The 229384-nt window shown below is 72.0% G+C and carries 194 protein-coding genes, 6 pseudogenes and 1 riboswitch (2 of these 201 only partly in view); of the genes and pseudogenes, 110 read left to right on the top strand and 90 right to left on the bottom strand.

All coding sequences use genetic code 11. The annotated features are described in order from the left end of the window. Both ACZ516_RS11870 and ACZ516_RS11865 read left to right on the top strand, forming a co-directional pair. On the top strand, nucleotides 1-738 hold the 3' portion of the coding sequence (locus ACZ516_RS11870) for a hypothetical protein (RefSeq protein ID WP_469010459.1). 324 nt of this gene lie to the left of the window's left edge; the window shows 738 of its 1062 coding nt (coding positions 325-1062); its start codon lies off the left edge, out of view; its stop codon occupies nucleotides 736-738. 2 nt (nucleotides 739-740) lie between these two features. After that, a complete protein-coding gene (locus ACZ516_RS11865; protein ID WP_469009869.1) occupies nucleotides 741-1853 on the top strand; it encodes a beta propeller repeat protein in 1113 nt (370 codons plus the stop codon). Nucleotides 1854-1898: 45 nt separating this feature from the next. Here ACZ516_RS11865 and ACZ516_RS11860 read toward each other — a convergent pair whose 3' ends face one another. Continuing rightward, complete coding sequence (locus ACZ516_RS11860; protein WP_469010457.1) at nucleotides 1899-2405, bottom strand: hypothetical protein; 507 nt, start codon at nucleotides 2403-2405, stop codon at nucleotides 1899-1901. A gap of 133 nt (nucleotides 2406-2538) precedes the next feature. Between ACZ516_RS11860 and ACZ516_RS11855 the strand changes: the two genes are divergently transcribed. After that, complete coding sequence (locus ACZ516_RS11855; protein ID WP_467466326.1) at nucleotides 2539-2880, top strand: DUF6480 family protein; 342 nt, start codon at nucleotides 2539-2541, stop codon at nucleotides 2878-2880. Nucleotides 2881-3081: 201 nt separating this feature from the next. On the opposite strand, the gene ACZ516_RS11850 is transcribed toward ACZ516_RS11855, so the two are convergent. From ACZ516_RS11850 to ACZ516_RS11840, 3 genes are all read right to left on the bottom strand, one after another. Beyond that, nucleotides 3082-3834: a ZIP family metal transporter gene (locus ACZ516_RS11850; protein ID WP_361085053.1), complete on the bottom strand. Its 753-nt coding sequence runs from the start codon at nucleotides 3832-3834 to the stop codon at nucleotides 3082-3084. A gap of 103 nt (nucleotides 3835-3937) precedes the next feature. After that, entirely contained in the window at nucleotides 3938-4444 is a 507-nt protein-coding gene (locus ACZ516_RS11845) for an EF-hand domain-containing protein (RefSeq protein ID WP_361085050.1), read from the bottom strand. Nucleotides 4445-4557: 113 nt separating this feature from the next. Continuing rightward, nucleotides 4558-5853 carry a PAS domain-containing protein gene (locus ACZ516_RS11840; RefSeq protein ID WP_469009868.1) on the bottom strand — a complete coding sequence of 432 codons (1296 nt, stop codon included), beginning with the start codon at nucleotides 5851-5853 and terminating at the stop codon, nucleotides 4558-4560. 264 nt (nucleotides 5854-6117) lie between these two features. On the opposite strand from ACZ516_RS11840, the gene ACZ516_RS11835 reads away from it, so the two are divergent. Genes ACZ516_RS11835 through ACZ516_RS11825 form a run of 3 tightly spaced genes read left to right on the top strand, consistent with a single transcriptional unit; the run spans nucleotide 6118 to nucleotide 10837 of the window. Further along, on the top strand, nucleotides 6118-7482 hold the full coding sequence (locus ACZ516_RS11835) for an ATP-grasp domain-containing protein (RefSeq protein ID WP_469009867.1): 1365 nt from the start codon (nucleotides 6118-6120) through the stop codon (nucleotides 7480-7482). Next, nucleotides 7479-9491 (top strand): PEP/pyruvate-binding domain-containing protein, encoded by a 2013-nt coding sequence (locus tag ACZ516_RS11830; RefSeq protein ID WP_361085041.1) that lies wholly within the window; start codon nucleotides 7479-7481, stop codon nucleotides 9489-9491. The genes ACZ516_RS11835 and ACZ516_RS11830 overlap by 4 nt, the downstream gene beginning before the upstream one ends. Further along, nucleotides 9488-10837, top strand: a complete 1350-nt coding sequence (locus ACZ516_RS11825) for an MFS transporter (RefSeq protein ID WP_469009866.1) — start codon at nucleotides 9488-9490, stop codon at nucleotides 10835-10837. Before ACZ516_RS11830 ends, ACZ516_RS11825 begins: the two co-directional genes overlap by 4 nt. On the opposite strand, the gene ACZ516_RS11820 is transcribed toward ACZ516_RS11825, so the two are convergent. Then, nucleotides 10725-11372, bottom strand: a complete 648-nt coding sequence (locus ACZ516_RS11820; protein WP_361085035.1) for a hypothetical protein — start codon at nucleotides 11370-11372, stop codon at nucleotides 10725-10727. The genes ACZ516_RS11825 and ACZ516_RS11820 overlap by 113 nt on opposite strands. Nucleotides 11373-11630: 258 nt before the next feature. Between ACZ516_RS11820 and ACZ516_RS11815 the strand changes: the two genes are divergently transcribed. Further along, nucleotides 11631-12797 carry an alkaline phosphatase PhoX gene (locus ACZ516_RS11815; RefSeq protein ID WP_469009864.1) on the top strand — a complete coding sequence of 389 codons (1167 nt, stop codon included), beginning with the start codon at nucleotides 11631-11633 and terminating at the stop codon, nucleotides 12795-12797. 59 nt (nucleotides 12798-12856) lie between these two features. Continuing rightward, complete coding sequence (locus tag ACZ516_RS11810; protein ID WP_361085029.1) at nucleotides 12857-13747, top strand: NAD-dependent protein deacetylase; 891 nt, start codon at nucleotides 12857-12859, stop codon at nucleotides 13745-13747. On the opposite strand, the gene gdhA is transcribed toward ACZ516_RS11810, so the two are convergent. The 3 genes from gdhA to ACZ516_RS11795 form a co-directional block, all read right to left on the bottom strand. Continuing rightward, complete coding sequence (gdhA, locus tag ACZ516_RS11805; protein WP_361085026.1) at nucleotides 13740-15098, bottom strand: NADP-specific glutamate dehydrogenase; 1359 nt, start codon at nucleotides 15096-15098, stop codon at nucleotides 13740-13742. The two genes, ACZ516_RS11810 and gdhA, sit on opposite strands and share 8 nt — an antisense overlap. Nucleotides 15099-15334: 236 nt before the next feature. Continuing rightward, on the bottom strand, nucleotides 15335-15565 hold the full coding sequence (locus ACZ516_RS11800) for a hypothetical protein (RefSeq protein ID WP_469009863.1): 231 nt from the start codon (nucleotides 15563-15565) through the stop codon (nucleotides 15335-15337). Nucleotides 15566-15593: 28 nt separating this feature from the next. Then, nucleotides 15594-16511, bottom strand: coding sequence for a 4-hydroxy-tetrahydrodipicolinate synthase family protein (locus tag ACZ516_RS11795; protein WP_361085023.1), 918 nt, complete (start codon nucleotides 16509-16511; stop codon nucleotides 15594-15596). A 72-nt stretch (nucleotides 16512-16583) separates the two neighbouring features. Between ACZ516_RS11795 and ACZ516_RS11790 the strand changes: the two genes are divergently transcribed. Both ACZ516_RS11790 and ACZ516_RS11785 read left to right on the top strand, forming a co-directional pair. Next, nucleotides 16584-17567: a LysR family transcriptional regulator gene (locus tag ACZ516_RS11790; protein ID WP_469009861.1), complete on the top strand. Its 984-nt coding sequence runs from the start codon at nucleotides 16584-16586 to the stop codon at nucleotides 17565-17567. 83 nt (nucleotides 17568-17650) lie between these two features. Next, nucleotides 17651-18073: a DUF6003 family protein gene (locus ACZ516_RS11785; RefSeq protein WP_358584473.1), complete on the top strand. Its 423-nt coding sequence runs from the start codon at nucleotides 17651-17653 to the stop codon at nucleotides 18071-18073. Between the two features lie 142 nt (nucleotides 18074-18215). Here ACZ516_RS11785 and ACZ516_RS11780 read toward each other — a convergent pair whose 3' ends face one another. Next, entirely contained in the window at nucleotides 18216-19268 is a 1053-nt protein-coding gene (locus tag ACZ516_RS11780) for a LacI family DNA-binding transcriptional regulator (protein ID WP_469009860.1), read from the bottom strand. A 298-nt stretch (nucleotides 19269-19566) separates the two neighbouring features. On the opposite strand from ACZ516_RS11780, the gene uriH reads away from it, so the two are divergent. Further along, nucleotides 19567-20514 carry a uridine-preferring nucleoside hydrolase UriH gene (gene uriH, locus ACZ516_RS11775; RefSeq protein WP_361085013.1) on the top strand — a complete coding sequence of 316 codons (948 nt, stop codon included), beginning with the start codon at nucleotides 19567-19569 and terminating at the stop codon, nucleotides 20512-20514. After that, nucleotides 20511-21962 carry a uridine transporter UriT gene (gene uriT, locus ACZ516_RS11770; RefSeq protein WP_469009859.1) on the top strand — a complete coding sequence of 484 codons (1452 nt, stop codon included), beginning with the start codon at nucleotides 20511-20513 and terminating at the stop codon, nucleotides 21960-21962. Before uriH ends, uriT begins: the two co-directional genes overlap by 4 nt. A gap of 96 nt (nucleotides 21963-22058) precedes the next feature. Here uriT and ACZ516_RS11765 read toward each other — a convergent pair whose 3' ends face one another. The 3 genes from ACZ516_RS11765 to ACZ516_RS11755 all read right to left on the bottom strand — a co-directional run bounded on the left by ACZ516_RS11765 (nucleotide 22059) and on the right by ACZ516_RS11755 (nucleotide 24435). After that, nucleotides 22059-22337: a hypothetical protein gene (locus tag ACZ516_RS11765; protein WP_358589128.1), complete on the bottom strand. Its 279-nt coding sequence runs from the start codon at nucleotides 22335-22337 to the stop codon at nucleotides 22059-22061. A gap of 77 nt (nucleotides 22338-22414) precedes the next feature. After that, complete coding sequence (locus tag ACZ516_RS11760) at nucleotides 22415-23314, bottom strand: MBL fold metallo-hydrolase (protein ID WP_358589130.1); 900 nt, start codon at nucleotides 23312-23314, stop codon at nucleotides 22415-22417. Between the two features lie 212 nt (nucleotides 23315-23526). Continuing rightward, complete coding sequence (locus tag ACZ516_RS11755) at nucleotides 23527-24435, bottom strand: LysR family transcriptional regulator (RefSeq protein WP_469009858.1); 909 nt, start codon at nucleotides 24433-24435, stop codon at nucleotides 23527-23529. A gap of 111 nt (nucleotides 24436-24546) precedes the next feature. Here ACZ516_RS11755 and ACZ516_RS11750 point away from each other — a divergent pair, with 111 nt between their 5' ends. The 3 genes from ACZ516_RS11750 to ACZ516_RS11740 are packed head-to-tail and all read left to right on the top strand — an operon-like array spanning nucleotide 24547 to nucleotide 27736. Beyond that, complete coding sequence (locus ACZ516_RS11750) at nucleotides 24547-25587, top strand: fumarylacetoacetate hydrolase family protein (RefSeq protein ID WP_469010455.1); 1041 nt, start codon at nucleotides 24547-24549, stop codon at nucleotides 25585-25587. Nucleotides 25588-25631: 44 nt separating this feature from the next. Further along, complete coding sequence (locus ACZ516_RS11745; protein ID WP_469009857.1) at nucleotides 25632-26762, top strand: FAD-dependent oxidoreductase; 1131 nt, start codon at nucleotides 25632-25634, stop codon at nucleotides 26760-26762. A 35-nt stretch (nucleotides 26763-26797) separates the two neighbouring features. After that, nucleotides 26798-27736, top strand: a complete 939-nt coding sequence (locus ACZ516_RS11740; RefSeq protein ID WP_469009856.1) for a VOC family protein — start codon at nucleotides 26798-26800, stop codon at nucleotides 27734-27736. A gap of 27 nt (nucleotides 27737-27763) precedes the next feature. On the opposite strand, the gene thrS is transcribed toward ACZ516_RS11740, so the two are convergent. Then, a complete protein-coding gene (thrS, locus tag ACZ516_RS11735; protein WP_469009854.1) occupies nucleotides 27764-28990 on the bottom strand; it encodes a threonine--tRNA ligase in 1227 nt (408 codons plus the stop codon). Between the two features lie 371 nt (nucleotides 28991-29361). Here thrS and ACZ516_RS11730 point away from each other — a divergent pair, with 371 nt between their 5' ends. Then, the gene (locus ACZ516_RS11730) at nucleotides 29362-29535 is read left to right on the top strand and encodes a hypothetical protein (protein ID WP_358589139.1); all 174 of its coding nucleotides are present in this window, start codon (nucleotides 29362-29364) and stop codon (nucleotides 29533-29535) included. 49 nt (nucleotides 29536-29584) lie between these two features. After that, nucleotides 29585-29851: a hypothetical protein gene (locus ACZ516_RS11725; protein ID WP_361084998.1), complete on the top strand. Its 267-nt coding sequence runs from the start codon at nucleotides 29585-29587 to the stop codon at nucleotides 29849-29851. Nucleotides 29852-29974: 123 nt separating this feature from the next. On the opposite strand, the gene ACZ516_RS11720 is transcribed toward ACZ516_RS11725, so the two are convergent. Beyond that, nucleotides 29975-32773 (bottom strand): AfsR/SARP family transcriptional regulator, encoded by a 2799-nt coding sequence (locus tag ACZ516_RS11720; RefSeq protein ID WP_361084995.1) that lies wholly within the window; start codon nucleotides 32771-32773, stop codon nucleotides 29975-29977. 397 nt (nucleotides 32774-33170) lie between these two features. On the opposite strand from ACZ516_RS11720, the gene ACZ516_RS11715 reads away from it, so the two are divergent. The 6 genes from ACZ516_RS11715 (at nucleotide 33171) to ACZ516_RS11690 (ending at nucleotide 39206) form a co-directional block, all read left to right on the top strand. Beyond that, nucleotides 33171-34412: a cytochrome P450 gene (locus tag ACZ516_RS11715; protein ID WP_469009852.1), complete on the top strand. Its 1242-nt coding sequence runs from the start codon at nucleotides 33171-33173 to the stop codon at nucleotides 34410-34412. 53 nt (nucleotides 34413-34465) lie between these two features. Next, a complete protein-coding gene (locus ACZ516_RS11710) occupies nucleotides 34466-35119 on the top strand; it encodes an HAD family hydrolase (protein WP_469009850.1) in 654 nt (217 codons plus the stop codon). Nucleotides 35120-35323: 204 nt separating this feature from the next. After that, nucleotides 35324-36166: a SigB/SigF/SigG family RNA polymerase sigma factor gene (locus ACZ516_RS11705; RefSeq protein WP_358584500.1), complete on the top strand. Its 843-nt coding sequence runs from the start codon at nucleotides 35324-35326 to the stop codon at nucleotides 36164-36166. A 105-nt stretch (nucleotides 36167-36271) separates the two neighbouring features. Next, a complete protein-coding gene (locus ACZ516_RS11700; protein ID WP_469009849.1) occupies nucleotides 36272-37741 on the top strand; it encodes an aminotransferase class I/II-fold pyridoxal phosphate-dependent enzyme in 1470 nt (489 codons plus the stop codon). 81 nt (nucleotides 37742-37822) lie between these two features. Next, nucleotides 37823-38077, top strand: coding sequence for a hypothetical protein (locus ACZ516_RS11695; protein WP_361084982.1), 255 nt, complete (start codon nucleotides 37823-37825; stop codon nucleotides 38075-38077). A gap of 106 nt (nucleotides 38078-38183) precedes the next feature. Then, complete coding sequence (locus tag ACZ516_RS11690) at nucleotides 38184-39206, top strand: PHP domain-containing protein (protein ID WP_469009847.1); 1023 nt, start codon at nucleotides 38184-38186, stop codon at nucleotides 39204-39206. A gap of 37 nt (nucleotides 39207-39243) precedes the next feature. On the opposite strand, the gene ACZ516_RS11685 is transcribed toward ACZ516_RS11690, so the two are convergent. The 4 genes from ACZ516_RS11685 to ACZ516_RS11670 form a co-directional block, all read right to left on the bottom strand. Then, on the bottom strand, nucleotides 39244-41340 hold the full coding sequence (locus ACZ516_RS11685) for a xanthine dehydrogenase family protein molybdopterin-binding subunit (RefSeq protein WP_361084976.1): 2097 nt from the start codon (nucleotides 41338-41340) through the stop codon (nucleotides 39244-39246). A 42-nt stretch (nucleotides 41341-41382) separates the two neighbouring features. Beyond that, on the bottom strand, nucleotides 41383-42378 hold the full coding sequence (locus tag ACZ516_RS11680) for an FAD binding domain-containing protein (RefSeq protein ID WP_469009845.1): 996 nt from the start codon (nucleotides 42376-42378) through the stop codon (nucleotides 41383-41385). Then, entirely contained in the window at nucleotides 42375-42908 is a 534-nt protein-coding gene (locus ACZ516_RS11675) for a 2Fe-2S iron-sulfur cluster-binding protein (RefSeq protein ID WP_361084971.1), read from the bottom strand. Before ACZ516_RS11675 ends, ACZ516_RS11680 begins: the two co-directional genes overlap by 4 nt. A gap of 194 nt (nucleotides 42909-43102) precedes the next feature. After that, complete coding sequence (locus tag ACZ516_RS11670) at nucleotides 43103-43969, bottom strand: LysR family transcriptional regulator (protein ID WP_469009843.1); 867 nt, start codon at nucleotides 43967-43969, stop codon at nucleotides 43103-43105. A 117-nt stretch (nucleotides 43970-44086) separates the two neighbouring features. On the opposite strand from ACZ516_RS11670, the gene ACZ516_RS11665 reads away from it, so the two are divergent. Beyond that, entirely contained in the window at nucleotides 44087-44512 is a 426-nt protein-coding gene (locus tag ACZ516_RS11665) for a pyridoxamine 5'-phosphate oxidase family protein (protein WP_469009841.1), read from the top strand. A gap of 109 nt (nucleotides 44513-44621) precedes the next feature. Further along, nucleotides 44622-45173 (top strand): tellurite resistance TerB family protein, encoded by a 552-nt coding sequence (locus ACZ516_RS11660; protein ID WP_469009840.1) that lies wholly within the window; start codon nucleotides 44622-44624, stop codon nucleotides 45171-45173. Nucleotides 45174-45264: 91 nt separating this feature from the next. Here ACZ516_RS11660 and ACZ516_RS11655 read toward each other — a convergent pair whose 3' ends face one another. Beyond that, a complete protein-coding gene (locus ACZ516_RS11655) occupies nucleotides 45265-46323 on the bottom strand; it encodes a vWA domain-containing protein (RefSeq protein WP_358584510.1) in 1059 nt (352 codons plus the stop codon). Nucleotides 46324-46667: 344 nt separating this feature from the next. Here ACZ516_RS11655 and ACZ516_RS11650 point away from each other — a divergent pair, with 344 nt between their 5' ends. The 3 genes from ACZ516_RS11650 to ACZ516_RS11640 all read left to right on the top strand — a co-directional run bounded on the left by ACZ516_RS11650 (nucleotide 46668) and on the right by ACZ516_RS11640 (nucleotide 50333). Then, on the top strand, nucleotides 46668-48089 hold the full coding sequence (locus tag ACZ516_RS11650) for a family 2B encapsulin nanocompartment shell protein (protein WP_469009838.1): 1422 nt from the start codon (nucleotides 46668-46670) through the stop codon (nucleotides 48087-48089). A 90-nt stretch (nucleotides 48090-48179) separates the two neighbouring features. Beyond that, nucleotides 48180-49436, top strand: coding sequence for a family 2 encapsulin nanocompartment cargo protein terpene cyclase (locus ACZ516_RS11645; RefSeq protein ID WP_469009837.1), 1257 nt, complete (start codon nucleotides 48180-48182; stop codon nucleotides 49434-49436). A gap of 3 nt (nucleotides 49437-49439) precedes the next feature. Continuing rightward, the gene (locus ACZ516_RS11640) at nucleotides 49440-50333 is read left to right on the top strand and encodes a geranyl diphosphate 2-C-methyltransferase (RefSeq protein ID WP_469009835.1); all 894 of its coding nucleotides are present in this window, start codon (nucleotides 49440-49442) and stop codon (nucleotides 50331-50333) included. Between the two features lie 78 nt (nucleotides 50334-50411). Here ACZ516_RS11640 and ACZ516_RS11635 read toward each other — a convergent pair whose 3' ends face one another. The 9 genes from ACZ516_RS11635 to ACZ516_RS11595 form a co-directional block, all read right to left on the bottom strand. Then, nucleotides 50412-50675, bottom strand: coding sequence for a hypothetical protein (locus tag ACZ516_RS11635; protein ID WP_358584514.1), 264 nt, complete (start codon nucleotides 50673-50675; stop codon nucleotides 50412-50414). 376 nt (nucleotides 50676-51051) lie between these two features. Continuing rightward, entirely contained in the window at nucleotides 51052-51465 is a 414-nt protein-coding gene (locus ACZ516_RS11630) for an ATP-binding protein (protein ID WP_358584515.1), read from the bottom strand. Nucleotides 51466-51599: 134 nt separating this feature from the next. Next, nucleotides 51600-52295, bottom strand: a complete 696-nt coding sequence (locus ACZ516_RS11625) for a ribonuclease H family protein (protein ID WP_469009833.1) — start codon at nucleotides 52293-52295, stop codon at nucleotides 51600-51602. Between the two features lie 43 nt (nucleotides 52296-52338). Beyond that, nucleotides 52339-53430 (bottom strand): serine hydrolase domain-containing protein, encoded by a 1092-nt coding sequence (locus tag ACZ516_RS11620; RefSeq protein ID WP_469009831.1) that lies wholly within the window; start codon nucleotides 53428-53430, stop codon nucleotides 52339-52341. Between the two features lie 8 nt (nucleotides 53431-53438). After that, nucleotides 53439-54371: a DUF6895 family protein gene (locus ACZ516_RS11615; protein WP_469009829.1), complete on the bottom strand. Its 933-nt coding sequence runs from the start codon at nucleotides 54369-54371 to the stop codon at nucleotides 53439-53441. After that, complete coding sequence (locus tag ACZ516_RS11610) at nucleotides 54368-55150, bottom strand: hypothetical protein (protein ID WP_469009828.1); 783 nt, start codon at nucleotides 55148-55150, stop codon at nucleotides 54368-54370. The genes ACZ516_RS11615 and ACZ516_RS11610 overlap by 4 nt, the downstream gene beginning before the upstream one ends. Continuing rightward, entirely contained in the window at nucleotides 55147-55329 is a 183-nt protein-coding gene (locus tag ACZ516_RS11605) for a hypothetical protein (protein WP_358584520.1), read from the bottom strand. Before ACZ516_RS11605 ends, ACZ516_RS11610 begins: the two co-directional genes overlap by 4 nt. 568 nt (nucleotides 55330-55897) lie before the next feature. Further along, on the bottom strand, nucleotides 55898-56053 hold the full coding sequence (locus ACZ516_RS11600; protein WP_358584521.1) for a DUF6131 family protein: 156 nt from the start codon (nucleotides 56051-56053) through the stop codon (nucleotides 55898-55900). Between the two features lie 135 nt (nucleotides 56054-56188). Further along, complete coding sequence (locus ACZ516_RS11595; protein ID WP_358699524.1) at nucleotides 56189-56317, bottom strand: LPFR motif small protein; 129 nt, start codon at nucleotides 56315-56317, stop codon at nucleotides 56189-56191. Nucleotides 56318-56602: 285 nt separating this feature from the next. Between ACZ516_RS11595 and ACZ516_RS11590 the strand changes: the two genes are divergently transcribed. Next, on the top strand, nucleotides 56603-56830 hold the full coding sequence (locus tag ACZ516_RS11590) for a DUF5133 domain-containing protein (RefSeq protein ID WP_358584523.1): 228 nt from the start codon (nucleotides 56603-56605) through the stop codon (nucleotides 56828-56830). A gap of 280 nt (nucleotides 56831-57110) precedes the next feature. Further along, the gene (locus ACZ516_RS11585; RefSeq protein WP_358584524.1) at nucleotides 57111-59330 is read left to right on the top strand and encodes a catalase; all 2220 of its coding nucleotides are present in this window, start codon (nucleotides 57111-57113) and stop codon (nucleotides 59328-59330) included. A gap of 27 nt (nucleotides 59331-59357) precedes the next feature. Here the strand turns inward: ACZ516_RS11585 and ACZ516_RS11580 are convergent, their stop codons facing one another. From ACZ516_RS11580 to ACZ516_RS11570, 3 genes are all read right to left on the bottom strand, one after another. Further along, nucleotides 59358-60377, bottom strand: a complete 1020-nt coding sequence (locus tag ACZ516_RS11580) for an SDR family oxidoreductase (RefSeq protein WP_358584526.1) — start codon at nucleotides 60375-60377, stop codon at nucleotides 59358-59360. A 63-nt stretch (nucleotides 60378-60440) separates the two neighbouring features. Beyond that, complete coding sequence (locus ACZ516_RS11575; RefSeq protein WP_469009825.1) at nucleotides 60441-61169, bottom strand: SIR2 family NAD-dependent protein deacylase; 729 nt, start codon at nucleotides 61167-61169, stop codon at nucleotides 60441-60443. 105 nt (nucleotides 61170-61274) lie between these two features. After that, a complete protein-coding gene (locus ACZ516_RS11570; RefSeq protein WP_358584531.1) occupies nucleotides 61275-61409 on the bottom strand; it encodes a hypothetical protein in 135 nt (44 codons plus the stop codon). A gap of 370 nt (nucleotides 61410-61779) precedes the next feature. On the opposite strand from ACZ516_RS11570, the gene ACZ516_RS11565 reads away from it, so the two are divergent. From ACZ516_RS11565 to ACZ516_RS11545, 5 genes are all read left to right on the top strand, one after another. Beyond that, a complete protein-coding gene (locus tag ACZ516_RS11565; RefSeq protein ID WP_469009823.1) occupies nucleotides 61780-63627 on the top strand; it encodes a sensor histidine kinase in 1848 nt (615 codons plus the stop codon). A 122-nt stretch (nucleotides 63628-63749) separates the two neighbouring features. Beyond that, a complete protein-coding gene (locus ACZ516_RS11560) occupies nucleotides 63750-64169 on the top strand; it encodes a roadblock/LC7 domain-containing protein (RefSeq protein WP_358589276.1) in 420 nt (139 codons plus the stop codon). Then, the gene (locus ACZ516_RS11555) at nucleotides 64166-64528 is read left to right on the top strand and encodes a DUF742 domain-containing protein (RefSeq protein WP_358589273.1); all 363 of its coding nucleotides are present in this window, start codon (nucleotides 64166-64168) and stop codon (nucleotides 64526-64528) included. The genes ACZ516_RS11560 and ACZ516_RS11555 overlap by 4 nt, the downstream gene beginning before the upstream one ends. Beyond that, a complete protein-coding gene (locus ACZ516_RS11550; RefSeq protein ID WP_358909792.1) occupies nucleotides 64509-65123 on the top strand; it encodes a GTP-binding protein in 615 nt (204 codons plus the stop codon). The genes ACZ516_RS11555 and ACZ516_RS11550 overlap by 20 nt, the downstream gene beginning before the upstream one ends. Beyond that, a complete protein-coding gene (locus tag ACZ516_RS11545; RefSeq protein ID WP_361084930.1) occupies nucleotides 65120-66388 on the top strand; it encodes a cytochrome P450 in 1269 nt (422 codons plus the stop codon). Before ACZ516_RS11550 ends, ACZ516_RS11545 begins: the two co-directional genes overlap by 4 nt. Nucleotides 66389-66433: 45 nt before the next feature. On the opposite strand, the gene ACZ516_RS11540 is transcribed toward ACZ516_RS11545, so the two are convergent. Beyond that, nucleotides 66434-67660 carry a cytochrome P450 gene (locus tag ACZ516_RS11540; protein WP_361084927.1) on the bottom strand — a complete coding sequence of 409 codons (1227 nt, stop codon included), beginning with the start codon at nucleotides 67658-67660 and terminating at the stop codon, nucleotides 66434-66436. Between the two features lie 201 nt (nucleotides 67661-67861). Between ACZ516_RS11540 and ACZ516_RS11535 the strand changes: the two genes are divergently transcribed. The 3 genes from ACZ516_RS11535 to ACZ516_RS11525 are packed head-to-tail and all read left to right on the top strand — an operon-like array spanning nucleotide 67862 to nucleotide 70336. Continuing rightward, nucleotides 67862-68665 carry an alpha/beta fold hydrolase gene (locus ACZ516_RS11535; protein WP_361084924.1) on the top strand — a complete coding sequence of 268 codons (804 nt, stop codon included), beginning with the start codon at nucleotides 67862-67864 and terminating at the stop codon, nucleotides 68663-68665. Beyond that, nucleotides 68665-70008 carry a PP2C family protein-serine/threonine phosphatase gene (locus tag ACZ516_RS11530; RefSeq protein WP_469009821.1) on the top strand — a complete coding sequence of 448 codons (1344 nt, stop codon included), beginning with the start codon at nucleotides 68665-68667 and terminating at the stop codon, nucleotides 70006-70008. Before ACZ516_RS11535 ends, ACZ516_RS11530 begins: the two co-directional genes overlap by 1 nt. A gap of 1 nt (nucleotide 70009) precedes the next feature. Beyond that, a complete protein-coding gene (locus ACZ516_RS11525) occupies nucleotides 70010-70336 on the top strand; it encodes an STAS domain-containing protein (protein ID WP_358589259.1) in 327 nt (108 codons plus the stop codon). Between the two features lie 19 nt (nucleotides 70337-70355). On the opposite strand, the gene ACZ516_RS11520 is transcribed toward ACZ516_RS11525, so the two are convergent. The 3 genes from ACZ516_RS11520 to ACZ516_RS11510 form a co-directional block, all read right to left on the bottom strand. Next, on the bottom strand, nucleotides 70356-71516 hold the full coding sequence (locus ACZ516_RS11520) for an oxygenase MpaB family protein (protein WP_469009819.1): 1161 nt from the start codon (nucleotides 71514-71516) through the stop codon (nucleotides 70356-70358). 100 nt (nucleotides 71517-71616) lie between these two features. Beyond that, entirely contained in the window at nucleotides 71617-72672 is a 1056-nt protein-coding gene (locus ACZ516_RS11515; RefSeq protein WP_469009818.1) for a polyprenyl synthetase family protein, read from the bottom strand. Next, nucleotides 72662-72940: a polyprenyl synthetase gene (locus ACZ516_RS11510; RefSeq protein WP_469009816.1), complete on the bottom strand. Its 279-nt coding sequence runs from the start codon at nucleotides 72938-72940 to the stop codon at nucleotides 72662-72664. Before ACZ516_RS11510 ends, ACZ516_RS11515 begins: the two co-directional genes overlap by 11 nt. A 265-nt stretch (nucleotides 72941-73205) precedes the next feature. Then, a riboswitch (cobalamin riboswitch) is annotated at nucleotides 73206-73389 on the top strand. A gap of 30 nt (nucleotides 73390-73419) precedes the next feature. Between ACZ516_RS11510 and ACZ516_RS11505 the strand changes: the two genes are divergently transcribed. The 6 genes from ACZ516_RS11505 (at nucleotide 73420) to ACZ516_RS11480 (ending at nucleotide 77576) form a co-directional block, all read left to right on the top strand. Then, nucleotides 73420-74175, top strand: coding sequence for an energy-coupling factor ABC transporter permease (locus ACZ516_RS11505; protein ID WP_469009815.1), 756 nt, complete (start codon nucleotides 73420-73422; stop codon nucleotides 74173-74175). Then, nucleotides 74175-74549 (top strand): energy-coupling factor ABC transporter substrate-binding protein, encoded by a 375-nt coding sequence (locus ACZ516_RS11500; RefSeq protein ID WP_469009813.1) that lies wholly within the window; start codon nucleotides 74175-74177, stop codon nucleotides 74547-74549. The genes ACZ516_RS11505 and ACZ516_RS11500 overlap by 1 nt, the downstream gene beginning before the upstream one ends. A gap of 6 nt (nucleotides 74550-74555) precedes the next feature. Beyond that, nucleotides 74556-75305, top strand: coding sequence for a cobalt ECF transporter T component CbiQ (gene cbiQ / locus ACZ516_RS11495; RefSeq protein WP_358909782.1), 750 nt, complete (start codon nucleotides 74556-74558; stop codon nucleotides 75303-75305). Continuing rightward, entirely contained in the window at nucleotides 75302-76126 is an 825-nt protein-coding gene (locus ACZ516_RS11490) for an energy-coupling factor ABC transporter ATP-binding protein (RefSeq protein ID WP_469009811.1), read from the top strand. Before cbiQ ends, ACZ516_RS11490 begins: the two co-directional genes overlap by 4 nt. Before the next feature lie 128 nt (nucleotides 76127-76254). Continuing rightward, on the top strand, nucleotides 76255-76803 hold the full coding sequence (locus ACZ516_RS11485) for an HPP family protein (protein WP_469009810.1): 549 nt from the start codon (nucleotides 76255-76257) through the stop codon (nucleotides 76801-76803). 83 nt (nucleotides 76804-76886) lie between these two features. Beyond that, the gene (locus ACZ516_RS11480) at nucleotides 76887-77576 is read left to right on the top strand and encodes a PepSY domain-containing protein (protein ID WP_469009808.1); all 690 of its coding nucleotides are present in this window, start codon (nucleotides 76887-76889) and stop codon (nucleotides 77574-77576) included. An 84-nt stretch (nucleotides 77577-77660) separates the two neighbouring features. Here ACZ516_RS11480 and ACZ516_RS11475 read toward each other — a convergent pair whose 3' ends face one another. Beyond that, on the bottom strand, nucleotides 77661-79559 hold the full coding sequence (locus tag ACZ516_RS11475) for a CASTOR/POLLUX-related putative ion channel (RefSeq protein ID WP_469009806.1): 1899 nt from the start codon (nucleotides 79557-79559) through the stop codon (nucleotides 77661-77663). Between the two features lie 300 nt (nucleotides 79560-79859). Here ACZ516_RS11475 and ACZ516_RS11470 point away from each other — a divergent pair, with 300 nt between their 5' ends. Further along, nucleotides 79860-81854: a flavin monoamine oxidase family protein gene (locus ACZ516_RS11470; RefSeq protein ID WP_469009804.1), complete on the top strand. Its 1995-nt coding sequence runs from the start codon at nucleotides 79860-79862 to the stop codon at nucleotides 81852-81854. A gap of 121 nt (nucleotides 81855-81975) precedes the next feature. Here ACZ516_RS11470 and ACZ516_RS11465 read toward each other — a convergent pair whose 3' ends face one another. Then, nucleotides 81976-82962, bottom strand: coding sequence for an NAD-dependent epimerase/dehydratase family protein (locus ACZ516_RS11465; RefSeq protein ID WP_469009803.1), 987 nt, complete (start codon nucleotides 82960-82962; stop codon nucleotides 81976-81978). 136 nt (nucleotides 82963-83098) lie between these two features. On the opposite strand from ACZ516_RS11465, the gene ACZ516_RS11460 reads away from it, so the two are divergent. After that, nucleotides 83099-83995, top strand: coding sequence for an alpha/beta fold hydrolase (locus ACZ516_RS11460; RefSeq protein WP_361084886.1), 897 nt, complete (start codon nucleotides 83099-83101; stop codon nucleotides 83993-83995). 253 nt (nucleotides 83996-84248) lie between these two features. Further along, nucleotides 84249-85094: an RNA polymerase sigma factor SigF gene (locus ACZ516_RS11455; RefSeq protein WP_469010454.1), complete on the top strand. Its 846-nt coding sequence runs from the start codon at nucleotides 84249-84251 to the stop codon at nucleotides 85092-85094. A gap of 9 nt (nucleotides 85095-85103) precedes the next feature. Here the strand turns inward: ACZ516_RS11455 and ACZ516_RS11450 are convergent, their stop codons facing one another. Both ACZ516_RS11450 and ACZ516_RS11445 read right to left on the bottom strand, forming a co-directional pair. Next, the gene (locus ACZ516_RS11450; RefSeq protein WP_469009801.1) at nucleotides 85104-85577 is read right to left on the bottom strand and encodes an MSMEG_6728 family protein; all 474 of its coding nucleotides are present in this window, start codon (nucleotides 85575-85577) and stop codon (nucleotides 85104-85106) included. A 377-nt stretch (nucleotides 85578-85954) separates the two neighbouring features. Continuing rightward, nucleotides 85955-86173: an MbtH family protein gene (locus tag ACZ516_RS11445; RefSeq protein WP_358589972.1), complete on the bottom strand. Its 219-nt coding sequence runs from the start codon at nucleotides 86171-86173 to the stop codon at nucleotides 85955-85957. A gap of 215 nt (nucleotides 86174-86388) precedes the next feature. Here ACZ516_RS11445 and ACZ516_RS11440 point away from each other — a divergent pair, with 215 nt between their 5' ends. The 9 genes from ACZ516_RS11440 to ACZ516_RS11400 all read left to right on the top strand — a co-directional run bounded on the left by ACZ516_RS11440 (nucleotide 86389) and on the right by ACZ516_RS11400 (nucleotide 110304). Further along, nucleotides 86389-88716 carry a lantibiotic dehydratase gene (locus ACZ516_RS11440; protein ID WP_469009798.1) on the top strand — a complete coding sequence of 776 codons (2328 nt, stop codon included), beginning with the start codon at nucleotides 86389-86391 and terminating at the stop codon, nucleotides 88714-88716. Then, complete coding sequence (locus ACZ516_RS11435; RefSeq protein WP_469009797.1) at nucleotides 88716-90218, top strand: amino acid adenylation domain-containing protein; 1503 nt, start codon at nucleotides 88716-88718, stop codon at nucleotides 90216-90218. Before ACZ516_RS11440 ends, ACZ516_RS11435 begins: the two co-directional genes overlap by 1 nt. Next, nucleotides 90215-91186, top strand: a complete 972-nt coding sequence (locus ACZ516_RS11430) for a threonine ammonia-lyase (protein WP_358589978.1) — start codon at nucleotides 90215-90217, stop codon at nucleotides 91184-91186. Before ACZ516_RS11435 ends, ACZ516_RS11430 begins: the two co-directional genes overlap by 4 nt. Further along, on the top strand, nucleotides 91183-91443 hold the full coding sequence (locus ACZ516_RS11425; RefSeq protein ID WP_358589981.1) for an acyl carrier protein: 261 nt from the start codon (nucleotides 91183-91185) through the stop codon (nucleotides 91441-91443). The genes ACZ516_RS11430 and ACZ516_RS11425 overlap by 4 nt, the downstream gene beginning before the upstream one ends. Before the next feature lie 10 nt (nucleotides 91444-91453). Further along, entirely contained in the window at nucleotides 91454-93823 is a 2370-nt protein-coding gene (locus ACZ516_RS11420) for a lantibiotic dehydratase (protein WP_469009795.1), read from the top strand. 177 nt (nucleotides 93824-94000) lie between these two features. Beyond that, nucleotides 94001-100297 carry an amino acid adenylation domain-containing protein gene (locus tag ACZ516_RS11415; RefSeq protein WP_469009794.1) on the top strand — a complete coding sequence of 2099 codons (6297 nt, stop codon included), beginning with the start codon at nucleotides 94001-94003 and terminating at the stop codon, nucleotides 100295-100297. A 22-nt stretch (nucleotides 100298-100319) separates the two neighbouring features. Then, nucleotides 100320-107633: an amino acid adenylation domain-containing protein gene (locus ACZ516_RS11410; protein WP_469009793.1), complete on the top strand. Its 7314-nt coding sequence runs from the start codon at nucleotides 100320-100322 to the stop codon at nucleotides 107631-107633. Next, nucleotides 107630-108982 carry a cytochrome P450 gene (locus ACZ516_RS11405; protein WP_361085300.1) on the top strand — a complete coding sequence of 451 codons (1353 nt, stop codon included), beginning with the start codon at nucleotides 107630-107632 and terminating at the stop codon, nucleotides 108980-108982. Before ACZ516_RS11410 ends, ACZ516_RS11405 begins: the two co-directional genes overlap by 4 nt. 59 nt (nucleotides 108983-109041) lie before the next feature. After that, a complete protein-coding gene (locus ACZ516_RS11400) occupies nucleotides 109042-110304 on the top strand; it encodes an MFS transporter (protein WP_361085303.1) in 1263 nt (420 codons plus the stop codon). A gap of 56 nt (nucleotides 110305-110360) precedes the next feature. Here the strand turns inward: ACZ516_RS11400 and ACZ516_RS11395 are convergent, their stop codons facing one another. From ACZ516_RS11395 to ACZ516_RS11385, 3 genes are all read right to left on the bottom strand, one after another. Beyond that, nucleotides 110361-113279 carry a helix-turn-helix transcriptional regulator gene (locus ACZ516_RS11395; protein WP_361085306.1) on the bottom strand — a complete coding sequence of 973 codons (2919 nt, stop codon included), beginning with the start codon at nucleotides 113277-113279 and terminating at the stop codon, nucleotides 110361-110363. A 94-nt stretch (nucleotides 113280-113373) separates the two neighbouring features. Then, nucleotides 113374-113598, bottom strand: a complete 225-nt coding sequence (locus tag ACZ516_RS11390) for a hypothetical protein (protein ID WP_358578813.1) — start codon at nucleotides 113596-113598, stop codon at nucleotides 113374-113376. 70 nt (nucleotides 113599-113668) lie between these two features. Beyond that, entirely contained in the window at nucleotides 113669-116896 is a 3228-nt protein-coding gene (locus ACZ516_RS11385; protein WP_469009791.1) for a type 2 lanthipeptide synthetase LanM family protein, read from the bottom strand. Nucleotides 116897-117250: 354 nt separating this feature from the next. Here ACZ516_RS11385 and ACZ516_RS11380 point away from each other — a divergent pair, with 354 nt between their 5' ends. Together ACZ516_RS11380 and ACZ516_RS11375 are read left to right on the top strand one after the other, a co-directional pair. Next, nucleotides 117251-117877, top strand: a complete 627-nt coding sequence (locus ACZ516_RS11380; protein ID WP_361085311.1) for a helix-turn-helix transcriptional regulator — start codon at nucleotides 117251-117253, stop codon at nucleotides 117875-117877. Continuing rightward, nucleotides 117874-118329, top strand: a complete 456-nt coding sequence (locus tag ACZ516_RS11375) for a helix-turn-helix transcriptional regulator (RefSeq protein ID WP_469009790.1) — start codon at nucleotides 117874-117876, stop codon at nucleotides 118327-118329. The genes ACZ516_RS11380 and ACZ516_RS11375 overlap by 4 nt, the downstream gene beginning before the upstream one ends. A gap of 48 nt (nucleotides 118330-118377) precedes the next feature. Here the strand turns inward: ACZ516_RS11375 and ACZ516_RS11370 are convergent, their stop codons facing one another. Continuing rightward, the gene (locus ACZ516_RS11370; RefSeq protein WP_469009788.1) at nucleotides 118378-119304 is read right to left on the bottom strand and encodes an NAD(P)-dependent oxidoreductase; all 927 of its coding nucleotides are present in this window, start codon (nucleotides 119302-119304) and stop codon (nucleotides 118378-118380) included. A 181-nt stretch (nucleotides 119305-119485) separates the two neighbouring features. Between ACZ516_RS11370 and ACZ516_RS11365 the strand changes: the two genes are divergently transcribed. After that, nucleotides 119486-120085, top strand: a complete 600-nt coding sequence (locus ACZ516_RS11365) for a TetR/AcrR family transcriptional regulator (protein ID WP_469009787.1) — start codon at nucleotides 119486-119488, stop codon at nucleotides 120083-120085. 470 nt (nucleotides 120086-120555) lie between these two features. Here ACZ516_RS11365 and ACZ516_RS11360 read toward each other — a convergent pair whose 3' ends face one another. Genes ACZ516_RS11360 through ACZ516_RS11350 form a run of 3 tightly spaced genes read right to left on the bottom strand, consistent with a single transcriptional unit; the run spans nucleotide 120556 to nucleotide 124004 of the window. Beyond that, nucleotides 120556-121503, bottom strand: coding sequence for an aldo/keto reductase (locus ACZ516_RS11360; RefSeq protein WP_469009786.1), 948 nt, complete (start codon nucleotides 121501-121503; stop codon nucleotides 120556-120558). Between the two features lie 54 nt (nucleotides 121504-121557). Further along, entirely contained in the window at nucleotides 121558-123033 is a 1476-nt protein-coding gene (locus ACZ516_RS11355; RefSeq protein ID WP_469009785.1) for a GMC family oxidoreductase, read from the bottom strand. A gap of 14 nt (nucleotides 123034-123047) precedes the next feature. Further along, nucleotides 123048-124004 (bottom strand): adenosine kinase, encoded by a 957-nt coding sequence (locus ACZ516_RS11350; protein WP_469009783.1) that lies wholly within the window; start codon nucleotides 124002-124004, stop codon nucleotides 123048-123050. A 335-nt stretch (nucleotides 124005-124339) separates the two neighbouring features. On the opposite strand from ACZ516_RS11350, the gene ACZ516_RS11345 reads away from it, so the two are divergent. Next, complete coding sequence (locus ACZ516_RS11345) at nucleotides 124340-127444, top strand: alpha-amylase family glycosyl hydrolase (protein ID WP_469009782.1); 3105 nt, start codon at nucleotides 124340-124342, stop codon at nucleotides 127442-127444. A gap of 28 nt (nucleotides 127445-127472) precedes the next feature. Here ACZ516_RS11345 and ACZ516_RS11340 read toward each other — a convergent pair whose 3' ends face one another. The 13 genes from ACZ516_RS11340 to ACZ516_RS11280 all read right to left on the bottom strand — a co-directional run bounded on the left by ACZ516_RS11340 (nucleotide 127473) and on the right by ACZ516_RS11280 (nucleotide 145095). Further along, the gene (locus ACZ516_RS11340; protein WP_361085330.1) at nucleotides 127473-128384 is read right to left on the bottom strand and encodes an SDR family oxidoreductase; all 912 of its coding nucleotides are present in this window, start codon (nucleotides 128382-128384) and stop codon (nucleotides 127473-127475) included. A 5-nt stretch (nucleotides 128385-128389) separates the two neighbouring features. Beyond that, nucleotides 128390-129427: an ROK family protein gene (locus ACZ516_RS11335; RefSeq protein ID WP_469009780.1), complete on the bottom strand. Its 1038-nt coding sequence runs from the start codon at nucleotides 129425-129427 to the stop codon at nucleotides 128390-128392. Beyond that, a complete protein-coding gene (locus ACZ516_RS11330; RefSeq protein ID WP_469009779.1) occupies nucleotides 129402-129782 on the bottom strand; it encodes a cupin domain-containing protein in 381 nt (126 codons plus the stop codon). The genes ACZ516_RS11335 and ACZ516_RS11330 overlap by 26 nt, the downstream gene beginning before the upstream one ends. Further along, on the bottom strand, nucleotides 129779-131017 hold the full coding sequence (locus tag ACZ516_RS11325; RefSeq protein ID WP_469009778.1) for a sedoheptulose 7-phosphate cyclase: 1239 nt from the start codon (nucleotides 131015-131017) through the stop codon (nucleotides 129779-129781). The genes ACZ516_RS11330 and ACZ516_RS11325 overlap by 4 nt, the downstream gene beginning before the upstream one ends. A 24-nt stretch (nucleotides 131018-131041) precedes the next feature. After that, nucleotides 131042-133159 (bottom strand): 4-alpha-glucanotransferase, encoded by a 2118-nt coding sequence (gene malQ, locus ACZ516_RS11320; protein WP_469009777.1) that lies wholly within the window; start codon nucleotides 133157-133159, stop codon nucleotides 131042-131044. Beyond that, complete coding sequence (locus tag ACZ516_RS11315) at nucleotides 133152-136223, bottom strand: Cof-type HAD-IIB family hydrolase (RefSeq protein ID WP_469009775.1); 3072 nt, start codon at nucleotides 136221-136223, stop codon at nucleotides 133152-133154. The genes malQ and ACZ516_RS11315 overlap by 8 nt, the downstream gene beginning before the upstream one ends. A 116-nt stretch (nucleotides 136224-136339) precedes the next feature. After that, a complete protein-coding gene (locus ACZ516_RS11310) occupies nucleotides 136340-137485 on the bottom strand; it encodes a sugar phosphate nucleotidyltransferase (RefSeq protein WP_469009774.1) in 1146 nt (381 codons plus the stop codon). Next, on the bottom strand, nucleotides 137478-139580 hold the full coding sequence (locus ACZ516_RS11305) for a glycosyltransferase (protein ID WP_469009773.1): 2103 nt from the start codon (nucleotides 139578-139580) through the stop codon (nucleotides 137478-137480). The genes ACZ516_RS11310 and ACZ516_RS11305 overlap by 8 nt, the downstream gene beginning before the upstream one ends. A gap of 2 nt (nucleotides 139581-139582) precedes the next feature. Then, nucleotides 139583-141091: a phosphotransferase gene (locus tag ACZ516_RS11300; RefSeq protein WP_469009771.1), complete on the bottom strand. Its 1509-nt coding sequence runs from the start codon at nucleotides 141089-141091 to the stop codon at nucleotides 139583-139585. An 8-nt stretch (nucleotides 141092-141099) separates the two neighbouring features. After that, nucleotides 141100-141900 (bottom strand): ABC transporter permease, encoded by an 801-nt coding sequence (locus ACZ516_RS11295; protein WP_358578851.1) that lies wholly within the window; start codon nucleotides 141898-141900, stop codon nucleotides 141100-141102. After that, the gene (locus ACZ516_RS11290) at nucleotides 141897-142739 is read right to left on the bottom strand and encodes an ABC transporter permease (protein ID WP_469009770.1); all 843 of its coding nucleotides are present in this window, start codon (nucleotides 142737-142739) and stop codon (nucleotides 141897-141899) included. Before ACZ516_RS11290 ends, ACZ516_RS11295 begins: the two co-directional genes overlap by 4 nt. Further along, nucleotides 142736-143806 (bottom strand): ABC transporter ATP-binding protein, encoded by a 1071-nt coding sequence (locus ACZ516_RS11285; RefSeq protein ID WP_469009769.1) that lies wholly within the window; start codon nucleotides 143804-143806, stop codon nucleotides 142736-142738. The genes ACZ516_RS11290 and ACZ516_RS11285 overlap by 4 nt, the downstream gene beginning before the upstream one ends. Continuing rightward, nucleotides 143803-145095, bottom strand: coding sequence for an aspartate aminotransferase family protein (locus ACZ516_RS11280; protein WP_469009768.1), 1293 nt, complete (start codon nucleotides 145093-145095; stop codon nucleotides 143803-143805). The genes ACZ516_RS11285 and ACZ516_RS11280 overlap by 4 nt, the downstream gene beginning before the upstream one ends. Before the next feature lie 267 nt (nucleotides 145096-145362). Between ACZ516_RS11280 and ACZ516_RS11275 the strand changes: the two genes are divergently transcribed. Both ACZ516_RS11275 and rfbB read left to right on the top strand, forming a co-directional pair. Then, nucleotides 145363-146430, top strand: a complete 1068-nt coding sequence (locus ACZ516_RS11275; RefSeq protein WP_469009767.1) for a glucose-1-phosphate thymidylyltransferase — start codon at nucleotides 145363-145365, stop codon at nucleotides 146428-146430. Next, nucleotides 146427-147434: a dTDP-glucose 4,6-dehydratase gene (gene rfbB / locus ACZ516_RS11270; RefSeq protein ID WP_469009765.1), complete on the top strand. Its 1008-nt coding sequence runs from the start codon at nucleotides 146427-146429 to the stop codon at nucleotides 147432-147434. The genes ACZ516_RS11275 and rfbB overlap by 4 nt, the downstream gene beginning before the upstream one ends. A gap of 12 nt (nucleotides 147435-147446) precedes the next feature. Here the strand turns inward: rfbB and ACZ516_RS11265 are convergent, their stop codons facing one another. Then, nucleotides 147447-148484 (bottom strand): LacI family DNA-binding transcriptional regulator, encoded by a 1038-nt coding sequence (locus ACZ516_RS11265; protein WP_469009764.1) that lies wholly within the window; start codon nucleotides 148482-148484, stop codon nucleotides 147447-147449. 337 nt (nucleotides 148485-148821) lie between these two features. Here ACZ516_RS11265 and ACZ516_RS11260 point away from each other — a divergent pair, with 337 nt between their 5' ends. The 9 genes and pseudogenes from ACZ516_RS11260 to ACZ516_RS11220 all read left to right on the top strand — a co-directional run bounded on the left by ACZ516_RS11260 (nucleotide 148822) and on the right by ACZ516_RS11220 (nucleotide 161109). Then, entirely contained in the window at nucleotides 148822-150093 is a 1272-nt protein-coding gene (locus tag ACZ516_RS11260) for an extracellular solute-binding protein (protein ID WP_469009763.1), read from the top strand. A 38-nt stretch (nucleotides 150094-150131) separates the two neighbouring features. Next, nucleotides 150132-151160 (top strand): carbohydrate ABC transporter permease, encoded by a 1029-nt coding sequence (locus tag ACZ516_RS11255; RefSeq protein WP_358913369.1) that lies wholly within the window; start codon nucleotides 150132-150134, stop codon nucleotides 151158-151160. Nucleotides 151161-151165: 5 nt separating this feature from the next. Further along, nucleotides 151166-152044 (top strand): sugar ABC transporter permease, encoded by an 879-nt coding sequence (locus tag ACZ516_RS11250; RefSeq protein ID WP_361085587.1) that lies wholly within the window; start codon nucleotides 151166-151168, stop codon nucleotides 152042-152044. 94 nt (nucleotides 152045-152138) lie between these two features. Beyond that, nucleotides 152139-153830 carry a glycoside hydrolase family 13 protein gene (locus ACZ516_RS11245; RefSeq protein WP_469009761.1) on the top strand — a complete coding sequence of 564 codons (1692 nt, stop codon included), beginning with the start codon at nucleotides 152139-152141 and terminating at the stop codon, nucleotides 153828-153830. Then, nucleotides 153818-154885, top strand: coding sequence for a LacI family DNA-binding transcriptional regulator (locus ACZ516_RS11240; protein WP_361085382.1), 1068 nt, complete (start codon nucleotides 153818-153820; stop codon nucleotides 154883-154885). Before ACZ516_RS11245 ends, ACZ516_RS11240 begins: the two co-directional genes overlap by 13 nt. A gap of 406 nt (nucleotides 154886-155291) precedes the next feature. After that, nucleotides 155292-156689, top strand: a pseudogene (locus ACZ516_RS11235) (alpha-amylase); the annotation flags it as partial. Between the two features lie 293 nt (nucleotides 156690-156982). Next, nucleotides 156983-159694, top strand: a complete 2712-nt coding sequence (pulA, locus tag ACZ516_RS11230) for a pullulanase-type alpha-1,6-glucosidase (RefSeq protein WP_469009760.1) — start codon at nucleotides 156983-156985, stop codon at nucleotides 159692-159694. 93 nt (nucleotides 159695-159787) lie between these two features. Next, entirely contained in the window at nucleotides 159788-160531 is a 744-nt protein-coding gene (locus tag ACZ516_RS11225; protein ID WP_469009759.1) for an alpha/beta fold hydrolase, read from the top strand. 68 nt (nucleotides 160532-160599) lie between these two features. After that, entirely contained in the window at nucleotides 160600-161109 is a 510-nt protein-coding gene (locus tag ACZ516_RS11220) for a hypothetical protein (protein WP_469009757.1), read from the top strand. A 137-nt stretch (nucleotides 161110-161246) separates the two neighbouring features. Here ACZ516_RS11220 and ACZ516_RS11215 read toward each other — a convergent pair whose 3' ends face one another. Then, nucleotides 161247-162089 (bottom strand): calcium-binding protein, encoded by an 843-nt coding sequence (locus ACZ516_RS11215; protein WP_469009756.1) that lies wholly within the window; start codon nucleotides 162087-162089, stop codon nucleotides 161247-161249. Between the two features lie 399 nt (nucleotides 162090-162488). Between ACZ516_RS11215 and ACZ516_RS11210 the strand changes: the two genes are divergently transcribed. Next, on the top strand, nucleotides 162489-164360 hold the full coding sequence (locus tag ACZ516_RS11210; RefSeq protein WP_469010452.1) for a protein-arginine deiminase domain-containing protein: 1872 nt from the start codon (nucleotides 162489-162491) through the stop codon (nucleotides 164358-164360). 83 nt (nucleotides 164361-164443) lie between these two features. Continuing rightward, nucleotides 164444-164833, top strand: a complete 390-nt coding sequence (locus ACZ516_RS11205) for a cupin domain-containing protein (protein ID WP_361085397.1) — start codon at nucleotides 164444-164446, stop codon at nucleotides 164831-164833. A gap of 90 nt (nucleotides 164834-164923) precedes the next feature. On the opposite strand, the gene ACZ516_RS11200 is transcribed toward ACZ516_RS11205, so the two are convergent. After that, a complete protein-coding gene (locus ACZ516_RS11200; protein WP_358696386.1) occupies nucleotides 164924-165364 on the bottom strand; it encodes a MarR family winged helix-turn-helix transcriptional regulator in 441 nt (146 codons plus the stop codon). A gap of 101 nt (nucleotides 165365-165465) precedes the next feature. On the opposite strand from ACZ516_RS11200, the gene ACZ516_RS11195 reads away from it, so the two are divergent. The 6 genes from ACZ516_RS11195 to ACZ516_RS11170 all read left to right on the top strand — a co-directional run bounded on the left by ACZ516_RS11195 (nucleotide 165466) and on the right by ACZ516_RS11170 (nucleotide 171727). Next, nucleotides 165466-166167 carry a maleylpyruvate isomerase family mycothiol-dependent enzyme gene (locus ACZ516_RS11195; RefSeq protein WP_469009754.1) on the top strand — a complete coding sequence of 234 codons (702 nt, stop codon included), beginning with the start codon at nucleotides 165466-165468 and terminating at the stop codon, nucleotides 166165-166167. Continuing rightward, a complete protein-coding gene (locus ACZ516_RS11190; protein WP_469009753.1) occupies nucleotides 166137-166487 on the top strand; it encodes a MarR family winged helix-turn-helix transcriptional regulator in 351 nt (116 codons plus the stop codon). The genes ACZ516_RS11195 and ACZ516_RS11190 overlap by 31 nt, the downstream gene beginning before the upstream one ends. A gap of 462 nt (nucleotides 166488-166949) precedes the next feature. Then, complete coding sequence (locus tag ACZ516_RS11185; RefSeq protein WP_358578900.1) at nucleotides 166950-167108, top strand: azolemycin family RiPP peptide; 159 nt, start codon at nucleotides 166950-166952, stop codon at nucleotides 167106-167108. Nucleotides 167109-167381: 273 nt separating this feature from the next. Continuing rightward, entirely contained in the window at nucleotides 167382-169601 is a 2220-nt protein-coding gene (locus ACZ516_RS11180) for a YcaO-like family protein (RefSeq protein WP_469009751.1), read from the top strand. 223 nt (nucleotides 169602-169824) lie between these two features. Continuing rightward, on the top strand, nucleotides 169825-170949 hold the full coding sequence (locus tag ACZ516_RS11175) for a SagB family peptide dehydrogenase (RefSeq protein ID WP_469009749.1): 1125 nt from the start codon (nucleotides 169825-169827) through the stop codon (nucleotides 170947-170949). A 142-nt stretch (nucleotides 170950-171091) separates the two neighbouring features. Next, a complete protein-coding gene (locus ACZ516_RS11170) occupies nucleotides 171092-171727 on the top strand; it encodes a DUF6629 family protein (RefSeq protein WP_469009748.1) in 636 nt (211 codons plus the stop codon). A 132-nt stretch (nucleotides 171728-171859) separates the two neighbouring features. Here the strand turns inward: ACZ516_RS11170 and ACZ516_RS11165 are convergent, their stop codons facing one another. After that, nucleotides 171860-172288 carry a hypothetical protein gene (locus tag ACZ516_RS11165; protein WP_361085417.1) on the bottom strand — a complete coding sequence of 143 codons (429 nt, stop codon included), beginning with the start codon at nucleotides 172286-172288 and terminating at the stop codon, nucleotides 171860-171862. Between the two features lie 250 nt (nucleotides 172289-172538). Here ACZ516_RS11165 and ACZ516_RS11160 point away from each other — a divergent pair, with 250 nt between their 5' ends. Together ACZ516_RS11160 and ACZ516_RS11155 are read left to right on the top strand one after the other, a co-directional pair. Further along, nucleotides 172539-172778 carry a hypothetical protein gene (locus ACZ516_RS11160; RefSeq protein WP_358578911.1) on the top strand — a complete coding sequence of 80 codons (240 nt, stop codon included), beginning with the start codon at nucleotides 172539-172541 and terminating at the stop codon, nucleotides 172776-172778. A gap of 161 nt (nucleotides 172779-172939) precedes the next feature. Further along, entirely contained in the window at nucleotides 172940-173227 is a 288-nt protein-coding gene (locus tag ACZ516_RS11155) for a hypothetical protein (protein ID WP_361085421.1), read from the top strand. Between the two features lie 82 nt (nucleotides 173228-173309). On the opposite strand, the gene ACZ516_RS11150 is transcribed toward ACZ516_RS11155, so the two are convergent. Beyond that, a complete protein-coding gene (locus ACZ516_RS11150) occupies nucleotides 173310-173882 on the bottom strand; it encodes a CGNR zinc finger domain-containing protein (protein ID WP_361085424.1) in 573 nt (190 codons plus the stop codon). A gap of 82 nt (nucleotides 173883-173964) precedes the next feature. On the opposite strand from ACZ516_RS11150, the gene ACZ516_RS11145 reads away from it, so the two are divergent. Together ACZ516_RS11145 and ACZ516_RS11140 are read left to right on the top strand one after the other, a co-directional pair. Next, nucleotides 173965-174678, top strand: a complete 714-nt coding sequence (locus tag ACZ516_RS11145; protein ID WP_361085427.1) for a haloacid dehalogenase type II — start codon at nucleotides 173965-173967, stop codon at nucleotides 174676-174678. Nucleotides 174679-175268: 590 nt separating this feature from the next. Continuing rightward, on the top strand, nucleotides 175269-175700 hold the full coding sequence (locus ACZ516_RS11140) for a DUF5958 family protein (protein ID WP_469009746.1): 432 nt from the start codon (nucleotides 175269-175271) through the stop codon (nucleotides 175698-175700). A 73-nt stretch (nucleotides 175701-175773) separates the two neighbouring features. Here the strand turns inward: ACZ516_RS11140 and ACZ516_RS11135 are convergent. The 4 genes and pseudogenes from ACZ516_RS11135 to ACZ516_RS11120 form a co-directional block, all read right to left on the bottom strand. Then, a pseudogene (locus ACZ516_RS11135) lies at nucleotides 175774-176003 on the bottom strand (ATP-binding protein); the annotation flags it as partial. Further along, nucleotides 175961-176485, bottom strand: coding sequence for a Mu transposase domain-containing protein (locus ACZ516_RS11130; RefSeq protein WP_469010451.1), 525 nt, complete (start codon nucleotides 176483-176485; stop codon nucleotides 175961-175963). The pseudogene ACZ516_RS11135 and the gene ACZ516_RS11130, both read right to left, overlap by 43 nt. A gap of 333 nt (nucleotides 176486-176818) precedes the next feature. Beyond that, nucleotides 176819-176971 carry a hypothetical protein gene (locus ACZ516_RS11125; protein WP_469009745.1) on the bottom strand — a complete coding sequence of 51 codons (153 nt, stop codon included), beginning with the start codon at nucleotides 176969-176971 and terminating at the stop codon, nucleotides 176819-176821. A gap of 223 nt (nucleotides 176972-177194) precedes the next feature. Then, nucleotides 177195-178052 carry a glycoside hydrolase family 16 protein gene (locus tag ACZ516_RS11120; protein WP_469009743.1) on the bottom strand — a complete coding sequence of 286 codons (858 nt, stop codon included), beginning with the start codon at nucleotides 178050-178052 and terminating at the stop codon, nucleotides 177195-177197. A 330-nt stretch (nucleotides 178053-178382) separates the two neighbouring features. Between ACZ516_RS11120 and ACZ516_RS11115 the strand changes: the two genes are divergently transcribed. Then, entirely contained in the window at nucleotides 178383-178982 is a 600-nt protein-coding gene (locus tag ACZ516_RS11115) for a hypothetical protein (protein ID WP_469009741.1), read from the top strand. A gap of 195 nt (nucleotides 178983-179177) precedes the next feature. On the opposite strand, the gene ACZ516_RS11110 is transcribed toward ACZ516_RS11115, so the two are convergent. Then, complete coding sequence (locus tag ACZ516_RS11110) at nucleotides 179178-179483, bottom strand: hypothetical protein (protein ID WP_469009740.1); 306 nt, start codon at nucleotides 179481-179483, stop codon at nucleotides 179178-179180. 248 nt (nucleotides 179484-179731) lie between these two features. Here ACZ516_RS11110 and ACZ516_RS11105 point away from each other — a divergent pair, with 248 nt between their 5' ends. After that, nucleotides 179732-181630 (top strand): endonuclease/exonuclease/phosphatase family protein, encoded by a 1899-nt coding sequence (locus ACZ516_RS11105; protein ID WP_469009739.1) that lies wholly within the window; start codon nucleotides 179732-179734, stop codon nucleotides 181628-181630. Nucleotides 181631-181761: 131 nt separating this feature from the next. Here ACZ516_RS11105 and ACZ516_RS11100 read toward each other — a convergent pair whose 3' ends face one another. Then, complete coding sequence (locus ACZ516_RS11100; RefSeq protein WP_469009737.1) at nucleotides 181762-182595, bottom strand: alpha/beta fold hydrolase; 834 nt, start codon at nucleotides 182593-182595, stop codon at nucleotides 181762-181764. Nucleotides 182596-182657: 62 nt separating this feature from the next. Here ACZ516_RS11100 and ACZ516_RS11095 point away from each other — a divergent pair, with 62 nt between their 5' ends. After that, nucleotides 182658-183113 (top strand): MarR family winged helix-turn-helix transcriptional regulator, encoded by a 456-nt coding sequence (locus ACZ516_RS11095; RefSeq protein WP_469009736.1) that lies wholly within the window; start codon nucleotides 182658-182660, stop codon nucleotides 183111-183113. Between the two features lie 81 nt (nucleotides 183114-183194). Here ACZ516_RS11095 and ACZ516_RS11090 read toward each other — a convergent pair whose 3' ends face one another. The 3 genes from ACZ516_RS11090 to ACZ516_RS11080 form a co-directional block, all read right to left on the bottom strand. Continuing rightward, nucleotides 183195-184160: a YihY/virulence factor BrkB family protein gene (locus ACZ516_RS11090; RefSeq protein WP_361085448.1), complete on the bottom strand. Its 966-nt coding sequence runs from the start codon at nucleotides 184158-184160 to the stop codon at nucleotides 183195-183197. Nucleotides 184161-184362: 202 nt separating this feature from the next. After that, on the bottom strand, nucleotides 184363-184629 hold the full coding sequence (locus ACZ516_RS11085; RefSeq protein ID WP_358585926.1) for a hypothetical protein: 267 nt from the start codon (nucleotides 184627-184629) through the stop codon (nucleotides 184363-184365). Nucleotides 184630-184792: 163 nt separating this feature from the next. Further along, entirely contained in the window at nucleotides 184793-185389 is a 597-nt protein-coding gene (locus tag ACZ516_RS11080; RefSeq protein WP_469009735.1) for an NAD(P)H-dependent oxidoreductase, read from the bottom strand. A 405-nt stretch (nucleotides 185390-185794) separates the two neighbouring features. Between ACZ516_RS11080 and ACZ516_RS11075 the strand changes: the two are divergent. Next, nucleotides 185795-185872: pseudogene (locus tag ACZ516_RS11075) on the top strand (VCBS repeat-containing protein); the annotation flags it as partial. Nucleotides 185873-186098: 226 nt separating this feature from the next. Further along, complete coding sequence (locus ACZ516_RS11070; RefSeq protein WP_469009734.1) at nucleotides 186099-186965, top strand: RICIN domain-containing protein; 867 nt, start codon at nucleotides 186099-186101, stop codon at nucleotides 186963-186965. Nucleotides 186966-187091: 126 nt separating this feature from the next. On the opposite strand, the gene ACZ516_RS11065 is transcribed toward ACZ516_RS11070, so the two are convergent. Further along, nucleotides 187092-188648 carry a glycosyl hydrolase family 18 protein gene (locus ACZ516_RS11065; protein WP_361085454.1) on the bottom strand — a complete coding sequence of 519 codons (1557 nt, stop codon included), beginning with the start codon at nucleotides 188646-188648 and terminating at the stop codon, nucleotides 187092-187094. A 343-nt stretch (nucleotides 188649-188991) separates the two neighbouring features. Between ACZ516_RS11065 and ACZ516_RS11060 the strand changes: the two genes are divergently transcribed. The 3 genes from ACZ516_RS11060 to ACZ516_RS11050 all read left to right on the top strand — a co-directional run bounded on the left by ACZ516_RS11060 (nucleotide 188992) and on the right by ACZ516_RS11050 (nucleotide 192806). Then, nucleotides 188992-191847, top strand: coding sequence for an ABC transporter substrate-binding protein (locus ACZ516_RS11060; RefSeq protein ID WP_469009732.1), 2856 nt, complete (start codon nucleotides 188992-188994; stop codon nucleotides 191845-191847). A 73-nt stretch (nucleotides 191848-191920) separates the two neighbouring features. Next, nucleotides 191921-192430 carry a hypothetical protein gene (locus ACZ516_RS11055; RefSeq protein ID WP_469009731.1) on the top strand — a complete coding sequence of 170 codons (510 nt, stop codon included), beginning with the start codon at nucleotides 191921-191923 and terminating at the stop codon, nucleotides 192428-192430. Next, nucleotides 192387-192806, top strand: coding sequence for a hypothetical protein (locus ACZ516_RS11050; RefSeq protein WP_469009729.1), 420 nt, complete (start codon nucleotides 192387-192389; stop codon nucleotides 192804-192806). Before ACZ516_RS11055 ends, ACZ516_RS11050 begins: the two co-directional genes overlap by 44 nt. A gap of 547 nt (nucleotides 192807-193353) precedes the next feature. On the opposite strand, the gene ACZ516_RS11045 is transcribed toward ACZ516_RS11050, so the two are convergent. From ACZ516_RS11045 to ACZ516_RS11035, 3 genes are all read right to left on the bottom strand, one after another. Next, nucleotides 193354-193542: a hypothetical protein gene (locus tag ACZ516_RS11045; RefSeq protein WP_469009728.1), complete on the bottom strand. Its 189-nt coding sequence runs from the start codon at nucleotides 193540-193542 to the stop codon at nucleotides 193354-193356. Nucleotides 193543-193991: 449 nt separating this feature from the next. Beyond that, a complete protein-coding gene (locus ACZ516_RS11040) occupies nucleotides 193992-194279 on the bottom strand; it encodes a DUF6233 domain-containing protein (RefSeq protein WP_469010450.1) in 288 nt (95 codons plus the stop codon). A 90-nt stretch (nucleotides 194280-194369) separates the two neighbouring features. Next, nucleotides 194370-194762, bottom strand: a complete 393-nt coding sequence (locus ACZ516_RS11035) for an SH3 domain-containing protein (protein WP_469009727.1) — start codon at nucleotides 194760-194762, stop codon at nucleotides 194370-194372. Nucleotides 194763-195101: 339 nt separating this feature from the next. On the opposite strand from ACZ516_RS11035, the gene ACZ516_RS11030 reads away from it, so the two are divergent. From ACZ516_RS11030 to ACZ516_RS11005, 6 genes are all read left to right on the top strand, one after another. Further along, on the top strand, nucleotides 195102-195434 hold the full coding sequence (locus ACZ516_RS11030; protein WP_469009726.1) for a hypothetical protein: 333 nt from the start codon (nucleotides 195102-195104) through the stop codon (nucleotides 195432-195434). 351 nt (nucleotides 195435-195785) lie between these two features. After that, nucleotides 195786-196448: a ribonuclease FAU-1 family protein gene (locus tag ACZ516_RS11025; RefSeq protein ID WP_469009725.1), complete on the top strand. Its 663-nt coding sequence runs from the start codon at nucleotides 195786-195788 to the stop codon at nucleotides 196446-196448. A gap of 166 nt (nucleotides 196449-196614) precedes the next feature. Then, nucleotides 196615-196830, top strand: coding sequence for a hypothetical protein (locus ACZ516_RS11020; RefSeq protein ID WP_469009724.1), 216 nt, complete (start codon nucleotides 196615-196617; stop codon nucleotides 196828-196830). Between the two features lie 38 nt (nucleotides 196831-196868). After that, a complete protein-coding gene (locus ACZ516_RS11015) occupies nucleotides 196869-197471 on the top strand; it encodes a GNAT family N-acetyltransferase (RefSeq protein WP_469009723.1) in 603 nt (200 codons plus the stop codon). 1023 nt (nucleotides 197472-198494) lie between these two features. After that, nucleotides 198495-199295, top strand: coding sequence for a DUF6042 family protein (locus ACZ516_RS11010; RefSeq protein WP_469009721.1), 801 nt, complete (start codon nucleotides 198495-198497; stop codon nucleotides 199293-199295). Next, a complete protein-coding gene (locus ACZ516_RS11005) occupies nucleotides 199292-199855 on the top strand; it encodes a P-loop NTPase family protein (protein WP_469009720.1) in 564 nt (187 codons plus the stop codon). Before ACZ516_RS11010 ends, ACZ516_RS11005 begins: the two co-directional genes overlap by 4 nt. A 348-nt stretch (nucleotides 199856-200203) precedes the next feature. Here ACZ516_RS11005 and ACZ516_RS11000 read toward each other — a convergent pair whose 3' ends face one another. Further along, the gene (locus ACZ516_RS11000; RefSeq protein ID WP_469009719.1) at nucleotides 200204-200962 is read right to left on the bottom strand and encodes a TetR/AcrR family transcriptional regulator; all 759 of its coding nucleotides are present in this window, start codon (nucleotides 200960-200962) and stop codon (nucleotides 200204-200206) included. 157 nt (nucleotides 200963-201119) lie between these two features. Between ACZ516_RS11000 and ACZ516_RS10995 the strand changes: the two genes are divergently transcribed. Next, nucleotides 201120-202151: a medium chain dehydrogenase/reductase family protein gene (locus ACZ516_RS10995; RefSeq protein WP_469009718.1), complete on the top strand. Its 1032-nt coding sequence runs from the start codon at nucleotides 201120-201122 to the stop codon at nucleotides 202149-202151. A gap of 90 nt (nucleotides 202152-202241) precedes the next feature. Then, the gene (locus ACZ516_RS10990; protein WP_469009717.1) at nucleotides 202242-203669 is read left to right on the top strand and encodes a carotenoid oxygenase family protein; all 1428 of its coding nucleotides are present in this window, start codon (nucleotides 202242-202244) and stop codon (nucleotides 203667-203669) included. A 144-nt stretch (nucleotides 203670-203813) separates the two neighbouring features. Here ACZ516_RS10990 and ACZ516_RS10985 read toward each other — a convergent pair whose 3' ends face one another. Continuing rightward, nucleotides 203814-204566, bottom strand: a complete 753-nt coding sequence (locus ACZ516_RS10985) for a helix-turn-helix domain-containing protein (RefSeq protein WP_469009716.1) — start codon at nucleotides 204564-204566, stop codon at nucleotides 203814-203816. 167 nt (nucleotides 204567-204733) lie between these two features. Here ACZ516_RS10985 and ACZ516_RS10980 point away from each other — a divergent pair, with 167 nt between their 5' ends. From ACZ516_RS10980 to ACZ516_RS10970, 3 genes are all read left to right on the top strand, one after another. Beyond that, nucleotides 204734-206248, top strand: coding sequence for an alpha/beta hydrolase (locus ACZ516_RS10980; protein WP_469009715.1), 1515 nt, complete (start codon nucleotides 204734-204736; stop codon nucleotides 206246-206248). 361 nt (nucleotides 206249-206609) lie between these two features. Further along, nucleotides 206610-207179, top strand: coding sequence for a TetR/AcrR family transcriptional regulator (locus ACZ516_RS10975; protein WP_361085487.1), 570 nt, complete (start codon nucleotides 206610-206612; stop codon nucleotides 207177-207179). A gap of 120 nt (nucleotides 207180-207299) precedes the next feature. After that, entirely contained in the window at nucleotides 207300-208478 is a 1179-nt protein-coding gene (locus ACZ516_RS10970) for a GDSL-type esterase/lipase family protein (protein ID WP_469009714.1), read from the top strand. A gap of 153 nt (nucleotides 208479-208631) precedes the next feature. Here the strand turns inward: ACZ516_RS10970 and ACZ516_RS10965 are convergent, their stop codons facing one another. Beyond that, nucleotides 208632-209021, bottom strand: a complete 390-nt coding sequence (locus ACZ516_RS10965; protein ID WP_469009712.1) for a hypothetical protein — start codon at nucleotides 209019-209021, stop codon at nucleotides 208632-208634. 975 nt (nucleotides 209022-209996) lie between these two features. Here ACZ516_RS10965 and ACZ516_RS10960 point away from each other — a divergent pair. The 5 genes from ACZ516_RS10960 to ACZ516_RS10940 all read left to right on the top strand — a co-directional run bounded on the left by ACZ516_RS10960 (nucleotide 209997) and on the right by ACZ516_RS10940 (nucleotide 217268). Further along, nucleotides 209997-210653, top strand: coding sequence for a hypothetical protein (locus ACZ516_RS10960; RefSeq protein WP_361085496.1), 657 nt, complete (start codon nucleotides 209997-209999; stop codon nucleotides 210651-210653). 60 nt (nucleotides 210654-210713) lie between these two features. Next, nucleotides 210714-212378: a glutamate--cysteine ligase gene (locus ACZ516_RS10955; protein ID WP_469009711.1), complete on the top strand. Its 1665-nt coding sequence runs from the start codon at nucleotides 210714-210716 to the stop codon at nucleotides 212376-212378. Next, nucleotides 212378-214117 carry a flavin monoamine oxidase family protein gene (locus tag ACZ516_RS10950; protein WP_469009710.1) on the top strand — a complete coding sequence of 580 codons (1740 nt, stop codon included), beginning with the start codon at nucleotides 212378-212380 and terminating at the stop codon, nucleotides 214115-214117. Before ACZ516_RS10955 ends, ACZ516_RS10950 begins: the two co-directional genes overlap by 1 nt. Before the next feature lie 244 nt (nucleotides 214118-214361). After that, on the top strand, nucleotides 214362-216143 hold the full coding sequence (locus tag ACZ516_RS10945) for a metal-dependent hydrolase family protein (RefSeq protein ID WP_469010448.1): 1782 nt from the start codon (nucleotides 214362-214364) through the stop codon (nucleotides 216141-216143). 24 nt (nucleotides 216144-216167) lie between these two features. Then, complete coding sequence (locus ACZ516_RS10940) at nucleotides 216168-217268, top strand: threonine aldolase family protein (RefSeq protein ID WP_469009708.1); 1101 nt, start codon at nucleotides 216168-216170, stop codon at nucleotides 217266-217268. Nucleotides 217269-217470: 202 nt separating this feature from the next. Here the strand turns inward: ACZ516_RS10940 and ACZ516_RS10935 are convergent. After that, nucleotides 217471-217782: pseudogene (locus tag ACZ516_RS10935) on the bottom strand (aminotransferase class I/II-fold pyridoxal phosphate-dependent enzyme); the annotation flags it as partial. Nucleotides 217783-217987: 205 nt separating this feature from the next. On the opposite strand from ACZ516_RS10935, the gene ACZ516_RS10930 reads away from it, so the two are divergent. The 3 genes and pseudogenes from ACZ516_RS10930 to ACZ516_RS10920 all read left to right on the top strand — a co-directional run. Continuing rightward, complete coding sequence (locus ACZ516_RS10930) at nucleotides 217988-220300, top strand: molybdopterin-dependent oxidoreductase (RefSeq protein ID WP_361085511.1); 2313 nt, start codon at nucleotides 217988-217990, stop codon at nucleotides 220298-220300. 134 nt (nucleotides 220301-220434) lie between these two features. Next, complete coding sequence (locus ACZ516_RS10925; protein WP_361085514.1) at nucleotides 220435-220986, top strand: EF-hand domain-containing protein; 552 nt, start codon at nucleotides 220435-220437, stop codon at nucleotides 220984-220986. Between the two features lie 257 nt (nucleotides 220987-221243). Further along, a pseudogene (locus ACZ516_RS10920) lies at nucleotides 221244-221525 on the top strand (transposase); the annotation flags it as partial. Nucleotides 221526-221532: 7 nt separating this feature from the next. On the opposite strand, the pseudogene ACZ516_RS10915 reads toward ACZ516_RS10920, so the two are convergent. From ACZ516_RS10915 to ACZ516_RS10875, 9 genes and pseudogenes are all read right to left on the bottom strand, one after another. After that, nucleotides 221533-221901, bottom strand: a pseudogene (locus ACZ516_RS10915) (TetR-like C-terminal domain-containing protein); the annotation flags it as partial. Between the two features lie 396 nt (nucleotides 221902-222297). Then, a complete protein-coding gene (locus ACZ516_RS10910) occupies nucleotides 222298-222786 on the bottom strand; it encodes a hypothetical protein (RefSeq protein ID WP_469009706.1) in 489 nt (162 codons plus the stop codon). A gap of 204 nt (nucleotides 222787-222990) precedes the next feature. After that, complete coding sequence (locus ACZ516_RS10905) at nucleotides 222991-223668, bottom strand: GGDEF domain-containing protein (protein WP_469009705.1); 678 nt, start codon at nucleotides 223666-223668, stop codon at nucleotides 222991-222993. Between the two features lie 92 nt (nucleotides 223669-223760). Continuing rightward, nucleotides 223761-224072: a hypothetical protein gene (locus tag ACZ516_RS10900; RefSeq protein ID WP_469009703.1), complete on the bottom strand. Its 312-nt coding sequence runs from the start codon at nucleotides 224070-224072 to the stop codon at nucleotides 223761-223763. Between the two features lie 99 nt (nucleotides 224073-224171). Next, nucleotides 224172-224480 carry a hypothetical protein gene (locus ACZ516_RS10895; protein ID WP_469009702.1) on the bottom strand — a complete coding sequence of 103 codons (309 nt, stop codon included), beginning with the start codon at nucleotides 224478-224480 and terminating at the stop codon, nucleotides 224172-224174. A 13-nt stretch (nucleotides 224481-224493) separates the two neighbouring features. Further along, the gene (locus ACZ516_RS10890; RefSeq protein ID WP_469009701.1) at nucleotides 224494-224703 is read right to left on the bottom strand and encodes a hypothetical protein; all 210 of its coding nucleotides are present in this window, start codon (nucleotides 224701-224703) and stop codon (nucleotides 224494-224496) included. After that, nucleotides 224700-224903 carry a hypothetical protein gene (locus ACZ516_RS10885; protein ID WP_469010447.1) on the bottom strand — a complete coding sequence of 68 codons (204 nt, stop codon included), beginning with the start codon at nucleotides 224901-224903 and terminating at the stop codon, nucleotides 224700-224702. Before ACZ516_RS10885 ends, ACZ516_RS10890 begins: the two co-directional genes overlap by 4 nt. Further along, nucleotides 224845-225798: an AAA family ATPase gene (locus ACZ516_RS10880; RefSeq protein WP_469010445.1), complete on the bottom strand. Its 954-nt coding sequence runs from the start codon at nucleotides 225796-225798 to the stop codon at nucleotides 224845-224847. The genes ACZ516_RS10885 and ACZ516_RS10880 overlap by 59 nt, the downstream gene beginning before the upstream one ends. A gap of 500 nt (nucleotides 225799-226298) precedes the next feature. After that, on the bottom strand, nucleotides 226299-229384 hold the 3' portion of the coding sequence (locus tag ACZ516_RS10875) for an amino acid adenylation domain-containing protein (RefSeq protein WP_469010444.1). 40 nt of this gene lie beyond the right edge of the window; 3086 of the gene's 3126 nt are visible here — the last part of the coding sequence; its start codon lies off the right edge, out of view — the gene reads right to left on this strand; its stop codon occupies nucleotides 226299-226301.

Here is a 229384-nt window from a genome sequence, read left to right as displayed (position 1 = left end):
CTGCACAACAACCGTGCGGGAGAAGGCGAGATCCTGCGCCGGTCGGCGGGGGAGTGGAGCGTTCTCGCCCTGCCGCAGACCCTACGGGTCTACCAGGACTTCACCGCCGTACCGGGCGCCGCGTGGGTCGTCGGAGAGGACGACACGGGACTGAAGGTGCTGCACTACGACGGCTCCCGCTGGACCACGCAGAGCACCCCGGACGGCGTGCACTACGTGATGGGGATCACCGCGCGCACCGCCGACGACGCCTGGGCCTGGGCGGACACCGACACCGGCCCCGCGATCCTGCGCTGGGACGGAACGGCGTGGCGGGACGCGAAGGTGGCGCTGCCGGCGAACGGCAACGTGCACACCCTTCTGCTCGAACCGTCGGGCCGGGCCACGATCGGCGGCAGCCAGTACACCGAGAACGGGGGGCGCACCTACCTGATGACCTGGAACGGGCACTCCTGGCGCACCACCTACCCGCCGCTGGGCGACACGTACACCGAGGCCATGGTGCGCGGACCGGACGGCGCGCTGTGGCTGCCGATGCGCAGTGACCGCGCGTTCCAGTCGAAGTACGCGCGGGTGAACGGCGCGCGCACCACCTTCTCCTACGGCCCCGAGCGCACGAACGCCATCGACGTCAAACCCCTCGCGCTGGCGACCGCCGGGCCCACGCTGCTGTCCTTCGGGACCGTCGAGGTCTACGGATCGAAACCGAACCTCATGAGCGAGGGGCTGGGAGGCTGACCATGGCACGCAGACTTCTCGTCGCGGTCCTCGCCGTCGCCATGACCGCCCTCGCCGCCCTGAGCCCGGCCGTGGCGCAGACCGACCCGGCCTGGCGGCACGTACCCGTCCCGGCGGAGGTGCGCCCGCAGGCAGGGCTCAACGAGGCGGTGGCGTTCGGGCCGGACCGGGCGTGGGCGGTGGGTGCCGACGCCGTCGGACGCGAGGCGCCGGGCTTCCCGCTGGTCCTGCGCTGGGACGGGACCGCGTGGCAGCGGCACAGCCTCCCGGGAGTCCGCTGGCAGGGGGAGCTGCTGTCCGTCGCCGGGACCTCCCCGTCCTCGGTCTGGGCGGTCGGCCGTGACGCGGCGGGCGGCACCCGCCTGCTGTGCTTCGACGGCACGGCCTGGTCCGAGAGCCGGCCGCCGCGCGGTGTCGTACTGACCAAGGCCGTCGCGGGCGGCGGGGAACTGTGGCTGATCGGGTCGCGGGACGGCGCGCAGGCCCTGCTGCGCCGGACCGGAGGCGGCTGGACGGACATGCCCGCACCGCCGGGAACCGTCTACGGCCTGCACGTCAAGGCCGCCGACGACGTCTGGGCGGCGGGCGACACCAACGCGGGCGCGGTCGTCTCGCACTGGGACGGGCGGGCATGGGAACAGACGCTCGTGAGCGGGTTCCCCAGGTCGGCCGTGGGCAGTGTGCTGGCGGTCTCGCCGACGGAGGTGTGGGCGGGAGGCACGGCCGGGTTCGTCGGCGGCCCGGTGGGCAAGCCGATTCCGCCCCTGCTCGCCCGCTGGGACGGGGAGAAGTGGTCCCGGGTGACGATGCCCACGGACTTCGGTTCCATCAGCTCGCTGACGCCCGGGCCGTCCGGGGAGCTGGCCTGGGCCGGGGTGTCCCGTTCGCAGAAGTTCGCCCCGCCGGGCACCTATCCGCCGTTGATTCCGGGGCCGGACTTCCTCGCCTGGGACGGGGAGTCGTTCACCGGGCACAGCGAACCGGAGGTGGCCGGCGAGGGCGGCTCCACACGGTTGTGGCTGGTGCCGGTGCCGGGCACTACGACGGTGTGGTCGGTGGGCCGAGCCGAAGGGCCCGAGGGCACGTTCGCCCCGCGGATCCTGCGGTTCGACTGAGACCGAGGGAAGCGTCCGCACCGGCGGTCGGTGGTGCGGACGGCCTCATGGCCGGAGGGCGACCGTGCTGACCTTCCCGCTGCCCCAGACCGTGGTGTTCAGCAGCACGCGCCCGTCGAGTGAGACCGCCGTGAACTCGGGGACGAACCGGTCCGTCAGGAGTCCCGCCAGCGCGCTGCGGAGCATCGGCACCTCGCTCCGTACGAAGTCCCACTCGTCCAGGAGGCGTACGCGCGCATAGCCCCGGTGCTCTCCGGTGAGGTCCTCCTCCGGGGTGGAGAAGTCGACTGCCAGGAAGAACTCGCGTTCCTCGCCGAACAGTCCGTACTCCACCGCCATCCGGTACCAGCCGGCGTTGACCTTCTCCGCCATCCGGGGCTCGTCCACGTCCGCGACCTCGTCCGGGCGGGAGTCGAACCGCCCGTGCTCGGGCCTGGCGCTCGCGGGACTGTGGCCGGGCGGCAGCGGCGGCAGGCGGACGTCCCCGACGATCCGCTCGACGAGAAGGAGCCCGGCGGGTTCGAGCCCGGCGGCTGTCTCGGTGTGGGTCATCGACACATGGCCACGATAAGCCCAGCTCAAATGCGGGGATCGGCTGGCCCGTCCGGGGTGTACCTCCGCCGTCCGTGTACGCCGTCCGGGTGGTGCTGCCCAGCGGGGCACAGGGCCGGGGAACGTGGATCACATGAACGCTTCCCCACCGCCGGACCCCGACCCCCGCCGGGACCCCGGCCCGCAGCCGGGCTCCGATTTCCGCCAGGGCCCAGCGCCGCAGCCGGGCTCCGACCCTCGCCAAGGCCCAGCACCGCAGCCACGCTCCGACCCGCAGTCGCGCAACACCGCGCCGCCCGAGCCCAGGGGCGGCCCGCCGGGGGAGACGCCGCCCTCGGAGGGTGGCATGTCGGGGGCCGGACCCGCCCAGGACCCGACGAAGGGCTGGGGCAAGGGCCCGCTGGCCCTGATCCTCGGCCTCGCGGTGCTCATCGCGGCGTTCTTCCTCGTCTACGCGCTCGTCCTGCTGCTCTGAGAGCAGCAGGACGCGCCCGCCCGGCAGCGACGTTTCCGTGGTGAATGCGCTGCGCCGGGAGGGTGAGGGGAACGCGGGTCAGGGCCCCGCCGACGGAGCCCGCACCATCCTGTCCCGGGCCGGCTTGTGGAACGGGACCTCGCGCGTCACCGCCCCTGATGGCCGCCCGCTCGGCTACGCGGGCCCCGCTGCGACGGGGCCTCAGGCGTGGGAGAGGGCGAACGACACCAGGAACCCGCACACCGTGATCAGCCCTATGGCCAGATGCGCGTTCTCGAAGGCCTCCGGGATCATCGTGTCGGCGATCATGGCGAGGATCGCGCCGGCCGCCACCGCGGTCACCGCCGCCACGACCGCCGTGGACATGCCGCCCACCACCGCGTATCCGAGCACCGCCGCCACCGTGCTGGCCAGCGCGATCGCGCCCCACACGCCGAACACGTACGCCTTGCCGCGCCCCGCCCGCCGCATCCCGGCCGAACTGGACAGTCCCTCGGGCACATTGCTGATGAACACCGCGGCCACCGTCGCCACACTGACCGCGCCCCCCTTGAGGAGGCTCACCCCGATGACCGCCGACTCCGGCACGCCGTCCAGCAGGGCTCCCAGTGCGAGCGCCAGCCCTGAACCGCCCTGTTCGGACTCCGACGGCTGCCCGCCCGCACCGCTGCGCTTGCGGTGGCGGGCGCCGCGTCCGGCCAGCCAGGCGTTGCCCGCCGTATAGGCGAGCGCCCCGCCGACCGTGCCGATCGCCGCCGGGACCAGCCCCGCCTCGTCGTACGCCTCCGCCACCAGCTCGAAGGACACCGCCGACAGCAGGACTCCCGCGCCGAACGCCATCACGGACGCCACCAGCCACTGGGGCACCCGGATTCCGTATCCGATCACCGCCCCGAGCAGCAGGGCGGAACCGGCCACCAGGCCCCATACACCGGCCATGAAGATCTCAGGCATGCGATCTTGTCTACCCGTCCCGGCCCAGATGTCACCAACACGCTGCCCTGAGGTTCGGGTCCGCGCCCGAGAGGGGGGCCGACTGAGCAGGCGGGCCGCCCGCTCAGCGCGCCGAGACCAGCGCCTCGTACATGGGGGAGGCGCCGTCACTGACGAACGCGCGGATCGCGCCCAGATATTCGTCCCGGTCGATGCGCCCGTCCCCGTCGGTGTCCAGGGCGTCGAACGCCTCCCCGGCGTTGTCCGCCCTGTTGCCGAGCACCTCGCGCAGCCGGGCGAACTCCGCCCGGCTGAGCCTGCCGTCGGCGTCGGTGTCGGCGAGGTCGAAGAGGGAGCCCAACGCCTCGCGGCAGACCTCGTCGAAGGTCTCGGCGCCCGCCCATGTCGCGTACTCCTCGAAGGTGACCCTCCCGTCGCCGTCCGCGTCCATCGCGGAGTACACGCGCTCGTGCGTGGACCGGGCCACGGCCACGAGGGGGTCGTTCAGGTCACGGCCCAGGCTGAGCGCCGCCCGCTCGGGGCGGGCGAGGTACTCCTCGCGGGAGATCACGCCGTCGCCGTCCACGTCAAGCATGCGGAAGACATCATTCCGTGCGGTCATCACGTCCATGCGGTTCCCTTCGGTGCGCTCCCGCTGTCACGGGTGCCGCGAGACATACCCAGACGAAACCACGCGATAACCACTCGATGGGATGGACCGCTCCGCCCTCGCCCGGGCGGTGTTCAGACCGCGCTGAGCGGATGGGCCGCCGTGGCGGAACGCGGCGGCCAGGTGTGGGGAGCCAGGATGCCGAGGACGTAGGCGCGGGCCACCAGGGCCGGCCGGGTCGCCGCGCCCAACAGCAGCCGCAGCCGGCTGAGGTGGTAGTCGACCGTCTGCCGGGACAGCTTCAGCGAGGTGGCGATGTCGCCGTTGCTGCTGCCCTCCGCCAGGAGGGAGAGGATGCGCACCTGCGCGGCGGTCAGCGACGGATGGGCCTCATGGGCGAGGCTCTGATGCGTGACGACGGCCCAGACGTGCCGCGCCCGGGTGGCGGTGTGCCCGGTCGTCGTCAGATGCAGCCGCGCGCGGCGCTGCAGCCCGTGGGCGTCCACCAGTACCGCGGACGTCTCCAGGCGTCTGGTGCGGCGGGCTATCAGACCGTTCCAACGGCCGTGCAGCCGATCGAGGTCGGGCTCCGGGGCCAGCAGGGTGTGCGCCCGGCGGCCGACCAGGTCGTGCGGACTGAGCTGGAAGAGTTCCGCGGCCGCCGCGCTCGCCTCGACCACGCGCCCATTGGCCGACAGCAGGGCGCAGGGCAGGCCGCTGTGGTCGCGCAGGGCCTGGAGGTTCTCCTCGGCCTCCTGCCACTGCACCATGGTGCGCAGATGGTCCGTGACGTCCACGTAGATCCCCGCGACGCAGGTCTGCCCGTTCTCCCGTACGGGGAAGCGGTGGCCCACCGCCCGGCCCGCGCCGCCGTCCTGGCGCCGGTAGCCGAGGGTGTGCCGCACCGGCGTGCCCCGGCGCAGGATCTCCTGGTCCAGGGCGCGGAACCGGCCGGCGTCGGCGGGCGCGTCGAGGTCCTCGATGTACTTGCCGACGATCTCCTGCGGCACCGTGCCGTACAGGTGCGCGTAGGCGTGGTTGGCCCACAGGTAGCGTCCGTCGCTGTCCCGTATGAAGGCGGCGGCCGGGGCGAGGTCCACCAGGTCCGCGAACGCCGCGTACCGGCGCGGGACCTCGACGGGTGCGCCGACCTCCACCGCGAGACCGCGCGTACAGCCGGGGACCGGGCTCCCGCCCGAGGGCCGGCTCACGTCGAACGTACGGCCGTCGAACCGGACCTGCCTGCGGTCCTGCGCCGGCAAGTGCCCCGGCGCCGGGAGTTCCTCGCGCACCCGCTCCAGGAAGCGCCGCGCCGCCCGCTTGTCGGGGAAGGCGCCGCCCCCCTTCTCCAGCACCCGCCACGCCTCGTCGACCTCCCACCAGAACACGGGAAGGCGTTCGAGCAGGGCCTTGAGAGCGGAATCGTCCACAGCGGTCTCCGTCCGTATACGACTGGCTGACGCACAGTCACACCGCGTTGGTTATCCCGCCCTCGCCCCGCACATGCCCCGTTCTCGGTCGAAGTCCCCGGGCCGCGGATCCGCAGGCGGAACGGGCGACTCAGGCAAATGCCTGAGTTCCCGGCCGCCGTGGAGGCCTCACGGGCGAGTCCGGCCTGTTCCCCTTGAGTCAACACCCCGCATACGGCGATCAGTTGAAACAAAGACGATAGGAGACGAATTTCAGTGAGCAAGGTGCTGTTAGTGCATGCCAAGGGTGGTCCGCCGCTCGGTCACGTCCTGTCCCGGACGGCCGCGAAGGCGGAAGTGCACCTGCTGGCCCTCAGCGCTCTTCCTCCCGCCGTGGCAGGCTCCGCCCACAGACTGTGCGCCTCGGTGGTCACGCCCCCCGACACGCACCGCCGCGACCTGGTGTCCCTCATCGCCTCGCGGGCCGAGGCCGTGGGCGCGGACGCCGTCCTCACCTTCTCCGAGTACGCGGTCGTCGCCGTCGCGAAGGCGTGCGAGGCGCTCGGCCTCGCCGGCGCCGGCAGCGCCGCCGCGCTCGCCCGCGACAAGCGGCTGATGCGCCGCACCTGGCAGCGGCACGGACTGCCGCAGCCCCAGTTCCGCCCCGTCGCCACGGAGACGGACCTGCTCGCGGCGGCACACGCCCTGCCGGGCCCGCTGCTCCTCAAGGCGGCCTGGAGCGCCGGGTCCACCGCCCACCAGATCATCCGCTCCCCGCACGAGGCGCCGGCGGCCTGGGCCCGCTCCCGTGACGTGATGGCCGAATCGGCCCAACTGGGCTACGCGGAACTGCACGTGGCCGAGGCCGACGCGCACTACGTGGTCGAGCAGATCGTCACCGGCACGGCGGAGGAGTGGTTCGACGAGCCCGGCTGGGGCGACTACGTCAGCGTCGAGGGCGTCGTGACCGACGGCACCTTCCGCCCGGTCTGCATCAGCGGCCGCATGCCCACCGTCGAACCGTTCACCGAGCGCGCCAGCATCACCCCCGCCCTGCTGGCCGACGACGCGCAGGAGCGGATCGTGGACCTGGCCCGGCGCGCGGTCGACGCCCTCGGCCTGCGGGACTGCGGGACCCACACGGAGATCAAGCTCGGCGCCGACGGCCGCATGTGGCTGATCGAGACGGCCGCCCGCTTCGGCGGCGCGATGACCGTGCCGCAGATCGAGGAGGTCTTCGGACTCGACCTCGTCGGCATGCTCGTCGACCACCTCCTCGGCCGCCCGGTCGAATGGCCCGAACAGGCCCTCACCCCGGAGCGGGCGCGGGGTGCGGCGGGCTCGCTCGTCGTCCTCGCGGTCGACGGCGGCGGCCGGGCCTGGCAGGACCGCAAGGTCTGGGACTTCGCGGCCGTCTCGGCGCACGCACCCCTCAGCCCGGGGAGCGACCTCTCCGTCGTGGCCGAGAGTTCCCTGCCCGACGGCAGCGTCGTACCCGTGTACGACCCGGCAGCCGGCGCCAACACCATGGCCGCCCTGTGCCTGCTCTCCGCCACCGACGCGCGGACCGTGCTCCGCGACTTCGAGACCCTGGTGGACGCCCTGCCCCGGATGCTGCCCGCCGCTCGGCCCGAGGAGGTCACGGTATGACCGCCCCACCGCTCACCGGCGCCGCCGAACCGGCCACGGACCGCACGGTCGTCGGCGAGAACCTCTCCCTGCCGCTGTTCCGCACCCTCTCCGGGGTCCTCGCCGGACACCCCTACCTCAAGGTCGTCGTCGACCGCGAGGAGAACACCTGGCACCTGCTCGACACCGCCGCGCACCCCTTCCACGTCAACTACATCGCCACCCGCGTCCTGGGCATGGACCTGGAGACGCTCGACGCGGAACTGGACGCGTTCAACGCCTCCGTCTACATGGACCCCGCACGCCGCTTCCTGCTGGGTGTGCTCTCCCTGCACACCGACCAGGACACCGAGGGACGCGAGCGCACCTTCCTCGTCCTGGAGACGACCGAGGCCGACACCATGCACGGCGAACTCCTGGAATTCTTCTACGAGTTCGTGCGCGAGCGGGTCGACGGCAGGCTGCCGCTGCTCCTCAAGCCCGCCAATCACGGGCAGGAGGAGGCACTGGCGGCGATCAGCGAACTGCGCGTGCCGCGCATCCTCAGCCACGAGCTGTTCGGCTCCCGCACCCGCACCCCGCTCAACCCCGGCGAGGCCACCGGACGCCTGCGGTACTTCCGCGACCACGAGGAGTACGCGGCCGCCGAGGCCGGGCTCGGCTGGGCGGACATCGTGGCCATGCCCTGCCTGCCGGACGACGTGCCCAGGGTGGCCGGGTTCCTCAACACCGCGCCCATCACCCCGCTGTCCCACACCAACGTCCTCGCGTCCGGCTGGGGCATCCCCAACGCGATCGTGCGCGACCTGGAAGAACTCGTCGAGAAGGACGGCCTGAACGGCGCGTGGGTCCGCTACCGCGTCCGCGAGGACGAGATATCCCTGGAGCGCCTCGCCGGCGAACCCGACCTGCGGGCCCCGGCCTGGCACCAGCAGCGCATCCGCCTAGAACCGCCGCTGCTGCGGGACACCCCCGTCCTGGCCCTGCACCGGCTGCGCGCCGCGGACAGCGACCGCTACGGCACCAAGGCGGCCAACCTCGGCGAACTGCACCACGTGCTCGACAGCCGCACGGCCGACCTGACCGCCTTCTACGGGCGGCCCCGCCCCCCGCGCGAGGACCTCTACAAACACCTCGCGGCCCGGCTCGGCCTGAGCGGACGGCCCTCCGCCGGCGAACTGCGCTCCAAAGCGGCCGAGTTCGTGGCCGGCGCGGTGAGCGCCCCCGAAGGCGTCGCGCTGCCCTTCGCGCTCCAGCAGCGCTTCCTCGCCTCGTCCCCCGTCCTCCAGCAGGGCATCGGCAAGCTCAAGATGGCCCTCGAACTCGACGCCACCGAGGTCCTGGACTCGCTCTGTCTGCAACTCCAGCAGCTGATCCGGAACACGCCCCTGCCCGAGTCCGTCACCCGGCAGATCATCCAGGCCTTCCCCACCGCCGCCGGCCCGAGCGGCCGCCTGGTCGTGCGCTCCTCGTCCAACGCCGAGGACCTGCCCGGCTTCTCCGCGGCGGGCGTCTACGACTCCGTCACCACCGTCCACGGCACCGGCCAACTCCTGGACGCCGTACGCCAGGTGTGGGCCTCCCTGGTCTCGCCCCGCAGCGTGCGCCTGCGCCACCAGGTCGGCATCTCCCTGGACGACACGTACATGGGCGTCATCGTCCAGGAGTACGTCCCCGCCTGTCTCGGCGGCGTCCTGGTGACCTGCGACCCGACCCGCCGCGAGGACTTCCGCAACGTCTACCTCAACTGCTCTCCCGGCTCGCCGGAGCAGGTGGTCGACGGCTCGGTCCTGCCGCAGCAGTACCTGTACAACACCGTGGAGGGCGGCGGCCGCACCGTCGCCCTGGGCTCCTGGGGCGACACGCTCGATGCCGCCACCCGGGCCCGGCTCGCCGATCTGTCCCTGACCGGGCGGCTCCTGCAGTCCCACTTCAGCGCACCCGACGTGGACAGGCCGCTGGACATCGAGTGGCTGATGACCGACCAGGGCGACTTCCGGCTGGTCCAGATCCGCCCGTACGCGCTGTGAGGCCGCGCGCGGGGCGCCGGGCCACGGGCCCCGGCCCGACGGCCACCGCCCGCCGGATCATCCGGCTCAACTACGGCTTCCAGCTCCTGTTCAACCTGCTGTGGTGGATGCCGGTGTTCTACGCCTACCAGAAGGCGGCCGGACTCTCCGACGGACAGATCTTCGGCATCCAGAGCATCTACTACGTGGCCTTCTGCCTGTTCGAGATCCCGACCGGGCTGATCGCCGACCGCATCGGCACCCGCAACTGCCTGCGGGCCGGCGCGGTGGTCATGACGGCGGCGAACCTCGCACCGGTGTTCAGCGCCTCCTACACCGGGTTCCTCGTCCACTTCCTGGCCATCGCCGCGGGCCGCTCCCTCACCTCGGGCGCGGCCAGCGCCTACCTGTACGACGGGCTGCGCGCCGAGAAGTGCGACGAGCACTACCTGCGGGCGGAGGGCACCGCCCGGGCGCTTGGGCTGGTGGCGAAAGTGGTGTGCTGGCCGCTGGTCGGTCCGCTGATGGCCGTGGCCCACCCGGCGCCCTACGTGCTCAGCGCCGCCAGCGCCGCGGGCTCCCTCGCCTGCGCCGTCGCGCTGCCCCGCCTCACGGCCGGGGGCGGTGGCACGGGACAGAGCGCCCCGGGGCGCGGGGGCGGCGCGTTCCTGCGGGACGCGGGTGCCGCGCTGCGCTGCGTCGCGTCCTCGCGGTGGCTGGCCCTCGTGATGGTACAGGGCGTGGCGATCTTCACGCTCTCCCGGATCTGCCAGGTCAACCTCTTCCAGCCGATCCTGCTCGACCACGGCATCGCGGAGGCCTCGCACGGCGGGGTGATGGCGGCGATGACGGTGGCGGAGGCGGTGGCCTCGGCCCGCCCGCAGTGGCTGAGCCGCCGCCTGCCACCGGTCGCCTGGGTCTCCCTCCTCAGCCTCGCGCTCGCGGGCACCCTGGCGGCCATGACGCTCGGCGGCCCCTGGGCCGTCGTCGCGCTGCTGTGCCTGTTCGCCGCCGCGACCGGCTTCGCCTACCCCATCCAGCGCAAACTGGTGAACGACGCGGTGCCCGCGCACGCCCCGCGCGCCACGCTGCTCTCGGTGGAGAGCATCGTGGACCGCGCGGTGTGCGCCCTGGCCGCGATCGCCGCGGGCGCCTATCTCGCCGCGGGCCGCCTGGACGACCTGCTGTGGCACAGCGCGCTCGCCACGGCGCTGCTGCTCGGGGTCTTCCAACTGCTCCTGCGCAGCGGGCTGGTCAAGAAGGAGAGCGCCGGCCCAGCGCCTCGACCAGCCCCACCGGGAGAAACGCGGGCTGATGCGGCCGGCCGACCTGATACGGCACAAAGCCCAGCGAGGAAGCCGCGGTGACCTCCTCGGCCGCCTCCGCCTCATAGACGACCCGGCAGGGACCCGCGCCGGCCTTCGCCCGCTGCCACAGGGCGGGGGCCGGCTTGCGTTCCGCCTCGGTGCGCGGAGTGAGGACGCGATCGCCGAAATCCTGCCAGGGGAACGGCGTGGACCCCCGCCAGGCGGCGTCGACCTCCTGGCGCAGCCTGGCGGCGCGCTCGGCGTCGGTCGCCCCCCAGGAGGGCGGCACATTGGTGATCAGGCCGATCTTGACGTGACGTATCCGCAGGGCGTGCAGGTAGGAGGCCGCGCCGGACCGAAAGCCGATGCCGCCGTCCTCGGCGGTGTGCACGAGGGTCTCGCCCAGGTCGAAGTACACGATGGGGCAGGCCCGTTCACGAGATGCGGCCGTCGCTCTCGTGCCGGGACCGGCGTCGTCGGGCACCGCCGCGCTCGCCGTGGCGCAGAGCACGGTCGACACCAGGGCCGCGCTCAACGCGAGACTTGCCCGGACAGTGCCCTTGGAGACAGTGCCCTTGGAGACGGATCCACTCATCAGTCGTCGCCCTTTCCACGCGGATACCGGTCCACCGCGCTTTACCCGTGAACACCTCATGTCACTCGGGCCACAAGGATTCCCGCACCGTTCATTTGGTGCCGGACCGGCGGCCCGCGCACCGCACGCGCGCACCGGTTCGTCGGAGAAAGTTGGCTCACTCGTCCCTGCCCGCCTCCGTCCCGGACCCCTACGGTCCCTGTGACCAGTCGGCGACGCAAGCCAACTCATCGTTCGCTTCTCGGTGTAGGAGTATCTGTGGACCGTCGCAATTTCCTGCGTGGTGCGGTGTTCGGCACCTCTGCCGCCGTCTTCGGAGGCACCCTCATGCACGGCGCCGCCTACGCGGCCCCCGCCCAGAACGGCACCGGCCCCTACGGCGGCCTGCTCGCCGCCGACGCCAACGGCATCATGCTGCCGTCCGGCTTCACCAGCCGCGTCATAGCCCGCTCCGGCCGGACGGTTGCCGGCACCTCGTACACCTGGCACGGCGCCCCGGACGGGGGTGCCTGCTTCGCCGACGGCACGGGCTGGATCTACGTCTCCAACTCCGAACTCGCCACCGGGGGCGGGGCGAGCGCCGTCAGGTTCGACTCCGCCGGTTCCGTCACGGGCGCCTACCGGGTGCTGTCCGGCACCCGCAACAACTGCGCGGGCGGGGCCACCCCGTGGAACACCTGGCTCTCGTGCGAGGAGGTCAGCCGCGGCTACGTCTACGAGACCGACCCGTGGGGCGCGAAGGCCGCCATCCGCCGCGCCGCGATGGGCCAGTTCAAGCACGAGGCGGCGGCCGCCGACCCGGTGCGCAAGGTGATCTACCTGACCGAGGACGAGCCGGACGGCTGCTTCTACCGGTTCGTCCCGGCCACCTGGGGCGACCTGTCCTCCGGAACCCTCCAGGTGCTCGTGGCGGGCACCGGCACCAGCGGATCCTTCACCTGGACGAACGTGCCCGACCCGGACGGCTCGCCCACCTACACCCGCGACCAGGTCTCCGGCGCCAAGAACTTCAACGGCGGCGAGGGCTGCCACTACGCCGCCGACGCGGTCTGGTTCACCACCAAGGGCGACAACCGCGTCTGGCGGCTCGACCTGCGCGAGAACACCTTCGAGCTGGCCTACGACGACAGCCTCGTCACCAACGGCACCGCGCCCCTGACCGGTGTCGACAACATCACCGGCAGCTCCTCGGGCGACCTGTTCGTCGCCGAGGACGGCGGCACCATGGACATCTGCGTCATCACCCCCGCCGACGTCGTGGCCCCGTTCCTGCGCGTCACGGGCCAGTCCGGCTCCGAGATCACCGGCCCGGCCTTCTCGCCCGACGGCAGGCGGCTGTACTTCTCCAGCCAGCGCGGCACGTCCGGCAGCTCGTCCGGCGGCATCACCTACGAGGTCACCGGCCCCTTCCGCACCACTGCCTGAGAGCCCGGCCCGGCGCGGGCGGGCCGCCCGTCCGCGCCGCTGTTCCGTACCCTGGCGACATGCGTACGCGCCCCACCTTGAACTGGACCCCCGCCGAGGACCTGCCGCCGGGCACCACGGATCCGGGGCCGGTCGCCGAGATGCTGGGCGCCGGCGGTGTACTGGTGCTCAGCGGGGCGGGCCTCTCCACCGAGTCGGGCATCCCGGACTACCGGGGCGAGGGCGGGAGCCTGAGCCGGCACACCCCGATGACCTACCAGGACTTCACCGCCAGTGAGCAGGCCCGGCGGCGGTACTGGGCACGCAGCCACCTCGGCCTGCGCACCTTCGGCCGGGCCAGGCCCAACGCGGGGCACCGGGCCGTCGCCGCGTTCGAGCGACACGGGCTGCTCGCGGGGGTGATCACACAGAACGTCGACGGTCTGCACCGGGCCGCGGGCAGCGAGGAGGCGGTGGAGCTGCACGGCAGCCTCGGCCGGGTCGTCTGCCTGTCCTGCGGCGCCCGCAGCTCGCGCGGGGAGTTGGCGCGGCGGCTGGAGGAGGCCAATCCGGGCTTCGCGCCGGTCGCCGCCGCCCTCAACCCGGACGGTGACGCCGACCTCACCGACGAACAGGTCGAGGGCTTCTGCGTACTGCCCTGCACCCTCTGCGGCGGCATCCTCAAACCGGACGTGGTGTTCTTCGGGGAGACCGTCCCGCCCGAGCGGGTCGAGCGCTGCCGCGCGCTGGTCCGCGACGCGGCATCGCTCCTGGTCCTCGGCTCCTCGCTGACGGTGATGTCCGGGCTGCGGTTCGTCCGCCAGGCGGCCGAGGCCGGCAAACCGGTGCTGATCGTCAACCGGGACGCCACCCGGGGCGACCGGCACGCCGTGACACGGGTCGCGCTCCCGCTGGGGCCGACCCTCACCGCGGTGGCCGCCCGGCTGGGCGTCTCCGTCGACGTCAGATGACGCCCTGGGCGGCCATCGCCTCCGCCACCCGTTCGAAACCGGCGATGTTCGCGCCCGTCACGTAGTCCCCGGGAGCGCCGTAGCGTTCGGCGGTCTCGTGGCACGTGCGGTGGATGTCGTTCATGATCCGCGCCAGTTCCTCCTCGACGCGCTGCGCCGGCCACGACGTACGGGCGTGGTTCTGCGCCATCTCCAGGGCGCTGACGGCGACACCGCCCGCGTTGGCCGCCTTGCCGGGCCCGAAGGAGACGCCCGCCTGCTGGAGAAGGCGTACGGCCTCGGGGGTCGTCGGCATGTTGGCGCCCTCCGAGACCGCCTTCACGCCGCCCCGGATCAGCGCGGTGGCGTCGTCGGCGTCCAGCTCGTTCTGCGTGGCCGACGGCAGCGCGATGTCGGCCGGAACCTCCCAGACCCGCCGGCCCGGCACGAAGCGGGCCGAGGTGCCGCGGCGCTCGGCGTAGACCTCCACCCGGGCGCGTTCGACCTCCTTGACCTGCTTGAGGAGGTCCAGGTCGATGCCCTTCTCGTCGACCACATAGCCGGAGGAGTCCGAACAGGTCACGGCGTTGGCGCCCAGCGCGGTCAGCTTCTCGATGGTGTGCAGGGCGACGTTCCCGGAGCCGGAGACGACCGCCGTCCGCCCTTCGAGGCTCTCGCCGCGCTCGCGCAGCATCGCCGCCGTGAACAGGACGTTTCCGTACCCGGTCGCCTCCGGGCGGATCAGGGAGCCGCCCCAGTTCCGGCCCTTGCCGGTCAGGACGCCCGCCTCCCAGCGGTTGGTGATGCGCCGGTACTGGCCGAACAGGTAGCCGATCTCCCGGCCGCCGACGCCGATGTCCCCCGCGGGCACGTCGGTTTGCTCGCCGATGTGCCGGTACAGCTCCGTCATGAACGACTGGCAGAAGCGCATGACCTCCGAGTCGCTGCGGCCCCGCGGGTCGAAGTCGCTGCCGCCCTTGCCGCCGCCGATGCCGAGGCCCGTCAACGCGTTCTTGAAGATCTGCTCGAAGCCGAGGAACTTGATGACGCCGAGGTTCACCGACGGGTGGAAGCGCAGGCCGCCCTTGTACGGGCCGAGCGCGCTGTTGAACTCCACCCGGAAGCCGCGATTGACGTGCACGCGGCCGCGGTCGTCCTGCCACGGCACCCGGAAGATGATCTGCCGCTCCGGTTCGCACAGCCGCTCGATCAGCCCGGCCTCGGCGTACTCGGGGCGCGCCGCGACGACGGGCTCCAACGTCTCCAGTACCTCGCGGGCCGCCTGATGGAACTCCGGCTGGGCCGGATTGCGGCGTTCGATCTCGGTGAGCAGCTGCGAGAGCACGGTCTTCGTCTCGGGTCGCGTGGTCAAGGGAGCCCTTTCTGGCACGGCCGACACCGGCGATCCGATGCGGGGCGCCGGCTCACTTCCGGTGCGGCACGGTCGGGGCGCTCGGCGCCATTGCCGTGCGCGGGACACGAGCCGCAAGTATGACGCGCGGGGGAACAGGCTGACCAGCCCCGTCCGGCGAACGCCCAGGGTGCGAGACCGGCTGCCCGTATGGCTGGGGTGGGGCGGCTGCTGCAAGGCCTCAGGGGAGTCGTCGCTCAGGTCTGGCTCTCACCGACCCTGTTCGACTCGCGGCGCGACCTGACGACGAGAACCACGTACGTGATGAGCGCGGCGGTGAACAGGATGGCGGCCACCGTGTGCACCGTGAACCACAGCGGGCCCGAGAGGTGCCAGACAGTGTCGATTAAGTTCAGCAGCAGGGTCAGTGAGAACGTGCCCCACGCCCACTTCTTCGCCGCGGCGACTTTGGCGGCGGGAATGTTCATCGGCCCTCCAGGGCGGTCGGCTCATGGGTCAGCTCCTTGACCGCAGCTTCCCGTCGAGCGCCTCCGCCATGCGTGCCGCCCGACGCACCGAATCCGCCGAGGCGGGCAGGAGGGGCAGGCGGACGGACGGGCTCGGGATGCGGTTCTGGGTGTGCAGTAGGCCCTTGATCACCGTGGGGTTCGGTTCGGTGAACAAGGCTGCGGACAGGCGGGCCAGTTCGGCTCCGAGGTCGCGGGCGGGGGTGGCGGCGCCGCGGCGCCACAGGGCGATCAGTTCGGCGAAGTCGGCGGTGCGCACGTTGGCCGACGCGACGATTCCGCCGTGGGCGCCCGCCGCGACGAGCGGCGAGAGGACGATGTCGTCACCGCCGAGCACGGCGAAGCCGGGTGGGGGAGAGTCGAGCAGTTCCATCGTGGTGGCGTCGATCATGCCGGTCGCGTGCTTGATGCCGACGACCCCCGGCAGGCGGCCGAGCGCCGCGATCGTGCCGGCGCCGAGCGGCTGCCCGGTGCGGTAGGGAATGTCGTACACCACCAGCGGGAGGCCGCCGTGCTCGGCCAGCGCCGTGAAGTGCGCCAGGGTCCCCGCTTCCCCGGGCCGGGTGTACGGCGGCGCGGGGACCAGCGCCGCGGCGATGTCCCCCCTGGCGGCCAGGGCGCGCAGCGAGGTGATGGCGGCGGCGGTGTCATTGGTGCCGACCCCGACGATGAGCGGTGCGCCGTGCGCCCGGCAGGCGGCCGAGCAGACACGTATCACCGTCTCTCTCTCCTGCGCGGACAACGTGGCGGTCTCGGCGGTCGTGCCGAGGGCGACGAGACCGGCGGCTCCGTCCGACAGGGCCTCGTCGGCGAGTCGGGCCAGCGCGTCGGGGGCCAGGCGCAGATCGTCGGTGAACGGGGTCACCAGGGGGACGTACAGGCCGTCGAAGATCGGTTCGGGCTTCATGGCTCCCACCCTGGCCCACACCCACCCGGTAGATCCATTTCTGATTTCTGCCCTCACACCTAAGCTGAACTTATGCTCGATGTCCGTCGTCTTCATCTGCTCCGCGAACTGCACCGGCGGGGCACCATCGCCGCCGTGGCCGAGGCGCTGACCTTCACCGCGTCCGCCGTCTCCCAGCAACTGGGGGTGCTGGAGAGGGAGGCGGGCGTGCCGCTGCTGGAACGCAGCGGCAGGCGGGTGGTCCTCACGCCCGCCGGCCGGTCCCTCGTCGCGCACGCCGACGCGGTGCTGAACCGCCTCGAACAGGCGGTCGCCGAGCTGGCGGGCGCGCGGGACGGCGTCGGCGGACCCCTGCGTATCGGGACCTTTCCCTCCGGCGGTCACACCATCGTCCCCGCCGCGCTGGCCGAACTGGCCTTTCGGCACCCCGCGTTGGAGCCGATGGTGCGGGAGATCGACTCCGCGCGCGTCTCCGACGGGCTGCGGGCCGGCGAGCTCGACGTGGCCCTCGTCCACGACTACGACTTCGTACCCGCGTCCCCGGACACGACGGTGGAGGAGGTCCCCCTGCTGGAAGAGCCGATGTACCTGGTCACCCGGGCCGCGACCGCCACCACTCGTGAGAGTGACGTGACCGCGACTGCCACCGCGCCCGCCGGCCCCGGCGGCACGCTGGCCGCACTGGCGGCGCTGCTCGGACCGTGCGCCGAAGTCCCCTGGATCACCGCCCGGGACGGTACGACCGGTCACGCCATGGCGGTACGCGCGTGTCAGGCCGCCGGGTTCCAGCCGAGGATCCGACACCAGGTCAACGACTTCCGCACCGTGCTCGCACTGGTCGCCGCCGGGCAGGGAGCCGGCTTCGTGCCGGAGATGGCCGCCGTGCCGAGCCCGGCGGGCGTGGTGCTCACGGAGCTGCCCTTGTTCCGCCGCTCGAAGGTCGCGTTCCGCGCGGGCGGTGGCGCGCATCCGGCGATCGCCGCTTTCGTGGCGGCGGCGACGGCGGCGGTCGATGGCATGCTGGGGGCAGGAGGTCGGTCCGCGGGCTCTGCGTGAACGGCCGACCGCCGGGCACGTGTTGCCTGGGCGCCGACTTCGGCGCCAGGTACATGTTCGAAACGAGAAGGCGATGTCCCACGATGGCCGATGACGCATACCTGTTCCTCCTTCCCGACCGGCACCCCCGACTGGGTGCGGCCCTCGCCGCCGTCGGCCCCTTGGAGTGCTCGGAAACCCCGGCCGTGCACGGCTGGTTGCAGGCCCACGAGGTCTCCGCGTCGTCGGAAGCGGTGCGGATCCTGCCCGCCGAGGCACAGGCGCTCATCCCCGAGGAGGCCGAGCGGTTGCCGGTGCCGCTGAGTGAGGAGGAGACGCTGAAGGTGCAGCAGGAGTGCGCGCCGCCGGCCGTGACGGAGCTGGAGGGCGAACTGCTCGAGTTCCGGGAGACGACTCAGGACTGGGAGGCGCTCGTGCACCGCGCCCTGACCGCGGGAATCCCCGCGCAGCGCATCGCCCAGCTGACCGGCCTCGACCCGCAGGAGATCGGCCGCCTGACCGTCTGACCGGCCTCGCCCCACAGAAGATCGGCGGCCCGAGCGCCCCCGGGGCAACCGGCCGCCGATCGCACCCCGGTGCGCGCGCCGCACTGAGTAAGGCCCCTCGGGAAGTCGGACGCAGCGCACTCGCGTCCGAGCGGGCGGCCCGCTACGGGGCGGGTACCGTCCCGGCCCCCGCGGCCGGCGCCGGCACGCTCGCGCGCCGCGGCACGCTCGACTCCCGTACGACCAGTTGCGGCGCGAGCCGTACCGCCTGCTGCGGGCCCGCGCGCTCGCCCGACAGGCGCAGGCCCAGGAGCCGCGCCGCCTCGGCGGCCAGTTCCGCCACCGGCTGGCGGACCGTCGTGACGCCCGGCGCGGACAGCCCCGCCATCGGGATGTCGTCGAAGCCCGTCACGGCGACCTCGCCCGGCACGTCGACGCCCAGCTGCTGGAGCCGTTGGAGCGCCCCGATCGCGATCAGGTCGTTGGCGCACACCAGGGCGTCCGGGCGGGCCGGCCACACCTCGTCGACGGCGGCCCGGCCCCACTCCACGGAGAAGTCGCCGAGGGCCACCCGCTCCGGAGCGCCGGGGGCGAGCGCCAGCGCCCGGGCCGCGTAGGCCCCGCGCCGCTCGGCGGCGGTGGACGCCGTCCCGGCCGCCCCGAGGAAGCAGACGCGCCTGCGTCCGGTGGCCGCCAGATGATCGAGGACGAGGGCCATGCCGGCGGCGTTGTCGACGGCGACGGAGTCGGCGACGCCGGGCCCGCAGCCGCGGTCCATCAGCACGAGCGGCACCCGCGCCGCCGCCGCGGCCACCGCCGCCCGGCTGCGCTCCTCGTGCGCCGGGATCACCAGCAGGGCGTCGACCTGCCGGCCGAGCAGGTCCGCCACGTACTCCGCCTCGGCCACCGGGTCGTCGTCGCAGTCGGCGAGCAGCACGGCGCGCCCGTCGGCGTGCAGGGCGTGCGTCAACTCCCGTACGAGCGTCGGGTAGAAGGGGTTCGTGATCTGCGGCAGGACCAGGCCGACCGTGCCCGTGGAGCGCCCGCGCAGCGCCCGGGCCGCGTGATTGGGGCGGTAGCCGAGCGCCTCGGCGGCCTCCCGCACCCGGCGGGCCGTCTCGGCGCCGACGGGCCGCGTACCGGCCAGGACCCGGGAGACCGTGGCGACGGAGCAGCCGCAGGCCCGGGCCACATCTCGCAGCGTTGCGTCGGCCACGCCGCGCCCCCTTCGACAAGCCGACAGGTACCGGTAAACGTTATCAGCGGACGTTCGTCACAACCAGGGTCCGGTCAGGGTCCGACCAGGCCGCACAGCGGGACGGATTGCGCCTTCATGCCCCCTTTTCGTGCCGTACGGGAGCGTGTCCGTTCCGGGCGAGTTTGCCTGGGTGTGGTTTCGGCCATTGACATAATTCGCCACTGTGCACAGAGTCTTCGGAGAACGTTTTCCCGAGCCGTTTCCGCCCCGCGCCCGTCGGGGTGGCAGCGGCTCAGCCGAACAAAGAGGTTCCGCGATGCCCCGAAAGATCATCCTGGACTGCGATCCGGGACATGACGACGCGATCGCCATGCTCCTGGCGCACGGCAACCCGGATGTGGAGCTGGTCGCCGTCACCACCGTGGTGGGCAACCAGACCCTGGAGAAGGTCACCCGCAACGCCCTGTCGGTGGCCCGCATCGCGAACATCACCGGCGTGCCCTTCGCGGCCGGCTGCTCCCGCCCCCTGGTGCGCACCATTGAGACGGCACCGGAGATCCACGGCGAGAGCGGCATCGACGGCCCCGTCATGCCCGAGCCGACGCTGGCCCTGGACGAGCGCCACGCCGTCGACCTGATCATCGACACCGTCATGGCGCACGAGCCCGGCGAGATCACCCTCGTGCCCACCGCCGGCCTCACCAACATCGCCATGGCCGCCCGCAAGGAGCCCCGCATCGTCGAGCGCGTCCGCGAGGTCGTCCTGATGGGCGGCGGCTACCACACGGGCAACTGGAGCCCCGTCGCCGAGTTCAACATCAAGATCGACCCCGAGGCCGCGCACATCGTCTTCAACGAGCGCTGGCCGCTCACCATGGTCGGCCTCGACCTGACCCACCAGGCACTCGCCACCCCCGAGGTCGTCGAGCGCATCGCGAAGGTCGGCACGCGCCCCGCCGTCTTCGTCAACGAACTGCTCGACTTCTTCGGCGCCATGTACCTGCAGTCCCAGGGCTTCGCGGCCCCGCCGGTGCACGACCCGTGCGCGGTCGCGTACGTCATCGACCCCGACGTCATGACCGTCCGCAAGGCCCCCGTCGACATCGAGCTGACCGGCACCCTCACCCTCGGCATGACCGTGACGGACCTCCGGGCGCCCGCGCCCGCCGACTGCCACACGCAGGTCGCCGTGGACCTGGACCACCGGCGTTTCTGGGACCTGGTCGTGGACGCCCTCGAGCGGATCGGTGACGTCCCCGCATGAACGCCTCCTTCACCGAACCGGCCGCCGCGCCCGGCGGCGCCCGCGGCTCCCGACCGGTGCGCATCGGCGTCCTGGTCACCGCCCTCCTCGCGGCGTGCTTCGCCTTCCAGCTCAACGCGAGCATGCTCAGCCCCGCCCTGAAGAACATCGAGGACTCCCTCGGGGCGACCTCCGCGGAGATCGGCCTCACCCAGACCGCCTTCTTCACCTCCGCCGCGCTCTTCTCGCTGTTCCTGCCGCGCCTCGGCGACCTCGTCGGACGCCGCAAGGTGCTCGGCGGGATGCTCGCGCTCATGGTCGTCGGCTGCCTCGTCGCCGCCCTCGCCGAGAGCGTGCCCATGCTCTTCGTGGGCCGCGTCATCCAGGGCGTCTCCGGGCCCACTGTGCCGCTCTGCCTGATCATGCTGCGCAACGAGGTCCACGAGCCGAAGAAGTACGGCACGCTGCTCGGCGTCATCACCGCCGTCAACGGCGGCATCGCGGGCGTCGATTCCCTCGCGGGCGGCTACCTCGCCGACCATCACGGCTTCCAGTCGGTCTTCTGGGCGATGGCGGGCGTGGCCGCCATCGCCGCGCTCATGGTCGCCACCCTCACCCCGGAGTCCAGGGCCACCGCCACCGCCGACACCCGGATGGACTGGCCCGGCGTCACGTTCCTGGTCGTCTCGGTGGGCGCCGCCCTCATCGCCCTGAACGAAGCGGGCAAGCTGGCCGCCGCGAACTGGCCGCTGGTCGCCGGCCTCTTCGTCGTCACCGCCGTCGCCTTCGTCCTCTTCTGGCGCACCGAGGACCGCAGCAGCCACCCCCTGGTCGCCACCCGCCACCTGCGCCGGCGCTCCACCTGGGCCCTGCTGCTCACCACCGTCCTCACCATGACCGGCGTCTTCGCCGTGATGAACGGCATGATCCCCGCCTTCGCCCAGGACGCGCAGGCCGGCTTCGGGATGAGCGCCGAGCAGTCGGCCTGGTGGACCCTGACCCCGTACGCCCTCGCCGGTCTCGCCATGGGCCCCATCGCCGGGCGCCTGGCCGCCACGTACGGGTACGGGCGCGTCCTGCGCCTCGGCCTCATCGGCTCGATCGTCACCGTGGCCCTGATGCTGTTCACCCTGCACGCCGACTCGCGGCTGCTGCTCCTGGTCGCGTCGATCCTCATCGGCGTCACCTACGCGGGCGTGGGCAACATCGTCCTCAACGGCCTCGGCATCGTGCTCTCGCCGAAGGAGAACCCGGGCTTCCTGCCCGGTCTGAACGCGGGCGCCTTCAACCTCGGCGCCGGGCTCAGCTTCGCCGTCCTGTACGCCGTGCAGACCGCCGCGGAACCGGCCGACAAGACCTCGCCGGCCGGATACACGGCAGGCATGATCGCCGGCGTCGTGCTCATCGCGGCGGCCTTCGCGACGTCCTTCCTCATCCCCAAGCCGGTGGAGGCCGAGGCCACGGAGTGAGCGCACCGCCAGGGCCCGTGCCACGGTCCGGCCGTGGCACGGGCCCTCGGTTGTGATGCGGCCGCCGCCGGCCCCTCCGGGGACGGCCCGGCGGGCTCAGCCGCCCCGGACGTCCGCGACCCGCGCCGAAAGGCCGTAGTCCAGCTCGGCCCCGTCGACGAGCAGCGCCTCGACGGACCGGGTCGCGGGGTCGATGTCGGCCTCCATGCCGTCCCCCGCGTACCGGGGATAGCCGGAGGCACCCGTCTCGCCGGTGGCGACCACGACGGCGGAACGCAGCGCTCCGCGCGTGTCGCCGGTGCTCCTTCCGTCCTCGGTGAACTCGGGGACGAGCAGGATCTCGTAGCTCTGTGGGCTCTGTCGTTCAGTCGTCATGCGAGCGACGGTAGACAGGAGCGGCACCCGGCGCACGTACGCGCCGCCGAGGGCGGGTCGCGCGTCGTTGAGGCAGGTCACCAGCGCAGGGCGGTGAAGTCCACGGGCCGGGGGCGCAGGGTCGCCGTCCGGGCGGTCAGCGCCCGCATCCGCCGTGCCGCTTCGGTGACGGTCAGCTGCCTGCGGTCGCCGTGCCCGGGCAGCAGCCATTCGAAGCGGAGCCGTTCGGCCGTGCGGGCCAGCGAGGCCGCCAACTCCTCGATGGAGTACCAGGTGACGCTCTCGGCCACCTCGATGTCCCCCGTCGTGCGCGACCAGTAGAAACTGTCCCCGCTGAAGCAGTACCGCTCATCGGCGACGTACAGCACGCTGCCCCGGGTGTGGCCCGGCAGCGGATGGGCGAGGACGCCGTCGCCGATCTCGACGCTCCGCGTTCCGCGCAGCACGTGGTCGGCGTCCGGCGCCGCGTCCAGATCACCCTCGTGGATCCACAGCGCGGCCCCTAAGCGGTCGGCGTACCGCCGGCCGTGCGCGGCGTGGTCCCGGTGGGTGAGCAGCACGTCCGTGACGGGCCCGATCCTCTCGTACCGGGCCGCCAGCGCCTCGCTCCAGCGCGGGGTGTCCACCATCATCAGGTTCCCCGAAGGGCGGCGCAGCAGGTAGGCGTTGGCGCCCGCGGTGCGCTGGGAGTTGTGCCCGCAGAACAGGACGGTGTCGTCGACGGGCAGGGGATAGGGGTCCCGCTCCTCTTCCAGCCGCCCGGAGGCGGGCCGGATCGAACGGGTGTGGCAGGCGAACGCGGCGGCGTACAGCAGGCGTTCCTCCGCCGCGTCGCGCGGCTGGCGGAGGATCTCGGAGCGGCCGTCGACCTCCCGGATGAGGTCAGGGGCGAGCTGCCTGGCGACGTCGCAGTTCGTGCAGCGGTCGTCCACGGACCAGCCGGAGGTCAAGGGCCGGTCGGCCAAGGCGTCGTTCACGGCGTGACTCACTTCCTGTGGGGTGGGGGAGTGGACCAGGTCCTGTCCCACCAGGGGTATCCCGGAGCCGACCCGAAGAGGAAGGGGGTCGGACCCTTGTTTCCCCGGGGCCGGGAGGCTCTCAAAGAACCACCGGTGTGAGGTGGGCATGACAAGGCAAACGTTTGCCGCGAGGGGTCGCTCGGACCGCCGAAGGGCGCGGTGCGGTGGGGTCAGACGTCGTGCAGCCCCCGCCCCACGCGCACCGCCGTGGCGCGCAGCCATCTGTGCGCCGCGTCGTGCGTGTGGACGGGATGCCACCACAGGGCTTCCTGCACGGGTACGGCGTCATAAGGGGGCCGCATGACGCGCACCGGCGCGACCCCGGCGAGCAACCGGGCCAGCCGCTCCTGGACGAGCGCGATGCGCCGGGTGCCCGCGACCATCAGGGGCAGCACCTGGAAGCTGTCGACGGACACCTCCACGCGGGGCTCGACACCGAGCATGCCCAACTGCCGTACGGCCGGGGTGTCGTAGGCGCGCTGGTAGGTCACCCAGGGCAGCCGGGCCAGGTCGTCCCGGGTCAGCTCGGCCGCGACCTCGTCGTTGTCGTCGGCGACGAGGAAGACCCAGCGGTCCTCGTACAGGTCGGCGTAGGGCAGGTCGCTGACGATCCCGTGCGGCATGAAGAGCCCGTCATGGGCACTGAGCGCGGTCCCGGTCTCCTCCACCGGGGCGGCCGGCATGCGCGTGAACCGCAGGCGGACGCCGGGAGCCTCGCGGTGGATCACCCGGGCGAGTTCGGCGCCGAGGACGGCGACGGCGTAGTCGGAGGCCATGAGCGTGAACTCCCGGCTCTCCGTGGCCGGTTCGAAGGTCGCCTGGGTGCTGAACAACCGCTCGAGGAGGTCGTACGCCGTCCCGGTGCGGTCGAGGAGGACCTGCCCGAGGGCCGTGAGCTCGTACTGTCCGCCGGTGCGGGTCAGCAGGTCGTCGCCGAAGTGGCGGCGCAGCCGGGCCAGCGCGGCGCTCATGGCGGGCTGGCTGAGGCCGACGCGCCGACCGGCGCGGGTGACGTTGCGCTCTTCGAGGAGGGCACGCAACGCCACGACGAGGTTGAGGTCGAGACGGGCGAGATTCACCGGGTCCCTCCGCGATACGACGGCTCTGACCTGTGACTATAAAGGCAGCGGATGTCCGGCATCCATGCAATCGATTTCCCTGATGTGGTGTCGGGGCGTCAGATTGGTGGCATGGCCATCAGGAGGACATGTTCCGTGCAACCCGCGCCCCCTTCCGAGCCCTTCGCCGGTCCCTTCGCCCTCGGCACCCTGTCCGGCCCCGACGGCCCCGCCTTCCCGGCGCTCGTCACCCCCGACCGGCGCGCGCTGGACCTCCGGCCGACCCTGGGCGACGCCACGGCGACGACCCGCACCGTCCTGGAACGGTGGGACGAACTGCTGCCCACATTGCGCGCGTTGGCGACGGACGCGGGCGTGGAGCGGCGGCCGCTGGCGGACTTCAGGGTGCACGCCCCCGTCGAACCGCGCCAGGTCTTCCAGTGCGGCGCGAACTACCGCAAGCACGTGATCGACCTGCATGTCGCCCACCGCGACCCCGCCGACGGCCGCTCGGCCGAGGAAGCGCGGGCCGAGGCCGCGGAGCTCATGGACCGGCGGGCGGCGGAGGACCTGCCGTACGTCTTCATCGGCCTGCCGAGTGCCGTCACCGGCCCCTACGACGACGTGACGCTGCCCGCCTGGGCCGAGAAGCCGGACTGGGAACTGGAGTTGGCGGCGGTCATCGGACGCACCGCCCACCAGGTGCCCGCGCACGCGGCGCTGGAGTACGTCGCCGGCTACACGATCGCCAACGACCTCACCGACCGCGCCGGTGTCTTCAGGCGGGACATGCCGCAGATCGGAACGGACTGGCTGCGGTCGAAGAACGCGCCCGGCTTCACCCCGCTCGGCCCCTGGATCGTCCCCGCCGAAGCGATCACCGACCCCGGCGACCTGCGTCTGACGCTGAAGCTGAACGGCCGGACGATGCAGGACGAGACCACCAAGGACATGATCTTCGACGTGGGCCGCCTGGTCGCGTACGCCTCGCACACCGCACGGCTCCTGCCCGGCGACCTCGTCATGACGGGCTCCCCGGCCGGCAACGGCATGCACTGGGGCCGGCTCCTGCGCGACGGCGACGTCATGGACGCCTCCATCACCGGACTCGGCGCACAGCGCACCAGCTGCGTGGCGCCGGACGCCCGCCGCGCGGCGCGGGCGACACCGTGAACCCGACCGCCGCCCCGCGGCCCGTACACCAGAGGAAATCCCCCATGAGCACACCCCGCAAGGTCCTCGTGATCGGCGGCGGCACGGCCGGCAACGCCATGACGATCCTCCTGCGCCGCGCCGGTGTGACCGTCGACCTGATCGAGGCGAAGGACGACTGGAACGCCACCGCCGGCTCCGGGATCACCTTGCAGGGCAACGCCCTGCGGGTCCTGCGCGAACTCGGCGTGTGGGAGCGGGTGCAGGCATCCGGCTGCGGCTTCGACGCGGTCGGGATCAACGCCCCCGACGGCACGGTCCTGCACGTCGCCCACGACATCCGGAGCGGCGGCGACGACCTGCCCGCCTCCCTCGGGATGCGGCGCCCACGCCTCCAGCAGATCCTCGTCGAAGCCGTCCGGGCCTGCGGTGCCGACGTGCGGCTGGGCACCACGGCCGACGCGCTGGACCAGGACGCCGACGGGGTGACCGTCCGCTTCAGCGACGGCACGGAAGGCCGCTACGACCTGGTGATCGCCGCCGACGGCCTGCGCTCCGCCACCCGCGCGGCCATCGGCATCACCACCGTGCCCGCCCCGACCGGCCTGGCCGTCTGGCGCGTCGCCGCTCCACGCCCCGCCGGAGTGACACACGCCGAACTCGCCTATGGCGGGCCCGCGTTGATCGCGGGCTACTGCCCCACCGGTGACTCCACTCTCTACGCGTTCGTGGTCGAGGCCCAGCGCGACCGCGCCGCCATCCCGGCTCAGTCGTACGCGGACGAGATGAGCCGGGCAGCCAAGGAATACGGCGGTCACTGGCCCGAGATCACCGCGCACATCACCGACCCGGCCCGGGTCAACTACACCTGGTGCGAGCAGCTGCTGGTCGAGGGCTCCTGGCACCGGGGCAGGGTGGTCCTCGCCGGGGACGCCGCCCACTGCTGCCCGCCGACCATCGCCCAGGGCGCCGCCATGTCCCTGGAGGACACCCTCGTCCTCGCCGAACTGCTCACCACCACCGCCACGTGGGACGACGCGCTGTTCCACGCCTACTACCAGCGCCGCATCCCGCGGGTGCGGGCCGTCGTGGAGGCGTCCGTGCAGATCGGCCGGTGGCAGCTCGACGGGGTGCGCGATGCCGACCTGCCCGGCCTGATGGCCCGCGTCACGGCCCTGCTCACGCAATCGCCCTGAGCCCGCCCTTCGCCGCTCCCGCCCGAGGAGGAACCATGAGCGCACGTCTGCTCACCCACCTGCGCCACGTCGACCTGGCCGTACCCGACCACGACAGGCAACTCGACTTCTACGCCGGCGTCTGGGGACTGACCAAGGTCGCCGAGGACTCCGGCCTCTCCTTCCTCGCCGCCGAGGGCTCGCCCGAGCAGTACGTCGTACGGCTGCGCGAGGCCGACGAGAAGCGGCTCGACCTCGTGTCCTACGGGGCAGCGAGCCCCGCGGACGTGGACACGCTCGCCGAGCGGCTCCTCGCGGGCGGCGTGCGGTTGATCACCCGCCCGGGGAGGATCGACACCCCCGGTGGCGGCTACGGCTTCCGGTTCTTCGACGTCGACGGCCGTACCATCGAGGTGTCGGCCGACGTCGCGGTGCGCCGGCACCGCCGGATCGAGGAGAGGGAGGCGATCCCGGTCAAGCTCTCCCACGTGGTGCTGAACTCCGCCGATCTGAACAGGACCCGCCGGTGGTACGAGCGCCACCTCGGCTTCGTCCTGTCCGACACGCTCGGCTCGCCGCATACGGGCGAGATCCTGCACTTCATGCGGATCAGCGACCAGCACCACTCCATGGCCATCGCGCGGGGGCCGCACACGGCGCTGCACCACGTGTCGTTCGAGATGCGGGGCATCGACGAGTTCATGCGGGGCTCGGGCCGGGTGATGCGGGCCGGTCACCGCAAGATCTGGGGGCCGGGCCGACATCTGGCGGGCGACAACACCTTCACCTACTTCCTGGATCCGCACGGCAACACCGTGGAGTACACCACCGAGCTGGAGTGCCTGGACGAGGACACCTGGCACCCGCACGTCCACGACTTCTCCCGGCCCGAGGTCACCGACCAGTGGGGCACCGCCGGCGCGATGAACGAGCTGGTGGCCAAGGAGTCGTTCAACGACCCCGACCGAGGGGTGTTCGTCGCACCGCCGGTCTGAGCCGCCGCGAGGCCGATCACCGGCAGATCAGGACTCCCCTCCCTCCGCCTCCCACAGCTCGGCCCGGCGCGCCGAGACCAGCGCCTCGACGCGGGCCACGACCTCGTCGGCCGGCAGCGCGTCGAGCCGGCGCCCGTCGCGCAGCCGCAGCGCGACCCGGCCCGCGGCGGCCTCCTTCGGCCCGATGACCGCCTGGTAGGGCACGAGCCGGGCCGCCCGCACCCGGGCGCCGAGACTCCCCTCCCCGGACACCTCGGCCCGCAGCCCCGCCCGCGCGCACCGCCGCGAGAACGCCTCGGCGTCGGGCAGCTGGGCCTCGGAGACCGGGAGGACCACCAGCTGGGTGGGGGAGAGCCAGGCGGGGAAGGCACCGCCGTGCACCTCGATGAGGTGGGCGACGGCTCTCTCCACACTGCCGATGACACTGCGGTGGACCATCACCGGACGGTGCTTCGCGCCGTCCGCGCCGATGTAGTGCAGGTCGAACCGCTCGGGCTGGTGGAAGTCGATCTGGACGGTGGAGAGGGTGGACTCCCGGCCCGCCGCGTCGGCGACCTGCACGTCGATCTTCGGCCCGTAGAAGGCGGCCTCCCCCTCCACGGCCTCGTAGGGGACACCGGAGTTGTCGAGGACCTCGCGCAACAGGGCGGTGGACCGCCGCCACTTCTGTGCGTCGGCGGCGTACTTGCCGCCGGGCCCCGGCAACGAGAGCCGCAGGCGCGCCGGGCGGATGCCGAGGGCCGCGTACGCGCCGCGGATCATGCCCAGGGCGGCCCGCGCCTCGTCGGCGGCCTGCTCCGGGGTGCAGAAGATGTGGGCGTCGTTGAGATGGATGGACCGCACCCGGCCCAGTCCGCCGAGGACGCCGGAGAGCTCCGCCCGGTACATGCCGCCGAGTTCGGCCATGCGCAGCGGAAGCTCGCGGTAGCTGTGGGAGCGGGAGCGGTAGATCACCGCGTGGTGCGGGCACAGGCTCGGGCGCAGCACTACCTGCTCCCCGCCGACGTCCATCGGGGGGAACATGTCCTCGCTGTAGTGCGCCCAGTGCCCGGAGACCTCGTACAGCTCCCGCTTCCCGAGCACCGGCGAGTACACATGGCGGTAGCCGGCCCGCCGTTCGGTGTCGCGGATGTACTCCTCCAGGGCGTGCCGGACGGCGGCGCCCTCGGGCAGCCAGTAGGGGAGGCCGGCGCCGATCAGGGGATCGGTGCCGAACAGGCCGAGTTCGCGGCCGAGTCTGCGGTGGTCGTGCATCGTGGTCTCCTCGACGGGATCGCGCACGTGAGGGCGCGGGTTCGGGCGAGTGACCGCGAGAGAGAGCCCCGGGGCACTCGCCCCGGGGCTCTTGACTCTGGAACATCGGTCAGCGCGCCGGGACACTCTCCGGCGTCGTCGTCTGGTGCATGGCGCGCTTCATGCGGATGACCGTAGCAAGGGGGACCGTCCCGGGAAATCGATTAATCCGCCGGTCCGTGCCGCCCACCGCTGCCTGTGAAAGTGGTCACAAGGCCCGGGCCGATGATCGGGACCGGGTGCCGTTCGCCCACGGAGTTCGCGTAGGGTCGCGGATCGGCCACCCCACGGCCGATGCCCATCACATGTCCCCGAACAAGGAGCCGCAGGTCATGACGGCCAATGATGTCACTCAGGCGCCGATATACCACACCCTCGTCCAGGAGCACGGCGACGTCCTCGCCACGGCCCGCAAGGCCGCGGAGGAGACGCAGCAGACGGCCCAGGACGTACTCGACTTCAGCACGCCGTCCAGAGTGAGCGCGCCCGCCGATCCCGCCTCCTGACGGCGGCCCCGACTCGCGTGGCCCCGGTCCGATCGGCCAGGATGGCGCGATGGACTACGAGTTCTGGAAAGAGATCCACGAACGGGGCGGCATCCCGGCGGTCAAGAGCGCCCTCGCGGAGCTCCCCGAGGATCTGCCCCCGCAGGACGCGGACGCCGCGGCCGAGCTGGCCCTCAGGGTCATCGAGGAGGACATCGCCCGCATCAACGCCCGGGCGGACCGCGCCGAGGCGACGGCCCGGGCCCTGGCCGAACAGACCGCCGAGGTGAACCGCCGGCTCGGCGGCCATGGGGCCGACGACGCCGCCGGCCGCTGAGCGGGGCGCCGCAGCCGGCCCGGGTCGTCGGGGTCGGTGAGGCTCCCGGCGGCGGGCCGACCGGCGGTCACCGAGGCCGTCGTACCTGAGGCCCCTCGGCCGGCGGTCAAGCGGCGCCGCCCCTCACGTACGAGCCATGAGCCGCACCATCGCCGTGTCGTACCGCGCCTGGAGCCCCGCGTCCGCCGAGACCCGCAGCAGCGCCCCGAGGGCCCGCACCGCGCCGTCGTCGTAGCCGCACGCCTCCGCCTCGGCCGCCGCGTTCTCCAGGCGCCGGATGCCCTCGGTCTCGTCGCCCATGCCCAGCAGCGCCTCTCCGACGGCCGTCAGCAGCAGCACCCGGGTCGCCGCCGAGGTCTCCGCGGGGGAGTCGAGGTCGAGCGCGGCGAGGGCCGTCTCGTGCGCCGCCTGCCACTCCCGGGCCTCCAGTCGGTGCCGGGCGAGGTGGCCGAGGGCGAGGCGTTCGGTGTGCCGGTCGCCGACGCTGTGCGCCAGCTCCGCCGCGAGCGCGCACCCCTCGGCCGCCTCGTCGGGGTCGCCGAGCGCCGCCTGGGCGAGCGACAGGTTGATCAGCGCGGTCGCCTCGGCGCGCGTGTCCCGCGCCCGCGCGGCGAGCGCGGGCGCGGCCTCCAGGTGGACGAGCGCCTCCGCGACCCGGCCCTCCTCGGTGAGCACCCAGCCGAGCAGGGCCAGGACCCGTGACTCGGCCCGGGCGTCCCCGTCGGCCCGCGCCGCCTCAAGTGCCGTACGCAGCAGGGGAGCCCACCCGTCCCGCACCCGCCACACGATCTGCGGCCACATCCCGAGGACGAGCCGCCACGTCCTGCCGTGCAGCCCCGCCGCGTCCGCGGCGGCGGCGGCCAGCGTCAGGTCGTCGCGTTCGGCCGCGTACCAGGCCATGGCCTGTTCCCGGTCCGTGAACTCCCGCACGGCCCGCGGCGGACGGAAGTCGTCCGGCAGGGTGAAACACGACTCGTCGCCCGGTTCGGCGGCGTCCGCGGCGGCCAGGGCCGTGGCCACGGTCAGGTCGAGCACCCGCCGCAGGGCGTCGCTGTCCGCGTCCAGGCCGCGCGCGTACAGCCGTACGAGGTCGTGCAGGGTCCAGCGCTCCGGACCGGCGCGCACCACGAGGTGGGCGGCGGTGAGCTTGTCCAGCGCGGCCTCGGCGGTCGCCGGGTCGGTGTCCGCGAGCGCCGCCGCCGCGTAGCGGTCGACGTGCGTCCCCGGGTGGCGGCCGAGGTGGGCGAACTGCCGGGCGGCGCTCGCCGGCAGCCGCCCCACGGTGAGCCGCAGGGCGGCGCGGACACCGGTGTCCTCCACGTCCAGGAGGCTCAGCCGGCGCGACTCGTCGGACAGTTCGGCGCACATCACGCTCAGCGGAGCCTCCGGCTGGTCCGCCAGCCTGGCGGCGGCCACCCGCAGCGCCAGCGGCAGCCCGCCGCACAGTTCCGCGAGGCGTCGCGCGGCCACTTCCTCCGCGCGGACGCGCTCGGTGCCGAGGACCGCCGCGAGCAGGGCGGTGCTGTCCTCCGGTTCGAGTACGTCCACCGGTACGGGGCGCGCGGCGTCGGAGGCGATCAGGCCGCGCAGGCGGTAGCGGCTCGTCACCACGGTGACGCAGCGCGCGCCGCCCGGCAGCAACTCCCTGACCTGCTCGGACGCCCGCGCGTTGTCGAGGACGACCAGCAGCTGACGCTCGCCGGCCAGGGAACGGAAGAGCGCGGACGCGGCGCCCTGCGACTCCGGGATCCGGCGCGGCGCGACCCCGAGGGCCAGCAGGAACTCCCGCAGCACCTCCAGGAGCGCGGGCTCACCGGTGTCGCTGAACCCCCGCAGGTCGGCGTAGAGGAGGCCGCCGGGGAACTGCCCCCGGTTGCGGTGGGCCCAGTGCGTCACGAGCGCCGTCTTGCCCACGCCCGCCGGCCCGGTGACCAGACAGACCGGCGCCTCACCGGCGGCGGCCCGGGACAGCGCGGTGAGTTCGGCGGCCCGCCCGTGGAAACCGCGGGGCATGCGGGGCAGCAGATCGATCGTGCCGGACGGCAGCGAGGGGGCGGGCACGTGCGCCGCGACCGGCGCGGCCAGGGGAGCGGCGGCGAGCGAGGGGGCGGGCGCGGGCGCGGCGCCAGACACCGGGCGCCGCCCCGACGAGTTGTGCGAACGGCCGTCCTCGGCGTCCTCACCGGTCCCCTGGAGCGCGGCCGCGTACGCGTCGGCCAGCTCCCGGCCCGGATCGACGCCCAGCTCGTCGGCGAGCACGCGGCGGGTCCGATGGAACCAGTCGAGCGCCTCCGTCCGGCGCCCCGCCCGCTGGAGCGCCCGCATCAGCGCGGCGGACAGCGACTCGCGCAGCGGGTGGACACTCGCCTCCGCCCGCAGCACGGCGGCGGCCCGGGCGTGCTCGCCCATCCGGGCGTACGCCTCGGCCAGCGACTCCACGGACGCCAGCCGGAGCTCCTCCAGCGCCTGGGCGGCGGCCTGCAGCGGCTGGCTCGGGTACGCGCCGGTCAGCGCGGGACCCTGCCACAGCGACAGCGCCTCCTGATACATCGCCACGGCGTCGGCGGGTGCCCGCTGACCGCGGGCCAGCGTCACCAATTCCTCGAAGCGGTGGGCGTCCAGCAGCGACTCCGGCATCCGCAGCACGTAGGCCGTGCCCTGAGTGACCAGCTCGACGCCGAACATCTCGGCCTCCGCCTCGGCGAGCAGGACCCTCAGCCGCGACACGTGCCCCTGGATGACGCCGCGAGCGCGCGCGGGCGGCTCCTGGTCCCACAGCGCCGCCGCCAGCTGGTCCACCGGGACGGGGTGGTTGGGCCTGAGCAACAGCGCGGCGAGCAGGCTGCGGCGCTTGGCGGGCCCCAGTGGCACCACGCCGACCTCGGTGGCCACGGACACCGCTCCGAGCAGCCGGAACTCCACTGATGTAACTCCTCTGCGGGACAAAGATCCAGATTACCGGAGTCGCACACCTGTCCCGCTGTCGGAGGGCCCTCTGGGCAGGGCGCCCTCCGACGGACCCAGGCCACGCGCGCGCTCCCCGTCGACCTCACCACCGGTACCGCCGACTGAAACCGATTCGCCCTGATTCCGGTCTCTTCGCTCTGGTTCACGTGCGCTTCCTGGGGCACCCGATGACCGTGATCCGCCGATCATCGAAAGCTGATCGACGGAGCGCCGCAGACCGAGCCGGACGCCGGCCGGGGAAATGCACGCGGGTCCTGCTTCGGTCAGGATGCGGGGAGGGCCACCACCCCGTACTCCACGACCGCCGCCCCCGCACTCCACGGCCCGCGTCCCCGCCCCACAGGAGGACCTCATGCTGGACCAGACGCTGCCGCTGCTCACCAAGGGCTACGCGTGGCTCCCCGACCTGAGCCGCCGCGAGGGCCCGGGACCCGTACGCACCCGCCTGCTCGGCAAGCCCGTCGTCGCGCTGCGCGGCCCGGCGGCCGTCCCCTTCTTCTACGACGAGAACCACGTCCGCCGCCGAACGGCCCTGCCCGAACCGGTCCTGAGCACGCTCTTCGGCAAGGGCGCGGTGCACACCCTCGACGGTGACGAGCACCGCACCCGCAAGGCCCTGTTCATGTCGGTGCTCAAGGACCCGGCGGGCGTCGCCGCGCTGGCCGAGCGCGTCGCCGACGAGTGGGAACGCTCCAGCAAGGAGTGGATCGGCCGCAGCCAGGTGACGCTGTTCGACGAAGTTAGCGTGCTCATCACCCGGGCCGTCTGCGCCTGGGCCGGCGTCCCCCTGACGGAGCACCCGGACGACGAAGCACGGCAGACCGCCCACGACCTGGTGACCATGGTCGACGGATTCGCCACCGCCGGCCCCCGCCACTGGCAGGCCCGGCGCGCCCGGCAGCGCCAGGAGCAGCGGCTCGCCCGCCTGATCGAGGACATCCGCTCGGCCGACCTCACCCCGTCGGACCGCGGTGGGGCGGCCCCCTCCGTGGTGGAGGCCGTGGCCGCGCACCGGGAGGCGGACGGACAGTTCCTCGACCCCCGCACCGCAGCCGTCGAACTCCTCAACGTCCTGCGGCCCACGGTCGCTGTCACCTGGTTCACGGTCTTCGGCGCGCACGCGCTGCACCGCCACCCCGCGCTGCGGGAGCGCCTCGCCACGGAAGGCGAGGACTACGCCCGCGCCTTCGCCCACGAGGTGCGGCGCTTCTACCCCTTCGCGCCCTTCGTCGCGGGCCTCGCCCCCGCCGACCTGGACTGGCACGGAGAACCGATTGCCGAGGGCACCATGGTCCTGCTCGACCTCTACGGACAGAACCACGACCCGCAGCTGTGGGAAGCGCCCTACACGTTCGACCCCGAGCGCTTCACCGGCCGCGAACCCGGCCGCGACGAACTGGTCCCGCAGGGCGGCGGCGAAGCCGGCGAGGGACACCGCTGCCCGGGCGAGGACGTCACCCTGGCCGTGCTGACCGCACTGCTCCCGCGCCTCGCCCGGCTCGACCACCACGTCCCCGAGCAGGACCTGCGCATCCCCCTGAACAGGATGCCCACCAGGCCGCGCAGCGGCTTCGTCATCACCGACGTGCGCTGAGCCCCCATCAGGACCGGCAACCGACACACACAGAGAGGGAACGGTGGAAAGCCATGGCGCGTGCCGCGCTGTTCGACGTCGACGGAACGCTCGCCGACACCAACCACCTGCATGTGACGACCTGGTGGGAAGCGTTCCGCCAAGCGGGCCACGACGTCGCCATGCACGACATCCACCACGCCATCGGCCTCGGATCCGGCGACCTCATCGCCCATCTGCTGGGCGAGGACCGCGACCGCGACCGCGACGAGGAGATCAGCGCCGCACACAGCACCCTGTACGGCACGTACTTCGACCGGCTGCCCGCGCTCGACGGCGCCCGTGGCCTCCTGCACGCCTGCCACGACCGGGGCCGGCGCATCGTCCTCGCGACCTCGGCGGGCGGGGCGGAACTGGGCGCGCTGCGCCGGGCCATCGACGCCGACGACGTCATCGCGGGCATCGCGAGCGCGGACGACGTCTCCTCGGGGAAGCCCGCTCCCGACCCCGTCCACCACGCCCTGGACCTCGCCGGGTGCGCCCCGCGGGACGCCCTGTTCGTGGGCGACACCGTCTGGGACATGCGGGCGGCGGCCCGCGCGGGCGTACGGAGCATCGCGCTGCTCTCGGGCGGCATCCCCCGCGCCGACCTGGAGGCGGCCGGCGCCTCCGCCGTCTACGCGGACCCCGCCGACCTGCTGAGCCACCTGGACGACGAGGTCGGCTGAGCCGGCCGGTGGCTGCCCCTTCCCTGCGCGCACATGCGCGCGGGGAAGGCTGTTTGGCCCTGAATCCGAAGGGCAGGCGGATAACGTGCTTCGGACCGGAGGCGCGTTCGCGGGAGCGGTGTGTTCACTCCCGGGATGCCTGTCACCGGGGCGCCCCGTTTCTCGCGGTCACTGTTGGCGGCACCGCTGAGGAGCGACATACTGATGCTTACCGACCTCACCGCATACTCCGCCCGGCGTCGCACGACGACCCGGCACCCCCACAACGACGCCCCGGACACCGCGGCGGACTTCGTCCGGCTCGCCTCCCTCGAGGACGGCCCCGAGCGCGAACTCCTCTGCGAGGAGATCGTCGAGGCATGGCTGCCCATGGCGCACCGGATCGCCGGCCGGTTCCGGAACAAGGGCGAGAGCATCGAGGACCTGCAGCAGGTCGCGGCGATGGGCCTGGTCAAGGCCGTCAACCGGTACGAGCCCGGGCGCGGCGCCTTCGAGAGCTACGCCGTGCCCACCATCACCGGCGAACTGCGGCGCCACTTCCGCGACCGCATGTGGGACGTGCGCGTCCCCCGGCGCGTGCAGGAACTGCGGAACAAGGTGCGCGTCGCACGCCGTGAACTGCTCGACATGCCCGGCAGCGGCACCGGCCGCGAGCCCGGTATCCCCGACATCGCCCGGCACGCCGGACTCACCGAGGACGAGGTCCGCGACGGCATGGAGGCCATGGAGGGCTACAGCGCCCTGTCGCTGGACGCCGAGATCTCCTCCGCCGACCCCGACGGCTTCAGCCTCGCCGACACCCTGGGCGCCCCCGACCCCGCGTACGACTGCATCACCGACCGCGAGGCGGCCAAGGCGGGCCTGCGTCAACTGCCCGAGCGCGAGCGCACCATCTTGTACCTGCGCTTCTTCGAGGACATGACGCAGAGCCGCATCGCGGAGGAGCTGGGCATCTCGCAGATGCACGTCTCCCGCCTGATCAGCCGCAGCTGCGCCCGCGTCCGCGCCGAGGCCGGCTACGGCGCCGAGCACGCCCAGGCCGCGTGAGCGCCCCGCGCCGCCGCGCCCGCACCGGCCAAGAGCCCAACGGCCCGCGCAGCCGGTTGCCGGGCGCCCGGGTTGGACGGCGCGAGAGCGGGGAACGCGTGACCCATGTCGCCTGATCACACGCGTGCCCCCGTCCTGGAAGCCCTTGCCGAATACCGCGACAAGGGCAGGCTGGGCTTCACCCCGCCCGGCCACAAGCAGGCCCGGGGCGCCGACCCGGCCGTGCGCGAGGTGCTGGGCGACGCGGTCTTCCACGGCGACGTGCTGGCCTCGGGCGGACTCGACGACCGGCGCACCCGTGGCCGCGTCCTCGAACGCGCCGAACGCCTGATGGCGGACGCCGTGCACGCCGAACACACCTTCTTCTCCACGTGCGGCAGCTCGCTCTCGGTCAAGGCGGCGATGCTGGCCATCGCGAGCCCCCACACGAAGCTGCTCGTCGGCCGGGACGCCCACAAGTCCGTCATCTCCGGGCTGATCCTCTCCGGCATCGAGCCGGTGTGGGTCGAGCCCCGGTGGGACGAGAAGCGCCACCTCGCCCACGCGCCGGGGGCCGAGGACTTCGAGGCGGCGTTCGCCGCCCACCCCGACGCGCGAGGAGCCCTGGTCACCAGCCCGACGCCGTACGGCGCCTGCGCCGACCTGCGCCGCATCGCGGACGTCTGCCACCGCCGCTCGCGGCCGCTCGTCGTGGACGAGGCGTGGGGCGCCCACCTGCCCTTCCACCCGGACCTGCCGTCCTGGGCGATGGACGCGGGCGCCGACATCTGCGTCACGAGCATCCACAAGATGGGCAGCGGCCTCGAACAGGGCTCCGTCTTCCACCTCCAGGGCGACCTGATCGACCCGGAGATCCTGGAGAACTGCGCCGACCTCCTCGGCACCACCAGCCCCTCCACCCTCATCTACGCCGGACTCGACGGCTGGCGGCGCCAGATGGCACTGCACGGCCACGACCTCATGGGGCGGGCGCTGGACCTCGCGGCCGAGGTGCGGGCGGCGATCGAGGAGATCGACAGACTGCACGTGAACGACCGCGACGACTTCTGCGGACCCGGCCTCGCGGCGGACTTCGACCCGCTGCCGGTGATCATCGAGGTCGACGGGCTGAGCACCAGCGGCTACCGCGCCGCGGACTGGCTGCGCCGCCACCACGCCCTCGACGCGCACCTCAGCGACCACCGCAGGATCAGCGCCCAGATCACCCACGCCGACGACCACGAGACGACTGGCGCACTGCTGACGGCCCTGCGCGAACTGGCCCACACCGCGCCGAAACTGCGCCCCGCGCCGCCGGTGGAGGTGCCCCGGGGCGCCGAACTGCGCATGGAACAGGCCATGCACCCCCGCGACGCCTTCTTCGGCCCCGTCGAGGACGTGCCGGTGGGCGAGGCGGCGGGGCGGATCGCCGCCGAGATGATGACCCCCTACCCGCCCGGCATCCCCACCGCGCTCCCCGGCGAGCGGCTCACCGAGCCGGTGCTGCGCTATCTGCGCAGCGGCCTGGCGGCCGGGATGAACCTCCCCGACGCCAAGGACAGCGAACTGAACACCGTGCGCGTGGTGGCCGAATGAGCGGTCCCCACCACCCGTAAAGACCACCCGTAAATGCCACTCGTAAAGTCGAGAAAGCACCGAAGGAACGGAGCACAACCCATGGTCGAGCGCAATCCCGCGTCCCCGGGCGAGGACGGCCCGCCCATCCCCAGGGACCTCCCGGACCAGCAGGCCTCGGACGACAGCAACGACCCCTGGGAGCTGGACATCGAAGTCGCCGCCCCGGGAGACGAGGAGAAGGGCGCCGACGACGACGTCCCCGACACGGACGAGGCCGGAACAGGCCGGCGCGACGCGTCCGACGACGACGTGTCCCTCTCCGAGGATCCGCCGCCGGAGGAGCCCACCGCCTGAGAGCACCCCCGGAACGGGCCCGCTCGCCGTGCCCCGCGGCCCGTCATGGGCGACGCTGGAGGAACACGTACACCCGCCGGCACGAGAGCGGCGGCCGGAGGTGCCGATGGACCCCGTGGAGGCGCTGGAGCGGATTGCCTTCCTGCTGGAGCGCGGCCGCGCCCCGACCTACCGCGTGCGTGCGTTTCGCACCGCGGCCTCGGTGGTCGGGGCGCTGGCCGACGGCGAGGCAGCCCGGCGCGCCGCCGACGGCTCCCTTGAGTCCCTGAAAGGGGTCGGGCCCAAGACCGCGGGCGTGGTCCGCGAAGCCCTCGCCGGCGAGGTGCCGGGCTATCTGCGGCGCCTCGAAGAAGAGGCGCGGGACCCGCTCACCGAAGGCGGCGCCGAACTGCGCGCACTGCTGCGCGGCGACTGCCACCTGCACTCCGACTGGTCGGACGGCGGCAGCCCCATCGAGGAGATGGGCCGCGCGGCCCGGGCCCTCGGCCACGAGTGGGCCGTACTCACCGACCACTCGCCGCGCCTGACCATCGCCCGCGGCCTGTCCCCGGAGCGCCTGCGCGAACAACTGGACGTCGTGGCCGACCTCAACACCCGCTGGGCACCCTTCCGGCTGCTCACCGGCATCGAGTGCGACATCCTCGACGACGGCTCCCTCGACCAGGAGCCCGAACTCCTCAACCGCCTGGACCTGGTGGTCGTCTCGGTGCACTCCAAACTCCGCATGGACGCCGCCGCGATGACCCGCCGCATGGTCGCCGCCGTCAGCAACCCCCGTGCCGACGTGCTCGGGCACTGCACCGGGCGGCTCGTCACCGGTCGCGGCAGGCCGGAGTCCCGCTTCGACGCCGACGCGGTGTTCGCCGCGTGCGCGGCGGCGGGCACGGCCGTGGAGATCAACAGCCGCCCGGAGCGGCTCGATCCGCCGCGCCGGCTGCTGCGCCGCGCCGTCGACGCGGGCGTCCTGTTCTCCGTGGACACCGACGCGCACGCCCCGGGCCAGCTGGACTGGCAGATCATCGGATGCGCGCGGGCCGAGGAGTGCGGGGTGCCCGCCGAACGGGTGGTGACGACGTGGACGGCGGACGAACTGCTGGCCTGGACCCGGGAGAGCCGGGCCAGGTCCTGACCCGGCGGGCGCGCCGAGCCGCCGTCGGACGCCCGCCTCAGCCGAGGCCCTCCAGCACCCGGTCCGGCGTGAGGGGCAGCTCCCGCAGCCGTACGCCCGTCGCGTGGTGCACGGCGTTGCCGATGGCCGCGGCCGTCCCGACGATGCCGATCTCCCCGATCCCCTTGCTGCCCATGGGGTTCAGATGGGGGTCGTCCTCGTCCACCCAGTGCGCCTCGATCGCGGGCACGTCCGCGTGCGCCGGCACGTGGTACGAGGCGAGGTCACACTCCGCGAAGTCGCCGAACGCCGCGTCCATCGTGCTGCTCTCCGTCAACGCCATCCCCAGCCCCATCGTCATCGCGCCGACGAACTGCGAACGCGCCGTTCGGGCGTTGAGGATGCGCCCCGCCGCGTAGACGCCCAGCAGCCGGCGCACCCGCACCTCGCCGGTCACCGTGTCCACGCCGACCTCGGCGAAGTGCGCGCCGAAGGCGTGCCGCGCGTAGTCGCTGTCCGCATCCGCGGTGCCCGCCGTGTCGGCGGTGGCGCCCACCCCCTCCGGCGGCAGCTCCTGCCCCCGCTGCCCGGACAGGCGGGCGGCCAGCCGCGTACACGCCTCATGGACGGCCCAGCCCCACGACGCCGTCCCCGAGGAGCCGCCCGCCAGCGGCGCCGAGGGCAGGTCGCTGCTGCCGATGTCCGTCCGCACCCGGTCCACCGGCACGCCGAGGGCGTCGGCGGCGACCTGCGCGAGCACGGTACGGGCACCCGTACCGATGTCGGTGGCGTTGACGCGCACCACGAAACTGCCGTCCGGATGGGCGTGCGCGCTCGCCCGGCTCGGCGAGGCGAGCGCCGGATACGTCGCGGAGGCGACCCCGCTGCCCACCAGCCAGGGCCCCTCGGTGCGGGAGCGGGGCCGCGGATCGCGCTCGGCCCAGCCGAAGCGCCGGGCGCCCTCGCGCAGGCACTCGGCGAGGTGACGGCTGCTGAACGGCTTGCCGCTGTCGGGCTCGGTCCGGGTGTCGTTGCGCAACCGCAGCTCGATCGGATCCATGCCGAGGCGTACGGCGAGTTCGTCCATCGCCGACTCCAGCGCGTACATGCCGGGCGCCTCACCGGGAGCCCGCATCCACGACGGGCTCGGCACGTCGAGCGGCAGGACTCGATGCGTGGTGCGGGCGTGCGGCGAGGCGTACATGACGCGCGTGGCGGCGGCCGCCGTCTCCACGAACTCCTTGATGCGGGAGCTGTGCGAGGTCACCTCGTGGATCACGGACGTCAGCCTGCCGTCCGCCTCCGCGCCCAGGCGCACCCGCTGGACGGTCGGCGAGCGGTGCCCCACCACCGTCGCCAGCTGCCGGCGCGGCAGGGAGAGCTTCACCGGCCTGCCCGTCACCCGCGCGGCCATAGCGGCGAGCACCACATGGGGGCGGGGCGTGCCCTTGGAACCGAAACCGCCGCCGACGTGCTCGGAGACGACCGTGATCCGCTCCGCGGGCAGCGCGAACATGCCCGCCAGGGTGTCGCGCACCGTGGTGGCGCCCTGGCTGGAGTCGTGGACGGTCAGCCGCCCTTCGTCCCACCGCGCGGTCGCCGCGTGCGGCTCCATGGGGTGGTTGTGCAGCGGCGGTACGCGGTAGACGGCGTCGACGCGCACCCGGGCGGCGTCGAACGCGCCGTCGGCGTCCCCGCGCACATGCTCCCCCGAGGTGCCGTCGGTGTCCTCGGGGACATAGGCGTCGGGGTGCCGCGCGCTCAGGGTGACCTCGTGCGGCTCCTCGGCGTAGCCGACCCGGACGGCGGCGGCGCCCTCGCGGGCCGCCTCCAGCGTCTCGGCGACGACGAGCGCGACGTACCAGCCGCGGTGCGGCACACGGTCGTTCTGCAGCACCGCGAGCGTCGCGTCGTCCGGCTCGACCAGGCGGGGCGCGTTCAGATGGCTCAGCACGTCGATGACCCCGGGCAGCGCGAGGGCGGCCGTGTCGTCGACGACGGTGACCTTGCCGCGCGCCACCGTGGCCGGCACCGGCCAGGCGTAGGCGCAGCCGTCGGGCGTGTGCTCGGCGGCGTACCGGGCGGTCCCGGTCACCTTGGCGGGGCCTTCCCTGCGCTCGGTGGGCGCCCCGAGAGCGCTGCTGGTGTCCGGCATGGGGTGTTCTCCCTGGAGGGCGGGGGATGAGCGGGGCCGAGGTCAGGAAACGAGGGACGCGCCGGCCAGGCGCCGCAGGACGTCGCACGCGAGGTTGCGGGCCAGGGGCACCTTGAAGGCGTTGTCCCGCAGCGGCTCGGCGTCGGCCAGCTCGGCGTCGACGGCCCGCCGGAACGCTTCCTCGGCCGGCGGCCCGCCCACCAGCTCCCGCTCGGCGCGCCGCGCACGCCAGGGCCGGTGCGCGAGGCCCCCGAACGCGATCCGCACCTCGCGTACGACGGAGTCCTCGACGTCCAGGACGACGGCCACGGAGGCGAGCGCGAAGGCGTACGAGGCGCGGTCACGGGCCTTGCGGTAGGCGGCGGGCAGCCCCGCGGTCGCGGGCGGGATCAGCACACCGGTGATCAGCTCACCGTGCCTCAGCTCCGTCTCCACGTCGGGACGCACACCGGGCAGCCGGTGGAACTCGGCGGCGGGCACGGCCCGCCGGCCGCCCGCGCCGTACAGCTCCACCTCGGCGTCCAGCGCGGCCAGCGCCACCGCCATGTCGGAGGGGTGCGTGGCGATGCACTGCGAGGAGTGGCCGAGGACCGCGTGGTCGCGGTGGACGCCGTCCCGCGCCGCGCAGCCACTGCCCGGCTCCCGCTTGTTGCACGGCTTGCCGAGATCCTGGAAGTAGGGGCAGCGGGTGCGCTGGAGCAGGTTGCCGCCGGTCGTGGCCATGTTGCGCAGCTGGCCGGACGCGCCCGCGAGCAGTGCCTGGGACAGCACCGGGTAGCGGGCGCGCACCAGGGGATGGGCGGCCAGGTCGCTGTTGCGCACCGTCGCCCCGACGCGCAGGGAGCCGTCGGGCAGTTCCTCGACCGCGTCCAGGGGCAGCGCGCTGACGTCGACCAGCGTCCGAGGCCGCTCCACGCCCAGCTTCATCAGGTCGACGAGATTGGTGCCGCCGCCCAGATAGCGGGATTCGGGGCGGCCCGCGTGGGCCGCGGTCGCCTCTTCGACGCTGTGGGCGCGTACGTACATGAAGGACTTCACCGGGCCACGTCCTCCACTGCCTCGACGATGTGCGGATAGGCGCCGCACCGGCACAGGTTGCCGCTCAGCCGCTCCCGGATCTCGTCCCGGGTCAGCTGGACGGGCGAACCGGGCTCCAGGGCGGGGTCCGTGACGTGCGAGGGGTGACCGGCGTCGGCCTCGGCGATGGCGCCGACGGCCGAGCAGAGCTGCCCCGGCGTGCAGTACCCGCACTGGAAGGCGTCGCGCTCCACGAAGGCCCGCTGCAGGGGGTGCGTTCCCTCGCCGTCGGGGGAGCGCAGGCCCTCGACGGTCGTGATGTCACGCCCCTCGTGGGCGACGGCGAGCAGCAGGCAGCTGTTCGCGCGGCGCCCGTCGACGAGGACGGTGCAGGCACCGCACTGGCCGTGGTCGCAGCCCTTCTTGGCGCCGGTCAGGTCCAGCCGCTCGCGCAGGACGTCCAGCAGCGTCGAGCGGTGGTCGACGGTGAGGCGGCGGGACTCGCCGTTGACCGTCAGGCGCACTTCCGACCGGAACACTTCGGTTCCCATGAGGCTCTGCTCCCTCGTCGCACATGGTCCATGCGGTGACCGCTTGTCCAGCCTGAGTCAGAACACACGTCCCGGCACGCCGGGACTCCCCGGGATCGGGTGCCGCACGGCCGCGTCGGCCCGCGCACGCTCCCGGCCGCGGTCCGCTCATCGGGCCGCGCCCACTACGCCGTCGGAGGGAGTACGGATCGCGTTCACGCGCCGTCCGTCGCGATGATCTCGCGTACGACGGCCAACAGGTCCCCGATCGCCGGATGCTGCCCCGGCCCATCGCGCCAGGCCAGCACGAGCGGGACGGGCGGCGCGTCGACGAGGGGGCGGTGGACCAACGAGGGGTGCGCGTGCTGGCTCGGGGTCGCCGACGTGGAGACCCCGATGGCGCGCCCGGCGGCGATGGCCATGAGCCACTCGTCGGTGTTGCCGACCTCGACGGTCGCCACCGGCCGGGCCGAGGGCGGCCACAGCTCCGGCGTCGTGGTGCCGGAGACGCTGTTCAGGGCGATCGGGTGGGCGGCGAGGTCCGCCAGGGTGACCCGGGGGAGGGCGGCCAGCGCACTGTCCGCCGGCATGACCGCCACCCGCTCCTCGCTCAGCAGCAGCTCCGAACGCAGTCCGGGCGCGGTGATCGGCCCCCGCAGCAGGGCCGCGTCGACCTTGCCCCGCGTGAGGCCCGCCGTGCGGTCGTCGACGCGCAGCAGCTCCAGCGGGACGCCGGGCCGGGTCTCGTCCCAGCGGCGCAGCAAGGCGACGGTGTGGTCGCCGAGCGCCGCCCAGGTGTGCCCGAGCTTGAGGGGCCACGTGCTCGATCCGCGGGGGTCGAGGGCGGTCTCGACGGCGGAGAGCGCCACGGCGGCCTTGTCACGGAACGTGCGGCCCCGCGCGGTCAGTTCCAGATGGTGCGTGGAGCGGTCCACGAGGCGGGCCCCGAGGTGGTCCTCCAGCTGGCGCAGGGTCCGGGAGAGCGCGGGCTGGCTCAGATGGAGGCGGGCGGCGGCCCGGGTGACGTTCCCCTCCTCGGCGATGGCGAGGAACGCGCGCAGGTGGCGCAGCTCGATGGTCATGCCTCGGGAGCATAACCGCGGGCCCTCGACACGACGGGGCACGCGGAATACGTGTCCCGGGCGGTGGAGTTGAGGACCATGTCGAGAGCCCCTGGCCGTACCGCCGAAGGAGACCCCATGCCCCTCAGCGTCGAAGAGCGTGAACAGTTCCTGGCCGAACCCCACATCGGAGCGCTGGCGGTGGCCGCGCAGGACGGGCGCGCCCCGCTCACCCTCCCGATCTGGTACCAGTACACCCCCGGCGGCGAGCTGTGGGTGATGACCGGACGCCACTCCAAGAAGGGCCGGCTGATCGAGGCCGCGGGACGCTTCTCGCTGATGGTCGACCGCCTGGAGCCGACCGTCCGCTACGTCTCCGTCGAGGGCCCCGTGGTCCGCAGCGAGGACGCCACCCTCGAGAAACTGCGCGAGATCAGCGCCCGCTACCTCGCCGCGGACAAGGTGGAGGAGTACGTCGAGTTCGCGTCCCGGGACCACGGCGAACAGGCCGTCTACTACCTGCGGCCCGAACACTGGTACTCCTCCGACCTGGGCTCGGTCTGACCCGCCCGGACCCACCGCCCGAGGTGGAACTTCGAGGTACCCGAGGTCGTTGCCAAGGGGACGCGCGGAACACGCGCGGCCAGGCGAACGCGTAACCGAGGTGGCACGGATGGCGATGTGGGACCGGCTCAAGGACCAGGCCAAGGGTCTGCAGCAGCAGGCGCAGGGGACGCGGGGCTCCAGCGGCCACGGACGGCCCGGGTCGGCGTCCGGCGGGGGATCGAAGGCGCAGCTCGTCGGCGTGCTCAAGTCCCAGCTGGCCTCCCTCAAGACGGAGCTGAAGAGCGGTGCCTACCGCGACGCCAGCATGGCCATGTGTGCCCTGGTCGCCGCGGCCGACGGGTCCGTCGACCCGGCCGAGCGCCAGCACGTGGAGTCGCTGATCCTGCAGAACGACGTCCTGCGGAACTTCCCGCCGGAGCAGCTGCGCCAGCGCTTCAACAAGCACGTCGACCAGCTGACGTTCGACTTCCAGCAGGGCAGGACGGCGGCCATGCAGGAGATCGCCAAGGCGGCGAAGAAGCCGATGGAGGCCAAGGCCGTCGTCCAGACCGGCTTCGTCGTCGCCGGCGCGGACGGGTACATCGCCCCGGCCGAGGAGCAGGTCCTGCGCGAGGCGTGCGCGGCCCTCGGAGTCTCCCCGCAGGAGTTCGGTCTCTGACCGCCCGTCGCGCACCACGGACCGGGGCCCGCACCGCGAGGTGTGGGCCCCGGTCCGCGTCATGGCGGCAGCACCTCTCAGCGGCGGCGCCTCACAGCATGATGAGCAGACGCGTGTGCGGCTTGAGTTTCCTGTTCACCGAACGGCTCTGCACATAGACCTCCAGCTTGGGATTGTTGCCCGCCTTCACCGAGACGGTCCCCTGGATACCCGACCCGAACAGAAGGCTGCGCGCGGCGTCACCGGTATAGGCGCGGTCGGTTTCCTTTTCCACCACGATGACTTCCTTGTTCGGCTGGACCTGTGCCCGCGCACCCAACTGGTAGTAACAGGAGCCGCGTTCATAGGTCACCCCCGGATGTGAATCGACGAAGGGGCGGATCTCGACCTCCTTGTCGACCTTCAGCAGCCGGTACATGTTCGCCGGAATGGGTTCGAGATTCGCCCGCACGTCGTCGATGGATATGTCCTGGCCGACGGCGAACAGATTCTTCGTGCCCCGCACACCCTGTTCGCGGGCCCGGAGGAAACTGGTGGCGGCGGCGCGCACGGTGCCGATCGCCTCCTCGACGCCTTCCTGGGAGTCCGCGTCCCAGATCGCGATGTTGCCGGCCGGGAAGCCGTAGTTCTGCGCTGTCCGCTTGGCCAGGGAGTTCGGCACGAGGATCGCGGAGGTCCAGTGCTCGGGCAGGCCGCCCATCTTCGCCGCGATCCTGTCGAGCCAGGGGCCGAGGATGGCCATGTCGCCGTCGTGCCGCCGGTCGCCGCCCGAGGCGTTCTCCTCGCCGTCCGTCACCACGATCTGCAGGAAACTGTGCTCCCCGTACTCCTCCCAGATGTGGCCCAGGTCGTCCAGGGATTTCAGGGAGGCCTCGATCAGGGCCGTCGCCCCGTTGTTGACCCGGTACAGGCCCCGCATGGACGGCAGATGCTTCACGTCCATGTCCCACACCAAATTCTCCACCCGGTGGTCGAAGGAGTAGAGGCTGATACGTGTCTCGTGGCCGAGGCTGTCCGATTCGGCCTTCAATCCCGCGACGAACTCGTCCACGACCCGCACGAGTTGATCCTGATGCGGACGCATGGAACCGGAACAGTCCACTACCAGCGCGACGTGATTCACCTTGTGTTGAATCCTGTTGGCAGACATGCTGACGCTCCCCCTTCGCCGAGGCTTTCCGAGTGATTTCACTCTATGGGGAGGCACTGACAACGGCCCTTGGCCGCCGCCCCGCCCCGACGTGCAGCGCCCGCCGTCCGCCGCCCCTTCGGCGGCGGACGGTGCGAACGACGTCTCGAACATGATCACCACATCGGGGTAACCGGCCCCGCGCGGGCTGTGCGAGGCCGGTGCGCAGGCCGAGACTGCTCCATGACCTGGGCCGGGACCGCTCCATGACCTGGACGGCATCCGGCAGCCTCCTCTTTCCTCCTCCTCGGCCGCTCGGCACCGACGTGCGCCGTCCGCTACCCCCCGAAGGTGAGCTCGCCCCGATGACCGTCGACACCAGTCCCGAAGCCCGGCCGAACGCCCAGGCGGCGCCCCCGCGGCAGTCCCTCAGCACCGAGGCGGCCCGCAAGCTCGCCAGTACGACCAAGTCCGCCCCGCAGATGCAGGAGATCACCTCCCGCTGGCTGCTGCGGACGCTCCCCTGGGTGGAGACCAAGGGTGGCACGTACCGGGTCAACCGCAGGCTCAAGTACACCGTCGGCGACGGGCGGGTCGAGTTCGTCCAGGACGGTGCCCGCGTCCACGTCATCCCGCGCGAACTCGGCGAACTCGCCCTGCTGCGCGGCTTCGAGGACGAAGAGGTCCTCGCCGCCCTCGCCGGCCGCTGCGTGCAGCGCGACTTCTCCCCGGGCGAGGTCCTCGTCCACCGCGGCACCGCCGCCGGGGAGATCCATCTGATCGCGCACGGCCGCGTCGGCCAGACCTCCGAGGGGCCGTACGGCGACGACATCACCGTCGCGGTCCTCGCCGACGGCGACCGCTTCGGCGAGAACGCGCTCCTGGACGCCGACGCCACCTGGGACTACACCGCCACCGCCGAGACCTCCGGCACCCTGCTCACCCTCTCCCGCGCCGACTTCGCCGCGATCCAGGCGTCCTCGCCGGAGCTCCAGGCCCACATCGAGGCCTTCAGCGCCCTGCCGAACCAGCGCCAGAACCGCCACGGCGAGGCCGAGATCGCCATGTCGGCCGGTCATGTCGGCGAGGCCGTGCTGCCCGGCGCCTTCGTGGACTACGAGGTCAACCCGCGCGAGTACGAACTCTCCGTCGCCCAGACCGTCCTGCGGGTGCACACCAGGGTCGCGGACCTCTACAACGGGCCGATGAACCAGACGGAGGAGCAACTCCGGCTCACCATCGAGGCGTTGCGCGAACGCCAGGAGCACGAGCTCATCAACAACCGGGAGTTCGGTCTGCTCCACAACGCCGACTTCAAGCAGCGGATCCAGCCCCACTCCGGGCCGCCCACCCCGGACGACATGGACGAGCTGCTCTGCCGCCGCCGCGGCACGAAGCTCTTCCTCGCCCATCCGCGCACGATCGCCGCGATCGGCCGCGAGTTCAACGCCTGCGGTCTGTACCCGGACCATGTCGACCTCGGCGGCCAGCAGGTCCCGGCCTGGCGTGGGGTCCCGATCCTGCCCTGCAACAAGATCCCGATCAGCAAGGAGCAGACCAGCTCCATCATCGCCATGCGTACCGGCGAGGAGAACCAGGGCGTCATCGGCCTGCGCCAGACCGGTCTGCCCGAGGAGTACGAGCCCGGCCTCTCCGTCCGCTTCATGGGCATCAGCGAGCAGGCGATCATGTCGTACCTGGTCACCACGTACTACTCCGCCGCCGTCCTCGTGCCCGACGCGCTCGGCGTGCTGGAGAACGTCCAGATCGCCCGCAGGCGCGACTAGGGCCTCTCTTCCGGATCGTGCCGGGCCCGCCCGGCACGGCACGCCCGCCCCCGGATCTGGGACGGGCCCCCACCGCACAAGGAGCTACGGATGCCCGATCCCGATCTCTCCCCTCCGCAGTCGAGCCTCCCCGCCCAGATGCCCGCGCCGCCGGCGCCGTTCGCCCTGCCGACGGGCGGCCGGCCGCTGGTGTCCGTGCCGGCCGGGCCCGGCCCGGCCGCCGTCGCCGCCCCGGTGGACCCCGTGGTCGAGCGGATCCTGCGCGGTCCCAGCGGCCTCGGGACGGCAGGCCTCTCGCTGGCCCCGCGCGACGCGGGCCCGGACGCGCTCGCGCGGCACACGGCCGAGGCCACCGGCGAGCAGAGCGAGGGCCGGCCGATTCCCGGCCTCTACTTCCATGCCGTCCCCGAACCCGACCCCGTACGCGTCGCCGAGGTCAGCCGCCGCGTCAAGGACTGGGCCGTGGACGAGGTCCAGCTGTTCCCCGACGACTGGGAGGGCGAGTTCGACGGCTTCTCCGTGGGGCGCTACATGGTGGCCTGCCACCCAGACGCCCCGACGGTGGACCACCTGATGCTCGCCACGCGGCTGATGATCGCGGAGAACGCCGTCGACGACTGCTACTGCGAGGACCACGGCGGCTCGCCGATCGGCCTCGGCGGCCGTCTCCTCCTCGCGCACACCGCCCTCGACCCCCTGCACACCACTCCGGAATACGCTCCCGGGTGGGTGGAATCGCTCGGCGCCGACGCGCCCCGACGGGCGTACCGCAGTGCCATGGAGTACTTCGTCCGGTCCTCCACCCCCTCCCAGACGGACCGCTACCGGCATGACATGGCCCGCCTCCACATGGGGTATCTAGCCGAGGCCGCCTGGGCCCAGACGGACCACACGCCCGAGGTGTGGGAGTACCTGGCGATGCGCCAGTTCAACAACTTCCGCCCCTGCCCGACCATCACCGACACCGTCGGCGGCTACGAACTCCCCGCCGACCTGCACGCGCGGCCCGACATGCAGCGCGTCATCGCGCTCGGCGGTAACGCGACCACCATCGTCAACGACCTGTACTCGTACACGAAGGAGCTCGCCGCCCCCGGACGGCACCTCAACCTGCCGGTCGTGCTCGCCGAACGCGAGAAGCTCTCCGAACGCGACGCGTACCTGAAGGCCGTCGAGGTCCACAACGACCTGATGCGCGGCTTCGAGGCCGCCGCCGCCGAGCTGGCCGCCGCCTGCCCCGTCCCCGCGGTGCTCCGCTTCCTCAGGGGCGTGGCCGCCTGGGTCGATGGCAACCACTACTGGCACCAGACCAACACCTACCGCTACAGCCTGCCCGATTTCTGGTGAGAAATGGACTCTTCAGTGACTACCGAGCTGACCTCCGCCGACGCCTCCTCCACGTTCATCCCGGGCCCGGCGACGCCCTACCAGGGGGACATCGCCCGCTACTGGAACAACGAGGCCAGGCCCGTGAACCTGCGCCTCGGTGATGTCGACGGGCTCTACCACCACCACTACGGCATCGGCGCGGTCGACCACGCCGCCCTCGGGGATCCCGAGGACAGCGCGTATCAGCAGAAACTGGTGGCCGAGCTGCACCGGCTGGAGTCGGCGCAGGCCGAGGTCCTTCTGGACCACCTCGGTCCGATCACCCCCGCCGACACCCTCCTGGACGCCGGCTGCGGCCGCGGCGGTACGAGCGTCATGGCCCACCAGCGCTACGGCTGCACGGTCGAGGGCGTCACCCTCTCCTCCACGCAGGCCGACTTCGGCAACAGGCGCGCGAAGGAACTCGGCATCGAGAGCCATGTCCGCGCCCGCGTCTGCAACATGCTCGACACCCCCTTCGACAAGGGCAGCATCACCGCGTCCTGGAACAACGAATCGACCATGTACGTCGACCTGGACGACCTCTTCGCCGAGCACTCCCGGGTCCTCAAGGTCGGCGGGCGCTATGTGACGATCACCGGCTGCTGGAACCCCCGCTACGGTCAGCCGTCGAAGTGGGTCTCGCAGATCAACGCCCACTTCGAGTGCAACATCCACTCCCGCCGCGAGTACCTGCGCGCGATGGCCGACAACCGCCTGGTGCCGCAGGCCGTCATCGACCTGACCCGCGACACCCTGCCCTACTGGGAGCTGCGGGCCACGTCCTCCCTGGTCACCGGCATCGAGGAAGCGTTCATCGAGTCGTACAGGGACGGCTCGTTCCAGTACGTCCTGATCGCGGCCGACCGCGTGTGACCCTTCGCCCTTCATGGCACCGGGGTGCCATGAAGGGCGCTCGTGGCCCGCTCCGCTGCGGCCCCTCGCCGGGAGGCCCTACTTTCCGCCGGCCGCCAGCATGCCGCGGTGGGCGATGTCCAGGCCCGTCTTGGCGGTGCTCAGACCGGTCTTCGTGCCCTTCATGACCTCCTGCGTGGTGCCGGAGGGGTCGGCCAGCGTGTCGGCGACGACCTTGCCCACGTTGTTGTTCTTCACGGGCGCGTCATGGACGGCGGACGAGGAGGCGTCGGCCTGCCCCGCCATGGCGAGGGCGGCGGCGGCAAGGGTCAGTACGGTGATGGTTCGCTTCTGGTTGCTCATGCCTTCTCAAACGGCCGGGCGAGGGCGAGGATGCGTCCACGTCGGCGATACGCCGCACGATTCCGCCATCGGAGGGAACGGCGAGCCCGCCGGAGCCCGCGCCGCCTGCGAGGAACGCACGGGAAAGTCCTCGACGTCAGGTGTGAGCGCCCACGCGGCGGGCAGGCGACCCGTGCAGGGGTGACAACCTGACGGCGCCGTCGCATGGTCAGTTCAGTGGACGGCGCCTCCTGCAAGCTGAGCGGCCGCGCCTTCGTGGGACAGGGCAGCGGCCGCTCATGCATGCCACCCCCCGGTCGCCCGGGGAAGGCGGCGACGGAGAGTCCCGAGCACGCCCGCACGTCGCGGGGCCCCCGGTGGGTCGGCCCCGCCGGCGTTACCTCGCCAGCTCGGCGCAGATGGTCTTGCCGGTCGGGCCGAGGGTGACATCCACGGTCCGGGCGAGATTGCGCACCATGGGCCAGCCGAATCCGCCGGTTCCGCCCGCGAGGTCGGGGGTCCGCTCCTGGGGCGGTCGGGGGTCCGCGTCGGACACGGTGATCGTTATGGTGTCGGGCCGCTCCTGGAGCCGCAGCGAACACAGGGCTCCGCGGGCATGCCGCACGACGTTCGTGATGAGCTCGGAGACCACGAGTTCGATGCTCGCGGCGGTCTGCTCACCCACGGCAGGAGCCAGCCCGGCGAGGAACCCGCGCGTGTGGTCCCGTGCGTCGGTGACCGCTTGGGGCTCCTTGTCGAAGGTGGCCGTCCCAGGCGGCCCGTCATCGAGCCGCATCTGCTGCGTCCGCATGAGCCTCCTTCCTCCGGCTACTCCTGTGTGATGGCTGTCCGAGGGGAACACCTGCCCGCAAAGCGGCAGGTTTAATGCGTCCCTGACGCCTCGGATGCGGCGGTTGCCGAACCGTTGCAATGGCGTCGAGGGTGTCAGTCGCCGGCATCCCGGCACTCCACGTGGCCCCAGCCGTGCGGATTCTTCGCGATCTTCTCGCCGGCGGCGTACGGCTTCTGGCAGTGGCAGCGGCCGGGGAACTTCGCCTTGATGACCGGGCCGCCCGTGCCCGTCTTCTTCGTACGCGCGGCGGTCTTCTTGGGGGCGCCGCCCGCGGGGGAGGCGGTCATGCGCTCGGCGCGCGGTTCGGGGATCTCCGGCGCGCCGTGGGCGGTGCCCGCGGGCTGCTGGCTGGTGGCGACGTCGCTGGCCGCCACGTCCGCGATCGCGTTCAGGTGGTCACCGTCCACGCGGTGGGCGGCCACGTGCCGGAACGTCACGTCACGGCCCTGCAGCAGGGCGTCGATGCGTACGACGAGTTCCTTGTTGGCGACCGGCTTCTTCGCCGCGGTCAGCCAGCCGTTGCGTTTCCAGGAGGCGATCCACTTGGTGACCGCGTTCATCGCGTACTGACTGTCCATCCGCACTTCGAGCGGCACGGCCGGGTCGGTGGCCTCGAGCAGTTCCGCCAGCGCGGTCAGCTCCGCCACGTTGTTGGTGGAGTGACCGAGCGGCCCCGCCTCCCAGCGACGCGGGGTGCCGTCGGCGTCGGCGACCACCCAGGCCCAGGCCGCGGGCCCGGGATTCTTCTTCGCCGCGCCGTCACAGGCGGCAATGATCAAGTCAGACATCCTCCGATGATTTCATCCCGCAGTCCGCCCCCGGAACGCCGGATCACTCTTCGGGCCGGGCGAGCGTCCACAGGCCCGTGTAGGCCCGCTGGATGAAGCCGCCGGTCAGGGCCGGGTTCGTATTGGCCAGCGCGGCGAGGCAGACGCGACGCTGCGGGCAGAAACCGGCGAAGGCGGTGAAGCCCCTGGTGCCTCCGGAGTGGTGGTAGAGGTCCCGGTCGGCCCGGGGCCGGACGTTCCACACCAGGGCGATACGTCTTCCGGTGCGCGGCAGGGCGACGCGGGGCACCGTGACGTCGGCGAGCGCGGCCCGCAGCGTGCGGGGGACGCCCGGGGGCACGGTGCCGGGGTCGAGGAGGCCGTCGAGGAGGGTGAGCAGGTCGCGGGCGCTGGAGCGGCAGGCCCCGGCACCCGGCATGGCGCCCATCTGCCAGGCGGGGCGCGCCCTGCCGTGCCAGTACCCGGTGGCCTGCGGCTGATCGGTCAGGCAGCTGGTACGGGTCAGGCCGAGCGGGTCCAGCACCCGGGCGGCGAGCAGCGGGGCATAGGAGCCGCCGGGCCCGTGGGCGGCGCGGGCCAGCAGGTCGCCGAGCAGGCCGACGCCGAAGTTGGAGTACCGCACACGGATGCCGGGTGCGGCGTGCGGCCGCGTGCGGGCGAGGGCGTGACGCAGCGTTTCGGGGGAGTAGCCGGCGTACGGATTGCTGAACCAGGCGGGCGCGGCGGCGCGCAGGAAGCCGGGGGGAAGCCGCGGCAGCCCCGAGGTGTGGGTCGCCAGGTGCAGCAGGGTGATGGGGGAGCCCCGCAGGTGGGGCGCCGCGCCACGGGGCAGGAAGCGGGAGATGGGGTCGTCGTGGGCGACCTCGCCGCGCGCGACCATCTCGGCCAGGAGCAGGGCGGTGAACGTCTTGGTGAGCGAACCGATCTCGAACCGGGTGTCGGGGCCAGCCGGCGCTCCACCGCGCAGCGCGCTGTCGCCGGTGGCGAGGAGCGCGCGTTCCTCGCCGCGCCGGACGGCCAGCACCACGGCGCTCGCGCCCGGGGCGGCGTCGCGCAGTTCGGCGAGCAGGTCGGCGGCCCACGGGGGAGTGGCGGCGGCCACGGGGCGCTCGCCACTCTCGGCGGACGGGGACACGGCCGGCCTCACCGCGGCGCCGCCGTCCCTCCCAGGGTGCGGGAGACCGCGAGGCTGCCGGCGACCGCGGCCACCACGGCGGTGTGCTGGTGGTCGGCGAACCGCCGGTCCGGGTCATCGGTGACCGGCCCGCCGTCGCGGGGCACGAGGCCGTCGGCATGCTGGACCCGCGCGAGCCGCTCCCAGTCGGCGGGCTCGCAGTAGGGCTCCTTGAGGCAGCACCCGACGATCATCAGCTCGGCCATCAGGTCCCACTGCTCGATCTCGGCCCAGATGTCGATCCACACGGGCAGCCAGGTGCCGACGTACGCGGCGAGGTCGTCGGGCAGCCCGGCCGGCGCGCCGCCCCAGTCGGTGAGATGGAAGACGGTGTGGGTGACGCAGTAGCCGGTCATCCAGTCGATCAGCCAGGGCTCGGGCGTGCCGCCCAGCCAGGTGGCACGGGTCAGCGCCGGCCAGTCGTACGAGCCGCCCCGCGGGTCGAGGCCGATGACGCGAGCCGCGTTCGCGACGGCCAGTCTGCGGTTGGGCATCAGCTCGGCGGCCCGGACCGAGCGCAGGGAAGTGGTGTGGGCGAGCAGCCGGTCGAGGGCTTCGTGGCGCAGGCCGCAGCGGGCGAACGGGGCGTACGCCTCCAGGGGGTCGGTCAGCAGCGAGAACCGCAGCAACCGCTCGTACAGCATGTCGCCGTCGCCGAACTGGCTCCAGCTGAAGCTCAGCAGCTCTCGTGCCATGGCCAGTTCGGCGCTTCCGGCGGCCGACTCGCGCAGCACGAGGGAGGCGGCGAGCGCGGTCTCGCCGAGGGGTTTGTAGACGCTGTCGGGGTCACCGAGGTCGGCGGTGGTGTCGGTGGGCAGCGCGCCACGCTCGCGGTGGGTGTACAGCCAGCTCAGGGCCTGGGCGCTCACCTGGTGCGCGGTCTGGGTCACGGACGCCGTCACGGATCCTCCAGTGCGAGCAGTCGCCCCGAGATCGCCACGTCGAGCGCGAGGCGCGGTCCGCCGCCGAGCAGGCGCAGGTGCGCGACCAGGGGAGCGGGGTCGAGGGGCAGGGACACGCCCTCCGCGCCCAGCAGGGCGAGCCAGCGCGCGATGCGGGCGGCGGTGGGGAAGTCACGGCGCAGCACAGAGCGGGTGGCGCCGCGCGCGAGGGCGAGCGGGGCGGCGCGGGCGGCGTCGTGCACGGGGCCGCCGAGCCCCGGCAGGGCGAGGGGGGAGAGCTGGCCCATGCGGACGGACCAGTGCTGCCAGCCGGTGGCGGGCCCTGGGCGGTCGAGGTCAGGGGCTCCCGAGGGCCGTGGGGCGAGGGGCCCGGCGCCCGGGCCCGTACCGGCACCGACGGGTTCGGCCGCGCCGGGTGGGTCGGTGAAGCGGGTCAGGAGTGTGGCGGTGGCCCAGTCCCGCCAGGCGACGAGCCAAGGTTCCGGAGCCCCTTGCGGGGGAGCGGGAGGCGTGGTCACCGCTGCCGGGAAGACGGCGAACGACTGGGTGACGGCTGCCGCGTCCTGCGGGTGGAACACCGCGTTGCCCAGAACGTACGGGGCGAAGAGGTCGGCGCCGAGCACGCGGAGCCCGGCGAGGGCTGCCTTGGGGTCGTCGGCGCGTTCGACGTGCTGGGCGACCATGGCCGTGCCCTCAATGCCCCGGAGGGCATCAAGGACACGAAGAGCCAGGTCAGCCGCGGACGTCGCATACGCGGTCTGCGACTGATCGGGACTCACTTGCCCTTCGGCTCCTTCGGCTCCGCGGGGGAGAGAAGCGCCAGCAGCAGGAGCACACCTGCGGCCTGCGGCGTGTAGATCGGCGCGTCGCTCACCATCGCCTCGGGCTCAACCATGGTCGTGCCGAGCGCCGGGGCATCCGTAGGAGTGACGAGAAGTGGTGTTTGCTGAGCAAGCATGTTGCCTCCTCAATTGATTACGTCGTCACCATGTCCGGTGACGCCCACCCTCGGCCCAGTTTAGGGCAATACGTCAGTTATGTCTGTTTAGTTCGCAACAACTGGTCGCCGGAGAAGCGCTTCAGTCCTGTTCTCGTCGCTGTACATGAGCCGATACGCGCCGCCGCCTGCCCGCAAGTGGCCGGGAGCGGAGGGCAGTTGAGGGGAGCGGCGTACGAGGCGACTGTCGCGCTCATCCCTGCGCACCGCTGTCGCTGCAACGCCTGTCCCGCGTAGGGGAGTTGAAGGCACAGGAAAAACGCGAACGGCGGGCGTGTGAGATGTGACGGGGGGTCAGGGCCGCTACGATGCGTGGGGGTTTGGCGTGGGCCTCTCAGGTGGTCGCCTCGCCCTGTCCGCAGGAGTGGTCGCCTCGACCTGTCCGCAGTGGCTGCGCCAGAACATGACAGAGCCGGCGATCCGTTCGGGGAACGGTTCGCCGGCTGGGGGAGCGGCGTGGGGACGGCCTCGCCGCGGGCCGGTGGTTCAGAGCCACCGGCCCGCGGTCACAGAAGGTACCGGGTTGCCACTACCAGTAGTGTCGCCGACCGCCGACGGCGTGGCCGACGGAGCCGAGCACCCACAGGGCGGCACCGATGACGACCAGGATGAGACCGATGGTCCACAGAATGGATATACCGGTCACCAGACCGATAACGAGCAGGATGACGCCGAGTGCGATCATTGGATCCTCCGACCCTCTGAATTATTTCCAAGTATGCGCCTGATGAGTCCTCCGCGACAGTCGCGGGACGACCTCGTCGCGCAAGCGTGGCGACGGTGCGGAAGTCGGCGCTGTGACCTGGATGCGGCCCTGCCGTCAGTGGCGACCGTGAGCGGTGTTGGAAGCGCCGCCGAAGAGCCGCGCGACGGCACGGAACGGGAGCGTGACCACCGTGGCGATGGCTCCGCCGATGGCACGGAAGATGTCTGCGATGGCCTTCAGCATGTCAGGGCCTCCATGGTCTGTTCACCGGCGACTGGCTAATCGCTGAGCGCCGTATTGCTGTTCCTACCGGTTGCCCTGCGAGCGACATCGAAAACACCCGCGTCGCTCGCGGTGCCCGCCATTGCCCCCTATGGCCCCACCCCGGAGCAGGGCGGTAAAGGACATCTCACGAGCCCGCCCGAAATTGTGTGAATACCGCCCGCCCCCAGGGGCACAAGGGGACAGCCGAACGGCGCTTCCCGCACCAGAACCGCGATTCCTCGCATCGGACGGAAGGACCACCCCGTGCTCAGGCCCCACCCCTCCTTCGTGCACGCCCTGCTCGAGAACCACGCGACGCTGAGAGAGCTCCAGGCGAAGGAGGACTCCGCCGAAGTCCGCCGACAGCTCGACGACGTCACCTACACCCTCTGCGTCTCCACCGGCACGCGCACGCTCGACGCGGCCATCGCGGCGGCCAGGGCCCAGCTCGCCGGAGTGGCCTCCCAGGACGACTCCAGCCTGGCCGCCTGAGCCGGGCGCGCTCCGCCCGCCCCAGGTATTCCGTTTCGCCCCGTGGACCTCGGGAACACGGGGCGGCAGGCGCAGCAGGCGGCACCCGACCGTGCCGCCGTCCATCGCCCCTCTCGTCCCGCGGCCTCTTCCCCACAACGGGCGACCCGTCGGACACGGCGCCTGTGCCCCTGGGCGGCTTTCGCCGCAGGGGCACGGCTGGACGGGCGAACGTCCTGTTTGGGCGGGCCCCGCCGAGGCCATGGCTGTGACACCCCCCTCCCTCACTTCTGGAGCGACCATGAGCGACGAGCACCGCAACGACATCCCCGGAGCCCCGGCCCCCCAGCCCCCGACGGTCGCCGAGCCCACCGAGCCGCACGAACCCCTGCCGCCCAAGCCCGACCAGGAGAGCCCGGAAGCGGTCTCCCCGACGGGCAAGCCCACCGGCGCCCCCGCCTCCGCGCGCGCCCAGAGCGGCGCCTACCTGACCACGGCGCAGGGCGCCCGCCTGTACGAGACGGACCACTCGCTCAAGGCCGGCGCCCGCGGGCCGGTCCTGCTCCAGGACCACCACCTGCGCGAGAAGATCACGCACTTCGACCACGAGCGCATCCCCGAGCGCGTGGTCCACGCCCGCGGAGCGGCGGCCCACGGCATCTTCAAGGGGTACGGGACGGCGGCGAACGTCACCAAGGCGGCGTTCCTCGCCAAGGACGCCGAGACACCCGTCTTTGTGCGCTTCTCCACGGTCCTCGGCTCCCGCGGCTCCTCGGACACGGTCCGCGACACCCGGGGATTCGCCACCAAGTTCTACACCGAGGAAGGCACCTTCGACCTCGTCGGCAACAACATCCCGGTCTTCTTCATCCAGGACGCCATCAAGTTCCCCGACATCATCCACGCGGGCAAGCCGCACCCCGACCGGGAGATCCCGCAGGCCCAGAGCGCGCACGACACGTTCTGGGACTTCGTGACCCTCCACACGGAAGCGGCCCACCACACGCTGTGGAACATGTCGGACCGCGGCATCCCGCGCTCCTACCGCATGATGGAGGGCTTCGGGGTCCACACCTTCCGGCTCGTGAACAGCGAGGGCGCCACCACCCTCGTCAAGTTCCACTGGAAGCCGAAGCTCGGCGTGCACTCCCTGACCTGGGAAGAAGCCCAGATCACCAATGGCATGGACCCCGACTTCCACCGCCGCGACCTCGCCGACGCCATCGAGGCGGGCGCCTTCCCGCAGTGGGAACTGGGCATCCAGGTCTTCCCCGACAACCCCGAGCAGAGCTTCCAGGGCATCGACCTGCTCGACCCCACCAACATCGTTCCCGAGGAGCTCGCGCCCGTACAGCCGATCGGGCTGCTCACCCTGAACGCGAACCCGACCAACTACTTCGCCGAGACCGAGCAGGTCGCCTTCCACCCCGGCCACCTCGTCCCGGGCATCGACATCACCGACGACCCGCTGCTCACCGGCCGCCTCTTCTCGTACCTGGACACGCAGATCAGCCGGCTCGGCGGCCCCAACTTCGGCCAGCTGCCCATCAACCGCACCCACGCGCCGGTCAACGACATGCTGCGCGACGGCATGCACCAGACCGCCGTCCACGCCGGCACCGCCCCCTACCGGCCCAACTCCCTCGACGGCGGCTGCCCCTTCCTCGCGGGCGCGGACAACGGCGCCTTCGTCGAGGTGCCCGTCGAGGTGCCGGCCGCGCAGAAGGTCCGGCAGGCCCCGGCCTCCTTCGCCGACCACTTCAGCCAGCCCCGGCTCTTCTGGCGCTCCATGACGCCCGTCGAGCAGGAGCACATCATCGCCGCGTACACCTTCGAGCTGAGCAAGTGCTACGAGCAGGCCATCAAGGAACGGGCGCTCCAGGTCCTCGCCAACATCGACACCGAGCTGTGCCGGCAGGTCGCCACCGGCCTCGGCCTGCCCGCGCCGCAGCCGACCGAGAACCTGGCCGACCCGGAGCCCAGCCCCGCCCTCTCCCAGATCGGCAAGACCTGGCCCGTGGAGGGCCGGATCATCGGCATCGTCACGGACGGGGAGAGTGACCTCGACGGGCTGCGCTCGGTGCGCCGCGCCGTGCTCGACGCGGGCATGGTGCCGCTCATCGTCGCCCCCACCGGCGGCCAACTGGACGCGGGCAAGGAGCCGATCGCCGTCCAGCGGACGTTCGCCAACGCCCGGTCCGTCGAGTTCGACGCGCTCCTGATCGCCGGGGCCCCGGCGCCCGGGGCCGACGCGTACGGAGCCAGGGACGCCAAGGCCGGTGAACCGTCGGGCACCGGGACCGCCGTGGACCCGCGCATCCTGCTGATGGCGGCCGAGGCCTTCCGCCACGGCAAGGCGATCGGCGGCTGGGCCGGGGCGGACGCGGCGCTCCGAGCGGCCGGCATCACCGATACGGCACCGGGTGTCGTCCTCGCCGGCGGCGGCGTGGAGGCGCTGGAGCAAGTGGCCGGGCTGCTCGGTCAGCACCGCGTCTGGGACCGCTTCCCGGCAGCCGTCTGACCCACCGCGCGCGGCGGACCCGGGCGGCTACCTCCGTCCGGGTCCGCCGCACGCGCGTCGGCCCATCGCGAGAACGACCCCGGCGGCCAGGGTCACGGTACCGAGCCTCCGTACCGCCGTACGCCTGCGTCCGTGCCACCCGCCGCCCACCGAGCCGGGGCGGGGGAGCGGACGCAGCACATTGCCGGACGTGGGTGCGGCGCTCTCCTCGCGCGAGAGGTGGGAGCGGTCCATCTGGTGTGCCAGGAGCCGCTCCACGAGCGCGGGCGCCACTTTCGCCTGGATCCCGAGCAGTCGGCCGGCCGGACCGACGTACACCTCCCGGCGCGGGCGGCGGGCCAGCCGGAACACCGTCCGCGCCGCGCGTTCGGCCGTGTACACGGGCGCCATGGGAAGCACCTTGCGGCCCGAATAGTTGGCGGCGCTCTCGAAGAACGGCGTGTCCATGGTCGCGGGCAGCACCGTGCACACGTGGACGCCGCGCTGCCCCGCCAGCCGCATCTCCTGGCGCAGACTGCCGCCCAGCGCCCGCACCGCCGCCTTCGAGACGACGTAGGGGATGTTGTACGGCACGACGCCGGCCCCGACGACCGAGGAGACGTTGACCAGGGTGCCGCCGCCCTGCCCGCACATCACGCCGAGCGCGGCGCGGGCGCCGTGCACACAGCCCAGGACGTCGACGTCGAGGACCCGCCGGAAGACCTCCGGGGGAATCTCCTGGAGCGAGCCGAAGGCGGCCACGGCCGCGTTGTTGACCCACACGTCGATCCGGCCGTACGCGGCGACGGCCCGCCGGGCGAGCCGGTCGACCGCCTCCGGATCCGTCACGTCCGTGGGAACGACGAGGGCCCGCGCGCCCCGGTGCTTCCGGCACCCGGCGGCGACCTCCGCCAACTCGGCGGCCCGCCGCGCGGCGAGCACCACCGACCAGCCCCGCGAGGCGAACCGCAGGGCACAGGCCCTCCCGACACCGCTCGACGCCCCGGTGATGACCACGACCTTGCCCTGTTCCGCCACGAGACCGGTTCCTTCCCTGCCGCGTTCCACGCAGGCAGTGGACCGCGCCAAGCCCCTCGGCGCATCCGCACGAGGGCAACCGGCCCAGTGCCCCTACGTCACTTCCTCGGACCGCAGCAGTTCCGGAAGGGCCGTGCCGATCGGTTCGCGCACGAGGCGATCGGCACGGTCGTCATACGGTGTCGGCTCGGCGTTGACGATGATCAGCCGTGCGCCGTGGTCGACGGCGAGCCCGGCCAGTCCGGCGGCCGGGTGGACCTGGAGGCTGGTGCCGACCGCGATGAACACCTGGCAGGCCTTGGTGATCGCCACCGCCTCGCCGAGGACCACCGGATCCAGGTGCTCGCCGAACATCACCGTCGCCGACTTCAGGATGCCCCCGCAGATCTGGCACGGCGGATCGGCCTCACCCGCCTCGACCCGGGCCAGCGCCTCCTCCATCGGAGCGCGCGCACGGCAGCCGGTGCACACCACCGACCGCGCCGAACCGTGCAGTTCGAGCACCTTGCGCTCGGGGAGGCCCGCGAGCTGGTGCAGTCCGTCCACGTTCTGGGTGATCACCCGTACGGGAACGCCGGAGCGCTCCAGGGCGGCCACCGCGTGGTGCGCCGCGTTGGGCCGGGCCCCTAGCGTGTGGGTCTCGCGGCGCATCCGCCACGACCGGCGCCGGATCTCGGGATCACCCATGTAGAAGTCGTACGTGACGAGCTTCTCGGCCTCGGGGTCGCGCCGCCACAGGCCGCCCGGCCCGCGGTAGTCGGGAATGCCGGAGTCCGTGGAGATGCCCGCCCCGGTCAGCAGGGCGACAAGCGGCTTGCTCATGCGGCCGAGCGTAGGACGCGCGGTCCGGATCAGGCGAACGGATATGCGTCCGTCCCCGCTTGCCGCCCCGACCGGTGTCTCACCCGCCGAGGCCCGCCGGGCACGTCACCGCCGGCGCAGCTTGCCCAGGAGACTCTGCGCCTGGGCACGGCGCCGCGGGTCGGCGGAGGCGCGACGAACCTGCTCCACGGTGCGCCGGCCCTGCGGACTCCGGACGAAATCCTTGATCTTCGTCATCATTCCCGGCATGACTCCTCCTAGAGCGGGGGTGAACGGTTGCCTGCACCGCTGCGTGTACCCGCTGCGGCCCGGAGTGTGCGTGCCAAGAGGCAGTCAAATACCGCCCGCGCCCCAGCGGAGTCCCCTGCGTCCGGAAAGAGTCGAACTCCTCTATCACCGACGCGTGTTCGAAGGGGCGAGATCACGACGAACTTCCCTGCGGGGCAAGGAGTTCCACCTCGCTGACGTTCGCGCCCAAACGAGTGGCTAGCATGGCGCGATGTGAGGTCCGGAAGATCGACGTCCTCTTGGCGTCCCCTTCCGGGCCTGCGACCGATGCGCATCGATCGGCTCGCTGTCCGCCTGCACTCAAGGACCGAGGGACCGCTGAATGTCAGTGCCTGCTCCTCCCAGCCCGCGCCGCATAGCGAAGGCAGGGCGCCCCGCGTGGGCGGTGCCCGTCGGCGTGCTGGCGGTGACCGGCGGCGCCGGCGCCCTCGCGGTCGCCGCGGCACCGGCCGCCGCTCGTGGCTGGACGGCGGCCTCGACGGCGGTCGGCTGGCTGTGCCTGGCCGTCTGTCTGCTCGTCGGCTCCGCCGCCGGGCAGCGCGCCCGCCGTTCGGCCGCCGCGGAACGCGCCGAGGCCGACGCCCTGAAGGCCCAGCTCGGCCGCCAGGGCGCCGAGTCCGCGCACCTGGCGAACGTCACCCTCCCCATGCTCGTCAAGCAGCTGCGCGACGGTGCGCCGGCGGGGGAGGTCCTGGCGAACACCGCGCCCCCCTCGGACCCCCAACTGCGCCAGATCGTGCACACGTTCGCCTCCGCCATGGAGGAATCGGTGCACTACGCCAAGGCCGTTGAGGCCCAGCGCGACCACGCGCAGGGACAACTGGCCCAGGCCACCGGCGAGTTCGACATGCTCACCAAGGTGACCATGCCCGCCGCGATCGAGCAGCTGCGCGAGGGAGCCTCCGCCGACACCGTCCTGGCCACCCTCCAGTGGCCGCAGAACCCCCTGCTGCGCCTGCCCGCGGAATCGTTCATCCGCGAACTCGCGCACAGCGAGCGCCGCGCCGCCGCCGCCCAGGCAGCCTCGGCCAAGGCGCTGAGCCGCGTCCAGGCCAAGTCCGTGAGCATGCTCGCCGACCTGCGGGACATGCAGGAGCGCCATGGCGTCGAGGTCTTCGGCGACCTGCTGAAGCTGGACCACAGCACCTCCCAGCTCGGCCTGATGACCGACCGCCTGGCCCTGCTCATGGGCGGCCGCTCCAGCCGTGCGTGGAACAAGCCGATCGTCATGGAGAGCATCCTGCGGGGCGCCGTCGGCCGGATCTCCGCCTACCAGCGGGTACGGCTGCACTGCTCGACCACCGTCGCCGTCGCCGGATTCGCCGCCGAGAGCGTCATGCACCTGCTCGCCGAACTCATGGACAACGCGGCGAACTTCTCCCCGCCCATCGACGAGGTCCACGTCTACGTCGAGGAACGCAGCGCCGGGATCGTCGTCACCATCGAGGACAGCGGCCTGCGTATGGCCGACGCGGCCATGCGCCGCGCGGAGGAGTCCGTCTCCGGGAAGATCACGGACCTTGCCTCGCTCCAGGGCACCCGCCTCGGCCTCGCCGTCGTCGGACGCCTCGCCGCCAAGTACGGCATGAGCGTCAACTTCCGCCCCTCCTCGCGAGGCGGCACCGGCGTCGTCGTCCTCCTGCCGCCGCAGCTCCTCGCCCAGCAGCGCGACCCCGCCCCGCAGCAGCCGGCCGTACGCCGCGACACCGCGCCGCCGACCCCGCCGCTCCCCACCGCGCCCGCTGCGACGGCAGAGGCGTACCCCACCCTCCCCGAGGCTCCCGCGGCCGCCGCGCTCCCCGCCGCCGGCGCGATGCCCCCCGCGGCGCTGCCCCCGGCCGCGGACGCCACCGCCCGGCCGGCGCGGACCGCTCCCGCGACCGCTTCCGCCGCCACGCCAAACGGCCTGCCCGTGCGCGCCCCCGGCCGCACCATGGCCGAGGCGGACCGCGAACGCCGTCAGCGCAAGGCGGCCTCCGACGCCGCGTCCGCTCCGGGGACCGGGGACTTCCCCGGCGAGACGGGGCAGCCCGCGCGGGACGCCGGTGCCCGCTTCGGCGCCTTCCACCGCGCGCGCCGCGCCGGGGGCGCCCCGGCCTTCCCGACGGCCCCCGAGCCCCCGGACGCGCCCGGCCACCCCGCCGCACCCGGTCGGCCACCGGCCGAGTAGGACGAAACCCCCGCACGGCGCCCGGGTCCGGCGCCCCCTTCCCCCTTCCCCCGCTCAAGATCGTGAGATTGGAGGCACGGGCCGGTGACTGGGCATGCCCGAAGCACCTCGCCCCACCCACCATGCAGACCACTGACAACAGCCTGACCTGGCTCCTGCAGAGCCTTCTCCAGCGCACCCCGGGCACGCGGCACGCCCTGGTGCTCTCCCGGGACGGCCTGAAGCTGTGCTGGAGCGAGCATCTGACGCTGGACCAGGCCGACCAGCTGTCGGCGATCTGTTCCGGCATCCAGGCCCTCGCCCAGGGCGCGTCCGCCGAGTTCGGCGACGGAACCGGCGGCGTCCGGCACTCCATGACCGAGTTCCACGGCGGGCTGCTCTTCATCGTCGAAGCGGGGCTGGGCGCCCACCTGGCGGTCATCGCGGACGAGAACGCCGACCCGGGCGTGGTGGGCCACCAGATGACCGAGCTGGTGGAGCAGATCGGGGAGCACCTGCGTGCCGAACCGCGCGCCGAGGGTGAAGGCAGCGGCTCCTCGTGACGCCGCGCAGGCCCGTGGACATCGGTGACCCGGACCGGCTCTACACGGTCACCGGCGGCCGCAGCCGGGCCGACGACGACTCGTTCGACCTGGTCACGCTGGTGGTGAGCGAGTGCGAGCCGGCCGCGGGCATGCAGTCGGAGCACGCCCGCATCCTCGACCTGTGCCGGCATCCTTCGGCCGTGGTGGAGATCGCCGCGGAGCTCAAGCTGCCGATCACCGTGGTGCGGATTCTGCTGGGCGACATGCTCGCCATGGGCCGGATCACGGCCCGTCATCCCCGTGCGGCCCACTCGGTCGCCTCGATCCCCGAATCCGCCCTTCTCAAGGAGGTGCTCCATGGGCTCCGCAACCTCTGAGCTGCCTTCCCGTACTCCGCTGTCCGACACCGCCGAGACCGGGCTGAAGATAGTCGTCGTGGGCGGATTCGGCGTCGGCAAGACGACCCTGGTCCGTTCGGTCAGCGAGATCCGGCCGCTGAACACCGAAGAGGTGATGACGCAGGCCGGTGTCGGCGTCGACGAGACGACCGAGGTGGCCGCCAAGACCACCACGACGGTGGCCTTCGACTTCGGCCGGATCAGCCTCAACGAGCGCGTGGTGCTCTATCTGTTCGGAGCCCCGGGCCAGGAGCGCTTCTGGTTTCTGTGGGACCGCCTCTTCTCCGGCACGCTGGGCGCCGTCGTCCTCGTCGACACCCGGCGCATGGACGACTCCTGGTACGCGATCGACCGCCTCGAACACCACAAGACGCCGTTCGTGGTGGCGGTCAACCGGTTCGACGACGACACCTCCAGGCACTCGCTGGAGGAGATACGCCAGGCCCTCGCGCTGCCCGGGCACGTCCCCCTGATCGACTGCGACGCGAGGGTCAGATCGTCGGGCAAGGACGTCCTGATCACCCTCGTGGACCACCTCTACAAACTGGCCATGGCCCAGGAGATGACACCGTGACCGAGCCGACCGGATCCCCTTACGAGCCGAGCGCCCCGCCGCCGGGGTGTCCCGCTCACGCGGGCGGCGTACGCCTGGGCGGTCTGGAGTACCAGCAGACGCCCGCGCAGCTCTACCGCAGCCTGCGCCGCGAGCACGGCGCGGTCGCGCCGGTGCTGCTCGACGGGGACGTGCCCGCGTGGCTGGTACTGGGCTACTCCGAGGTCAGCTATGTGACCGGCCACGACGAGCTGTTCGCCCGGGACTCGCGCCGCTGGAACCAGTGGGACCGCATCCCCGCCGACTGGCCCCTGATGCCGTTCGTCGGCTACCAGCCCTCCGTGCTCTTCACCGAGGGTGAGGAGCACCGCAGGCGGGCCGGCGTGATCACCGAGGCCCTCGAAGGAGTCGACCAGTTCGAACTCGCCCGGGACAGCGGCCGGATCGCCGACCGCCTGATCGCCTCGTTCGCCGGCAGCGGCCAGGCGGAGCTGATGAGCGCGTACGCCCACGCCCTGCCCATGCGGGCCGCCGTGCAGATGTGCGGCATGCCGCACACCGGCACCGACACCCAGCAGCTCGTCGAGGACCTGCGGATCTCCCTCGACGCGGGGGAGGGCGACGACCCCGTGGCGGCGTACACCCGCGTCGGCGAGCGCATCCAGCTCCTGGTCAAGGAGAAGCGGGAGCGGCCCGGCGCGGACGTCACCTCGCGGATGCTGCTGCATCCGGCGGGCCTGACCGACGAGGAGATCGTCCAGGACCTGATCTCCATCATCGCGGCGGCCCAGCAGCCCACGGCGAACTGGATCTGCAACACGCTGCGCCTGATGCTGACCGACGAGCGGTTCGCCCTGAACGTCTCCGGCGGACGGCTGAGCGTGGGCGAGGCCCTCAACGAGGTGCTGTGGCTCGACACGCCGACGCAGAACTTCATCGGCCGCTGGGCGGTACGCGACACCCAGCTCGGCGGGCGGCAGATCCGGGCCGGCGACTGCCTGGTCCTCGGCCTCGCGGCGGCCAACACGGACCCGCAGATCTGGCCCGAGTCGCACGTCGGCCCGGAGAACTCCGCCCACCTCTCCTTCAGCCACGGCGAGCACCGCTGCCCCTACCCGGCACCGCTGCTGGCCGACGTGATCGCCCGCACCGCCGTCGAGACGCTCCTGGAGCGGCTGCCCGACCTCGTGCTCGCGGTGGAGCCCGAGGAGCTGACCTGGCGCCCGTCCATCTGGATGCGCGGCCTGATGTCGCTGCCGGTGCAGTTCACGCCGGTCACGCACTGAGCCCGCACGGGGCGCCGCCCACCCGGGTGGCGCCCCGCGTCGCGGTCAGGCAGGGACGGGCGTGAACCGGACAGGCAGGGACTGCGGGCCCCGCGTGAACACTCCCTGCTCCACCGGGTCGAAGCCCTCGGCGAGCCGTACGTCGGGCATCGCGTCCAGGAGCTGGTCGACGCCGATCTCCACCTCGGCCTTGGCCAGCAGGGCGCCCACGCAGAAGTGCCGCCCGAGGGCGAAGGCGAGATGGTCCGCCGCGGCCGAGAACGCGGTCGTGGCGGTCAGGTCGTCCCGGAAGATGTCGAAGCGGTCCGGGTCGCGGTAGCGCCGCTCGTCACGGTTGGCGGAGCCGATCAGGCAGGTCACGGTGGCCCCGGCGGGCACGGTGCCACCGGACAGCTCCACGTCGGTCGCCGACTGCCGCATGATCATGTGGACGGGTGGCGTGTACCGCAGGGTCTCGGCGAAGGCCCTGGCGATCAGCGTGCGGTCCCGCCGGACGGCCTCCAGCTGCTCGGGGTGCGTCAGGAGGTTGGCGAAGATGCTGGCGATCGCCTTGTCGGTGGTCTCGCCGCCGGCGGCGAGCAGCAGGCTGCAGAAGGCCTTGATGTCCTCGTCGCTCATGCGCACCCCGTCGACCTCGGCGGCGCACAGCGAGGACAGCAGATCGTCACCGAGGTGCTCGCGGCGCTCCCGGATGATCGGGATCATGTACTCGGCGAACTCCACCCGGGTCCGTTCGCCCGCCGCCGCGACCTCCGGATCGCCCGCGAGATTGCCGAGGAAGGCGATGACGGTGGTGTACCAGCCGTGGAAGCGGGCGTGGTCGGCCTTGTCGAGGCCCAGCATGTCGGCGATCACGTTCACGGGGAAGCGGGTGGCGTAGGCCGCCACGAGGTCCACGTCACCCGTGTGGCGGAAGGTGTCGATCAGTTCGCGGGAGTTGCGCTCGATGACGGGCAGGAACTTCTCCCGCAGGTCGCCGCCGCGGAAGGCGGGCGCGACCAGCGCGCGCCGCACGGCGTGCTCACGGCCGCTGAGCTGGAGGATCGTCTTGCCGTGGACGGGCTCGATCTGCCAGTCGTAGTTGTCGGTGGTGAACTGCGAGCCCTTGTCCTTGAACACGCGCTCGACGTCCTCGTACCGCGAGACGATCCAGCTCTGTGTCGCCTCGTGCCAGAAGAGCGGCGCGCGCTCCCGCATCGCCCGGTAGGCCGGGTAGGGGTCCTTGGCGAACTCGGGCGAGAGGATGTCGGGGACCTGCAGCGCGGCGGACATAGGGCTCCTTGGTGGGTACAGGCAACGCGCACAGGCTATTGATCACTTGCGGAGCCAGCCAGACCGCCCTGGCCTCCTGTTGAGCACTGCACTAAGGTTGGCCGAAAATGATCCCCTGCCCATGGGGCATATGACCTGCCTGCTTCCGTTTGTGGAGGCCCGGTCGACAAGTGCGATCAGTGGCCTGTGAGGATGGCCGACATGGACATTCGCCATAGGAACAACGTGACAGTCACCGGCCCCCCCGACGGGCCGGCGGTGGTCCTCGCGCACGGATTCGGTTGCGATCAGAACATGTGGCGGCTGGTGGTGCCCGCCCTCGCCGAGCGCCACCGGGTCGTGCTCTTCGACTACGTCGGCTCCGGCGGCTCGGACGCGTCGGCCTGGAGCCAGGAGCGGTACTCCTCCCTGCACGGCTACGCCCAGGACGTCGTGGAGGTCTGCGCGGAGCTGGACCTGGAAGGGGCGGTGTTCGTGGGTCACTCGGTGAGCGCCATGGTGGGGGTGATGGCCGCACACGCGGCACCGGAGCAGATCGGGGCGCTGGTGATGGTGGCCCCCTCGCCCTGCTACATCGACGGCGACGGCTACCGCGGCGGCTTCACCGCCGACGACATCGACGAACTACTGGCCTCGCTGGAGTCGAACTACCTCGGCTGGTCCTCCGCGATGGCCCCGATGATCATGGGCAATCCGGAGCGGCCCGAGCTGGGGGAGGAGCTGACCAACAGCTTCTGCGCCACCGACCCCGCCATCGCCCGTGTCTTCGCCCGGACCACCTTCCTGTCCGACAGCCGCGAGGACCTGAAGAGCGTGACCGTGCCGACCCTCGTGCTGGAGTGCGCCGAGGACGTGATCGCGCCCCGCGAGGTCGGCGCGTACGTACGCGACGCGATCCCCGCCTCCCGCCTGGTCACCCTGGACGCCACCGGGCACTGCCCGCAGCTCAGCGCGCCGGAGGCCACCGCCGAAGCGATCCTCGGTTTCCTGGAGGAACGGCAGTGATGTGCCGTCCGTGCGGAGAGCCTCCGGGAGCCGGGGGTGCGGCGGGTACGAACGCCGCGTTCACGGCGCTTTTGGAGGACAGCGCCGAGGACCTCTACGAATCGGCACCGTGCGGCTACCTATCGACGCTGATGGACGGCACCATCGCCAAGATCAACTCGACGCTGCTCGACTGGCTCGGCATGGAGCGCGACGCCGTGGTCGGCGAGATGCGCTTCGCCGACCTCCTGACCGTCGGCGGGAAGCTCTATCACGAGACACACTTCGCCCCGCTGCTGCGCATGCAGGGTGAGCTGGGCGGCATCGCGCTGGAGATGAAGGCCACCGACGGGCGCCGACTGCCGGTCCTCGTCTCCTCCCTGGTCAAGCATGGCAGCCACGGCGAGCCGCTGCTGATCCGTACCACCGTCTTCGACGCCTCCGACCGGCGCGCCTACGAGCAGGAACTCCTGCGCCGGCGCCAGGAGGCCGAAGAGGCTCGGGCCGAGGCCGAGAAAGCACACGCGGAGGCCGAGCGGTCGCGCGCGGAGGCCGAGCAGGCGCGCCGGCAGGCCGAGGCCGACCGCGAACGGCTCGCCGACGCGCTCGCCGCCCTCCAGCAGACCCTCGTCCCCGACACGCTGCCCGACGTGCCCGGCCTCGAGACCGCGGTCTACTACCACACCGCGTCCCCGGACCTCCTGGGCGGCGACTTCTACGACCTGTTCCCCCTGGGCGGGGGGCGGTGGGCGTTCTTCCTCGGCGACGTGTGCGGCAAGGGCCCCCAGGCGGCCTCGCTCACCTCGCTGACCCGCTACACCCTGCGCGCCGCCGCCCTGCACGACCCCGAGCCCGCCGTGGCGCTCGCCACCTTGAACGCCGTCCTGCACGACCGCTACACCGGCGGGGGCGACCCCCGCTACTGCACCGCGATCTTCGGCGTCATAGAACCGGACGGGGAGCGCGCCACCATCCGCCTCGCCTCCGGCGGCCACCCGCCGGCGCTGGTCATAAGAGCCGAAGGCGGCACGGACTACGTCCCCACCCCGGGAGGCCTGCTCGTTGGCGCCCTGCCGGACGCGCCCTTCACCACGGCGGAGACCGAGCTCGGCCCCGGCGACACGATCCTGCTCTACACCGACGGGCTCACCGAGGCCCGCGCCGGACGCAGCCGCGAGAGCATGTTCGGCGACGATGCCCTGCGCGCCTTCTTCGACGACTCCCTCTCCACCTCGGCCGATGCGGTGATCACCTCCCTGACCAAGCTGCTGGAGGGCTTCGGCCAGGGTCTGGACGACGACACCGCCCTGCTCGCGCTCGGCGTCCCCGCCCGCCCGAGTGCCCGTCCGACACCGAAGCAGTGAAATGAGCCCACTGAACATCACTCGCCAGGACGCCGAATCCGGTCCCGTGCTGCACGTGAGCGGCGCGCTCGACTACGAGCAGTCCGCGGACCTGCGTGAGCAGCTCCACACCCTGGTCCTGAGCAGTGGCCAGAGCCTGGTCATCGACCTGTCCGGCCTGGACTTCTGCGACTCCAGCGGCATCACCGCCCTGCTCGCCGCCCGGCAGCGGGCCCACGCGGCGGGCGCCGAACTGACGCTGCTCGACGTCCCGGCCAACACCCTGCGCATCCTCGCCGTGGCCGGACTGGACCAGGTCTTCGCCATTCGTTCCGGCACCACCGGCTGAGCCGCGTCCCGGGGCCCGATCAGGAGACCGTGGACGGCGGCGGGGTCCACCGGCCGGCGCGGGGCACGGTGGCGGAGACGCCGTACTCCTTCCTGAGGTCTTCCGGGATGGCGTAGTGCATGACACGCCCGCGGGTGAGGGAGGACAGCTCCAGGGCCGCGGTGAGGCTGCCGAGGCGGTCCAGCGCCCAGGCGCCCAGCGGCGAGCGGTCCTCGATCGTCTCCAGCACCCCGAGGAGGTGGGGCACGGCCTTCACCACGGTGTCCCACGCGGTGCTCGGCACGCCCAGCCAGTCGGCGCAGGTGTCCCCGACGAGGTGGCGGATGAGGGCGGAGACGATCGGGTCGAAGAAGGTGCCGGGCACGACCTCCTCGTACAGGTCGATGAGCTGCCGGGTCAGATGGACGCCTTCCGCGGAGGGCCCCATGTGACGGATCATGTACAGGTCGAGGAATTGGCGGGCCTCGTCGAGCGTCTTCGGGACGGCGTCCTGGTCGATGCCGAGCATCGCCCCGACCACACGCCACGCGTAGTAGTACGCCTCGGCGCCCTCTGTCGACATATGGATGTTCAGCCGGTGCAGGCTGTCCAGCACGAGCAGCGAGAAGAACATCTGCCCGCCGATCATGTCCTCCTGGCAGATCGGCGTCCCGAACGCCTCGGTGTCCCAGCGGTTCTCCCGCTTGAGGTGATGCCGGATGGAGGCGTGCAGCAGACGGACCTTCTGCGCGGCCGGGATGAAGCGGCTGCCCGCCTCGAAGGCGTCGGGCCGCATCAGGTAGACGGTGAACTGGCCCGTCTCCGCCATCCGCCTGGAGGGGTACGCCAGTCCGTGGGTCGTCGACAGCAGCTTCGCCACGACCGGCACGACGTAGCAGGCGGGCATGGAGGCGAAGGACAGGGCGGTGGAGATGTGCACGTTGTTGTCGATGAAGAACAGCCGGGCCTTCTCCATCTCGCTCCAGTCCACCCACGACGGGGGATGGCTGGTGGCCGCCAGATATTCTCTGGCGACGTCCGGCAGCCCGTCCGGCAGGGGAGAGCCGGCGGTGGAGACGTACCGCATCAACGTGTTGAACTTGCCGACCTCCCCGCGCTCGAAGAGCGTGGCGACGGTGGCATCGGCCAGTTCGTCCCCGGGTTCGCGCAAGGCGTTCATCGATGCCTCGGTGTACAGCATGACAGGGCTCCTCGTCTTCCAAGGTGACGGCCACGGCCGAGGGGGAGGGGCCGAGGACCGGGTGGCCACCGCGGCCGGTGGGTGCCGTCCCGCGCGGGGTTCAGGACAGGCGGGCCGCCGCCGCGTGCGCCAGGTCGGTCAAGGCCTTGGCGGCGGGTGTCGGCAGGTCCGCCTCGTGCAGGGCGTCCAGGGCCTCCTCGACCCGGACGGAGATCATGTCCTCGACACGGTCGGGCGCCCCGAGCGCGCACATCACCTCGCGTACGGCGTCCAGATCCGCCGCGTCCGGATCGGGCCGGTCCAGCAGGGCACGCAGCTGATCCCGTTGACCGGGTCCGGCCAGGCGCCAGGTCTCGGCCAACAGGGCCGTCGGCCGGTGCCCGCGCACGTCGTCGGCGTTGGCCTTGCCGGTGTGCTCGGGGTCGCCGAACAGGCCGAGCAGGTCGTCGCGCAACTGGAACGCCTCGCCCAACGGCAGGCCGTACGCGGTATAGCCCGCACGCAGCCGGCCGGCCGCACCCGCCAGCGCCCCGCCGATCAACAGGGGCTGCTCGACGGTGTACTTGGCGGTCTTGTACCGGATCACCTTCAGCGAGGCCGTGGTGTCGGGGTCGGCTCCGGTGCGCAGGATCTCCAGGCACTCGCCCGCGATCAGCTCCCGGGCCAGCGCCGACCACAGGGGGCGGGCCCGGGCCAGATAGGCGGCGGGCAGACCGCTGGCGGCGAACAGCTGCCCGGCCAGCCCCATCAGCAGATCGCCCACCAGCATCGCCAGCGACCTGCCGTCGGCCGACGCGCGGGGACGGTCGGGCACACAGTCCCGCAGGGCCACCTGGGCGGTGGGGCGGCCGTGCCGCAACGGGCTGTCGTCGATGAGGTCGTCGTGCACGACCGCGGCGGCGTGCACCAGCTCCATCGAGGCCGCCGCCCGCACCAGCGCGTCACTGTCGGGCTGGCCCACCCCGCGCCAGCCCCAGTAGCAGAAGGCCGCCCGCAGCCGCTTGCCGTCCGCGACGGCCGCCTCCAGCTGCTCGGCCACCGGATGGAGAAGCGGATCGACGTCCGCGAAGCGTTCGGCCTCCTGGCCGACGAACGCACGCAGCACCGCGTCGACACGGTCCTTGAACCGTGCGGGTTCCCACAGGTCAGAGGCCATCGGCGGCCCGCCGAGCCAGCGCGCGCCGGGCCAGGATCTCCAGGTGGGCCGGAGGCACCGCCGCGTACCGGTCCCGCACCAGGCGCCCGCGCACCAGCAGATCGTGCTCGGCGTCCGCCGCCAGGTCCGCCGCGTCCGAGCGGTGCAGCAGCCCTCGTACCGTCCCCACCGCCGTGCCCAGCGTGCTGACCCCGAGGTCGGCCAGCCCCGCCGCCAGCAGCACCGCCCGTTCACCGAGGCCGACGATGCGGCTCGCTTCCCGCGTCATGACATGTCCCCCTGAAGCACATTCCGCCGGGGCACGTCCGCCCGGCGGCCGTCTCGTGTCGCCGCTCACAGGATGACCGCACGCCGGGCGCGGCCCGGCCGGAACTCACGATCGAGTGACCGCCGCGCTTCGTGTTGCCGACCCGCCGCACGGGCGTTGCTGGAGCGAACCGGGAGCCCTCGTGGGGCCGTTCCCGCAGGGTGCCGGGCACGTCTGACCACGATCGGAATCGCCCGGGCAAGTTGTCAGGCCCCTCCGTCGCGCACTAATGTCACCACGCCTTGGTGAACGGGAAATCCGGTGTGATGCCGGTGCGGCCCTCGCCACTGTGATCGGGAAGTCCGGCTCCAGCCCTCGCGGCAGCCACTGGGCACACACGTGCCCGGGAAGGCGGAGTCCGGTCGGTACGACCCGTCAGCCAGGAGACCGGCCAAGGCACGTTGTCCATCCACGAGGTGCTGGAGAGGGTCTGCTGAGCCATGCACATAGCCGAGGGTTTCCTCCCGCCGGCGCACGCGATCGCCTGGGGCGTAGCGTCCGCGCCGTTCGTCGTCCACGGAGTCCGTCGTCTGACCCGTGAGGTCAAGGAACACCCCGAGAGCACCCTGCTCCTGGGAGCCGCCGGGGCCTTCACCTTTGTTCTCTCCGCCCTGAAGATTCCGTCCGTGACGGGCAGTTGCTCGCATCCGACGGGCACCGGACTGGGCGCGATCCTGTTCCGGCCGCCGATCATGGCGGTGCTCGGCACCATCACGCTGCTGTTCCAGGCCCTGCTGCTCGCCCACGGCGGGCTCACCACCCTGGGCGCCAACGTGTTCTCCATGGCGATCGTCGGGCCGTGGGCCGGATACGCCGTCTACCGGCTGCTCAGGCGGTTCGACGTACCGCTGATGGCCGCCGTGTTCTTCGGTGCCTTCGTCGCCGACCTGTCCACGTACTGCGTCACCAGCGTCCAGCTGGCCCTGGCGTTCCCGGACCCCGGCAGCGGCTTCCTCGGCGCGCTGGGCAAGTTCGGCGGGATCTTCGCCGTCACGCAGATCCCCCTCGCCGTCAGCGAGGGGCTGCTCACCGTCCTGGTCATGCGGCTGCTCGTGCAGTCCAGCCGGGGCGAACTCGCGCGGCTCGGGGTGCTGCCGCAGGGCAAGCGGCCCACTACGCCGCACGAGACCCCCGCGAAGCAGCAGACGCAGGAGACGCAGCAGACGCAGGAGACGCACAGGGAGGCCAGCGCCTGATGAGCCGGAACACGAAGATCAACATCTTGCTGCTCGTGGTCGTGGCGGCGCTCGCGGTGCTGCCCCTGGCGCTCGGGCTCGGCGACCACAAAAAGGAACCGTTCACCGGTGCCGACGCCCAGGCCGAGACGGCGATCACCGAGATCGAGCCGGACTACAAACCGTGGTTCTCGCCCCTGTACGAGCCGCCCTCCGGCGACATCGAATCCGCGCTCTTCGCCCTCCAGGCGGCCCTCGGCGCCGGCGTCCTCGCGTACTACTTCGGTCTGCGCAAGGGCCGCAGGCAGGGCGCCGAACGCCGGCAGGCGCAGGAGGCGCACGCCGGGCAGCCCCCGGGGGACGAGGGCGCCGAGCCCGGGCCCGGGCAGCTCTGACCGCCAGTGCTGCCCATCGACGTGGCGGCGCACAGCAGTCGCTGGCGCCGCCGCCACCCCGTGGACAAGGCCGTGCTCGGGCTCGGCCTCACCCTCCTCGCGATCTCCCTGCCGCCCTGGCCGGGCGCCGCCCTGGTCGCGGCCACCGCGCTCGTCCTGCTGCTCGGCCCGGCGGGGGTGCCGCCGCGCAAACTGTGGCGCGCCTACCGTGTACCGCTCGGCTTCTGCGTCACCGGAGCGCTGACCCTGCTCGTCCAGCTCGGCGGCCCCGACGGGTTCGTCACCCTCGCGGAGTCGGGGCCCGCGCGGGCGGGAGGCCTGCTCCTGCGCACCTCGGCGGCCTCGCTCGGCGTGCTCCTGTTCGCCTTCACCACCCCCATGTCGGATCTGCTGCCCCGCCTGGTCAAGGCGGGCATCCCGGCGCCCGTCGTGGACGTCGCCCTGGTGACCTACCGGATGAGCTTCCTGCTCCTGGACGCCATGACCCGCATCCGCCAGGCGCAGGCGGCACGCCTCGGCCACACCACACGGGCCGCCACCTGGCGCTCCCTCGCGGGTCTGGGCGCCACGTCGTTCGTGCGGGCCTTCGACCGGGCGAGCCGGCTGCACGGCGGACTCGCCGGACGCGGCTACGACGGCACCTTGCGGGTGCTCGTGCCCGAGGCCCGCGTCTCGCGGCGGTTCGTGGGAGCGGGCGTGGCACTCCTGGCGGCCCTGACCGCCCTCACCTTCGTCATGGAAAGGCTTCTTGGATGAGCGAGCCCCTGCTGGTGCTGCGCGGTGCCTCCTACGCGTACGAGGACGGGCCGGCCGTCCTCAGCGACCTGGACTTCGACGTCACCGAGGGCAGGGCACTCGTGCTGCTCGGGCGCAACGGCAGCGGCAAGACGACCCTCATGCGGCTGCTGAGCGGCGGCCTGCGACCGGACACCGGTCACCTGACGGCCGACGGCACCCCGGTCACGTACGACCGCAAGGGCCTGACGCGGTTGCGGACCACCGTTCAGCTGGTCGTCCAGGACCCGGACGACCAGCTGTTCGCCGCCTCGGTCGAACAGGACGTGTCCTTCGGGCCGCTGAACCTCGGCCTGCCCGACACCGAGGTCCGCGCGCGCGTCGCCGAGGCGCTCGCGGCCCTCGACATCAGCGCCCTGGCCGACCGCCCCACCCATCTCCTCTCCTACGGCCAGCGCAAACGGACCGCGATCGCGGGCGCCGTGGCGATGCGCCCCCGCCTGCTGATCCTCGACGAACCGACGGCGGGCCTCGACCCCGACGGCCAGGAGCGCCTGCTCGTCACCCTCCAGGGCCTGCGGGACACGGGGACCACCGTGGTCATGGCCACCCACGACGTGGACCTGGCCCTGCGTTGGGCGGACGACGCGGCACTGCTGACGCCCTCGGGCGTACGCACCGGCCCGGTGGCGGAGATGCTGGCCCGCCGGGACCTGCTGGCCCAGGCGGGGCTGCGCCTGCCGTGGGGCATCGCCGTCGCGGAGCTGTTGCGGGCGTACGGGCTCCCGGCCGGAGCGGGGGAGGGGCCGCGTACTCCGGAGGAACTCGCGGCCCTGACCTGAGAGCGGCCGACGGCACCCCTGACCTGCGGCGACGAAAGGGCGCCGGATAGAATTGCCGGCGAGTGCCCTTGTCCTCACCTGCCGCGCGGGGCTCCCCTGACGGCCGAGCCCCGAAAAAGATCACTTCCTTGAGCATCGATGAAGCCATAGAGGCGCCGCTTTCGCCTGCCGGGCCCCGCGTCCTCGACCGCCTCGCGGGCCGCGCCCCGGCCCCGCCCCCGCCGCGCACCGCCGCCCACAGCGCCGGCGCCGTCACCGCCGTCCTGCTGGCCCTGGTCGCCGTCGGCTCGCTCCTCCACGAGCCCGTGCTGATACCCCCGCTCGCGGCGTCGGCCGCGATCATCCACGGTGCGCCCGGGCTGCCGCTGGCCCAGCCGCGCAGCGTGGTCGTCGGCCACCTGCTGTGCGCCGGTGTCGGATACGGGGTGCTCGGCCTCGCGGGCGGTTCACCGTGGGCGGCGGCGGTAGCGGCCGGGATCGGCCTGGCCGTGATGACGGTGGCCCGCACTCCGCACTCGCCCGCGTGTGCGACCGCCGTGGTGATCGTCCTGCACGCGCCGGCGCCCTGGACCTTCGTACCGCTGTTCCTGGGGTCGGCCGTCCTGCTCGTCGCGACCGGCTGGGCCGCCTCACGGGTACGCCCCGGCAGCCCCCGCTACCCCGCCTATTGGTGGTAGACCCGGTCCCTCTGCCGGTGCACATCCCTCGTCTGGCGCCCCTTTTGCGAGCATCTGCGCTCCATGTCGCTTAACGTGCCCCCATGATCACCACAGACAGAGACTCCCGTCAGAGGCATCGGCGTCTGCCGGTCGTGCGCGGCGCCGGACTGGTGTGCGCGGCGGCCGCGGCGGCGGCCCTGCTCACCGGGTGCGGCGACGACGACGGAAACGACACGAAGAGCGACGCGGCCACCGCGCGGGCAGCCGCCGTCACCTCCTCCGTCTCGGGGAGCGGCTCCCCCCTGACCGAGGACCAGGACGAGCGCAAGGCGCTCGTCCCGAAGGTGAAGACGGGCCACGAGGAGGCCCTGCGCACCGCGGTGGGCGCGGTGGACGGCTCCAAGCCGGTCTCCATCGAACTCAAGGGGCCGCCGGAGACTCCCCGGTGGGAGGCCGAGGTGGCGACGGGCGACGGCGCCAAGCACCTGCTGGACGTCGACGCGGTCACCGGCAAGGCCGGCAAGGCCCGGGCGGACGCGGACCAGGACGCCGACGACAAGCGGGAACTGGCCGACCTGCTGAAAAAGGCCACCGTCACCGCGGAGCAGGCCGCCCGGACCGCCACCGACAAGACCAAGGGCACCGTCAGTTCCGTGGAACTCGACGACACGGACGGCGGCGCGCCGAAGTGGTCCGTCGACGTCGTGACGACCGAGGACTGGAACAAGACGACGTTCGACATCGACGCGACCAACCGCAAGATCCTGCGGGAACACGTCGACAAGGACTGACCCCACGGACGTGGGCCGCACGCGGGACGGCACACGCCGGACCGCGTGCGCCGGACCGCGTGCCGCGCGCCGTGGGGCCGGCCGTCAGTCCCTGCCGATGACGACCACTTCGTCCTCGTCCGTCCAGCGGCGCCGCTCGTGCTTGGACGGGTTGATCCGCACCCCGTAGCCGAGGCTCATCGACGGGTCGCCGTGCGTCCGGTAGCCGATGGCGCACTCCTGACGCCGCCGGGCCGCCGCCACGACCGTGGCGAAGGACGTCTCGCTCCCCGGCAGCACATAGTCGGTGGCGGGCCGCAGGCGGACGCCGGTGCCGTCGGCCGAGAACAGCTCCTCGAACACCGCTGCCAGGTGCCGATTCTGGGAGATCTGTGCCATGAGCAGACCGATGAGCTTGCCACTGATGATCACGTCGGCGCCGGGGCCGATGGGGGCCAGCGCCCGGTTGCGGTCGTCGACCAGCTCGGTGACGACCGGCAGTTCGCGCCCGGTCGTCTCCTCCAGTTGACGCAGCAGCAGGAGGGTGACGAGCGTGCGGTTGTCGGGGTCGTCCGGCGACGGGCCGGGAGCGGGGTCCCGGCCGAGCACGATCACGCTGTCGTAGGAGCAGACGTCCAGGCGGCGCAGCGTCTCGGGGCGGGTGACATCCCCGTGGTGCAGGGTCAGGCTCAGCTCGTTGCCGCTGTCCGTGTCGGCCTCGTTCACCTGCCGTACGGTCGCCTCGCCGTGGTCGGTCACCACGTCGACGGCCGATCCGGGCCGGGAGCGGCGTCGCAGCTGGTCGACCATGAGCGGCGCCCGGCGGTTCCAGCCCAGGAGGAGAACCCGCTCCGCCCGCGCGGGAGTCGGGGGGCCGGACGCCATGACCGCCTCCTCGACCAGCTCGGCGCAGTCGTCGAGCCAGACCGTGTCGTCGTCACGGGAGACGACGATGAGCAGGTCGTCCGGAGCGATGAGCGTCTCCGGCGCCGGGTTGAGCAGGGGCATTTCCCCGCGCATCACCCCGACGACGCTCGACGTGGTGTAGGACAGCAGCGCGTCGCCGAACGGGCGGCCGACCAGGCTCGCCTCGCTGACCAGGTAGAACTCGTCGCCCGCGAAGTCGAGGAGTTCCTGGTGGACGAGGGAGAGCCCGGGGTGGCGCGCGGCCTGGACGATCAGCCGGGCGGTGACGGTGTCGCTCTCCAGGATGACGCCGCCCGGCCCGGCGGCGAGTTGGGCGGCCAGCCGATGGCGGTCGTCCCGGACGGCGGCGACGACGGCCGGCCGGTCGGCCGCCTCGGACAGGGCCGCCCTGAGCGCCAGCAGCGTCTTGACCACCTCGGCGTCGGCGGCGGGCTCGTCGTGCGGCATGACCAGCACCACACCGGCCTTGGCCGGGTTGGTCAGGGGCAGCACGGCCGGATCGGTGGTGGGCCCGCTGCGGCAGATCAGCCGCGTCCGGCCGAGGGGGCCCACCTTCGTGTTCAGGGCCTCCTCCATGACGGTCTTGTCCCGGTCGGCCAGCACGACCACCGCCGCCCGCCGCTGGTTGGCGTTGGCGGCCACCAGTTCGCTCACCACCGTGAACACCTGCTCCGACCACCCGAGGACCACCGCGTGCCCTTCTTCGAGCACGGTGGAACGGCCCCGGCGCAGCGCGGTGAGCCGCTCCGTCAGCGCCGTGGTGATCAGGCCGACGAGGGCCGAGACGTACAGCAGGGTGACCAGCGCCAGCAGCACCGACATCGCCACCCGCAGCGGGGGGCCCGTCGCACCGCCGAGCCGCAGCGTCCTGCCGGTGTGGCGCCACACCTGCGCGAGCCTGCCCGCCAGGGACGCCGACACGTCGGGGTCGGTCCAGGCCAGCACCGCACTGGCCGGGAGGACGATGACCAGGCACAGCAGCGCCATCCAGGCGACGAGCACGGCGGCGCCGCGGGCCAGCGTGCTGTCGAACCAGTACCGGGCCCTGCCACCGAACAGAGTGCGCCGCTGCGCCACCCTTCCCCCTCCACCTCGTCGCCCGCTCGCAGGACCGCGTCGGCGCCGCCCGCCCTAGGCACCGCGCGGGGCGCCGGAGAGCACGGATGTGGACACTCATATCGCAGTGTCGGGTGATCGATCGCCGCGGCAGACGGAGATCACCCGGCGTTCATCCCTTCGGGTTTCCCGGGCCTCAGGAGTCCGCGCACCGCGGCGGGCCCCGTCGTGACGTCAGGGTTCGCCGCCGCTTAGTTCCTTCGGGGCAATGCCCGGGCCGGAAGAGGACGCCCGGCCATCGCCACCTGTACAAAGACGGCCATGACTGAAGATCACGCGGTGCTGCGTGCAGACGGCGGGCTCTCCCGCAGGGGCTTCGCGGCGGTGGCCGGCACGGCCACGGTGGCCACGGCCCTGACCGGCCCCGCCGCCGCGGCCGTGCCCGCGCCGGCCGCCCCGGGCGACAGACGTAACGCCGACTTCGACCGGTGCCTGGCCGTGGCCCGCGCACTGCTCGTACTGGACTCCGACGACCGTCCCCTCGTCCCGCGCTACCAGGAGGTCCTGAAGAAGGGGCTGCCGTCCCAGCGACGGACACGGCCCAAGAACGTCCTGGTCGTCGGCGCAGGCCCGGCCGGACTCGTGGCCGCCTGGCTGCTGAAGAGGGCCGGCCACCGCGTGACGGTGCTGGAGGCCAACGGCAACCGGGCGGGCGGACGCGTCAAGACCTTCCGCCGCGGTGGCCACGAGAACGCCGAGCAGCCCTTCGCCGATCCCCGCCAGTACGCCGAGGCGGGCGCGATGCGCCTCCCGGGCAGCCACCCCCTGGTCATGGATCTGATCGACCAACTCGACCTGAAGAAGCGGCGCTTCCACTACGTGGACGTCGACAGCGAGGGGCGTCCCGCCCACCGCACCTGGATCCACGTCAACGGCATCCGCGTGCGGCGCGCCGACTACGCTCGCGCGCCCCGACGCGTGAACCGCTCGTTCGGCGTTCCCCGCGCCCACTGGGACACCCCGGCCGCCGCGATCCTGCGCTCCGCGCTGGACCCGGTGCGCGACGAGTTCAGCACCCTCGACCGCGACGGCAACCGCGTCGACAAACCGCTTGCCGAGCGGCTGCGGGGCTGGGCCCGGGTGGTGCAGCGGTTCGGTGACTGGTCGATGTTCCGCTTCCTCACCGAACACGCCGGTCTCGACGAACGGACCATCGACCTGATCGGCACGCTGGAGAACGTCACCTCCCGCCTTCCGCTGTCCTTCATCCACAGCTTCATCGGCTCCTCCCTCATCAGCCCCAGCACGCCGTTCTACGAGTTGGAGGGCGGCACCGCCGTGCTGCCGGACGCTCTGCTGGAACACGTGGGCGAGGACGTGCGCTTCGACCGCCGGGTGACCCGCATCCAGTACCACCACCCCGAGCGCTCCGCACCGGACGCCGAGCACGTCCGCGGCAAGGGCCCGCACGTGTGGGTGGACACCGTCTCGGAGGGGCGCGGCCGCCCGGTCGTCCGCGAGCAGTTCACCGCGGACGTCGCCGTGGTCACGGTGCCGTTCTCCGGACTGCGCCACGTGCAGGTGACCCCGCCCCTGTCGTACGGCAAACGCCGGGCGATCACCGAACTGCACTACGACAGCGCGACCAAGGTGCTGCTGGAGTTCAGCCGCCGCTGGTGGGAGTTCGACGAGGCCGACTGGAAGCGGGAGCTGCGCCGGATCGACCCCGGTCTGTACGACGCCTACCGCACCGGCCGGGCGACGGCCGACGGCGGCCTGCTCGGGGCCCACCCCTCCGTGCCCGACGGACACATCACGGCGGGCCAGCGCACCCACTACGCCGCCAACCGCGCGCTCGGCCGCGAACAGCCGGAGGCGGTCGACGTCACGGGCGGCGGCTCGGTGTCGGACAACGCCAACCGGTTCATGTTCCACCCCTCCCACCCGGTCCCGGGCAGCGCGGGAGGCGTGGTCCTGGCCTCCTACAGCTGGGCGGACGACGCGCGGCGCTGGGACTCGCTGGACGACGACGCGCGCTACCCCTACGCGCTGTGCGGCCTCCAGCAGGTCTACGGCCAGCGCATCGAGGTCTTCTACACCGGCGCGGGCCGCACCCAGAGCTGGCTGCGCGACCCCTACGCCTATGGGGAGGCGTCCGTGCTCCTGCCCGGCCAGCACACCGAGCTGCTGCCCGCCATCCCGGTGGCCGAGGGGCCGTTGCACTTCGCCGGCGACCACACGTCCGTCAAACCGGCGTGGATCGAGGGCGCCCTGGAGTCCGCCGTGCGCACGGCCTTGGAGATCCACACCGGGTGAGCCGCGCGGTCCGTCGGCCGTGAGAGCGTTCCCGTCGGCGGCGCGGGCAGGCCCAGACGGCCTCGGGCCGCCCGCGTCGCCGACGGTCCTCCCCCCCCCGGTCGGTGGGGGAGGGGGTGTATCAGCCCAGCGCCCGCAGGAGTTGGCGCTCGCGCTCGCCGCTGAGGCCCGCCCGGCGGGTCCGGTCAAGTCCCTGCTCCCGCTCCCAACCCAGGGTGTCCGCCAGCATCTGCGCCCGGGAGCGGTGCCGCAGGCCCGCCGCGCTCGCCGCGGCGCCCTCGCGAGCGCCGAAGCCGGTCCAGTCCGGGTCGGCCAGCCAGAGCGCCAGCGACTCCGGGCCCATGGCCTGGACAACGACCTGTCCGACCAGCCAGGCGTCGTCGGCCTCCCGCACCGGGCCGGTGTGCCCGCCGATCCGGCGCGACAGCGCGATCCACTCCCCGAGCGGCACGACCGGGCCGACCGCGTCGTACGTCCCGGTCGTCCCCTTCTCCGCGCAGTGCAGCAGCCATGCCGCGAGGTCGCGCGCGTCGACCACCTGCGTCGGGACGTCGGCGGAAGCCGGCACCAGAAGCGGCGCCAGCGGCTCACGGGCCGCGCGGGCGACCCAGTAGCCGGAGCGTCCGCTGTGGTCGCCGGGGCCGCCGATCATTCCCGCCCGCGCCACGAGGAGCCGGTCCCCCGCCGCGGCCGCCGCGGCCTCCTCGCAGGCCACCTTGGCCGGACCGAACTCCTCGTGGCCGACCTCGTCGCGGGTGGTAGCCGGGAGCAGCTCGGCCGACTCGTCCGCGTGCGGCCGCCCATGGGAGGCGTACGCGCTGACCGACGACACATACGTCCAGTGGCGCGCCCGCTCGCCGAGCCGCGCCAGTGCCCCGCGGACGAAGCCCGGCTGCCACGACACCTCGACCACGGCGTCCCAGTCCTGGCCCGCCACCTCGTCGTACGCCGCCGGGTCGCGCCGGTCCGCGGTGACCAGCACCGCGCCCTCGGCCACACCGCCGCTCTCCCCACGGGCCAGACAGGTGACCCGATGCCCGCGTTCCAGTGCCTGCCGCGAGATCTCGCGGCCCACCCACGCCGTTCCGCCCAACACCAAGATCTTCATCAGCGCACTCAAACACGGAGCGCGCGCCGCGGTCTCCCAGCTTCGCTGAGGGCAGAGGTGCGCTCGCCGCACGGAGCCGCGCCCGCCACGCCCGCCGCGCCGATGAGTTTTCGGAACGGGGCCGGTCTACAGAGGCATGAAGACCTGCACACTTGAGACAGCCGGCGCTGACCTCGTCCATGACATTCGCGGGCCGCTGCCGACCACGGACGGACGCCCGCCGCTGTTCATGATCGGGCAGCCCATGGACGCCTCCGGCTTCGCCGCCCTCGCGGCACGTTTCCCCGAGCGGACCGTCGTCACCTATGACCCGCGCGGGCTCGGGCGCAGCATCCGCAAGGACGGCCGCGTCGACCACACGCCGCAGACCCAGGCCGACGACGTGCACGCCCTCATCGAGGCACTCGGGGCCGGGCCGGTGGAGATGTTCGCCAGCAGCGGCGGAGCGGTCACCGCCCTCGCGCTCGTGGCGAAGTACCCCAAGGACGTGACCACCCTGGTCGCGCACGAGCCGCCGCTCATCACCCTCACCCCGGACGGCCCGGCGGCCGTGCGGGCGCGGGCCGGTGTCCGGGAGGCGTACGAGCAGCGGGGGTGGGGAGCGGGGATGGCCGCGTTCGTCGCCATGACCTCGTGGGAGGGCGAGTTCACCGACGCGTACTTCGCGCGGCCGCCGGCCGATCCCGCCGCTTTCGGGATGCCCACCGAGGACGACGGGTCGCGTGACGACCCGCTGCTGTGCGACCGCTCATGGGCGGTCAGCGACTACCGGCCGGAGGTCGAGGCGCTCGCCGCCGCGCCGACCCGCGTCGTGATCGCCGTGGGCGAGGAGTCCGAGCGCGTACAGACCGGACGCACGTCTGTCGCGACCGCCGAGCTGCTCGGACAGCGGGCGACCGTCTTCCCGAGCCACCACGGCGGTTTCTGCGACGGGGAGTTCGGCTATCCCGGGAAACCGGACGAGTTCGCGCGGCGACTGCGGGAGGTACTGGACGGAGCGGGTCCGCAGGACGGTGGCCGTCCCGGGCGTTGACTCCGGGCAGTGGCCGGTGGCCCCCGGCGTCCCGGCCGTGACGGGAGGGCCCTACAGTGAGTCGACGCCGGCGGGCCGCCCGTCAGGCGCGGCGCGGGCTGCTGGGCAGCAAGGCGCGACCTGCCGGGTGGGAAACTGACCGTGTTTCGGAAATTCGCTCGTCCTGTCTGTGTGAAGCGCCGATCGCGGGGCAGATGATGCCCGCAAGCACCCCCAGGAAACCAGTGGAAGAGAGGACCCGGACATGGCCACCATGGCGGTCACGGAGCAGGCTCACGCACACGCAGTGGACAAGGTCGCCGAGCGTGCGTACGCGGATCCGTCGTCGGTGGCGCCGAAGGACGCGCGGGCGATCTCCCGGCGCTTCTTCGACCGGCTGGGTGAGCTGGAGGAGGGCACGCACGAGTACCAGTACGTGCGCAACTGCCTGATCGAGATGAACCTCTCCCTGGTGCAGTACGCGGCCTCGCGTTTCAAGCACCGTGGTCCGCAGGAGATGGAGGACATCGTCCAGGTCGGCACCATCGGCCTGATCAAGGCGATCGACCGGTTCGAGCTGACCCGCGAGGTCGAGTTCACCTCCTTCGCCGTGCCGTACATCACCGGTGAGATCAAGCGGTTCTTCCGCGACACGAGCTGGGCCGTGCACGTGCCGCGCCGCCTCCAGGAAGCGCGCATCGAGCTGTCCAAGGCGACCGAGGAGCTGCGCACCCGCCTGGGCCGTACGCCTTCCACGGCGGAGCTGGCCGAGCTGATGCAGCTCACCCGCGCCGAGGTCGCCGAGGCGCAGCGGGCCTCCAACGGCTACACGTCCGTCTCGCTGGACGCGGCCATCGGCAAGGACGACGAGTCCGACACGGCCCTGGCCGACTTCGTCGGGGTGGAGGAAGAGCGCTTCGAGCTGGTCGACAACTTCCACACCCTGGCACCGCTCATCGCCGAGCTGGACGAACGCGACCGCCAGGTCATCCACATGCGCTTCGTCGAGGAGAAGACGCAGGCACAGATCGGCGAGATCCTCGGCTGCTCGCAGATGCACGTCTCCCGGCTCATCAGCAGGATCGTCGCCCGGCTCCGCACCGGCCTGACCACCGACTGACGTCCCGCCCTAGGCGGCGCCCCGGTCGGAGGCCGGCCACACGTACGGCAGGTCGTCGGGGACACCGGGGAAGAGCACGGAGTAGAACTCGGGGGCCTTGCGCACCAGCGCCGAGCGATGGCTTCGGTGGAAGGCGGGGTCCCCCAACCAGTCAGGCAGCTCGCCGGCATCGGCGAGCTGCTTCTGCGTGCGTACGGTGGTGGCCTCCGGGCGGTGCCGGGCGAAGTCCGTGCGGAGCGTGGCGGCACAGGTGTCGGCGCGGCCCTCGGCCACCCACACCGCGCACACGTCCAGGCCGTAGCGGACCAGGGCCTCCTCGTACCCGAGCCACATCCGGACCGCGGGGTGGTGGCGCCAGCCGTAGCCGGGCACGGTCAGCCCGCGCAGCACCTGGAGGGCCTCGACCCGCTGCTTGCCCAGACGGGCCCGGTCCAGGACGGCGGCGGAGCGCGTGAAGTCGGAGTACGGAAGAAAGGTCTGCACCCCCGCATGCCTACCGCGGCGGGGGCTCGCGCATACGGTGACCCGACCGGGTGGCCTAGGGCATGTTTCGAAAGTCCCGTCTGCCTGGCGACGCCTGGCACGCACGCTCGCCGCGTTGTCGGGGTCGCCCCGATACCACCAGTATCGGGGCGACCCTCCGCCTTGCGATCGCACGCACCAGACGCCGCCAGGCCCGCCCTGCGGGCGGACGACGCTACTTTCGAAACACGCCCTAGTACCGCAACGGCGTTCGCCGTGACTGCCGGCCAGCTCTTCCAGGGGGCCGAGGACCAGTCCCCCTCACGGGACACGAGAAGGCGCCTGACCGGGCAATTGGCCCGGTCAGGCGCCTTCTTCACGTTCCCGCGCGAGGCCGCTCAGGCGGAGGCTCCCGCCGCCTCGGCCATCCGGCGGCGCAGGCTGAGCGGCCGCATGTCCGTCCAGATCACGTCGATGTGGTCCAGGCACTCCTGCTTCGTCCCGGACGTGCCTTCCGCCCGCCAGCCGCCCGGCAGCTCCCGATCGAGCCGCCACACGGAGTACTGCTCTTCCTCATTGCACACGACCTGGTAGCCGCTCTCACCGCTGGCACTCATCGCTTGGGCCCTCCCGCGTTCGATCGCCTCGACGTGCCCAGCCTGCCCCGGGACCGGCGGCCGCCATAGAGACAAACGCGCAGAAGCCGCGGCACCCCGCGCTGCCCGTCCTTCCCTACTGCCGCCGGCCGCGCACCGGCAGTGTTCAGGGAGCCAGGGTGACCCCCCAGACGGTACCCGGCGCGGAGTCAGTACCGCCTGGAAGGAGCTCCGCCATGACGGACCACCCGGACCACGTGCACCTGCCCACCGGTGGGTGGCGCCTGTGGGAGCATTTCGCCCTGCGCGGGCCCGGTTTCCCCGCCGAAGGGGTGCTGCGCATGGCGCCCCCCGGCCTGGCCGTGGCCGCCGACAAGTTCGGCCCGCACGACCTGCTGGCCGGCCCCGAGTGGGATGCCTTCACCGAGACCTTCGACACCGACGCCGTGCGCACCGCCGGACTGCTGCAGGAGATCGCCGCCGCCCCGCGCTTCCGCGCCGCGGTGGCCTGGCAGAACCGGACCGTGCTGCGCACGGGCATCGCACCGTTCCTGAACTGGACGCCGACCGCCGCGGGCCGCACCAGCATGCCCCGCCAGCGCGAGGAACTCGTCGCCCACTACTGGCAGCGGTTCTGCGTCAAGAACGACACCATCGGGTTCTTCGGGCCCGTCGGCTGGGGCCGCTGGGACCTCGCGAGCGAGGGCATCACCGTCGATCCCGGCGAAGGTCTGCTCGACGAATCCCGCGTGTACTTCGCCAGTTGGGCCATCGACGCACTCGCCAGGACCTTGGGCGCCGACCCGGCCATGAAGGCGTGGATACCGCCGCGCCGGGTGTCCTTCGTCCGCGCCGAGGGCCGGACGGTGCGGCTGCCCGGGCGGCCGCCGCAGCCCATCACCGACGCGGCGCGGGCCGTGCTGGGCCTGTGTGACGGCACCCGGCCGCTCGCCGCGATCGCCGCGGCCGCCGGGATCACCGAGGCAGAGGCCGCCGACACCGTCGCGTGGCTCCAGTCGAAGCGGTGGGTGCACTGGCGCCTGGAGGTGCCGAGCAGCACCTACCCCGAGCGGGAGCTGCGGGCCATCCTGGAGCGCGTCGGCGACGCCGGGCTGCGGGAGTCCGCGCTGGAGCGCCTCGCGGTGCTGGAGCGCGGACGGGACGCGGTGCAGGCGGCCGGCCTGGACGCCGACGCGCTGGGCGAGGCGATGGGCGCGCTGGAGGCCGACTTCGCGCGGCTCACCGACACCGACGGCCAGCGCGCCAAGGGCGCCCGGACCGCGCCCTGCCGCGGCCTGGTGTACTCGGACTGCCGTCGCTCGGCGACGGCCACGCTGGGCACCGCGCTGCTCGACGAACTGACCCCGCTGGCCCAGTGCCTGGCCTCGGCCCGCTGGATGACCAACCGGTTCACCGAGCGGGCCGGAGCGCGGCTGCGCGAGGTGTACGAACGCCTGCGCGCCGACGGCCCGGTGGACCTGGGCGCGATGTGGCTGGCCTGCCTGCCGTCGCCGTACCCGCAGGCGAGCGCCGATCTGGACGTCATCCAGGCCGAGCTGCGGGCGAAGTGGGCCCGCATCCTGGAGGTGCCAAAGGGCGCGCGCAGCGTACGCGTCTCCTCGGCGGACATCGCCGAGCGGGTGCGGGCGGAGTTCGAGGAGCCGGGCGCGGGCTGGTCCCTGGCCCGCTACTTCAGCCCCGACGTGCTGGTCCTCGCCGAGGACGCGGCGGCGGTGTCCCGCGGCGACTTCGCGCTGGTGCTCGGCGAGATGCACAGCGCGCTCAACACCATGGGCGCCTCGCTCTTCGTCCACCAGCACCCCGACCGGGACCAGTTGATCGCGGAGACGACCCGGGACTTCCCCGGGCCCCGGCTGCTGCCGATGCTCCCCAAGGAGCTGCCGCTGAAGTGGTCCACGCGCAGCAGGCCCTCCCTGGACCGGCCGCAGGACTACTACGTCTCGCTGGTCGACGACACGGGCGACCCGCACCGGCCGCGCACCTTCCTCGGTGCGGACGTCGCCGTGGAGGACCGGGAGGGGACCCTGACGGCGGTGCTGCCGGACGGGGCCGCCTTCCCGCTGCTCGACGTCTACGCGAACACCCTGACCCAGCGGGTCATGGACCGCTTCACCCTCCGCCCCGAGGGCGGCCACACCCCCCGGATCAGCATCGACAAGATGATCGTGGCCCGCGAGACCTGGTCCTTCACGGCGGCCGAACTGGCCTTCGCCGACGAGAAGTCGGAGGCCAGGCGGTACGTACGGGCCCGGCACTGGCAGCGGGAACACGACCTGCCGCGCTTCGTGTTCGTGGTCTCTCCCACCGAACCCCGCCCCTTCTACGTCGACTTCGAGAGCCCGGTGTACCTGACCATCCTGGCCAAGGCGGCGCGCAGGCTGGCCCGCAAGGACCCGAAGGCGCGGCTGAAGGTCAGCGAGATGCTGCCCACGCCGGAACAGGCCTGGCTGACGGACGACGAGGGCAACTCCTTCACCTCCGAGCTGCGCTTCGTCGCCGTCGACCAGACCGCCGTACGCCCCGCCGGGGACGGGGACGCGTGATGCGGACCTTCGTCGACGACATCGCGGCGCACGCGGCCCACCACCCCGGCCGGGTGGCGCTCACCACCCCGGCCGGCGAGCTGACGTACGAGGAACTGGCCGCCCGGATCGACGCGCTCGCCGCAGTGCTGCGGGCCCGGGGCGCGCGTCCCGAGGTGGTGTGCGCGGTGGCCGTGGAGCGCGGGGTGGACGCCGTGGTCGCGGTGGCGGCCGTACTGCGGTCCGGCGCCGCGTTCCTGGGCCTGGATCCGGAGCAGCCCGCGCCGCGGCTGGCGGCGCTGGTGCGCAGTGGCGGCGCCTCGATGCTGCTGACCTCCTCGGAGCTGTCGGCACGCCTGGACCTGCCCATCGAGGGTCCGCGGGTGCTGCTGGACCGGCCCGGCGCCGTCGGGACGGGTGGCCCCCCGGCCGGGGCGCCGGACGGGCGTGGACTCGCGTACGTCAGTCACACCTCGGGGACCACCGGGGAGCCGAGCGCGGTGCTGGTCGAGCACAGGGGTCTCGATTCATACCTGCGTTTCGTCGTCCGCGACTACGGTCTCGGGCCGGACACGGTCGGCCTCCAGGTCGCGCCGCCGGGTTACGACGCCTCCGTGCGCGACACCTTCGCCCCGCTGCTGGCGGGCGGGCGCCTGGTCGTCGTGCCGCGCTCGGCGCTGCTGCGGCCGGAGGAGTTCGGGGAGGTGGTGCGCACCGAGGGGGTCAACACGCTGCTGAGCGTGACGCCGTCCTTCCTCTCGTTCCTGGCGGGCCGGCCGGGCGCGGCCGCGCTGCTGGCGGGGCTGCGGCTGGTGGTCTCCAGCGGGGAGTCGCTGCGGCCGTTCCTGGCCGCGGGCGGCCGGGCGCTGGTGCCGGGCGCGTTGGTCAACCAGTACGGCCCGACCGAGTGCACGATGACCTCGACCCGCTACGCCGTCCCCGCCGCACCGGACCCGGCGGCCGACCTGATCGGGACCCCGATCGACGGGGTCGTCGTGCGGCTGCTGGACGAGGGCCTGGCGGGGGTCCCCGACGGGACCGTCGGGGAGGTGTACATCGGCGGGATCGGCGTGGCCCGGGGGTACGGGGGGCTGCCGGGCCGGACCGCCGAGCGTTTCGTGCCCGACCCGCTCGGGCCGCCCGGCGCCCGGCTGTACCGGACCGGGGACCTGGCCCGGCGTGGGCCCGGGGGCCTGAGTTACGTGGGCCGCGGGGACCGGCAGGTCAAGATCCGGGGCTACCGCGTCGACCCGGCGGAGGTGGAGGGCGCGTTGCTGGCCCACCCCGCGGTGACGGGCGCGGTGGTCACCTCCGCGACCGACGCCCAGGGGCGGGTGTTCCTGACCGCCCACCTCACCGGCGACAGTGGTGTTCCGGACTCGGCGCTGCGGGCCCACCTGGTGGCCACCCTGCCGCCGCACCTGATGCCGCGCCGGTTCGTCCGGCTCGACGCGCTGCCCACCACCCGCGGGGGCAAGGCCGACCGGCGCGCCCTGGCCGAAAGCGGAGGCACCCGATCATGAACGTCACCATCGACACGCTGGGCCCGGCCGACGTCGCCCGGGCCGCCGAACGGCTCGCCGGGTACGTGCGGCGCACCCCGCTGCTGCCCGGCCTGGCCTCGCCGGGGCGGCCGCTGCCGGACTGCTCGCTGCTGCTGAAGGCCGAACACCTCCAGCACAGCGGCTCGTTCAAGGTGCGCGGGGCCGCCAACGCGGTCCTGGCCCTGGGCGCGGACCGGATCGTCACCGGCTCCTCCGGGAACCACGGCATCGCGCTGGCCCGGCTGGCCGCCCCGCTCGGGGTGCAGGTCACCGTGGTCATGGCGGCCGGGGCCAGTGCGGCCAAGGCCGCGCTGATCCGGGCGCTGGGCGGCCGGATCGTGTCCGTGCCGGGCGGGGTGGCCGAGCGGGACCGCCGGGCCCGGGAGCTGGCCGGGGAGACGGGCGCGGTCCTCGTGCCCTCCTCGGACCACGAACTCGTGGTCGCCGGGCAGGGCACGGTCGGGGCGGAGGTCCTGGCCGAAGTGCCCGACGTCGAAACGCTCTACGTGCCGACCGGCGGGGGCGGGCTGCTGGCCGGGGTCTGCCTGGCCGCCCACGGCCACCGGGTCAGGGTGGTGGGCGTCGAGCCCGCCGCGACACCCCGGTACGCCCGTTCGCTGGCGGCGGGCCGCCCGGTCCGGCTGCCGCCGAGCGACACCGTCGCCGACGGGCTGCGCGCCCAGCAGCCGGGGACGGTGACCTTCCCGCTCGTCCGGGACCGGGTCGACGACCTGATCGCCGTGTCCGATGCCGAGATCCTGGCCGCCGCGGCCTTCCTGCGGCGGCTCGGGATCGAGGCCGAGCCCACCGGGGCCGTCGCCCTGGCCGGGGCGCTGCGCGCGGGCCGGGGCACCGGCCGCGCCGTCGCCATCGTGTCGGGCGGCAACTCCACCGCGGCGCTCACCGCCGCCGCGGCCACCGAACCGCTTCTGGAGGAGATCTCATGACCACGTCCCTGAACCCGACCCCGACCGCCGCCGGACTGACGGATCTGGTGCTCGGCATCTACCGCGACACCTTGGGCGAGGACCTGCACGAGGACAGCGACTTCTACGAGTGGGGCGGGGACTCGCTGACCGCCTTCCAGATCACCGCGCGGATCGAGGAGGCCCTGGGGGTCGAGGTGCCGGTCGCGCTGGTCTTCGCCTACCCCTCGCCCGCCGACCTCGCGTCCGTCGTCGACGCCGACCTCGTCCGGGCATGAGGGGCAGACCATGAGCGAGAACCATCTGCCGGGCGGCCGCTGGCGGCTGTGGGAGCAATTCGCACTGCGCGGGCCGGGCTTCCCGGCCGGGGGCGTGCTGCGGCTGGCCCCCTCCGGACTGGCCGCGGCGGCCGACAAGTTCGCGGAGGGCGAGCAGCTCTCCGGGGAGCGCTGGGCCGAGTTCAAGGAGGTGTTCGCCGAAGCGGCCGTGGCGAACGCGCACGCGCTCCAGGACATCGCCCGGCTGCCCGCCTTCCGGGAGGCCGTGGCCTGGCAGAACCGGCCGGTGCTGTCCTCCGGGATCGCGCCGTTCCTGAAGTGGACGCCGAGCGCGACGGGCCGTACCAGCATGCCCCGCCAGCGCGAGGAACTCGTCGCCCACTACTGGCAGCGGTTCTGCGTCAAGAACGACACCATCGGGTTCTTCGGGCCCGTCGGCTGGGGTCGCTGGGACCTGGGCGCCGACGGCCCGCGGGGCGTCGCCGTCGATCCGGGCACCGGGCTGGTCGCCGCCTCGCAGGTGTACTTCGCCAGCTGGGCCATCGACGCGCTCGCCGAGACGATCACGGCCGATCCGCGGCTGCGGGACTGGCTGGCCCCCCGGCGGGTGCCCTTCGTCCGCCTCCGGGACGTCGGGAGCGACCGGGACGACGGGAGCGGGGGCGGCGACGGCGCCGAGGTGCTGGTGCCGGGCCGCCCGCCGCAGCCCGCGGGGGCGGCGGCCGCGGCCGTACTGGCCCTGTGCGACGGGGTGCGGACCGCGCGGGAGATCGCGCAGGCGCTGCCCGGGACTGACGTGCCGGCCGAGCTGACGGCCCTGGTGGCCCGCCGGTGGGTGGTCTGGAAGCTGGAGGTGCCCGCCGACGCCCGGCCCGAGCGCTACCTGCGGGGCTGGCTGGAACGGATCGGGGACCCCGTGGTGCGCGGGCGCGCCGTGGCCGCCCTGGACGTGCTGGAGCGGGGCCGTGACCTCGTGGCGGCGGCCGAGGGCCCCGACGCCCTGGTCGAGGCGATGACCGCGCTGGAGGGCGAGTTCGTCGCCCTGACCGAGACCGCGGCCGTCCGCGAGAAGGCGGCCGGTACGGCGCCGTGCCGGGCCCTGGTGTACTCCGACTGCCGGCGCTCGGCGAGCGCCCGGCTGGGTCCGGTCGTGCACGAGGCGCTCGCCCCGCTGGCGCCGCTGCTCACCAGCGCCGGCTGGCTCACCGCGCGGCTGGCCGCCGCGGTCATGGCCAGGGCGAGCGAGGTGTACGAACGGCTCGCCGCGCGGGGGCCGGTGGACCTGGCCGCGTTCTGGTTCGCCTGCATGCCGATCCTGCACGGGGCGGCGCGCACCGAAACGGAGGCGCTGCAAAGGGAGTTCCGGTCGCGCTGGGCCGCGATCCTGTCACCGCCGCCGGACGCCCGGCGGGTCCAGGTGTCGCTGGCGGACATCGAGGGGCCGGTGGCCGAGCGCTTCGGCGCGGACTTCGGGGAGGGCGGGGGCGCGCGCGCCACCGGGGTGCGCGGTGGCTGGACGGCCGCCCGCTACCTCAGCCCCGACATCATGATCGCCGCGACCGGGGCGGACGCGGTGGCGCGCGGCGACTTCGCACTCGTACTGGGTGAACTGCACCTGGCGGCCAACACGCTGGGCTCCTCGCTCTTCGTCCACCAGCACCCCGACCCGGCGGAGCTGACGGCGCTCACCGACCGCGACCACCCGGGGCCCCGACTGATGCCGCTGCTGCCCAAGGAGCACCGCTCACGACTGTCCGTCCGTACCCGGCACGCCCTGGTGCGGCCCGAGGACTACCACGTGGCGCTGGTCGACTTCACCGCCGACCCGGCCCGGCCGCGCACGGTCCTCAGCGCCGACGTGGTGGTCGGCCGGGAGGACGACGGGGAGCTGTGGGTCACCCTGCCGGACGGCGCGCGGTTCGCGGCGGTGGACGTGTTCGCGCACGTCCTGACGACGCTCGCGATGGACCTGTTCCAGATCCTGCCGGACGACGCGGAGCACTCCCCGCGGGTCTCCGTGGACCGGCTGGTGGTGGCCCGGGAGACCTGGCGGCTGCCGCGGGAGAAGATCGACTTCGCGGATGAGAAGGACGAGGCCCGCCGGTTCGTGCGGGCCCGGCGCTGGCGCGAGCGGCACGGGCTGCCGCGGTTCGTGTTCGTGGTCCTGCCGAGCGAGACCCGGCCGTTCTACGTGGACTTCGACAGCCCGGTGTACCTCACCATCCTGGCCAAGGCGCTGCGCAGGATGGCCCGCAACGCCCCGGACGGACGCGCCGTGTTCACCGAGATGCTGCCCAGTCCGGAAGAGGCCTGGCTCACCGACGACCAGGGCTCCGTCTACACCTCCGAGCTGCGCTTCGTGGCGGTGGACGAGGGATAGGCATCTCGCAACAGCGGCGTGGCCCACGGCGGCACGCCCGGCACGGTCGACGTGCCCGGGCGGGGCCGCCGTTGCGCGTTCTACCCCCGGCGGCTGCGCGCGCGGCTGCGTCTTCTTCCCTACTGACAGGCCTGCTCAGACAGCAGTGTTGAGGAAAACACCGCTTGGAGGCCCGCAGTGAAGGCATCATTCGCGCAGCGCAGGCTGTGGTTCCTCGACCAGCTCACCCGAGGGTCCACCGACTCCCTGCTTCCGCTGGCGCTCAGGATCCGGGGCGCCCTCGACGTCCCGGCCCTGGAACGCGCCCTGACGGGGATCGTCGCGCGGCACGAGGTGCTGCGCACCCGGTTCACCGCGGTGGACGGCGAGCCCGTGCCCCGGGTGGACCCGGCCGGCCCGGTCACCCTGGAGCGGGTGGAGGCGGCCGACGCCGCCGAGGTCTTCGCGCGGGAGCTGTCCCGGCCCCTGGACCTGGCCACGCAGCACCCGCTGCGCGCCTGCCTCGCCCGGCTCGGCACCGAGGAGCACCTGCTCCTCGTCGTGGTCCACCACATCGCGGTCGACGGCTGGTCCTGGGCCGTGCTGCTGCGCGAACTGGACGCCGGCTACCGCGGGGAGGCGGTCGCCGCCCCCGAACTCCAGTACACCGACGTGGCCGCCGCCGAGGCGGAGCGGCTCAGCGGCCCGCGCATGGAGCGGCTGCTCGGGTACTGGCGCGAGCGGCTGGCCGGGGTGACCCCGCTGGCGCTGCCCGCCGACCGGCCCCGGCCCGCCTTCTGGGACGGCTCGGGGGACGTGGTCCGCTTCGAGCTGCCGGCCGCGCTGGTCGCCGAGGTCGACCGGGTCGCCCGGGAGCACCGGGCCACCCGCTACATGCTGCTGCTCGGCGTCTACCAGGCACTGCTGGGCCGCTACTCGGGCCGCCATGACATCGCCGTGTGCACCACCCTCGCCGACCGGGGACGGCCCGGTGTGGACGCGCTGATCGGCCCCTTCGTCAATACCATCGTGCTGCGCACCGACCTGTCCGGCGACCCGGCGTTCGGGGAGCTGCTGGCCCGGGTGCGGACGGGGGCCCTCAAGGACTTCTCGCACGCCGAGGCCCCCTTCGACCGGGTGGTCGGCGAGGTGGTCAGCGAGCGCGACCTGTCCCGGCACCCGCTCGCCCAGGCCTCCTTCACCCTGCTGAACAACGCACCCGCCGAGGCCCGGCTGGCGGACCTGGACGTGGCGCTCGTCCCCACTCCGCTCGGCGGCACCGGGCTCGACGTGTTCCTCGACCTGAGCCTGCGCGCCAACGGCGACATCGCGGCCCTGCTCCAGTACTCCACCACCCTCTTCGACGACGCGACGATGGAGCAGTTCGCCGCCGGTTACGTCGCCCTGCTGCGCGCGGTGGTGGCCTCGCCCGGGGCCTCGGTGGCCGCGCTCGCCCGGGAGCTGGAGCCGCTGCCCGGCTCGGAGGCCCGGCGCCTGGCCGCGCTGGCGGGCGGCCCGGGGGCCGGCGCCACCGCGTCGGATGGTCCGGCGGCGCCCTTCACCGTGTCCGGCACCCCGGATTCCGTGGCCCTGGTGTGCGGGGAGGAGTCCCTGACCTACGGGGCGCTGGACACACTGACCGGGGACCTCGCCGCGGCGCTGGCCGGGTCCGGGGTGCGCCCCGGTACCCCGGTGGGCGTGTGCATGCGGCGCGGGATCCCGTCCGTGGCGGCGATGGCCGCGATCTGGCGGGCGGGCGGGGTGTTCGTCCCGATGGACCGCGGACTCCCGCTGGAGCGCCTGCGGTTCATGGCCGCGGAGGCGGGGGTCGGGTGCGTGCTGACCGATGCCGAAACGCGCGGGACGGCGGAGGCGCTCGACAGGCCCGCGCTGGCCGTGGAGAGCGTACGGCCCGGTTCGGGTGCGCAGAGCGGTGCGCCGCGGCACACCCCGGATCCGCGGGAACTCGCGTACGTCATCTTCACCTCGGGTTCCACCGGCCGCCCCAAGGCGGTCGGCGTGGAGCACGGCGCGATGGCCGCCCATGTGGCGGCGGCGCGCGCCGAGTTCGGGATCACCGCGGACGACCGGGTGCTCGCCTTCTCCTCCTTCTCCTTCGACGCCTCCTTCGACCAGCTGCTGACGGCACTGGGCTGCGGGGCGAGCCTGGTCGTGCGGCCCGACGAGCAGTGGCTGCCCGGCCGGGTGCCCGGGCTCGTCGAGCGGTACGCGATCACCGTGCTGAACCTGCCGCCGACGTACTGGGCCGAGCTGGCCTTCTCCCTGACCGATGCCGACGCCACCGCGCTGGCCCGGCTGCGCCTGCTGATCCTCGGGGGCGAGTCCGTGCCGGCGGGGGCGCTGGCGGCCTGGCGGTCCCGGGTCCCCTGGGTGCGGGTGGTCAACGCCTACGGACCGACCGAGACCACCGTGACCGCGACGGTCCACGACATCACGGCCGAGGCCCCCGCCGACGACGGCGCGGGCGCTGCCCGGGTGCCGATCGGCCGCCCGCTGGGCGGGCGCCGGGCGTACGTCGTGGACGAGCGGGACGAGCAGGTCCCCGAGGGGGTCCCGGGCGAGCTGCTGATCGGCGGCCCGGAACTGGCCCGCGGCTACCTCGGCCGGCCGGCCCTGACCGCGCGGACGTTCGTCCCCGACCCGTTCGGCCCGGACGGCGGCCGCCTCTACCGCACCGGTGACCTGGTACGCCGACTGCCCGGCGGGGAGCTGGAGTTCCTGGGACGGACCGACGACCAGGTCAAGATCCGCGGATTCCGCATCGAACTCGGCGAGGTCGAGTCCGTCCTGCTCCAGTGCCCCGGAGTGGTGGCCGCCGCGGTGGCCACCGGGGAGGACGCCCAGGGCGGCACCACCCTCGCGGGCTACGTGGTGGGCGCCGACGGCCCCGTTCCCGCGGCGGTGCTGCGCGCCTTCTGCGCGGAGCGGCTGCCGCACCACGCGGTGCCGGCCGACTTCGTGACCCTGGACGCGCTCCCCGTGAACGCGTCCGGAAAGTTCGACCGGGCCGCGCTGCCCGCCGTCCGCCCGGACCGCGAACGCGCGCTGGGCGGGACCGAGTTCATCGCCCCGCGCGACGAGACCGAACGGGTCGTCGCCGAGATCTGGGCCGAGGTGCTGGGCGTGGACCGGGTCGGCATCGACGACGGGTTCTTCGACCTGGGCGGCCACTCGCTGCTGGCCACGATGGCGGTCTCGCGGATCGCCGAACGGCTCGGCCGCGAGGTGGAGCTGCGCACCCTGTTCGAGAACCCCGGCATCCGCGCCTTCGCACCGCTGGTGGCGGCGGCCCGGCAGGCCGGTGCGAGCGCGGTGGTCCCGGTGGACCGCTCCGGGCCGTTGCCGCAGTCCTTCGCCCAGGAGCGCATGTGGTTCCTGGACCGGATGTCGGACGCGGGCGACACGTACGTGCTGTGGTTCTCCTGGCGGATGCGCGGCGGCCTGGACCGGGCGGCCTGGCAGGGCGCCCTGGACGAGGTGGTCGCGCGGCACGAGGCCTTGCGCACCGCGCTGTCCGAGCTGGACGGGCGGCCCGTGCAGCGGGTGGTGGAGGGGATCGGCGTACCGCTGGAGTGGCACCAGGCCCCGCCGGGCGAGGAGTTGGCCCGGCTCGGGGAGGTGCGTGACCTGGCCTTCGCCTTCGCCACGCGCCGCTTCGACCTGGCGCGTCCACCGCTGCTGCGGGCCGGGGTGTGGGAGCTGGGGCCCGAGGACCACGTCTCGGTCCTCTCCTTCCACCACGCGGCCACCGACGGCTGGTCCAAGGACATCATCATCGGCGAGCTGTCGGCCGCCTACCGGGCCCGGCTGGCCGGGGAGCCGTCGGCGCTGGCGCCGGTGCCGGTGCAGTACGGCGACTACGCGGTCTGGCAGCGCGACCGGCTGACCGGGGAGGTGCTGGACCGGCAGATGGACTACTGGGAGCGGAACCTCGCCGGGCTGCCCGCACTGGAACTGGCGACGGACCGGCCGCGTCCGGCGGGCTGGTCGGGCCGCGGCGGCGCGGTGGAGGTGAACCTGCCGGCGGAGTTGGCGGCCGGGCTGGGCGAGCTGACCCGCCGGTTCGGGGTGAGCCGGTTCATGGTGCTGCTCGCGGTGGCCCAGATCGTGCTGTCCCGCTGGTCGGGGCAGCGGGACCTGGCGGTGGGAACCCCGGTGGCGGGGCGCGGCCAGGCGGAGCTGGAACGGCTGGTGGGACTGCTGGTGAACACGGTGGTGCTGCGGGCGGACCTGTCGGGCGAGCCCACCTTCGAGGAGTTCCTGGGCCAGGTCCGCGAGTCGGTGCTCGGCGCCTTCGACCACCAGGAGGTGCCCTTCGAACGGCTGGTGGAGCAGCTGCGCCCGGAGCGCGACCCGTCGCGCAATCCGCTCTTCCAGGTGATGTTCGACGTACAGGAGAGCGCGACGGGCGGTCCGCGGGTCGAAGGACTGGAAGTGGAGCACTTCGTCCTGCCGTGGCGCTCGGCGAAGTTCGACCTGACGGTCACCTTCCTGCTCTACCCGGACCGGTTCGCGCTGAACGTCGAGTACGCGAGCGACCTCTTCGATCCCGGGACGGTGACGCGGTTCGCCGGGCACGTGGGCCGGGTCCTGGCCTCGGCCGTGGCCGATCCGGGCCGCCCCGTGGCGCGCCTGGAACTCCTCTCGCCCGCCGAACGCGCACAGCTCACCGGGGTTCCCGGAACCACTGCGACGGTGGCGCAGGCGCCGCCGTTCACGGTGCGGGGCGAGGCCGACGCGGTGGCCCTGGTCTGCGGGGAGCGGACCGTGCGCTACGCCGAACTGGACGCCCTGACCGGCGGACTGGCCGGCGCGCTGGCCGTCGCGGGAGCCGCGGCGCAGACCCCGGTGGGGGTGTGCCTGCGGCGCGGCACCTGGTCGGTCGCGGCGATGGCCGCGATCTGGCGGGCGGGCGGGGTGTACGTACCGCTGGATCCGCACCTGCCCGAGGAACGGCTGCGGTTCATGGTGGAGCAGGCCGGGGTGCGGTACGTCGTGACGGACAGCCCGACCGCCTCCCTGGCCGTAGCCCTGGGCCGGCCGGTCCTGCGGGTGGAGGACGTGCGGCCCGACCCGGACGGACCGCGCCGCGCGGCCGATCCCCGCGCGCTGGCCTACGTCATCTTCACCTCCGGCTCGACCGGCCTGCCCAAGGCGGTCGGGGTGGAGCACCACGCGCTGGCCGCGCACGCGCTGGCCGCCCGCGAGCGGTTCGCGCTCACGGCCGAGGACCGCGTGCTGAACTTCGCCTCCCACTCCTTCGACGCCTCCCTCGAACAGATCCTGCCCGCGCTCGGCGCGGGGGCCGCGGTGGTGGTCCGTCCGGACGAGGTGTGGACGGTGGAGGAACTCGCCGAGCAGGTGCGGGCGCAGGGCGTGACCGTCATGGAGGTCACCCCCTCGTACTGGGAGGAGATCGCCGCCCGCCTCGACACGGTGGCCGGGGACCTCAAGAGCCTGCGCCTGGTGGTGACCGGCGGGGAGGCACTCCCCTCGGCGCCCCTGGCGGCCTGGTTCGCCCACCTGCCGGACGTGCCCGTCGAGAACACCTACGGGCCCACCGAGTCCGTCATCTCGGCCACCTCCCAGCGGGTCACCGGGCCGGTCGAGGGCCGGGTGCCGATCGGCCGGGCCTGGGGCGGGCGGCGGCTGTACGTCGTGGACGCGCACGACGAGCCGGTGCCGGTCGGCGTACCGGGCGAACTCCTGGTCGGGGGAGCGGAACTGGCCCGGGGCTACCTCGGCCGGAGCGCACTGACCGCCGAGCGGTTCGTGCCCGATCCGTACGGCGGCACGGGCGGCCGGCTCTACCGCACCGGGGACCTGGTGCGCCGACGGGCCGACGGGGAGCTGGAGTTCCTCGGCCGGACCGACCAGCAGGTCAAGATCCGCGGGTTCCGCATCGAGCCCGGCGAGATCGAGGCCGTCCTCGAACAGCACGGGGGCGTGCGCGGCGCCGCCGTCCTGGTCCGCGAACTCCGCGGCGACCGGGCCCTGGTGGGCTACGTCGCCGGGCCGGGCCTGAACCCCGACGAGCTGGCCGCGTGGTGCCGTGACCGGCTGCCCGGCTACATGGTCCCGGCCGCCTTCGTGGTCCTGGACGCCCTGCCCCTGACCGTGCAGGGCAAGACCGACACCACGGCGCTGCCCGACCCCGAACTGCCCCCGCCGACCGCGTCCGTGGCCCCGAGGACCCCCACCGAAGAGGTGACGGCCCAGATCTGGGCCGAGGTCCTCGACCTGCCCGGGGTCGGGGTGTGCGAGGACTTCTTCGCCCTCGGCGGGCACTCCCTGCGCGCCGTCGCGGTGGCCTCCCGGCTCCGCGCCGCGTTCGACTGCCCGGTCCAGGTCCGCGACCTGTTCGAACACCCGACGGTCGAGCTGCTCGCCGCACTGGTGGAGCGCCGATTGTTCGAGGAGATCGCCGCAATGAGCGATGACGAGATCGACCTGTCCCTGACGGCTGACTTCTGAGACGAGATAGGACCGCATTGCCATGACCACTTCCCAGGTCGAGACCTCCCCCGTTCAGCCCGGACTCTCCTCCGCCGCACGTGAGTTGCTGGAGCGCAGACTGCGGGGCCGCGCCGGCGCCCCGGCGGGCATCCCCCGCGTCTCGCCCCGTCCGGACCGCATCCCGCTGTCCGCCGCGCAGCAGGGCCTCTACTTCCTCCACCGGCTCGACCCGCGGGGCACCGAGTACCTGATGCCCGCCGCCTGGCGGTTCACCGGCCCCCTCGACGTCCTCGCACTGGACGCGGCCGTCGGCGACCTGGTCGTGCGCCACGAGCAGCTGCGCGTGGTCTTCCCGGACGTGGACGGCGTACCGGCGCAGGAGGTGCGGCCCGCCGACGGCAGCGGCCTGGACCTGGTGGAACTGCCCGCGGGGGCGGATGCCCGGACCGTGGCCGAGGCCGTGCGCTCGGCGGCGCTGCGCCCCTTCGACCTGACCGTCGAGCCCGGTTTCCGGGCCACCTTGGTCCGCGTCTCGGCCGAGGACCACGTGCTCGTCCTGGCCCTGCACCACATCGTCGCCGACGGCTGGTCCCTCGACCTCCTCATGCGGGACCTGCGCGCCTTCCACCGGGCCCGGTCCGAGGGCACCGCGCCGCCCGCCGACCCGGCGCCGATCGCCTACGCCGACTACGCGATCTGGCAGCGCGGCCGCGACGAGAGCGCCGACCTCGCCTACTGGCGGGCGGCCCTGGCCGGTCTGGTCCCGCTCGAACTGCCCCTGGACCACCCGCGCCCGGCCACCCGCTCCTACGCCGCGGCCGTGCACACCGTAGAGCTGCCCGAAGAGCTGACGCGGGCGCTGAGGGAGGTGGGCCGGCGGACCGACACCACCCCCTACATGACCACGATGGCCGCGTTCCAGGCCGCACTGGGCTTCCACAGCGGACAGGACGACATCGCGATCGGCACGGTCGTCGCCAACCGCGAACGGCCGGAGACCGAGCGACTGGTCGGGTTCTTCGTCAACACCCTGGTGGTACGGGCCGACCTGACGGGCGACCCGACCGGGGACGAGCTGCTCGCCCGGACCCGGGCGAGCGTGCTGGGGGCGCTCTCGCACCAGACGCTGCCCTTCGAGCGGGTGGTCGAGGAGCTGAGTCCCGAACGGGACCTGTCGCGCAACCCGCTCTTCCAGGTGCTGTTCACGTACAGCACGGCCGAGCGCGGCGAGTACGCCCTCGGCGGCGCCACCGGCACGGCCTTTCCGATCGACCTGGACACCGCCAAGTTCGACCTGACGCTGGACGTCCTGGACGACGTGGGCCGGCTCGGCCTGCGCTTCGTCTACCGCCCCGACCTGTTCGCGGCACAGTCGATGGCCCGGCTGGCGGAACACACCGTGGCGGTGCTGCGGGCCTTCACCCGGGCCCCCGCCCTCCCGCTGAGCCGGATGGAGCTGCTCACGGCGCCGGAGCGGGCCGAGCTGCTCGGCCCCGACGGCCCGGCGAACCGGCCCCTCACCACGGCGGCGGACGCCGCGGCCACCGCGCCCCGGCTCGCCTGGGAGCGGCTGAGCGAGCACATCGGCCGGACGCCCACCGCGGTGGCCGTCTCCGGCGGCGGTCGCTCCCTGACCTACGCCGAGCTGGACGCGGCCTCCCTGGCGCTGGCCGGGCGGCTGCGAGCGGCCGGGATCGGGCCGCGGTCCCTGGTCGGGGTGTGCCTGGGCCGGTCGGTGGACCTGGCCGTGGCACTCCTCGGGGTGTGGCGTGCCGGGGCGGCGTACCTGCCGCTGGACCCGGCGCACCCGCGGGCCCGGCGGGAGTTCACCATCGCCGACGCGGGGGTGGAGTGGGTCGTCACGGACGACACCGGGCGCGCGGCCGTGGAGGGCCTGGCGGTCGGGGTGGTCCCGCTGACGGACACCACCGCGACCGCCGGCGCTCCCGACGCGGCGGACCTCGCGTCCGTGGTCCCGGGCCCGGACTCGCTCGCCTACGTGATCTACACCTCGGGATCCACGGGTCAGCCCAAGGGCGTCGAGGTCACCCACGCCAACCTGGCCTGGCTGCTGGGCGCGGCCGACCACCACTTCGGCTTCGGCGCCGACGACGTGTGGACCCTGCTGCACTCCCCGGCCTTCGACTTCTCCGTCTGGGAACTGTGGGGTCCGCTGACCTCCGGCGGGCGGGTGGTGGTGCTGACCGAGGACGAGGTCCGCGACCCCGCCGCGGTGCACGCCGTCCTGCGCGACGAGCGGGTCACCGTGCTGAATCAGACCCCGGCCGCCTTCAAGGGGCTGCGGGGCCATCTGGCCCAGCGGGGCGAGGACTTCGCCGCCCTGGCCCTGCGGACGGTGATCTTCGGCGGGGACGCCTTCGACGCCCGGGACTACCGCGACTGGTTCGCCGCTCCCGCCGCCGGGCGGCCCGCGCTGGTGAACATGTACGGGATCACCGAGACGACCGTGCACGTGACGTACCGGCTGATCACCGAGGAGGACACGGTCTCCCCGGTGTACTCGCCGATCGGCCGCCCCCTCGCCGGCCAGCACGGGTACGTCCTCGACCGGCACGGGCGGCTCGCGCCCCGCGGCACGGTCGGCGAACTGTACGTGGCGGGCGGCGGGGTGGCCCGCGGCTACCGCAACCGGCCCGAACTGACGGCCGAGCGCTTCCCGTCGGACCCGTTCGCCCCGGGCGACGGCGCCCGGATGTACCGCACGGGCGACCTCGTCCGCGTGCTTCCCGACGGACAGCTCGCCTACGCGGGCCGCGCCGACCACCAGGTGAAGATCCGCGGCTTCCGCATCGAGCCCGGCGAGATCGAGACCGCGCTGCGCTCCCTGCCCGGCGTCCGGGACGCCGCGGTGGTGGCCCGGCCCGACGCGCACGGCGGCGCCCGCCTGGTCGCCCACCTGGTGCTGACCGAGGGCCGCCCGCTGGACGCGCCGGACCTGCGCGACCGGCTGCGCCTGACACTGCCCGAGTACATGGTGCCCGCGCTGTTCGTCCGGCACCCGAAGCTGCCCCTCACCTCCAACGGCAAGGTGGACCGCAAGGCCCTGGTGGCGGTGGCCGTCGAGGGGGCCGCGGCGCCCGCCGGGCACGTCCCGCCGACGGGTGCGGCCGAGGAGGCGCTGGCCCGCATCTGGTCGGACGTGCTGGGAGCCGAGCGGATCAGCCGTACGGCGAACTTCTTCGACCTGGGCGGCGACTCGATGCTGGCCCTGCGCGTGATCGGGCAGGCCCGCTCCGCGGGGCTGGGCCTCAGCGTCCCCGACCTCTTCCGGGCCCGCACCCTGGGCGACCTGGCCGCGCTGGCGACACGGACCGCCGAGGACACCGGCCCCACGCCCGTGGAGCCCTTCTCCCAGCTCGACCCGGCCGACGCGGCGCGGCTGCCGCAGGGCCTCGACGACGCGTATCCGCTGACCATGCTCCAGGCCGGCATGCTGCACGAGATGCTCGCCGACCCGAGCCGCGGCGCCTACCACAACGTCACCGACCTCAAGATCACCGTGCCCGAGGGCTTCGACCTCGCCGCTTTCCAGGCGGCCGTGGACACCGTCGTGCGGGGCCACAGCATCCTGCGGTCCTCCATCGACCTGGTCTCCTTCTCCGAGCCGCTCCAGCTGGTGCACGCGACCGCCGCGCTGCCGGTGGGCTACAGCGATCTGCGCGCGCTGACCCACAAGGAGCAGTGGGCGTCCGTACGGGCCTACGTCGAAGCCGAGTTCTCCCGGCGCTTCGACCTGGCGGCCGCGCCGCTGGTCCGCATCCACCTGCACCGGCTCACCGACCAGGAGCTGCGGCTCACGCTCACCGACTGCCACGTGGTGCTCGACGGCTGGAGCCTCACCTCGCTGATCGCGGACCTGCTCGACCTGCACCGGCAGGCCGTGGCGCACGGCCGGACCCCGCAGCTGCCGAAGGCGCCCCCGTACGCCGAGTACGTCGCGCTGGAGCGGGCCGCGCTGGTCGACGAGGAGGGCCTGGAGTACTGGCGCTCGGCGCTGGCCGACCTCAGCCCGGTGCTGTTCAACCGCCGCGGCACCCAGGCCTCCGACAGCGGTCAGTTCGTGCACGAGGTGCGGCGCTCGTACGCGTCCCTGGCCGAGCCGATCGGCCGGCTGGCCCGGCTCGCCGGGGTGCCCCGCCGCACCGTCCTGCTCACGGCGTTCCACCACACCATGAGCCTGTTCGCCGAGCGCGACGGCTCCGCCGAGGGCCACTCGGTGGGCCTGGTCACCAACGGCCGGCCCGAGGTTCCCGGCTCCGACCGGATGCGCGGCCTGTTCCTCAACACCGTGCCGTTCGGGGTGCGCCGCCCCCGGGGCAGCTGGCTGGCGTACCTGAAGGCGGCGTTCGCGGCCGAGCAGGAGATGCTCCCCTACCGCAGGGTGCCGTTGGCGCGGATGGCGCAACTGAGGTCCGGTGCTCCGCGCGTGGCGGACACCCTCTTCAACTACGTGAACTTCCACCGGCTGTCCGGGGACAGCTGGGACGACTCGCTGGAGATCGCCCGCACCGCGTTCCCGCTGATGCTCAACGCGAGCGTGGAGTCCCTCACCCTCGACGTCGACCCGGACTACCTGGCGCCCGCCACCGCCGAACAGCTCGCCGACCTGATGTGCGGGGTGCTGGAGGCGATGGCCACGCGCCCGGAGGACCCGGTCACGGCGCCGGCACTGGCCGGTGAGGCGCGGATGCGGGCGCTGGAGGAGTGGGGCCGCGGCCCCGACCTGCCGAGCACCTCGCTGATGTTCCACGAGTGCGTGGCCGAACACGCCGTGCGCACACCCGACGCGGTGGCCGTCCGACAGGGTGACCGGGAGGTCACCTACGCCGAACTCGACGCCTCCGTAAACCAGTTGGCGGACCGGCTGCGCGCCCTCGGGGTCGGACCCGAGGTGCCCGTCGGCATCTGCCTCGACCGGGGTCCGGAGCTGGTCCGGGCCGTGCTCGGTGTGCTGCGGGCGGGCGGCGCCTTCCTGCCGCTGGAGTCCCAGCACCCCTCCGACCGGCTGAAGTTCATCGTCGAGGACAGCGGGATGCCGGTGCTGATCACCCAGTCCTCGCTGCTGGGGACGGTGCCCTTCGACGGCCCGACCCTGGTCGTGGACGATCCGGCGACCTGGGCGGAGCCCGTCAAGGTCCCGGCGCCGAGGCTCGCCGTCTGCGCGGACAACGCGGCCTACGTCCTGTACACCTCGGGCTCCACGGGCACGCCTAAGGGCGTCACCATCCAGCACCGCAGCCTGACCAACATGCTGGAGGGACAGCGCGACCTGTTCCCCGTGACACCCGAGGACCGGGTGCTCCAGTTCGCCTCGCTCAGCTTCGACGTCTCCATCATGGACCTGACCTGGGCCCTGGCGAACGGCGCCCAGCTGTGCACCCCGACGAGGGAGGGACTGCGCCCTGGCGCCGACCTCGCGAACACCCTGCTGGAGTACGGGATCACCGTCGCGATGCTGGCCCCGAGCGCCCTGGCGGCCCTCGGCGAGGACCGCTTCCCCGCGCTGCGGACCCTCCAGGTGTGCGGCGAGGCCTGCCCGGCGGAACTGCCCCAGAAGTGGGCGCGCGGACGGCTCTTCCACAACGTCTACGGGCTCACCGAGACGACCGTGTGGTCCGTCTCCACCCCGCTCGGGCCCGACTGCGGGCGCCCGCCGATCGGCCGGCCGATCCGCAACACCCAGGTCTACGTGCTCGGCGAGGACCTCCAGCCCGTTCCCGTCGGGGTGCAGGGCGAGGTCTACCTCGGCGGGCAGGCCATCGGCCGCGGCTACGTGAACCGCCCCGGCCTGACCGCCGCCACGTTCGTCCCCGACCCGTACGGCGCCCCCGGCGACCGGCTGTGCCGTACCGGAGACATCGGCGTCCAGCTGCCCGACGGCGCCGTGGAGGTCCTCGGCCGCCGCGACAGCCAGGTGAAGCTGCGCGGGTTCCGCATCGAGCTCGGCGAGATCGAGCACGGGCTGCGGGAACTGCCCGAGGTGCAGCAGGCGGTGGTCCTGCTGCGGCGGGACCTGCCGGAACCGGCGCTGGTGGCGTACGTGGTGCCCGAGGAGGGCGTGCGGCCGGTCGTCGAGCCCTTCCGCCTGGCGCTGCGGGCCAAGGTGCCCGCGTACATGGTCCCCGCGCGGTTCGTCTTCCTCGACGCGATGCCCGTCAACAGCAGCGGCAAGGTCGACAAGAAGGCCCTGCCCCTGCCCGCGGCCGACCGGCAGGGCAGCGCCACCGAGTACGTCGCGCCGGGCACCCCGGCCGAGGTGGCACTCGCCGAGGTCTGGCGCACGGTCCTCGGCATCGCGCGGGTCGGCGTCCACGACGACTTCTTCGCCCTCGGGGGGAGCTCCCTGTCCACCGTCCGGGTCGCCGCGCAGGCGGCCGCACGCGGGCTGAGCGTCTCCGTACGGGACCTGCTGGAACTGCCCACGATCGCCCGGCTCGCCGCCCGCGCCACCGAGGCGGCGGAGCGTGCGGCCGGCGCCGACGCCTCGCGGGCAGCCCCCGGCCCGAAGGCCGTCACCTCCGAGGTCCGCCTGCGCGAGGGCGACGGCACCCCGCTGTGGTGCGTGCACCCCAGCGGCGGCAGTGGCGCCTGGTACGTGCCGCTCGCCCGGGCCCTGCCGCCCGGTCAGCCGGTACGGGCCTTCCAGGCCCGCGGCCTGCTCGGCGGGGTGGACCCGACCACGATCTCCGGGATCGCGGCCAACTACGCGGCCGAGATCGCGGCCCACGGCGGGGACGGCCCGCACGACCTGCTGGGCTGGTCCATGGGCGCCAACATCGCCCTGGAGATGGCCACCCAGATGCACGAGGCCGGTCACACCGTCGCACCGCTGACACTGATCGAGCCGCACCTGCCCCACCCGGCGGCCTGCGAACGCCTCGCGGCGGTGGGCCGCGACATGGAGCGCGGACTGCGGATGCGCGACCGCCTCCGTGAACTGCCGCCGTCCCCGGAGCGGGACGCGGCCGCGGCCGAGCTCACCACCCTGCTGCTGGGCGCCGGGATGAGCCCGGGTGAGGCGGCCCTGGTGGAGCAGGCCCCCATCGAGGTCTGGCACTCGCTGCTGACCGCCCTGTCCGACTACGTACTGCGCCCCTACCCCGGCCACGTCCACCTCCTGGTGGGCAGCGCGGCCGCGGAACTTCCCGACGGGGAACCGATGCCCGGGCTGGACGTTGACTTCCGCACCTATGTCGCACGCTGGCGCGAGATCGCGCTCGGCGGGCTGACCGTCCACGTCACCGAAGGCGACCACATGTCCATGATGTCCGAACGGCTGATGCACAAGACCGCTGCTGTGCTCGGCCGGATCCAGTCGGAGGCACGCCGATGACCGTCCTGACCACGCACACGCCCACCGACCCGAGCGCGCCCGCGGACCTCTCCGCCCCGGTGTGCCCCATGTCCGGGCGGACCGCCCCGCCGGCCACGGCGCCCCGCACGGCTCCCACCGCACCGCGGCCTCCGCGGGCCCCCTTCACCGAGCGGTACCTGCTCGACCCCGCCGTCAACGCGGACCCGTACCCGTACCTCAACTCCCTGCGCGAGCACGACCCCGTCCACTGGTCCGCCATGCACCGCGCGTGGCTCGTCACCGGCCACGGCCACCTGATGCACTGCCTGCGCGACCCGGCGGTCTCGGCCGAGCGGGTGGGCCCGCTGATGGACGCCGTCCCCGAGGGCGCCCGGGAGGACACCGAGCGGGCGTACTCCGTCCTCTCCCGCTGGATGGTCTTCAATGACGCTCCGCAGCACCGGCGGCTGCGCCAGGTCTTCCAGGAGCAGTTCTCGGCGCGCTCCATCGGCCGCTACCGGACGTTCGTCGAGCGGGCCACCCGGGCCATGCTGGCCCGGCGCAGCGTCCCCGGCAGCCGCGGGGACCTGCTCGCCGACATCGCCCGGCCGCTGCCCGCGCTGGTCTTCGCCCGCTGGCTGGGCGTCCCCCAGGCGCACGGCCCCTCCTTCTGGTACTGGAACGCCCGGGTGGGCGACCTGGTCCTCGGGGCCGCCCAGGAGGAACGCGAGTACCGCACGTCCCTCCAGTCCCTGGTGAAACTGGACGACTACCTCGCCGGTCTGGTCCGCGAGCGCCGCGCCGACCCCAAGGACGACCTGATCAGCTGCGTGCTGGCGGGCGGCCAGATCGGGAAGTCGGTCAGCGAGGAGGAGTTCGTCGGGATGCTGACCCAGATGGCCTTCGCCGGCGGCGAGACCACCAGCAACCTGATCGTCAACACCGTGCTCGCCCTGCTGCGCCACCCCGCGCAGCTGGCGGCGCTGCGCGCCGATCCGGACCTGGTGCCGCTCGCCGTCGAGGAGGCGATGCGCTACGACGGCCCCTCGAAGATGTCCATCCGCAGCGCGGCGCGGGACTTCGACCTCGACGGGCGCCCGGTGCGCGGCGGTGACCGGCTGTTCCTGGTCACGGCCGCCGCCAATCGGGACCCCGAGCGGTTCGCCGACCCGGACGCCTTCGACGTCGCGCGGGGCAGCGCCTCGCACCTCGGGTTCGGCTTCGGCGCGCACTTCTGCATCGGGGCCGCGCTGGCCCGGCTGGTTGCCTGCGCGGTGGTCGGCGTCCTCGTCAGCGAGTACCCGGACCTGGCCCTGGCCACGGACCGGCACACCTGGCAACCGTCCCTGCTCAACCGCGCCCTGACGGCGCTGCCCGTCCACTACTGACGCGTGGCCGTCCGCCACCGCACCGCGGCCGCCCCGGCGGCCCGACGAAGGGTCCGATCATGGCCACCACGCTGACCAGCGCGGGAACGCGGCTGCGCGCACCCGCCAAGCTGCCCGCCTTCCGGATGCTGTGGCTGGGACAGTCGCTGTCCCTGCTGGGGGACGGCTTCAGCTACATCGCCTTCTCCTGGATCACCCTGAGCCTGACGCAGTCCACCCTCACCCTCGGCTACGTCCTCGCCTTCCAGGCGGTGCCGCGGGCACTGCTGACCCTGGTCGGCGGCTCACTCAGCGACAAGTGGTCCCCGCGGACCCTGATGACGCTCTCCAGCTGGGCCCGGGCCGTGCTGATGGGGGGCGTCGGGCTGATCGGGATGACGGGGTCGCTGACGGTGGCGATGCTGTGCTGCGCCGCCGCCGCGTTCGGCGCCGTCGACGCGTTCTTCCAGCCGGCCCGGGCCTCGATCCTGCCCTCGGTGGTGGCCAAGGAGCAACTGGCCCCGGCCAACGCGCTCCTGGCGGTCGGCACCAAGGTGTCCTCCGTCCTGGGCCCCGCCGTCGGCGGCATGGTGGTCGCCCTCTCGGACGCGCCCGTCGCCTTCCTCGTGGACGGAGTGTGCTTCGCGCTCTGCGGGCTGTGCGTCTCGCGGATACGGACGGCCGCGGCGCGGGACGAGCCAGGGGAGACGTCGCCGGCTCCGGCCGCGCCGGAGGCCGCGGACTCCCTGTTCACCCGGATGCGGGCCGGGCTGCGCTACGCCCTGGAGGACCCGCGGATCCGCTCGATCCTCGTCATCGACACGGTGATGACCTTCTGTTATGCCGGTACCTTCACGGTCGGCTTCGCGACCCTCGCCAAGGTGGACCTGCACGGCGGGTCCGCGGCCCTGGGCCTGCTCAACGGCGCCCTGGCGGGCGGCGCGCTGCTGGGCACACTGGTCGGCGGATCGCTCAGCGGCCTGCCCCGGGTGGGTCTTTTGATCGCCGGGCTCGCCGGATGGCTCGCGGTGGGCATGGCGGTGCTGGGGCTGACGGACAGTACGGTGACCGCGTTCGTGACCGTCCTGGTGATGGGCTTCGGCATCGGGTTCCAGGGCGTCTTCGGCCTCAGCTGGATCCAGCGCACCATCGACCCCTCGGTGCTCAGCCGGGTGATCTCCATCGACATGGTCCTCGGCTACGCCATCGCGCCCGTCTCGCTGATCCTGTGCGGGGGCCTGGCCCAGGGCGGCAGCGGTCCGATGTTCGCGGTGTCGGGCGCCCTCCTCGCGCTGACGGCGGTGGGGCTGCTCAGCTCCCGGGCGGTGCGGGGGATGCGCTGAGCGGGCGGTACCGGGTGCGGTGGACAGGGCCGGGGCCCGCCGCGGCTCGTCGGGCCCTACGCCCGCAGGGAGGCCGAGAGTTCGCACAGGGCGGCCCGGTTGCTGCGGCCCGTCTTGGCCCCGAGGCTGGCGATGTGCTTCTCCACCGTGCGGGGCGAGATGTAGAGGCGGTCGGCGATGTCCTTGTTCCCCAGCCGCTCCGCGAGCAGCCGGAAGACCTCGTACTCGCGGACCGTGACCCCCTGGGTGCGCAGGACGTCCGGGATGTCGCCCGAGCCGCTGCGCCGCTGGGCGACGGAAGCGCCCATCCGGCGCAGGGCGGCCCGGCAGGCGTTGGCGACCGGGGCCACCTGCTGCTGGTGGAAGTGGAGTTCGGCGCGGCGCAGCCAGGCCACCGGCTCGCCCCAGCCGTCCTCGTGGGCCGCCTCGGCGATCAGCCGCAGGCCCAGGTGCAGGGCGGTGGCGTACGGCTCGGCGGTGCGCAGGGCCTCGTTGACGGCCGCGGCCGCCAGGTCGGGTCTGCCCTCCCGGCCGAGCAGCACGGCGCCCGCGAAGTGCACGAACTGCCGGTTCCAGCGCATCCGGCCGGGGGCGGTGGCGGCGATGTTCTCGTAGGGGCCGCGGCCTGCCTCGCCGGAGAGCACGTCCAGGAGCAGCCCGACGCCGTACCGGCCGCTGAGGTAGTAGGTGCTGGGGTTGGTGTTCTCCAGCTCGGCCACGGCGTGCAGTTCGCCGACGGCGGCGGGCCGGTCCTCCTCCAGCAGCGCGCAGAACGCGCGGGCCAGGCCCCGGGTCAGCGGCTCCTCCTGGGAACCTCTGCCGTCCCACTCGGCGAAGGCGGCGAGCGCCCCTTCCATGGCCGCCCGGTCGCCCTGGTGCGCCGCGAGGGTCGCCTTGGCCATCAGGACGTAGCGGGTGACGGGGGCCAGGCGCAGCCGCTGTACGACGGCCAGGCACTCCTCGGCGCCCTGCGCGGCGGCGGCGAAATCGGCCCGCAGCGCCGCGTCCAGGATCATGATGCTGTCGATGGTGTACACGATGGTGGCGGAGCCGAGCCGCTGGGCCTCGCTGCGGGCCGCGAGGAGCGGGACCGTGTTCCCCTCGGTCAGCCAGTTGTTCCCGCCGATGCGGGTGAGGGCGTACATCCGCTGGAGCGGCAGCTGGTGCTGCTCGGCGGTGTGCAGGGCCGATTCCAGCAGGGCCGTGGCCTCGTCGAAGTCGCGCTCGCGGGCGAGGGTGGCGAGCAGTTCCCAGGCCTGGCAGACCACCGTGGGCAGACCGTGCCGTTCGGCGGCCTGGAGCGCCGAGTAGGCGAGCTTCTCGGCGAGTTGGGTGCGGTCGGGGCCCGGGGTGTCGAGGGCGAGGTAGGCGGCCGTGACGTCGATGGAGGCCGTGCCGCACTCGTCGGGGTGTTCGGCGAGCAGGGCTCTGGCCTGGGCTATCTGCCGGTTCCCGTCCTCCCAGCGCCCGGCGGTGTGGGCGACCTTCGCCAGCCGGGTGTGCAGGGCGGCGAGGCGCCCGGCGCTCAGGCCGCTGCCGCCGAGGGTGTGCAGGTTCTCGGCGAAACCGAAGGCCTGGGCGAAGTCGCCGGCTTCGGCGAGGGCGGGCAGCAGGGCCTCCATGGCGGCGGTACGGCCCGCCGCGTCCCCGCTGGCCGCGAGCAGCCGCTCGGCCCGGCCCAGCAGGGTGACCGCCGAGCCGATGGCGCCGGCTCCCAGGGCCCGCATTCCCGCGACGGTGAACAGCCGCCCCGCTTCCCCGTCGTCCCCGGCCTGTGCACGCAACTCCGCGACCAGCGGGCACCATTCGCCCTCCAGGTCGGGATAGAGCGCCTGGACCGCGTCGGCGGCGCGCCCGGACATCTCCGCCCGGTTGGTGGGCGTGAGCTGGGTCAGCAGCGCCTCGGCGGTGAGCGAGTGGCGGAACGCGTACCAGTCGGGGGCCGGTTCGTCGTGCACGACGAGCTGCGCCGCGACGCCCGCGTGCAGGTGGCTGAGCAGGCTGCGGTCGTCGATCCCGGTCATCCGCTGCAGCACGGTCAGCGGGAACCGGCGGCCGATGACGGCGGCGGCCGACAGCAGGGTCAGGCCTTGGGGAGCGAGGCGGTCGACGCGTCGCAGGATGCCGCGGGCGAGGGCGGTGGAGACGTCGCTGCGCAGGTCGCCGACGACCCGCCAGCCGTCCTCGGCGCGTACCAGGGCGCCGCTGCCGATCATGCCCTGGAGGAGTTCCTCGACGAGGAAGGGACTGCCCGCGCTGTCGTCCCAGAGCCGGTCGAGGGCCGCCTCCGGCACGCCGTCCGGTTCGGTGTCGAGCTGCGCGGCGATCACGGCGCGGACCTCGGGGCGGGTCAGCGGGGCCAACTGGAGGACGGTTCCCACCCCGCGGCGGCGCGCCGATTCGGCCATGTCGAGGGCGTCGCAGGATTCGGTGCGGATCGTGACCAGGAGGACGACGTTGGTGTATTCGAGGTTGTCCACGAGGTACTCGACGACCGCGAGGGTCTCGGGGTCGGCGTCGTGCAGGTCCTCCAGCAGGAGGAGCTGGCCGTCCTCCCGGCCGGTGGCGATGAGCAGCCGCAGCACGGCCTCGCCGAGGATGACCATCGAGCTGTTGTCCTGGGCGTCGCTGCTCCAGTCCGGGATGATCCGGCCCAGCGCGGGCCGGTAGGGCCCGAGCGGCAGGTCGTCCAGGGACGGGCCGCCGCTCGGCCCGCCGCGGAACAGCGCCATGAGCGCTTCGGTCAAGGGCCGGAAAGGCACGGTGGGGCCGGTGGTGCTGCTCCGGCCCCGCAGTGCCCGCATTCCGGCGGTGAAGGCCATTCCGACGGCCTCGGCGGCGAGCCGGGACTTTCCGATGCCCGCTTCGCCGACCAGGAAGACGACCCCGCCCCGTCCGTCCCTCGCCTCGGTCAACGCCTGCTTGATCTCCAAGAGGTGTGCGTCACGACCGATGATGTACCGCGTACGGGGCATGTGCGCAAATCTAGTTCATGCGCAGGTCGGCCGTGCACCCAAAGTCGGCCTCTCCCTCGTGCCCTCCCGCGCGATCGCGGCGCGAACAGGGCTCCTACCAGGTGACGTTCGGGGCCGAGACGCTGGTGTCCATCTGGCTCAGCGTGACCACGAGTCCGCTGGTGAGCACGAGACCGGCCAGGGCGCGGGCCCGCGCGCACGCTCTGTTGCGGCCCGACAGGGTGATGCCGCCCGCGGGGTCCTCGGCGGGAGACGCGGTGGTGGCGTCGACGGCGTCGGTGGTGATGTCCGCGGTGGCGTTGACCTGGAGCTCGCGCATGGTGGTGAGTCCCTTTCTCGGAACCTGAAGTGGAGTGTGGTGCTCGGAACGGCGGTGGGGACGGGGTGGATCAGTGGAGCAGGAGGACGGACGGGACCGTCCCCGGGAAGCCCAGCCTGAGCAGGGCGTAGCCGATGCCGGACAGACCGGTGAGGAGTCCGGGTGAGGGGACGTGGTCGGGGGTGCCGCAGCGGTGGCCCTGGTCTTCGAGGCGGCCGAGGACCTGACCGGCCCGGTGGGTGAGGGCGGTGGCGGCGCCGGCGTGGCCCTGGTCGGCGAGGACGCTGAGCAGTTCCAGGGAGCCGAGCGTGCCGTGGCCCAGACTGAGGTCGTCGAACTCGGCGGCCTGTGTGGACCGGCCGGCCGCGGCGGGATCGCCCAGCAGCGCCGCGCACCGGGTCAGTTCGGCCTGGGGCACCGGCCGGCCCACCCGGGCCAGCGCGTCGGCCGCGGCGAGCGCGGTGCCCGCAAGACCGGAGTACCAGCCGAGGTCGGCCGGGTGGCGCAGCGCCGCGTCCAGTGCCGGCCGCAGCAGCGCGGCGCCGGTACGGGCGCACTCCTCGGCCCGCGCGGTGGTGGCCGCGGGGCCCCGCTCGGCGGCGGCGTAGCACAGCAGGGCCCAGCCGATGCCCGCGTCGCCGTGGGCGAAGCCGGGATCCGCGAGGCCGGCTCCGGCGGCCGGGCGCCGTGCGGCTCGGTCGAGCAGCCGGTCGGCGAAGGCGTCCGCGAGGGCGGCGGCGCCCGGCATCCCGGTGAGGCGGTGCACGGCGACGGTGGCGGCCAGCGCTCCGGCGAGGCCGTCGGCCAGGTCGGCCGGGCCGTCGGGGTCGGCTTCGACGGCCAGGGCGAGGGCGGTGAGCGCGTCGGGCAGGGCGGCCCGGAGCGGGCCGGCCCCGGTAAGGCCACCGCTCGCGGCCCCGTCCCCGTCGCCCGGCAGGACGGCGAGTCGGGCCACGGTGTAGACGATGCCGCCCAGTCCGTGCAGGGCGCCCGGCCCCACGGCGGCGCTCAGCGCCGGGCCGGCGGCCAGCGCGGCCAGCAGCTCCGGCAGCGGGGCGGCGGCCTGGCGGGCCAGCGCGGTATAGCGTCCGGCGCCGGTCAGCGCGCCGAGCTGGGCCAGGAAGAGGGCCACTCCGCAGTAGCCCTGGGCGAGTCCGCCACCCATCGGCAGCACGGCCCAGTGCTCCCCGGCGACCTGCTCCAGGCCGAGCCAGTTGACCCGGCCGTCCCCGTGCACGGCGCGGGCCGCGATCTCGTCGGCGATCCCGCAGGCCGCGGTCAGCAACCGGGAGGGCTCGGGCACGACGGCGGGGGCCGGGTGCCCGGCCAGCGCCGAACGGGGGCGGCCCCCGGTGAGGTTGGCACCGGTCACCGCGAGGGTGGCCGAGATGATCCACTCCTGGTCGTGCCGGTCCACCTCGCCCATGGCGGCGATCTTGTCGAGCGCCGTCCGCAGGCTCGGCGCGGGCAACACCCCCTCGACGCACGTGCCCCGCGAGGTCCGTACCACGGTGTCTGCCGGGTGGTGGAAGAAGAGCGGCACGTCACCGGCCCACAGATCGGCGGTCTCGTCCTCGATCAGGCGCCGGCGGGCCGGGTCGTTCTCGGACTCCGCCCAAAGGACGGCGAAGAGCGCGTCGCGGGTCAGCGCGTCGCCCAGCACGTCGGGGTGCGTCGACTCCTCCAGGAGGGTCGTGTAGAGCCGGGTGGCACGGGCGATCAGCCGGCCCGGGCTGGTGGCCCAGCGGACCAGCAGCCCGTCTTCGCCGAGGAGTTCGGACCGGTGCGCGACGATCGCGTCGTAGCCCGCCCGGAAGCCTTCGAGCAGCGCGGCCCGGTGGTCGCCGTGACCGGCGGCCGGGCCCCGGGGGGCCGGCCGGTTCTGCCCGGCCGGGGTCTCGACGCGACCGCGCCGCACCCGCATCTCGTCCGTTCCGGCGCCTTCCCAGCTCATCCCCTCGCTCGGGTAGGAACCGCCCTCGCCGCCGCCGAAGGCGGAGATGTCCATGGCGCCGTGCTCGCCGATCAGCAGGCTCGGCAGCAGGCAGGTGCGGTGGACGGAGGCGGACAGGGCGGCCGCGGCCGGGTCGGATCCGCAGGTCACGGCGGCGGGCAGACCGGCGTGGAGGAGGGTCTCGGCGTCCACCAGGACCGGCTGGTCCCGGCAGGCGATGACGTTCTCGTAGTGCATGTCCACGCCGTCCACCGCGTACAGCAGGGCGAGCAGCGCGCCCTGGCGGCGGTAGAACCGGTCCAGCTCCGTGGGCGAGGTGCACCAGGCGTGCTCGATGAACTCCAGCCAGCCGTATCCCGGCCGGCGCACCGAGCGCGGGGTCCGCAGGCCGAGGCCGGCGACCTTGCCGTTCGTCCAGGCGATCGCCTGGCCGAGGAGGACGTGCTGGTCGAGCGGGCGGGGCTTGTACACGACGGTGGCGCCGTCGGCGAAGCGCAGCAGGGCCACCGCGCGGTTGCCCTGGTGGACGTCGCCGCGGCCGAGGTCGATCCGTACCAGCGCTCCGGGCTCGGTGCCGCCGAGCAGGCCGCGGACGAGCGCGGCGCGGTCGGCGGTGTAGCGCCGGACCAGTTCCACCGTCGCGTCCGTGGCGTGGAGGCAGGACTGGGCCAGCATCCGGGCCAGTACCGGGTAGGCGGCGAAGAGCGCGGCCAGGCCGTCCCGGGTGCCGAGCCGGCCGAGGAAGTCGGCGAACCGCTCCCGCGAGGTCCTGCCCGCCAACTGCCCGGCGGCGCGCGCCGTGTGCAGTTCCCTGACCAGGGTCCGCGCGCTCTGGCGGATCAGCCGGTCGCCGAGCCAGCCCTCGAACGCGGTGCGGACCGGGGCCAGTTCCGACTCCGACAGCTCGATCCGCGCGGCCGCCTGCGTCCAGGCCGCCTCGGTCAGGGGGCGCAGCGCGGGCAGGAAGACCGCGGCGCCGCCCGCCTCTTGGGAGCCGGCCGCCGACGCGGCGGTGCCTGCCTCGGGCCCGGCCGGGGCCGAGGCCACGATCCGTTCGATGTAACCGGCCCACTCCGGCTTCTCGGCGCGGGCGGCCAGTTGCCAGGAGCGCTCCGCCGCGAGGGCGTAGCCGGTGTCCTCGGTGGCCCCCAGGCTCGCCATCCGGGCCGCGAAGCCCTCGGGGTCCCCCTGGGCCCAGGAGGCGGGCCGGGAGTGGGGAGCGGCGGGCCGTGCGGGTGCGGGGGCACCCGGGGCGTCGAGCCGCTCCCGTAGGTTCAGGGCCTGCGCCCACCAGGAGTGGGTCAGGCCGCCGACCTCGGTTTCTGCGGCGGCGGTTTCAGTCACGAGAAGGAGACTCGCAGAGGCGCCCGCCCCGCACATGGGGGCACGTCCCCCATATTCCGCGCGGCGGCCCCCACCACCCGCCGTCCGCACCGCTCGGCACCCGCCGCCGCGGTGCCCGGGCCCCGGCCCGGCGCACCCCCTCCCACCCGCCACGACGCCCGCCGGGGGCGATCCGGGCGGCGCCCTTCACCGGCTCCGACGCCCGTGACGCCGGATCCGACGCTCGTCACGCCGGGCCCGCACAAATGTGGGGGCGGGGGCCCGATGCCCCGCCGCACGGCCGCCCCCACTCTGGAACCAGCGCCCCCTCCGCCGGCCCGACACCCGGTAGGCGGATGACTTTCGGAGGATCCGGTGGGAGAACCCGTCCCTGTCCACGTCGTCGCACTCGATCCGGTGCTGGAAGCCGGCACCAAGAGCGCCCTGCTCACCTGCCCCGAGGTATCCCTGGCCGCCCCGGGTGGCGGACCCCGTGTCGTGGTCATGACCGTGGACCGCGTGGGCCCTACGGAACTCGACGTACTGCGCTCGATCCGGGACACCCCGTCCCGGCCCGACGTGGTGCTGGTGGCGGGGGAGTTGGAGCCCACCGACGCCCTGCACGCCATCGCGGCGGGGGCCCGGGGGCTGCTGCGCCGCCGCGAGGCGGATCCTGTCCGTCTCGCCCGGGCCGTACGGGCCGCCTCCCGCGGTGACTGCACGCTGCCGCCGGACCTGCTGGACCTGCTGCTGGAACACGCCGGCGGCCGGGGCACGGCCGCCGACGCGGTGGCCGGTCCCTGGGACGCGGCCGGGCTCGACGACCGGGAGCGGTCGGTCCTGCGGATGGTCGCGGACGGACACGAGACCAGCGAGATAGCCGAACGGCTCTGCTACTCACCGCGGACGGTGACCACCGTGGTCCAGAACATCACCCGGCGCTTCCGGTTGCGCAACCGCGCCCACGCGGTCGCCTACGCCCTCCGGGCAGGCATCCTGTGAGCGCCCTCGCCGCACCGCCGCGCTCGTCCGCCCGCGGGGTGGGCCGCCCGGCCACCCGCCCGGCCACCAGGGAACCCGCCTTCGAAGCGGCCCTTGAAGCGGGCCGGCTGAACCGGATGCTGGCCCAGGTCGCCACCGGTCTCGCGCCCGCCCCCGAACCGGCCCCGGACACCGTCGAGATGCCCTACCCGGACCTGGTCCGACTGCTCGGCGGTCACACCGCGCTGCCCGCCCCGCGCCCCGAACCGGCCGCGGTCGCGCCCCGACTGACCGCCCGCCAGACGTCGGTGCTGGCCCTGATGGCGGAGGGCCATGGCAACGCGGTGATCGCGCGGACCCTGTCCTGCTCGGAGCACACCGTCAAGAACGTCATCTACGAGTTGATGTCCCGCCTGCACGCCCGCAACCGCTCGCACGCGGTGGCGTGCGCGGTCCACTACAGCCTCATCTGAGCGTGGGCGGCCCTCGGCGGGTGGCGCAGCGGGGATGCCCGCCGCGGGCTACAGGGTCCGCTCCGCGGTCGCCGGTGTTGTCCGTGTCGTCGCCCCTTCGGTCCGGGCCTCGATCGCGTGGAGCACCGCGACCATGTCCTCGCCGCCGTGCCCCCGCCGTACCGTCTCGTCGTAGAGGGCGTGGCAGACGTCGAGGAGGGGGGACGCCAGAGCAGCCTTGCGGGCGGCTTCGGCGATCAGCCGGTTGTTCTTCAGGACGTCCGCGGCGGCCGCCTGGACCGAGAAGTCCCGGTCGAGGATCTTCGGCGCCTTGACGCGTGAGACGGCGCTGGCCAGGGGGCCCGCGTCCAGCACAGCGCGCAGCAGGCCCTGGTCGAGGCCGTGCCGGTCGGCGAAGTGGAAGGACTCGGCGAGTCCCGTGACCACGGTGATCAGGAACAGGTTCACGGAGTACTTCATGAGCAGCGCCTCCGGGACGGCCCCGCAGGCGAAGGTCTCGCGGCACATCGGGGCGAGCAGCGCCCGTACGTCCGCCACGGCGTCCTCGTCCCCCGCGAGCATCCCCACCAGCTCGCCCCGTTCGGCGGGGACCCGGCTCCCGGAGACGGGAGCCTCGACGTACCGTCCGCCCGCGGCCCGGATGTCGTCCTGCAGGGCACGGGAGTACTCGGCCGAGGTGGTGCCCATGTGGACGACGGTGCGGCCGGCGACGCGCGCGGCGAAGGACGGGGTGCCGCGTGCGAGGACCGTGTCGACGGCGGCCTCGTCGGCGAGCATGAGGAACACGGTGTCCGTTCGGCGGAACACCTCCTCGGCGCTCACCGCGACCTCGGCGCCCGCGGCGCGCAGCGGTTCGCACCGCTCGGCCGTGCGGTTCCACACCAGGAGCCGCGTCCCGGGGGCACGGGCCAGGTTCAGCGCCATGGGCTGCCCCATGACTCCCAGACCGATGAAGCCGACGCTGCCGACGTCCATGACGTACCGCCCTTTCCGCCCGCCCGAGAGCCGGGCGGCCGCCGAGACCTCCGACTGTGACAGCGGTCATGGTAGCGGCGATTATGACGGCGGTCATAGTGTGCGGGCGGTCGTGGTGCGAGGGCGGTCGTAGGGTGAGCCGGCGACACAACACCTACGACTGGGATGACGGAGGCCGGCGATGACCGAGGAGGAACGGGGGCCGCGCGAACGGATGGTCTTCAGCGCCGCCCAGCTCATCCGGCGCGAGGGAGTCCTCTCCACCGGCATGCGCGAGGTCGCCGCCGACGCCCGGGCGCCTCGTGGTTCGCTCCAGCACTACTTCCCCGGCGGGAAGACGCAGTTGGTCACCGAGGCGGTGGGCTGGGCGGGTGGCTACGCGGCGAAGCGGGTCGCCCGCTTCCTGGCGGCCCTGCCCGAGCCGACGCCGAGCGGTCTGTTCGCCGCGATGGTCCGCCAGTGGACCGACGAGTACGAGACGGCGGGCTTCGCCGGGGGCTGTCCGGTGGCGGCCGCCACGGTGGACTGGGCGGAATCGGTCCCCTCCGCCCGGCAGGCCGCGGCCGCCGCGTTCGGCACATGGACCGGAGCGGTGGCCGAGGCCCTGACCGGGATGGGCGTGCCGCAGGAGCGGGCCGGCGGGCTGGCCACCCTCATGATCAGCAGCCTGGAGGGGGCCGTGCTCCTCGCCCGGGCCGAACGGGACGTCCGCGCGTTGACCACCGTGGTCCGCGAACTGGGCCCCCTCCTCGACGCGGCGGTCGACACGAAGGGCGACTGAGCGCGCGGGAACCACCGCGCGGGGCGACACAGCGACCCCGCCGGAGAGCCTCAGGCGCGAGGAGCACCCGGCTCGGCCCGCCCTCGGCCACGGCCCGGAGGGGCCCCCTCCCCGCGCCACCGTCCTGCTCACCTCCTCGGAGAGGGCCCCCGCCCACTGGAAGCCCGGGTGGCGCGGCCCGGTCGTCGAGCCGCCAGGCGGCTACCGGCTGGGTCTCGCTGCGGCTCTCCGGAATCGTCCCGGCGGCCACCAACACGGCCTAAGCGCCTACGGGTGGGGCGCTTGGCAGGACCTCGGCGCCTGCTGACACCCCACGCCTCCTCGACCCCGGGTACGACCGGGCGGGCGGCAGTATCAGACCGACTTCAGCCCTGGTACTGCAACGGCAAGCACCGTTGCAGTACCAGGGCGTGCGGGGAAAGTCCCGTCTGCCGGACGCCGCGAGCCCGGCAAGGTCCGGAAGAAAGACCCTAGGGCAGGGGCCCGCCGCGGGCCGTGACCCACAACGCGTACCACTCCTCGTGGGTGAGGTCGGGTTCGCGGATGACCGCGTCCCGGCAGGCGCGCAGTCGTTCGGGGCGGCTGGTGCCGATGACGGGGGCGATCCGGGCGGGGTGGCGTTGGAGCCACCACAGAAGGACCGTCTCCGGGGTGGTCTGCTTGCGCTCGGCGAGGTCGGCGAGGAGACGGGCGGTCGGTGAGTCGGTGGCGCCGCTGTAGTGGCCTTTGGCGAGGGCTCCCCAGGCCTGGAGCTGGATCTTGTGGGCCTGGCAGTACTCGATGGTGCCGTGCGGGAAGCCGTTCGCCGCCGCGGCCGGGGTGTTCACCAGGACGCCCGCCTCGACCCAGTCGCGGCTGCGCAGGCTCATCTCCAGCTGGTTGGCGACCAGGGGGACATCGACGTACGCCTGGAGGTGGGCGATCTGCGGCGCGCTCATGTTCGACACGCCGAAGCGGCGCACCAGCCCCTGCCCGTGCAGGGACGCGAACGCCTTGGCGATGTCCTCGGGGTCGGCCAGCGGGTCGGGCCGGTGCAGCAGCAGGACGTCGATCACGTCGGTGCGCAGCCGGGTGAGGCTCTCCTCCACGCGCCGGACGATGCCGGGCCCGCGCAGGTCGTACATGCCGGGCAGGTCGCCGTCGGCCGGGCGGATGCCGCACTTGGTCTGCACGACGACACGCCGGCGCAGGTCGGGGGCGCGGGCGAGCAGTTCGCCGAAGATCGCCTCGGACTTGCCGTGCCGGTACATGTCGGCGTGGTCGAAGGTGGTGATGCCGATGTCCAGCGCGGCCTGCACGGCGGCCTCGGCGTGGGCGATGTCCGCGGCCGTGTAAGGAGCGGTGTCCCAGGTGCCGCCGAGCCCCATGCACCCGTACAGCGGCCGCCCGGGGGCGGGCACGTCGGTCTGCGCAGTCATGTCTCTCCCTCGCTTCACGCCTGTGGTGCGGCTGTCATGCCTGTGGCGCGGCTGTCACGCCTGTAGTACGGCTGCCAGCATCTCGGCTGCGGTGAGCACCGGCAGCTGGGTGTTGGCCGCCGGCACCGTCCGCAGGATCGAGGCGTCCACCACCCGCAGACCGCGCACGCCGCGCACCCTTCCTTCCCCGTCGACCACCGCGTCCGGGTCGTCCGGTCCGCCCATGGCGCAGGTGCCGACGGGATGCCAGTACGTCCCTACCCGGCTTCGCAGTTCGTGATCCGGGAGGTCCCGAAGAGAGGGGCCGGGGGCCGGTTCCGCCAGGGACTTCAGCGGGGCGGTGGCGGCCAGCTCCTCGGCCGCCCGCAGGCCCGACCGGAGCACGGCGACGTCGTGCCCCTCGGGGTCCGTGAGGAAGGCGGGCTCGATGTCCAAAGGGGCGGTGGGCTCGGCCGAACGCAGCCGGACCCGGCCGCGCGACCTGGGCTTCATGAGGAAGGCGGAGACGCCCGCCTCGTACTGGCCGGACGGCAGCGAGCCGAACAGGGGCGGCCCCGCGGTGGGGTTGATGTGCAGGTCCCAGGAGCCCGGCGGGCAGTACGGGCTCGCCGCCCGGATCAGCATCCGGCTCACGTACAGCTCACCGCGGCCCTGCTGCGCGGCCAGCTGCTCGTTCAGCTCGGCCGTCGGGCGCAGCGGCAGGAAGACGCCGGGCTGGTCGATGAGGTTCGCGCCGACGCCCGGCAGGTCCAGGACCGGCCGCACACCGCTGCGCGCCAGCTCGGCGGCGGGCCCGATCCCGCTGCGGAGCAGCACGGCCGGCGACCCGAACGTGCCGCAGGCCAGCAGGTAGGTGTCGGCGTGCAGCGTCACGCGCCCGTGCCGGGTGCCGACGTCGGCGCCGTGCACCCGTCCCGCGCGGACGGCCAGCCGGTCCACGGTGGCCTCGGCGAGGATCGTCAGGTTGGGCCGTGCGCGCGCCTCGCCCAGATAGGCGAAGGCGGCGTTGTACCGGACGCCGTCGACGGCGTTGAGCAGCGGAGTCCCGTAGCCGGGGCCGCCCGGGGCGGCCATGTCCACCTCACCGTGCCCGAGTTCGCGGGCGGCCGCCAGCGCCGCGCGGCTCCACGCGGAGAACTCACGCGCCGGTACCCGCCGCATCCCCATCTGCCGCTCCGCCCTACGGCGGAAGGGCTCCATAGCGGCGGCCGTCCACCGGGGGCCGCCCGCCCGCGCCCACTCGGCGTGGTCCGCCTGGGAGCCCCAGGTGTTCCAGCAGCCGTTGACGCAGGACGAGCCGCCGAGGACGCGGGCGCGAACGCGGTGGACGGCGGTGCGGCGCTCCCACACGTCGTCGCGGGGCAGGGCGCGCGCGTCGAGCACCTTCGAGGGCCAGTCGCGCTGTCGCGGGCCGTAGTCGCGGCCGGCCTCCACCAGGCAGACCGAGCGGTCGGGGTCCTCGCTCAGGCGGGCCGCGAGGACGCAGCCCGCGACTCCTCCGCCGAGCACGACGACGTCGTACCCCTTCACGGGAGCCGCGCCCATCATGCCCGGCCCTCGCCCGCGGCGGGCGCGTCGAGCGGGCCGGGCGCCGGGCGGCCCTCCACCGTGGCCGCCCTGGCGAGGAGTTGGTCCCGGCGGATGACGTCGGTGCGGGTGGCGGGCACGGTGCAGGCGTGGGCGCCGGCGACGGAGCCGTACAGGGCGCAGCGCCGGGGCGGCTCACCGGCCAGCAGACCGAAGAGGTAGCCGGAGGCGAAGGCGTCGCCCGCTCCGTTGGAGTCCACCACCGGCGCCGGGGGCGCCACAGCCGGGACGTGGGTCAGGTGGCCATCGGCCAGGAGGTAGGCGCCCGCCGCCCCGGCCGTGGCGACCACCACCTCGGCACGGCCCCGCGCGGCGATCCGCCGCATGGTCCGCTCCGGGTCGGACAGCTTGGCCGTCGACAGGAACACCACGTCGGCCTGGTGGGCGAAGGCCTCGTGGTAGGGCTCGGCACCGTCCCAGTCGTGCAGATCGGTCGAGATGGACACGCCCGCCGCCCGCAGGGCGGGCAGGGCGTGGGCGCAGGGCTGGGTGAGGGAGACGTGTGCGTGCCGGCTCGACCCGGCGAGGGCCGCCACCGTGGCGGGCGGCAGCCGGTCGGTCTCGTGCGAGCGGGTGTTGTCGTACAGCGAGAGGCGCCGGCCGTCGGGGGCCACGAGGTTCACCGCCCGCTTGGTCCCCGCGGCCAGCGGCACTTCGGTGAGCGGGATGCCCCGGTCGCGGTGCAGCGCGCGCACCAGCTCGCCCGGGTGGTCGTCGCCGATGACGTCGATGTGGTGCGTCCGCAGTCCCAGCGCGTGGACGCCCATCGCCACGAAGTCGCCGGTCTGCCCGGCCCGCATGTCGATGGCGGGGACCATGTGGCTGTCGGCGAAGGGCAGCGGCAGTTCGGGGACGTACACGATCGTGTCCACCCCGGCACCCCCCAGGACGAGCACGTCGATGTCAGTGGGCACAGATCCTCCTGGGCGGGGGGCCGGCGGGGCTCGGCCGGGCTGGTCCGCCCCGACCGGAGTGCAGTCAAGCACGACGGCCGATCCCGATGGAAGAGGTTGTGCAATTTATTGGCAGAGATTGCAAGCGGGGTGTCCCGGTGGCGCCACAAGGTGGGCATACTCGGCGTGAGTTGTCGGTGCGGAGGCCACAACTCGCCTGCGTTTTGGGGGAGTTCGCTCATAATTGTGCGGTTGACCCGCTCGGAGGCCGCCCCTAGGGTTCCCTGCAAATACTTTCCGCAAGCCAGCAGGAGCGCCTGCCCCGGTTGCTCCGACGACCCCGAAGGAGCGCACCCGTGAACCCGGCCCGCTTAAGATCCGCAGCCGTACTCGCCCTCGCGCCACTGGCCGCCCTCCTGCCCGCGACCCACCCCACAGCCGACGCCGCGCCCGCCCCGCCGCCGCCTTCCGACGCCGTGCTCGCCGCGCGGCCCACCCGGCACGACCTCACCCGCGAGCAGTTCTACCTGGTGATGCCCGACCGCTTCGCCAACGGTGACCGCGGCAACGACCGAGGAGGGCTCACCGGGGGACGGGAACGCACCGGCTTCGACCCCAAGGACCCCGCCTTCTTCAACGGCGGCGACCTGAAGGGCATCACCGGGAAACTCGACTACATCAAAGGGCTCGGCACCACGGCGATCTGGCTGACCCCGGTCTTCGAGAACCTGCCCGTGCAGGACCGGGGCGGGCACCTGACCGCCAACTACCACGGGTACGCCATCACCGACTTCACCCGCGTCGACCCGCACTTCGGCACCGACGAGGATCTGAGCGACCTCGTCGACAAGGCCCACGCCAAAGGCATGAAGGTCTTCTTCGACGTCGTCACCAACCACACGGCGGACATCGTCCACTTCGCCGAGAACACCTACGACTACCGGTCCAAGGGCGCCCACCCCTACCTGGACCCCGAGGGCCGCCCCTTCGACGACAGCGCGGGCATGCGCCCCGTGGACCGGGACAGCTTCCCCTACACCCCGCGGATCGAGGACGCCGACCGGCACGCCCGGACGCCCGCCTGGCTCAACGACCCCACCATGTACCACAACCGCGGCGAATCCGCCTTCGCCGGGGAGAGCGGCCTCAACGGCGACTTCATGGGCAACGACGACCTGTGGACCGAGCGCCCCGAGGTCGTCGCGGGCATGAAGCGCATCTACGAGCGCTGGGTCGGGGACTTCGGCATCGACGGCTTCCGCGTGGACACCGCGAAGAACGTCAACATGGAGTTCTGGACCCAGTGGGCCCGCGCACTCGACGCCTACGCGGCCACCAAGGGGAACCGTGACTTCCTCATCTTCGCCGAGGCCTTCTCCGCGGACCCCGCCATCACCGCCCCCTACGTGACGCGCGGCGGCCTCGACGCCACCCTCGACTTCCCCTTCCAGGCCATCGCGCGCAACTCCGCCTCGCGCGCGGGCCCGCCCGGCGACCTGTCCCGCCTCTACGCCCAGGACTACCGCTACACCACCGGCAAGGCCAACGCCTACGAGCAGGTCACCTTCCTCGGCAGCCACGACATGGGCCGCATCGGCGGCATGATCGCCCAGGACAACCCCGGCGCGGGCGACGCGGAACTGCTGCGCCGCGACCGCCTCGCCCACGAGCTGATGTTCCTCGGCCGGGGCAACCGCGTCGTCTACGCGGGCGACGAGCAGGGCTTCACCGGCGCCGGCGGGGACAACGCCGCCCGCCAGCCGCTGTTCGCCACCGATGCCCCCGCCTACCGCGACGACGACCAGATCGGCACCCGCCGCACCCACGCCCGGGACGCCTACGACCCCGGGCACCCCCTGTACCGGGCCATCGCCCGCCTCTCCGAGCTCACCCGGCGCCATCCGGCCCTGCGCGACGGCGTCTTCACCGAGCGGTACGCGGGCCCCGCCGACCGACCCGGCGTGTACGCGTACTCCCGTACGGACCCCACAAAGCGCGTCGAGTACGTCGTGGCGCACAACAACGCCACCGAGGCGAGGACCGTGCGCATCCCCACCGGAGCCGCGCACCGGCGCTACACCCCGCTGTACGGCGCCATCGGCACCCGGCCGAAGAGCGGCGCCGACCGGCACCTCACCGTCACCGTCCCCGCGCTCTCCTCCCTGGTGCTGAAGGCCGACAGGCCGCTGCCCGGGCCGCACGCACGGCCCCACGTCACGCTGCGCGCACCGGAGAAGGGCGCCACCGGCACCGTCGAGCTGACCGCGGACGTCGACGGCGGCGAGCTGAACCGGGTCGTCTTCGCCGCCCAGCAGGGCACGGGCCCCTGGCAGGTGCTCGGCACCGCCGACCACGCCCCCCACAAGGTCACCCAACAGCTCGACGCCACACTGCCGGAAGGCACCGAACTGCGCTACAAGGCGGTGGTCGTGGACAGCCGGGGCCGCACCGCGCACTCCCTCGCCACCAGCACCGCGGGCCGCACACCGCCACCCGCCCCGCCCGTCCTCGAACGCGCCTACGCCGTCGTGCACTACCAACGGCCCGACGGCGACTACGACGGCTGGCGGCTGCGGACCGGCGCCGACGGCGCGGGTGCCGCCTTCACCGGCCGGGACGCCTACGGGGCCTTCGCCTGGGTCGAACTCGCCGAGGGCGCCACGACGTTCACGTACACCGTCGAGAAGGACGGCACCACCGACGGCCCCGCGCGGTCCGTCGACCTGAGCCGCACCGGCGAGGTGTGGATCACCGCGGGGGCCGACGGCCAGCGCGAACAGCGGCCGGACGGCGCCTACCCGCCGACGGACGGCTCCACGGCGGTCCTGCACTACCACCGGCCCGACGGCGACTACGAAGGCTGGGGCCTGCACGTGTGGGACGGAGCCGCCAAGCCGTCCGACTGGGACGTCCCCGTACGGCCGACGCGCACCGACGCCTTCGGACTCGTCTTCGAGGTGAAGCTGCGCCCCGGCGCGCGCAGCCTCAGCCACACCTTCCACAAGGACGACGAGAAGGACGTACCCGATGACGAGGCCCTCGACATCGCCCTCTACGGCAACGAGGTGTGGCGGGTCGCCGGCGAGCCGGCGTACCTGACACCGGCACTCGGCGGCGCGCTCGGCCTCGACCTGTCGGCCTCCCGGGTCCGATGGCTCGACGAGGACACCGTCGTATGGCCCTCCGGCGGCGCGGGAGTCGCCTCGCGCCAGCTCCTCTACGCGCCCGGGGGCGGCATCACCCGGCGGGACGGCGTCCTCTCCGACGAAGGGCACTGGCTGCGCCTGCGCCCCGCCGCACCCCAGGCGGCATGGCGGCACCGGCTCGCGGCGGGGGAGACGGCCCTCACCGTCGACCCGCGCGACCGGGATCGGATCCCCGATGCCCGCCGCGCCCGGCAGCTCCTGGCCACCGAGCGCGCCGCCGACGGAGCGCTCATCGGCGCCACCAGCGTGCGCTGACCCCTGAAGCGGGGTGGGGGAGGGCTTCCTACGACGAGGCGAACACGGCCGTCAGGTCGTGGGCGCCTTCCACCACCCCGCGGATCGGGATGTCCCGGGTGGCGGGCAGCGCCCCCAGCAGGTCGCCGGCCAGACAGGCGTTGCGCGGCCGGGACGCGTAACGGCTCCCGGCCTTCGGTACGGGCACCACCAGAGCGGCCGGCAGGCCAAGGCTCCGGGCGATCACGGTGGCCCACTCGGCGCGGCTCACCCGGTCCGGACCGCCCAGGTGCAGCACCGGCGGCAGCGGGGTCGGGCAGGACAGCAGCGCGGCCACCACCTCCGCCACGTCCTCGACGTGCACCGGGGTCGTCCACTGGTCGTCGGGGGCCTCGACGCGCTCCCCGGCACGCAGCCGATGGGCGCAGGCGGCGAAGTAGTTGAGCCACTTGCCGGCGTCGGCGGGTTCGTGGCCGTAGACGAGGCTCACGCGCAGGGCGAGCGCGTCGGCGGCGCGGGCCAGCAGCACTTGCTCGGCGCGGTGCTTGGCACGCCCGTAGGCGTTCGCCGGGGAGACGGGCGTGGCCTCGGTGTTGTGGGGCGACGTACCGTCGAAGACGTTGTCCGTGGAGATCATGACGACGCGGACGCGCCCGCCGAGGCCGGCGAAGGCGGCCGCGACCGAGGAGTGCGCGAGCTCCGCCTCCGCGGGGTGTGCCTCGCACCAGGTGACGTCCGAAGGGCCGTGGACGAGGACGATCCGGCGCGGCCGCAGCCGGGCCACCAGACGCCCGCAGGCTCGCGCGTCGGTGGCGTCCAGGGCGGCCCAGCGCGCCCCGTACTCCTCCGGCGGATCGGCGGGGCGGCCGCGCGAGACGAGGGTGACCGCGTCGCCGGCGGCCACCAGGCGGCGGGCGATGCCCGTACCGACGAAGCCGCTGCCGACGACGAGCGTGGACACGCCGCTCACCGCGCGCCGCCCTCGGTCCGGGCCGGGTGGCGGGCGGTCAGCAGGCGGCCCGCGCCGATCAGGCCGTGGTCGTCGTCGGACGCGCCGAGCGTGACCATGGCGTCGATCCGCTCCGGGGTCAGCCCGAAGCAGCCCTGCCGCACCAACTCCGCGACCAAGAGCCGCCGATAGCGTTCCCCGACGGCCAGCGCGAAGCCGCCCATGACGATGTAGCGGCACACACCCACCGAGGCGAAGACGGCACCGATCGCCTGGGCGAGGGGGACGAGGGCGCCGCGCAGCACACGGGTGGCGAAGGCGTCGCCCTCGGCCAGCGCCTTGGCGAGGGCCGGGTTCTCGACGGGGCCCCCGCTCAGCTCCGCGAGGCGGGAGCGGGCGAACCCGTCCGGGTCGGCGGCCGCCGCGCGCCGCGCAGCGGCGAGGACGCCCCGGCCCGAGGCGACGGCGCCGAGATGGCCGCGGCCGCCGCAGTCGCACAGCGGCGCGTCGGGGGAGAGGTCGCACACCCAGTGGCCCAGCTCACCGCCGTGGCCGGCGGGGTCGAGCAGCACGTCGCCGTCCCGGAAGACCTTGTTGCCGATGCCGGAACTGACGGTGAGCAGGCAGAACGGCTCCGGTTCCGAGGCCGCGTAGCGCCAGGCGGCCGCCGTCAGATCGTTGACGACCGCGACCGGGGTGCCGAGCCGCTCGGTGAGCAGCCGGGCGAGCGGCAGCGGGTCCCCGCGCCGCCCCCACACGGTCGGCGCCGCGAGGACCAGACCGTCGGCGGAGATCGGGCCGGCGAACGCGACCCCGACCGGCCCCGGGGGCGGGCCGGCCGTGTGCCGGGTCACCTCGCGCACGATCTGCTCCACGACCCGCTGCTGGAGCACGGGCACGGGGGCCTCGGGGTCACGGGCCATGCCGTCGACGGGCATCCGGCGCACGTGCGACAGCTCGCCGGTGGCGGGCGTGTACGTACCCACCCGCAGTGTGGTGCCGCCGACGTCGACGACGGTGTGGGCGGGGTCAGCCGTGGTCATGGCCGTGGGCACGGAGTTCCTCCTCGAAGACCAGCAGGCGCAGGTCGGTGTCGCGGTCGTTGCGCAGCCCGTGCTCGCCGTGGGGCCGGTTGACGACGACGTCCCCGGGCCCCACCCGGAACTCCTCGCCGTCCCGGTACATCAGGCCGTGCCCGGCGAGCACCACATAGGTCTCGTGGTCGGCGCCGTGCCGGTGGCGGCCGATGGAGGTGCCGGGCGGCAGCACGGCGAGGTCGATGAAGTCCGCGCCGGGGCCGCCGGGTGCGCGGGCGAAGACGCGGTGCGCCAGGATGGTGCCGGTCCCGCCGTGGTCGTGTTCCTTGCCGACGAGCAGGTCGCGCAGGTTCGGTACGTGTCTTTCCGTCATCGCGCCCCGCCCTCCCGGCCGGTGAGGGGAGTGGCGGCCCCCTCGTCCGGGGAGGTGCGCGGGGCGCGGGCGGCCCGGGTGGCGAGTGCGTCGAGGGCCGCGCGCAGGGTCTCCTGCGGGACGTCCTCCAGCTCGTCGACGAAGCCGGCCTTGCCCACCCCGGTGGGCACGACCAGGTGGAGCTTGCGGCCCCGGCGCTGCCAGGACGCCCACAGCGCCTGCGTCATCCGGTCGGGCGTGCAGGTCGCGGCGTCGTGGACGGGCAGGCCGATCCGCTCCAGGAGCGCGACGATCCGCTCGCAGGTCTCCGCGTCCACGAGACCGAGGAGCCGGGCGAGGTGGGCGGAGAGCGCCATGTCGACGGCGACCGCCTCCCCGTGTTCGAGGCGGTGGCCGCCCGCCGTCTCGATGACGGGGCTGAAGGTGTGGCCGAAGTCGACCAGCCGCGCGAGTTCCTTCTCGCGCAGGTTGGGGCAGAGCTCCTCCATCATCAGCCGCATCGACGTGCGGATGACGTACGTCTCCAGCTCCGCGCCGGCCGAGTGCCCGGGGCGCCGGAAGACGTCCGGGTGCCGCTCCAGGGTGCGGAACAGGTCGCCGTCGAGGATCACCGCCATCTTCACGATCTCGGCGAGCCCGCAGCGGATCTCGCGGGCCGGCAGGGTGGCCAGGAGCGCGGGGTCGTTCAGCGAGGCGTGGGCCGGGTGGTAGGCGCCGAACATGTTCTTCGTGTGCAGGCCGTTGACCCCCGTCTTCACGCCGACACCGACGTCCACCTGGCCCACCAGGGTGGTGTTGACCTTGATGTACCGGATGCCCCGGGAGTACATGGACGCGGCGAATCCGACGATGTCCGCGACGATGCCGCCGCCCACCGCCAGCATCACGCCGTGCCGGTCGAGCCCGGCGGCCTTGGCGGTCGCGCACACCCTCTCGGCCGAGGTGAGCGACTTGTTGTGCTCCCCCGAGGGGATCGGGTGGACGCTCCAACTGCCGGGCTCCAGGTGCGCGCCCAGATAGGCGCGCACCTGCTGTCCGTAGAGGCGGTCGACCGTCGGCCCGACGAAGGCCACCACGCGCCGCCCCTCCAAGTAGTGGGCGAGCAGCGGGTTGTCCGGGTGGAAGACCCCGTCGGTGACGTCGACCCGGTAGCCGGTGCCGTCCGGTGCGTGCAGGTCGAAGCCCCCGGCGTCCTCACGGACACCCGCGGCCTCGGCAAGAACCTGGCCTGCCATCTCTCTCCTCGGTCTTCGTTCGGTTCAGCTGGTCGGATCGTCGTTCGGGCCGCTGCCCGGGACCGTCGACGGCGTCGTCGACCGGGTCCCGGGTGGCGCGGTGGCGGTGCGCGGAGGAGCGGCCAGGCCGGCGAACACGCCGGTGACCGTGCGCAGCACAGGTGAGGCGGGCAGCTCCTCCAGCGGGACGGGCCGTCCGTCCGCGTCCGCCACCGGCAGCCGCCAGTTGGGGTGCACCACGGAGGTGCCGGGCAGGTTCTGCGGGCGGCGGTCGCCCGTCGCGTCCGGCAGCCACACCCCGAGCAGCAGGGCCGGGGTGAGCGGCAGGAACCGGTGCAGGGCGGCCACCTCACCGTCCGGCGAGGGCAGCAGGCCGAGCCGCGTCAGCTCCGCGAGCCAGCCGTCGCGCTCCGCGGCGGCCGCCGCTTTCTCGTCCTGGACGGGGCGGGTCAACAGGCCGAGGCGCTCCCGCAGTTCGACGTGCTCCCCGGAGAGCCAGGCCGCGGTGGTCGGCAGGTCGTGGGTGGTGAGCGTGGCGAGGCAGTCCGCCCGCCACCGGTCGGGCGGCAGCGGACCGTGCCGGCCCTCGCTGCCGCCGAGATACTCGAACCGCTGCACCGAGGTGCCGAGGATCCCGAGTCCGGCCAGCTCCTCGCGCACGCCCCGCTCGACCGTGCCGAGGTCCTCGCCGATGACGCTCGCACCCGCCCGGTACGCCTCCAGGGTGAGCACACCCAGCATGGCCCGCGCGTCATACCGTACGTACGTGCCCTCGGCCGGCGGGCGGCCCTCGGGCACCCACCAGAGCCGGAACAGGCCCATCACATGGTCCACGCGCAGGGCTCCCGCGTGCCGCAGCCCCGCGCGCAGCAGCTCCGCGAAGGGCCGGTAGCCCTCGGCGGCGAGCGCGTCGGGACGCCAGGGCGGCTGGCCCCAGTCCTGGCCGAGCGGGTTGAAGTCGTCCGGCGGCGCGCCGACGCTCATCCCCGGGGCCAGACAGTGCCGCAGGGCCCAGGCGTCGGCGCCGCCCGGAGCGACCCCGACGGCCAGGTCATGGACCAGGCCGATCTCCATCCCCGCGTCCGTCGCCGCCCGCTGTGCGCCGACGAGCTGCTCGTCGGTGATCCAGGCCAGCCAGCGGTGGAACGCCACGCTCTGAGCGTGCTCCCGGCGGGCCCGCGCCACGGCGGGCGAGCGCACGTCACGCAACTCCACCGGCCAGGACCGCCAGTCGGCGCCGTGCGCCTCGGCCAGCGCGCACCAGGTGGCGAAGTCGGTGAGACCGTGCCCCTCACGCGCGGTGAAGGCGGCGAAGGCGGCCGCGCGGCCGGGAGAGAGCGGCACCGCGTGCACGGCGCGCAGCGCCCGGTGCTTGAGGTCGCGGACCGCCTCCCGGTCGATGAGCGAACCGCCGTCGAGCACCGCGTCGTTGAGCGCGCGGGCCCGGACGGCCAGGGCGTGCACGAGGTCACGTCCCGCCGGATCCAGGTACGCGTACTCCGGCACGGCCTCCACCCGCACGTGCATCGGATCGGGGAAGCGGCGCGAACTGGGGCGGTACGGCGACGGATCGGGCAGCGGCCCCGGCACAGCGGCGTGCAGCGGACCGAGCTGGACGAAGCCGGCGCCGAGCTCCCGCCCCGACCAGGCGGCCAGTTCCGCGAGGTCCGCCAGGTCGCCCATGCCCCAGGAGCGGCGGGAGAGCACGGAGTACAGCTGCACGAGGAAACCCCACGAGCGGCGCTCGGGCACGGCCACCCGGTCGGGCACGGCGAGCAGCGGGGCCTGGGCCTCCCGCTCACCCACGCATACCCGCAGGATGTGGTGGCCCGGCGGCAGCGCGTCGGCCGGGGAGGCGGTCCCGCCGCCCTCCAGCTCCACCTCGGCGACGCCCTGGGCGGGCGGTATCAGGCCCTTGCCCGCCTCCGCCACGACACAGGGCGGCAGCAGCCGTTCCGCCCGCACCCGCCGGTGGAGGTCCAGGGCCGCACGCGCCGCCTGCGGGGTGGTGGCGTCCACCCCGCAGGCGCCGAGGACGGCGACGAGGGTGTCGGCCGGGACCGCGACCCGCCGTCCCCGGTCGGTGGCGTACTCGGTCGCGACGCCATGGGCGCGCGCGAGTTCACGGAGCGCCTCAGCCATGGGTGGCCTCACCGAGCGCCGGCAGCGGGGAGACCGTAGGGGCGAAGACGCGTTCGAGGACCGCCGCGACGCCGTCCTCGTCGTTGCCCGGCGCCGTCTCGTCGGCCATGGCCCGCAGCTGCGGGTGCCCGTTGGCGACCGCCACGCCGTGCCCGGCCCAGGCGAGCAGCGGAATGTCGTTGGGCATGTCGCCGAAGGCGATGGTGTCGGCCCCCGTGAAGCCGAGGAGCCGCGCCGCCCGGGCCACGCCCGCGCCCTTGGTGACGCCGGGTGGCAGCACCTCCACCATGCCCTGGACCGAGTGCACCACGGACACCGCGTCACCGCACAACTCCCGTACGGTGGCCGCCACATCGTCCTCGGGGACCCGCGGGTGATGCAGCACCAGCTTGTCGATGGGGGAGTCCCACAGCAGCGCGCGGTCGGCGGTGACGTCCCAGCCGTGACGGACGCGTTCCCCGAACCGGGGAGTGACCTTGAAGCGGCTCTCGGGCGCTGCCGTGACCACGCCGAGTTCCAGGGTGCCGAGCACCGCCTCGGCGCGCTCCACCACGTCGCGGGCCAGCTCCCGGTCGAGCGGGGCGGAGTCGAGCAGCCGGTCGGCGGCGGCGTCGTAGAGCTGGGCGCCCTGTCCGCAGACGGCGAGGCCCCGGTAGCCGAGCGCGGCCAGGAACTCCTTGCAGGCCGTCGCGGGCCGCCCGGTGACGACCAGGTGGTGCGCGCCCGCCCGTGCGACCAGGTCGAGGGCCCGGCGCGTGCGCGCGGAGACGGTCAGGTCGCTGCGGAGCAAGGTGCCGTCCAGGTCCGTGGCGACGACACGGAACGGCGGCTCGGGCACCGGCACGGTGTCCCAGGTGACACGGCCCGACCGCGACGTCAGCATCAGCACCAGGTCCTGGCCGGGCGGCGGCCCGCCCACGCGCCCCCGGAAGACTCCGTCGCCGACCGGTTCGAGACCCACGAGCGCGGCCCCGCCGGCGGGCACGGGTTCGTCGGAGGCCAGGGCCTCACCGACGGACTCACCCGCGCAGGAGCGCTCGGCGAGGGCGGCACGGGAAGACGTGTGCGCGGTGTCCACGCTCCGCGCGGCGACCACCTCCACCCGTTCCAGCCCCGGGTGGCGGTAGGTCACCGTCAGCGTGCCGTCGAGGGCGCGCGCGATCCAGGAACGGTCGCGGAGCAGGCCCAGCAGGTCCGGGCGCCCGGCGGCACGGGCCACCTGGGCGCAGCGGGCGAAGTCGGCGCGGGCGTGCGCGGCCTCGAAGAGACGCTGGTAGGCGGCCGCGTCCAGCGGGGCGACCCGCTCGTAGGCCGCGACGTCCCCCCGCTCGGCGGCGCTCCGCACGATGAGGTCACGGTGCTCGGCCCACGCGTCGTCGGACAGCCGGTCGAACCAGCCGTACCGGATCGCCTCCTCGTCGGGGAAGTGCACCGACTCGCCCCGCAGCAGGGTCGCGAAGGCCGCGAGCCGGTGCCCGGCGGCCCGCTCCCAGGTGAACGACCTCGCCACGCGGCGGGCGTTCTCCGAGAGACGGGCGTAGGCGCGCGGCTCCCGACGGAACAGGGCGGCCGCTTCCCTGATGCGCTCGGCCAGCTCCCGGGCCAGCGCCGGATCGTCGTCGCGGAACGAGCCGCGCACGGCGAACCCCGTCGCCGCCGGGTCCGCGAGCGGCAGCGTGTGCAGGAAGTGCGCGGTCACCTGCTGCGCCGTGCCGATCGGCACCGCCCCGCACGCCATGGCCTCCGCCTGGGCGATGAGGAAGCCGTCCAGCTCGAACTTGGAGGGGTAGACGCAGAAGTCCGCGCAGGCGGCCTGCGTGAAGAGGGTCTCCTCGTCGGCGAGGCACCAGTCGAGGTGGACCTGGCCGGGATGGCGGTCGGCGACGCGCTGGAAGTACGCGTTCGCGGCGCCCGCCGGCTCCTGACCGCCCCGGCTGAGCGAGCAGCGGATGACGAAGCTGATCCCGGGGTCGGTGGCGAGGACCTCCTCGACCGCCCGCATCAGCTCCAACTGGCCCTTGTGGTGCACCGCGTAGCGCGCCGCGTGGTAGAAGACGGGGCGCGCGGGATCGAGCCCGAGCGCGCGCAGCACCGCGTCGCGGTCGACGGCGGCCGGGTCGCGGGCCAGCCAGCTCCCGGCGATGCCGCACCCGCCGAGCAGCAGCTTGTGGGCCTGCTCGCGCAACTGCTGGGAGACCGGCAGCCGGTGGAAGAGCGCCTCCATGGGGGTGTCGCGGAAGGTGCTGTAGTACGCGCGCTGCCCGGCCGACACGAAGTCGACGAGGTCGGCCTCGGCGGCGATCAACGGGAAGAGCCCGACGTGGTCGGGGCCGTACTCGTCGTGCATACGGGTCCCGGCAAGGGCCCGCCCCATGACCGCCGTGGCGCTGCCCTCGGCGGGCGGCGGCGCGTCGAGCGCGTCCAGGTCGACGCGGTCGCGGACCCCGAACAGAGCGAGCAGCCGCTCCACCTGCGGCCGGTAGAGCTTCTGCGTGACGGGGCCGTTGGCCGCGACCGTGACGGCGGTGCGCAGCCGTGCCTCGGCGCCGAGCACCGGCGGCAGCAGCCAGGCGTAGTACGGCTCGAAGCCGTGCACGACGGCCCTCTCCTCGCCGACCAGCTCACCGAGGAAGCGCAACGCGTCCACCTGGAACACCAGCGGCTTGAAGTGCGCCAGGTCGCGCCCGACCGCGCTCGGCGGCGGGTAGAGGCGGTCCGGGAGCAGGTCCAGGTGGGCGTTGGACAGGAAGTACACGTCGACGCCGTGCAGCCGCAACCGGTGGGCACGCGTGGTCAGGTCGAGGGAGAGTTCGCCCGGATGGTCCGGCCACGCCTTGGGGTCCAGGACCAGCGGCACGGTGTGCGCGCGGCGGTAGGGCGTCTCCTCGATGGCGAAGTCCTCCCGCAGGGCGTCCAGCAGACCGTGCGCCGGGGTGATCACCGAGACGCGGTGGCCGCGCGCCGCGTAGGCACGCGACAGGTTCCACACGAGCGGCGACAGGCCGCCGCGCATCAGGCGGTGGTCGAAACCGCCGCACTCGAAGGAGACATGGATGATGTGCACGATGGAAGCGCTCCCTCACTGTGCGGGCACGGCGCGCGCCGAGGCGGCGCGCGGTCCCGACCGGTCGATGTGTGCGATGCGGCGGCCCGGGCCGCGTCCGCGCGGACGCGGCGCACTCACGCCCGTACTCCTTCCGGCACCCGCTGCACCGTGCCGTCCTCCAGGACCACCGCCGAGTCGACGTCGGCGCCCGGCGGCACGGCGGCGCCGGGCAGGAGCACGCTGCGGCGCACGCGGGCGCCCGCGCCGATCCGGGCGCCGGGGAAGAGCACGCTGTGCTCCACCAGCCCGAGGTTGACCAGGTCGGCGGGGACCACCGAGTCCCGTACGCCCGGCGCGCGGGCGACCCGGCGGCGCGCCACCTCCGGCGCGATGGTCCACGGCATCCGCTCGACGGGCAGACCGGGCGGACCGGATGGACCGGGCGAATCCGGCGGGCCCGGCTCCGGGGAGGCCAGTGCGAGGTGCGCCCGGTGGTAGCGCTCGACGGTGCCGATGTCCTGCCAGTGGCCGGTGACCTCGTGGCCGCGAATGTGCTCGCCGGCCGCGAGCATCGCCGGGATCACGTCCCGGCTGATGTCGTGCTGCCACCGCGTGCCGTCGAGCCGCTCCAGGGTGCGCCGCAGCACCCGCGCGTCGAAGACGCAGAACGCGGCGAAGACCAGGTCGCCGGTGGGGTTCTCCGGCTTCTCCACGAACGCCGTCAGATGCCCGGCCGCGTCGAACTCGACCATCCCGAACAGAGGGACCCAGCGCGGCTCGATGCGCTGGTACGCGAGGGTCAGCGCGGCCCCCGACGCCCGGTGCTCCTCGATCAGCGGCCCGTAGTCGAAGCGGTAGACGTGGTCGGCGTGGAGCACGAGCACCTGCTCGGCGCCGCCCCCGAAGACGTACGCGCTCTTGCGGATCAGCGCATCGGCCGTCCCGCGCTCAAGCGGCCAGGTCCGCTCGGGCAACTCGCGGGGCAGGCCGCCCCCGGCCGAGCGGTAGGCGTGGTCGTACGGGCCGAAGTGCACCCGGAAATCCGCCGCCGTGTTCCACACCCGGTGCAGGTCGTCCATCAGCCGCCGCTCCTCGTACTGGGAGAGCAGCAGCACCTCGCCGAGTCCCGAGGCCCGCGCGTTGGCCAGGCTGAAGTCGATGAGCCGGCAGGCCCCGCCATACGGCATCAGCGGCTTGAGGCGCCCGGCGCCCAGGGGGCCCATGCGCCGGCCCTCGCCGCCCGCGAGCAGCACGGCCCGGACCGCGCCCGCCTCAGCCATGCCGCACCTCGTCCCACGTCACGCGCCCGGACGACAGGGTCAGCAGCAGCCACGCGCCGGGGCGGTCCGGCGCGGGGCCCGCGAACTCACCGGGGGCGGTGCGGGTCAACGGCCGCACCCGCGGCCGTGCGCGGCCCGCCGCGTCGGACGGCGCGGGCAGGACCAGTTCCACGCGGTCCGCGTGCGCGAACCGGTAGCCGAGCCGCCCGTCCGGCAGCGGCGCGAGGCGGGCGCGCAGCCGGGCCACGTCCTCGTCCGGCACCGCACCCGGCCGGCGCTCCACCACCTTCTCGCAGGTGGCGAAGTCGGCGCGCCGCCACGCGGCGTCGAAGAAGAGCCGCGCGGCGTCGTCGTCCAGCGGGGCCCGGCGCTCGTACGCGGCGAGGTCACCGTGTTCGACCGCCGCCCGCGCGGTGAGCAGTTCGTCAGGGAGCAGGTCCGACCAGCCGTGCCGCAGGGCCCGTTCGGCGGGAAGCCGCGCGGGCTCGCCGCGCCAGAGCCGGGTGAAGGCGGCCAGGTGCAGGTCGGCGCAGTGCTCCCAGGTGAAGGCGTGTGCCACGGCGGCCGAGCGGCGGGCCAGCTCCCGGTAGCGGCCCGGGTCCTCGCGCCACAGGGTCACCGCCTGTCTGATCCGGGTGCTCAGCGCGGCGGTGAGCAGCTCGTCGTCCTCGGCGAACGACCGGTTCACCGCGAAGCCCGTCGTGGTCCGCGGCCCCTCCGCGTGCCGGAAGTGGGCCATGCCCCGCTGGTCGGTGGCGATGGGGACCGCGCCGGCCGCCATCGCCTCGCCCTGCGCGATGAGGAAGGTGTCCATCTCGAACTTGGAGGGGAAGAGGCAGAAGTCGGCGGCCGCGGCGTACTCGAAGACGCGCCGCTCGGGCACCCGCTCCCACTCCAGGTGCAGCCGCCCCGCGTGCCGCCGAGCGATCTCGTGGAAGAGGGGGTCGTCGATGCCGGCGCCGGAGATGCAGCGCACCACGAAGTTGGCGGCGAGCCCCTCGGACAGGACGCGGTCCACCGCGCGCACCAGCTCCACCTGCCCCTTGTGGTGGACGGCGTAGCGCGCGTTGTGGAAGAACGTGGGCAGCGCCGGATCGAGGCCGAGACCACCGAGCACCTTGTCCCTCTCGACGGCGGCCGGGTCCCAGCCGAGCCACTCGTCGGAGATCGCGCACCCGCCCACGAACATCTTGTGCGCGTTGCGCCGCACCACGTCGGCGATCGGCAGCTGGGCGAAGAGCTGCTCGAAGGGCGTGTCCCGGAAGGACGCGTAGAAGTCGAGCTGCCCCTCGGAGAGGAAGTCGATCAGGTCGGCGTGCTCGGCGGTCAGTTCGTAGACCGCCACGTGGTCGGGCGGGTAGTCGTAGTGCAGATGGGTCAGCTGCTGGTACTGACGCGGCGCCAGGGGAAGCGCGTCGGCGGTGTCCGGGCCGGGCAGCGCCACCGCCACGCCCAGCTCGTCGAACAGCCGCCGCACTTTGGGACCGTAGACCTTCTTGGTGATCGGCATGTTGCTCTGCACATTGCTGACGACCAGCTTGGACGGGTCGTCGCGCAGCGCGGCGGGCAGCAGGTAGTGGTAGTACGGCTCGTGGGCGTGGACGAGGGCCTTCTCGTCGCCGAACCAGGTGCGCAGGAACCGCACGCTGTCCACCTGGAAGACGAGCGGCTTGAAGAACACCAGGTCGTGGCCCTTGGCGGAGTACGGCGGATAGAACGTGTCCGGGAGCCGGTCCAGGTAGTCGTCGGCCAGGAAGTACAGGTCGACCCCGTCGAGCCGGATGCGGTGCGCGGTGGTGCGCAGCTCCAGGCCGACCTCGGCGGGGAAGCCCCGCCACACGTCGGGGTCGAGGACGATCGGCACCGTGTGGACGTCCTCGTAGGGCAGGTCCTCGACCTCGTACCGCTCGCGGAGGTCGGCCAGCCTGCCGTGCGCCGGCGTGACGATGGAGACCCGGTGGCCGCGCGCGGCGAACGCCCGGGAGAGGTTCCACAGGTACACCGAGGTGCCGCCCTGCAGGAAGGTGTGGTCGAAGCCGCAGCACTCGAAGTACGTCTCGATGATGTGCAGGCGCGGGTCGGTCGGCTCGGTCACGGTCACGTCCTCGCGGAGATCGGGGCGGAAGCGGAGGCGGGCGGGGAAGGGGGCGCGAGAGCGGGGGAGAGCGCCGGGGCGTGCGCGGCGTCGAGCGCCAGGGCATGGCGCAGGTCGATCGCCGCGTGGTAGGGGCGGGCGTGGGCGCAGTTGTAGGCCAGCTCGTGGAGCAGCCGCCGCAGATACAGCAGGCGCCGCAGCGGGCTGTCGGCGACCGGGCCGAGCAGCAGCCGCAGCACGCGCCCGCGCCACAGGTCGGCCGTACGGAACACCTGGCGCAGCACGGCCCGGTCCCCGGCCGCCCAGCCGGGGGCGCCGTCGAGGGCCCCGCGCATCGTCTCCAGCGAGTCCACGCCGAGGCGTTGGGCGCTCTCGAACGCCGCCTCGTCGGCCGCGAAGTACTCGAGGGCGCGCTGTACGGCGACCAGGTCCTGGAGCGGTGACTGGGCGGCCCATCCGGGCTCGTCCGGGCCCAGCGCGGGCGTGGACAGGTCGATCACGCTCATCCGCCACCCGTCGCCGACGCCGGGACCGCACAACAGGTGCGACAGATGCAGGTCGCCGTGGCACGGCCCGGCCCCCGGCACCCCCTCCCGGCCGTCGAACTCGGTGGAAAGCGCGGCCACTTCGGCCTCCAACGCGGCGAACGCGGCACGCCAGGAGGCCGCGGGCAGCGACACCTCGGCACCGGCCAGCGCCGTGCGCCGCTCGGCGGCCCGCGCCAGCACCTCCCGCGCGGGATACTCCGCGGGGGCGGGGCCGCCGAGCCGGGTGGCCAGGTCGCGGTGGAAGGCGCGCAGGAAGTCACCGGCCGCGCGGAGCCGGTCCTCCAGCGGCAGCAGATGCGGTCCCACCACGGCGTCGGGCGACTGCCGGGTGTCGGTGAGGCGCGGCCACAGCGACCGCAGGTTCTCCCGCAGCGGCAGGTCGATGCCGTCGCCGGGGGCGTAGCGGTAGATCACACCCAGCGGGTGCCGGGCACCCGTGCCGGGATCCGTGTACGTGTAGTCGCCGACCCAGGCGGGGGTGTGCCCGGTGCCGCTCATGCGCCGCAGCAGCTCCGGTTCGCGGACGGCCTCGTCCAGCCGGCGGTAGGTCTTGTGGATGTGCGGGACGCCCGCGATGTCCACCAGGGACAGGGCGTTGGAGGACCAGCCCTGCTCGAAGGGGAGCCTACGCACCTGGGGCACGGGCCCGCCCGCGCCGCGGAACCGCACGGTGCCGCCGCGCGCGGTGGCCAGCTCGCCGCCCGAGCAGGCGCGGGCCACCGCGGCGGCGTCGAACTCCGTACTGCCGTGCGCCTCCTCGATGCCCCGCGTGCTGCCCGGACGCACGGGGAGGAAGAACCGCTGCCCGGCCGCCGGGCCGCCGACGGCGGCGACCACCAGGAGCAGGGCGGCGGAGCCGAGCACGGCGTGATCGACGCGTTCGTACCGGTCGGCCCGGCGGCCGTCCTCGGACATCCAGGGCGCGGTGCGCAGCAGTGGTTCCAGGTCTTCGTCGCGGATCATGCGGCGTCTCAACTCCCGGTCATGTCGAATCGGTTGATGCCGCGCCGCCACAGGGCGAGGGCCGTGAGCACCGCCCCGGCCGTCACCACGGGCAGCCACATCAGCAGGCCCGTCCCACCCCGCAGGAGGTAGACGCACGGCACGTACGAGGTGAAGGCGAACGGCAGCACCCAGGTCAGCAGGGCGCGCAGCGAGGAGTGGTAGATGTCCAGGGGATAGGCGGCGAACTCCGAGACCTGCGTGGCCGCGTACATCGCGGGCAGGCTGGTCACGGTCCAGAAGGACAGCGAGGCGAAGAACAGCTTGACCGCGGTGTGGAGCAGCGCCCCGCACAGCACGAGCAGCGGCGCGAGGGCCCACTGCGCCGGGCTCGGGTCGAGGCCGAGTTCGCCGCCCGCCCAGGTCACGAGTGCCGCGCCGACGACCAGTTCGCCCAGGCCGTCGGGGTGGAAGAAGCGCTCGGACAGCAGGGCGAAGAGCGGGTTCACCGGCCGGATCAGATAGCGGTAGAACTCGCCGCGCTGCACCAGCTTGCGGCCCAGCTCCCACAGCTGGTCGGTGAAGAGGTGGTCGAGACCGCGCGGCAGCAGGGAGAAGCCGAGCAGGAACAGCACCTCGTGGTACGACCAGCCGCCCACCGCGGGCACCTGGCGGAACACCAGGCCCACCACGGCCGTCTGGATGCCGACCCGCACCAGGAACGCCCCCGCGCCGAGCGCGAAGTCCAGCCGGTAGGCGATGAGCCGGTGCAGGCCGACACCGCCGAGGAACAGGGACAGACGCAGATACCGCAGAGCCGTGCGTGTCATCCGCCGAGCACCTCCAGCCGCCCGGTCGCGGCCCGCCACAGCACCGCGGAGAGGCCGGACAGGACGATGACCCAGACCGCCTGCCGGCCCAGCACGTCCAGGGCGCCCGCTGCCCCCTCGTACCGTCCGAGGAGCAGCGTCAGCGGGCCGTCGACCATGCCCTGGAACGGCAGCGCCCGGGCGACGGCGGCCAGGGGGCCCGGCATCAGCGCGATCGGCACGAGCTGGCCCGCGAAGAAGGCGACCACGCTCTGCTTGAGCATGCGCACCCCCCAGGTGTTGGTGGTGACGAAGCCGGTCATGCCGGTCAGCAGGTTCACGCAGAAGGCGATGAGCACCGACAGCAGCGTGGAGAGGGCGAACAGCGCGGCGTCGGCGGGCCGGGGCGCCGTCACCGGCACGAGCAGGGAGAACAGCAGCAGCACGGGCACCCCGACCAGCAGCGCGTTCGCCGCCACCACCGGCAGACAGGCCGCGAACCGCACGAGCGGATAGCTGACGGGGCGCACCAGCATCACCGCCACGTCGCCGCGGTAGACCTCGGCGGCCACCTCGTCGTCGACGCGGTTGGCGTGCAGCACCTGGAGCACCTGGCCCACCAGCAGATACGTGGTGATCCCGGCCGACGTGAAGCCGCCGGGCCCCGCGCCGGGCGAGCCCGCGTACACGGCCCGCCACAGGAAGACCGTCACGGCCGCGCCCGCCGCCGCGGTGACCCCCGTGACGAAGAACATCGAGCGGTACTGGAGCAGCGACTGCAGGCTGCCCGTGGCGAACGGCAGGTAGCGGCGGGCCCGGCCCGCCCAGCTCGCCCGGGGCCTCGCGGTCACGGCGCTCACGCGGCATCGCTCTCGGCGCGGGCGGCCGGCCCGCCCTGGGGCGAGCCGCCCGCGTCACCGGCCCCTTCGTAGACGCGCCGCAGCACGTCCTCCAGGTCGGGCTCGGGGGCGTAGCAGTCCGTCAGGTCGAAGTGCTCCAGGAGGAAGGCGAGCACCTGGCGGGAGGTGAAGAGCTCCACCGGGTACTCCACCCGGACGCGGCCGCCCTCGTGCTCGCCGGCGCGCGCACCGGGCAGGCCCCGCTCGATCCGTTCCAGCACGGCGGACACCGGCAGCGGGTCGCGGTGGTCGAAGGTGACACTGCGCCGGTCGGCGGTGCGCAGCAGGTCGTGGAGGGTGCCCTGGTGGACGACCCGGCCGCGGTCGACGACCAGGGCGGTGTCGCAGATCGCCGCGATGTCACCGATGTCGTGGCTGGTGAGCACCACGGTGGTGCCCAGCTCCCGGTTGGCGCGGTTGACCAGGACCCGGACCGCCTCCTTGAGGACCATGTCGAGCCCGATGGTGGGCTCGTCCCAGAAGACGACGGCGGGATCGTGCAGCAGGCTCGCCGCAACCTCGGCCCGCATGCGTTGCCCGAGACTCAACTGCCGTACGGGGGTGGTGCCCAGGGCGTCGATGTCGAGCAGGTCGCGGTAGAGCGCCAGGTTGCGGCGGTAGACCCGCTCGGGGATGTCGTAGATCCTGCGCAGGATGCGGAAGGAGTCGGGCACCGACAGGTCCCACCACAACTGGCTGCGCTGTCCGAAGACGACACCGATGGCACGGGCGTTGCGCTGCCGTTCCCGGTAGGGCTCCACGCCGGCGACCAGGCATCGCCCGGAGGTGGGCGTCATGATGCCGGTCAGCATCTTGATCGTCGTGGACTTGCCCGCTCCATTGGCCCCGATGTACGCGGTCCTGGAGCCGGCGGGGATCCGGAAGGAGACGCCGTCCACGGCGCGGACCAGCCGGTGCTCGCGGGTGAAGAGGGTGGCGAGCGAACCGAGCAGGCCGGGCCGGCGTTCGGCGACACGGAACTCCTTGGTGAGACTCTCCGCGATGATCACGGGATCCGGACCGCTCACGAGGACACCCGTCCGATGGCCTCGGCCAGGAGGTCGACGCCGTGGTCGAGCTGCTCGTCGTCCAGGGTGAACGGCGGCGCGAGGCGGATGATGTGCCCGCCGACCGCGGTACGCAGGCCGAGGTCGAGGGCCGTGGTGTGGACGGCGCGGGCGAACTCCGGCGCCGGGCGACGGCTCTGGCGGTCCGTCACGAATTCCAGCCCGAACAGCAGCCCCGCCCCGCGCACGTCCCCGAGCTGCTCGCACCCCGCCTGTAAGGTATTGAGCCGCTCACCGAGCAGCGCGCCCAGCTGCCGCACCCGCGCGGTGAGCCGGTCGCGCTCGATGACGCCGAGGGTGGCGCGCGCGGCGGCGATGCCGAGGGGGTTGCTCGCGTAGGTGGAGGCGTACGACCCGGCCGCCGCGGCGGCGGGGGAGCGCAGCAGCTCGCCGCGTCCGGCGAGCACCGCGAACGGGAAGCCGTTGGCCATGCCCTTGGACAGGACCACCAGGTCCGGCTCGATGCCGAGGGCCTCGCTCGCCAGGAAGGAGCCGGTGCGGCCACCGCCGGTCAGCACCTCGTCGGCGACGAGCAGCACACCGTTCGCCCGGCAGGCCTGCGCGATCTGCTCCCAGTAGCCGGGCGGTGGGGTGATCACGCCGGCCGCGCCGAGCACCGGCTCGAAGACGAGCGCGGAGACATTGGGCTTCTCGGCGATGTGCTTGCGCACGAGCGAGGCGCAGCGCACCCCACATGAGGGGTACTCCAGTTCGAGCGGGCACCGGTAGCAGTAGGGCGCGTAGCCGAGCACGCTGTTGCCGGCGAACGCCTGGTTGCCGATGTCCCAGTGCACCAGCATCCGCGCGCCCATCGTCTTGCCGTGGAAGCCGTGGCGGAGCGCGCCGAGGCGGTTGCGGCCCGGGGGAGCGGTCGCCTGCACCACGCGCAGGGCCGCCTCGACGGCCTCGGCGCCGGTGGAGAAGAACGCGTACGTGTCGAGGTGGTCGGGCAGCAACCGGGCGAGCAGGTCGAGGAGTTCGTCGCGGCCCTCGGTCGCCGCGTCGTGCACGTTCCACAGCCGGGCGGCCTGCGCGGTGAGCGCGTCGACGACCTCGGGGTGGCAGTGGCCGAGCGACTGCGTCAGGGTGCCCGCGGCGAAGTCGAGGTAGTCGTTGCCGTCCAGATCCGTCAGGACGGCACCACGTCCGTGGGCGAAGACGCGCTGTCCGAGGGCGGTCTCCTCCGAGGCGCCGGGCGCCAGGTGGAAGGCCTCCCTGGCCAGCTGTGCGCGCTGGCGATGACCTGTCACTGCTGCCCCCAGTCATTGTCCGGATCGCCTGCCAAGTGCGCGGCACGGAACCGAAGTTGGGCGGGGATTCCGGCGGCACGGCCCCGAGTCAAACAAGCCGCCGCCGCGTTGGCAAGAGCTTTCAGAAAGTTTCAGACAGAGCTTGCGAGCCCCGGGTCGACTCTGCTTGAGTCGTGGAGCCGCTTCGAGTGCATGGAGCCGCTTCGAGTACGAGGAGGGAACCGTGGAAACGCACCCCCTTGCCGCCCCGCCCAGCGGACGGCTCTCTTGAAAGCTCTGGTCCTGGCGGGCGGAACGGGCAGCCGACTGCGCCCGTTCACCTTCACCAGCGCCAAACAACTGCTGCCCATCGCCAACAAACCCGTCCTCTTCTACGGCCTGGAGGCCATCGCCGCGGCCGGCGTGAAGGAGATCGCCGTCGTCGTCGGCCACCACGGCGCCGAAGTCCGCGAAGCCGTCGCCGACGGCGCCCGGTTCGGACTGCGGATCACCTATCTGCACCAGGACGAACCCCTGGGGCTGGCCCACGCCGTGCTGCTCGCCCGGGAGTTCCTCGGCGACGAGGACTTCCTGCTCTACCTCGGCGACAACTACCTCCAGGAGGGGCTGACCGGCTTCGTCCGGCGGGCCGTGGCGGACCCGAGCGCCGCCCGGCTGCTGCTCACCCCGGTCGCCGATCCGACCGCGTTCGGCGTGGCGGAACTCGACGCGCGCGGCGACGTGCTGCGCCTGGAGGAGAAACCGGACCGGCCGCGCAGCGACCTCGCCCTCATCGGGGTCTACGCCTTCGGACCGCAGATCCACGCGGCGGTCCGGGCGATCAGCCCCTCCGGCCGCGGCGAGCTGGAGATCACCGACGCCGTGCAGTGGATGATCGAACAGGGCCTGCGGGTGTCCGCCGAGACCACCGGGCGGCCCTGGCGCGACACGGGAAGCGTCGAAGACCTCCTGGAGGTCAACCGCCAGGTCCTCGACGGCATGACGGGCCGCGTCGAAGGCAAGGTCGACCCGGACAGCACCCTCGTGGGACGGGTACGGGTGGCCGAGGGCGCCGTCGTGCGCGGCTCGCGCGTGGTCGGCCCGGTGGTGATCGGCGCGGGCACCGTCGTCAGCGACTCCAGCATCGGCCCCTACACGTCCATCGCCGAGGACTGCCGGATCCAGGACAGCGCCATCGCGCACTCCGTGCTGCTGCGCGGAGCGCACGTCGAGGGCGCCTCCCGCATCGAGTGCTCGCTGATCGGGCGCGGCGCCGCCGTGTCCCCGGCGCCCCGGCTGCCCGGCGCCCACCGGCTCGTCATCGGAGACCACAGCAGAGTGCAGCTCACCTCATGACCCCGACCCCCATCGCCGGCCCCCGCCGAGGCCCCCGCATTCTCGTCACCGGTGGCGCCGGCTTCATCGGCTCCGCCCATGTCCGGGCGCTGCTCGGGCCGCAGAGCCCGGCCGCGGCCGTGACCGTCCTGGACAGTCTCACCTACGCCGGCAGCCTCGCCCGGCTCGACGCGGTGCGGGACGACCCTCGCCTGACCTTCGTGCGCGGCAGCGTCTGCGACGCGGAGTTGGTCGACGCGCTCGTCGCCGACCACGGGCAGATCGTGCACTTCGCCGCCGAGTCCCACGTGGACCGCTCCATCGCGGACGGCACGGCTTTCATCCGCACCAACGTGCTCGGCACCCAGACCCTGCTCGACGCCGCGCTCCGGCACGGCGCGGGCCCTTTCCTCCACGTCTCCACCGACGAGGTCTACGGCTCCCTCCCGTACGGCGCCGCCACCGAGGACTCCCCGCTCGCGCCCAACTCGCCCTACGCGGCGTCGAAAGCGGCCGCCGATCTCGTCGCCCTCGCCCACCACCGCACCCACGGCCTGGACGTCCGCATCACCCGCTGCTCCAACAACTTCGGGCCCCACCAGCACCCCGAGAAGCTCATTCCCCGCTTCCTCGCCGCCCTGCTGGAGGGGGAGAACGTGCCGCTCTACGGCGACGGACTCCAAATACGGGACTGGCTGCACACCGCGGACCACGTACGCGGACTGGAGCTGGTGCGCGCCGCGGGCCGGCCCGGCGAGATCTACAACATCGGCGGCGGCACCTCCCTGACCAACCTGGAGCTGACCCACCGGCTGCTCGCCCTGTGCGGGGCCGGGGCCGACCGCATCACCCACGTCACCGACCGCAAGGGCCACGACCGCCGCTACGCCGTGGACCACACCAAGATCAGCACGGAACTCGGCTACCGTCCCCGCGTCGACTTCGACGAGGCCCTGGCCCGAACCGTCGGCTGGTACCGCGAGAACCGCGCCTGGTGGCAGCCGCTGCTGACCCGCCCCCGTTGAGCGGCGTGCCCGTCAGGCGGAGCGGCGGTCCTCCTGCCGCCCCGAGGCGGTCGACTCGCGTACGACCAGCTCGGGCAGGAACACGAACTCGTTGTGCGGGGCGGGCGTGCCGCCGATCTCCTCCAGGAGCGTACGGACCGCGGCCTGGCCCATCGCCTGGACGGGCTGGCGGACGGTGGTCAGCGGCGGATCGGTGAACGCGATGAGCGGGGAGTCGTCGAAACCGACCACCGAGATGTCCCGGGGCACCTCGAGACCGCGCTCGCGGGCGGCCCGCACGGCACCGAGCGCCATCATGTCGCTGGCGCACACGATCGCGGTGCAGCCCCTGCCGATCAGGGTGCCCGCGGCGGCCTGACCGCCCTCCAGGGAGTACAGGGAGTGCTCGACCAGCTCATCGGAGTCCTCGGCCCGCATCCCGAAACGCTCGCGCATGCCGAGCTGGAAGCCCTCGATCTTGCGCAGCACCGGCACGAACCGCCGGGGGCCCACCGCAAGGCCGATGCGGGTATGGCCGAGCGAGGCGAGGTGGGTGACGGCCAACCGCGCCGCGGCCCGGTCGTCGGTGGAGACGAAGGGCGCCCGCACCTTGGGGGAGAAGCCGTTGACCAGGACGAACGGCACGCCCTTGCCGCGCAGCACCTCGTAGCGCTCCATGTCGGCGGTGGTGTCGGCGTGCAGCCCGGAGACGAAGATGATGCCGGAGACACCCCGGTCCACCAGCATCTCGGTCAGCTCGTCCTCGGTGGAGCCGCCGGGCGTCTGGGTGGCGAGCACGGGCGTGTATCCCTGGCGGGTCAGGCTCTGCGCGATGACCTGGGCCAGGGCCGGGAAGATGGGGTTGTCCAGCTCGGGAGTGATCAGACCGATCAGGCCGGCGCTGCTGCGCTGCCGCAGCCGCGAGGGACGCTCAAAACCGAGCACGTCGATCGCCGCGAGGACGGATTCCCGGGTGGCCGCTGCGACACCGGGCTTGCCGTTCAACACCCGGCTCACGGTGGCTTCGCTGACCCCTGCCTGCGCTGCGATGTCGACGAGCCGTGCGGTCATGGGGGGACTGTACCTGTCATCCGCGCGATTGCACACCAGCGGTGCAAGCTTGCGGAAAGCAGCCGTTCCTGCAAGGAACTTGCAGAGTTCACGGAGAGGCCGCCAGGGGATGAGGCCTCCTCACAGCGGTGTCAAGCATCCTGACGGCAACCGTAAGGACACACGGCAGTAACGATCAGCAGCTCTTGCAGAAATCTTCCGCAATCTCTTTCGGTCGCTTTTCAATCCTGTTACGTTCCCTGGCAACCCGGCGCCGCGTCCAGTGCGGCTCACCGGAGGCGCACCCCGTGCGAGGGGCTCCGCCTCCCCTTTTCCGGGATCAGTCGAAGGAGTTCACATGCGGCGTGGCATAGCAGCCACCGCGCTGGTCGCGGCCCTGACCATGACGGCGGCGGCGTGCGGTGGAGACGACGGTGACAGCGGCGGCAAGGGGTCCGGCAAGCTCTCCGGGACCGTCACCTTCTGGGACACCTCGAACGACGCGGAGAAGGGGACCTACCAGAAGCTCGCCAAGGGCTTCGAGAGGCTCCACCCCGATGTCAAGGTGAACTACGTGAGCGTCGCGTTCGGCGAGGCCAACGCCAAGTTCAAGAACGCCGCGGGCGGCAACTCCGGTGCCCCCGACGTGATGCGCACCGAGGTCGCCTGGGTCGCCGACTTCGCGAACCTCGGCTACCTCGCCCCGCTGGAGGGCACCGCCGCCCTCGACAAGCCGGACGACTACCTCCCGCAGGCCGCGGCGAGCACCAAGTTCAAGGGCAAGACGTACGCCGTCCCGCAGACCATCGACAGCCTCGCCCTCTTCTACAACAAGAAGATGCTCAAGGACGCCGGCGTCAAGGTGCCCACCACCTTCGACGAGGTCAAGGCCGCGGCGAAGAAGATCAGGGACAAGTCCGGCAAGACGGGGTTCTACCTGCGCGGCGACGACCCGTACTACTACCTCCCGTACCTGTACGGAGAGGGCGGCGACCTGCTCGACACCAAGAACAAGAAGATCACCGCCGACGACCCCGAGGGCGCCGCCGCGTTCAAGCTGATGAAGGACCTGGTCGACTCCAAGGCCGCCACCACCGACGCGAGCGACGGCTACAACAACCAGCTGAACGCCTTCAAGGACGGCGAGGTCGCCATGGCGATCGACGGCCCGTGGTCCATCGAGGGCGCCCTGCAGGGCAAGCAGTTCAAGGCGGACAAGGACAACCTCGGCGTCGCCCCGGTCCCCGGCGGCAGCGACCGGCAGGCCTCCCCGCAGGGCGGCTGGAACCTCGCCGCCTACGCCGGTTCCAAGAACCTCGACGCGAGCTATGAGTTCATCAAGTACATGAGCTCGGCCAAGGTGCAGCAGCAGACCACCGAGCAGCTGAGCCTGCTGCCCACCCGCAAGTCCGTCTACGACGTGAAGTCCGTCAAGGACAACCAGATGGTGCAGTTCTTCAAGCCGGCCGTGGACAAGTCCGTGGAGCGGCCCTGGATCCCCGAGGCCAACTCCCTCTTCGAGCCGATCCGCCTGCAGATGGGCAAGGTGCTCAGCGGCAAGGCATCGCCGCAGGACGCGGCGGACGGTGTCGGAGACGCCTACCGCAAGCTCCTCAAGGACTACAAGTAAGCAGCGGGAACGGGAAGAAGAGGAGGGCCGAGCGCCCCATGGCTGTCGAGAGCGGCCAGTCGGTGGTGAAGGCCGCGGGTGCCACGGGCATCCGCGGCCGCGGCCACCGCACCGGCAAGAACCACCGGACCGGCAAGACCCCGGGCCGCCTGCGCAGGGCACTGTCCACCCACTGGTACGCCTGGAGCATGGTCGCTCCCGTGGTGGTCGTGATCGGCGTGATCGTCGGCTATCCGATGGTGCGCGGCCTCTACCTGTCGACGACCGACGCCAACGAGGCGAACGTCGAGCGCACCATCGGCGTCAACCACATCCCCGCGACCTACGAGTCCGTGGGCCTCGACAACTACACCGCGATCCTCTCCGACGGCGTCTTCTGGGACCGGCTCACCTGGACCGTCATCTGGACCGTGTCCTGCGTCGCCCTCTCCTTCGGGCTCGGCCTGGTCCTCGCCAACATGCTCAACCGCAAGCTGGCCGGACGCTCCTTCTACCGGATGGCGCTCATCCTGCCGTGGGCGGTGCCCGCCTTCGTCTCCGTGTTCACCTGGCGGCTGATCTTCAACGAGAAGAACGGCATCCTCAACAAGCTCCTCGCCGGCGGCGGCATCGACGCCGTCCCGTGGCTGAACGACCCCACCTGGGCCAAGCTCTCGGTGATCACCGTCAACGTCTGGCTCGGCGTGCCGTTCATGCTGGTCGCCATGCTCGGCGGTCTCCAGTCCATCCCGGGGGAGCTGTACGAGGCCGCCGAGATGGACGGCGCGAGCCCCTGGCAGCGCTTCCGGCACATCACCCTGCCCGGCCTGCGGTCCGTCAGCAGCACGGTGATCCTGATCAGCAGCATCTGGACGTTCAACATGTTCCCGGTGATCTTCCTGCTCACCCGGGGCGGCCCGGGAGACGCCACCGAGATCCTGGTGACGTACGCCTACCGGCTCTCGTTCGTCGTGAGCCCCCGCGACTTCGCGGGATCCGCGGCCTGGGGCGTGATCATTCTGCTGCTCCTTTCGCTCTTCGCGGTGGTCTACCGCCGCGCGCTCCGCAAGCAGGGAGAAGTCTGGTGACGACCGTGACGAACCGACCGACCACGCCGGGCACGGCGCCGAAGGCGAAGGTCAGGCCGCGCGGCGAGCGCGGGCGACTGGCCTCCGTGGGGCTGCACGCGACCCTGCTCATCGCCTCGGCCATCGCGGTCCTGCCGCCGCTGTGGCTGCTGGTCACCTCGTTCAAGCCGCAGAGCGAGGCGTTCTCCACCGCCCTGGTGAAGGACTTCACGTTCGGCAACTACGACCACGTCCTCAACGACACCGAGTTCCCGAGCTGGGTCGCCAACTCCCTGCTCGTCGTCGGGGTGACCACCGTGATCGGCGTCCTCATCTCCGCGACCACCGGCTACGCGGTCAGCCGTTTCCGCTTCCCCGGCATGCGGCCGCTGATGTGGCTCCTGCTGATCACGCAGATGTTCCCCGTGGCGGTGCTCATCGTGCCGCTGTACAACCTGCTCGCGAACCTCGGCCTGCTCAACCAGCCCATCGGTCTCGTCGTCACCTATCTGACGATCGCGGTGCCCTTCTGCGCCTGGATGATGAAGGGGTACTTCGACACCATCCCGGTGGAGATCGACGAGGCCGGCCGGGTCGACGGGCTCAATCCGTTCGGCACGTTCTGGCGGCTCATCGTGCCGCTGGCCAAGCCGGGACTGGCCGTCACCGGCTTCTACACCTTCATCACCGGCTGGGCCGAGGTCGCCTACGCCTCGGCCTTCATGACCGGCGAGGAGAACCTCACCCTCGCCGGCGGCCTGCAGACCTTCGTCAACCAGTACACCAGCGACTGGGGCTCGCTGACGGCCGCCGCGGTCATCGTCGCGGCTCCCGCCGCGGTGATCTTCGGCCTCGTCCAGCGTCACCTCGTCGCCGGACTGACGGCCGGCGCCACGAAGTCCTGACCGCCCGGCTCCCGGCCCACGGCCCCGCACCCACTCCCGCCCCACGCAATCTCCCGGCCCATCGATCTCTCGATCTCTCGATCCCAGGGAAGACATGACCCAGCATCTCGCTGCCCCTGCCGCCCCCGCCGCCGGCACCCACACGGACTGGTGGCGCGGCGCGGTGATCTACCAGGTCTACCCGCGCAGCTTCGCCGACGGCAACGGCGACGGCATGGGCGACCTGGCAGGCATCCGTGCCCGGCTGCCCTACCTCAGGGACCTCGGCGTCGACGCCGTCTGGCTCAGCCCGTTCTACTCGTCCCCGCAGGCCGACGCCGGGTACGACGTCGCCGACTACCGCGCGATCGACCCGATGTTCGGCACCCTGCACGACGCCGACGCCCTGCTGCGCGACGCCCACGAGCTGGGCCTGCGCGTCATCGTGGACCTGGTGCCCAACCACTCCTCCGACCAGCACGAGTGGTTCCAGCGCGCCCTGCGCGAGGGCCCCGGGTCACCGCTGCGCGAGCGCTACCACTTCCGCCCCGGCAAGGGCACCGACGGCGAACTCCCGCCCAACGACTGGGAGTCCATCTTCGGCGGCCCCGCCTGGACCCGCACCCCGGACGGCGAGTGGTACCTGCACCTCTTCGCCCCCGAGCAGCCCGACTTCAACTGGGAGCACCCGGCCGTACGCGACGAGTTCCGCTCCATCCTGCGGTTCTGGCTCGACATGGGCGTGGACGGCTTCCGCGTCGACGTCGCCCACGGCCTGGTCAAGGCCGCGGGCCTGCCCGACATCGGCCGGCACGACCAGCTCAGGCTCCTCGGCAACGACACCATGCCGTTCTTCGACCAGGACGGCGTGCACGAGATCTACCGGAGCTGGCGCGAGGTCCTCGCGGAGTACGCGGGCAACGCCCTCGGGCCCGCCGTCACGGCCGCGCGGGAGACGGGCGGACGCATCCTCGTCGCCGAGGCGTGGACGCCCACCATCGAGCGCGCCGCCGCCTACGTGCGCCCCGACGAGATGCACCAGGCCTTCAACTTCCAGTATCTCGGCACCTCTTGGGACGCCGCGGAGCTGCGCGAGGTCATCGACTCCTCCCTGGCCGCCATGCGCCCCGTCGGCGCCCCCGCCACCTGGGTCCTGTCCAACCACGACGTCACCCGCCACACGACGCGGTTCGCCAACCCGCCGGGACTCGGCACCCAGCTGCGCACCGCCGGCGACCGCGAACTCGGCCTGCGGCGCGCCCGCGCCGCGACGCTGCTGATGCTCGCGCTGCCCGGCTCGGCCTACGTCTACCAGGGCGAGGAGCTCGGCCTGCCCGACGTCACCGACCTGCCCGACGAGGTGCGCCAGGACCCCTCGTTCCACCGCGCCAGCGGGCAGGACGGGTTCCGCGACGGCTGCCGGGTGCCCATCCCGTGGACCGTCGAGGGGCCGAGCCACGGCTTCGGCGCGGGCGGCAGCTGGCTGCCGCAGCCCGCCGGCTGGGGCGAGCTGAGCGTGCAGGCGCAGACCGGCGACCCCGACTCGACCCTGGAGCTGTACCGGCGCGCGCTGGACATCCGCCGCACGCAGCCGGGCCTCGGCGCGGGCGACTCGCTGGAGTGGCTCGACGCCCCCGAGGGGGTCCTCGCCTTCCGCCGCGCGTCCTTCGTGTGCACCGCGAACACGACCGGCGCGACGGTGCGGATACCGGCCCCCGGCCGGGTCCTGCTCGCCAACACCCCCGTGGAGGTCGTGGACGGCAAGGCCGAACTGTCCGCCGACACCACCGTCTGGTGGGCGGTGTGACCCTCCCCCCGTCGCAAGCCTCCGACTGGGCGGCCCGCGGTGCTCCGCGCCTCGCGGACATCGCGGTCCAGGCCGGGGTGAGCGAGGCCACCGCCAGCCGGGTCCTCAACGGCAAACCGGGGGTGGCGACGGGCACGCGGCAGCGGGTGCTCGCGGCCCTGGACATCCTGGGCTACGAGCGTCCGCTGCGCCTGAAGCGGCACAGCGCCGGCCTCGTAGGGCTCATCGTCCCCGAGCTGAGCAACCCCATCTTCCCCGCGTTCGCCCAGGTCATCGAGCAGGTGCTCGCCGGGCACGGCTACACCCCGATGCTCTGCACCCAGATGCCGGGCGGCGCGACGGAGGACGAGCTGGTCGAGCAGTTGGAGGAACGCCGCGTCAGCGGCATCGTGTTCCTCTCCGGGCTGCACGCCGACGCCACCGCGGACCCCGGCCGCTACCTGGAACTGGCGGGCCGCGGAGTGCCGTTCGTACTGATCAACGGCTACAACGAGCACATCCCGGTGTCGTTCGTCTCGCCCGACGACCGGGCGGCGGCCCGGATGGCGGTGCGCCACCTGGTCGACCTCGGTCACGAGCGCATCGGCCTGGCCATCGGCCCCACCCGGTACGTCCCCTCACGCCGCAAGGCGGAGGGGTTCATCGGGGCGCTGCACAGCCTGCTCGGCCTGTCACAGGGGGAGGCCGAGCAGCTCGTGCAGCGCACTCTGTTCACGGTCGAGGGCGGTTACGCGGCCGCCGGCGCGCTCCTGGACCAGGGGTGCACGGCGATGGTCTGCGGCAGCGACATGATGGCGCTCGGCGCGGTCCGGGCGGTGCGCCGGCGGGGGCTGTCGGTGCCGGGGGACGTCTCCGTCGTCGGATTCGACGACTCGCCCCTGATCGCGTTCACCGACCCGCCGCTGACCACGGTGCGCCAGCCGGTGCAGGCGATGGCGACCGCCGCGGTGGGCGCCCTCCTGGAGGAGATCCAGGGAAACCCCGTGCAGCACACGGAGTTCCTCTTCCAGCCGGAGCTGGTCGTGCGGGGCTCCACGGCGCAGTCGCCGCGCTGAGACAGGCTCGGGAGGGAGAGCCCCGGCGCCGGCCCGGTCGGGGCAGCGGGGAAACGATGTGGCGCCGGGGCCTCCCCGTTCCAGAGACCCGGCCCGAACGGCCGGGCGCGTGGGGCCCGTTGCTCAAGGCCCCCGGCCGCTCGGACCGGAGTCGTGGTTGAACGTAACACCGTCGCAATGTCTTGCGAAAGGTCTTGCGGCGAATGAAGTCCCGGGAGCCGTAGCTGAAGTCCCGGAGGCCGCAGCGTGACACCCAGTTGTGCCGGAAGGGTTGACCATGGTTCCGCGGGACCGTACGGTCCTGACCGAAATCGGCGTTGAAATGTTGCTGCAACATCCTTCAACGGCCTGACGGGCACGGCGCGTTGCCGGACAAGGCCATCCCTCACCGACGCAGGAGGCCCCCATGGCTGCCCGGAAGACCCCAGCCCGCAGAGCGCTCGCCGCCGCCCTCGCCCTCACCGCCGGAGCCGCCGGCAGCCTCGTCGCGGGAGCCCCGCAGGCGCAGGCCGCCCCGCCCGGCGGCAAGGACGTCACCGCCGTCCTCTTCGAGTGGAAGTTCGAGTCGGTGGCCAGGGCGTGCACGGACCAGCTCGGCCCGGACGGATACGGCGCCGTCCAGGTCTCGCCACCCCAGGAGCGCCTCCAGGGCGAGGCCTGGTGGGCCGCCTACCAGCCCGTCAGCTACCGGATCGCCACCCGGCTCGGCGACCGCACCGCGTTCCGGGACATGGTCCGCACCTGCCACTCCGCGGGCGTCAAGGTCATCGCCGACGCGGTGATCAACCACATGACGAACGCCTCCGGCACCGGCTCCGCGGGCTCCCGCTTCACCAAGTACGACTACCCGGGCACGTACTCGGCCGCCGACATGAACGACTGCCAGGCGTCCATCAGCGACTACCAGGACCGCTGGAACATCCAGAGCTGCGAGCTGGGCGGTCTGGCGGACCTCGACACCGGCGAGGAGTACGTCCGCGGCAGGATCGCGACCTACCTCAACGACCTGCTCTCCCTCGGCGTCGACGGCCTCCGGATCGACGCGGCCAAGCACATCCCCGTGGGCGACCTCAAGAACATCAGGTCGCGGCTGACCAAGCCGGACGTCTACTGGAAGCAGGAGACGCTGTACGGCGCGAACGAGGGGGTCTCCCCGAGCGAGTACACCGAGACCGGTGACGCGCAGGAGTTCCGCTACGCCTGGGACCTCAAGCGCGTCTTCAACGACGAGAAGCTCGCCTACCTGAAGAACTACGGCGAGGGCTGGGGCTACCTGCCCGGTTCCAAGGCGTCCGTCTTCGTCACCAACCACGACACCGAACGCCACGGCCGGAGTCTCAGCTACAAGGACGGCGCCAAGTACACCCTCGCCCACGTCTTCATGCTGGCCTGGCCCTACGGCTCCCCGGACGTGCACTCGGGGTACGAGTTCAGCGACCCGGACGCGGGCTCGCCCGACGGCGGCCACGTGAAGGCCTGCTACAGCGACGGCTGGAAGTGCCAGCACGCCTGGCCCGAGATCCGGAGCATGGTCAAGTTCCGCAACACCGCGCGCGGCACGGGCGTCACCAACTGGTGGGACAACGGCGACGACGCCATCGCGTTCGGCCGCGGGAGCAAGGCGTACGTGGTCATCAACCACGAGGGTGCCACCGTCGACCGGACCTTCCAGACCTCCCTCGCCCCGGGCAACTACTGCGACGTCCAGAGCGGCAGGAACGTCGTGGTGGACGGCTCGGGCCGGTTCCGGGCCGCCGTCGCGCCGGACACCGCGCTGGCCCTGCACGCCGAGGCCAGGAAGTGCTGACCCCCACTGCCCCCGGTACGGCACCGCCGGCCGCCCTCCGACACCGCTGACCGCCGCCCGGCGCCACTGACTGCCATTCGGCACCGCTGATCCGCGCCCGATCCCCCGACCCCCGCGACACGGGTCGCCCGACCCCGGCCTCCCCGGCCGGCGGGCGGCCCGTCCGCTGCTCCGGGTCCCCACCCCCGGACCGCCCCGCGAACACCGCAGAGGCGCACAGCCCGCCCGGCGCCCGTGCCCCACACCTGCGATCCGCCAGCCGCCAGCCGCCACTCCTGAGGAGAAGCCCCTTGACCGGCTCCCCGCGCCGCCGCACCCTCGCCACCACCGCCCTCGCCCTGCTCGCCGCGCTCGCACCCCTGACGCCCTCGGCCGCCGCGTCACCCAGAGCGCCCGCCACCACCGCCGAAGCGCCCGACGAACTGGACCTGACCAAGTCCCGAGCCCAGTGGATCGACCGGAGCACCCTCGCATGGGACCTCCAGGGCGGCGCCGCGACCCACGAGTTGGTCTACTCGCTCGACGGGCGGCTCGCCGTGCGGGACGGCCGGCTCTCCGGCGAAGGCCGCCGCATCCGCCTGACCCCGACCCCCGGCGGCCTCACCGACGCCCAGCGGAAGAAGTACCCCCACCTGAAGGAGTACGAGGCCTTCACCGTCGACCCGCGCGACCGCGAGCGCATCCGCCGGGCCCTGACCGGACAGCTCGTCGCGGTCCGCCACGACGCCGACGGCAAGCTGCTCACCGCCACCGGCGTCCAGACCCACGGCGTGCTCGACGACCTCTACGGCGCCACCGCGACCAAGGCGACGCTCGGCCCACGCTTCCACCACGGCCGCACCTCCCTGGCCGTCTGGGCCCCCACCGCCCAGTCCGCCGCTCTCGAACTGGACGGCAGGCGCGTGCCGATGAGGCGCGACGACGCGAGCGGCGTCTGGTCCGCGACCGGCCCCGGCGACTGGGCGGGCAAGCCCTACCGCTACGTCGTCAAGGTGTGGGCACCCAGCGTGCGCGAGGTCGTCACCAACAAGGTCACCGACCCCTACTCCACCGCCCTGACCGCCGACTCCGGGCGCAGCCTCGCCGTCGACCTCAGTGACCCGAGACTCGCTCCCAAGGGCTGGGACCGCCTGAGGAAACCCCGGGCGACACCTCTGCGCGCCGCGCAGATCCAGGAACTGCACATCCGCGACTTCTCCGTCGAGGACCGCACGGCGCGCCACCCCGGCCAGTACCTCGCCTTCACCGACACCGCGTCCGACGGCATGAAGCACCTGAGGAAACTGGCCCGGGCCGGCACCTCGTACGTCCACCTCCTGCCCGCCTTCGACATGAGCAGCGTTCCGGAGCGCGCGGCCGAACAGGAGCGGCCGGCCTGCGATCTGAAGGCGGCGGCTCCCGACTCCGAGGAACAGCAGGCGTGCGTGGCCCGGAGCGCCGCGAAGGACGCCTATAACTGGGGCTACGACCCGCTGCACTACACCGTGCCCGAGGGCAGCTACGCGAGCGACCCGGAAGGACCCCGGCGCACGGTCGAGTTCCGGCGGATGGTCCAGGGCCTGAACGGCGCGGGACTGCGGACCGTGATGGACGTCGTCTACAACCACACGGTGGCGAGCGGACAGGACGACAGGTCCGTCCTCGACAAGATCGTGCCCGGCTACTACCACCGGCTGCTCGCCGACGGCACCGTGGCCTCCTCGACCTGCTGCGCCAACACCGCGACCGAGAACGCCCTGATGGGCAAGCTCGTCGTCGACTCCCTGGTCACCTGGGCCAAGGAGTACAAGGTCGACGGCTTCCGCTTCGACCTGATGGGACACCAGCCCAAGGCCAACGTCCTGGCCGTCAGAGCAGCCCTGGACGCGCTCACGCCCGACAAGGACGGCGTGGACGGCAAGAAGATCATCCTCTACGGGGAGGGCTGGAACTTCGGCGAGGTCGCCGATGACGCCCGCTTCGTCCAGGCCACGCAGAAGAACATGGCCGGCACGGGCATCGCGACCTTCTCCGACCGCGCCCGCGACGCCGTACGCGGCGGCTCGCCCTTCGACGGGGACCCCGGCATCCAGGGTTTCGCGAGCGGCCTCTACACCGACCCCAACGGCTCCCAGGCGAACGGCACCCCCGCCGAGCAGAAGGCCCGGCTCCTGCACTACCAGGACCTGCTCAAGGTGGGCCTCACCGGCAACCTCGCCGCATACACCTTCACGGACTCCGCCGGCCGCGAGGTCAAGGGCGCACAGGTCGACTACAACGGCGCCCCCGCCGGATACGCGGCAACCCCCGGCGACGCGGTCTCCTACGCCGACGCGCACGACAACGAGTCCCTGTACGACGCCCTCGCCTTCAAGCTGCCCCGGGACACCACACCGGCCGAGCGGGCCCGCATGCAGGTCCTCGCCATGGCGACCGCCACCCTCTCCCAGGGTCCCTCGCTCTCCCAGGCCGGCAGCGACCTGCTGCGCTCCAAGTCCCTCGACCGGAACTCCTTCGACAGCGGTGACTGGTTCAACGCCATCCACTGGAGCTGCCGGGACGGCAACGGCTTCGGCCGCGGGCTGCCGCCGGCCGCCGACAACAAGGACAAGTGGCCCTTCGCCCGCCCCCTCCTCGGCTCCGCCGCCCTGACCCCGGGCTGCCGGCAGATCACCGGCACGTCGGCCGCGTACCGGGACCTGGTGAGGCTGCGCGTCGGCGAACCGGACTTCTCCCTCAAGACGGCGGGCCAGGTCCAGTCCCGCCTCTCCTTCCCGCTCTCCGGCACCGCCGCGGAGACGCCCGGCGTGGTCACCATGGTCCTCGGCGACCTCGTCGTCGTCTTCAACGCGACGCCGGATGCGCGGACGCAGCGAGTGGCGGCCGTCAAGGGCACGCCCTACCACCTGCACCCCGTGCAGGCGAAGGGCGCCGACACCGTGGTCAAGGCGGCCTCGTACCAGCGCGACACGGGAACCTTCGAGGTCCCCGGCCGCACTGTGGCGGTCTTCGAGCGCCGCTGAACCAGCCCCGACACCGTGGGGGCCTGCTGCGCGACCCGTGTGTCGGACGGGGCGCGACGTGGTGCGGGGGCCGATGGTGGGCAGGTGGACCACATGACTGACGTCGGCTTTTTCACCCGCCGGTACGGGCCCCCACCCCGCACGGACCGCCCCGCCGCGGTGCTCGTACACGGACTCGGACTCTCGGGGCGCTACTTCGTGCCGCTCGCGCGCCGGCTGGCCGCGAGCGGCACGCCCGTGCTGGTGCCCGACCTGCCGGGCAACGCGCGCTCGCGGGCCGCCGCACCCCGCGCCCCCGAGATCGGCCGGCTCGCCGACGCCCTGGCCCGCCCGCTCCAGCAGCGGTCCACGGGCCCGAGCACGCTGGTCGCCAACTCGGTCGGCTGCCAAGTGGTCGCCGCCCTGGCCGCCCGCCACCCGCACCTGGTGAGCCACCTGGTGCTGATCGGCCCGGCGCTCGAACCCGGCGTTTCGGGCACGCGCCAGTTCGGCCGGCTCGTCGCGGACGCGCCCAGGGAACCCCTGAGCCTGCTCGCCCTGGCCGCGTTCGACTACCTCGTGACCGGCCCGCTGCGCTGCGCCGCCTCCTTCCGCCACGCGCTGCGGGACGCGGCCGAGTCCTTCGAGAGCAACCTGGCCCAGGTCCGCGCGCCCACGCTCGTCGTCCGGGGAGCGGGTGACACCATCGCCTCCGGCGCCTGGACGCGGCGCGTGGCGGGCCTGGTCGCCGACGGACGCGCGCGGGACCTCCCGGGCGCGGCCCACGCGGCCCACTACGCCGCGCCGGACGCCGTGGCCGCACTGATCGAGAAGTTCACGGAGGGAGAGCACGAATGAAGCCCTCGAAGATGACGCCCTCGAAGCCGGGGCCCTCGAAAACGACACCCTCAAAGCCGGGGCCCTCGATGCCGAAGACCGCGAAGGCGGCCGACCACGCGTCGTCCGGGCACGCGGGACGCCCCTCGCCCTGGCTGCGCCTGCTGCCGGGCATCTCCCCGAAGCGGCGGGGTTTCATCCTGGCGTGGTGGGGGTTCACGCTCACCTTCGGCGGGATGCGCCTGCTGACCTGGCTCATCCACATCGACGTGGCCGGGGTCGGCGACATGCAGGCGGGCGGGGTGCACCTGCACCACTACGTGTGGGGCATCGTGCTGCTCATGGTGGTGGGCGGGGCGGGCCTGGCCGAACGCTCGGCACGGGCACGCGCCTGGATGGGGCTCGCCTACGGCGTCGGCCTGGCCCTCGTCATCGACGAGGCGGCACTGCTGATCAGCCTGGAGGACGTGTACTGGGACACGGAGGGCGGAGTCAGCATCGCCCTGGCCATCGCCCTGATCGCCGTGGTCGGCAGCGTCCTCGCGGTCACCCGCGGGCGGCGCGCCTTCGCCGACGACCAGAACGACGACAAGGACTGAGTGCAGAACGCGGGCAGGCGCCGTACGCCGGATCTCTCGAACTCCGGACCGGCCTGTGGAGCGATGGACAGAGATTCCTCCCCCTGCCCTCGGGCGGAAGGAGGAACCTTCGTGGGCCACGCGGGCCGGGGGAGTGTTCAGTCCTGGTGGAGTTCGTTGCGGCCCGGGCCGCCGGAGAGCTTGTCGGTGCCTGTGCCGCCCCATAGGGCGTCGTCACCGCTGTTGCCCCATAGGATGTCGTCGCCCGCCTCGCCGTACAGCTTGTCGTTGCCCTTGCCGCCGTAGAGGACGTCGGGCCCGCCCTTGCCGTGCAGGACGTCGTCGCCGTCCTCGCCGTGCAGGGCGTTCGCCTCGCCGGTGCCGGTCAGGGAGTCGTTGCCGGGGCCGCCGAAGCAGTCCTGGCCGCAGTGGGTGAGGGTGTCGTTCCCGGCGTCCCCCCACGGCCCGAAGCCGAACGGGCCGCCGCCGCTGTCGAGGCGGTCGTCGCCGTCACCGCCGTGCGGGAGCGCGGACGGCGACGCCTTGATGACGTCGTCGCCCTTGCCGCCGTAGATCCCGGCCCAGGCCTGGCTGTCCGACGCGAGGGTGGCGGTGTCGTTCTCGTCGCCGAGGTCGATGTCGTAGCTGTCGGAGTCGTCCGAGTTCTCCGGGATCTTGACCGCGCACCGCACGGCGGTCCGGTCGCCCTCCTCGGGGTACGCGCATTCGTCCGACTCCGCCGCGTCGGCGGAGATGGCGATGTCGTACCGGTCGTGGAAGGTGAGGACGTAGTAGGAGTCGTGCTCGCCGCGGTGGTCGATCTCCTCGTCCACCGTCAGCTTGTTCTGCTGGCCGGGCGCAGCTTTGTACCAGAGCTCGCCGTCCGCGACGACGACGGAGGCCGTGGCCGGGGCGGCCTCGGCGGCCGACGCCATTAAGCCGGCCGCACCGAGACTCAGGGCAAGGGTGGCGATGGTTGCGGTGTTCCGGTGGATACGCATACGGAAGTGCCCCTTCAGGGTGTGCGTGAGCAGTGGTGCTCCTGGTCACCCGGTGAGACAAGAGGCACAAGAAGGGCGTTGCCCGGCGGCGCGTGAACAGTGGCGGACACAGCGGTGACCGCCACATGGCCACCGCACCGCCGCTTCGGCCGGAACAGACCGGAACAGAGGGGACGCTCGGCCGGCCGGGACGCCGACCACCCGGATCCCGGACGAATCCCGATGCCATGACAACCTCCCCGGCCCCACGTACCTCCTTAACGTCAACGGCCCTCGCCGACCGAAAACCTGACCAGAGGGCCGGGGACAAGGAGGGGAACTGTGCGTACGCACAGATGGACGAGCGTGGCCGTCGCGACCGGCGTGGCCGGAGTGCTCGCGGCCACGGGAGCCACGGCCATGGCGGAGACCGGTGGCCCGGAGGCACCGCTGAACGTGCCTGATCTGCGCGCCGATGTGAACCGGGACGGCAGCGTCGATGTGGAGGGCGCGAGCGACTCGGCGGGCGAGAACACCTGGACGGCGCGGCGCGGAGCGATCGTCCTGCCGAACATCGACGACGACGCGAAGCGCTGTCCGGTCAAGGACGCCCAGGGCAGGCCCCTGCCGGACGCGAAGCTGGCCCGGTGCAACGACGGGTCCGACACCCGGGTCAACGGCGCGCGTGACACGGACGATCTGGCCCGCCTGAAGACCGTGCCGCTGACCGGGGCCCCGGCGGGCAGCCACGGCACCGTCAAGGCGATCGGCGCCCACGCCGAGAAGTCGCACCTGTTCATCAAGCGGGCCGGCCGCTGGTCCCCGCTGCGCCCCGCCGACCGGCTCTCCGCCGAAGAGCTGCGCACCGGGGTCGAGTTGGGCGTCGAGGCCACGGACGTGGTGCGCGACCGGCGGAAGTGGAACGGAGAGGTGAAGGTCCGGTTCACGCTCACCGGCGGCGGCACGTCCCGCTCCGACGACGTCGTCCTGCGCACCGCCCCTGTCCTGACCCACCATCAGCTGCAGCGCGCCGAGGAGGTCCTGGTCACCAAGGTGAAGGGCGCCGGTGCCTACGGCCGTGACCAGCGCAAGTTCGTCGCGGAACTCGCCAAGCAGGTCAAGGACGCCGGCATCGCCAAGCCGCTGACCACCTTCACCAAGTACGGCGACCCCTGGGCGCAGGACTTCGTCGAGCCGGCTTACGCGAGCATGCCGGGCCCGGACGGCGGGCAGCACACGATGCGGGTCATGATCCGGTCGGCGCAGCCGGACCGGGACGCGGGCCGTGAGCTGTTCGAGAAGCTGCGCGGCCCGGACGTGGGCGTGGTCCAGGTCGGCAAGCCGACGGTGCGCGAGGAGTGGACGCTCAACTCCATGGGCAACCTGGAGACCATTCCGCCGTACACGCTCAACGGCAAGAGCTACCCGGCGGGCCGCATCATCCAGGGCTACCGCGCCGACTCCGGCTCCAAGCCCGCCGAGTCGATGCGTACGTTCCTGTCCTCGCAGGGCGTGCAGGCGCCCCTGCTGCTCGACACGTCGTGGCTGGCGGTCGGGCATGTGGACGAGTTCATCCAGTTCCTGCCCGCTGACACCGAGCGCGGCTGGCGCATCGGTGTCGCCGACCCGGCCGCCGGGGTGGAGCTGCTGCGCAAGGCGAAGCGGGACGGGCACGGCGGCTCGAAGATGTTCTCCGTCCCGCGCGGCAGCGACATCCCCGCGCCCAAGGAGACCATCGACCAGGTACTCGCCAAGGCCTCGTTCCACGCCGACAACAAGACGGCGGCGGCACGCATCAAGGCCAACCTGGACATCCTCAAGCGCGAGACCGGCGTCACCGACGCCGAGATAGTGCGGGTGCCCGGCCTGTACACGCGGGACTCCGACGAGGGCGCGGGCCTCAGCGGCAGCCGCAAACTGCGCCGCATGGGACCGGAGTCCCTGGAGAAGTTCAGCCAGCTGCGCGGCGCCAACCAGAGCCCCCGCGCCCGGGACGCCGCAGGCGGTGCCGGAGCCGGCGCCACCGCCGTCCGGCCGAACAGCGCCTACATACCGGGCGCGGTCAACGGCGTCCTGCTCAGCCCCACCCGCTACCTGGCACCCCGTCAGTGGGGGCCGGTCATCGGCGGCCGGGACATCTTCACGCAGGCGGTGAACTCCGTATACGCCAAGGCGGGATTCACCACCACCTACATCGACGACTGGTACACCTACCACCTGGGCATGGGGGAGGTGCACTGCGGCACCAACACGCTGCGTGACGCCCGCGCGCCGTGGTGGCCGACAACGTAACGCCTCGGGGCGGGCCCGGCACACCCCCACGGACACCGGCCCCGCCCCCACCCCGGCCCCGGCCTCCACTAGCGTCCGACCACATGAAGGACAACGTGTACGTGGGCAACGCGGGCAAGGACGCGGCACTGGACCGAGGATGGCTCCTCGGGCACTTCAAGGACGCCGACGACCCGCGCCACAGCGAGGCCGTGGAGATCAAATGGGGTGTCCACCCCCGCGCCGACGAGCGCGCGCAGTGGGTGAAGGGCGAGGAACGCACGGCTCTGCTGGTTCTCATCAGCGGCCGCTTCCGCGTCGAACTGCCCGGCCGCAGCGTCCTCCTCCAAGAGCAAGGTGACTACGTCCTGTGGGGGAGCGGAGTCGATCACTCGTGGTTCGCCGAGGAGGAGTCGGTGGTACTGACGGTTCGGTGGCCGTCCGTGCCCGGCTACGCGGTGGCGGAGAGAGACCAGGCGCACTCGCGGAGCTGACCCGCGCAGGCGAGGTGCACAGCAGCCGCGGGCCCGTTCTTCGACAACCAGGGCGTCCGACGGGCCGAGGTCGACCCACTCGACGGGCGGTCACGCCCAGGGGTCGGTGATCTCACGCAGCGACGCCAGCGACTCCCGCAACTGTTTCATGCGCCGCTTGCCGAGATGCGCCTCCCACTCCTGCTCCACCTCGGCGACGACCGCGTCGGCGACCCGCTTCGCCGCCCACGCCCTGTCCGCCCCGCACACCAGCCGGGCCCGCTTGTCGGTGGGGTCCGGCACCCGCCGCGCGTAACCGGCTTTCTCCAGCTGGTCGACCAGGAAACCGGCCGTCTGCTTGGTGATCTGGGCTTGGGCGGCCAGTTCCGTCAGCCGGGTGCCGTGCGGACTGACCCGCTGCATGACCCTCGCCTGGGCGGGCGTGAGGTCATCGAACCCGGCTGTCGCGAGCGCGGCGAAGACACGGTCCTCCAGAGCCCGGTACGGGATGAACAGGAGCACGCCGGTGTTGAGCTCGCTCTCCTCCGCCATCCTCGACTCACCCCCGGTTGAGATCGGCCATACCCTTGACTTAAGTAAGCCTCTCTGACTACTTTGGTCAGTGAAGCTTACCACTTGAGTGGGTGATCCCCATGGCCGCGATCCTCGGGACCGACGAACGCTGGCACATCGTCGACCGTGAGCGGACGGGTTTGGCGGAACTGCTCGAAGGCCTGAGCCCCGAGGAGTGGGAAACGCCCACCCAGTGCGGGGACTGGCGCGTGCGGGACGTGGCCGCGCATCTGACCGTCACGGCCCGCTCCACCTACCGTTGGGCGCTTCGCGAGTTCGTACGCGCCCACGGCGACCTCGACCGCATGATCCACGACTCCGCGATCCGCGAGGCCGAGCGACCCACCGCCGACATCGTGGCCAACCTCCGCGCGATCACCGGCTCCCGCCGACTCGCGCCGGGCACCACACCTCGCGAGCCGCTGCTGGACATCCTCGTCCACGGCCAGGACATCGCCCTCGCCCTTGGGCGCGACCGCCAAATGCCCCCACGGGCCGCCCGTGACGCCGCCGACCGGGTGTGGACCATGCGCTTCCCGCCCCGCCCGTGGCCCCTGCCGAAGGCCCGCCTGATCGCTATCGACATCGACTGGACCCGCGGCCAGGGGGAGGAGATTAGAGGACCGATCTCCGCCCTGCTCCTCCTGCTCACCGGCAGGACAGCCGCAGCCGAGGACCGACTGGAACGCACCCCACCGCGACCGGCCCCCCAGCCGCCGAGCAGCGGTTCGAGCGGTACCTGGGCCGGCAGATGCACATCGATCCCGCCGGACTCGCGGTGATGGACCACCTCGTCGGCGCCGGCCCGGCGACACCCAGCGAGCTGGCACGCGAACTCAGCACGTCGACGGCGGCGATGACGCTGGTGATCGACCGTCTGGTCGAGGGCGGGCACGCGAGCCGCCGACCGCACCCCAGCGACCGGCGCAAGGTGCTCGTCACGCCCGCGGAGCACTGGGAGCAGGCCGCCTTCGAGCACATCGAGCCCCTCATAACGGGCATCGCCGAGATCACCGGGTCCATGACGGCGGAGGAGCAGGCCACGGTGGCGACGTTCCTCGAACGGGCGGTGGCCGCCTACGACCGGGCGACCAAGATGTAGGTGCTCTTTGCCTCGCCCGTAAATCCCCCGGGGTCTTGCAGTTGCCGAGATCCCGGGACTGTCTCGAAAGGGTGCGCCCATACCCTCGATGGTGCCTACACCCTTGTCGGAGGGCATACGGAGAATTCAAGGCCCTTGATCAGTTCCGGGACGGCGTCGGTGGGGGCGCGGAGGGGCCACCAGCTTCCCCTCTCGCTGCCGGCTGCAACCATGACGGCGCCGACCGTGAGAGGCGTACCGACCGCTCAGGAGAGCTTTTACGGCCACGTGGTCGCGCCCCCCGCCCCCCTCGTGCGCCGCGAAAGCTTCCACATCACCTACTAGGTGGGTTATTCCGGCATACCCTTGTTTTTCCGTTCTCGGCATCCTGCAATGGAATAGCCGAACCGTCCTTGTGACGGTTTCGCAGTGCAGTGCTCAACGAAAAGGAAAAAGAGACACGCGAGCGAAAGGGCGGAGACAATGCAGCCGACGAACCAGCCCATCGAGATCGACGGCGAATCGCTGTTCGAGGAAATGGCGATTTCGGAGTCGGAGGAGGCGTTCGCGGGCCACAGCTGCCTGTCCTGGGCGGCCCCGAACTCCATGGACGTGCTGACCACCACGTCCGGGGGCTCCTGAGGCTCCGTGCCCCTGGCTGCGCGCGACGGCGGCCAGGGGCACTCCGCGCGCGACGACGACCGTGACGTTTCGAACCCGCGACGCCGGTCAGCAGCCTTTAGCGGCCGCGACGCCGGCTCATGCCCTTCGCGCCCGCCACGGCGACCAGTGATGCTTCGCGCGCCCACCCCGCCGCCTAGGGCGCTTCGCGCACTGCGGCGCCTGACCGTCGTGGGTGCTCCGCCCGGCGCCGAGCCGAGCGTGTCCTTCTCACCCCTCCCGGAAGGCGGCCCCATGGATGCCCATGCCCACACCGAGCTGCGGCCCGACGTACGCCTGGTACCGCGCGGCGACCACCTCTACGTCTGCGCGAGCACCGGAACCCTGCGCGTTCCCGTCCGCGTGCCCGCTCCCGGGACCGGCAGCGACGCCGTGCGGGCGGACGCCGTTCCCGAGCAGGTGGTCGGCGGTCTGCGCGCACGCGGGCTCGCACACGAACGCGGGCAGGTCGTGCATCCGCTGTACGGAGAGATGACGGCACTCCGCACGGGCAGTCCGGTCGCCGTCACCCCGCGAGGGGTGGGCGCCGAGGCGGGAGCGCTGCTGGAGCGCGCCGGCGTGCCGACGGTGCCCGACGACCAGAAGTCGCGGGCGGCCGTCGCGCTCCTGCCGCTCTCGCTCCCCGAGGAGCAGCTGGTGCGGCGCGTCACCTCCGCCCTGGAAGCCGGTACGCCGCTGGTCACCTACCTCGACACCCCCACCTGGCTGTTCTACGCCACCCTCAAGCCGCCCCGCACACCCTGCCCGGTATGCCTGGTACGCCGACTCCGCGCCAACCACATCTGGCAGCCCATCGCCGACCTCCCCCTGGACATCCTCTACGGCGAACTCGGCGAATTCGACGGACGTGGCGAATTCGACGGACGTGGCGAGCCGGACGCCGGTGCATGGCCGAGCAAGGCAGTCTCCTCGGGCCTGCTCGCCCACGAAGTACTCACCCTGATGTGCCCCGGACCCCGGCACGACCAGGCAGCGGAACACGGAAAGGCGCCGGAGGACGAGCACACGCCAAGGCGCGCCAGGCTGACCGAGATCGAGCACGGCTCCCTGACGCGCACCGAACACGAGCTGTTCCACCTGCCGGGCTGCCCCGCCTGCGCCGCACACGCCGTGCCGCCCCCACGCGAGGGCGAGCCGACGGAGATCGACAACACGGCCAGTTGGGAGCGCATGCGCGGTGCGGTGGACCCCCTCACCGGCATGGTGCTCCGCCTGCTCGTGGACGAACGGGACGGCGCCCTGGGAGAGGCGACATACGCCCGCACGGCAGGGATGACGAAGACGCACTGGTTCTCCCCGGTCACGGCCGAGGCGCGAGGCGGCGCGGTCAAGAACGACCCGGTGACGGCCCGCGTGTGCGCCGTGGGCGAGACCTTGGAACGGTACGCGGCGGGCGTCTACGACCCGAAGAGCCTGGTGCGCGCCTGCGCCGCCGCCCTCGGCGAGGAGGCGGTCGATCCCCGCACCCTGCCCCTGGGGTCGGCGGCGGAGTACGCCCGCCACACCCGTCTGGCCCCCTACGACCCGGACGCGGAGATCGACTGGGTGCCGGGCCGCTCGCTGCTCACCGGCCGCACCCGGTACGTCCCCGCGTGCGCGGTCTATCTGCCCTACCGTTTCCCGCCCGGCCACCGGGCCTGGTACGACCCGATCTCCACCGGCCTCGCGGCGGGCGGCAGTTACCACCACGCCGTGCACGGCGGTCTGATGGAGGCCGTCGAGAGGGACGCCTCCGTGATCTTCTGGGAGAACCGGCTCGTCCTGCCCACCCTCGACCTGGACGGCTTGCCGGAGGGCCCGGCCCGGCGCATCGTCGAGCACATGCGCGCCCAGGGCGTGACGGTCACCGCCAAGGACCTGACCACCGACCTGGGCATCCCGGCGGTGGGCGTGCGCTTCCTCCGGCACACCGAACGCCGGCCCGTGGTCACCCACGCCGCGCGCGCCGACCTGGACCCGCACGCGGCCCTGCTCGGCGCCCTGGAAGAGGGCTGTCTGGGCTGGGCAGGCGCCCGGCTCTGGCAGGAGAACCTCGACGCGGGGGAGTCGATCCCCGAACCGGGCGACGTGCTGACCACACTGAAGGAGTTCTCCCTCTTCTACTGGGCGCCCCACCGGCTCGCCCACCTCGCCTTCTGGGACGAGGGACCGCTGCGCCCCGTCGCGGCCCCGCGCCCCTCCGCCGGACTGCCCGCCGACGTCACAGAGGCCGTGCGGCGACTCGCGGCGCGAGGGCACGAGGCGGTCACCGTGGACATCACCCCGATCGACGTGGCCGAGTGCGGCGTGACGGTCGTCAGGACGGTGGTGCCCGGACTCTGCCCGATCACTCTGCGCAGCGACTTCCACCGCCGAGGCGGACCACGGGTGTTCGAGGCGCCGCTCGCCATGGGCGTACGCGAGACACCGCTGACGGAGGCACAGCTCAACCCACTGCCCCTGCCGTTCCTGTGAGCCGCGACTCCGATACGGCGTCAGGACCGCCGTCGCCCGCAACAACCGCGCCGCGACCACCACCTCCGGAGCGCCGAAACCGCACACCCACCACCACCCCCCACTCACAGGCCCCACAGAGAGGCGTCGAGGAACGTTGAAGCCCCGTGCCGCAGAAGCCCCCACACCCCCGACACACCGCACAGGCGCGAGCGGCGTCGACGACGGAAGCACGCCCCACCCCGTGCGCTACCGGCGCAACCCCGACCTGCTCCTCGAATGGCAGGACGAGGCGGGGCCCGTCCTCGTCGACTGCCGCCGGTGGCGCAGGTTCACGGCGCGCCCCCGACTCCTTGCCCTCCTCAACGAGCTGGACCGCCCGCTCACGGCCGAGGAGGCCCACGCGCGATGGCGCGGGCCCGTCCCGAACACCGACGGAAGCGGCGCGGCCGACCTCGCGGCCACCCAGCGGGCCCTGGACCAGCTGGCCGCCGCCGGAATCATCCGCTCCTCGGCCCACCCGACCCCGACGGCGCAGGGGTTGACGCCCTACGAACTCGCCGCCCACGCCCGCGCCGGCCAGGGGCCCGCCGCGCACACGCAGCAAGGCTCCCCGCCCCTGGCGCGGCTGCGCCACCCCGAGGCGGCGGAGACCATTCGGCTCGCCGACCACGACGAGCTGCCCAGCCGACCGCTGCGCGAGGTACTGACCGAGCGGCGCAGCATCCGCGCCTTCGCACCCTCACCGCTGCCTCTCGGCCACCTCGGGGTGTTCCTCGCCCGCTCCGCCCGCGTCCGGGCCCCGCTCGGCCCCCTCTGGTTCCAGCAGACACAGCGCCCGTCCCCGTCCGGCGGCGGACGGCACAGCCTGGAGGCGTACGTGATCGCCCGGGACGTGTCCGGACTGGCTCCCGGCGCCTACCACTACGACCCGTTCGACCACACCCTGAACCGGCTCGCCCCGTGGGACGACGAACTGGCGACCGTCCTGAACACCACGGTCACCACACCGGCCTACATGGAGCAACCGCCGCCCGCGAGCCTCCTGCTCGCCTCGCACGCCGCCCGCACCGGCTGGAAGTACGAGGGTCTGGCGCTGAGCCTCATCTACCGGGACACCGGATGCCTGTTGCAGACGCTGTGCCTGACGGCGACCGACCTCGGCCTGGGCGCCTGCCCCACCGGCACCATGCGCCCCACCAGCCAGATCGCATTCCTCAAGGGCCGGCACGAGGAGTTGCTCCACGTAGGCAACCTGGCCCTGGGACTCCCCGGTCCGGAAGGCAGCGGCGAGGCGCCGACGCCGAGCCGGGAGACCACCGGAAACGACCAGGGAATCAGTGCACATGGTCCGGTGAATGGGGGGTAGAGGGCCGAAGTGAAGTCGGGGAGAACCGTGACATCTGGGGAGGTCGAGCGGTTCTCCCCGAATCTTTTCGGGCCGGCGCGGTGTGCCCGCGCGGGCCCCGCCCGACGCGCCCTCGCACGGAATCGGCCGTAGCGTTTCAGCCATGTGCTGGAGTGCGACGGCGGATCTGGTGGCGGGCACGGGTATCGCCGCCGTGGGAATCGCCGGCGTGACCCTCGCGGCCCGGCACCCCCGTGACCTGCCGCTGGCCGCGCTTCCGCTCCTTCTCGGCGCGCATCAGATCATCGAGGCCGCGCTCTGGCGCAACGGCGGCGGGACGGGGCCCGCCACTGACGCCTGGGCGGTGATCGCGCTCCCGCTGCTCGCGCTATGGGTTCCGGCAGCTGTGCTGTGCGCGGCGCCACCGGACGCCCGACGCCGCCTGCTCATCCCCCTGGCCGCGGGCACCGCGACGGCGGCCGTACTGGCGTACACACTGGCCACGCGTACGGTGACGGCCGAGATCCGGGGCCACACGGTCGGCTACTCCCTCGGCCTGCCGCGACCGGGGCTCGTCGTCGCCGGCTATCTGCTCGCCACCATCGGCGCCCTGCTCCTGTCGGGCGACCGCGGCCTCGTGCTGTTCGGCGTGCTGGTCGCCGTCGGGGCCGGGGTGTGCGTGGTGCTGTGGCGACAGGAGTACATCTCCACGTGGTGCGCCTTCGCCGCCGTGTGCTCGGTGCTCTTGCTGCTCTGGGTCAAAAAACGTCGTCCACCGGTCACCCGCCCGCCAGGTTGAGGCACCCGGGCCCGGTCGAGGATCGACCTCGCCGGTCCGCCCCGCGTTCGCCGGGGAGGTGCGGAGTGAACAAGACGCCAATGAGCCCCTGGCGCCGCCTTTCGGCGGCACCAGGGGCTCAGTCGTAACCGTTCAGAGAACTCCGCGCGTGGCGCGGGTCAGGGGACCCTGGGCGCGCCTCACATTGGCGCCTCCCAGCGCGTACGCGCCGGCGAGCATGGCGACGGCACTACTGCCGACGCCCACCGCGATCGCCTTGCGGTTCTTGAGCACCGTCCACGTCGTCGTCGCCGCTTGCAGCGTCTTTCCCGGCACGTTGGACAGGAGTTCGCCTCCGGCCTTCGCCTTCTCGCCGAGCGTGGCGCCCAACGACGCCGCGCCCTCGCCCGCCTCGGCGACCGAGGACTTGACGCCTCTGGCCGCGGAGCCGGTCTTGGCGGCCGCTCCAGAGGTGGCCTTGGACGCGGAACGAGCCGCGCCTCCAGCCGCCTTGGCCGTCGTGGCCTTGGCATCCTCCGCCTTGGACCGGTCGGCCTTGCCGCCCGCCGAAGCGTTACTCACAGGGCTGGTTCCGTTCTTCGCCGATTCACTCATGCCCTCCGTCTGACCCCGTCTCATTGTTCGAAACACACCCGTATTCGCTCGGCGCCCACCGGACCTCGGCAACGCCTCCCCACCGCGAGGTCCACCAGGCCTCACACGGCCGACGGCCCGGCCCCGAGGAGGTAGCCGACCAAAGAACCGCGTGCATCTGGACCCCTTTCGCACATGTCGCGGCCAGTGTCCTGCGCTGTCTGCTTAAGATCGGATCGTGGCTGACATCACCGATGCTCTGATCAAGCTGGAACGCTCCGCAGAGGAAGAACGCGCCCGACTCGCCGGCCTCGACGGCGACGAGTATGCGGCGCAGTGGCGCCGCTGGGGCGAAGCGGCGGAGAATTTCCAGACGGCCGTCACGGCACACGCCGAGGCAACGGGGCAGGCACGCCACGAAGTCGAGATCGCGACGAAGAAGGCCGCACGGCACGCCGACGAGGACCCGGTGGAGTAACAGGCCCCGCATCGCGGGTGTTTGACCCGAGCTGATCGAGTGGCCGGGAGGCCGGCCGGACGCCCGGGCAAGGTGACCGCCCAGACGGCCCTCTCCGCCACGGGCCGCGGCGGCTCCGGCCGCGCCGTAACAGGAGCGGGCGCCGGGTCGTTGCACCGGACATGATCACCTGGCGTACCGCTGCCACGCCCGTGGCCCTGACGGCCGCCTACGCGGGCGTCCCTCTCACCGCTACCACGCCCGCAACGGCCGGCGGTGTCGGCGACTTCCTCTCTCCCGCCTTCGGCACCTCCTGCGCCAACCTGCTCACCGGCGCGCGGGCCGCGGGCACCACGACGCACGGCACCGGCGCCGACGCACCCGCCGCGCCCCAGGACGCGATCGAGGACATCGCGGTCCAGGACTCCGTGAAGAACCCCAACGTTCTGGGCGTGGCCGTCCAGGAATAGGTTCCCGCCCGAACCAGCCCACGACGCCACGTGCGACGGTCGCGTTCGTGCGAGGTGACAAGGCGGTTGGCAGCGGCCTACGTCACGAGGCTTGCGCGGATCCGCTCGCGGCGCCCGTCGACGAGGCCCGCCGCCGGGCCCGATAGGCCGCGGCCTTGACGCGGTTGCCGCATTCCTCCATTCCGCACCAGGTGCGACGCGCACCGCGTGAACGATCGAGATAGATGCGCGTGCAGCGGGAGCGGCCGCACTCCTTGAGGCGTGCGGCGGGATCGGCGAGTACGGCCATACCGCTTCGAGCCACGTGGGAGAGGGCTGCCCGAAGGTCACCGGAGAGATGGAGACCTTCGTCACTCAGCCTGACCGTGATCGTCGGGCCGGCAGCCGCGGAGTTGACGACCTCCAGGCTGTCTGGATCGAAGGGGCGAGCGAGCACGCGGTCGAGCGCGAGCCGATAGATCGCTTCCCGCAGTGCCAACGCGGACCGGAAGGTCGTCAAGTCCGCGCGAACGCCGTCGGGAAGCTCCTCGCACGCCGCCACCCACCGTTCCAGGTCCGCCGGTGCGATCAGTGAGTCGACGGACTCATCCCGGCGAAAGCCGACGGTACCGGCCAGATCGAGGGCCGAGTTGCCACTCACGAACGCGAAATCCACGTCACCATCTTGACCGGTGACGGCGGCGACGGCAACATCGTCACCAGTTGAACCGGTGACGCGAGTGCCGACAGGAGGACACATGACAGGGATCCAAGACATAGAGGCCGATGGCATAGAGGTCGTCGTCTTCGACGTCCTCGGCACGCTGGTTGACGAACTCTCCGGACTCCGGGCGGGGATACGGGAAGCGGCTCCGTGGTGCGATGAGGCGTCCCTCGACGAACTCACTGCCGTGTGGCAGGAGCATGCCGCCCGGGAACAGGAGAGCGTCATGCAAGGAGACCGCGCCTACGCCGGCAGCGGGACCATCGATCGTGAGGCGGCTCGGCGGGTTGCGGACCGTGCCGGAGTGACCGATGCGGCGGCGGTCGACCGACTGGCGACGGTGGGGCAGCGGCTGTCCCCCTGGGAAGACTCCGTCGCGGCCCTGGAGCGACTGGCGCAGTGGTATCCCGTCCTGGGCCTCTCCAACGCCGACCGCACCGCACTGCTCCGCCTCAGCGCCCATGCGGGCCTGCGCTGGCACCAAGCCCTGTCGGCCGAGGCCGTCCAGGCCTACAAGCCGGCCCCAGAGGTCTACCGACTGGCGGTGGACACGGCCGGATGCCCGCCGGAGAGGATCCTCATGGTGGCGGCACACGCCTGGGATCTCCGTGGAGCACAGACCGCGGGGTTGCGCACCGCATACGTGGGGCGACCGGGCGGAGACCCACCAGAGCGTTCGGATGTTTTCGACTGGCAGGGCGAGGAACTGGACGAACTGGTCACGGCGTTGGCGCCGAAGCAGCGCTGAGACGAGTACGTGCGCTGACCAGGTTGCACCGAGGGGGCGGAGTAGTAGGCCCCGTAAAGGAAAGAAAAGGAGAGGACGTTGGAGGAAATATCAGCTCCTGGCGGTGGCCCCGAACTTCCCGTATGGGGCCAGATAGCATTCGCCCTCATCGTGATCACTCTGGGAATTTTGTTCCTGTTGCGTTTGTGGCGGGACCGGAAGAAATAAAGATGCGTACCAGGAGTTGGACCCGCCACACAGACGCAGTCATCCGCCCGGAACAGGAACAGGACGCACCATACCTGGGGCTCGACACCAGTGACTCGGTCCTGAAACGGGTATCAGAAGCTCGGGAGGCTGGCTGTGTCGGCTTCTTCGGGGGTCATTTCGGCGGGACCTCGGGAGTCGCTTGGCGGCCCGCCGCGTGATCGATGTCAGTGACTTTTGATGTCGTCAAGTGCTCTGGGGCGTCTTGCGAGCTGCGGTGTTGAAGTCCTTGCGGGGCTGCCCAATCTCGGGAGCGGAGCGGACTGTCCCCGGTCCCCGTCTGCGCTGTCTCGGCTGCGGATACCGGCCTTCGCCCAGAACCCGCATCGTGAAATCATCAAGCGATGACCGAACCAAGCGGCGACGATGGCCGCACCTTCCGGCGCGAGACCGAGCGGGTCGTCAACGAGATCGCCCAAGGTCTCCGCACGTTGGGCGATGGCGTGGCCTGGTTCTCCGACCTCGCCCCAGCACGCCAGCAGGAGGTTCTGCAGGAAGTCGCCGGCTATGCGATGCAGGCGCACATTACGGCTGCGGACGGCCGTGCGGGGGTAGCGCGGTCCGGTGTGAAGCCCACGGCCAACCCTTCGGTGATGATCTGCATGGAACCGCCCCGCTACGGGTTCGCAGGCCTCCCCTCCGCCGAACACGTCAAGGCATTCCGCGTCCTCGTTTCCGTCTTCGCCGTCGCCGACACTCGCCGCCGCGAGACGTACTGCAAAGGCGCCTGCGGACATGCATGGCACAACCTGTCGGCCGAAACCGAGCAGCCGTAGCATCGGCCATACCGGCTCTGACTGGGCTGGTTATCGGGCGGCCCCTCCCGTCTGGCGCCCGGCAGCTGAGCTGGGATCGTTCGGCTTGGGCCTTAGTGTGAGCGAGGCGGTTGGACTCGGTATCGGTCTGGATGATGGCGCCGTTGCAGGTGAGCCGGTCGACGATGGCCACGCGGAGTGAGGGATCGGTGAACGTCTTCATCCAGCCACTGAACTCTCGTTCGAAGCGATCGCGACACTGCTCTTTTCCTCGCGCTCGGTCAGAACCTGAAACAGCAGCCCAGCCCCCCTGTGGTCCAGCTGGCGGTTTTGATCCTGCGTTCGGAGCGTCGGCGGGCCCGGTCGTCGCACTCGGCCAGCAGCAGCACCTCGATCAGGGTTCCGGTGCCGGCCGCCTCACCGTGAGCGGCGCGAGTCGCGGTCCACCAGGCTTCATGGACGGGCGTGAACTTTCCTGCGGCCCTGGCCTGTTCGAGGGCGGTCACTCCGGGAAAGGCGCCCGGCTTGCGCAGAAGAGTTTCCAGGTAGTGGTCCAGGACCGGGCGGGACTCGCCCCGGCCGCTGAGCCGTTCGTGGTGGGCGACCACAGTGCGGCCGTCATAGACGAACAGGCCTTTGGCGTGCCGCAGCACCCTCAGCTGGCGGCCGATGAAGCGGACCGGGACTGAGTAGGAGTTGCAGCGGACGATGACCTGGCCGAAGCGGTTGACCCACGGAGTGAACCACCGGCCGGTCTCGAACACCTCCACTCGGTGCACTGCCTTGCCGGAGTAGGACAGCCGCATCGAGAACAGATAGACCCTGGTCGTCACGTCCGCGAGTATCTCGTGGACGTCGCCGAAGTCGACCTCCGCCTGCGCACCGGGCAGATGGGTCTGCGGCACGAACATCGTGCCCGGTCCCACTCCGGCCTGCCGGCGGCCCTCCTTGCGCCTGTCCTTCACGTCGAGGCGTACCACCGAGTACGAGATGTCGTCGGCTCCGTGGCCTTCGGCCGGGCGGTCGAAGATGCGCTGTGCGGTGTACCTCTGTTTGGGCGGAGCGCCCAGGTCAGCCCGCAGCATGCCGTCGATCAACGGCTTGTAGGGATCGACCCTCGACTCCCAGCGCCGCTGCTTCTACCGAGGCTCCGGCCACTGCCCGTCCAGAGCCCGCCGGACGGTCCACCACGTCGCGTTGTGCGTGTGCTGAAGCGCCCGCAGCGACATGCCCATCTGGTGATCCCGGCGAATCGCCGCGTACGACTTGACCTTGGACTGCGAGCTACCCATGAGGCTCCCAGCGGGAGAAGCACACCTCACAGTCCCACCGCAAGCCCCCAAGCGACGTCAAAGCAAACTGACATCGCAAACTCGGTCAGATGGTGACTCCCACCGTCACTTCGAAACGGCTCCCGTAGTCACGTACATAACCAGGAGGCTGAGGATCGCGTCGGCGTCACTTCCATCGCAGTGCAGCCGAGCCTGCGAGCTGCGCCGGATACTGGGCCGAGGGTTACCCCTTGCCCTCGCCGTAGAAGCGTACGTAGTCGACCGTCATCCTCGCGGGCGACGGCGTGGAGGCATCGGGAGGGCCGGGCCAGTCGCCTCCGACGGCGACGTTGAGCAGCAGGTGCATGTCTTGCTCGAAGACCCAGTCGCGCTTCGCGGGCAGCTTCGACGGGGTCAAGGTGAAGTACGGCTTGCCGTCCACGGACCAGGTGATGCGATGCGGTCGCTTCTCGATGGCGTAGGTGTGGAACGCCTGCGACGCGTCGGCGGGGAGCGTGGTGGAGCCGCCGATGCCCTTCTCGTTGTAGTACGTCGGCCCGTGCGCGGTGCCGTACACCGTCCGCGGTTCACCGCCGACCACCTCGCAGATGTCGATCTCACCCTGTCCAGGCCACTCGACTCCGTTGTCACCCAACATCCAGAGTGCCGGCAGCAGTCCCGTGCCGGTGGGTATCTTCGCGCGGATCTCCACGCGCCCCCGGGTGAGGGCCACCTTTCCCTCCGTCGTCAGCCGGGCCGAGGTCCATGGACAGTGCTTTCGCGTGTGGCAGGGGAGCTTCGCCCCGGCGGGGGAGGGCCGCGCAGAGATCACGAGGTGCCCCGAGCCGTCGAGTGCGGAGTTGGCCGCGTCGTCGGTGTAGTACTGCAACTCGTTGTTGCCCCACCCCTCGGCGTCCCGGTTCCCGATCTCGGTGTTCCAGAACTTCTCCGAGGGCCGGACGCCTGCGGCCCCATCGAACTCGGCCCGCCAGAACGGCTTGTCCCCGGAGGAGGGGGCGCCCACGCCCACCGGGGCGGAGCCGCATCCGGACAGCAACCCGCCCAGCGCCAACAGAAGGGCCAGACGGGTACGTCGGTTCATCGCGCTGCTCCTGAAAGATCGTGCGTACTGCACGAACCTTACAAAGCGCCATCTCCGGCGCCGGAGGGCGGCGGCCCGGACCGCGCCCACGTCGTCGGCTCGATGTGACACCGTCGCACCGGACGCAGTGTTCGAGGGCGAAGACACCCAACCGGACGGCGCACGCCATGGTGCGCAGGGCTTCGTTCACGTTCAGCGGCAGCGTTCGTTGATGAGTTTCAACAACAGTTGGCGACCAGTGCGCTCGCAGATGCCCATGGGAACTCGCCTCCCGGTCCCCAGACCAGCTCATGCTGGGGCATGCTCCCCATATGAGGGAGGGCATCCAGCATGGATCTAGGCAACCTCGTGGCGATCATCGCCCTTGGCGGCATCCCCGTTACCGCTTTGGTGGGCCACTGGCAGAAGCGGGCTGTGCTGGCACAGGCCGAGGCTGCACACAGAACGGCGATGGCACAAGCAGAAGCCGCCCATCGAACTGCGATGGAGGTCGCGGAAAAAACCCACCAAAGCGCCTTAGAAGTTCTGCGCCGCCAGAACCGAGCGGAGACGGAACGCCGAAAACGTGAAGAACGGCACGCCAGGTATATGGGCATGCAGAATGCGTTATCGGAGATGCGGGAGGCTGTGTTCGCTGAACCGTTCGACCACTTGCAGGTCCGAGCAGCCGGAAGCCATGTGCATCGGACGGAACACGCACTCGCCATTCATGCGGTAAGTGAAAGGGTCGCAACCCTGGCTCGCAGCGTTACGTACGTGGCCTTGGGCATCATCTGGCCCCGGCACGCACGCTCTTCGATCAGCGCGGCGGATGCTCCACGCTACTGGGCTGAGGTGGTGGCGCCGCTTCGGCGTGAACTCGATGAGGCGATCAGAGACGAGCTGGAGGCGGAAGTGGAAACGGAGAATCACACTCCGGACACCCGCTAGAAGCCTGTCTTCGCCCCCTGCGAAGCGGCGGGGGTTCAAAGACGGCCTCAAGTCAGGCTTCGCTGGCGGGGCAGGGCCACTGGGCTTCTCCCTCACGTCGGTCGCTATCGCTGGTAAGTCGGCTTCGGAGCAGTGGGTCATCGGGGCACCGACGGCAGATGTCTGGTGTCCGGCGGAAGGCGGGCCAGCCGCCACTCATACAGGGACGTGCCTGTTGCCGACGGCTGTCCGGAAACCGTCGCGAGGGCCGTACCGACGGGCGCTCGTCCCCTGCATGGGCGGCTTTGCGGGCCTCTCCAGGGCGACCGCGTCGGCGGTGAGGTGCCGGTTCAGCAGCAGGACGTCGACCCACGCCCTGCTGTCGTCCCGCTCGCCGTGAACCTTGCGGGCTACGCCCGCGGCATGGAGATGTACGCCCACATCCACTCTGCCTTCGGCTTCCGTCTCGGCCGGCACTTCGGTGGCCGCTTCGGCATCGAGGTCGTGTGACTCGGCTTCCATGCCGGGGCACCCCCCCCGCCCCGCCACCCGTACCGCCCCTGCTCCAGAGGGGCCGGCCACCTGAAGACCTTGCCACCGGCGTCCCATTCCGACGTTCCAGGGCTGCCACAACGTCGCCGGTCAGCGCCTGGTCCGGCGTTCCAGCGTCCCCGATCGCCCGATTCCGCTGGCCGGCGGGACGGAGCGCCCTCAAGACTCTGGGCGTTTCCGAACTCTGAACGGAGAGACGCATCATGCGGTTATCACCGGTGCCACGAACGAGCACCACATCCCGATCAGGCCCGCGCAGCTCACGGTGGGCAGCGTTCCTCACCGCGCTGCTGGCCGTCGGCCTGCTCGTCGGCGTCGTACCCGGGCCGGGCGGTCAGGCGGCACGGGCGGACGGGAAGCCGGCGGGAATGCCGCGGCAGGCCGCCGACAGGGCCCCGTCGTTCGCCACGTACAACATGGAGGGATCCAACCGCGGGCAGCGCTGGACCGGTGAAGCCGGCCCGTTGACGGAGCAGCACGAAGTCCTCGCCCTCCAGGAGGTCGGCAGCGGCCCGCCCACCGACGCGCACGGCACCCAGCCCGAGTCCATCCCCATCCCCATGGACGTGACGCGTCCCGCCGGCCTGCCGCGCTCGGTCAACCACTCGCGGTGGCAGTACGGTCGGTCGACCGGTGACGGTGGCCGGCCACCGCGCCACGTGTACTACCTGCAGACCGACCCGCAGCACAGCAGCACGACAGGGCGGGACGCGTGGATAGGCGGCCGGGTCAACCTCGCGATCGTCACCGCCGAACAGGCCGACGAAATCCGCGTCATCGAGAACCCGATGTACAACCCGAGCGAGACCAACAACGCGTACCGCTTCCGCCGGGCCCTGGGCGTGCGGATCGGCAACACCGTCTACTACAACGTGCACGCGCGCGGCGCGGACGTCGGCGGACTGCTCCGGGGCATCCGCGACGCGACCCGGCCCGGTGAGCGGTGGGTCATGCTCGGCGACTTCAATCTCGACATCCGCCACCGCAGTGACGAGCAGGCCCGGAACCAAAGTCTCCACCTGCGCGCCGGCGAACAGCTGGTACGGCCGAACAGGGCCACGCACCAGAACGGCGGCGAGCTGGACTACGCGATCACCTACGGCATGCCCCGGTACACCGCGGGTATCCCCTCGGGGCGCGGCGCGGACCACTACCCGGTGCAGTTCGCACCGCACCCCGCTCCCGTGACGCCCGCACCCGCCCGCGCGACCCACACCTTCTCCTCCGCCTTCGAGAACGCCCGGACCGGGTGGGTCATGAGCGTGACGAACGACGGCCGTGTGATCAGCGGCAGCGACCGGTTCGACGACCGGCAGCGGTTCCGCATGGGAACCGTCGAGGGACACTGGTACCGCTTCAACTACGGTGACAGCCCGCCCGGCGCCTCCGCCGCCCGTGGCGTCCTCGCAGACCGGGCGGCGAGGCCCCGGGGGTGCCCCGGTCTCAACCCGTGGCTGCCGCTGCAGGTCCTGCTTCTGCCGTGCGAGTCGAAGTACGCCCAGTGGCAGCCCGAGTCCCCCGAGGAGCGGGACGGCACGCTGATCTGGCGCAACTCCGCCCGCCCGGAACTGTGTCTGACCGGTACGCCGATGCTGGAACGCGTCCTGGCCCTCCCGTGCGACGGCAGCCAGGCCCAGCGGTGGTGGGACAACTCCCGCGCCGTGGAGGAGAAGACCTGGGGGCCCGGGGAGAGCAAAACCCGGCTGCGCGCGTCGAGCGGCCTCTACCTCTCCACCCGTGACGGGGGCAAGAGCGACGAGACCGAGCTGACCACCTACAGCCACGGGGACACCTCGCGCTGGGACATCGAGTACGCCGGTCCCGGTGACAACATCGCGCGGATCAAGGGGATCGACAGCGGCAAATGCGTCGACGTCCTGGACAGCGACGATTCCGGTATCGGCACCACTTCCGTACTTGGCGACTGCGGTACCGGCAAGAGCCGGAACGACGGTACGGGCCGCCGCTGGCTGGTGGAGACCTACGTCGACGGCTCCGTCCGCCTGCGCAACGAAGCCAACCACCTGTGCCTCGTGGCTCCGCTGAGGGAGACGGAGGACGTGACGGTCGACGAATGCGGCCCCGAAGCGCGTCAACGCTGGACGATCGCACCGTGATGCCGTAGCGGCGAAGGATCCGTAGTCACGACACAGGTCAGAGCCCGGCTGTGGTCGGGTGGCGGCGTGGCGGGTCGCCGGGCGGCGGTTCTTCGAGCCCGGCGGCCCGCCTGGACCGGCGTTTGGCCTTGTCAGTCCAGGAAAGCGAGCAGCCGCTCGTTCAGGTGCTTCGGCTCGGTGAGCGGCAGGGAGTGATGGGTCGCCCGGGGGAGTACTGCCACCTCGCCCTCGGAGAGCATCCGGCGGGCCCGGTCGGCGACCTTGGCAGCGTGGTGGGCCCGGCTGTGCTCCGCGAGCAGGACCAGGACCGGCATGGAGAGGTCGGTGGTCCGAGGCCGGGCGCCGGTGACCAGCTTCCGGCCGGGCACGGTGGTGGCCAGCGCGTAGAGGCGCTGCCAGGCCTCGTCCGGGTGTGTGCCTGCCGTCTCCCAGGCCAGGAAGGCGCGGGCGCGGGCCTCGCTCGGACGGATCAGGGTGGGCAGTGCGCGCAGCAGGTAGCCGAGGCGGAATCCGGTGAAGACCTGGGTGGGGTCCACCAGGACGAGGTGATCCACCCGCCGCGGTGCGTGCAGTGCGTACCGGGCGGCCAGCCAGGCACCGTACGAGTGACCGCACAGGTGTGTGCGGGCGAGCCCGAGGCCGTCCAGCAGCGCGTCCAGCCAGAGGGTCAGATCGTGGGCGCTCTTCAGCGGTGTGCCCCGGCGTTCGGTGCGACCGGCGTCGCCCAGCAGATCCACCGCGTGAACCCGGTATCGCTCACCCAGGGCCGGCGCGTTGGCGAACCAGGCGAGACCGGTGGCGGAGCCGCCGGGCAACAGCACCAGTGGGCTGCCGTCCACCCGGCCGTACACATGGACCCGGGTGCGCCCGTACGGCGTGGGGATATCGCGCTCCTGTGTGGACTCGGGCCAACGGGCGCGAAGTTCGTCGTAGGCAAGGTCGAAGGCGGGCAGGGACACGGGCATTCCTCTCGCCGGGCGATATTCTCGTTCAGCGAGATATTACGAGTTCGATTCGAGGAGGGCGCATGGGCGATCAGAGCCCGGCGATGGGATTGGTTCATCTGCTGCGCGCGGTCACCGTGGAGTTCGACCTGCTCGGTGCCGAGTTCGCCGCACGGCACCAGCTGCATCCCACCGATGTGCGGGCGCTGATCCACCTGCTGGACGCGGCACGCACCGGTACGCGGGCCACGCCCGGGTGGCTCGGCGAGCAACTGCGACTGAACTCCGCCGGGACCACTGCCCTGGTAGACCGGCTGGAGCGGCTCGGACTGGTCCGGCGCAGCAGGGACACGGCGGACCGGCGACGCGTGCTGCTGGAGGTGCGGGAGAAGGCCACGGAGCTCGGATGGGCCTTCTTCGGACCGGTGATCCACGAGGTGGTGGCGGTCGCGGAGGATTTCGAGGCGGGCGAGTTGGAGACGGTACGTCGCTTTCTGACCGCGGTACTGGAGTCCGCAGGGCGGGCAGGTTCGGACTGAAGGGTTTCGGCGTAACCAGTACGTCCGTGCAAGCGAGGGCCGAGGATGTCCCCTAGGGCCATCGAGGGTCCGGCCAGTGGGTCAGGGCCCGGAACCGGGATCTGGATGCACGGGCCTGGTGATGCCGGCTCGTACCGCCTCCAGTTGGGCCGCGAAGGCCACACCCAAGAAGAGCGCGACGCCGGCCAGGTTGGCCCAGAGAAACAGGGCCATCAGGGCGGTCAGCGGCCCGTACAACGAACCGAAGGACCCGCTGTGCCCCACGTAGAGGGCCAACAGCCAGGTGGTCGTGATCCACAGGACGAGCTGTACGGCGGACCCGAACGCCAGCCAGGTGTAACCGGGTTGGTCGCGCCGGGGCGCCCACCGCAGGACGACAGTCGACGCGATGCAGGCGAGCGCCACGCCCACCGGGACCTTCCCCCAGTCCCACCAGCTCAGCCACGCCCCGGGCCAGTCGAACACCTCCGCCAGCGCCTTGCCCACCGCCCCGCCGGCCACCGTCACGAGAAAGCCGAGCACCAGCGGCCCGCCCGCGCCGACCGTCAGCAGCAGGCTGCGACCGTACTTCTCCAGGAAGGGCCGGTCGCGTTCGATCCCGTAAATGCGGTTGCACCCCCGCTCGACCTGGCCCATGGCCGATGCGAGGTTCAGGAGGGCGAAGGCGAGGCCCAGCCACATGGCCACGGTACCCGCCGTGCCGGCACCGGCATGCGAGCGGGTGGCCACCAAGCCCTCGCGCACGAGCTCGTGGCTGGCCGCCGGAACGATCTCGCCCAAGGTCAGTTCGATCAGCCGTCCGACGCTTTGGGTGTGGACGGCCGCAGAGACGCCGACCAGGGCGATGGCGAGCGGCACCATTCCGATGACCAGCTGGAAGGCGAGGGCCCGCGCGAAGCTGAACCCGTCCGCGTAGCGGAAGCGCAGGAACGCGTCGGTCACCAGCCGGCGTCCCCCGTAGCGGCGCAGGGCGCTCCAGGCTTCGTCGCCGGACAACTCGTCACCGATCATGTCTCTCGTCTGCGGTACCCGCACCACTGTTCCCATGCAGGAGATGTGCTCCGCCGGCCGGTTTCCATGCGGCCGGGGAGCCATCGTGTGCAGGGGACTGCGCTGCGGTTCTCCGCAGCGCTAACCGATGTCATCACCGACCCCGACACCGGCACCGATATCGACCGTGGAGGTCACCTCCGCGACGGAGCTTCGCTGCGCGGACACGCACCCCCCACGACGACCCAAACGAAACCGTCTAACTGGCGACGATGGCACCGAGGATCATTCCGCCGATCAGGCCGACGGCACCGACTATCAGGGCGATGGTGGAGAGCCGTTCGTGTCGAACGAATTTGGCGATGACGGCCAGGATCAGCCCGCCCAGCCCGAACACGATTGGCAGGAAGAGAAAACCGATCGCGCCCAGCACGATCGCGATAATGCTGAGAACGTTCTCGCTGGCACCGCTCTTGGCCGGGGTGTGGTGCTGCCCGACGGGCTGGTTGCCGTACGGCGTAGTCATCTCTCGCTCCTTCGAATCGGTCGCTCCTGGATCCGACCCCAAGCTGATCGGCCTCCTAGCGTCCGGTTGCCCCGAAATCCCGTCCACAGACGTTGAGTTGGCTACGCAGCTGCCCACTGCGCCCGGCTCGGCACAGGCGCACGTGCAGAGCACCCCGTGCGTGTCAGGCCAGCAGTGCAGCGGCGTGGCAACGTGCCTGGTGCAACCAGGAAGCGCGGGTCTCATCGGAAGAGTCGGCGAGCGTTCGGAAGACGAACCGGCGAACGTCGGCAACTCCTGCGTAAGGCAGGATGCATGACGTCCAGATCCTTTGCAGCGGGTCTCCGAACTCGGCCTCTTCGCGGTCGGCCGGGGTATCCGAGGTGTTCAGGACGAGGGCTCGGCCCGCTCTCAGCAGCCCTTCGGGCTCCCCCTCTGGAGTTCCCAGTTTGTAGGCAACGCCGGGCGCGAGGACACGCTGCACCCATCCTGCGAGGACAGCGGGTGGCATGCCCCACCAATTCGGGTGCACGAACACCAAGGCATCAAGCGTGGCCACCTCCGCCCGATGAAGAGCCACCTGCGCATCGTGAGTGTGGGTGGCGGACCGGACCGTATCCGTCTCGTCGGCAGTCAACTCAGGTGCGAACTTCTCGGCGTAGAGGTCATGCGCGAGAACCTCACATCCGAGGTCGCGCAGGTGTTGCACAACGGTGTTGTACACGGCGTGGTTGAAACTGCCAGGCCGTGGGTGCGCGAGGTAGACCCCAATACGCGGCATCCGTCCCCCAAAGAACATCGGTGTCGTCAATTCCGAGCGGGGGGTTGCAGACGCTCCCGCTCGGCTGATCATCATGGCCGGTGAGGACTGCTCATGGAACCGGTTGACAAGATCCGCGCGAAACACATTCAGGTAGAAATCGACTGCGGGCGTGCCGGCGCGTGTTCCTCCCCAGCTGGAGCTCCTCCGCGCCGCGTACTACCACCCCGGTATTCCGGGGCCCGGTCGCCGCGATCACCTGCGTTCGAAGCCCGCTCTCCGGAACGATGGCTTCGGAGGAGACTTCGAGGGCGCGCAGGACCGCGTCGACGGCCCCTCGCTGACACGGGTACAAGCTGGTCACGCCTACCCCCACGCCCTACGCCACTCAAGCGGCGCTTACCCTAGCCGCGGTATCAGCGCGTACGGGTCGACATCGTCGGCTTCGGCGGCCCGGGCGTCTACGTGGCCCGCAACCTCTTCCGCCACTTCAGAACCCGGTAGTCCCCGGGGCGGTCAGCCCCGGTGCGCAGCCGGGCCTGCCCCGACGCGCGCCGGTCCAACGCACGTCGCCGGACGGACGCACGCCGGACGGACGCACGCCGGACGGGCGCGCACCCGACCGACGCACGCCCGTCCGGCGACCGCCGACACCCAGACCTTCCGTGACTTCTTGAGATCAGCCGGGACCGCCTGCCCCAGGCGGTCGTCCAGCGGTGAAGGGACGACGATGAGCACCCCCCAGAAGGCAGCCAACGACGACGAGCGGTCCGACCCGCCCATCAGCACGATCGCGGGCACCGGGGCCGCGGGCTTCGCGGGGGAGAACGAGCCCGCCCTGACGGCTCAGTTGCAACCACAATTGAACAAGCCGTACGGGATCGCGATCGACAGCACCGGCATCCTCTACATCTCCGAGTACGCCAACCACCGCGTCCGCAAGGTCACGGCGGACGGAACGATCAGCACGGTCGCCGGGAAGGGGACCGCGGGCTTCGGCGGTGACGGCGGTCCAGCCACCGCAGCCCAGTTGAACGCGCCGTTCGGGCTCGCGGTGGACTGCGTCGACGCCCTCTACATCGCCGACCACATCGACCACCGGCTGCGCAAGATCGCGTCGACGAAGATGGCCGGGCTGCCCGATACAGGCACCATGGTCGCCTGGGCCAATGTCCGCAGCAGGCTGCGGATGGGGGTCCTGTGCGAGTCGACCAAGGACGGGGCCGAGGTCCACCAGACCCTGGTCGCCCCCGGGGACCACCAGCGGTGGCGCCTGGTCGCGGCGGGCCAGGACAACGGCGAAGTCCTGTACAGGATCGAGAACGTGCGAAGCGGCAAGGTCCTGGAAGTCGTCGAGGCGCAGGAGTCGGCCGGGGCGGTGGTCGCACAGCGCGCCCACGAGGGCGGCGGCGCGCGTCACCAGCAGTGGCGCCTGATCCCCATGGGACCGGCGACCGACACACCACGGGTGTTCGAGATCGCCAACGGCAACAGCGGGCTGCTGCTGCGGGTCGACACCAACGCCCGCACGGTGATCAAGCAGGCCGGCGCCGAAGGCGACCACCGGGGCCGGCAGTGGCAGCTGCACCCCGCGTGAGTCCCGTGGCTCACGGCCCGGTGCCGACACCGCTCAACCGCCGCTCCCTACCGGCCCCGAGGCAGCCGGCGGTGTGGAAGACCGCCGACTGCCGTCACGGTGGGCAACTGACTCCCGACGGACAGGTCAGCAGGCCCCGAGGTCCTGCCACACCCCCCACTCCCCGGTCGTCCCCGGCTCCTCGCCCGTCGTCCACCACTTGGCCTTCCAGGTGTGCCCCTGGTGCGAGACCTGCTGGCCGCCAGTGTAGACCGTCGACTTCGCCCACGGAGCGGCCGTGCACTGGGGGACACCGCCGGTGACGGTCAGGACATAAGGCGTGGAGTGCAGGGCCGACGAGCTGGTCCCGGTGATGTTCAGGGTGTACGTGCCCGAGACGGTGGCCGCCGTGGTCTTGACGGTCAGTGTGGAGGAGCCGCCCGTCGTCACAGAGGCGGGGCTGAGGGTGGCGGTGACGCCGGCCGGTGCGCCGCTGACGCTCAGGTTCACGCTCTTGGCCTGCCCCGCCGTCACCGCGGTCTTCACGGTGGAGGTGGTCGAACTTCCCGCCGTGACCGACCCGTTGGCAGGGGTCGCCGTCAGCGAGAAGTCGTCGGCCGGCGTGGTCGTACCACTGGTGAACGGCGCGAAGATGTGGGTGAAGTCCCAGGTGTCCTGGGGGATCGACGAGCAGCTGTCGTTGGCCGGGGCGCCTGGGCAACGCCCGTTGTCCCGTTGCAGGGCCCAGAAGGAGAGGGTGTTGATTCCCTTGGCGAGGGCCCAGTCGTAGACCTGGGTGGCGTTGGCGAGGGTGAAGGTCTCGGCCGGGCCGAAGTCGTCGACGCCGGGCATCTCGGTGACGCCGATCATGCCCCACAGTTGGGCGGGCGTCTTGGCGGGGTAGAGCTTGGCGAGCTGGTTGTACAGGCCCTGGGCCGCGGTCTCGGTGTCGTTGGCCATGTTGTGGGTGGCGTTGTCGTAGTAGTCGAAGGTCATGAGGTTCGCGACGTCGACCCGCGCGCCGTTGGTCACGGCATTCTTCAGGACGGCGAGACCGCTCGCCGCCAGGCCCTTGGTGGTCGTGGGGAGCGTGTACGAGAACTGGACCTGGCGGCCGTTCGCCGCCGCCCAGTCCTGGACGATCTTGATGGCCTTGTTCCTGCGGTCCACGCCCGCCGCGTTGTCCAGCGAGTCGACCTCGATGTCCATGTCGAGGCGGGAGACGTCGTACGTGGTGATGACCTTCTCGTAGACCGCCGCGATCTGGTTGACGTCCGTGCAGCTGTCGGCGATCTCGGTGCCGGTGGTGTCGGCCGTGTAGCCGCCGAAGGAGGGGATGACGTCGCCGCCCGCCCCCTGGATGGCCTTGATGTCGTTGCCGAAGGAGGACGCGGCGATGGGGGTGGAGGTGTCTCCGTTCCAGAGCGCGGTGCAGGACCCGGCCTTGGCGGTCTGGATGAACGCCATCGTCAGGTGCTTGGCCCCGGACTGGGCGGCCAGTGCGGCGGGGCTCTCGCCGGTCCAGGACTCGAAGTACGGGGCGAAGACGCGGGCGGGGAGCGGGGACGCGGCCTGCGCCGTACCGCCGGCTGTGCCGGCGTCGGCGGCCTGGGCCGTGCTCAGTCCGGTGGCGGTGAGGCCCGCCGCGGCCAGCGTGACGACGGCGGTGGTGAACAGGGCGCGGACGGAGCGTCTGCTTCTCATGGCGGTCCAAGGTGTGGGGGACGGGTGCCGGCCTCTCTGCGGTGCGGCGGCAGTGACTAGGGAATAGCCCCGCCGCCAGGGGCCGGTCAATGGCCTGGACCAATACAGGACTAGACCAATCTCGGCCCGGTCGCCCGCTCCGGCGGCCGCCCGCAGGCAGATGCGCGGCCGGTGAACTGGACCACTTCTCTACGGTTTTGCCATCCCGTGAGGGTACGGACACCCGCGACCGGACCGTCCCGGGCCCCCGCTACGACCACCGCGTGCCCAACACCGTTCTGCCGACGGTAGATTGAGGATCAACGACAGCGCGGGAAGTCCTGTCGCCGGGGGAGGCACGAGGATGCAGGGGACGGTCCTGGACGGCCGGTACACGCTCGTGGAGCGCATCGGCGCGGGCGGTATGGGCGAGGTGTGGCGGGCCGAGGACTCGCGGCTCCAGCGGCGCGTCGCCGTCAAGGTCCTCAGTACGCCGCGCGGAACGACGCAGGTCGAGGCGGAACGCTTCCTCGCCATGTTCGTGCGCGAGGCGCGGGCCGCCGCGGCCCTGGACAGTTCGTACATCGTGCCGGTCTTCGACCACGGGTCGGCGAGCGGCGTCCCCTATCTGGTGATGCCGCTGCTGTCCGGCCATACGGTACGGGAGCTGGTCCTGGACGCCGGTCCCCTCACGCCCCAGCGGGTCGCCGTCATCTCCGCGCAGGTCTGCCGGGCCCTCGCCACCGCGCACCGGGCGGGCATCGTCCACCGCGACATCAAGCCGGCGAACGTGATGGTGACGGACGAGGACACGGTCAAGGTCCTCGACTTCGGCATCGCCAAGTTCCTCGACGCCACCACCACGGCCGGATATCTGACGGGCACCGCCGACGCGCCCGTCGGCACCCTGCACTACATGGCCCCGGAGCGCTTCACGCGCGGTGCCGACGACGGCTCCTGCGACGTGTACTCGCTGGGCTGCATGGTGTACGAACTCCTCACCGGCGCACCGCCGTTCGACGCCGACTCCGCCGCCGCGCTGATGCACGGCCACGTGTACGAGACCCCGGACCGGCTCTCGGCGCGCCGCCCGGATCTCGCCCCCGAGTGGGACGACCTGCTCGGCCGGATGCTGGCCAAGGAGCCCGGCGACCGGCCGGACGCGCGGGAGGCCAGGGACGCCCTGCAAGCCCTGAGCGAAGCGGACCCGAGAGCCGCGGCCCCGCACCGGCCGGCCGCCCCCGGCTCCTACCCCCTCGCGCCGCCGCTGCCCCCGATGCCGCAGGCTCCACCGCCCGCGTCGGCCGTGGAGCCGTCCCCCGCACCCTGGGCCCCCGCCACCGGCCCGACTCCGTTCACCCACACACACCCCTCCCCGCCTTCGCCTGCGGACGGCCGCGTCCCACCCCCTGCCGGCTTCGGACCGCCCTCCGCCCCCGCCACCGGCAGATCGCGGGCCAAGGTGTGGGGCATGAGCGCCGTCGCGGTGCTGGCCGCCGGCGCGCTGGTGACGACCTTCACGCTCCTCGATCCGTTCGGGGACGACGAGAAGAGCGGCCGGAAGGAGAACCAGAGCCAGGGCGAGGGCGGATCCGGTGGCCGCGGGATCCGGGCCGACAAGGTGACCGAGGCCAAGACGCAAACCCTGAGCGTCGGCACGGCCGCCGACTCCAAGGGCCCCGCACCTGCCGTCGCCGGCGCCCGCAGAGGCGGCCGGGTCACCGTGCTCGAACCGGCGGAGTTCGCCTCGCTCGATCCCGCCCTGATGTGGCCCGGCGGCGCCGACGAACAGCTCGCACACCTCGTCTACCGCAGCCTCACCGCCTTGCGTACCGATGCCGAGGGCCGCGTCAAGGTCGTCGGTGACCTCGCCGAGGACGCCGGGCGGACGACGAACGGCCGCGACTGGACGTTCAAGCTCAAGAGCGGGCTCACCTACAACGACGGCAGACCCGTGCGCGCCGAGGACTTCCGGTACGCCATCGAGCGCACCTTCGCCTCCGACCTGGCCGGCGGCGACCGGACCCTGCGCACCTTCCTCTACGGACCCAAGGGGGCGGACGCCAAATCCGCGAGGAAGAGCGCGATCGAGACACCCGACGACCGCACGATCGTCTTCCACCTCGCCGGCGCCCACCGCGACCTCGACGTCATCCTCGCGGGCCCCTCGGGGACACCGCTGCCGGAGGGGACCACCGGCGGCCTCGGCGGCCTCAAGGCACTGCCGTCCACTGGCCCCTACCAAATCAGTGACCCCGTAGACCCCAAGAACCTCACCCTCACCCGCAACCCCGAGTGGCGCAAGGACACCGATCCGGTGCGCGGCGCCTACCCCGACGGCTACCGCATCCAGACCGGCCTGCGCGTCGAGGAGATCCGGCACCGCATCGGCGCGGCGCGCAAGGGCGAGGCGTTGATGACCTTCAGCGGCACCGACCAACCCGTCGGCATCCAGGGCCCGGCGGGCACCGCCGAGTCCGTCGAGGCAGCCACCTGGCACACCCAGTCCTACGTCATCAACACCGAGCGGGTGAAGAACCTCAAGGTGCGCAAGGCCATCGCCGCCGCCCTGCCCAGGGACCCGATCCTCAAGGCGAGCAGCGGGAAAGGGAAGCTGATCTCCCACTTCCTTCCGCCGGGGGTGCCCGGCTCGACCGGCTTCGACGGCGACGACCCGCGCAAGGACGGCGACCCGACCAAGGCCCGGCTGCTGCTCCAGGAGGCGGACGAGCTGGGCTACCGCCTGACCCTCGCCCACCCGGAGACCACCACCGACAAGCAGCGCGCGGAGGCCGCCGAGGAGGGGCTGAAAAGGGCCGGCTTCGAGGTGACGGTCAAACAGGTGCCGACTGCCTCCTTCTGGAGCGGCGCGGCGAGCGGCAAGTACGACATGTTCCGCATGGCCGTCGGCGGCGGCATGCCCACCGCCTCCAACTACCTGCCCGACTATTTCGACGGACGCAACACCACCGGGAAATCGAGCAACTACAGTCGGCTCGACGACAAGAAGGTGAACGCGGCGATCGACGCCGCGAACGCCGCGAACGATCTCAAAGAGGCGGGCGGGCGGTGGTCCGAGGTGAGCCGCCTGGTGATGGAGCAGGCCGCCACCATCCCGGTCTACGTACCGAAGCGGACCTATCTGTACTCGCCGGCGCTGCGCGGGCTGCGGGTCGACCTGAGCGGGCTCTCGCCGATCAACGCCTACGTACGAAAGTGAGCCCGACCGCTGCTCATGAACGCCATGGCCAAGATGTTCATCACGCAGGAACTTCTGGAGGGGGACAGCACACATGAGCCACAACCAGCCCGGCCCGTACGGCCAGCAGCCGCCGCAAGGCCAGCAGGGGTGGGGCCCGCCGCAACCTCCCGGCCCCTACGGACAGCAGCCCTCCTACGGTCAACAACCCGCCTACGAGGGCGCGCCAGGCGGCTTCCCGCCCCCGCCACAGACCCCCAAGAAGAAGACGGGCCTGATCGTCACCGGCGCGGTCCTCGCCCTCGCGGTGATCGCCGGCGGCGCCTACTTCCTGGTCGCCGACGACGGTGACGGAGACAGCGCGAACAACAGCGCCGTGTCCAAAAGCACCAAGGGCTACAGGCTCGTCGCCCCCGAGTCGGTCGACGACTACCGGAAGACGGGCCCCGGCACCACGTCCGGTGAGCTGACCGCCGAACAGAAGAGCAAGGCCGAGGACCTCGGGGTGAGCAACCCCCAAGGCGCCTCCGGCATTTACAACGCGCCCAGCACCGACCCCGATGACCGGCGGCAAACGCCTGACCTTCGACGGCCTCTACGGTGACATCGACAACCCCGCCGAGGCACTGGACAACTACTTCGCGGGCCTCGACGAGAAGAGCCCCAAGGGCGGCGCCAAGGTCAAAGGGATCCAGTTACGCCCCGTCGGAAGCCCCGAGACCGTGCGTCCCACCGGCTTCAAGGGCGCGCTGATGAAGTGCCAGGACGTGAAAGTCACCTTCGACAAGGGCGCCTCGCCCGCAGGGAGCGCGGCCAAGGAATACCAGTTCCCGGTCTGCGCCTGGTCCGACTACTCCACCCTCGGCGGCGCCAACGTCTTCGCCCTGGCACAGTCAATGACCGGCGGCAAGGCCGCCTCACAGAACGAGGTCGCCACCCTGACCGCCAAGCTCTACAAGACGGCCCGCCAGAAGACCTGACAGGCCCGGCTCGCCCGTCCAAACTGCGGCTGTGCAACAAGGTCCGCGAGTACGCAGGCGCAACCGCCGAGCGCGAGGAGCACCGCGACAAGGTGGTGGAGGCCGCCGGCGTCCTGGCCAATCAGCCGCGCATGTTCCGCGAGTTGAAGCGGGCCGTCATGGACTTGGGCATGTCCCGCACCCTCGCGGAGAGCCACGATCAACGGGTCCGGAAACTGGTCGGACCGCTCAGGTCGCTCAGGCAGCCCTGGCACAGGACGGCTTGTTGAAGGCAGGCGAAGGCGTCGCTGATCGAGCAGAGTGACAAGGCGGAAAGGAAGCCGAACTGGCTGCCGCGCAGCCATCCGGCCGAGGTGATCCGCGACCGAGCTCTGCTGCCCATGTGGTACGCGACCGTGCTGCCAGCGCACAAGACACAGAATCCGCCCTGCAACGCCGGGGTGCAAGAGAGGCGAAAGCCGCACCATGTGGCTTCGCCACATGCCCTCTGGCGGCAAGAACACGATCCGGCCCTCGAAGACCCCGGCGGCGTCCGCGCTGCAGGGGACTACTTGTCCCTCGGATTGGTGGGTGGGGTGGGCAGAGGTGGTGTCCAGCCGGGCGGGGCAGGCTCAACGAGTTCCAATTCCTCATCCAGGTACATCTCCCCGCCGGCCAGGGGAAAGTCCACCAGGAGTTCATCGGTGGCGATGCGCACCATGACCGTGCCGACCGGGTCTTCGGGGTGGTCGGTCACCTCGCGTGGCTTCACCTGGTCCCCGGGCGTGAAGCGCCGAGGAGTGGAGGAAGGTGTCAGTCGCTCTGTGCCAGACACGAGTCGCGTCCCTTCGGGCCCCGTTGCCCCTTGGTCCAGTAGGTGGTGACGATGCCCTTCTGGCCCATGTTGTGTCCGTGGAACTTCCAGATTGCTTGAGCGGACTGCCTACTGGAGTCGGCGCCAAAAGCCCTGTGAATCCCCCGTTTCCGGCAACTGTCCGTCCGCTCGGATAGGAATAAGTTTCGTGGTTGGTGCTGCTTGTTCCGAACGCTGGTGACAATACGTCGACGACCCCACCCGCCGAAGCAGGTTGGGCGAACGTCATCCCGAGACGGGCTGTTGCGAGTGTCACGGCAAGGGTATGTGGCAAGCATTTGAGCGGCCAGTGCCCCATGCCGTGCTAAGACCCCCCATGCTCGGCGCCCGCGTTACGAGGCGCTTTTTTTGTGTAGCCCCGGCTGCCATCGTTCAGCGCAAGGCGCGTCGCAGACACCCGTTCGAGGCCGGTAGATAAAGAACAGGCTCAGCATCGGCCTCAGCTTCTGCGCGCACCCGCACAGCGCGCACAGCCGGGTCCCCGGGTCCTCCGCGACGTTCAGCGCCTGCTCCACACCGAGCATCGGCGCGCCCGGCGGCTCTTCCTTGCAATCCGGCGCGCGCAGCAGCCTCCGGGCCGGGCCCGTCCCTCGTGGACCTTCGCCGTGCCAGCACCTCAGAAAATGCGAACTCAGGCGCTCGACAAATGCGGAGACCGGCCGGCGGCCTGTCGAAAGTTGGGGGAACGGTGTCCTCGGCGCGGGTCCCTGTCACTCACAGGGATAGCTGGTGATGCGGACGGTGTACGCCGAGGAGACCCAGCGGTTGGTGCCCACCTGACGGAAGCCGTTGGTGGTGGACGCCGATGCGAGGATCGTGGAGCCGTTGGCGTAAGACCCGACGACCGAGTAGCTGGTGCCGGGACCGCTACGGATCAGCAGACCGCCGCTGGCGTTGACCCTGTAATAGCACCGGGTGGCGAGCGAGCTGGCCGACGCGAGCTCCACGGCCGCGCCCGTCGTCCGGGCGGGTGCGGCGGCCTGGGCCGTGAGACCGCCACCGAGGAGCGTGGCGGCGGACAGGGCCGCCACGGCCGCCACGGCCGCCGTGCGAGCGACGGAGCGACGCGGTGAGATGGTGCGGCGTACTGCTGCGACCGTCATGGAATCGATTCCCCTTGCGTCATCGGTTCTGGGTGCGGAACACGTACGTAGGAGCAGGCCCGGGCCGCCGAGCGGTGTCACCTCTCAATGTCGGACACCAGAGCCGCTCACTACGTTAGCGCCACCAGGGCGAAGAGCCGCCTGGCACATGAGAACTCCCCAACCGGAATGGCGGACGTTGCCTGTTCTGGTTCCGGTTGGGGAGAAGGAAGTGCTGAAGGCTCTGGGGATCTTCCAGACAGCTACTACGGAAGACCTGTGGCGGGTGCTGCGCCCCGACTCGCACGACCGGTGCACGAGGGACACCCTTAACGCCCTCAAGGGCGAGGGGAGGCCTGAGTGGAGATGCGGCTGGAGGCGAACCAGCAGCTGTGGGTGCTCACCGAGCGAGGACACAAGGAAGCGGGGGAACTGCTTTTGGAGGTCGACCGCCTCAACGAGCTGACGGCGAAGCTGCGCCGCTACACCGACTGGTTCGAGCTCCTGGCGCCGAAGTCCGAACCGATCAAGGAGAAAGCGGGGCGGGCGGCCCAGCGGCAGGGTGCGGCGGTGCACGACTGCTGGCCGGGGTCCCGGATCTATCCGGCGACCGGCGAGAGGGGTACATACCGGTGGCGTTCGTGTTCACGGGGAAGACCGCCGCGCAGCCCGAGAGCCGGATGCGGTACCTAGAGTGGAGCGCCCGTCGCTACTTCGCTGCCCCCCCCGCACCCGTGGGCTCAGTTCACGGCCACCGACGACCACTAGGCGGTGCCCGTGGTCGTCACCGAGCTGGAGGGGATCACCGCCGCTCCGTCCGGGGCAGCGAGCAGGGTGTGGTGGCGGCTCGGTCGTGAGAAGTACCAGCCGCTGAGCGAAGCCCTAGACAAACCGGGGCCTGTTCGGGCGTCGCCGGTAGGCACGGCAGGACCCTGGGCAAGCCACTCTCGAATGGCGGCTTGCCCACCCCGGCCGGGATGGGCTGAGGTGGGCGAGCCGGGTCGGACATCACGGCCTCGGACCGGAGACCGGAGAGGGGACGCGGTGCGCGGATTCGAGACGGGCCAGACGGTCGTACGGCGCGATGTTCACCGCTCAGGCCGGATCTGGAGCGAGCAGGCATTGCGCGTCATCGAGGACACCGGCGAGGCGCTGGTGACCGCATGCGCACCCGGCGCCCAGGCCCGGTGGCCGGCCCTGTATGCGCAGGCCCGAGCGCAGGAGGACCGCTCGGTGCGCATGGAGGCGTTCGACGCGATGGCGACGGGGGAGTGGGAGCTGGAGGGCGCGGTGTGGCAGGAGACCGACTTGCTGCTGTGGAAGCCGCCCACGTCCTGGTTCAGCGTCAACGCCTTCTTCGTACCCGAAGGGGACGGGCGCCGCCTGCGGAACTGGTACGTCAACTTCGAGCACCCCACCCGCCGCACCGAGGCCGGGTTCGACACCCTCGACCTCACCGTGGACCTGGTCGCCGCGCCCGACCTCGCCCGCTGGGAGTGGAAGGACGAAGACGAGTACGCCCACGTACGGCGCCTCGGCATCGTCTCCGACACCGAGCACCGGGCCGTCGACGCCGCCCGCGGCGAAATCCTGGCGATGCTCACCCAACGCTCCGGCATCTTCGCGCAGGCGGACCGGTGGGCGGCCTGGCGGTGGGATCCGGCCTGGCCCGCGCCGCGCCTGCCGGTTGCCGCGACGCGACGCTAACGCAGTCGGTGCTCTACGTTCCCGCCCGCCCGCTCGGTCCCGCGACCGCCTCTCCATCCGGGCGACCACCCGCGGCCGGGCGGAAAGGACCACCACCGTGACTTTCATCGAGCCGGGCCTGTCCGTACGCAACGGCTTCGTCTAGGGACTGCTCGCCGACGCCGCGTTGTCCCGCGCGGCTCGCGCCGGGCAGCTTCTCGACGATCTGCAGGAGCGGGCGTCCCCGAAGACCGACGGCCAACTGCGCGACGGCGTGCACCAGGCGCTGTGCCGTTTCACCCACGAGCAGCTGCCCACGTGCCAGATCGACAGCATCACCGCGCTGATCGGCAGCGGTATACGCATCGACCGGTCCGCCTACGACCGTCTGCCCTGCGCCTGACGCCCGCAGCACGGGAGAGGCCGGACGGTCGGGCGGCAATGCGGCCCAAAACCCGGCGTACTGATGGCTCGGGAAGGCAAGATCAGCACATGGAGAACCGGCTAAGAACCTTGCCCTCTGCCCCTGTTCGGCTACAGGGGCAGGGAGTCCTGCTCCGAGAGTGGGATGAAGAAGACATACCTGCGTTGATTGAGATCTACGACGATCCAGAGATCGACCGCTGGACCCCCGTGCCCTCGCCGTTTGACTCGGATGCTGCCCGCGAGTACCTCAGGAAAGCTCGCGAAGGTCGAGCTGAAGGTCGTCGGATGCAGCTGGCTGTTACGACCGACGGTCTGGAGCCGAAGGGCGAACTGTTGCTCTTCCAGGACGAGCTGGATGACAGAGATATCGAGCTCGCCTACGGCATCGGAGCTCGATTCCGACGTCGAGGATTGGCCGCTGAAGCGGTCGTGGTCGCCACCGAATACGCCATTCGCCACCTGGGCGCCAGGCGAGTGCTCCTGCGTATTGACGTTGCCAACGTCCCGAGCGCCGCTGTCGCAGCATCATCCGGATTCCAGCTCACGGCGGACGAGTCCATCGAGCGAAAGTCGAAGGGGCGACGCGTGCTGCTGCGGACTTGGTGCCGTCACAGCTGAGGAGCCAGAATTGACACGTCCGAGGGCGAACGCGACGCTCCCGGGCTGGCTCTCGTACGGCAGGCCGCGGCCTTCCCCACGATGTCGACCAGGGCCTCGTGCCGGCGTAATGAGCGGCGTCGGTCAGCCCGGCCTCCAGGCGGCCCAGTCGGCGCAGGAAGGGTTCCATGTCGACCGGGCCGCCCTCACATCGTGACTAGCTCGATGGCCGATCGGCCGAGGCGCACGCGGCAGCGCTCGACCCGGCCTCCGAAACAGTCTCTGACGGGCCGCTGGGGTGGACCGCAGGGATGTTCCTGGGGCCGGGGTCCGTCGTCCCGCTGCCCGGGGCGTCACCGGCGAGCGCCCCGCGTTCTCGCCGGCGTGAGGGGCCGAGCCGTGCGTGCGTCCGGCACGCCCCGCGGTGGCCGCGAGCTGCCGATCCCGACCCCACGGGCTCGGCTTGGCTCGCGGCCGATGACGCCGAACGGGCCCTGTGCGTGACCGGCTGGCTCGGTAGTCGTTACAGCAGAGCATGATCAGGAAACTTCCTTGCGCTGTCCTTGCAGCCGGAGCGCTCCTTGCCGCAGCCCCCTGCGCACAGGCCGCCCCCGCCCCTCCCCCCACGCCTGCTGTTGACGGCCTCGGCCTCCCTGTCCTGGGAAACGTCCTTGACCCCATCCTGGGCAATTTGGGTGGTGGCGGGCTGTCCAACCCGAGCAACTCGATCAGTACCCTGCTTCCCAATGGAATCCTCGGCGGTTGACCCATAGCGCCAGGGGCTGGCACGGCCCCTGGCTCCGCTATGGTTGCCGGCATTCCAGGGCGGCTTGGTTCGTGAGGCGCTTCCTCACCGCCCAGTTCGAGGACCAGGGCGCTCACGCCCTGCTTCTCCACCCCTAGCGGATCTCCCACCTGTGGGCGACCTTCGCGAGAGCTGCACGTCGCTCCCACCCACCCAGGCGTAGGTGGCGCGTTCGTGAGAACTGCCCCCCTCCCTGCGTACGCTGCGGGCATCGAGGTGTTTTCGAGGAAGAGTTGTGGATGCCTGAAAAGGCCTCTGCGCTCGGGCCGCGCCGGGACCTGGCGATGCACAACGACTGGTGGGCGTCGGGCTGGGAGCACGTCCTGCCCCGTCAGGGCTTCCCGCTGACCATGCTGATCGGGACGGCGTGCCGGCCCGGTTTCACCGGTTCGCTGGACGACCTCCTGCGGGAGATTTTCGACGGGCACTGGGACATGATCGGCGGTGACCTCGACGGTCCCCTCACCTTCTCCTGGCCCGGTGAGGAATGGGACTACGAGGCCGCGCCGGAGGGCCGCGAGGCATGCGAGGCGGCCCGCCGGGAGCAGTTCAGCACCATGCTGACGACAGCCGGCTTCCCGGTGCCCGTCACCGTGCGGGACCTGTCCGAGCTCTACTTGACCTGGGGCCTGGCTCGCTGCGAAGAGACGCCGGACGGCACCCGATGGTCCATGCCGGCCGTGCTGCCGCTGCCCGGCGACCTGCTGCCTCTGGACCCCGAACTCACCCAGCGCCTCGACGGGATACGCTGGAAAATGCGCACCGGCCCGCTCCTCGACACCCTCCTCGACCACCTGGTCGACGATCTGGGTGAACCGGCAGAGACCCTCACTTCCCTGGAGCGGCTGGCGGCAGCCACGGGCCAGGATGTCGACGACGTCCGGCTCGCTCTTGTGGAACTAGTGAAATCCGGCGACGCCCGCGTCCAGCGCGTCGAGGAGTCGGCCGACGCGGAGCGCATAGAGGCCCACCGCCGCTTCCGCCTGGTCATGGACTGGGAGCACCTCCACGAGAACCGCATCCAGGTGAGCCACGGGTGACCGAGGTCGCGCACGGCACGGCGGGGACCAGCGACACGCGCCTCATCGTGCTCCGAGGCAACAGCGCCTCGGGCAAGTCGTCCGTCGCGGCCGGCCTGCGCGAGAAGTTCGGCCGTAACCTCGCCATCGTCGCCCAGGACAGCCTCCGCCGGATCGTGCTGCGCGAACGCGACTGGCCCGGCGGTGCCAATATCGGCCTGATCGACCTCACCGCCCGCTATGCCCTCGACAACGGCTTCCACGTCGTCCTGGAGGGCATCCTGTACGCCGACCGCTACGGCACGATGCTCCAGGACCTGGTGCGCGCCCACCAGAGCGTCACACGGTGCTACTACCTCCACGTGCCCTTCGAGGAGACGGTGCTCCGGCACGTGACGAAACCAGATGCCGAGTACCTTGCGCACGTCAACGAGGGCCACCTACGCGACTGGTACCGAGAGAAAGACCTGCTCCCCGACGGCCTGGAGACCGTCCTCGACGCGGCCAGCACCCTGGACGACACGGTCCAACTGATCCTCTCCGAGAGCGGCCTGGACGGCATTCCCCCGATCGACCGCTGAGGGGCACCAGCGCAGGTACGGTCAGTTTCACGGCAGGCAAGAGGGCACACACCACTGCCGAGATGGATCTCGTGCGCTCGCAGATGTGCCGTGTCGAAGCAGACGAGTCGATGACCGACAAGCAGAAGAGGGCGTTGGACGACCGACGCGGACGGGGACCTCGGGGCCGTCTCGGGCTGTTGCCTGCTGATCAGCGCGCGCACCGGCTATGTCGAAGCAGCCGGGGCGTCGGGCCACCTACCTGGCCGGGCTCCACCTCGCGGGCATCTTCCTCTGGTCCGCCCAGTGATCCAAACGAGAGGCCCCGGGCCTACCGGCGGGCCGGGATACGGAGGACCGGCAAACAGGTCAGGCCGGCGCGAGCAGTCCTTCCAACTCCGCTTCGAAGAAGGCGTCCGCGTCGAAGCCCATCCCGGTGAAGTGACCCGCCAGTTCGAGCGAGAGCACGCCGTGCAGTCGGGTCCAGAAGGAGAGGGCGCGGTGGAGCTGGGCGGGCGTGGCCGGGTGCTCGCCCGCCCACTGCCCGTGCGCCGCGATGTGGCGGTCGAAGGGCTGGTCGTCGCCCTCGGCCGAGGCGCGGGCCGGTAGCTTCGCGCAGGCGTCGAGCAGTGTCGCCATGATCTCGGATGCGATCCCGGTGACGTCGTCCGGGGCGTGGTAGCCGGGCACGGGAGTGCCGTATACGAGGAAGTACCGGTGAGGGTCGGCTCGCGCCCACCGGCGCAGGGCGTGGGCGAGGCTCGCGAGTTCGGCGCCGGAGCCCTCCTCGGAGCCGTCCTCGGCGTCGACACGCACGGTTTCGGTGTCGGCATCGGCGCGAAAGGTGTCGGCCAAATTGCGGTAGGCATCCCGAATGAGCTCGGTGATCAGCTCGTCACGACCGCCGAAGTAGCGGTAGAGCGCCGGTCCGCTCATCCCCACTTCCTTGGCGATCGCGTTCAGTGACAGCGCCGAGGCGCCCGCGTCGGCGATCTGCTCCCACGCCCGCTCTTTGATCTCGGCGCGTACCTGCGCCCGGTACCGCTCACGAGGCGAACCGGTACTGGGCACGGTCCGCGTCCCCGCGCCCTTCGCCCTTGCCGTGCCCGTCCCACCGGTCTCTGACATGCCACCTCGCCTGCTCTTCCCGTGCTCTTGGCTGCCTGCAGCACTGATGCCCTAGCGCTTCAGTTAGAGGGTATCACTCAAATCCTTGACGGGCTCTTCTGTCAGTTATATCTTCTAACGGTAGCAACAAGTGCTGCGCAGAGTTAGGAGACGTAAAATGGTTGCAACGGAGCTGGTCGAGGTTGTGCTGCCGGGGCGGGTCGAGCCGGAGGGTCTGGAGTTGCGGCGCGGCCCGCTGCCGACCGCGGGAGCCGGACAAGTGGTCGTCGAGATGGAGGCGACCGGCGTGTCCTTCGCCGAGCAGCAAATGCGCCGAGGCCGCTACTACGACCAGCCGCCGTTCCCGTTCGTCCCGGGCTACGACGTGGTCGGTACGGTGCTGGCGGCCGGCCCCGGTGTCGCGCCCTCGCTCGTCGGCAAGCGGGTCGCCGCGCTGACCAAGACCGGCGGCTGGGCCAGCCACGTCCTGCTCGACGCGGCGGACGTCGTCGAGGTGCCCGGGGGAGTAGGCGCCGCGGAGGCGGAGACGGCGGTGGTGAACGGCGTCACCGCCTGGCAGATGCTGCACCGCAAGGCCCGCGTCCGCGCCGGCCAGACGGTGCTGGTGCACGGGGCGAACGGCGGGGTCGGCTCGCTGCTGGTCCAGCTGGCCCTCGCCGCCGGTGCACGCGTGATCGGCACGGCGTCCGCCCGCCACCACGAGGCCCTGCGGCGGCTCGGCGTCCAGACGATCGACTATCGGACCGAGGACGTGCCGCGCCGGGTCGGGGAGTTGGCCCCGGGAGGTGTGGACGCGGTCTTCGACCATGTGGGCGGGCGCAGCGTCATCGCCTCGTGGGGGATGCTCGCTCCCGGCGGCACGCTTGTCTCGTACGGCACTGCGGCCACCCGCAACGACACCGGGTCCAAGCAGTGGCCCGTGCTCAAGATCCTCGGCCGGGTGTGGCTGTGGAACGGTCTGCCCAACGGGCGTCACGCGTACTTCTTCAACGTCTGGGCGGGGCGCGCCTTCGCCAAGGACCGCTTCCGGGCCCGGCTGCGCGCCGACCTCGGCGAGGTGTTCGCCGCGCTCGAACGCGGCGAGATCACCGGGAGCGTCGCCGCCGAACTGCCCCTGGCCCGTGTCGCCGACGCCATGCGGCTCGCCGAGTCCGGCACGGTCAGAGGCAAGGTCGTCCTCACCCCCTGACCGGCATCGGCCGCCGACCGGCCCCCCCGCCCGGCAACCGGCGAACACGCACCCCCAGCGGATCCCCACGCCACAAGGAGAACCGAGGCGATGACCGACACCAAAACGGCCACAGGTGCAGGCGCAGACATCGGTACCGGAACCGACGCCAAGACCAGTACCGATACGGACGCCGACCGCCACCAACCGCCCTACCTCACCGGCCATTTCGCCCCCGTCCCCGACGAGGTCACCGCATGGGACCTGACCGTCCGAGGTGCCGTCCCGCCCGAGCTGTCGGGCCGCTACTTCCGCAACGGGCACAACCCGGGACCCGGCCAGAAGCCCACCCACTGGTTCCGCGGCGCAGGCATGCTGCACGGTGTGCGTCTCAGCGGGGGCCGCGCCGAGTGGTACCGCAACCGCTGGGTCCGCACCCCCGCCCTGGAGGGTGCTCCGCTGGTCCGCGACGACGGCACCGTGGACCTCACCGCCAGCGTCGCGGGCACCCACGTCATCGAGCACGCGGGCCGCATCCTCGCCCTGCAAGAGGCCAACCTGCCCTTCGAGGTGAGCCCCGAGCTCGACACGATCGGCGCGCACGACTTCCGGGGCAGACTCACGACCGCCATGACGGCACACCCCAAGGAGGACCCGGAGACCGGCGAACTGCACTTCTTCGGCTACTCGCCCCTTGCGCCGTACCTGACGTACTACGTCGCCGACGTGCAGGGGGAATTGATCAGAAGCCGGGTCGTGCCCGGTGCGGGCCCCACTCTGATGCACGACTTCGGCCTCACCGCACACCACACCGTCTGGCTCGACCTGCCGGTCGTCTTCGACGCCGAGGAGCACTCCGGGATTCCGTACCGCTGGAGCGACACGTACCGGCCGCGGATCGGCGTGATGCCGCGCCATGGATCTGCCGAGCCCGTCTGGTACGAGGTGGAGGCCGGCGCGATGCTCCATGTGACCAACGCCTACGAGGACGCGGCGGGAAGGATCGTCGTGGAGGGCCCCCGCTACGACCGGTCGTCCTGGGAAAGCAGCTGGAAGTGGTGGACCGGCGCCCCCGGTCACCCGCCCGTGCCCGACGTCGGTTCGATGCGGCACCGCTGGGTCCTGGACCCGGTCGCCGGGACCGCCCGCGAGGAGCGGCTCGACTCCCTCGTCACCGAGTTCGCCACGATCAATGAGGCGTTGACCGGCTCGGCGCACCGCTACACGTACACCGTCGCCTTCCCCGGCGCGGGTCTGGAACGATACGCGCTGGTCAAGTATGACGTGCTGACCGGGCAGCGGCAGATCGCGGACGCCGGGCCCGGGCGGATGTACGGCGAGCCGTACTTCGTACCGGCGGCCGAGGGGACGGCCGAGGACGACGGCTACCTCATGACCCTCGTCAGTGATCTCGCCCGGGACGCCTCCGAACTCCTCATCCTGAGCGCACGAGACATCACCGGGCCACCGGTCGCCGCGGTCGAACTGCCGCGCCGCGTCCCGACGGGCATCCACGGCTCATGGATCCCTGACGCCTGAACCGCGAGCCACGTCTGGCGCCACCGCCCCCGGCCCTACGAGGGTTTTTTCAGCGTCAAAACAGCGCTCAGGGAGGTCGTCCCCAACTGTCGTGTCATGGGCAATCACCCCGGTGGGAGATGAGTGAGAGGCCGGCACACCGGTTCACCCCTGGGCGTCGTTGCTTTGGCTCTCCGTGGTGTCCCCCTCAAAGAGGATCGCGTGGACGCGTCGCAGCACGTCGAGATGGGCGCGGTTGTGGAACTCGATCAGCGCGTGCACGACGACCGACTCGGCGACCGCCGCTTCCCGGTGCGAGGAGGCCCCCAGGTCGGCCAAGCCGGGTTGGTCCCTGTGCTGTTGACGGACCTCGGGCACCATCCGCTCCGCCAGTCGCTGCCGCACTTCGTCGGGAGCGTCCTCGTCGAGCGCCGCGAACTCCGCTTCCAAATTTCCGCGAGGGCCCGAGAGCTGTTCCCGGAGGGCTGCCATCGCCTCGGGGGTGAGGATGCTGGAGTAGGCCAGCAGCAGGGAGCGCTGGGCCTCGGGCAGGTCGTCGGTGAGCGTCCTGAATTCCGGGGGCATGTCGAGAGCGGCCCGGTTCCCCATGACGGCCGCCAGTTCCCGCCGCATCCGCTGCTTGCGTTCGATGTCCGCCGCGAGTTCGACGTCCAGGTGCCCAAGGATCTGCAGCGCCTTCTCGTCGCCGCTCTCGACCAAGGGAACGTCCGCGAGGGTCACGCCGAGGTCGGTCATTCTGCGGATGCGCAGCAGGCGGACCAGATGGCTTACGCCGTACCGTTTGTAACCGTTGGGCGCTCGTTCCGGCTCTTCCAGCAGGCCGAGATCGTGATAGTGCCGGACGGTCTTGGTCGTCGTGCCCGCGAGTTCCGCCAGCTGACGCGTACTCCACGCCACCAGAAGCCCTTTCTCCCACATCGGTCCCGACGCTCATTCAAAACCGTGCCCCTACGGCACGGTCAACCACGGGCCGGTTCCACGCAGAACGGTGTTGACCATGCCCCTAGGGCACGGAGTGGGATGGCCTCGACCACGTAGCCCGACCCGGTATGCGGAGACTGGACATGAATAAACGACAAGGCAGAGTCGGCCAGATCCTGGCCCTTCTGGTGGTTCTCGGCCTAGGCGGCTCGCCGGCCACCGTGCCCGCCGCCGCCGAGGAGCCGAAGACGCGGCAGATGGCACGGGGCCAGTGCCCCGATGACGTCGTGGCCGAAGCCGCTCCGACCGAGTTGCGGTGTGCCACCGTGCCCGTACCGCTGGACTACGCCGACCCGGAGGGCGAGCAGATCGACCTCACCGTCTCCCGGCTGGCCGCCGCCGACCCGGACAAGAGGCGCGGCGTGCTCATGCTCAACCCGGGCGGCCCCGGCGGGTCCGGGCTTGCGCTCTCCGCGTTGCTGGTGGCCCAGGGCCTGCCCAGCAGCGTCACCGACCGCTACGACCTGATCGGCATGGACACCCGCGGGATCGGTCATTCCACACCCGTCAGCTGCGGCTTCACCACGGACAGCCCCTACTACTCCAACATCCCGCCCTACGCGGTCGACGACGCCGCGGTCACCGCACAGGCGAAGACCGCCGAGCAGGCGGCCGAGCAGTGCGCGGACAACGACCACGACGGCCGGCTGCGCCACCTCACCACCGCGAACACCGCCCGCGACCTGGACCGGATCCGGGCCGCGCTCGGCGAGGAGAAGACCAGCTACCTGGGCTACTCCTACGGCACCGCACTCGGCGCCGCCTACGCGTCGATGTTCCCCGAGCACGCCGACCGGATCGTGCTCGACAGCAACATCGGGGACGCCCACCTCGACCGCGACGGCCTGCGCCGCTACGCGCTCGGCATGGAACAGACCCTGCCGGACTTCGCGAAGTGGGCCGCCCGCCGCCACGACAGCTACGGCCTGGGCCGCACACCCCACCAGGTCCGCGCGTCCTACCTCGCCATCACCGGCACCCTCGACAAGGCTCCGGTCGCGGGGATCGACGGCAGTCTCTTCCGGCTTCTGACCTTCGCCCACCTGTTCAAACAGACGCAGTACCCCCGACTGGCACAGACCTGGCAGGCGATCCTCGAAGGCGACGAGACGGCGCTTCGCGGCCTGTCGGCCGCCCAGGACGAAGCGGCGGACGGGGCGCCGTCGCCGACCGGCAACGCCCTCACCGTATTCCTCTCCGTCACCTGCAACGACATCGAGTGGCCCGAGGACGTCGACACCTACCGGCGGGGCGTCACCGAGGCCCGCGAACGCTACCCGCTGTTCGGCGCCGCCACCGCCAACATCACACCGTGCGCCTTCTGGCCGCACGCCCCCGCCGAACCCCCGGTGAAGATCGATGCCGAAGGCCCGCGCAACGTGTTGCTCCTGCAGAACCGGCGGGACGCGTCGACCCCACAGCGGGGCGGGAAGATGTTGCGCGAGAAGTTCGGCAACCGCGCCCGGCTGGTCAGCGTCGACGACAGCGGGCACGGTGTGTACGTCCTGGGCGACAACTCCTGCGCGCTGAACACCACCACGCGCTACCTCGTCGAGGGCGAGATGCCGGTGAAGGACGTGTTCTGCCGAGCGGACTGATCACCGGATCCCCACCCCCACCGGTGCTCACGCCGCCCATCCGCCGCCGACGTCCGCAGAGCAGGCCTGGTCCACACCCGGCTGCCGGATGCGGGCCGGCCGGGGCGAGGGCGTCGGCGTCCTAGCGCTCGGCGAAGCCCGCCCGGGCCGCCGCGACGGCTTCGGGTCCCTCACGATCTTGCTCGGGCAAAGGACGCCGCCGCTGGTGGGAAGCAAGGCGAGGGCGCGCGTGCGGCTTCGCCTGCCCTGCCGTCGCACCCACCCCCTCCCGATGCATCAAATCTAAGGGCAATACCCACTTGCCTACAAGGCATAGGTTTGTGCATGCTGACCATAGGCATACTGGGAGAAGGTGATGGTTGTGGTTCGAGCAGGACTGAGCCCGGAGCGACTGGCGCTCGCTGGTGCGGAACTCGCCGATGAGGCCGGTTTCGACCAGGTGACTCTGTCCGCGCTCGCCCGGCGTTTCGACGTGAAGCCGGCGAGCCTGTACGCACACGTGAAGAACTCCCACGATCTCAAGACCCGGATCGCGCTGTTCGCGCTGGAGGAGCTCGCCGACCTGGTCGCCGACGCCGTGGCCGGGCGCGCGGGAAAGGACGCCCTGACGGCCTTCGCGAACGCCTACCGGGACTACGCCCGGGCGCACCCCGGCCGGTACGAAGCGGCCCGCTACCGGCTCGACCCGCAGACCGCCGCGGCCAGCGCCGGCGTCCGGCACGCGCAGATGACACGGGCGATCCTGCGGGGCTACGAGCTGGCTGAGCCGGATCAGACACACGCGGTCCGCATGCTGGGCAGCGTCTTCCACGGCTACGCCTCCCTAGAGGCAGCCGGCGGCTTCGACCACACGGACATCGCCGCGCAGCAGTCCTGGGCCTGGACCCTGGACTGCCTTGACACCGCATTGCGGAGCCGGTCGGCCTCCTGACCGGCCGCGTCACTGGCGACGGCTTTCCTGTACCGACCCACAGCACCTCCACCCCAGCTCGGCAGCACCTCCACCCCAGCTCGGCAGCACCTCCACCCCAGAATGACAAGGCTTGAAGCAATGAGCACCGAACAGAAGTTGATCACGACCCCCATCACAGCCGACTTGCTGCGTGGGCACCTAGACGTGGAAGAGACTGCCCATGGCCTGCTGCCGCACCGGCTGCCTGCCCGGGCGCGCCGCCAGATCCCCGATGACCAGCTGGCCGTGGCCGAGGTCCAGCCCTCCGGTGTCCGGCTGGCCTTCCGTACCAGAGCCACCACCATCCGCCTGGACGCCCTGCCGACCAAACGCGTTTACCGAGGCTTCCCGCCCCCGCCCGATGGCGTCTACGACCTCCTGGTCGAGGGCCGCCTCACCGCCCAGGCCACCGTGGACGGCGGGAACCTGCGCACCATCACGGACATGCAGACCCAGACCGCGGAATTCACTCCGGGACCGGTCGGCACCGCCCACTTCACCGACTTGCCCGCCGGCGAGAAGGACATTGAGATCTGGCTCCCACACGCGGAGATCACCGAGGTCGTCGCCCTGCGCAGCGACGCCCCCGTCGAACCGGCCCCGAAGACCGGGCGCCGGGTGTGGTTGCACCACGGCAGCTCCATCAGCCACGGATCCAACGCCGTCTCGCCCAGCACCATCTGGCCCGCGCTGGCCGCCTCCGCAGGCGATGTGGAGCTGATCAATCTCGGATTCAGCGGCAGCGCGCTGGTCGACCCCTTCACCGCCCGCGCGATGCGCGACACCCGCGCAGACCTGATCAGCCTCAAGCTCGGCATCAACGTCGTCAACGGGGACACCATGCGCCTGCGCGCTTTCGCCCCCGCCATTCACGGCTTCCTCGACACGATCCGCGAGGGCCACCCAGCAATACCCCTGCTCCTGGTCTCCCCAGTCCTGTGTCCGACCCACGAGAACACCCCCGGACCTCTCATGCCGGACCTCTCCAGTGGAACCCTGAAGTTCAAGGCCACCGGCGATCCGGGCGAGACCGCCGCAGGGCGGCTGACGCTCACGATCGTCCGCGACGTCCTGGCCGACATTGTCGAGCAGCGGTCCACCGAGGACCCGAACCTCCACTACCTCGACGGACTCGACCTCTACGGCGAGAGCGACCACGACGAGTTCTCCCTGCCGGACGGGATCCACCCCGGCCCCGAAGGACACCGCCGTATCGGCGAGAACTTCGCCAAGCTCGTCTTCGCGAACAATGGGCCCTTCGCCATCACGCCTGGCTGACCCAGAGACCCGTGACCGTCGGTTGTCTGTTCGGTGACTTCCTCGTCCGGAGCGGCGAGCCGACACAAGTTGAGTATTTCGGTGTTGCTCCCGGTCGAGCGACGGCTACGGCGAATACGTGGCTCAGGAACATCCGATCCTGTCAGCCTCACATCAGGAATCAGACAGGAGCTTTTGGAGACGCCGCATCACGTCGACCTGGGCCGGATTGTAGAGATCGGCAATGGCTTTGCCGATGGTGCGATCGGCGTGCCGCCGGCCACGCGGGGCGTCCGAGGCGAGGTCGTGGAGCCCGGGATGCTTGACCCGGAGACTTCGGACGTACGGCACGAGACGCTCGGCAAGGCTCTGGCGCGTCTGCTCGTCCGCATCGGCAGGAAGCGCGTCGAGTTCGCGTGCCACCGGCTGCGGCTGCTCATGGAGCAAGTCCGGCGCCGAGCCACTGCCTGCCACCGGCGGCGACACAACCATCTTCGACATCGCCAACCGTCTCACCGGCCGCGGCGGCACTCGTCCTCCGCTTTCCTTGACCACCTGCGCCACACCGAACTCTTCTACCTCTGCCCAGGCGCCCAACCACGCGGCCTGGTCGAGGCCGAAGGTTAAACGACAAGCTTAAGCGGGGCCACACAAGCGAGGCCGACCGTCCGCCGGCGAGCAGCTGACCGGGTGCTTCGTCGCCCCCGGGTCGGCTCTGTTCCTGATGGGACGCCGCTAGCCAGACTGGACAGATGGGATGCCGCTGGAGAGGCCCGTCCTGCCGTCGCCCGAAGAGTCGACATCTCCGCGCGCCGGGTCGCGCCGGACGAGATCGGCGAATCCGCGGGGTCGAGGGCGAAGAAGTCCGCGCCAGGCTCGCCCTGCCTGAATGCAGGCTGCTGGCCGAATGGCCCGAAGGTGCTGAAGCGCCCACCGATCATTGGCTGTCCGGCCTGGCAGTAAGGGCACGGGTCGAATGTGTGATTGCCCGCCGGCAAGCATCGAAGCCTCCTCGCCTCGGATCGGCAAGGCTGAAGAGGCCTGCCGATCCGGCCAATGTGGCCGATCGTTGTTTGTCCTAGTGGGGAAAACGGTCTCCGCAGTGCACTTGGAATGACTGCTTGCAGAATCGACTCAAACTGGATCCCAGCCAGAGGCCGGAGGGGGAAGCGCGCGTCAAATGGGGCGGAAGTATGTGGTGTGAACCTGTTCGGCGCCTGATCTGGTCACATTCAGTCCGGTGACGAACATACTCCAGGCAGCGGTACCGGAGAAATGTATCCATGAGTCTGTGCAGGTCAGTGGAGTGCAGCAGCGTCAGAGCGTGCCGCAGACACGCCCCGGGGGCAAGAAGGCGTGCCCGCAAGGAACCCAGCTCGTGTGCTTGAGACGCACCTCGCGGGTAGGTGTTCCGGTGCGTGAGTCAATTTACTTGATTATTGCGGCGATTATGATCACCGCACGACGGCTCTGTGTCCTTGGAAACCGCGGAGTCGCACCGAAACGCGATGTGTCGTTCCCCGACTGAAGGATACTTCTATGCCACCTGCGACCGAGTTCATTGACACTGTGGGAATCAATGTCCCTGAACATCTCGGCGCCAACGAGTTCCTGTCCCTGGCCCGGGAAGGGATGATCGAGGAGGAGCATTTACGGAGGTTCGCTCTCGCTGAGTTCCAGTCGCAGGAAGCCGAGCTCGCTGCTTATGGCCTGTTGCTGGCCCGGTATCCGCACGAAGTGCCCGGCGGGTTCTTCTCCTTCGTCGGTCATGAGCTGATGCAGGCACGTCACCGGATGGTGGCCGGTCTCGCGCCGGCTCTGAGCATGTCACCCGATGAGATGCGTCGTGCTCCCCGGCTGGAACCGGTGCGACAGTTCACCGAGTTCATCTCCTGGGTGGCTCTTCACGCTGGGGCGGCGGAGGCAGCTCTCCTGGCACGTACCGACTTCACCCTGTGGTGCAACACCTGCGCGGTCCTCGCCGACGTGCTCGGCGAGGCGGAGCAGGTGCCTGAGGCCGCGGTGGAGTACATCGGCGCCTACCGGGAGAACCCACCGGAGGTGGCGGATGGCGTGCTGCAGGTCATCGAGTACGGCCGGGCGCAGCACGAGCCCGACCAGTGGGTCACGCGCAGCGCGGTTCGGATGGAGCCGACGCTCAGAGCTTGGTGGCGGGCGGTTGCCACGATCAGCTGACGGACACGGGCATGGCAGTCATGCCGGACATCGGGACGCGGGAAACACACAGGAGCGGGCGTGGGCAGCGACGTCGGACGGGTGACTTTCACAGAACGGGACCACGCGCACTTCCGCGCCCGCTTGGAAGACTGTCTTTCCACGCTGAGAAAGGTGGTGGACCACCCGGAATTCGGAGCGGTTCCCGCCACTCTGGGTGCGGAGCTGGAGACATCCCTCATCGGGGAGAGGGGTGGTCCGGCCCCGGTCAACGTGGCCGTGCGCGAGCTTCTTCAGGACGATCGGATGGCCCTGGAGGTGGCGCGCTTCAACCTCGAGGCGAACCTGGAACCCGTTCCACTCGCTGGACGTCCGTTCACCGCTGTGGCCGAGCAGGCGGCTCACATGTTGCATCAGATCACCGCCCGGTCTCTGCCGCACCACGGAGCAAGGGCAGTCCCGATCGGGACGCTGCCCACGCTGACCTCGGCGGATGTGACGACGGACGCACTGACTCCGGCGCCGCGCTTCCACGCCCTGGAGCGGGCCTGGGCCCGGCGTCGCCCCACCCCGTTCACCCTCCGCGTGGCGGAGGGAAGGGAGGGAGTGCTCCGGGCGGACTCCGTAGCGGTCCAAGGGGCCGCCTGCTCCTGGCAGGTCCACCTGACGGTGACCCGGGACCGCTTCCTGCACACCTTCAACGCCGCTCAGCTCGCCACGGCCCCCGTCCTGGCCGCGGCGGGCAACTCCCCCTTTCCCCTGGGGCGCAGGGGAGTGCAGGAGGCACGGATTCTCTTGTACGAGCAGGGCTTCGGCGATCGCGGCAACGCCCGTCCCGGGATTCCGCGCCCCCGAGTGGATTTCGGCCGGGCATGGCTGCGGGGCGGTCCTCTCGCCGGGTTCGAGGAAGCCGTCCATGCTCACGACGTCCTGCTTCCGGCACGCAACCGGGATCATGAGGCCGGCGACCGGGGAGGAACACCGTATCCGTCCCTCGAAGAGCTCCGCCTGCACCTGAGCACGGTGTGGTCATGGAACCGCCCGGTCTATGACCCGCTCGGACACCTGCGCATCGAGTTCAGGGCGCTGCCCTCGGGACCCACTCCACTGGATATGGCGGCCAACACGGCCTTCCTGGTCGGCCTGACCCTGTTCTTGGCCGCGGGAGGGCGCGACGTGGCGCACTGCCTGCCTTTCGCCTGCGCCAAGGCCAATTTCTATCGAGCTGCGCGTGACGGCCTGCGCGCGTCTTTGTGGTGGCCTTCGCCGGGATCAGCTCCTCAGGAACACGAGGCCGGCGCTCTGGTGCGAAAGCTCCTGCCCCAGGCCCGGGAAGGGCTGATCATGGCGGAGGTGGACGCCGACGAGGCGGACACGATGCTGAACCTCCTGCACGAGCGGGTTGCCACGGGCCGCACAGGAGCGTGGTGGCAGCAGCGGGCTCTTGAGGTGCTGAACCGGCGACGAGAGGCACCGCGCGAAGAGGGCGCGGCATTGCCGACGGACCGGACGGCCGCCACGTCGGGAGGACGGTGGGAGGAACTGCACGGAGGCGGGACCGCCACCTCGGAGTCGCCGACGGTACGGGCCGAGCAGCCTGCCGAAGCGGTTCCGGACGCCGGAAGCAGGGTTGAGCCAGGACTGCCCCCCTTGCACGACCTGACCGTGCGGTACGCGCGACTGGCCGAACGCGCCGATCCGGTACACACCTGGAACCTACCTGCGGACCTGCCCTGGAGTCAGTGATGAGCCAAAGTACCCCGCCGCCCGCCACCGACCTTCAGGTGGACTTCCCCTTCGACTACGCCGCCCACGTCGCCGGCGGCCGACGCATGGGCCGCCTGCCCGAGGATGCCCAGGGAACGCCTGTCGCCGTCATCGGCGCCGGCGGCAGCGGACTGGTCGCCGCGTACGAGCTGGCGCGTGCGGGGTGCCGCCCGGTCGTGTACGAGGCCGAAGAGAGCGCGGACGGGCCGGGCGGGCGGCGCCTCGGCGGTCGCATGTACACCCGACGTCTTCGCGAGGAGGACAGCGCGGTCGTGGAACTGGGCTGTCTGCGCTTTCCGGAAACGGCGCGGCTGCTGCGCCATTACGCTCAAACGTTCGGGGTTCGACTGGAAGCGTTCCGGGACAACTACGCGGCTCCCACGACACCGTTGACGGTGCTCGACGTCGACGGCGGACAATATGCCGCACGAGAGATCGAGGACCTGTACGGCCGCCACGAAGTGTTCCGAGAGGCACACACGCGCTGGCAGCAGGCACTCACCCGGATCGGCTTCCACCAGATCCAGCGGGAATTGGCGGCGCGCGACCTCGACGCGGTACGCCGCCGCTGGCGCGACGTACTGACCCGGTTCGACCTGTGGACCTTCTACCGCTTCCTGCGTGAACCCGACGCTGTGGGCCTCAGCCACGATCAGGCGCGCGTTCTCGGCACCGCCGGAGTAGGGCCGGCCGTCTGGGACTCCTTCTTCCAACTCAGCACGATGGAGATACTGCGGCTGCTGCTCTGCACCGAGGGCAGCAGTCTCCTGTACGCGCCTGACGGCATAAGCCGGCTCGCCGAGGGCTTCTGGGCCCACCGCACCATCGACCCGCGAGGGCGGACATGCAGTGTGGAGGCGATGAACGGGGGAGCGCTGCGACCCGCCGTGCGTCTCCTGGAGGTCGAACCCGACCCCGGACACGGCGTCGTGGTGCACAGCGAGGACGGGCGCGATGAACGATTCGCGGCCGCCGTGTTCACTCCGCAGCTGCGTCTTCTGGAAACCCGTGTGGAAGTGCGTTCCACCTCTGCCCGCGTCCCCGTGCTCGGACCCCGGCTGTGGCGGGCCGTCCGCCGACTCCACTACTGGCAGTCCTCCAAGACCGCACTCGTCGTCGACCACCCGTTCTGGACGAAGACGTCCATGGATGGGGTCACCCTCACCGACCGCCTGCCGCGTGCCGTCTACACCATGGACTATGGGCCCCCGCGAGGCTCTCGCGGACGCCGCGGCGTGCTGGACCTCAGCTTCACCTGGGCCCAGGACGCCATGAAGATCGCCCCTTCCACCGTGGAGGAACGAATCGCCCTCTTCGTCCGCGACCTCGCGGACATCCACCCCGAGGTGGCGGACGACCTGCGTACACACACCCGCACGGGTGAAGCCGTGACCATCTCATGGGAGAACGAGAGGAACTTCCGCGGCCTGAGCCGTTGGTCGTGTCCGGGCGACTACCCCTACCAACGGGATCTGTTCGCTCACTTCATGAAGGACTTCACCGGCACGCCGGCCGTACCGGGTGAACCTCCGAACGCGCTGTACCTGGCCGGTGACGACACCTCCTGGTCTCCCGGCTGGCTCAACCATGCCCTGGCCTCCGGCCTCAATGCCGCCTGGGGAGTCCTGCGCCAACTCGGCGCCCGCCCCGAACCAGGAAATCCCGGACCAGGAGATGTCTGGAACGACCCCCGCTACACACCGCTCCCCACACCCTGACGCCGCGCGCCCCAGCCGCGAGCGCCGGCACCGACCGCCCGGACACCCTTGCCTCTCGCCCTCGCCGTCTCCGGAGGTACCCGTGCACACACCCCCCGACCGAGATCTCCTTTTGCGCCCCGACCGTGTCTGGGACGCTGTCGCGGACGCACCGGTCGACAACGTGTCCATCCTTCTGCGCGACGGCCGGATCGAAGAGATGGGCCACGATCTCCGCCCCGACCCGGAGACGGACGTCTTGGAGATGCCCGGCTGCACGCTCCTGCCCGGTTTCATCGACTGCCACGTCCACGTCCTGGACGAGAGTGCGGAAACAGCTCCCTCCGCTTACCAGACCCTCACCGCGGTACCGGCCCTGCGTGCCCTGCTGCACAACGGGTTCACCACCGTCCGCGACCTGGGCAGCGCTCACCTCCCCCTCAACGTCTCGCTGCGCGCAGCCGTCGAGGACGGATTGATCGAAGGGCCACACATCATCGCGGCGCCCAACATCCTGTCCCCCCGCGGCGGCCACGGCGACAAAGAACCCGATCTGGCCCAGCGCTACGGAACCCAGATCGGCACCCTGGCCGAAGGCGTCGACGAACTGCGCCGCGCGGTACGCGAACAGTCCCGTGCCGGAGCCGACTGGATAAAGTTCGCGGGCGGCGGCGGCTTCTCCTCGTCGGTCGACAGCCCCACCAGCACCTCTTACTCGCGTGTGGAGGTGCACACCATCGTCTCGACGGCCGATGACCTGGGACTGCCCTGCGCGGCACACGTCTTTACCGACCGCGCGGTGCTGCGCGCCGTCACCGCGGGAGTGCGCAGCGTGGAACACGGCTGCTTCGCCACCGCCTCCACTTACGGGGTCATGGAGGACGCGGGCACCTTCCTGGTGCCCACCCATTATGCCCAGACCTACTTCCTGGAACGGCTCGATGACGACGACTTCTGGGACGCCTCCATGGCGGTCATCCGGCAGAACTATCGTAAGTACGCCGACACGCTGCGCGAAGGCCTGCTGCGGCCGGCGCGCACGAACGTGAAAACTGCCTTCGGCACCGACGCGGGAATGTTCCCGCACACCGAGAACTGGCGGGAGTTCCCGGCCTTATTGGCCCACGGCTACACCCACCTGCGCGCCCTGAGAGCGGCGACGTGTGTCGCGGCGGAACTCCTCGACCGCCCTGACCTCGGCACCGTCACCCCCGGCTCGACAGCGGACCTTGTCGCCGTCGAAGGCGACCCCTTCACCGACATCACCGCCACCGGCCGCGTCCGGCATGTGCTTCAGCGAGGTCGTCTCGTCACCACGGCACGGGACACGGTCTCGATAAGCGCATCTCGTCGGAAGCCACCCCCCGCACCCTCAGGACCCATCAAGGAGAACCGTATGAATCCCGAGCAGATGATCGAAGCGATGAAGCCCGACGTCGAGCGGTTCGTCAGCGGAAATCAACTGGTCACGCTGGCACAGGACGGGCAGATCCGAAGGGACCACTTCAAAAGGATGCTGCTCGCCGAATATCAGTGCCAGGAAGCCGAACTCTCCACCTATGCCCTGCTGGCGTCGCGACACCGCCACGAGACACCGGCGACCCTGTTCTCCTTCGTCCTGCACACCATCGCGACCGCCCGCGGCCTGTTACGCGAGGCGGCTCCGACGGTCGGCATCCGCGCCGTCGACATTCCCCTGGTCCCGGTCGACCAGGGGCTGTTCCGGGTGGTACGCGACCTCACCTGGATGGGCACCCAGGCGGGGCCGGCCGAAGCCGCCCTCTACCTGCACACGGACCTCTCGACCTGGTGCACCCTCTTCTCTCGCATTTCCGCCGCCTCCCGGCAGCTGACGGACGTGCCCGAGCCCGTGCTCGCCTACCTGGATTCCTGGGGCGACAAGCCGCCCCCCGAGATCGCCGCGGGAACCCTGGAAGTACTCGAGTACGGACTGGCCCAGGGCGAGGAACCGGATCGTATTCTCCACACTGCCCGGCAGTTGGGGTCTCTCATCGACCCCTACTGGACCTACGTCGACGGTGGTTGAAGAGAAGGCGTACGAGAAGGTCGGGTGCCGTCCCTCTCCAGGGTGTGCCCGACCTCCCCGCTGCCCTCCACGGACGCCACTCTCCGCCACGACCCCGATTGGCGAGAGTTCACCAGCGACAACTGCTCGGGCGCCCACGCGGAAATCCTGTCCGCACTGGTCCTTGCCAATGGGGGGCATCAACAGGCCTACGGCGAGGACGACTACACCACCCGGCTGGACGACACCTTCCGCCGGCACTTCGGACCGGCCGCCCAAGCATTTCCCGTCTTCAACGGGACGGGAGCCAACCTCATAGCGCTGCAGGCCGTCACCGACCGCTGGGGAGCCGTGCTCTGTGCAGAACAGTCCCACCTGACCGAGGACGAGGGAGGAGCCCCCGAGCACGTCGCGGGGCTGAAACTGCTCGAACTTTCCTCTCGGGACGGGAAAATCAGACCCGGGCTGGTCGGCCGTGCGGTTGAGGCGGCGAGTGACGTTCACAGCGCTCGGCCGCAAGCTCTCTCCCTGGCACAGGCCACAGAACTCGGCACCTGTTACGCCCCCGAGGAGGTTCGCGCTCTTTCCGCATGCGCGCACGCCCACGGCCTGGCCGTCCACATGGACGGTGCGCGACTCGCCAACGCGGCCGTGTCCCTGGGCGTGCCTCTGTCGGCCTGCACGACTGAGGCGGGTATCGACATCCTGTCGTTCGGCGGCACCAAGAACGGCCTCCTGTTCGGCGAATGCGTAGTGATACTCGACCCGTCCCGGGTCTCCGGGCTGCCGTACCTGCGCAAGCGCTCCACCCATCTCGCGTCCAAGATGCGTTTCCTGTCCGTGCAGTTCGAAGCACTCCTCGAAGGAGACCTCTGGAAACATAACGCGGCCCACGCGAATGCCATGGCCGCGAGACTCGGCTCTCTGCTCTCCGGCCTGAACGGAGTGACGGTCACCCGGCCCGTCGAGGCCAATTCGGTATTCGCCGTGCTGCCCCGGACGGTCCTCGCCCGCCTCCTGGACCGGTACACGATCTACACCAATGACGAAAGTCGGGGGGAAGTGCGTCTGATGTGTTCGTTCGACACCACCGAGAGAGATGTCGATGCTTTCGGAGCGGCGGTGGCCGAGAACATGTCGAGGTGAGCGCATACGGTGGCACCGGCGGAGCTGTCACAAAGAATGGAATGCCGCTGCGAACGTGGAGAGCGCTTGGTCGAGCTCCGGTGGAAGGCCGAGCGGTGATGTTCACACGCAGGCGTGTTGCTTTGCGGTTGCCCACTGGCCAGAGCAAGGGGGACAACCATGACGCTCCGTTGACGGCAGGACTCGGCGCGAGGGAGGCGGGACCGGCCAGGAAACCTCCGGCGGAAGGCACGGTTTTGCTCAGTGTCGCCATGGTGAGACCGAGGGGTGACCCGGGCATCCCGAAGTGCTCGTGCAGTCCTTTTCCGGTCGCATCGAGTACGCCGAGACTATGGGCCTCGTCCAGGTACAGGACGGCTTGGTGCTCGCGGCACGCCTGGTCGAACGCCGGCAGGTCCAGCAGATCACCGTCGGCGCTGAAGACGGCGTCGCAGACGACCAGTTTGACCGCGTCGTCCGGCGCTTCGGCGAGGAGGCTGCGGACAGGGCTGGTATCACCGTCGCATTGGTCAATCCGGACGGCAGCAAGACGTCAAACGGCAGAGCAACGGCCCGCGCGGCGCAAGACGTGCCTTCTCGGTCGTACGCACTGTCAGGGTTGGGCGGCATCCCCCAGGGGGAGTCTGTGTCCTGCGGACCGCTGACTGGCTCGGATTCCCTGTGGAGTAGCGGCCGTTGCCCGAGATCCGGAGAGACTTCAGGGATGGAGTTGATGCGCGGTGGAACGACGCATGCCGGTTGCGACGCACTGGGGCAGTTTCGTAGCCGTGGTCGATTCGGGTCAGCTGGTACGCATCGAGCCCCGGCGTGATGACCCCGCGCCGTCGCCGATCGGCCCGGGCATGGTGACGGCTGCTGAGGACAGTGCGCGGGTGCTGCGTCCCGCGGTGCGCAAAGGGTGGCTCGACGGCTTGCCGCGCGCCTCTGGAACGGCCAGAGGTGCGGACAGCTTCGTAGAAGTCAGCTGGGACGACGCGCTCACGCTGGTGAGCGAGGAAGTGCGCCGGGTGCGCGCCCAGCACGGGGACGGCGCGGTCTTCGGCGGCTCGTACGGCTGGGCCAGCGCGGGTGGGTTCCACAATGCGCAGGGTCAGCTCCACCGGTTCCTGGCGTTGGGCGGGGGCTACACCGACTCGCGCAATACGTACAGCACCGCCGCTCTCGAGGTCATCCTTCCGCATGTGATCGGCGGGGCTCCGTGGAGCTACCAGTCCCGGATGCCGATGTGGGACGAGATCGCCGAGAGCTGTGAGCTCGTGGTGGCGTTCGGGGGGCTGGCACTGAAGAACAGCCAGATCAACCCTGGCGGGCTGGCCCGACACCAGACGCGGGACCTGCAGCGGAAGTGCCGCGAAGCCGGGGTGCGGTTCGTCAATGTCAGCCCGATCCGCAGTGACACCGCAGAATTCCTCGACGCCCAGTGGCTGCCGATCGTTCCCAACACCGACACCGCCCTGATGCTCGGCACCGCACACACGATGCTGGTCAACGAGTGGTACGACGAGGACTTCCTCACCCGCTGCTGCGAGGGGTTCGACCGCTTCGCTCCCTATCTGACCGGCGACGTAGACGGCATCGTCAAGGACGCCGACTGGGCCGCGAGGATCACGGGCATCAGTCGCGACACGATCGCCGATCTCGCCCGCCGCCTGTCCACACAGCGCTCCCTCATCATGGTCAACTACGCCATACAGCGGGCGGACCACGGTGAGCAGCCGATCTGGATGTCGCTCGTGCTGGCGGCCATGGCGGGTTCGCTGGGCCGGCCCGGCTGCGGCTGGGGCGCGGGGTACGCAACGATGGACGCGACCGGTGTCGCCCCGGGCCGCCCGTCCGTGGCGTCGATGCCGCGGGTGGCGAACCCTGTTGCGGACTTCATTCCGGTCGCCCGGATCGCGGACACCCTGCTGGAACCGGGTGCGACCATCGACTACGACGGTCAGCGCCTGACCCTGCCGGACCTGCGCCTGATCTACTGGTGCGGGGGAAACCCCTTCCACCACCACCAGGACCTCCACCGCCTCACCCGAGCCTGGCAGCGCCCGGACACGGTGGTGGTCCATGAAGCCTGGTGGAATGCCACGGCGAAGTTCGCCGACATCGTGCTTCCCGTCGCGACCAGTCTGGAGCGTGACGACTTCGCCGCGGGATTCTCCGACCCGCACCTCGTCGCGATGCCGAAGGTCCGTGACCCGGCCGGCGAGGCACGCACCGACCACCAGATCTTCGCCGCATTGGCTGCCCGGCTCGGCTACGAGCACGAGTTCACCCAGGCGCGTTCCGAGATCGAATGGGTCCGGTACCTCTATGCCCGGACACGGGCGAACCTCGGTGACGACGCGGCCTTGCCTGAGTTCGACGAGTTCTGGCAACGCACCTCCGGTGTCGAACTGCCCGCACTCAGCGGGCCTTTTCCTGGCAGCTTCGAAGCGCTGCGCTCCGATCCGCAGCGCTTCCCTCTGACAACGCCGTCGGGCCGGATCGAGATCTTCTCCCAGGAGATCGACTCGTTCGGTTACGACGACTGCACCGGACATCCGACGTGGTTCGAACCTGTGGAGTGGCTTCACGCCGACCTGGCGGACCGTTTCCCGCTGCACCTGATCTCGAATCAGCCTGCCTCACGCCTGCACAGCCAGTACGACAACGGCGGCCACAGCCGCAAGTCGAAGATCCACGGCCGCGAGCCCGTAACGATCAACCCGCAAGATGCGGCAGCACGCGGGATCGAGGACGGCATGATCGTGCGCGTCTTCAACGACCGAGGCGGCTGTCTGGCGGGCGCGATTCTGTCGGACGCCGTCATGCCCGGCGTCATCCAGCTGTCCACCGGAGCATGGTGGGATCCGGCCCAGCCGGGCCGGAGCGGAACCTTGGACCGCCACGGCAACCCGAACACCCTCACCCGGGACCGCGGGTGCTCACGGCTGTCCCAGGGCCCCAGTGCGCACAGTGCTCTTGTCGAGGTCGAGGCCTACGACGGGCCGGTCGAGGAGGTATTGGCCTTCACACCACCACACCTCGAACACTGAGCCGAAGCCGGCTCGACGATCGGCGAGTCTGCCGAGCTCACGCTCGTCGGACGCCGGGTCGGCAGGTCTGACCGACGCCGAGGTTCCACTCGTAGGTTTGCGTGTCGGTGACTGCGTGAATACGGTGCGCAGTCATGACTGCACTGCAAGATCTCAAGTACGGCCAGTGGTTCAGGGGCGCCGATGTCGATGGTGACGGGTTCATCACCCAGCGTGACGTCCGCCAGATGAGCGAGCGCTACATCAGCGCCCGCGAGACCAGCCCTGATGCCGGGACCGTCCGCCGGCTCACCGAGGGAATGGACCAGTTCTGGTCGAACGTCATCGCCCCGATGGATCAGGACGGTGACGGGAAGGTCGATGTGCGGGAGATGACCGAAGGCTTCAAGAATGTCCTGACCGACCGCGCCCTCTACCCGAAGCAGATTGCGCCGATCACCGATTGCTTCTTCGATCTCGTCGACCTCAATGAAGACGACAAGATCGACCAGGCCGAGTTCCAGCAGATGTTCGACTCGGTCGCCGCCGTCCCCGGCGAGGACTGCGCCGCCGTCTTCGCCGCTCTGGACCTCGATGGTTCCGGCGGTCTGGACCGTGACGAGTTCCACCAGGCACTCGAAGAGTTCTTCTACGGCAATGACCCCGACGCTCCCGCCAACCACATCTTCGGCAAGGTCACCGCCTGACAATCCCCGCATACGCCCCAGACCCGCGCTCATGTCCGGGTCTGCCCCTTGGCCGGTGACCGCGCGGCGCGGTACGCCGGCCTTCCGGGCCAGGTCGACCGGGGCTTTACCCGGTTCCTCGGTCAGTACGACGAGGAACCGGACGGAGGAGCCGACGGCGGCGAGGATCCCCGAGTACCTCGGCAAGGCCGTCCTCGCGTGAGCCGCGAGGACACGCTCGTGACACGCGACTACGAACAGATCGGCTCCAGCAGAGAGGACGGCCTCGCACCAGGCCGGACCGGTCCTGGCCGACAACGCGTACTCCTGCCGCGCGATCCGCGAGCACTCGCGCAAGCGCGGCATCCGAGCGGTGATCCCTGTTCCTGCTGACCAGCGCCCACCGGCTACGTTGGGGCAACCGGAATGGCGGGCTACCGGCTTTCGACCGTGAAACCTATAAGCAGCGCAACGCCGTCGAGCGGTGCATCAACCGCCTCAAGCAGTGCCGCGGCAGGCATCGCCAGGCCTACCGGCGGACCGGGAGGCAGAAGACCGGCAAACAGGTCAGGCCGGCGCGAGCAGTCCTTCCAACTCCGCTTCGAAGAAGGCGTCGGCGTCGAAGCCCATCCCGGTGAAGTGACCCGCCAGTTCGAGCGAGAGCACCCCGTGCAGTCGGGTCCAGAAGGAGAGAGCGCGGTGGAGCTGGGCGGGCGTGGCCGGGTGCTCGCCCGCCCACTGCCCGTGGGCCTCGATGTGGCGGTCGAAGGGCTGGTCGTCGACCTCGGCCGAGGCGCGGGCCGGGAGCTTCGCGCAGGCGTCGAGCAGTGTCGCCATGATCTCGGAGGCGATCCCGGTGACGTCGTCCGGGGCGTGGTAACCGGGCACGGGAGTGCCGTAGACGAGGAAGTACCGATGGGGGTCGGCTCGCGCCCACCGCACTGGAAGAGAGCTCCGCCACCACAGCAAGGCCTCGTCCCTCCCGCGACCGGCAATGGGCAGCACCGCAACCCGCCCGGCCTCCGCCCGGGCCGAAACTGGTCATCCAGCTCTCCGGGGGGCCACCCACCGCGTGGACGCTGCTGCCCGGCGTACCGGACGCGAGGGCGACTACGTCGGCGGTGTAGCGGGTGGTCTCAGTCTCGGTCATGTGTACCCCTCGGTGGAGTGGATCAGTGGGTGGTGTCGGTGACCACGAGAAACTGGTCGGTATGCAGGTACATCACGACGTGTGCGTCGAGGCCCTGAGCACGCTGGGCGTCGGCGGGCCAGGAGCCTCGGGGGTGCCAACGGGGAAGCGCTCCAGGACGGTGCGGGAGGGTGCGCCGATGGTCATCGGTCGTCACCGCCCTTCACGCGCTCGTCGATGTCGATGAGGGTGGCGATGGCGTCAGGGTTGTCGGCCATGCCGACCCACCGGCCGCTCGCGGTGAAGACGGGGACCTGGTCGTGGTCTCCGTCGAAAACGACGACGTAGCCCGCGTACCGGTCGAGGACCATGTCACTCAGGACCGGGATGAGCGCGGTGTCCAGGACCTCCAGGGCGTCGACGGTGAGGTGGGCGCCCCCGCCGGGCGCCTGCGGCGGGACCAGGGTGCCGGTGACGCGCAACAGGTCGCCGGGCTGTATGCCGGTCAGCAGCGCGTGGGTGATCCGGGGGTCGCCGCTGATGCAGGAGACGACCGTGTCGGGCGCGTCGTCGGCGCCGGTGTCGATGTCGGCGGGTTGGACGATCAGGTCGAAGGCGGCCGTGCCCGAGCGGCGGCCGGGGGCGGGGATGGCGTCGACCCAGCCGTCGACGGCGCAGTGCTTGGCCTCCATTAGTTGGCCTCCGCCAGGGTCACGGTGGGGCGAGGGGAGCGGGTCGGGGGGTGCGCTGCGCGAGCACCAGGAGCTCGCAGTTGCGCTTCTGCTCAGCTGGCGTGAGCGGCCGGGCCTTCGCAGTGCCGTGGCGATGCCAGAGCGGAGAGGCCGGCGGCTCAGGGTAGGCGAGCGCGTGATCGTCCTCGGGCCGGGCTGCGGTGCTCATGCGGCCCGCCCCCACACGCTGGTGCCCGGACGGCCGACTCGGCGGCCGTTGATGGACGGCACGGTGACGTGCTGCGCCGTCGCGAAGGCCGCGCGGCCGGAGTGCTTGCCGCAGTAGAGGGCGGCATCGGCGGCCCTCTGGAGCACGGTCAGGTCGCGGGAGCCGAGCACGTCCGGCGTCGCGGCGCCCACCGAAGCGGCGACGTTGACCGTGCATCCCTCGTCAAGGACGACCGGCGTGTGCAGCATCCGGACCAGCTGCTCCAGGCGGTGCGTGCGGCGGTCGGAGGGCAGCTCCAGGACCACGGCGAACTCATCGCCCCCGAGCCTGCCGACGGACGCGCGCGGGCCCGCCCATGCGGTGAGCCGGGCACCGATCGCGGCGAGGACCCTGTCCCCGGCCGCGTGGCCCATGACGTCATTGATCTGCTTGAAGTGGTCGGCGTCGACCATGACCACGGTCGCCTTGTCGCCGTGGCGGGCCAGGAGCTGGCGGGCGCGGGCGGTGTAGGCGTCGCGGCGCAGCAGGCCCGTCAGCGGGTCGCGCTTCGTGGCCGCGAGCTTCTTGTGCAGTGCGACGGCGTGCACCGCCCAGCCGGTCAGTGGCACGGCGGCGGTGGTGATCAGGAGGGTGCGCGGGCCGATCCGGCCCGAAGCGTGCAGGACGGAGTCCATACTGAGGATCTCCCTCTCGTCTTGTACGGGTTGGGTGGGCCCGGGGCGGTCGACGTGGTTACCAGGCCGATGGCGGCCGTCCCGGGGCAGAGTTACATCTCGGAGGTTTTGGAGTTGAGCCAGCTGTATGGGCTCCTCCAGGGGCCGGCCTTCGCGGCGGGCCAGTCGAGTTCCCAGCCGGGCCGGTATCCGCAGGCGCACCAGCCGTCCGGACCTGCGTGGGGGATCTCGCGTCCTGCTTCGGCGGCGGCGCGCGCCGCGTCGTAGACCTCGTGCGCGGCCTTGACGGCGGCGCTGCGGCTGTCTGCCCAGCCGGTGAAGACGTGCACGCCTTTGAGGCCGGGCGTCTGGGTGTTGCGTATTGGGACGTCCACCTCGAAGTAGGGCAGCGGCATGACGTCCATCTCCTCTCTGTGTTGAGGGGCCACTGCGACCGCCCCGGCCCCGGCCCCGGGCGGGTGCGGGGTCCGCCGGGGCGGCACAGAGTGCCCTCAACTCAGGGGTCAGCTGGCTGTCTCGATGGCGTCGCGCAGGTGGGTCCGCGCGCGGGCCAGGAGCGCGGGCTGGTCGGCGCCGGGCTCGGTCAGTGCGTCGGTGAGGTAGGTGGCGGCGGAGTCCAGGTCGTCGCTGGCATCCTGGAAGTTGCCGAGGCTGGAGTCGGCGAGGACGTCGCGGACCTCTTCGACCAGGTCGATGAACCGGGTCGGGGTGAGGCCGCGCGGCGGTTCGCTGCCGATGAGGGTGCTGAGCTCCGCGGTGAAGCAGGTGTCGAGCGCGGTGAAGGTGTTGGCCTGAGCGGTCTGGACGGCCATGGGGGCCTCTTTGTCAGAAGTCGAGCCGGATGGTGATGGGGGTGCGGCGGTCGCCGTAGTCACGGCGGGGGTTGTGGACGGTGCGGCGGTGCGCGGTGAGGCCGGCGCCCCCGCCCTGGATGGGCAGGTGGCACTCGGGGCAGCCGAGGGACCAGTCCTCACTGGGTGGGAGGTCGGCCGGGGTGAGCGGGTGCGGGTGCAGTCCGTCGGTGGCGCGGCTCACCTGCTCTCGCCTTCGGTCGGCTGCCGGTCGGCGAGCGCCAGGAGCTCCGCGGTGAGCTCCGGCGCGGACAGGATGGTGCGCAAGATCGAGGCGAGGCCGTCGCGTTCGATCGGGTTGAGGCGGTCCCACACCAGGTGGGCGTCACCGTGGACGCCGACGGCCTTGAGGTAGTCGGTCTCGGTGGTGGCGGTGTGTTCGATGCCGCACCGGCCGCACCGGAATACGGTCTGGTCGCAGCCGCACGCGGGGGTCGTGGTCGTCATCCGCTGATCGCTTCCAGGGCCTGCGCTTCGAGGTCGGCGCAGTCCTCCTGGTCGTCGCCGTCGTTGGCTCCGTGGACGGTGCAGACGATGTCCTCGTCGTCGTCCAGGTCGCCGTTGAGCGCCCGGCGAGGCAGGTGACGCTGTAGGCGGGCGCCCAGGCGTGGCCGGTGCATTCGTCGTCGTGCGGGCACGGCACCGCGACGTCGAACCCGATGTCGCCCTCGCCGTTCACGTCGGTGCGCAGGGCGAGGGTGAGGTACTGCTGACCGAGGCGGATCTCCGCGACGCGGTCACCGCCGGCGGCGTCCGAGCCGGGCTTCCACTGCCACAGCGGCAGAATTTCCTCGCCGAACGTGCGGCTCACGAGGTTCAGCTCACCGAGGCCGTCGCTGCCGTCCAGTCCGAGGTCTGCCTGCCGCGTGCCGCTCAGGCGCTCCAGGTACGGCACGAGCCGGTGGAGGCTGTCGGAGCAGACGATCTCGGGGAAGCCCTCGGACTTCAGGGTGCGGCGGGAGGCGAACATGTCGTCGTGCTGCTGGGCGACCACCTCTTCCGGCACCGTGCGGTTCGCCGGCCGCGGGCCCTGCCGCTCGATGCAGATGCTGCCGGGCGTGGTGAACACGACCGCGATGGGGAGCATGTCGTGGCGCTTGGCGGCAGCGATGAGCGGCTTCCTGGCGGCGGCCGTGACGTTGGTGGCGTCGACGACCGTGAACAGCCGGCGGCGCATCCTCGCCTCCAGGAGCAGGTGCAGGGCGGCGACGGCGTCGCCGGTCGCGTCTTGGTCGCCCGCGTCGTCGCTGACGGCCCCTCGCAGCGCGTCCAGGGACAGGACCTGGGATGCGGACCAGGTGCGCGCGAGCGTGGACTTCCCGGCGCCGGACGCACCGAGCGACTACGAGGGCCCCAGCGCGCTCAAGCACTTCGCAGCGCGGCCCACCTGGTGGACGCGGTTCTTCGGCAGCATGTGATCCGCCCGCCTGGCGGGATCTCGCAGCAAAATCCGATGACTGGCAGCTCCGGGGCGGACACGTCCTCCCCGATGGCGGTGTGGTCGGGCAGGAGGTCGGCGACGGCGGTACGGATCGCACCGCAGCTGACACCATGGTCACGGACGAGGGCGGCGATGGAGCGGCCTTCCAGGTACGCGGTGCGTACGTCGTCGGTCTTCGTGGCCGCCCCGGCGGGGCGGTGACCACCCTTGTTGCCCCGCCGCATCGGACCTCGGGTGTCATCTAACCCTGTTGCCAGCCACCATCGGATCTCATCGGATCGGAGCTGCTGTCAGGTCCCGAAATCACTGGGTTCATTGGGCGACCGCCGCCCCTGTGGTCATTCGATGGCCTCGGGAGCGGACGCGGCGCGGGTGGACCCCGAGGGGGGCGCGAGGAACCCGGTGCGCCTGAACTCGTGCAGGTAGGTGTCGAGCAGTTCGGCGTCGACGGGCGGGCAGACGAGTCCGCTGTCCGCGAGTGCGGCGTCGGTGTTGCGGCGGCTGAAGGTGGGGAAGACCCCGTCGGTGTACATCTGCTTGACCGAGACCTCGCTGTCACGAGCCGGTTCGACGAACATGGCGACGTATGGGGCCATGGGGTGGTCGGGTATCCGTGCCGTCAGGTCGGTGAGCATCTCTGTCCACGTGTCGTAGGGCACGGTCCGCACCGGGTAGCCCATGGCGGTCAGGCGTTGAACGAGCAGGGGCAGACGGGCTGCGCGGGGGTTGGTGAGGTGGTACACGCGTCCGTCGGGATCCTGGTGGGTGATGATGTGGGTGATCGCGTCGGCGGTGTAGTCCACCGGCACGAAGTCCAGCGGCAGGGCCATGTCCGGGGCGAGGCCGGTTTCGGCGACGGTGCGGAACAGGGCGCACATCATGGTGTCGGTGTTCCACACGCCCCGGCCCACGGTGCCGGTCACCTCGTAGGGGCGGTGGACGGCCACCGGCAGGCCGCGCCGGCCGGCCTCGGCAACGAGGTTTTCCGCGACCCATTTGGTCTCGGGATAGCCCAGGGACAGGCGGTCGGCGTGGTCGAGCGGGGTGTTCTCGTCGACGTGTCCGGCGCCTGCGGTGCCGAACCCGGCGATCACCGCGATGGTGGAGATGTAGTGGAGCGGTTTGGTGGTGTGCTCGCCCGCCAACTCCAGCACCGTGCGGGTGCCGCCCACATTGACCGGCGCCAGCGCGCCGTAGGGGTAGGCGAAGTTGACCCGGGCGCCGCAGTGCACGATCAGGTCGGTCTCACGGGCCAGCCGGTCCCACTCGCCTTCGGACAGACCGAGGTGCGGCTCGGCCAGCTCTCCGGGTACGGGGACGACACGCCCCAGCAGCGGTTCGGGGTCGAGCCCGTAGCGCCGCATCCTGGCGGCCAGCCGCGCGAGGGCCTGCGGTGGATCGTCGGCGCGAATCAGACAGTGCACGCGCTCCACGCCTTCCCGCAACAGCCGGTCTACGAGATAGCCCCCCAGGAACCCGGTCGAGCCGGTCAGCAGAACCTGCCGAGGCGCCCGCGGAGCGGCCGTCGCGGGCGCGGTGTACCGCAGGTCCGCATCGAGTCGGCTCTCGGCCGCGAAGTCGATGTCCGCGCCGGCGGACTCCTCGTGGCCGTCGAGCAGGTCCCGCACCGTCGCGGCGAAGTCCCGCAGGGACGGGTCGGCGACCAGGCTGCGGATCATCGCACGCCCGAACCCGGCCGGTACCTTCAGCCGTTCGCGTATCGCGGCGGTGACCTGAGTGGCCCGCAGCGACGTACCGCCGAGAGCGAAGAAGCGCATGTCGCGGGCGACTGTGTCCTCGTGGAGAACATCGCGCCACACATGGGCGATGATTTCCTCCACCTCTCCCCGGGGCGCCTCGGCACGGGCCGCCGACATGGCGGGCGTGGCAAGGGCGGACAGCGACCTGCGGTCGACCTTGCCGCTTGAGGTGAGGGGGAGTGCGTCCACCAGGGCGATCCGCGCCGGCACCATATAGCTGGGCAGCCGGTCGCGTACATGCTCATGCAGGCGAGCCACGAGGGCCTTGTGCTCACGTCCACCCTGCGCCACGACAGCGGCCACCAGCCGCTGTCCCGCCCCCTCTCCGACGACGTCGACCGCCGTCTGACGCACGTGCGGATGTGCCGACAGTACCGACTCGACCTCGTCCAGCTCGACGCGGTAACCGCGGATCTTGACCTGGCGGTCGCGCCGCCCGAGGAACTCGAGCGCCCCGTCCTCGCGCCACCGTGCCATGTCGCCGGTGCGGTAGAGCCGTCCGCGTATTCCCTCGGGACTCCACCGGTCTTCGACGAAGCGTTCCGCCGTCCTGCGCGGGTCGCCCAGGTAACCCAGCGCCACCCCGTCGCCGCCGACCCACAGCTCGCCCGTCTCGCCGGGGGCGGCGACCGTGCCGTCCTCACGCACCACGTAGGCGGTCGAGCCGGCGACCGGCACCCCGATGGGCACGTTCTCGGCCTGCGGTGCCAGGTGGTCCACCCGGCACACGGTGGACAGGGAGGAGTTCTCGGTGGGCCCGTAGCCGTTGAGGAAGGCACCCGGCCGGCCCTCCGCTAGTACGGCGCGTACCGCGCGGGGGCTGAGCACGTCGCCACCCGCGATGAGAAGACGCAGCCCGGCGAAGAGGTGCGGTGCGAGGTGGACGTGCTGGTGGAAGAGGCCCGCGCTCAGCCACATCACGCTGACGTGCCGGCCGCGCACCACGTTCTCCAGTGCCTTGGAGTCCAGCAGGTCCGAGTCCTGGGTGAGGAGGAGGCAGGCGCCGTTCAGCAGGGTGGCGAAGATCTCGAAGCAGGACACGTCGAAGGTCAGGTCGGTGGTGGCGAGAACGCGGTCGTCGGGCCGGATGCGCAGCTCCCCCGCCCCGCGGGCCAGCCTGGTCTGGCCGCGGTGGGGACACACCACGCCCTTGGGGGCGCCGGTCGATCCGGAGGTGTAGATGACGTACGCCGCCTCACCGGCGGCGCGTTCGCGCCACCACTGCGGATCAGCCTCCTCGGGAACGGTGAACAGGTCATCGGCGCGGACGGCGGTCGTGGCGTCCGGTACCTCTACGGGCCCGTCCGCGCGGTGCACCGCCACCCGGACTCCGGCGTCGCGCAGCATCAGGGTCAACCGGTCGGCGGGCTGGTCCGGACCGACCGGGAGGTAGACCCCGCCCGCGTGCAGGATCGCGAGGATGGTGGCCACTGCCGCCGGTGACCGCCGCATGACCACCGCGACCACGTCCCCGGCACCCACTCCGCATGCCCGCAGTGCCGTCGCGCCGCGCCGGACCTGTACCGCCAGCTCGCGGTAGGTCCATGCCCCGTCCGCCCATTCCACGGCCGTTGCCTCGGGCCGGGCGTCAACCTGTTCCGTGAAGAGGAGCGGGATGCTGGCCGTCCGGGGATGGCCGGTGGATACCTGGTTCCAGCTACGGG

The sequence above is a fragment of the Streptomyces sp. NPDC034037 genome, assembly GCF_055575715.1.
The sequence above is the reverse complement of the archived record's forward strand: the minus strand, read 5'-3'. Positions and strand labels throughout refer to the sequence as shown.

Bases quoted from the DNA above. Each gene is read 5' to 3' on its own strand.
- ACZ516_RS11865 (WP_469009869.1), top strand. From the start codon at position 741: ATGGCACGCAGACTTCTCGTCGCGGTCCTCGCCGTCGCCATGACCGCC.
- ACZ516_RS11860 (WP_469010457.1), bottom strand. From the start codon at position 2,405: ATGACCCACACCGAGACAGCCGCCGGGCTCGAACCCGCCGGGCTCCTT.
- ACZ516_RS11855 (WP_467466326.1), top strand. From the start codon at position 2,539: ATGAACGCTTCCCCACCGCCGGACCCCGACCCCCGCCGGGACCCCGGC.
- ACZ516_RS11850 (WP_361085053.1), bottom strand. From the start codon at position 3,834: ATGCCTGAGATCTTCATGGCCGGTGTATGGGGCCTGGTGGCCGGTTCC.
- ACZ516_RS11845 (WP_361085050.1), bottom strand. From the start codon at position 4,444: ATGGACGTGATGACCGCACGGAATGATGTCTTCCGCATGCTTGACGTG.
- ACZ516_RS11830 (WP_361085041.1), top strand. From the start codon at position 7,479: ATGACCGCCCCACCGCTCACCGGCGCCGCCGAACCGGCCACGGACCGC.
- ACZ516_RS11820 (WP_361085035.1), bottom strand. From the start codon at position 11,372: ATGAGTGGATCCGTCTCCAAGGGCACTGTCTCCAAGGGCACTGTCCGG.
- ACZ516_RS11810 (WP_361085029.1), top strand. From the start codon at position 12,857: ATGCGTACGCGCCCCACCTTGAACTGGACCCCCGCCGAGGACCTGCCG.
- ACZ516_RS11800 (WP_469009863.1), bottom strand. From the start codon at position 15,565: ATGAACATTCCCGCCGCCAAAGTCGCCGCGGCGAAGAAGTGGGCGTGG.
- ACZ516_RS11795 (WP_361085023.1), bottom strand. From the start codon at position 16,511: ATGAAGCCCGAACCGATCTTCGACGGCCTGTACGTCCCCCTGGTGACC.
- ACZ516_RS11790 (WP_469009861.1), top strand. From the start codon at position 16,584: ATGCTCGATGTCCGTCGTCTTCATCTGCTCCGCGAACTGCACCGGCGG.
- ACZ516_RS11785 (WP_358584473.1), top strand. From the start codon at position 17,651: ATGGCCGATGACGCATACCTGTTCCTCCTTCCCGACCGGCACCCCCGA.
- uriH (WP_361085013.1), top strand. From the start codon at position 19,567: ATGCCCCGAAAGATCATCCTGGACTGCGATCCGGGACATGACGACGCG.
- uriT (WP_469009859.1), top strand. From the start codon at position 20,511: ATGAACGCCTCCTTCACCGAACCGGCCGCCGCGCCCGGCGGCGCCCGC.
- ACZ516_RS11765 (WP_358589128.1), bottom strand. From the start codon at position 22,337: ATGACGACTGAACGACAGAGCCCACAGAGCTACGAGATCCTGCTCGTC.
- ACZ516_RS11750 (WP_469010455.1), top strand. From the start codon at position 24,547: ATGGCCATCAGGAGGACATGTTCCGTGCAACCCGCGCCCCCTTCCGAG.
- ACZ516_RS11745 (WP_469009857.1), top strand. From the start codon at position 25,632: ATGAGCACACCCCGCAAGGTCCTCGTGATCGGCGGCGGCACGGCCGGC.
- ACZ516_RS11740 (WP_469009856.1), top strand. From the start codon at position 26,798: ATGAGCGCACGTCTGCTCACCCACCTGCGCCACGTCGACCTGGCCGTA.
- thrS (WP_469009854.1), bottom strand. From the start codon at position 28,990: ATGCACGACCACCGCAGACTCGGCCGCGAACTCGGCCTGTTCGGCACC.
- ACZ516_RS11730 (WP_358589139.1), top strand. From the start codon at position 29,362: ATGACGGCCAATGATGTCACTCAGGCGCCGATATACCACACCCTCGTC.
- ACZ516_RS11725 (WP_361084998.1), top strand. From the start codon at position 29,585: ATGGACTACGAGTTCTGGAAAGAGATCCACGAACGGGGCGGCATCCCG.
- ACZ516_RS11715 (WP_469009852.1), top strand. From the start codon at position 33,171: ATGCTGGACCAGACGCTGCCGCTGCTCACCAAGGGCTACGCGTGGCTC.
- ACZ516_RS11710 (WP_469009850.1), top strand. From the start codon at position 34,466: ATGGCGCGTGCCGCGCTGTTCGACGTCGACGGAACGCTCGCCGACACC.
- ACZ516_RS11705 (WP_358584500.1), top strand. From the start codon at position 35,324: ATGCTTACCGACCTCACCGCATACTCCGCCCGGCGTCGCACGACGACC.
- ACZ516_RS11700 (WP_469009849.1), top strand. From the start codon at position 36,272: ATGTCGCCTGATCACACGCGTGCCCCCGTCCTGGAAGCCCTTGCCGAA.
- ACZ516_RS11695 (WP_361084982.1), top strand. From the start codon at position 37,823: ATGGTCGAGCGCAATCCCGCGTCCCCGGGCGAGGACGGCCCGCCCATC.
- ACZ516_RS11690 (WP_469009847.1), top strand. From the start codon at position 38,184: ATGGACCCCGTGGAGGCGCTGGAGCGGATTGCCTTCCTGCTGGAGCGC.
- ACZ516_RS11685 (WP_361084976.1), bottom strand. From the start codon at position 41,340: ATGCCGGACACCAGCAGCGCTCTCGGGGCGCCCACCGAGCGCAGGGAA.
- ACZ516_RS11675 (WP_361084971.1), bottom strand. From the start codon at position 42,908: ATGGGAACCGAAGTGTTCCGGTCGGAAGTGCGCCTGACGGTCAACGGC.
- ACZ516_RS11670 (WP_469009843.1), bottom strand. From the start codon at position 43,969: ATGACCATCGAGCTGCGCCACCTGCGCGCGTTCCTCGCCATCGCCGAG.
- ACZ516_RS11665 (WP_469009841.1), top strand. From the start codon at position 44,087: ATGCCCCTCAGCGTCGAAGAGCGTGAACAGTTCCTGGCCGAACCCCAC.
- ACZ516_RS11660 (WP_469009840.1), top strand. From the start codon at position 44,622: ATGGCGATGTGGGACCGGCTCAAGGACCAGGCCAAGGGTCTGCAGCAG.
- ACZ516_RS11655 (WP_358584510.1), bottom strand. From the start codon at position 46,323: ATGTCTGCCAACAGGATTCAACACAAGGTGAATCACGTCGCGCTGGTA.
- ACZ516_RS11650 (WP_469009838.1), top strand. From the start codon at position 46,668: ATGACCGTCGACACCAGTCCCGAAGCCCGGCCGAACGCCCAGGCGGCG.
- ACZ516_RS11645 (WP_469009837.1), top strand. From the start codon at position 48,180: ATGCCCGATCCCGATCTCTCCCCTCCGCAGTCGAGCCTCCCCGCCCAG.
- ACZ516_RS11640 (WP_469009835.1), top strand. From the start codon at position 49,440: ATGGACTCTTCAGTGACTACCGAGCTGACCTCCGCCGACGCCTCCTCC.
- ACZ516_RS11635 (WP_358584514.1), bottom strand. From the start codon at position 50,675: ATGAGCAACCAGAAGCGAACCATCACCGTACTGACCCTTGCCGCCGCC.
- ACZ516_RS11630 (WP_358584515.1), bottom strand. From the start codon at position 51,465: ATGCGGACGCAGCAGATGCGGCTCGATGACGGGCCGCCTGGGACGGCC.
- ACZ516_RS11625 (WP_469009833.1), bottom strand. From the start codon at position 52,295: ATGTCTGACTTGATCATTGCCGCCTGTGACGGCGCGGCGAAGAAGAAT.
- ACZ516_RS11605 (WP_358584520.1), bottom strand. From the start codon at position 55,329: ATGCTTGCTCAGCAAACACCACTTCTCGTCACTCCTACGGATGCCCCG.
- ACZ516_RS11600 (WP_358584521.1), bottom strand. From the start codon at position 56,053: ATGATCGCACTCGGCGTCATCCTGCTCGTTATCGGTCTGGTGACCGGT.
- ACZ516_RS11595 (WP_358699524.1), bottom strand. From the start codon at position 56,317: ATGCTGAAGGCCATCGCAGACATCTTCCGTGCCATCGGCGGAGCCATC.
- ACZ516_RS11585 (WP_358584524.1), top strand. From the start codon at position 57,111: ATGAGCGACGAGCACCGCAACGACATCCCCGGAGCCCCGGCCCCCCAG.
- ACZ516_RS11575 (WP_469009825.1), bottom strand. From the start codon at position 61,169: ATGAGCAAGCCGCTTGTCGCCCTGCTGACCGGGGCGGGCATCTCCACG.
- ACZ516_RS11570 (WP_358584531.1), bottom strand. From the start codon at position 61,409: ATGATGACGAAGATCAAGGATTTCGTCCGGAGTCCGCAGGGCCGGCGC.
- ACZ516_RS11565 (WP_469009823.1), top strand. From the start codon at position 61,780: ATGTCAGTGCCTGCTCCTCCCAGCCCGCGCCGCATAGCGAAGGCAGGG.
- ACZ516_RS11560 (WP_358589276.1), top strand. From the start codon at position 63,750: ATGCAGACCACTGACAACAGCCTGACCTGGCTCCTGCAGAGCCTTCTC.
- ACZ516_RS11550 (WP_358909792.1), top strand. From the start codon at position 64,509: ATGGGCTCCGCAACCTCTGAGCTGCCTTCCCGTACTCCGCTGTCCGAC.
- ACZ516_RS11540 (WP_361084927.1), bottom strand. From the start codon at position 67,660: ATGTCCGCCGCGCTGCAGGTCCCCGACATCCTCTCGCCCGAGTTCGCC.
- ACZ516_RS11535 (WP_361084924.1), top strand. From the start codon at position 67,862: ATGGACATTCGCCATAGGAACAACGTGACAGTCACCGGCCCCCCCGAC.
- ACZ516_RS11530 (WP_469009821.1), top strand. From the start codon at position 68,665: ATGTGCCGTCCGTGCGGAGAGCCTCCGGGAGCCGGGGGTGCGGCGGGT.
- ACZ516_RS11525 (WP_358589259.1), top strand. From the start codon at position 70,010: ATGAGCCCACTGAACATCACTCGCCAGGACGCCGAATCCGGTCCCGTG.
- ACZ516_RS11520 (WP_469009819.1), bottom strand. From the start codon at position 71,516: ATGCTGTACACCGAGGCATCGATGAACGCCTTGCGCGAACCCGGGGAC.
- ACZ516_RS11515 (WP_469009818.1), bottom strand. From the start codon at position 72,672: ATGGCCTCTGACCTGTGGGAACCCGCACGGTTCAAGGACCGTGTCGAC.
- ACZ516_RS11510 (WP_469009816.1), bottom strand. From the start codon at position 72,940: ATGACGCGGGAAGCGAGCCGCATCGTCGGCCTCGGTGAACGGGCGGTG.
- ACZ516_RS11505 (WP_469009815.1), top strand. From the start codon at position 73,420: ATGCACATAGCCGAGGGTTTCCTCCCGCCGGCGCACGCGATCGCCTGG.
- ACZ516_RS11500 (WP_469009813.1), top strand. From the start codon at position 74,175: ATGAGCCGGAACACGAAGATCAACATCTTGCTGCTCGTGGTCGTGGCG.
- ACZ516_RS11490 (WP_469009811.1), top strand. From the start codon at position 75,302: ATGAGCGAGCCCCTGCTGGTGCTGCGCGGTGCCTCCTACGCGTACGAG.
- ACZ516_RS11480 (WP_469009808.1), top strand. From the start codon at position 76,887: ATGATCACCACAGACAGAGACTCCCGTCAGAGGCATCGGCGTCTGCCG.
- ACZ516_RS11470 (WP_469009804.1), top strand. From the start codon at position 79,860: ATGACTGAAGATCACGCGGTGCTGCGTGCAGACGGCGGGCTCTCCCGC.
- ACZ516_RS11465 (WP_469009803.1), bottom strand. From the start codon at position 82,962: ATGAAGATCTTGGTGTTGGGCGGAACGGCGTGGGTGGGCCGCGAGATC.
- ACZ516_RS11460 (WP_361084886.1), top strand. From the start codon at position 83,099: ATGAAGACCTGCACACTTGAGACAGCCGGCGCTGACCTCGTCCATGAC.
- ACZ516_RS11455 (WP_469010454.1), top strand. From the start codon at position 84,249: ATGGCGGTCACGGAGCAGGCTCACGCACACGCAGTGGACAAGGTCGCC.
- ACZ516_RS11445 (WP_358589972.1), bottom strand. From the start codon at position 86,173: ATGAGTGCCAGCGGTGAGAGCGGCTACCAGGTCGTGTGCAATGAGGAA.
- ACZ516_RS11440 (WP_469009798.1), top strand. From the start codon at position 86,389: ATGACGGACCACCCGGACCACGTGCACCTGCCCACCGGTGGGTGGCGC.
- ACZ516_RS11435 (WP_469009797.1), top strand. From the start codon at position 88,716: ATGCGGACCTTCGTCGACGACATCGCGGCGCACGCGGCCCACCACCCC.
- ACZ516_RS11430 (WP_358589978.1), top strand. From the start codon at position 90,215: ATGAACGTCACCATCGACACGCTGGGCCCGGCCGACGTCGCCCGGGCC.
- ACZ516_RS11425 (WP_358589981.1), top strand. From the start codon at position 91,183: ATGACCACGTCCCTGAACCCGACCCCGACCGCCGCCGGACTGACGGAT.
- ACZ516_RS11420 (WP_469009795.1), top strand. From the start codon at position 91,454: ATGAGCGAGAACCATCTGCCGGGCGGCCGCTGGCGGCTGTGGGAGCAA.
- ACZ516_RS11410 (WP_469009793.1), top strand. From the start codon at position 100,320: ATGACCACTTCCCAGGTCGAGACCTCCCCCGTTCAGCCCGGACTCTCC.
- ACZ516_RS11405 (WP_361085300.1), top strand. From the start codon at position 107,630: ATGACCGTCCTGACCACGCACACGCCCACCGACCCGAGCGCGCCCGCG.
- ACZ516_RS11400 (WP_361085303.1), top strand. From the start codon at position 109,042: ATGGCCACCACGCTGACCAGCGCGGGAACGCGGCTGCGCGCACCCGCC.
- ACZ516_RS11395 (WP_361085306.1), bottom strand. From the start codon at position 113,279: ATGCCCCGTACGCGGTACATCATCGGTCGTGACGCACACCTCTTGGAG.
- ACZ516_RS11390 (WP_358578813.1), bottom strand. From the start codon at position 113,598: ATGCGCGAGCTCCAGGTCAACGCCACCGCGGACATCACCACCGACGCC.
- ACZ516_RS11370 (WP_469009788.1), bottom strand. From the start codon at position 119,304: ATGGACGTCGGCAGCGTCGGCTTCATCGGTCTGGGAGTCATGGGGCAG.
- ACZ516_RS11365 (WP_469009787.1), top strand. From the start codon at position 119,486: ATGACCGAGGAGGAACGGGGGCCGCGCGAACGGATGGTCTTCAGCGCC.
- ACZ516_RS11360 (WP_469009786.1), bottom strand. From the start codon at position 121,503: ATGACTGCGCAGACCGACGTGCCCGCCCCCGGGCGGCCGCTGTACGGG.
- ACZ516_RS11330 (WP_469009779.1), bottom strand. From the start codon at position 129,782: ATGACGGAAAGACACGTACCGAACCTGCGCGACCTGCTCGTCGGCAAG.
- ACZ516_RS11325 (WP_469009778.1), bottom strand. From the start codon at position 131,017: ATGGCAGGCCAGGTTCTTGCCGAGGCCGCGGGTGTCCGTGAGGACGCC.
- malQ (WP_469009777.1), bottom strand. From the start codon at position 133,159: ATGGCTGAGGCGCTCCGTGAACTCGCGCGCGCCCATGGCGTCGCGACC.
- ACZ516_RS11310 (WP_469009774.1), bottom strand. From the start codon at position 137,485: ATGGCTGAGGCGGGCGCGGTCCGGGCCGTGCTGCTCGCGGGCGGCGAG.
- ACZ516_RS11300 (WP_469009771.1), bottom strand. From the start codon at position 141,091: ATGATCCGCGACGAAGACCTGGAACCACTGCTGCGCACCGCGCCCTGG.
- ACZ516_RS11295 (WP_358578851.1), bottom strand. From the start codon at position 141,900: ATGACACGCACGGCTCTGCGGTATCTGCGTCTGTCCCTGTTCCTCGGC.
- rfbB (WP_469009765.1), top strand. From the start codon at position 146,427: ATGACCCCGACCCCCATCGCCGGCCCCCGCCGAGGCCCCCGCATTCTC.
- ACZ516_RS11265 (WP_469009764.1), bottom strand. From the start codon at position 148,484: ATGACCGCACGGCTCGTCGACATCGCAGCGCAGGCAGGGGTCAGCGAA.
- ACZ516_RS11260 (WP_469009763.1), top strand. From the start codon at position 148,822: ATGCGGCGTGGCATAGCAGCCACCGCGCTGGTCGCGGCCCTGACCATG.
- ACZ516_RS11255 (WP_358913369.1), top strand. From the start codon at position 150,132: ATGGCTGTCGAGAGCGGCCAGTCGGTGGTGAAGGCCGCGGGTGCCACG.
- ACZ516_RS11245 (WP_469009761.1), top strand. From the start codon at position 152,139: ATGACCCAGCATCTCGCTGCCCCTGCCGCCCCCGCCGCCGGCACCCAC.
- ACZ516_RS11225 (WP_469009759.1), top strand. From the start codon at position 159,788: ATGACTGACGTCGGCTTTTTCACCCGCCGGTACGGGCCCCCACCCCGC.
- ACZ516_RS11220 (WP_469009757.1), top strand. From the start codon at position 160,600: ATGCCGAAGACCGCGAAGGCGGCCGACCACGCGTCGTCCGGGCACGCG.
- ACZ516_RS11215 (WP_469009756.1), bottom strand. From the start codon at position 162,089: ATGCGTATCCACCGGAACACCGCAACCATCGCCACCCTTGCCCTGAGT.
- ACZ516_RS11210 (WP_469010452.1), top strand. From the start codon at position 162,489: ATGGCGGAGACCGGTGGCCCGGAGGCACCGCTGAACGTGCCTGATCTG.
- ACZ516_RS11205 (WP_361085397.1), top strand. From the start codon at position 164,444: ATGAAGGACAACGTGTACGTGGGCAACGCGGGCAAGGACGCGGCACTG.
- ACZ516_RS11200 (WP_358696386.1), bottom strand. From the start codon at position 165,364: ATGGCGGAGGAGAGCGAGCTCAACACCGGCGTGCTCCTGTTCATCCCG.
- ACZ516_RS11195 (WP_469009754.1), top strand. From the start codon at position 165,466: ATGGCCGCGATCCTCGGGACCGACGAACGCTGGCACATCGTCGACCGT.
- ACZ516_RS11190 (WP_469009753.1), top strand. From the start codon at position 166,137: ATGCACATCGATCCCGCCGGACTCGCGGTGATGGACCACCTCGTCGGC.
- ACZ516_RS11185 (WP_358578900.1), top strand. From the start codon at position 166,950: ATGCAGCCGACGAACCAGCCCATCGAGATCGACGGCGAATCGCTGTTC.
- ACZ516_RS11180 (WP_469009751.1), top strand. From the start codon at position 167,382: ATGGATGCCCATGCCCACACCGAGCTGCGGCCCGACGTACGCCTGGTA.
- ACZ516_RS11170 (WP_469009748.1), top strand. From the start codon at position 171,092: ATGTGCTGGAGTGCGACGGCGGATCTGGTGGCGGGCACGGGTATCGCC.
- ACZ516_RS11155 (WP_361085421.1), top strand. From the start codon at position 172,940: ATGATCACCTGGCGTACCGCTGCCACGCCCGTGGCCCTGACGGCCGCC.
- ACZ516_RS11145 (WP_361085427.1), top strand. From the start codon at position 173,965: ATGACAGGGATCCAAGACATAGAGGCCGATGGCATAGAGGTCGTCGTC.
- ACZ516_RS11140 (WP_469009746.1), top strand. From the start codon at position 175,269: ATGACCGAACCAAGCGGCGACGATGGCCGCACCTTCCGGCGCGAGACC.
- ACZ516_RS11130 (WP_469010451.1), bottom strand. From the start codon at position 176,485: ATGCGGCTGTCCTACTCCGGCAAGGCAGTGCACCGAGTGGAGGTGTTC.
- ACZ516_RS11125 (WP_469009745.1), bottom strand. From the start codon at position 176,971: ATGGGTAGCTCGCAGTCCAAGGTCAAGTCGTACGCGGCGATTCGCCGG.
- ACZ516_RS11120 (WP_469009743.1), bottom strand. From the start codon at position 178,052: ATGAACCGACGTACCCGTCTGGCCCTTCTGTTGGCGCTGGGCGGGTTG.
- ACZ516_RS11115 (WP_469009741.1), top strand. From the start codon at position 178,383: ATGGATCTAGGCAACCTCGTGGCGATCATCGCCCTTGGCGGCATCCCC.
- ACZ516_RS11110 (WP_469009740.1), bottom strand. From the start codon at position 179,483: ATGGAAGCCGAGTCACACGACCTCGATGCCGAAGCGGCCACCGAAGTG.
- ACZ516_RS11100 (WP_469009737.1), bottom strand. From the start codon at position 182,595: ATGCCCGTGTCCCTGCCCGCCTTCGACCTTGCCTACGACGAACTTCGC.
- ACZ516_RS11095 (WP_469009736.1), top strand. From the start codon at position 182,658: ATGGGCGATCAGAGCCCGGCGATGGGATTGGTTCATCTGCTGCGCGCG.
- ACZ516_RS11090 (WP_361085448.1), bottom strand. From the start codon at position 184,160: ATGGGAACAGTGGTGCGGGTACCGCAGACGAGAGACATGATCGGTGAC.
- ACZ516_RS11085 (WP_358585926.1), bottom strand. From the start codon at position 184,629: ATGACTACGCCGTACGGCAACCAGCCCGTCGGGCAGCACCACACCCCG.
- ACZ516_RS11080 (WP_469009735.1), bottom strand. From the start codon at position 185,389: ATGCCGCGTATTGGGGTCTACCTCGCGCACCCACGGCCTGGCAGTTTC.
- ACZ516_RS11070 (WP_469009734.1), top strand. From the start codon at position 186,099: ATGAGCACCCCCCAGAAGGCAGCCAACGACGACGAGCGGTCCGACCCG.
- ACZ516_RS11065 (WP_361085454.1), bottom strand. From the start codon at position 188,648: ATGAGAAGCAGACGCTCCGTCCGCGCCCTGTTCACCACCGCCGTCGTC.
- ACZ516_RS11060 (WP_469009732.1), top strand. From the start codon at position 188,992: ATGCAGGGGACGGTCCTGGACGGCCGGTACACGCTCGTGGAGCGCATC.
- ACZ516_RS11055 (WP_469009731.1), top strand. From the start codon at position 191,921: ATGAGCCACAACCAGCCCGGCCCGTACGGCCAGCAGCCGCCGCAAGGC.
- ACZ516_RS11050 (WP_469009729.1), top strand. From the start codon at position 192,387: ATGACCGGCGGCAAACGCCTGACCTTCGACGGCCTCTACGGTGACATC.
- ACZ516_RS11035 (WP_469009727.1), bottom strand. From the start codon at position 194,762: ATGACGGTCGCAGCAGTACGCCGCACCATCTCACCGCGTCGCTCCGTC.
- ACZ516_RS11015 (WP_469009723.1), top strand. From the start codon at position 196,869: ATGCGGCCCAAAACCCGGCGTACTGATGGCTCGGGAAGGCAAGATCAG.
- ACZ516_RS11010 (WP_469009721.1), top strand. From the start codon at position 198,495: ATGCCTGAAAAGGCCTCTGCGCTCGGGCCGCGCCGGGACCTGGCGATG.
- ACZ516_RS11000 (WP_469009719.1), bottom strand. From the start codon at position 200,962: ATGTCAGAGACCGGTGGGACGGGCACGGCAAGGGCGAAGGGCGCGGGG.
- ACZ516_RS10995 (WP_469009718.1), top strand. From the start codon at position 201,120: ATGGTTGCAACGGAGCTGGTCGAGGTTGTGCTGCCGGGGCGGGTCGAG.
- ACZ516_RS10990 (WP_469009717.1), top strand. From the start codon at position 202,242: ATGACCGACACCAAAACGGCCACAGGTGCAGGCGCAGACATCGGTACC.
- ACZ516_RS10980 (WP_469009715.1), top strand. From the start codon at position 204,734: ATGAATAAACGACAAGGCAGAGTCGGCCAGATCCTGGCCCTTCTGGTG.
- ACZ516_RS10970 (WP_469009714.1), top strand. From the start codon at position 207,300: ATGAGCACCGAACAGAAGTTGATCACGACCCCCATCACAGCCGACTTG.
- ACZ516_RS10960 (WP_361085496.1), top strand. From the start codon at position 209,997: ATGCCACCTGCGACCGAGTTCATTGACACTGTGGGAATCAATGTCCCT.
- ACZ516_RS10950 (WP_469009710.1), top strand. From the start codon at position 212,378: ATGAGCCAAAGTACCCCGCCGCCCGCCACCGACCTTCAGGTGGACTTC.
- ACZ516_RS10945 (WP_469010448.1), top strand. From the start codon at position 214,362: ATGCCCGGCTGCACGCTCCTGCCCGGTTTCATCGACTGCCACGTCCAC.
- ACZ516_RS10925 (WP_361085514.1), top strand. From the start codon at position 220,435: ATGACTGCACTGCAAGATCTCAAGTACGGCCAGTGGTTCAGGGGCGCC.
- ACZ516_RS10910 (WP_469009706.1), bottom strand. From the start codon at position 222,786: ATGGAGGCCAAGCACTGCGCCGTCGACGGCTGGGTCGACGCCATCCCC.
- ACZ516_RS10905 (WP_469009705.1), bottom strand. From the start codon at position 223,668: ATGGACTCCGTCCTGCACGCTTCGGGCCGGATCGGCCCGCGCACCCTC.
- ACZ516_RS10900 (WP_469009703.1), bottom strand. From the start codon at position 224,072: ATGGACGTCATGCCGCTGCCCTACTTCGAGGTGGACGTCCCAATACGC.
- ACZ516_RS10895 (WP_469009702.1), bottom strand. From the start codon at position 224,480: ATGGCCGTCCAGACCGCTCAGGCCAACACCTTCACCGCGCTCGACACC.